Origin of the sequence: Pseudomonas uvaldensis, from assembly GCF_021271205.1 — a bacterium.
GTDB lineage: Bacteria > Pseudomonadota > Gammaproteobacteria > Pseudomonadales > Pseudomonadaceae > Aquipseudomonas > Aquipseudomonas uvaldensis.
In genome coordinates, this window is sequence record NZ_JAIWKS010000010.1 from 1 (window position 1) to 223,209 (window position 223,209).

Annotated in this window: 211 protein-coding genes and 6 pseudogenes; 133 read left to right on the forward strand and 84 right to left on the reverse strand. The window is 60.6% G+C overall.

Annotation, left to right across the window (positions count from 1 at the left end; translation table 11 throughout):
- The 7 genes from LCU97_RS20855 to LCU97_RS20885 all read left to right on the forward strand — a co-directional run.
- On the forward strand, positions 1–160 hold a 160-nt coding region (locus tag LCU97_RS20855; protein ID WP_232776236.1), incomplete at its 5' end, for an OprD family outer membrane porin.
- A gap of 192 nt (positions 161–352) precedes the next feature.
- Positions 353–1,174 carry an NAD-dependent epimerase/dehydratase family protein gene (locus tag LCU97_RS20860; RefSeq protein WP_053157342.1) on the forward strand — a complete coding sequence of 274 codons (822 nt, stop codon included), beginning with the start codon at positions 353–355 and terminating at the stop codon, positions 1,172–1,174.
- 45 nt (positions 1,175–1,219) lie between these two features.
- Positions 1,220–2,125 (forward strand): SMP-30/gluconolactonase/LRE family protein, encoded by a 906-nt coding sequence (locus tag LCU97_RS20865; RefSeq protein ID WP_232777645.1) that lies wholly within the window; start codon positions 1,220–1,222, stop codon positions 2,123–2,125.
- 57 nt (positions 2,126–2,182) lie between these two features.
- Positions 2,183–3,151, forward strand: coding sequence for a TRAP transporter substrate-binding protein (locus LCU97_RS20870; RefSeq protein ID WP_232777646.1), 969 nt, complete (start codon positions 2,183–2,185; stop codon positions 3,149–3,151).
- Between the two features lie 76 nt (positions 3,152–3,227).
- Positions 3,228–3,755, forward strand: coding sequence for a TRAP transporter small permease (locus LCU97_RS20875; protein WP_053157351.1), 528 nt, complete (start codon positions 3,228–3,230; stop codon positions 3,753–3,755).
- Positions 3,755–5,035 carry a TRAP transporter large permease gene (locus tag LCU97_RS20880; RefSeq protein WP_053157354.1) on the forward strand — a complete coding sequence of 427 codons (1,281 nt, stop codon included), beginning with the start codon at positions 3,755–3,757 and terminating at the stop codon, positions 5,033–5,035. Before LCU97_RS20875 ends, LCU97_RS20880 begins: the two co-directional genes overlap by 1 nt.
- Positions 5,036–5,174: 139 nt before the next feature.
- On the forward strand, positions 5,175–6,044 hold the full coding sequence (locus LCU97_RS20885) for an aldose 1-epimerase (protein ID WP_232777647.1): 870 nt from the start codon (positions 5,175–5,177) through the stop codon (positions 6,042–6,044).
- Between the two features lie 11 nt (positions 6,045–6,055).
- Here LCU97_RS20885 and LCU97_RS20890 read toward each other — a convergent pair whose 3' ends face one another.
- The gene (locus LCU97_RS20890) at positions 6,056–6,868 is read right to left on the reverse strand and encodes a sulfite exporter TauE/SafE family protein (RefSeq protein ID WP_232777648.1); all 813 of its coding nucleotides are present in this window, start codon (positions 6,866–6,868) and stop codon (positions 6,056–6,058) included.
- A gap of 137 nt (positions 6,869–7,005) precedes the next feature.
- On the opposite strand from LCU97_RS20890, the gene LCU97_RS20895 reads away from it, so the two are divergent.
- The gene (locus tag LCU97_RS20895) at positions 7,006–7,869 is read left to right on the forward strand and encodes an MBL fold metallo-hydrolase (protein WP_232777649.1); all 864 of its coding nucleotides are present in this window, start codon (positions 7,006–7,008) and stop codon (positions 7,867–7,869) included.
- A gap of 45 nt (positions 7,870–7,914) precedes the next feature.
- Here LCU97_RS20895 and bkdR read toward each other — a convergent pair whose 3' ends face one another.
- Entirely contained in the window at positions 7,915–8,403 is a 489-nt protein-coding gene (gene bkdR, locus LCU97_RS20900) for a Bkd operon transcriptional regulator BkdR (protein ID WP_003202929.1), read from the reverse strand.
- A 191-nt stretch (positions 8,404–8,594) separates the two neighbouring features.
- On the opposite strand from bkdR, the gene LCU97_RS20905 reads away from it, so the two are divergent.
- The 5 genes from LCU97_RS20905 to LCU97_RS20925 all read left to right on the forward strand — a co-directional run bounded on the left by LCU97_RS20905 (position 8,595) and on the right by LCU97_RS20925 (position 14,747).
- A complete protein-coding gene (locus LCU97_RS20905) occupies positions 8,595–9,830 on the forward strand; it encodes a 3-methyl-2-oxobutanoate dehydrogenase (2-methylpropanoyl-transferring) subunit alpha (RefSeq protein ID WP_232777650.1) in 1,236 nt (411 codons plus the stop codon).
- A gap of 1 nt (position 9,831) precedes the next feature.
- Positions 9,832–10,890, forward strand: coding sequence for an alpha-ketoacid dehydrogenase subunit beta (locus tag LCU97_RS20910; RefSeq protein WP_053157373.1), 1,059 nt, complete (start codon positions 9,832–9,834; stop codon positions 10,888–10,890).
- The gene (locus LCU97_RS20915; protein WP_232777651.1) at positions 10,891–12,159 is read left to right on the forward strand and encodes a dihydrolipoamide acetyltransferase family protein; all 1,269 of its coding nucleotides are present in this window, start codon (positions 10,891–10,893) and stop codon (positions 12,157–12,159) included.
- 3 nt (positions 12,160–12,162) lie between these two features.
- Complete coding sequence (lpdA, locus tag LCU97_RS20920) at positions 12,163–13,548, forward strand: dihydrolipoyl dehydrogenase (protein WP_053157379.1); 1,386 nt, start codon at positions 12,163–12,165, stop codon at positions 13,546–13,548.
- A 179-nt stretch (positions 13,549–13,727) separates the two neighbouring features.
- Positions 13,728–14,747, forward strand: coding sequence for a branched-chain amino acid aminotransferase (locus tag LCU97_RS20925; RefSeq protein WP_053157382.1), 1,020 nt, complete (start codon positions 13,728–13,730; stop codon positions 14,745–14,747).
- A 120-nt stretch (positions 14,748–14,867) separates the two neighbouring features.
- On the opposite strand, the gene LCU97_RS20930 is transcribed toward LCU97_RS20925, so the two are convergent.
- Positions 14,868–15,623: an ArsR/SmtB family transcription factor gene (locus LCU97_RS20930; RefSeq protein WP_232777652.1), complete on the reverse strand. Its 756-nt coding sequence runs from the start codon at positions 15,621–15,623 to the stop codon at positions 14,868–14,870.
- 82 nt (positions 15,624–15,705) lie between these two features.
- On the opposite strand from LCU97_RS20930, the gene LCU97_RS20935 reads away from it, so the two are divergent.
- Positions 15,706–16,833 (forward strand): cytochrome P450, encoded by a 1,128-nt coding sequence (locus LCU97_RS20935; RefSeq protein WP_232777653.1) that lies wholly within the window; start codon positions 15,706–15,708, stop codon positions 16,831–16,833.
- A gap of 19 nt (positions 16,834–16,852) precedes the next feature.
- Here the strand turns inward: LCU97_RS20935 and LCU97_RS20940 are convergent, their stop codons facing one another.
- The gene (locus LCU97_RS20940; RefSeq protein WP_232777654.1) at positions 16,853–17,194 is read right to left on the reverse strand and encodes an FKBP-type peptidyl-prolyl cis-trans isomerase; all 342 of its coding nucleotides are present in this window, start codon (positions 17,192–17,194) and stop codon (positions 16,853–16,855) included.
- Between the two features lie 153 nt (positions 17,195–17,347).
- On the opposite strand from LCU97_RS20940, the gene LCU97_RS20945 reads away from it, so the two are divergent.
- Both LCU97_RS20945 and LCU97_RS20950 read left to right on the forward strand, forming a co-directional pair.
- Positions 17,348–18,409, forward strand: coding sequence for a M4 family metallopeptidase (locus LCU97_RS20945; RefSeq protein ID WP_232777655.1), 1,062 nt, complete (start codon positions 17,348–17,350; stop codon positions 18,407–18,409).
- Positions 18,409–18,732 (forward strand): protealysin inhibitor emfourin, encoded by a 324-nt coding sequence (locus LCU97_RS20950; RefSeq protein WP_053157396.1) that lies wholly within the window; start codon positions 18,409–18,411, stop codon positions 18,730–18,732. Before LCU97_RS20945 ends, LCU97_RS20950 begins: the two co-directional genes overlap by 1 nt.
- Positions 18,733–18,781: 49 nt before the next feature.
- On the opposite strand, the gene LCU97_RS20955 is transcribed toward LCU97_RS20950, so the two are convergent.
- Entirely contained in the window at positions 18,782–19,090 is a 309-nt protein-coding gene (locus LCU97_RS20955; RefSeq protein ID WP_053157401.1) for an RcnB family protein, read from the reverse strand.
- 140 nt (positions 19,091–19,230) lie between these two features.
- Here LCU97_RS20955 and LCU97_RS20960 point away from each other — a divergent pair, with 140 nt between their 5' ends.
- Entirely contained in the window at positions 19,231–20,334 is a 1,104-nt protein-coding gene (locus LCU97_RS20960) for a DNA alkylation repair protein (RefSeq protein WP_232777656.1), read from the forward strand.
- A 7-nt stretch (positions 20,335–20,341) separates the two neighbouring features.
- Here LCU97_RS20960 and LCU97_RS20965 read toward each other — a convergent pair whose 3' ends face one another.
- Both LCU97_RS20965 and LCU97_RS20970 read right to left on the reverse strand, forming a co-directional pair.
- Positions 20,342–22,420, reverse strand: a complete 2,079-nt coding sequence (locus LCU97_RS20965; RefSeq protein ID WP_053157406.1) for a putative bifunctional diguanylate cyclase/phosphodiesterase — start codon at positions 22,418–22,420, stop codon at positions 20,342–20,344.
- Positions 22,384–22,671: a hypothetical protein gene (locus tag LCU97_RS20970; RefSeq protein ID WP_172679663.1), complete on the reverse strand. Its 288-nt coding sequence runs from the start codon at positions 22,669–22,671 to the stop codon at positions 22,384–22,386. The genes LCU97_RS20965 and LCU97_RS20970 overlap by 37 nt, the downstream gene beginning before the upstream one ends.
- A 2-nt stretch (positions 22,672–22,673) precedes the next feature.
- Here LCU97_RS20970 and pncA point away from each other — a divergent pair, with 2 nt between their 5' ends.
- Both pncA and LCU97_RS20980 read left to right on the forward strand, forming a co-directional pair.
- Complete coding sequence (pncA, locus tag LCU97_RS20975) at positions 22,674–23,315, forward strand: bifunctional nicotinamidase/pyrazinamidase (protein WP_053157410.1); 642 nt, start codon at positions 22,674–22,676, stop codon at positions 23,313–23,315.
- 5 nt (positions 23,316–23,320) lie between these two features.
- Positions 23,321–23,962 carry a DUF1345 domain-containing protein gene (locus tag LCU97_RS20980; protein WP_053157414.1) on the forward strand — a complete coding sequence of 214 codons (642 nt, stop codon included), beginning with the start codon at positions 23,321–23,323 and terminating at the stop codon, positions 23,960–23,962.
- Here LCU97_RS20980 and LCU97_RS20985 read toward each other — a convergent pair whose 3' ends face one another.
- Positions 23,963–25,261, reverse strand: a complete 1,299-nt coding sequence (locus LCU97_RS20985; RefSeq protein ID WP_232777657.1) for an ATP-binding protein — start codon at positions 25,259–25,261, stop codon at positions 23,963–23,965.
- 4 nt (positions 25,262–25,265) lie between these two features.
- Complete coding sequence (locus tag LCU97_RS20990; protein WP_053157422.1) at positions 25,266–25,967, reverse strand: response regulator transcription factor; 702 nt, start codon at positions 25,965–25,967, stop codon at positions 25,266–25,268.
- A gap of 384 nt (positions 25,968–26,351) precedes the next feature.
- Here LCU97_RS20990 and LCU97_RS20995 point away from each other — a divergent pair, with 384 nt between their 5' ends.
- Positions 26,352–26,864: a hypothetical protein gene (locus LCU97_RS20995; protein ID WP_156315982.1), complete on the forward strand. Its 513-nt coding sequence runs from the start codon at positions 26,352–26,354 to the stop codon at positions 26,862–26,864.
- A gap of 81 nt (positions 26,865–26,945) precedes the next feature.
- Here the strand turns inward: LCU97_RS20995 and LCU97_RS21000 are convergent, their stop codons facing one another.
- The 3 genes from LCU97_RS21000 to LCU97_RS21010 form a co-directional block, all read right to left on the reverse strand.
- Entirely contained in the window at positions 26,946–29,192 is a 2,247-nt protein-coding gene (locus LCU97_RS21000) for an autotransporter outer membrane beta-barrel domain-containing protein (RefSeq protein WP_232777658.1), read from the reverse strand.
- 230 nt (positions 29,193–29,422) lie between these two features.
- Positions 29,423–31,405 (reverse strand): hypothetical protein, encoded by a 1,983-nt coding sequence (locus tag LCU97_RS21005; RefSeq protein ID WP_232777659.1) that lies wholly within the window; start codon positions 31,403–31,405, stop codon positions 29,423–29,425.
- A gap of 95 nt (positions 31,406–31,500) precedes the next feature.
- Positions 31,501–32,295: a hypothetical protein gene (locus LCU97_RS21010; protein ID WP_232777660.1), complete on the reverse strand. Its 795-nt coding sequence runs from the start codon at positions 32,293–32,295 to the stop codon at positions 31,501–31,503.
- A 272-nt stretch (positions 32,296–32,567) separates the two neighbouring features.
- On the opposite strand from LCU97_RS21010, the gene LCU97_RS21015 reads away from it, so the two are divergent.
- Positions 32,568–33,713 carry an efflux RND transporter periplasmic adaptor subunit gene (locus tag LCU97_RS21015; RefSeq protein ID WP_232777661.1) on the forward strand — a complete coding sequence of 382 codons (1,146 nt, stop codon included), beginning with the start codon at positions 32,568–32,570 and terminating at the stop codon, positions 33,711–33,713.
- A 14-nt stretch (positions 33,714–33,727) separates the two neighbouring features.
- A complete protein-coding gene (locus LCU97_RS21020; protein ID WP_232777662.1) occupies positions 33,728–36,832 on the forward strand; it encodes an efflux RND transporter permease subunit in 3,105 nt (1,034 codons plus the stop codon).
- A 142-nt stretch (positions 36,833–36,974) separates the two neighbouring features.
- Here the strand turns inward: LCU97_RS21020 and LCU97_RS21025 are convergent, their stop codons facing one another.
- The 5 genes and pseudogenes from LCU97_RS21025 to LCU97_RS21040 all read right to left on the reverse strand — a co-directional run bounded on the left by LCU97_RS21025 (position 36,975) and on the right by LCU97_RS21040 (position 42,410).
- Positions 36,975–38,162 carry a pyridoxal phosphate-dependent aminotransferase gene (locus LCU97_RS21025; RefSeq protein ID WP_232777663.1) on the reverse strand — a complete coding sequence of 396 codons (1,188 nt, stop codon included), beginning with the start codon at positions 38,160–38,162 and terminating at the stop codon, positions 36,975–36,977.
- Positions 38,163–38,203: 41 nt separating this feature from the next.
- Positions 38,204–39,067: a methyl-accepting chemotaxis protein gene (locus LCU97_RS26920; RefSeq protein ID WP_408636431.1), complete on the reverse strand. Its 864-nt coding sequence runs from the start codon at positions 39,065–39,067 to the stop codon at positions 38,204–38,206.
- Positions 39,062–39,829, reverse strand: a pseudogene (locus LCU97_RS26925) (MCP four helix bundle domain-containing protein); the annotation flags it as partial. The gene LCU97_RS26920 and the pseudogene LCU97_RS26925, both read right to left, overlap by 6 nt.
- A gap of 162 nt (positions 39,830–39,991) precedes the next feature.
- A complete protein-coding gene (locus tag LCU97_RS21035) occupies positions 39,992–41,128 on the reverse strand; it encodes a glycerate kinase (protein WP_232777664.1) in 1,137 nt (378 codons plus the stop codon).
- Between the two features lie 166 nt (positions 41,129–41,294).
- Positions 41,295–42,410: a sugar diacid recognition domain-containing protein gene (locus tag LCU97_RS21040; protein ID WP_232777665.1), complete on the reverse strand. Its 1,116-nt coding sequence runs from the start codon at positions 42,408–42,410 to the stop codon at positions 41,295–41,297.
- Positions 42,411–42,569: 159 nt separating this feature from the next.
- Here LCU97_RS21040 and LCU97_RS21045 point away from each other — a divergent pair, with 159 nt between their 5' ends.
- From LCU97_RS21045 to rarD, 3 genes are all read left to right on the forward strand, one after another.
- Entirely contained in the window at positions 42,570–43,892 is a 1,323-nt protein-coding gene (locus LCU97_RS21045; protein ID WP_232777666.1) for an MFS transporter, read from the forward strand.
- A gap of 72 nt (positions 43,893–43,964) precedes the next feature.
- On the forward strand, positions 43,965–44,978 hold the full coding sequence (locus LCU97_RS21050) for an aldo/keto reductase (RefSeq protein WP_232777667.1): 1,014 nt from the start codon (positions 43,965–43,967) through the stop codon (positions 44,976–44,978).
- An 83-nt stretch (positions 44,979–45,061) separates the two neighbouring features.
- A complete protein-coding gene (gene rarD, locus LCU97_RS21055) occupies positions 45,062–45,946 on the forward strand; it encodes an EamA family transporter RarD (RefSeq protein WP_053157458.1) in 885 nt (294 codons plus the stop codon).
- An 85-nt stretch (positions 45,947–46,031) separates the two neighbouring features.
- Here the strand turns inward: rarD and hppD are convergent, their stop codons facing one another.
- Positions 46,032–47,108: a 4-hydroxyphenylpyruvate dioxygenase gene (gene hppD / locus LCU97_RS21060; RefSeq protein WP_053157461.1), complete on the reverse strand. Its 1,077-nt coding sequence runs from the start codon at positions 47,106–47,108 to the stop codon at positions 46,032–46,034.
- Positions 47,109–47,356: 248 nt separating this feature from the next.
- Positions 47,357–48,301 carry a DMT family transporter gene (locus LCU97_RS21065; RefSeq protein ID WP_053157466.1) on the reverse strand — a complete coding sequence of 315 codons (945 nt, stop codon included), beginning with the start codon at positions 48,299–48,301 and terminating at the stop codon, positions 47,357–47,359.
- Between the two features lie 82 nt (positions 48,302–48,383).
- Between LCU97_RS21065 and LCU97_RS21070 the strand changes: the two genes are divergently transcribed.
- Both LCU97_RS21070 and LCU97_RS21075 read left to right on the forward strand, forming a co-directional pair.
- The gene (locus tag LCU97_RS21070) at positions 48,384–49,247 is read left to right on the forward strand and encodes a LysR family transcriptional regulator (protein WP_232777668.1); all 864 of its coding nucleotides are present in this window, start codon (positions 48,384–48,386) and stop codon (positions 49,245–49,247) included.
- Positions 49,248–49,569: 322 nt separating this feature from the next.
- Positions 49,570–49,938, forward strand: coding sequence for a histone-like nucleoid-structuring protein, MvaT/MvaU family (locus LCU97_RS21075; RefSeq protein WP_053157472.1), 369 nt, complete (start codon positions 49,570–49,572; stop codon positions 49,936–49,938).
- 91 nt (positions 49,939–50,029) lie between these two features.
- Here the strand turns inward: LCU97_RS21075 and LCU97_RS21080 are convergent, their stop codons facing one another.
- Complete coding sequence (locus LCU97_RS21080) at positions 50,030–50,566, reverse strand: DUF4946 domain-containing protein (protein ID WP_053157475.1); 537 nt, start codon at positions 50,564–50,566, stop codon at positions 50,030–50,032.
- A 181-nt stretch (positions 50,567–50,747) separates the two neighbouring features.
- On the opposite strand from LCU97_RS21080, the gene gloA reads away from it, so the two are divergent.
- Positions 50,748–51,269 (forward strand): lactoylglutathione lyase, encoded by a 522-nt coding sequence (gloA, locus tag LCU97_RS21085; RefSeq protein ID WP_232777669.1) that lies wholly within the window; start codon positions 50,748–50,750, stop codon positions 51,267–51,269.
- Between the two features lie 117 nt (positions 51,270–51,386).
- Here the strand turns inward: gloA and ahpF are convergent, their stop codons facing one another.
- The 4 genes from ahpF to galU form a co-directional block, all read right to left on the reverse strand.
- A complete protein-coding gene (gene ahpF / locus LCU97_RS21090; protein ID WP_053157481.1) occupies positions 51,387–52,949 on the reverse strand; it encodes an alkyl hydroperoxide reductase subunit F in 1,563 nt (520 codons plus the stop codon).
- A 123-nt stretch (positions 52,950–53,072) separates the two neighbouring features.
- On the reverse strand, positions 53,073–53,636 hold the full coding sequence (gene ahpC / locus LCU97_RS21095) for an alkyl hydroperoxide reductase subunit C (protein WP_053157484.1): 564 nt from the start codon (positions 53,634–53,636) through the stop codon (positions 53,073–53,075).
- Between the two features lie 231 nt (positions 53,637–53,867).
- Complete coding sequence (gorA, locus tag LCU97_RS21100) at positions 53,868–55,223, reverse strand: glutathione-disulfide reductase (protein ID WP_232777670.1); 1,356 nt, start codon at positions 55,221–55,223, stop codon at positions 53,868–53,870.
- 179 nt (positions 55,224–55,402) lie between these two features.
- Positions 55,403–56,242 carry a UTP--glucose-1-phosphate uridylyltransferase GalU gene (galU, locus tag LCU97_RS21105; protein WP_011061681.1) on the reverse strand — a complete coding sequence of 280 codons (840 nt, stop codon included), beginning with the start codon at positions 56,240–56,242 and terminating at the stop codon, positions 55,403–55,405.
- A gap of 235 nt (positions 56,243–56,477) precedes the next feature.
- Between galU and LCU97_RS21110 the strand changes: the two genes are divergently transcribed.
- Entirely contained in the window at positions 56,478–56,690 is a 213-nt protein-coding gene (locus LCU97_RS21110) for a hypothetical protein (RefSeq protein ID WP_053157491.1), read from the forward strand.
- Between the two features lie 54 nt (positions 56,691–56,744).
- On the opposite strand, the gene LCU97_RS21115 is transcribed toward LCU97_RS21110, so the two are convergent.
- On the reverse strand, positions 56,745–57,095 hold the full coding sequence (locus LCU97_RS21115) for a hypothetical protein (RefSeq protein ID WP_053157495.1): 351 nt from the start codon (positions 57,093–57,095) through the stop codon (positions 56,745–56,747).
- A gap of 204 nt (positions 57,096–57,299) precedes the next feature.
- Between LCU97_RS21115 and LCU97_RS21120 the strand changes: the two genes are divergently transcribed.
- The 5 genes from LCU97_RS21120 to ada all read left to right on the forward strand — a co-directional run bounded on the left by LCU97_RS21120 (position 57,300) and on the right by ada (position 60,465).
- On the forward strand, positions 57,300–57,602 hold the full coding sequence (locus LCU97_RS21120; RefSeq protein ID WP_053157497.1) for a DUF1883 domain-containing protein: 303 nt from the start codon (positions 57,300–57,302) through the stop codon (positions 57,600–57,602).
- Between the two features lie 30 nt (positions 57,603–57,632).
- Positions 57,633–57,803 (forward strand): hypothetical protein, encoded by a 171-nt coding sequence (locus LCU97_RS21125; protein WP_172679664.1) that lies wholly within the window; start codon positions 57,633–57,635, stop codon positions 57,801–57,803.
- Positions 57,804–57,907: 104 nt separating this feature from the next.
- On the forward strand, positions 57,908–58,636 hold the full coding sequence (locus LCU97_RS21130) for a 2OG-Fe(II) oxygenase (protein ID WP_232777671.1): 729 nt from the start codon (positions 57,908–57,910) through the stop codon (positions 58,634–58,636).
- The gene (gene alkB / locus LCU97_RS21135) at positions 58,623–59,303 is read left to right on the forward strand and encodes a DNA oxidative demethylase AlkB (protein WP_082339915.1); all 681 of its coding nucleotides are present in this window, start codon (positions 58,623–58,625) and stop codon (positions 59,301–59,303) included. Before LCU97_RS21130 ends, alkB begins: the two co-directional genes overlap by 14 nt.
- Before the next feature lie 88 nt (positions 59,304–59,391).
- On the forward strand, positions 59,392–60,465 hold the full coding sequence (gene ada, locus LCU97_RS21140; protein WP_053157503.1) for a bifunctional DNA-binding transcriptional regulator/O6-methylguanine-DNA methyltransferase Ada: 1,074 nt from the start codon (positions 59,392–59,394) through the stop codon (positions 60,463–60,465).
- Here ada and LCU97_RS21145 read toward each other — a convergent pair.
- A complete protein-coding gene (locus LCU97_RS21145) occupies positions 60,429–60,917 on the reverse strand; it encodes a GyrI-like domain-containing protein (protein WP_053157505.1) in 489 nt (162 codons plus the stop codon). The two genes, ada and LCU97_RS21145, sit on opposite strands and share 37 nt — an antisense overlap.
- 148 nt (positions 60,918–61,065) lie before the next feature.
- Between LCU97_RS21145 and LCU97_RS21150 the strand changes: the two genes are divergently transcribed.
- The 8 genes from LCU97_RS21150 (at position 61,066) to LCU97_RS21185 (ending at position 67,308) form a co-directional block, all read left to right on the forward strand.
- Complete coding sequence (locus tag LCU97_RS21150) at positions 61,066–62,154, forward strand: NAD(P)H-dependent flavin oxidoreductase (protein ID WP_232777672.1); 1,089 nt, start codon at positions 61,066–61,068, stop codon at positions 62,152–62,154.
- A gap of 98 nt (positions 62,155–62,252) precedes the next feature.
- Positions 62,253–62,999 (forward strand): molybdate ABC transporter substrate-binding protein, encoded by a 747-nt coding sequence (modA, locus tag LCU97_RS21155; protein ID WP_053157511.1) that lies wholly within the window; start codon positions 62,253–62,255, stop codon positions 62,997–62,999.
- Positions 63,000–63,680 carry a molybdate ABC transporter permease subunit gene (gene modB / locus LCU97_RS21160; protein WP_232777673.1) on the forward strand — a complete coding sequence of 227 codons (681 nt, stop codon included), beginning with the start codon at positions 63,000–63,002 and terminating at the stop codon, positions 63,678–63,680. It abuts the gene before it with no gap.
- Positions 63,681–63,683: 3 nt separating this feature from the next.
- Positions 63,684–64,763, forward strand: a complete 1,080-nt coding sequence (modC, locus tag LCU97_RS21165; RefSeq protein WP_232777674.1) for a molybdenum ABC transporter ATP-binding protein — start codon at positions 63,684–63,686, stop codon at positions 64,761–64,763.
- Positions 64,764–64,875: 112 nt separating this feature from the next.
- Positions 64,876–65,913 carry a DNA topoisomerase IB gene (locus LCU97_RS21170; RefSeq protein ID WP_232777675.1) on the forward strand — a complete coding sequence of 346 codons (1,038 nt, stop codon included), beginning with the start codon at positions 64,876–64,878 and terminating at the stop codon, positions 65,911–65,913.
- A gap of 145 nt (positions 65,914–66,058) precedes the next feature.
- Complete coding sequence (locus LCU97_RS21175) at positions 66,059–66,622, forward strand: ATP-dependent Clp protease proteolytic subunit (RefSeq protein ID WP_053157522.1); 564 nt, start codon at positions 66,059–66,061, stop codon at positions 66,620–66,622.
- 218 nt (positions 66,623–66,840) lie between these two features.
- Positions 66,841–67,020 carry a con-10 family general stress protein gene (locus tag LCU97_RS21180; protein WP_003182983.1) on the forward strand — a complete coding sequence of 60 codons (180 nt, stop codon included), beginning with the start codon at positions 66,841–66,843 and terminating at the stop codon, positions 67,018–67,020.
- A 12-nt stretch (positions 67,021–67,032) separates the two neighbouring features.
- Positions 67,033–67,308, forward strand: a complete 276-nt coding sequence (locus tag LCU97_RS21185) for a hypothetical protein (protein WP_232777676.1) — start codon at positions 67,033–67,035, stop codon at positions 67,306–67,308.
- Between the two features lie 127 nt (positions 67,309–67,435).
- Here LCU97_RS21185 and LCU97_RS21190 read toward each other — a convergent pair whose 3' ends face one another.
- Positions 67,436–68,191: an OBAP family protein gene (locus LCU97_RS21190; protein WP_232777677.1), complete on the reverse strand. Its 756-nt coding sequence runs from the start codon at positions 68,189–68,191 to the stop codon at positions 67,436–67,438.
- 92 nt (positions 68,192–68,283) lie between these two features.
- Complete coding sequence (locus tag LCU97_RS21195) at positions 68,284–68,817, reverse strand: DUF3087 family protein (RefSeq protein ID WP_053157528.1); 534 nt, start codon at positions 68,815–68,817, stop codon at positions 68,284–68,286.
- 218 nt (positions 68,818–69,035) lie between these two features.
- Between LCU97_RS21195 and ppnN the strand changes: the two genes are divergently transcribed.
- Positions 69,036–70,409, forward strand: coding sequence for a nucleotide 5'-monophosphate nucleosidase PpnN (gene ppnN / locus LCU97_RS21200; protein ID WP_053157531.1), 1,374 nt, complete (start codon positions 69,036–69,038; stop codon positions 70,407–70,409).
- Positions 70,410–70,501: 92 nt separating this feature from the next.
- Here ppnN and LCU97_RS21205 read toward each other — a convergent pair whose 3' ends face one another.
- Positions 70,502–71,170, reverse strand: coding sequence for an HAD family hydrolase (locus LCU97_RS21205; RefSeq protein WP_232777678.1), 669 nt, complete (start codon positions 71,168–71,170; stop codon positions 70,502–70,504).
- Between the two features lie 179 nt (positions 71,171–71,349).
- Complete coding sequence (locus LCU97_RS21210; RefSeq protein WP_232777679.1) at positions 71,350–72,696, reverse strand: MATE family efflux transporter; 1,347 nt, start codon at positions 72,694–72,696, stop codon at positions 71,350–71,352.
- Positions 72,697–73,259: 563 nt separating this feature from the next.
- On the opposite strand from LCU97_RS21210, the pseudogene LCU97_RS21215 reads away from it, so the two are divergent.
- The 16 genes and pseudogenes from LCU97_RS21215 to LCU97_RS21290 form a co-directional block, all read left to right on the forward strand.
- Positions 73,260–74,210: pseudogene (locus LCU97_RS21215) on the forward strand (methyl-accepting chemotaxis protein); the annotation flags it as partial.
- An 11-nt stretch (positions 74,211–74,221) separates the two neighbouring features.
- Positions 74,222–74,590 (forward strand): response regulator, encoded by a 369-nt coding sequence (locus LCU97_RS21220; RefSeq protein WP_042730627.1) that lies wholly within the window; start codon positions 74,222–74,224, stop codon positions 74,588–74,590.
- A 15-nt stretch (positions 74,591–74,605) separates the two neighbouring features.
- Positions 74,606–74,890, forward strand: coding sequence for an STAS domain-containing protein (locus tag LCU97_RS21225; protein WP_053157543.1), 285 nt, complete (start codon positions 74,606–74,608; stop codon positions 74,888–74,890).
- 42 nt (positions 74,891–74,932) lie between these two features.
- Positions 74,933–77,029, forward strand: coding sequence for a chemotaxis protein CheA (locus LCU97_RS21230; RefSeq protein ID WP_232777681.1), 2,097 nt, complete (start codon positions 74,933–74,935; stop codon positions 77,027–77,029).
- Between the two features lie 33 nt (positions 77,030–77,062).
- A complete protein-coding gene (locus LCU97_RS21235) occupies positions 77,063–78,721 on the forward strand; it encodes a methyl-accepting chemotaxis protein (protein ID WP_232777682.1) in 1,659 nt (552 codons plus the stop codon).
- A gap of 38 nt (positions 78,722–78,759) precedes the next feature.
- Positions 78,760–79,296, forward strand: a complete 537-nt coding sequence (locus LCU97_RS21240; protein ID WP_232777683.1) for a chemotaxis protein CheW — start codon at positions 78,760–78,762, stop codon at positions 79,294–79,296.
- Complete coding sequence (locus LCU97_RS21245; RefSeq protein ID WP_053157552.1) at positions 79,293–80,129, forward strand: CheR family methyltransferase; 837 nt, start codon at positions 79,293–79,295, stop codon at positions 80,127–80,129. Before LCU97_RS21240 ends, LCU97_RS21245 begins: the two co-directional genes overlap by 4 nt.
- Positions 80,126–80,623, forward strand: coding sequence for a chemoreceptor glutamine deamidase CheD (gene cheD, locus LCU97_RS21250; RefSeq protein WP_053157555.1), 498 nt, complete (start codon positions 80,126–80,128; stop codon positions 80,621–80,623). The genes LCU97_RS21245 and cheD overlap by 4 nt, the downstream gene beginning before the upstream one ends.
- A gap of 2 nt (positions 80,624–80,625) precedes the next feature.
- The gene (locus LCU97_RS21255) at positions 80,626–81,693 is read left to right on the forward strand and encodes a protein-glutamate methylesterase/protein-glutamine glutaminase (RefSeq protein WP_053157558.1); all 1,068 of its coding nucleotides are present in this window, start codon (positions 80,626–80,628) and stop codon (positions 81,691–81,693) included.
- A 442-nt stretch (positions 81,694–82,135) separates the two neighbouring features.
- Positions 82,136–83,875, forward strand: a complete 1,740-nt coding sequence (locus LCU97_RS21260) for an ABC transporter permease (RefSeq protein WP_232777684.1) — start codon at positions 82,136–82,138, stop codon at positions 83,873–83,875.
- 13 nt (positions 83,876–83,888) lie between these two features.
- On the forward strand, positions 83,889–85,196 hold the full coding sequence (locus tag LCU97_RS21265; protein ID WP_232777685.1) for an ABC transporter ATP-binding protein: 1,308 nt from the start codon (positions 83,889–83,891) through the stop codon (positions 85,194–85,196).
- Positions 85,197–85,249: 53 nt separating this feature from the next.
- On the forward strand, positions 85,250–86,326 hold the full coding sequence (locus LCU97_RS21270) for a sensor histidine kinase (protein WP_232777686.1): 1,077 nt from the start codon (positions 85,250–85,252) through the stop codon (positions 86,324–86,326).
- On the forward strand, positions 86,313–86,939 hold the full coding sequence (locus LCU97_RS21275; protein WP_053157571.1) for a response regulator transcription factor: 627 nt from the start codon (positions 86,313–86,315) through the stop codon (positions 86,937–86,939). Before LCU97_RS21270 ends, LCU97_RS21275 begins: the two co-directional genes overlap by 14 nt.
- Positions 86,940–87,007: 68 nt before the next feature.
- A complete protein-coding gene (locus LCU97_RS21280; RefSeq protein ID WP_232777687.1) occupies positions 87,008–88,774 on the forward strand; it encodes a S8/S53 family peptidase in 1,767 nt (588 codons plus the stop codon).
- Positions 88,775–88,885: 111 nt separating this feature from the next.
- Positions 88,886–89,632, forward strand: coding sequence for a substrate-binding periplasmic protein (locus LCU97_RS21285; RefSeq protein WP_053157575.1), 747 nt, complete (start codon positions 88,886–88,888; stop codon positions 89,630–89,632).
- Positions 89,633–89,696: 64 nt separating this feature from the next.
- A pseudogene (locus LCU97_RS21290) lies at positions 89,697–89,939 on the forward strand (hypothetical protein); the annotation flags it as partial.
- 118 nt (positions 89,940–90,057) lie between these two features.
- On the opposite strand, the gene LCU97_RS21295 reads toward LCU97_RS21290, so the two are convergent.
- On the reverse strand, positions 90,058–90,546 hold the full coding sequence (locus LCU97_RS21295; protein ID WP_053157578.1) for an RES family NAD+ phosphorylase: 489 nt from the start codon (positions 90,544–90,546) through the stop codon (positions 90,058–90,060).
- A complete protein-coding gene (locus LCU97_RS21300) occupies positions 90,543–91,046 on the reverse strand; it encodes an antitoxin Xre/MbcA/ParS toxin-binding domain-containing protein (protein WP_232777748.1) in 504 nt (167 codons plus the stop codon). Before LCU97_RS21300 ends, LCU97_RS21295 begins: the two co-directional genes overlap by 4 nt.
- Positions 91,047–91,480: 434 nt before the next feature.
- Between LCU97_RS21300 and LCU97_RS21305 the strand changes: the two genes are divergently transcribed.
- Both LCU97_RS21305 and LCU97_RS21310 read left to right on the forward strand, forming a co-directional pair.
- Complete coding sequence (locus LCU97_RS21305; RefSeq protein WP_172679673.1) at positions 91,481–91,918, forward strand: HIT family protein; 438 nt, start codon at positions 91,481–91,483, stop codon at positions 91,916–91,918.
- A gap of 16 nt (positions 91,919–91,934) precedes the next feature.
- On the forward strand, positions 91,935–92,309 hold the full coding sequence (locus LCU97_RS21310) for a c-type cytochrome (protein WP_053157586.1): 375 nt from the start codon (positions 91,935–91,937) through the stop codon (positions 92,307–92,309).
- 37 nt (positions 92,310–92,346) lie between these two features.
- On the opposite strand, the gene LCU97_RS21315 is transcribed toward LCU97_RS21310, so the two are convergent.
- The 3 genes from LCU97_RS21315 to LCU97_RS21325 form a co-directional block, all read right to left on the reverse strand.
- Positions 92,347–92,865 carry a GNAT family N-acetyltransferase gene (locus tag LCU97_RS21315; RefSeq protein WP_232777689.1) on the reverse strand — a complete coding sequence of 173 codons (519 nt, stop codon included), beginning with the start codon at positions 92,863–92,865 and terminating at the stop codon, positions 92,347–92,349.
- Positions 92,866–92,970: 105 nt separating this feature from the next.
- Positions 92,971–94,002 carry a MerR family transcriptional regulator gene (locus tag LCU97_RS21320; protein ID WP_053157590.1) on the reverse strand — a complete coding sequence of 344 codons (1,032 nt, stop codon included), beginning with the start codon at positions 94,000–94,002 and terminating at the stop codon, positions 92,971–92,973.
- An 81-nt stretch (positions 94,003–94,083) separates the two neighbouring features.
- Positions 94,084–94,353 carry a hypothetical protein gene (locus tag LCU97_RS21325; RefSeq protein WP_232777690.1) on the reverse strand — a complete coding sequence of 90 codons (270 nt, stop codon included), beginning with the start codon at positions 94,351–94,353 and terminating at the stop codon, positions 94,084–94,086.
- Positions 94,354–94,582: 229 nt separating this feature from the next.
- On the opposite strand from LCU97_RS21325, the gene LCU97_RS21330 reads away from it, so the two are divergent.
- Positions 94,583–95,032 carry a GNAT family N-acetyltransferase gene (locus LCU97_RS21330; RefSeq protein ID WP_232777691.1) on the forward strand — a complete coding sequence of 150 codons (450 nt, stop codon included), beginning with the start codon at positions 94,583–94,585 and terminating at the stop codon, positions 95,030–95,032.
- Between the two features lie 183 nt (positions 95,033–95,215).
- Here LCU97_RS21330 and LCU97_RS21335 read toward each other — a convergent pair whose 3' ends face one another.
- The 5 genes from LCU97_RS21335 to LCU97_RS21355 all read right to left on the reverse strand — a co-directional run bounded on the left by LCU97_RS21335 (position 95,216) and on the right by LCU97_RS21355 (position 101,356).
- Positions 95,216–95,917 (reverse strand): hypothetical protein, encoded by a 702-nt coding sequence (locus LCU97_RS21335; protein ID WP_232777692.1) that lies wholly within the window; start codon positions 95,915–95,917, stop codon positions 95,216–95,218.
- Positions 95,918–96,266: 349 nt separating this feature from the next.
- Complete coding sequence (locus LCU97_RS21340; protein ID WP_053157605.1) at positions 96,267–98,666, reverse strand: TonB-dependent receptor; 2,400 nt, start codon at positions 98,664–98,666, stop codon at positions 96,267–96,269.
- A gap of 132 nt (positions 98,667–98,798) precedes the next feature.
- The gene (locus tag LCU97_RS21345; RefSeq protein WP_232777693.1) at positions 98,799–99,725 is read right to left on the reverse strand and encodes a FecR family protein; all 927 of its coding nucleotides are present in this window, start codon (positions 99,723–99,725) and stop codon (positions 98,799–98,801) included.
- Complete coding sequence (locus LCU97_RS21350) at positions 99,722–100,228, reverse strand: RNA polymerase sigma factor (RefSeq protein WP_053157611.1); 507 nt, start codon at positions 100,226–100,228, stop codon at positions 99,722–99,724. The genes LCU97_RS21345 and LCU97_RS21350 overlap by 4 nt, the downstream gene beginning before the upstream one ends.
- Positions 100,229–100,405: 177 nt before the next feature.
- Positions 100,406–101,356 carry a LysR family transcriptional regulator gene (locus tag LCU97_RS21355; RefSeq protein WP_232777694.1) on the reverse strand — a complete coding sequence of 317 codons (951 nt, stop codon included), beginning with the start codon at positions 101,354–101,356 and terminating at the stop codon, positions 100,406–100,408.
- A 120-nt stretch (positions 101,357–101,476) separates the two neighbouring features.
- Here LCU97_RS21355 and LCU97_RS21360 point away from each other — a divergent pair, with 120 nt between their 5' ends.
- Both LCU97_RS21360 and LCU97_RS21365 read left to right on the forward strand, forming a co-directional pair.
- Positions 101,477–102,217 carry an SDR family oxidoreductase gene (locus LCU97_RS21360; protein WP_053157616.1) on the forward strand — a complete coding sequence of 247 codons (741 nt, stop codon included), beginning with the start codon at positions 101,477–101,479 and terminating at the stop codon, positions 102,215–102,217.
- A 26-nt stretch (positions 102,218–102,243) separates the two neighbouring features.
- On the forward strand, positions 102,244–103,326 hold the full coding sequence (locus LCU97_RS21365) for an alkene reductase (protein ID WP_232777695.1): 1,083 nt from the start codon (positions 102,244–102,246) through the stop codon (positions 103,324–103,326).
- A gap of 139 nt (positions 103,327–103,465) precedes the next feature.
- Here the strand turns inward: LCU97_RS21365 and LCU97_RS21370 are convergent, their stop codons facing one another.
- Positions 103,466–105,451, reverse strand: a complete 1,986-nt coding sequence (locus LCU97_RS21370) for a M10 family metallopeptidase C-terminal domain-containing protein (RefSeq protein ID WP_232777696.1) — start codon at positions 105,449–105,451, stop codon at positions 103,466–103,468.
- A 109-nt stretch (positions 105,452–105,560) separates the two neighbouring features.
- The gene (locus tag LCU97_RS21375; protein WP_232777697.1) at positions 105,561–106,184 is read right to left on the reverse strand and encodes a hypothetical protein; all 624 of its coding nucleotides are present in this window, start codon (positions 106,182–106,184) and stop codon (positions 105,561–105,563) included.
- A 158-nt stretch (positions 106,185–106,342) separates the two neighbouring features.
- On the opposite strand from LCU97_RS21375, the gene LCU97_RS21380 reads away from it, so the two are divergent.
- The 3 genes from LCU97_RS21380 (at position 106,343) to LCU97_RS21390 (ending at position 109,119) form a co-directional block, all read left to right on the forward strand.
- Positions 106,343–107,050, forward strand: coding sequence for a phytanoyl-CoA dioxygenase family protein (locus LCU97_RS21380; RefSeq protein ID WP_232777698.1), 708 nt, complete (start codon positions 106,343–106,345; stop codon positions 107,048–107,050).
- A 74-nt stretch (positions 107,051–107,124) separates the two neighbouring features.
- Positions 107,125–107,925 carry a hypothetical protein gene (locus tag LCU97_RS21385; RefSeq protein ID WP_232777699.1) on the forward strand — a complete coding sequence of 267 codons (801 nt, stop codon included), beginning with the start codon at positions 107,125–107,127 and terminating at the stop codon, positions 107,923–107,925.
- Between the two features lie 240 nt (positions 107,926–108,165).
- Positions 108,166–109,119, forward strand: a complete 954-nt coding sequence (locus tag LCU97_RS21390; protein ID WP_053157634.1) for an alpha/beta fold hydrolase — start codon at positions 108,166–108,168, stop codon at positions 109,117–109,119.
- Positions 109,120–109,244: 125 nt separating this feature from the next.
- Here the strand turns inward: LCU97_RS21390 and LCU97_RS21395 are convergent, their stop codons facing one another.
- From LCU97_RS21395 to LCU97_RS21405, 3 genes are all read right to left on the reverse strand, one after another.
- Positions 109,245–109,637: a GFA family protein gene (locus tag LCU97_RS21395; protein WP_053157637.1), complete on the reverse strand. Its 393-nt coding sequence runs from the start codon at positions 109,635–109,637 to the stop codon at positions 109,245–109,247.
- Positions 109,638–109,707: 70 nt separating this feature from the next.
- Positions 109,708–110,451 (reverse strand): CPBP family intramembrane glutamic endopeptidase, encoded by a 744-nt coding sequence (locus tag LCU97_RS21400; RefSeq protein ID WP_232777700.1) that lies wholly within the window; start codon positions 110,449–110,451, stop codon positions 109,708–109,710.
- A gap of 48 nt (positions 110,452–110,499) precedes the next feature.
- Positions 110,500–111,417, reverse strand: a complete 918-nt coding sequence (locus LCU97_RS21405) for a LysR family transcriptional regulator (RefSeq protein WP_232777701.1) — start codon at positions 111,415–111,417, stop codon at positions 110,500–110,502.
- 142 nt (positions 111,418–111,559) lie between these two features.
- Here LCU97_RS21405 and LCU97_RS21410 point away from each other — a divergent pair, with 142 nt between their 5' ends.
- Positions 111,560–111,964 carry a RidA family protein gene (locus LCU97_RS21410; protein ID WP_053157645.1) on the forward strand — a complete coding sequence of 135 codons (405 nt, stop codon included), beginning with the start codon at positions 111,560–111,562 and terminating at the stop codon, positions 111,962–111,964.
- Between the two features lie 205 nt (positions 111,965–112,169).
- Here the strand turns inward: LCU97_RS21410 and LCU97_RS21415 are convergent, their stop codons facing one another.
- The 4 genes from LCU97_RS21415 to LCU97_RS21430 all read right to left on the reverse strand — a co-directional run bounded on the left by LCU97_RS21415 (position 112,170) and on the right by LCU97_RS21430 (position 115,247).
- Complete coding sequence (locus LCU97_RS21415) at positions 112,170–112,649, reverse strand: VOC family protein (RefSeq protein ID WP_232777702.1); 480 nt, start codon at positions 112,647–112,649, stop codon at positions 112,170–112,172.
- Positions 112,650–112,789: 140 nt separating this feature from the next.
- A complete protein-coding gene (locus LCU97_RS21420; protein WP_053157651.1) occupies positions 112,790–114,091 on the reverse strand; it encodes an Nramp family divalent metal transporter in 1,302 nt (433 codons plus the stop codon).
- Between the two features lie 147 nt (positions 114,092–114,238).
- Positions 114,239–114,475, reverse strand: coding sequence for a hypothetical protein (locus LCU97_RS21425; RefSeq protein WP_232777703.1), 237 nt, complete (start codon positions 114,473–114,475; stop codon positions 114,239–114,241).
- Complete coding sequence (locus LCU97_RS21430) at positions 114,468–115,247, reverse strand: MlaA family lipoprotein (protein WP_232777704.1); 780 nt, start codon at positions 115,245–115,247, stop codon at positions 114,468–114,470. Before LCU97_RS21430 ends, LCU97_RS21425 begins: the two co-directional genes overlap by 8 nt.
- 27 nt (positions 115,248–115,274) lie before the next feature.
- Here LCU97_RS21430 and LCU97_RS21435 point away from each other — a divergent pair, with 27 nt between their 5' ends.
- The 5 genes from LCU97_RS21435 (at position 115,275) to kefC (ending at position 119,984) form a co-directional block, all read left to right on the forward strand.
- Positions 115,275–115,442, forward strand: a complete 168-nt coding sequence (locus LCU97_RS21435) for a hypothetical protein (RefSeq protein WP_232777705.1) — start codon at positions 115,275–115,277, stop codon at positions 115,440–115,442.
- A gap of 42 nt (positions 115,443–115,484) precedes the next feature.
- On the forward strand, positions 115,485–116,195 hold the full coding sequence (locus tag LCU97_RS21440; RefSeq protein ID WP_053158849.1) for a response regulator: 711 nt from the start codon (positions 115,485–115,487) through the stop codon (positions 116,193–116,195).
- On the forward strand, positions 116,192–117,538 hold the full coding sequence (locus LCU97_RS21445; protein ID WP_232777706.1) for an ATP-binding protein: 1,347 nt from the start codon (positions 116,192–116,194) through the stop codon (positions 117,536–117,538). The genes LCU97_RS21440 and LCU97_RS21445 overlap by 4 nt, the downstream gene beginning before the upstream one ends.
- Positions 117,539–117,634: 96 nt before the next feature.
- Complete coding sequence (gene kefF, locus LCU97_RS21450) at positions 117,635–118,156, forward strand: glutathione-regulated potassium-efflux system oxidoreductase KefF (protein WP_053157663.1); 522 nt, start codon at positions 117,635–117,637, stop codon at positions 118,154–118,156.
- Between the two features lies 1 nt (position 118,157).
- Positions 118,158–119,984 (forward strand): glutathione-regulated potassium-efflux system protein KefC, encoded by a 1,827-nt coding sequence (gene kefC / locus LCU97_RS21455; protein WP_232777707.1) that lies wholly within the window; start codon positions 118,158–118,160, stop codon positions 119,982–119,984.
- 13 nt (positions 119,985–119,997) lie between these two features.
- Here kefC and LCU97_RS21460 read toward each other — a convergent pair whose 3' ends face one another.
- Positions 119,998–120,966, reverse strand: coding sequence for a GlxA family transcriptional regulator (locus LCU97_RS21460; protein ID WP_232777708.1), 969 nt, complete (start codon positions 120,964–120,966; stop codon positions 119,998–120,000).
- 93 nt (positions 120,967–121,059) lie between these two features.
- On the opposite strand from LCU97_RS21460, the gene LCU97_RS21465 reads away from it, so the two are divergent.
- Positions 121,060–121,842, forward strand: a complete 783-nt coding sequence (locus tag LCU97_RS21465) for an MBL fold metallo-hydrolase (protein WP_232777709.1) — start codon at positions 121,060–121,062, stop codon at positions 121,840–121,842.
- Between the two features lie 30 nt (positions 121,843–121,872).
- Here LCU97_RS21465 and LCU97_RS21470 read toward each other — a convergent pair whose 3' ends face one another.
- Positions 121,873–122,736: an aldo/keto reductase family oxidoreductase gene (locus LCU97_RS21470; protein ID WP_232777710.1), complete on the reverse strand. Its 864-nt coding sequence runs from the start codon at positions 122,734–122,736 to the stop codon at positions 121,873–121,875.
- Between the two features lie 100 nt (positions 122,737–122,836).
- Here LCU97_RS21470 and LCU97_RS21475 point away from each other — a divergent pair, with 100 nt between their 5' ends.
- The gene (locus tag LCU97_RS21475; protein ID WP_232777711.1) at positions 122,837–123,742 is read left to right on the forward strand and encodes a LysR family transcriptional regulator; all 906 of its coding nucleotides are present in this window, start codon (positions 122,837–122,839) and stop codon (positions 123,740–123,742) included.
- Here the strand turns inward: LCU97_RS21475 and LCU97_RS21480 are convergent.
- Complete coding sequence (locus LCU97_RS21480; protein ID WP_232777712.1) at positions 123,720–124,529, reverse strand: aminoglycoside adenylyltransferase family protein; 810 nt, start codon at positions 124,527–124,529, stop codon at positions 123,720–123,722. The two genes, LCU97_RS21475 and LCU97_RS21480, sit on opposite strands and share 23 nt — an antisense overlap.
- A gap of 268 nt (positions 124,530–124,797) precedes the next feature.
- Between LCU97_RS21480 and LCU97_RS21485 the strand changes: the two genes are divergently transcribed.
- From LCU97_RS21485 to LCU97_RS21500, 4 genes are all read left to right on the forward strand, one after another.
- Complete coding sequence (locus LCU97_RS21485) at positions 124,798–125,472, forward strand: SOS response-associated peptidase family protein (protein WP_232777713.1); 675 nt, start codon at positions 124,798–124,800, stop codon at positions 125,470–125,472.
- A gap of 103 nt (positions 125,473–125,575) precedes the next feature.
- Complete coding sequence (locus LCU97_RS21490) at positions 125,576–125,956, forward strand: RidA family protein (RefSeq protein WP_053157683.1); 381 nt, start codon at positions 125,576–125,578, stop codon at positions 125,954–125,956.
- A gap of 178 nt (positions 125,957–126,134) precedes the next feature.
- Positions 126,135–126,692: a thioesterase family protein gene (locus LCU97_RS21495; RefSeq protein ID WP_053157687.1), complete on the forward strand. Its 558-nt coding sequence runs from the start codon at positions 126,135–126,137 to the stop codon at positions 126,690–126,692.
- A 136-nt stretch (positions 126,693–126,828) separates the two neighbouring features.
- Positions 126,829–128,592, forward strand: a complete 1,764-nt coding sequence (locus LCU97_RS21500; protein WP_053157690.1) for an L-lactate permease — start codon at positions 126,829–126,831, stop codon at positions 128,590–128,592.
- Positions 128,593–128,636: 44 nt separating this feature from the next.
- Here the strand turns inward: LCU97_RS21500 and LCU97_RS21505 are convergent, their stop codons facing one another.
- Positions 128,637–128,972, reverse strand: coding sequence for a YgdI/YgdR family lipoprotein (locus tag LCU97_RS21505; RefSeq protein WP_232777714.1), 336 nt, complete (start codon positions 128,970–128,972; stop codon positions 128,637–128,639).
- A 244-nt stretch (positions 128,973–129,216) separates the two neighbouring features.
- Here LCU97_RS21505 and LCU97_RS21510 point away from each other — a divergent pair, with 244 nt between their 5' ends.
- The gene (locus tag LCU97_RS21510) at positions 129,217–129,873 is read left to right on the forward strand and encodes a polysaccharide lyase family 7 protein (RefSeq protein WP_053157696.1); all 657 of its coding nucleotides are present in this window, start codon (positions 129,217–129,219) and stop codon (positions 129,871–129,873) included.
- Positions 129,874–129,891: 18 nt separating this feature from the next.
- Here LCU97_RS21510 and LCU97_RS21515 read toward each other — a convergent pair whose 3' ends face one another.
- The 3 genes from LCU97_RS21515 to LCU97_RS21525 form a co-directional block, all read right to left on the reverse strand.
- Positions 129,892–131,124 (reverse strand): nucleoside permease, encoded by a 1,233-nt coding sequence (locus LCU97_RS21515; RefSeq protein WP_053157699.1) that lies wholly within the window; start codon positions 131,122–131,124, stop codon positions 129,892–129,894.
- A gap of 198 nt (positions 131,125–131,322) precedes the next feature.
- The gene (locus LCU97_RS21520; protein WP_269803024.1) at positions 131,323–132,339 is read right to left on the reverse strand and encodes a sugar phosphate isomerase/epimerase family protein; all 1,017 of its coding nucleotides are present in this window, start codon (positions 132,337–132,339) and stop codon (positions 131,323–131,325) included.
- Between the two features lie 59 nt (positions 132,340–132,398).
- Positions 132,399–133,574 (reverse strand): Gfo/Idh/MocA family protein, encoded by a 1,176-nt coding sequence (locus LCU97_RS21525; protein ID WP_232777716.1) that lies wholly within the window; start codon positions 133,572–133,574, stop codon positions 132,399–132,401.
- Positions 133,575–133,751: 177 nt separating this feature from the next.
- Between LCU97_RS21525 and LCU97_RS21530 the strand changes: the two genes are divergently transcribed.
- Positions 133,752–134,774: a LacI family DNA-binding transcriptional regulator gene (locus LCU97_RS21530; protein WP_232777717.1), complete on the forward strand. Its 1,023-nt coding sequence runs from the start codon at positions 133,752–133,754 to the stop codon at positions 134,772–134,774.
- A gap of 16 nt (positions 134,775–134,790) precedes the next feature.
- Here the strand turns inward: LCU97_RS21530 and LCU97_RS21535 are convergent, their stop codons facing one another.
- Positions 134,791–135,882 (reverse strand): SMP-30/gluconolactonase/LRE family protein, encoded by a 1,092-nt coding sequence (locus LCU97_RS21535; RefSeq protein WP_053158854.1) that lies wholly within the window; start codon positions 135,880–135,882, stop codon positions 134,791–134,793.
- A 276-nt stretch (positions 135,883–136,158) separates the two neighbouring features.
- On the opposite strand from LCU97_RS21535, the gene LCU97_RS21540 reads away from it, so the two are divergent.
- Positions 136,159–137,124 (forward strand): EamA family transporter, encoded by a 966-nt coding sequence (locus LCU97_RS21540; RefSeq protein ID WP_269803021.1) that lies wholly within the window; start codon positions 136,159–136,161, stop codon positions 137,122–137,124.
- A 310-nt stretch (positions 137,125–137,434) separates the two neighbouring features.
- A complete protein-coding gene (locus LCU97_RS21545) occupies positions 137,435–138,295 on the forward strand; it encodes a CAP domain-containing protein (RefSeq protein WP_232777718.1) in 861 nt (286 codons plus the stop codon).
- A gap of 28 nt (positions 138,296–138,323) precedes the next feature.
- Here the strand turns inward: LCU97_RS21545 and LCU97_RS21550 are convergent, their stop codons facing one another.
- Together LCU97_RS21550 and ggt are read right to left on the reverse strand one after the other, a co-directional pair.
- A complete protein-coding gene (locus tag LCU97_RS21550; RefSeq protein ID WP_232777719.1) occupies positions 138,324–138,857 on the reverse strand; it encodes a cysteine hydrolase family protein in 534 nt (177 codons plus the stop codon).
- A gap of 17 nt (positions 138,858–138,874) precedes the next feature.
- Positions 138,875–140,602 carry a gamma-glutamyltransferase gene (ggt, locus tag LCU97_RS21555; RefSeq protein WP_053157723.1) on the reverse strand — a complete coding sequence of 576 codons (1,728 nt, stop codon included), beginning with the start codon at positions 140,600–140,602 and terminating at the stop codon, positions 138,875–138,877.
- 164 nt (positions 140,603–140,766) lie between these two features.
- On the opposite strand from ggt, the gene LCU97_RS21560 reads away from it, so the two are divergent.
- A complete protein-coding gene (locus LCU97_RS21560; protein ID WP_232777720.1) occupies positions 140,767–141,201 on the forward strand; it encodes a GNAT family N-acetyltransferase in 435 nt (144 codons plus the stop codon).
- A 103-nt stretch (positions 141,202–141,304) separates the two neighbouring features.
- Here LCU97_RS21560 and LCU97_RS21565 read toward each other — a convergent pair whose 3' ends face one another.
- A complete protein-coding gene (locus tag LCU97_RS21565; RefSeq protein WP_053157728.1) occupies positions 141,305–141,655 on the reverse strand; it encodes a hypothetical protein in 351 nt (116 codons plus the stop codon).
- Between the two features lie 109 nt (positions 141,656–141,764).
- Here LCU97_RS21565 and tusD point away from each other — a divergent pair, with 109 nt between their 5' ends.
- The 6 genes from tusD (at position 141,765) to LCU97_RS21595 (ending at position 145,226) form a co-directional block, all read left to right on the forward strand.
- Positions 141,765–142,157 (forward strand): sulfurtransferase complex subunit TusD, encoded by a 393-nt coding sequence (gene tusD, locus LCU97_RS21570; protein ID WP_053158857.1) that lies wholly within the window; start codon positions 141,765–141,767, stop codon positions 142,155–142,157.
- Positions 142,157–142,519: a sulfurtransferase complex subunit TusC gene (tusC, locus tag LCU97_RS21575; protein WP_232777721.1), complete on the forward strand. Its 363-nt coding sequence runs from the start codon at positions 142,157–142,159 to the stop codon at positions 142,517–142,519. Before tusD ends, tusC begins: the two co-directional genes overlap by 1 nt.
- On the forward strand, positions 142,519–142,812 hold the full coding sequence (gene tusB / locus LCU97_RS21580) for a sulfurtransferase complex subunit TusB (RefSeq protein WP_232777722.1): 294 nt from the start codon (positions 142,519–142,521) through the stop codon (positions 142,810–142,812). The genes tusC and tusB overlap by 1 nt, the downstream gene beginning before the upstream one ends.
- Entirely contained in the window at positions 142,809–143,144 is a 336-nt protein-coding gene (locus LCU97_RS21585) for a TusE/DsrC/DsvC family sulfur relay protein (RefSeq protein WP_232777723.1), read from the forward strand. The genes tusB and LCU97_RS21585 overlap by 4 nt, the downstream gene beginning before the upstream one ends.
- Entirely contained in the window at positions 143,141–144,142 is a 1,002-nt protein-coding gene (locus LCU97_RS21590; RefSeq protein WP_232777724.1) for a glycosyl transferase family protein, read from the forward strand. Before LCU97_RS21585 ends, LCU97_RS21590 begins: the two co-directional genes overlap by 4 nt.
- Before the next feature lie 88 nt (positions 144,143–144,230).
- Positions 144,231–145,226, forward strand: a complete 996-nt coding sequence (locus LCU97_RS21595; RefSeq protein ID WP_053157743.1) for a glutathione S-transferase family protein — start codon at positions 144,231–144,233, stop codon at positions 145,224–145,226.
- Positions 145,227–145,373: 147 nt separating this feature from the next.
- On the opposite strand, the gene cysG is transcribed toward LCU97_RS21595, so the two are convergent.
- The 6 genes from cysG to ftsK form a co-directional block, all read right to left on the reverse strand.
- The gene (gene cysG / locus LCU97_RS21600; protein ID WP_232777725.1) at positions 145,374–146,768 is read right to left on the reverse strand and encodes a siroheme synthase CysG; all 1,395 of its coding nucleotides are present in this window, start codon (positions 146,766–146,768) and stop codon (positions 145,374–145,376) included.
- The gene (gene serS / locus LCU97_RS21605) at positions 146,769–148,049 is read right to left on the reverse strand and encodes a serine--tRNA ligase (protein WP_232777726.1); all 1,281 of its coding nucleotides are present in this window, start codon (positions 148,047–148,049) and stop codon (positions 146,769–146,771) included.
- 13 nt (positions 148,050–148,062) lie between these two features.
- Positions 148,063–148,440 (reverse strand): fluoride efflux transporter CrcB, encoded by a 378-nt coding sequence (gene crcB, locus LCU97_RS21610; protein ID WP_053157752.1) that lies wholly within the window; start codon positions 148,438–148,440, stop codon positions 148,063–148,065.
- Positions 148,437–149,762: a replication-associated recombination protein A gene (locus LCU97_RS21615; RefSeq protein ID WP_053157754.1), complete on the reverse strand. Its 1,326-nt coding sequence runs from the start codon at positions 149,760–149,762 to the stop codon at positions 148,437–148,439. The genes crcB and LCU97_RS21615 overlap by 4 nt, the downstream gene beginning before the upstream one ends.
- 173 nt (positions 149,763–149,935) lie before the next feature.
- On the reverse strand, positions 149,936–150,559 hold the full coding sequence (gene lolA / locus LCU97_RS21620; protein ID WP_053157757.1) for an outer membrane lipoprotein chaperone LolA: 624 nt from the start codon (positions 150,557–150,559) through the stop codon (positions 149,936–149,938).
- A gap of 57 nt (positions 150,560–150,616) precedes the next feature.
- Positions 150,617–153,022 (reverse strand): DNA translocase FtsK, encoded by a 2,406-nt coding sequence (ftsK, locus tag LCU97_RS21625; protein WP_053157760.1) that lies wholly within the window; start codon positions 153,020–153,022, stop codon positions 150,617–150,619.
- Positions 153,023–153,341: 319 nt separating this feature from the next.
- Here ftsK and trxB point away from each other — a divergent pair, with 319 nt between their 5' ends.
- From trxB to infA, 4 genes are all read left to right on the forward strand, one after another.
- Positions 153,342–154,301 carry a thioredoxin-disulfide reductase gene (gene trxB, locus LCU97_RS21630; RefSeq protein WP_053157763.1) on the forward strand — a complete coding sequence of 320 codons (960 nt, stop codon included), beginning with the start codon at positions 153,342–153,344 and terminating at the stop codon, positions 154,299–154,301.
- Between the two features lie 69 nt (positions 154,302–154,370).
- Positions 154,371–155,051 (forward strand): leucyl/phenylalanyl-tRNA--protein transferase, encoded by a 681-nt coding sequence (aat, locus tag LCU97_RS21635; RefSeq protein WP_053157766.1) that lies wholly within the window; start codon positions 154,371–154,373, stop codon positions 155,049–155,051.
- Between the two features lie 56 nt (positions 155,052–155,107).
- A complete protein-coding gene (locus LCU97_RS21640; protein ID WP_053157769.1) occupies positions 155,108–155,815 on the forward strand; it encodes an arginyltransferase in 708 nt (235 codons plus the stop codon).
- A gap of 158 nt (positions 155,816–155,973) precedes the next feature.
- Positions 155,974–156,192, forward strand: coding sequence for a translation initiation factor IF-1 (gene infA, locus LCU97_RS21645; RefSeq protein WP_002553999.1), 219 nt, complete (start codon positions 155,974–155,976; stop codon positions 156,190–156,192).
- Positions 156,193–156,460: 268 nt separating this feature from the next.
- On the opposite strand, the gene clpA is transcribed toward infA, so the two are convergent.
- Together clpA and clpS are read right to left on the reverse strand one after the other, a co-directional pair.
- Positions 156,461–158,731 carry an ATP-dependent Clp protease ATP-binding subunit ClpA gene (clpA, locus tag LCU97_RS21650; protein ID WP_053157772.1) on the reverse strand — a complete coding sequence of 757 codons (2,271 nt, stop codon included), beginning with the start codon at positions 158,729–158,731 and terminating at the stop codon, positions 156,461–156,463.
- A gap of 29 nt (positions 158,732–158,760) precedes the next feature.
- A complete protein-coding gene (clpS, locus tag LCU97_RS21655; RefSeq protein WP_053157775.1) occupies positions 158,761–159,123 on the reverse strand; it encodes an ATP-dependent Clp protease adapter ClpS in 363 nt (120 codons plus the stop codon).
- A gap of 241 nt (positions 159,124–159,364) precedes the next feature.
- Here clpS and cspD point away from each other — a divergent pair, with 241 nt between their 5' ends.
- The gene (gene cspD, locus LCU97_RS21660) at positions 159,365–159,616 is read left to right on the forward strand and encodes a cold shock domain-containing protein CspD (RefSeq protein WP_172679674.1); all 252 of its coding nucleotides are present in this window, start codon (positions 159,365–159,367) and stop codon (positions 159,614–159,616) included.
- A 72-nt stretch (positions 159,617–159,688) separates the two neighbouring features.
- On the opposite strand, the gene icd is transcribed toward cspD, so the two are convergent.
- Positions 159,689–160,945 (reverse strand): NADP-dependent isocitrate dehydrogenase, encoded by a 1,257-nt coding sequence (icd, locus tag LCU97_RS21665; protein ID WP_053157781.1) that lies wholly within the window; start codon positions 160,943–160,945, stop codon positions 159,689–159,691.
- Positions 160,946–161,413: 468 nt separating this feature from the next.
- On the opposite strand from icd, the gene LCU97_RS21670 reads away from it, so the two are divergent.
- The 24 genes from LCU97_RS21670 to LCU97_RS21790 all read left to right on the forward strand — a co-directional run bounded on the left by LCU97_RS21670 (position 161,414) and on the right by LCU97_RS21790 (position 189,753).
- Complete coding sequence (locus LCU97_RS21670; RefSeq protein ID WP_232777727.1) at positions 161,414–163,639, forward strand: NADP-dependent isocitrate dehydrogenase; 2,226 nt, start codon at positions 161,414–161,416, stop codon at positions 163,637–163,639.
- Positions 163,640–163,872: 233 nt separating this feature from the next.
- Entirely contained in the window at positions 163,873–164,319 is a 447-nt protein-coding gene (locus tag LCU97_RS21675; RefSeq protein ID WP_232777728.1) for an NUDIX hydrolase, read from the forward strand.
- Between the two features lie 59 nt (positions 164,320–164,378).
- On the forward strand, positions 164,379–165,503 hold the full coding sequence (mnmA, locus tag LCU97_RS21680) for a tRNA 2-thiouridine(34) synthase MnmA (RefSeq protein WP_232777729.1): 1,125 nt from the start codon (positions 164,379–164,381) through the stop codon (positions 165,501–165,503).
- Positions 165,500–166,123, forward strand: coding sequence for a high frequency lysogenization protein HflD (gene hflD / locus LCU97_RS21685; protein ID WP_053157794.1), 624 nt, complete (start codon positions 165,500–165,502; stop codon positions 166,121–166,123). The genes mnmA and hflD overlap by 4 nt, the downstream gene beginning before the upstream one ends.
- Positions 166,124–166,245: 122 nt before the next feature.
- On the forward strand, positions 166,246–167,616 hold the full coding sequence (purB, locus tag LCU97_RS21690) for an adenylosuccinate lyase (RefSeq protein WP_053157797.1): 1,371 nt from the start codon (positions 166,246–166,248) through the stop codon (positions 167,614–167,616).
- An 84-nt stretch (positions 167,617–167,700) separates the two neighbouring features.
- On the forward strand, positions 167,701–168,867 hold the full coding sequence (locus LCU97_RS21695) for a ribosomal protein uL16 3-hydroxylase (RefSeq protein ID WP_053157801.1): 1,167 nt from the start codon (positions 167,701–167,703) through the stop codon (positions 168,865–168,867).
- Positions 168,860–169,285: a GNAT family N-acetyltransferase gene (locus LCU97_RS21700; RefSeq protein ID WP_053157811.1), complete on the forward strand. Its 426-nt coding sequence runs from the start codon at positions 168,860–168,862 to the stop codon at positions 169,283–169,285. The genes LCU97_RS21695 and LCU97_RS21700 overlap by 8 nt, the downstream gene beginning before the upstream one ends.
- Before the next feature lie 239 nt (positions 169,286–169,524).
- On the forward strand, positions 169,525–170,286 hold the full coding sequence (locus LCU97_RS21705) for a secretin N-terminal domain-containing protein (protein WP_232777730.1): 762 nt from the start codon (positions 169,525–169,527) through the stop codon (positions 170,284–170,286).
- A 494-nt stretch (positions 170,287–170,780) separates the two neighbouring features.
- A complete protein-coding gene (gene aceA, locus LCU97_RS21710; protein WP_053157817.1) occupies positions 170,781–172,106 on the forward strand; it encodes an isocitrate lyase in 1,326 nt (441 codons plus the stop codon).
- Between the two features lie 569 nt (positions 172,107–172,675).
- Positions 172,676–173,089 (forward strand): NADH-quinone oxidoreductase subunit A, encoded by a 414-nt coding sequence (locus LCU97_RS21715; protein ID WP_003180067.1) that lies wholly within the window; start codon positions 172,676–172,678, stop codon positions 173,087–173,089.
- Between the two features lie 10 nt (positions 173,090–173,099).
- The gene (locus tag LCU97_RS21720; RefSeq protein ID WP_053157820.1) at positions 173,100–173,774 is read left to right on the forward strand and encodes a NuoB/complex I 20 kDa subunit family protein; all 675 of its coding nucleotides are present in this window, start codon (positions 173,100–173,102) and stop codon (positions 173,772–173,774) included.
- Between the two features lie 71 nt (positions 173,775–173,845).
- Positions 173,846–175,630 (forward strand): NADH-quinone oxidoreductase subunit C/D, encoded by a 1,785-nt coding sequence (nuoC, locus tag LCU97_RS21725; protein WP_053157823.1) that lies wholly within the window; start codon positions 173,846–173,848, stop codon positions 175,628–175,630.
- A 2-nt stretch (positions 175,631–175,632) separates the two neighbouring features.
- Positions 175,633–176,130 (forward strand): NADH-quinone oxidoreductase subunit NuoE, encoded by a 498-nt coding sequence (nuoE, locus tag LCU97_RS21730; RefSeq protein ID WP_053157826.1) that lies wholly within the window; start codon positions 175,633–175,635, stop codon positions 176,128–176,130.
- Entirely contained in the window at positions 176,127–177,485 is a 1,359-nt protein-coding gene (gene nuoF / locus LCU97_RS21735; RefSeq protein ID WP_053157829.1) for an NADH-quinone oxidoreductase subunit NuoF, read from the forward strand. The genes nuoE and nuoF overlap by 4 nt, the downstream gene beginning before the upstream one ends.
- 138 nt (positions 177,486–177,623) lie before the next feature.
- A complete protein-coding gene (nuoG, locus tag LCU97_RS21740) occupies positions 177,624–180,338 on the forward strand; it encodes an NADH-quinone oxidoreductase subunit NuoG (RefSeq protein ID WP_053157832.1) in 2,715 nt (904 codons plus the stop codon).
- Positions 180,335–181,342: an NADH-quinone oxidoreductase subunit NuoH gene (gene nuoH, locus LCU97_RS21745; protein ID WP_053157834.1), complete on the forward strand. Its 1,008-nt coding sequence runs from the start codon at positions 180,335–180,337 to the stop codon at positions 181,340–181,342. The genes nuoG and nuoH overlap by 4 nt, the downstream gene beginning before the upstream one ends.
- 11 nt (positions 181,343–181,353) lie before the next feature.
- Entirely contained in the window at positions 181,354–181,902 is a 549-nt protein-coding gene (nuoI, locus tag LCU97_RS21750; RefSeq protein WP_024779320.1) for an NADH-quinone oxidoreductase subunit NuoI, read from the forward strand.
- A 9-nt stretch (positions 181,903–181,911) separates the two neighbouring features.
- Positions 181,912–182,412 carry an NADH-quinone oxidoreductase subunit J gene (nuoJ, locus tag LCU97_RS21755; RefSeq protein ID WP_053157837.1) on the forward strand — a complete coding sequence of 167 codons (501 nt, stop codon included), beginning with the start codon at positions 181,912–181,914 and terminating at the stop codon, positions 182,410–182,412.
- Positions 182,413–182,416: 4 nt separating this feature from the next.
- Entirely contained in the window at positions 182,417–182,725 is a 309-nt protein-coding gene (nuoK, locus tag LCU97_RS21760) for an NADH-quinone oxidoreductase subunit NuoK (protein ID WP_003180046.1), read from the forward strand.
- Positions 182,722–184,575, forward strand: a complete 1,854-nt coding sequence (gene nuoL, locus LCU97_RS21765; protein WP_053157840.1) for an NADH-quinone oxidoreductase subunit L — start codon at positions 182,722–182,724, stop codon at positions 184,573–184,575. Before nuoK ends, nuoL begins: the two co-directional genes overlap by 4 nt.
- A 39-nt stretch (positions 184,576–184,614) precedes the next feature.
- The gene (nuoM, locus tag LCU97_RS21770; RefSeq protein ID WP_053157843.1) at positions 184,615–186,147 is read left to right on the forward strand and encodes an NADH-quinone oxidoreductase subunit M; all 1,533 of its coding nucleotides are present in this window, start codon (positions 184,615–184,617) and stop codon (positions 186,145–186,147) included.
- Between the two features lie 7 nt (positions 186,148–186,154).
- Positions 186,155–187,618 carry an NADH-quinone oxidoreductase subunit NuoN gene (gene nuoN / locus LCU97_RS21775; RefSeq protein ID WP_053157846.1) on the forward strand — a complete coding sequence of 488 codons (1,464 nt, stop codon included), beginning with the start codon at positions 186,155–186,157 and terminating at the stop codon, positions 187,616–187,618.
- Positions 187,619–187,830: 212 nt separating this feature from the next.
- Positions 187,831–188,937, forward strand: coding sequence for an NAD(P)/FAD-dependent oxidoreductase (locus LCU97_RS21780; protein WP_232777731.1), 1,107 nt, complete (start codon positions 187,831–187,833; stop codon positions 188,935–188,937).
- 339 nt (positions 188,938–189,276) lie between these two features.
- A complete protein-coding gene (locus LCU97_RS21790; RefSeq protein ID WP_053157852.1) occupies positions 189,277–189,753 on the forward strand; it encodes a hemerythrin domain-containing protein in 477 nt (158 codons plus the stop codon).
- A gap of 56 nt (positions 189,754–189,809) precedes the next feature.
- Here LCU97_RS21790 and LCU97_RS21795 read toward each other — a convergent pair whose 3' ends face one another.
- The 7 genes from LCU97_RS21795 to LCU97_RS21825 form a co-directional block, all read right to left on the reverse strand.
- A complete protein-coding gene (locus LCU97_RS21795) occupies positions 189,810–190,691 on the reverse strand; it encodes a LysR family transcriptional regulator (RefSeq protein ID WP_232777732.1) in 882 nt (293 codons plus the stop codon).
- 111 nt (positions 190,692–190,802) lie between these two features.
- Positions 190,803–191,432 carry an isochorismate family cysteine hydrolase YcaC gene (ycaC, locus tag LCU97_RS21800; RefSeq protein WP_053157858.1) on the reverse strand — a complete coding sequence of 210 codons (630 nt, stop codon included), beginning with the start codon at positions 191,430–191,432 and terminating at the stop codon, positions 190,803–190,805.
- A 144-nt stretch (positions 191,433–191,576) separates the two neighbouring features.
- A complete protein-coding gene (locus LCU97_RS21805) occupies positions 191,577–193,415 on the reverse strand; it encodes an amidohydrolase (protein WP_053158860.1) in 1,839 nt (612 codons plus the stop codon).
- 118 nt (positions 193,416–193,533) lie between these two features.
- Positions 193,534–194,163 carry an antibiotic biosynthesis monooxygenase gene (locus LCU97_RS21810; RefSeq protein ID WP_232777733.1) on the reverse strand — a complete coding sequence of 210 codons (630 nt, stop codon included), beginning with the start codon at positions 194,161–194,163 and terminating at the stop codon, positions 193,534–193,536.
- On the reverse strand, positions 194,156–194,569 hold the full coding sequence (locus tag LCU97_RS21815; RefSeq protein ID WP_053157864.1) for a DoxX family protein: 414 nt from the start codon (positions 194,567–194,569) through the stop codon (positions 194,156–194,158). The genes LCU97_RS21810 and LCU97_RS21815 overlap by 8 nt, the downstream gene beginning before the upstream one ends.
- Positions 194,566–195,513, reverse strand: coding sequence for a LysR family transcriptional regulator (locus tag LCU97_RS21820; RefSeq protein ID WP_053157867.1), 948 nt, complete (start codon positions 195,511–195,513; stop codon positions 194,566–194,568). The genes LCU97_RS21815 and LCU97_RS21820 overlap by 4 nt, the downstream gene beginning before the upstream one ends.
- A 68-nt stretch (positions 195,514–195,581) precedes the next feature.
- Positions 195,582–196,403, reverse strand: a complete 822-nt coding sequence (locus LCU97_RS21825; protein ID WP_053157869.1) for an alpha/beta fold hydrolase — start codon at positions 196,401–196,403, stop codon at positions 195,582–195,584.
- Positions 196,404–196,614: 211 nt separating this feature from the next.
- On the opposite strand from LCU97_RS21825, the gene LCU97_RS21830 reads away from it, so the two are divergent.
- Complete coding sequence (locus LCU97_RS21830; RefSeq protein ID WP_232777734.1) at positions 196,615–199,425, forward strand: ATP-binding protein; 2,811 nt, start codon at positions 196,615–196,617, stop codon at positions 199,423–199,425.
- On the opposite strand, the gene LCU97_RS21835 is transcribed toward LCU97_RS21830, so the two are convergent.
- Both LCU97_RS21835 and LCU97_RS21840 read right to left on the reverse strand, forming a co-directional pair.
- Positions 199,372–200,835 carry an ATP-binding protein gene (locus LCU97_RS21835; RefSeq protein ID WP_232777735.1) on the reverse strand — a complete coding sequence of 488 codons (1,464 nt, stop codon included), beginning with the start codon at positions 200,833–200,835 and terminating at the stop codon, positions 199,372–199,374. The genes LCU97_RS21830 and LCU97_RS21835 overlap by 54 nt on opposite strands.
- A gap of 179 nt (positions 200,836–201,014) precedes the next feature.
- Positions 201,015–201,965, reverse strand: a complete 951-nt coding sequence (locus LCU97_RS21840; RefSeq protein WP_053157882.1) for a GlxA family transcriptional regulator — start codon at positions 201,963–201,965, stop codon at positions 201,015–201,017.
- A gap of 247 nt (positions 201,966–202,212) precedes the next feature.
- Here LCU97_RS21840 and LCU97_RS21845 point away from each other — a divergent pair, with 247 nt between their 5' ends.
- Entirely contained in the window at positions 202,213–202,935 is a 723-nt protein-coding gene (locus tag LCU97_RS21845; RefSeq protein ID WP_053157885.1) for a pirin family protein, read from the forward strand.
- Positions 202,936–203,252: 317 nt separating this feature from the next.
- The gene (locus LCU97_RS21850) at positions 203,253–203,654 is read left to right on the forward strand and encodes a hypothetical protein (RefSeq protein WP_232777736.1); all 402 of its coding nucleotides are present in this window, start codon (positions 203,253–203,255) and stop codon (positions 203,652–203,654) included.
- Between the two features lie 67 nt (positions 203,655–203,721).
- On the opposite strand, the gene LCU97_RS21855 is transcribed toward LCU97_RS21850, so the two are convergent.
- The gene (locus LCU97_RS21855) at positions 203,722–204,762 is read right to left on the reverse strand and encodes a GlxA family transcriptional regulator (RefSeq protein WP_232777737.1); all 1,041 of its coding nucleotides are present in this window, start codon (positions 204,760–204,762) and stop codon (positions 203,722–203,724) included.
- A 351-nt stretch (positions 204,763–205,113) separates the two neighbouring features.
- Between LCU97_RS21855 and LCU97_RS26930 the strand changes: the two are divergent.
- The 8 genes and pseudogenes from LCU97_RS26930 to LCU97_RS21890 all read left to right on the forward strand — a co-directional run.
- Positions 205,114–206,196: pseudogene (locus LCU97_RS26930) on the forward strand (cache domain-containing protein); the annotation flags it as partial.
- A gap of 93 nt (positions 206,197–206,289) precedes the next feature.
- On the forward strand, positions 206,290–207,057 hold the full coding sequence (locus LCU97_RS26935) for a methyl-accepting chemotaxis protein (RefSeq protein ID WP_371259630.1): 768 nt from the start codon (positions 206,290–206,292) through the stop codon (positions 207,055–207,057).
- A gap of 107 nt (positions 207,058–207,164) precedes the next feature.
- The gene (locus LCU97_RS21865) at positions 207,165–207,827 is read left to right on the forward strand and encodes a class I SAM-dependent methyltransferase (RefSeq protein ID WP_053157896.1); all 663 of its coding nucleotides are present in this window, start codon (positions 207,165–207,167) and stop codon (positions 207,825–207,827) included.
- Between the two features lie 153 nt (positions 207,828–207,980).
- Positions 207,981–208,244 carry a hypothetical protein gene (locus tag LCU97_RS21870; protein WP_053158862.1) on the forward strand — a complete coding sequence of 88 codons (264 nt, stop codon included), beginning with the start codon at positions 207,981–207,983 and terminating at the stop codon, positions 208,242–208,244.
- A gap of 297 nt (positions 208,245–208,541) precedes the next feature.
- Positions 208,542–209,194 (forward strand): annotated as a pseudogene (locus LCU97_RS21875) (integrase arm-type DNA-binding domain-containing protein); the annotation flags it as partial.
- 653 nt (positions 209,195–209,847) lie between these two features.
- Positions 209,848–210,279, forward strand: coding sequence for a nucleoside triphosphate pyrophosphohydrolase family protein (locus LCU97_RS21880; RefSeq protein WP_232777738.1), 432 nt, complete (start codon positions 209,848–209,850; stop codon positions 210,277–210,279).
- 23 nt (positions 210,280–210,302) lie between these two features.
- The gene (locus LCU97_RS21885) at positions 210,303–211,445 is read left to right on the forward strand and encodes a hypothetical protein (protein ID WP_232777739.1); all 1,143 of its coding nucleotides are present in this window, start codon (positions 210,303–210,305) and stop codon (positions 211,443–211,445) included.
- Entirely contained in the window at positions 211,445–213,643 is a 2,199-nt protein-coding gene (locus LCU97_RS21890; RefSeq protein WP_232777740.1) for a hypothetical protein, read from the forward strand. Before LCU97_RS21885 ends, LCU97_RS21890 begins: the two co-directional genes overlap by 1 nt.
- Positions 213,644–213,863: 220 nt before the next feature.
- On the opposite strand, the pseudogene LCU97_RS21895 reads toward LCU97_RS21890, so the two are convergent.
- A pseudogene (locus LCU97_RS21895) lies at positions 213,864–213,971 on the reverse strand (transcriptional regulator); the annotation flags it as partial.
- 213 nt (positions 213,972–214,184) lie between these two features.
- Here LCU97_RS21895 and LCU97_RS21900 point away from each other — a divergent pair.
- The 3 genes from LCU97_RS21900 to LCU97_RS21910 all read left to right on the forward strand — a co-directional run bounded on the left by LCU97_RS21900 (position 214,185) and on the right by LCU97_RS21910 (position 218,479).
- Positions 214,185–215,792, forward strand: a complete 1,608-nt coding sequence (locus LCU97_RS21900) for a hypothetical protein (protein WP_232777741.1) — start codon at positions 214,185–214,187, stop codon at positions 215,790–215,792.
- A 39-nt stretch (positions 215,793–215,831) separates the two neighbouring features.
- Positions 215,832–217,208: an AbiJ-related protein gene (locus tag LCU97_RS21905; protein WP_232777742.1), complete on the forward strand. Its 1,377-nt coding sequence runs from the start codon at positions 215,832–215,834 to the stop codon at positions 217,206–217,208.
- A 671-nt stretch (positions 217,209–217,879) separates the two neighbouring features.
- Complete coding sequence (locus LCU97_RS21910) at positions 217,880–218,479, forward strand: hypothetical protein (protein WP_232777743.1); 600 nt, start codon at positions 217,880–217,882, stop codon at positions 218,477–218,479.
- A gap of 295 nt (positions 218,480–218,774) precedes the next feature.
- On the opposite strand, the gene LCU97_RS21915 is transcribed toward LCU97_RS21910, so the two are convergent.
- Genes LCU97_RS21915 through LCU97_RS21930 form a run of 4 tightly spaced genes read right to left on the reverse strand, consistent with a single transcriptional unit; the run spans position 218,775 to position 222,457 of the window.
- The gene (locus tag LCU97_RS21915) at positions 218,775–220,592 is read right to left on the reverse strand and encodes an ATP-binding protein (RefSeq protein ID WP_232777744.1); all 1,818 of its coding nucleotides are present in this window, start codon (positions 220,590–220,592) and stop codon (positions 218,775–218,777) included.
- Positions 220,592–221,026 (reverse strand): ABC-three component system middle component 2, encoded by a 435-nt coding sequence (locus LCU97_RS21920; RefSeq protein WP_232777745.1) that lies wholly within the window; start codon positions 221,024–221,026, stop codon positions 220,592–220,594. Before LCU97_RS21920 ends, LCU97_RS21915 begins: the two co-directional genes overlap by 1 nt.
- Entirely contained in the window at positions 221,027–222,097 is a 1,071-nt protein-coding gene (locus tag LCU97_RS21925; protein ID WP_232777746.1) for an ABC-three component system protein, read from the reverse strand.
- A gap of 54 nt (positions 222,098–222,151) precedes the next feature.
- Positions 222,152–222,457, reverse strand: a complete 306-nt coding sequence (locus LCU97_RS21930) for a hypothetical protein (RefSeq protein WP_232777747.1) — start codon at positions 222,455–222,457, stop codon at positions 222,152–222,154.
- Positions 222,458–223,209 lie beyond the last annotated feature (752 nt).

Consider the following 223,209-nt stretch of genomic DNA (forward strand, 5'->3'; position numbering starts at 1 on the left):
AGAATGGGGTCGCGAAAGCGAGCTGGCCTATACCGTGCAGAGCGGCGCGCTGAAGAACCTCAACGTGAAATGGCGCAACTCGTCCCTGCGTCGGGACTTCAGCACCAACGAGTTCGATGAGAACCGCATCTTTATCAGCTATCCGATTTCGCTTCTCTGAGCAAAAAGGGCTGGCGTCGTGACTGTCACATCGCGGTCATGACGCTGGCGTAACGAGTGGCAAGGAGGCCGGTTTAGAGCGATTCGTCGATCGGACGTTGACAAGGTAATGCAAGGATAAGGATATTCGCTCTCGGTCGTACGATAACCTATAACAAAACTGATACCTCTCACTGTTTGCTCAGGTAACTTCATGACTACGACAACCATTCGCCATCCCTTCAATCGCCTGCTGTTGACCGGCGCCGCCGGCGGCCTGGGCAAAGTGCTGCGCGAACGCCTCAAGCCTTACGCCCGGTGCATCCGGCTGTCGGACATCGCCAGCATGACCCCGGCCATCGACGAAAGCGAAGAAGTGGTGCTGTGCGACCTGGCCGACAAGCAGGCAGTGCATCAACTGGTCGAAGGCGTCGACGCCATCCTGCATTTCGGTGGCGTATCGGTGGAGCGCCCATTCGAAGAAATCCTCGGTCCCAACATCAGCGGCGTCTTCCACATTTATGAAGCGGCCCGCAAACATGGCGTCAAGCGCGTCATCTTCGCCAGCTCCAACCATGTCATCGGTTTCTACAAGCAGAACGAGCACCTCGATGCCCTCTCGCCTCGTCGCCCGGACGGTTACTACGGCCTGTCCAAGTCCTATGGCGAAGACGTCGCCAGCTTCTACTTCGATCGCTACGGCATCGAAACCGTGAGCATCCGTATTGGCTCATCGTTCCCCGAACCGCAGAACCGCCGGATGATGAGCACCTGGCTGAGCTACGACGACCTTACCCAACTGATCGAGTGCTCGCTCTACACCGCGAACGTGGGGCATACCGTGGTGTACGGCATGTCTGCCAACCGCGACGTCTGGTGGAACAACAGCCAGGCCGCGCACTTGGGCTACCAGCCCAAGGACACCTCCGAAATCTTCCGCGCCAAGGTCGAGGCACAGCCGATGCCGGCTGCCGACGATCCGGCCAGGGTCTACCAGGGCGGTGCCTTTGTCGCCGCCGGCCCGTTCGACGACTGATTCGCCTGTCTTTTCATGGGATACGAACGCCACAAGGGAATCACCATGCAAGCCGAATTGATTGTCGATGCACGCAACGCCGTCGGGGAAAGCCCGGTCTGGGTCCCCGAAGAAAACGCCCTGTACTGGGTGGACATCCCCAGCGGCGGCCTGCAGTGCTGGAATGCTGGAACCGGGCAACTGAAAGGCTGGAATGCTCCGGAAATGCTCGCCTGTATCGCCCGTCACCAGGACGGCGGTTGGGTGGCCGGCATGGAGAGCGGTTTCTTCCGCCTGCACCCCAACGACGATGGCACGCTGGACAGTGAGTTGTGCGCCAGCGTCGAGCACAGCCGCGTCGACATGCGCCTCAACGATGGCCGTTGCGACCGCCAGGGTCGCTTCTGGGCCGGCAGTATGGTGCTGAACATGGGCGCGAACGCCGTCGAAGGCCGGATGTACCGTTATCAGGCCGGGCAACGCAGCCCGGTCGAGGCGCAACTGAGCGGCTTCATCGTGCCCAACGGCCTGGGCTTCAGCCCGGACGGACGCACGATGTACCTCTCCGACTCTCATCCGTTGGTGCAGCAGATCTGGGTCTTCGACTACGACATCGACAGCGGCACCCCGTCCAACCGGCGGCTGTTCGTCGACATGATGCCCCTGGCAGGACGCCCGGACGGCGCAGCGGTAGACGCCGATGGCTGCTACTGGATCTGCGCCAACGACGCCGGCCTCATTCACCGTTTCACCCCGGATGGCCGGCTGGATCGCTCGCTGCCAGTGCCCGTGAAGAAACCGACGATGTGCGCCTTTGGCGGCAGCCGCCTGGACACCCTCTTTGTCACCTCGATCCGCCCCGGCGACGACAACGACCCACAGTCCCTGGCCGGTGGGGTGTTCGCCCTCAAGCCCGGCGTCAAGGGTCTTGCTGAACCTGTATTCGGAGGATCGAACCACTTCGCGAGCTGAACCGCAGTGCCGCTTCACTGGATGAGCCCATAAAAAAAACAACACTGGAGATTGACCATGAACCTCAAACGCACGCTTCTGATCGCAGCCCTCCCCCTGGCCTTCCTGGCCCAGGCGGCCCATGCCCTTGAACTCAAGATCGCCGACATCCATCCCAAGGGCTACCCCACCGTGATGGCCGAAGAAAACATGGGCAAGACCCTGACCAAAGAGACCAACGGCGAACTAACCTTCAAATACTTCCCGGGGGGTGTACTGGGTTCCGAGAAAGAAGTCATCGAGCAGATGCAAGTCGGCGCGATCCAGATGTCTCGTGTCAGTCTGGGCATCGTCGGTCCTGTAGTGCCCGATGTGAACGTGTTCAACATGCCATTCATTTTCCGAGACCATGCTCACATGCGCGCCGTCATCGACGGAGAAGTGGGGGACGCGATTCTGGATCGAATCACCAATTCAGAGTTCGGCCTGGTAGCCCTGGCCTGGATGGACGGCGGTACGCGCAACATCTACACCAAGAAGCCGGTCCGCACGCTGGAAGACCTCAAGGGCATGAAGATCCGCGTACAAGGCAACCCGATGTTCATCGAGATGATGAATGCCATGGGCGCCAACGGTATCGCGATGGATACCGGTGAAATCTTCAGCGCCCTGCAGACCGGTGTGATCGACGGCGCGGAAAACAACCCGCCGACCCTGCTCGAACACAACCACTACCAAAACGCCAAGTACTACAGCCTCACCGGTCACCTGATCCTGCCAGAACCGATTGTGATGTCGAAAATCACTTGGGAAAAACTGACCCCGGATCAACAGGCGATGGTCAGAAAAGCCGCCAAGGCTGCCCAGGCTGAAGAACGCGTATTGTGGGACCAGAAATCCGCCGCCAGCGAAGAAAAACTAAAGGCTGCGGGTGTCGAGTTCATCACTGTCGACAAGAAACCTTTCTACGACGCCACCGCACCCGTTCGGGCCAAGTACGGCGCGCCCTATGCCGACCTGATCAAGCGTATCGAAGCCGTCCAGTAACGCCTCCCGTTCTGTATTCATGAAAAAGGCCCGGCGCGCCTGATGTCCAAGGCGTGCCCGGTTACGGTGGAACCCGATGAAGAATTTGCTGCTGCGTATCAACGATAAGATCTATATGACGTGCATCTGGGTCGCCGGCCTTTCCGTCCTGGCGATTTCCCTGATGATTCCCTGGGGTGTGTTCGCCCGCTACGTGCTGGGTTCCGGCTCGAGCTGGCCGGAGCCCACGGCGATCCTGCTGATGATGGTATTCACCTTCATTGGCGCCGCCGCCAGTTATCGCGCCGGTGCGCACATGGCCGTGGCCATGCTCACCGACCGTATGCCACCGCACCTGAAATCCGCGGCGTCGGTTTTTTCCCAGGTGCTCATGGGCCTGATCTGCATCTTCATGACGGTCTGGGGCTTCAAGCTGTGCATGTCCACCTGGAACCAGTTCATGGCTTCACTGCCCGGCCTGCGGGTTGGCATCACGTACTTGCCGATTCCCCTGGGTGGCTTGCTGACGCTGATTTTTGTCCTGGAAAAACTCTTGCTCGGTGACCAGAGCAAACGTCGGGTCGTGCAATTCGATCTGGTTGAAGAAAGTGAAGGTGCCGCTTAATGGACGCTCTGATTCTGCTGGGCAGTTTTATCGTGTTGATCCTGATCGGCATGCCGGTCGCCTACGCCTTGGGCGCTGCCGCCCTGATCGGTGCGTGGTGGATCGATATCCCGTTCCAGGCCGTGATGATCCAGGTGGCGGGTGGGGTGAACAAGTTCTCGCTGCTGGCCATTCCGTTCTTCGTGCTGGCCGGTGCGATCATGGCCGAGGGCGGCATGTCCCGCCGCTTGGTGGCGTGTGCCGGGGTGCTGGTGGGTTTCGTGCGTGGTGGCCTGTCACTGGTCAACATCGTCGCCTCGACCTTCTTCGGCGCGATCTCCGGCTCGTCGGTAGCCGACACCGCCTCGGTGGGCTCGGTGCTGATTCCGGAAATGGAACGCAAGGGCTATCCGCGGGACTTCTCCACCGCCGTAACGGTCAGCGGTTCGGTACAAGCCCTGCTCACCCCACCAAGCCATAACTCGGTGCTCTACTCCTTGGCCGCAGGCGGCACGGTCTCGATTGCCTCGCTGTTCATGGCGGGCATCGTACCGGGCTTGTTGATGAGCGCGTGCCTGATGGTGCTGTGCCTGATCTTCGCGAAAAAACGCAGCTACCCCAAGGGCGAAGTCATCCCCATGCGCCAGGCGTTGAAAATCGTCGGCGAAGCCCTTTGGGGTCTGATGGCGATGGTGATCATCCTTGGCGGTATCCTCTCGGGTATATTCACCGCCACCGAATCGGCGGCCATCGCAGTGCTGTGGTCATTCTTCGTGACCATGTTCATCTACCGCGACTACAAGTGGCGTGAACTGCCGAAACTGATGCACCGCACCGTGCGCACCATCTCCATCGTGATGATCCTGATCGGCTTCGCCGCCAGCTTCGGCTACATCATGACGCTGATGCAGATTCCGGCGAAGATCACCACGATGTTCCTGACCCTGTCGGACAACCGCTACGTGATCCTGATGTGCATCAACGTAATGTTGCTGCTGCTGGGCACCGTGATGGACATGGCGCCGCTGATCCTGATCCTGACCCCCATCCTGATGCCAGTGATCGTAGGCATTGGAGTCGATCCGGTGCAGTTCGGCATGATCATGCTGGTGAACCTGGGTATCGGGCTGATAACGCCGCCAGTGGGTGCGGTGCTGTTCGTCGGTTCCGCCATCGGCAAGGTCAGCATCGAAAGCACCGTCAAGGCGCTGCTGCCGTTCTACGCCGTACTGTTCCTGGTGCTGATGCTGGTGACCTACGTTCCAGCGCTGTCGCTGTGGTTGCCGCATCTGGTGTTGTAAGAATGACAAGTCCCTGGTGATCAGGGGATTCACCTGGGGCAGAGAATGTTGTGGCGAGGGGATTTATTCTCTCGCCGCAACAGCGTCCGCACAAAAAACTTCTGTCACACCATTTCCAGTTCAGCAGACCGACACCACCATGACCCCACCTCTTCTGCACCTCGAAGACGAACTGACCCACCTCACCCTCGCCCCCCATCTGGGCGCCAGCCTCGTCGAGTGGACCCTGCGCAGCAACGGTGCGCCGCTGCTTCGCCCGCCGGCCCCACAGGCCGTGGAGAACGGTCTGCCCGGCAAGCTTGGCGGATTTCCGTTGATCCCCTGGTCGAACCGGATCGCCAATGGCGGTTTCGACTGCCCGGCCGGTTGGCTTGCATTGGAAGCCAACAGCCCCAACGATCCGTTTCCGATCCATGGCAGCGCCTGGCAACAACCGTGGCAGGTGATCGAACAAAGTACGCAAGACGTGCTATTGCAACTCGACAGCCAACAACCCTTCGCCTACTGCGCCAGCCTGCGGATCCGCTTGAACGGCGGCCAGTTGCAAATCGCGATGCACGTCACCCACATGGCCGAACAGGCGGCGTGGCATGGGCTCGGTCTGCATCCGTACTTCCCGCGTACCGCCGGAACACGCCTGCAAACCCGTGCCCGTGAAGTGTGGCTGTGCAATGCCACGAAGCTGCCGACCGAACGGGTGGACGTTCCGATGCAATGGGATTTCCAGCAGCCCCGCTTGCTGCCGGATACGCTGGTGGACAATGGTTTCGGTGGTTGGGACGGACAGTGCCTGATCCAGCAACCGGACCTGGGTTATGAGCTGCATTGCCAGGCCAGCGGCAGCGATTACTTTTTACTGTACTGCCCGGTGGGCCTGGACTTTTTCTGCATCGAACCGGTCAGCCATCCGGTCAATGCGCACCACCTGCCAGGACGGCCAGGGTTGCGCCTGCTGGAGCAAGGCCAATCGGTGGCGTTGGGGTTTTCAATGCAATGCAGAAGGCTATAAAACCGCTCCCCCTATGGCGAGGGGATCGCCCGCACCACCATGAACACCGCCACCCCCAGGCACACCCCGGCAAATCCCACCTGCAACGCCCGGGCCGGGACCTTGGCGGACAATCGCCGGCCCAACACCATGCCGGCAATGCTCGCTGCGATGAATGTCGCCCCGCCCCGGTCGATGCTCACCCCGGCATGAAACGCACCCAACACGCCAATCAATGAAATCAGACTGATGACCATCAGCGACGTGGCGACGATCCCGCGCATCTGCACATCGGTCAGTTGCTTGAAGGCCGGCACGATCAGGAAACCACCACCCACGCCTAGCAGACCCGACACTAGGCCGGTCACCGCGCCCAGCGCCGACAGCGTGGCGGTGCAGCGAGCGGTCCAGGCCAGGCGCCCGGTCTTGTGGTCGAGCATGCAGTTTTTCTGCCCCCAGCTGGCCGCGCCATGGTCGCTGGGCCCAGGCTGCGGACGCTCCCCGCGCAACATGCGCGCCGCTACCAGCACCATCAGCAGGCTGAACAGAATCATCAGGATTTTCTCCGGCAACTGATGGGCGACGTAGATGCCCACCGGCGAAAACACTGCACCCAACAGCGCGATCAACATCGCCGCCCGGTAACGCACCAGGCCGTGGCGCAACCCGTCGATAGCCCCCACCGCCGCCGCGCTGCCCACTGCGAACAACGCCACGGGAGCCGCCTGGGTCATGCTCCATCCCAACCCCAACACCAACGCCGGCACAGCCAGGATGCCGCCGCCGGCCCCGGTCAAACCCAGCACCAGGCCCATGATCACGCCAAAAAGACTTGCCAGTAACATAGAGCTCTCTCAAGCCGCGCACACCTGTTGGCAGGTGCGATCGCATTTGCAGGACGCCTTGGCCCTCACTAAGCTGCGGACCATATGTTGTAACCCTCAAGCGTTGCAACCGGTTCTTCCCGCACAGGTTCGTTGTCATGCCCGCGCAGATTCAAAGCTTTCTCGACCCCGCCTCCAAGACCTATACCTACGTCGTCTATGAACACGATGGCGGGCAATGCGCGGTGGTCGATCCGGTGCTCGACTACGACCCGGCCTCGGGACGCAGCGGCACCGCCCAGGCCAACCGGGTGATCGCCTTCGTGCGTGAACATCGGTTGACGGTGCAATGGCTGCTGGAAACCCACGCTCATGCCGATCACCTGTCCGCCGCGCCCTACTTGCGACGGGAACTGGGGGGCAAGATCGCCATCGGCCAATCCATCGGCCAGGTCCAGGGCGTCTTCAAGACACTGTTCAACCTTGAGCCGCAATTCGCGGTTGATGGTTCCCAGTTCGATCACCTGTTCGCGCCTGACGAATCGTTTTCCATCGGCAACCTCAAAGCCACGGCGCTACACGTGCCCGGCCATACGCCAGCGGACATGGCCTACCTGATCGATGGCGACGTGATCCTGGTGGGCGATACCCTGTTCATGCCGGACGTGGGCACCGCCCGTTGCGACTTCCCCGGCGGCAACGCCCATCACCTCTATGCCTCGATTCACAAATTGCTGGCCTACCCCGCCGGGGTGCGACTCTATGTGTGCCACGATTACCCCCCCGATCATCGTGACCCTCAATGCATGAGCACCGTGGGCGAGCAACGCCAGCACAACATCCATATTCATGACGGCATCGACGAAGCCACATTTGTCGCCATGCGCACTCAGCGAGATTCGACGCTGGGCATGCCGACGCTGTTGCTGCCGGCGATCCAGGTGAATGTACGGGCGGGGAATCTGCCGCCGGCTGAAGACAATGGTGTGATCTATCTGAAGATTCCGATCAATAAACTTTAAGAAGCTTAGAAGCTCACTCCCACAGGAATTAATGGTGGCGGGCTATCAGGTGCCCAAGGTCAACCCATTGGCCGGCAACGGCAGCGCCGTCTTGTACCGCACCTGCTTGAGCGCAAAGCTGGAGCGAATGTTCGCCACGCCCGGGACCTTGGTCAGAAAGTCCATCATGAACCGCTCCAGGGACTGGATCGTCGGCACCAGCACGCGGATCAGGTAGTCCGGATCCCCCGCCATCAGGTAGCACTCCATTACCTCGGGTCGGTCGGAGATCGCCTCTTCAAAGTGCTGCAACGCTTCCTCCACCTGCTTCTCCAGGCTGACATGGATGAACACGTTGACGTGCAGGCCCAGCAGGTCGGCATCGAGCAACGTGACCTGCTCACGGATCACACCCAGCTCCTCCATGGCCCGGACCCGATTGAAACACGGCGTCGGCGAGAGGTTGACCGAACGGGCGAGGTCGGCGTTGGTGATGCGGGCATTTTCCTGGAGGCTGTTCAGAATGCCGATGTCGGTGCGATCCAATTTACGCATGAGACAGATATTCCTGATTTTTATCGTTGTGCAGATTTTTTATCTGCAAATGACCTGAACAGCAACCCAACAGAGAAAAATATTCTTCTACGTCGAGCCTATGATTGTTGTAGGACAATTTTCCTTACCCAGGGGAATTGTCAGCTAGCGCGCCCACTACAAGAAATTCACAAGATCGAGCGTAGAAAGCCATGAACCCAGCGTATGAACCGCTACGCCTGCACGTCCCCGAACCCACGGGCCGTCCCGGCTGCAAGACCGACTTCTCCTATCTGCATCTGAGCGATGCCGGCACGGTGCGCAAACCGTCCATAGACGTAGAACCTTCCGACACTGCCGACCTGGCTCGCAGCCTCATCCGGGTGCTCGACGACCAGGGCAATGCCCATGGACCATGGGCCGAAGACGTGCCGCTGGAGATCCTGCGCAAGGGCATGCGCGCCATGCTCAAGACGCGGATCTACGACAACCGCATGGTGGTTGCCCAGCGTCAGAAGAAAATGTCCTTTTATATGCAGAGCCTCGGCGAAGAAGCCATCGGCAGCGGCCAGGCCCTGGCGCTGAACATCGATGACATGTGTTTCCCCACCTACCGCCAGCAAAGCATCCTGATGGCCCGTGAGGTACCGCTGGTGGGCATGATCTGCCAGTTGCTGTCCAACGAGCGCGATCCGCTCAAGGGCCGGCAATTGCCGATCATGTACTCGGTCAAGGACGCGGGCTTCTTCACCATCTCCGGCAACCTCGCCACCCAATTCATCCAGGGCGTGGGCTGGGGCATGGCGTCGGCGATCAAAGGCGACACCAAGATCGCCTCGGCCTGGATCGGCGACGGCGCTACCGCCGAGTCGGACTTCCACACCGCCCTCACCTTCGCCCATGTCTACCGGGCGCCGGTGATCCTCAACGTGGTCAACAACCAGTGGGCGATATCCACTTTCCAGGCCATCGCCGGGGGTGAAGCCACGACTTTCGCCGGACGCGGCGTCGGTTGCGGCATCGCCTCGCTGCGGGTCGACGGCAACGACTTCATGGCCGTCTATGCCGCCTCGCGCTGGGCCGCCGAACGTGCCCGGCGCAACTGCGGCCCGGCGCTGATCGAATGGGTCACCTACCGCGCCGGTCCGCACTCCACCTCCGACGATCCGTCCAAGTACCGCCCCGCCGACGACTGGAGCCACTTCCCGCTGGGCGACCCGATTGCCCGCCTCAAGCAGCACATGATCCGTATCGGCCAGTGGTCGGAGGAAGAACACGCCGCCGTCACCGCCGAGCTCGAAGCCGAGGTGATCGCCGCGCAGAAGGAAGCCGAGCAGTACGGCACCCTCGCCGGCGGGCAGATTCCAAGCGCCGCGACCATGTTCGAAGACGTCTACAAAGAGATGCCGGAGCACTTGAAGCGCCAGCGTCAGCAGTTGGGGATCTGACATGAACGATCACAACAACAATATTGCGTTGGATACCGCCATGACCACTACCACCATGACCATGATCCAGGCCCTGCGCTCGGCCATGGACGTGATGCTCGAACGTGACGATAACGTCGTGGTGTTCGGCCAGGACGTGGGCTACTTCGGCGGCGTGTTCCGCTGCACCGAAGGCCTGCAGAGCAAATACGGCACCTCGCGGGTGTTCGACGCGCCGATTTCCGAAAGCGGAATCGTCGGCGTGGCGGTGGGCATGGGCGCCTATGGCTTGCGTCCGGTGGCCGAGATCCAGTTCGCCGACTACGTCTACCCGGCTTCGGACCAGATCATTTCCGAAGCGGCGCGCCTGCGTTATCGCTCGGCCGGCGAGTTCACCGCGCCGATGACCCTGCGCATGCCCTGCGGCGGCGGCATCTATGGCGGCCAGACCCACAGCCAGAGCATCGAGGCGATGTTCACCCAGGTCTGCGGCTTGCGCACCGTCATGCCATCGAACCCCTACGACGCCAAGGGCCTGCTGATCGCCTCCATCGAAAACGATGACCCGGTGATCTTCCTCGAACCCAAGCGTCTCTATAACGGCCCGTTCGATGGCCACCACGACCGCCCGGTAACCCCGTGGTCGAAACACCCATCGGCCCAGGTCCCGGACGGTTACTACACCGTGCCGCTGGATGTGGCCGCCATCACCCGCCCTGGCAAGGACGTGACCATCCTCACCTACGGCACCACGGTCTATGTGTCCCTGGCCGCCGCCGAGGAAACCGGCATCGACGCCGAGGTCATCGACCTGCGCAGCCTCTGGCCGCTGGACCTGGAAACCATCACCAAATCGGTGAAGAAAACCGGCCGCTGCGTGATCGTCCACGAAGCCACCCGCACCTGCGGCTTCGGCGCCGAGTTGGTGTCGCTGGTGCAAGAGCACTGCTTCCACCACCTGGAAGCGCCTATCGAGCGTGTCACCGGTTGGGACACTCCCTACCCGCACGCGCAGGAGTGGGCGTATTTCCCAGGGCCGTCCCGTGTGGGCGCGGCGTTGAAACGGGTCATGGAGGTCTGAATGGGCACGCACGTTATCAAGATGCCGGACATCGGCGAAGGCATCGCGGAAGTCGAATTGTCGGTGTGGCACGTCAAGGTCGGCGACATGGTGGTCGAGGACCAGGTACTGGCCGATGTCATGACCGACAAAGCCATGGTGGATATTCCGTCGCCGGTGCATGGCCGGGTCATCGCCCTGGGCGGTGAGCCGGGCGAAGTCATGGCGGTGGGCAGCGAACTGATCCGCATCGAGGTGGAGGGTGCGGGCAACTTGAAAGAGTCGGCAGCACAACCGGCTGCACCGGTCCAGGCGCCGAAGCCTGAACCCGTCTCGGCGCCCGAGCCGGTCGTCGAGAAAGCCGCCGCGCCGCGTCCGGCGCCCGCCCCGCAAGCGCCGGTAGCGCGTGCGCCGGATGAGCGTCCGCTGGCCTCCCCGGCCGTGCGCAAACACGCCCTGGACCTGGGCATCCAATTGCGTCTGGTCCAGGGCACCGGCCCCGCCGGGCGGATCCTGCACGAAGACCTGGAAGCCTATCTGACCCAAGGCCCGTCGACCCAGGCCAAGGGCGGCTCCAGCTACGCCGAACGCCACGACGAACAGCAAATACCGGTGATCGGTATGCGTCGCAAGATCGCCCAACGCATGCAGGAAGCGACCCAGCGCGCCGCGCATTTCAGCTACGTCGAGGAAATCGATGTCACCGCCTTGGAAGAGTTGCGGGTCCATCTGAATGAAAAACACGGCGCCACCCGCGGCAAGCTGACCTTGCTGCCGTTCCTGGTGCGGGCGCTGGTCGTGGCGCTGCGGGACTTTCCGCAGATGAACGCCCGTTACGACGACGAAGCCCAGGTCATCCACCGCTCGGGGGCGGTGCATGTGGGCGTCGCCACGCAAAGCGATGTCGGCCTGATGGTACCGGTGATGCGTCACGCCGAAGCCCGCAGTCTGTGGGACAGTGCGGCGGAAATCTCGCGCCTGGCAACCGCTGCCCGCAACGGTAAGGCCAGCCGCGATGAACTGTCCGGCTCGACCATCACCCTGACCAGCCTCGGCGCCCTCGGCGGCATCGTCAGCACGCCGGTGTTGAACCTGCCGGAAGTAGCCATCGTCGGGGTCAACAAGATCGTCGAACGGCCCGTGGTGATCAAAGGCCAGATCGTCGTGCGCAAGATGATGAACCTCTCCAGCTCCTTCGATCACCGGGTAGTCGATGGCATGGATGCGGCGCAATTCATCCAGGCTCTGCGCGGCCTGCTCGAACAACCCGCTACGCTGTTTGTGGAGTAAGGAATGCAACAGACTCTGAACACCACGCTGCTGATCATCGGCGGCGGCCCTGGCGGTTACGTGGCAGCGATCCGCGCCGGTCAGCTAGGCATCCCGACCATCCTGGTGGAGGGCCAGGCACTGGGCGGGACCTGCCTGAACATCGGCTGCATTCCGTCCAAGGCATTGATCCATGTGGCCGAGCAGTTCCACCAGGCGCGCCACCACAGCCAGGGTTCGGCCCTGGGCATCACGGTATCGGCGCCGAGCCTGGACATCGGCAAGAGCGTGGAATGGAAGGACGGCATCGTCGACCGCCTGACCACTGGCGTCGCCGCGTTACTCAAGAAGCACAAGGTCCAGGTCATTCATGGTTGGGCCAAGGTGGTCGACGGCAAGACCGTGGAAGTCGGTGACACCCGCATTCAATGCGAACATCTCTTGCTGGCTACCGGTTCGAAAAGCGTCGACCTGCCGATGTTGCCGATTGGCGGGCCGATCATCTCCTCCACCGAAGCCCTCGCCCCCACCTCGGTGCCCAAGCATCTGGTAGTGGTCGGCGGCGGCTACATCGGCCTGGAATTGGGCATTGCCTATCGCAAGCTTGGCGCAGAGGTCAGCGTGGTCGAAGCCCAGGAACGGATCCTGCCGGCCTATGACGGCGAACTGACCCAACCGGTGCATGAGGCGCTCAAGCAACTGGGCGTGAAGCTCTACCTCAAGCACAGCGTCGAGGGTTTCGATGCCCAGGCCAGCACCTTGCAAGTGCGCACTCCGAATGGCGACACGCTCAACCTGGACACTGACCGGGTGCTGGTGGCGGTCGGGCGCAAGCCCAACACCCAAGGCTGGGGCCTCGAAGCGTTGAACCTGACGATGAACGGTTCGGCCGTGAAAATCGACAACCGCTGCCAGACCAGCATGCGCAACGTCTGGGCCATCGGCGACCTGAGCGGCGAGCCGATGCTTGCCCACCGGGCCATGGCCCAGGGTGAGATGGTCGCCGAACTGATCGCCGGCCAGCATCGCGAATTCAACCCGGCGGCCATTGCGGCGGTGTGCTTCACCGATCCGGAACTGGTAGTCGTCGGCAAGACGCCGGACGAAGCCAAGGCGGTCGGTCTGGACTGCATCGTGTCCAGTTTTCCGTTCGCGGCCAATGGCCGGGCGATGACCCTGGAGTCGAAAAGCGGTTTCGTGCGGGTCGTGGCGCGTCGTGACAATCACTTGATCGTGGGTTGGCAGGCGGTTGGCGTGGGTGTCTCGGAGTTGTCCACGGCGTTCGGCCAGTCCCTGGAAATGGGCGCGCGGCTGGAAGACATCGCCGGCACCATTCACGCCCACCCGACGTTGGGTGAGGCGGTGCAGGAAGCGGCGTTGCGTGCGCTGGGGCATGCGTTGCATGTGTGACAGTTGTGGGTGAATAACTTGTGGGAGCAATCCCTCACAACGACCGCAGGGCTATTTTCAGCTGCAGGAGCCATGTAACAGGCTGCGAAACACCCCTGGAATGAAGTATTGTTGTCCCCATCCAAAAAACGTCAGAAGCCTTGAACCGTTTCGACGGTTGTTAAGAAATAGAGGGTGTCATGGGTAACGAGAGCATCAATTGGGACAAACTGGGCTTTGACTACATCAAGACCGACAAACGCTACCTGTCGCACTGGCGCGATGGCGCCTGGGACGCCGGCACCCTGAGCGATGACAATGTGCTGCACATCAGCGAAGGCTCCACGGCGCTGCACTACGGCCAGCAATGTTTCGAAGGCCTGAAGGCCTATCGTTGCAAGGACGGCTCGATCAACCTGTTCCGCCCGGACCAGAACGCCGCCCGCATGCAGCGCAGCTGCGCCCGCCTGTTGATGCCGCAGGTCGAGACCGAGCAGTTCGTCGAAGCCTGCAAACAAGTGGTCCGCGCCAACGAGCGCTTCATTCCGCCTTATGGCACCGGCGGCGCGCTGTACCTGCGCCCATTCGTGATCGGCGTGGGTGACAACATCGGCGTGCGCACCGCCCCCGAGTTCATCTTCTCGATCTTCTGCATCCCGGTCGGCGCGTACTTCAAGGGCGGCCTGACCCCGCACAACTTCCTGATTTCCAGCTTCGACCGTGCGGCCCCGCAAGGCACCGGCGCAGCCAAGGTCGGTGGCAACTACGCCGCCAGCCTGATGCCGGGCTCCCAGGCCAAGAAAGCGAGCTTCGCCGACTGTATCTACCTCGACCCGCTGACCCATTCGAAAATCGAAGAAGTCGGCTCGGCGAACTTCTTTGGCATCACCCACGACAACAAATTCGTCACCCCCAACTCCCCTTCGGTCCTGCCGGGCATCACCCGCCTGTCGCTGATCGAGCTGGCGAAATCGCGCCTGGGCCTGGAAGTGGTCGAAGGCGACGTGTTCATCGACAAGCTGTCGGACTTCAAGGAAGCCGGCGCCTGCGGTACCGCCGCGGTGATCACGCCGATCGGCGGGATCAGCTACAAGGACAAGCTGCACGTCTTCCACAGCGAAACCGAAGTCGGCCCGATCACCCAGAAGCTCTACAAGGAACTGACGGGTGTGCAGACCGGCGACATCGAAGCGCCAGCGGGTTGGATCGTCAAGGTCTGATTCGGCTGTAGGCAGAGCTTGCTCTGCGATACGGGCGCCTCGGTCCCTGGTGAACCGAGGTGCACACATCGCGAGCAGGCTCGCTCCCACAAGGTTCTCGGTTGCTTCCGAATCTTGAGTTCACCGAAGATCCACTGTGGGAGCGAGCCGGCTCGCGATGGCGCCCGTAGGCTCCACCTCATTCTCGGCACTGACCCCGAACCGCCGCACTATCTCCTTGTGTCCAAGAGCCGTCACCGCCAACGCCCGGCTATCCAGGTCCTGAACCACCCACTTGCGCTTGATCGCCACCTGCAACAACGCCGCCCCCAACGCGCCTCCAAGATGCGGACGACGCATGCTCCAGTCCAGGCATGGACAGGCGAACCGGCGTCGCTGAGCGGCAAGAGTCTGGACATCGATGCCCAACCCCGCGAACAACACCTCGCCCAACTCGCTCAAGCGATAGCCCCGCCCTTCCACATCCACTAGCAATCCGGCTTCGATCATACGGTCATGCAACCGCACCGCCAGCGTCCCAGCCATGTGGTCGTAGCAGGTACGGGCAAATTGCAGGCGATCCGGAGTACGTGGCGTAAAGGTCGGCGCGGCACTCTGGCCGATGACCATCAGCGCCTCGAGGGCCTGGGCCACGCGCTTGTCCGCCAGGCTGTAATAGCGATGACGGCCCTGGACATGCAGGCGCACCAGGGCCAGTTCCTTGAGCTTTGCCAGATGAGCGCTGGCGGTGGAGGCGCTGACGTCGGCGATGCTCGCCAGCTCGGTGCTGGTGCGCGCATGACCGTCCATCAACGAACAGAGCATGCGGGTGCGCGCCGGTTCGGCAATCGCCGCCGCCACCTGGGACACGCCAAGATCATGCTGCTCTGCACTCATATTTCGCTCCCGGACGAATCAAGCCATGACGCCGCAAGGGATATTAGCAGCACTTTCCCGATCATGAACAAGGCAGCGCTCCATGGACCCGATCACCGCCGCGACCCACTTTGATCCCTATCCTTACTATGCGAGCCTTCGAGCGGCTGGCGGAATGACCTTCGACGCGCACTTGAAGCTATGGATTGCCAGCAGCGCCGAAGCGGTGTGCGCCGTGCTCCGTCATGTCGACTGTCATGTGCGCCCACCCCACGAACCCGTGCCGCAAGCCATTGCCGAAGGTCCCGCCGGCCGGGTCTTCGGGCTGCTGATGCGCATGAACGAAGGCGAACGCCAGCGTTGCCCGAGGTCGGCGATTGCGCCGGGTTTGCAAGATGTCCCTCAACAACAGATCGAGGCCCTGGTCAGGGCCCGCTTTTTCAAGGACGGCGCCGAAGGCCTGCACCACGCTCAATTCATCGGACCGGCTGCCGTTGTGGCAGCCCTGCTGGGTTTCAGCCCGGCGGACAGCCGCCTGGTCAGCCAGCTGACAGGGGATTTCGTCGCCTGCCTGTCCCCCCTGAGCAATGCCACACAACTGCAGGCGGCGCACCGCGCCACCGAACAACTCGAGGCCCTGTTTCGCGAGCGGATCGAGACAAACGATCACGCCAGCCCCTTGCTCACCGGCATCTGCCAACGCTTCGAGGGCGCCAACCCGGACAACCTGATCGCCAACCTGGTTGGACTGCTTTCGCAGACTCATGACGCCACGGCGGGTCTGATCGGCAACGCGCTGCTGGCATTGCGGCACGACCCGGCACTGCTGCTCAGGCTCAAGGAAGATCCGACGCGCATCGGCCCGTTGCTGGCGGAAATCCAGCGCTTCGATCCTGGCGTGCAGAACACCCGCCGCTTCGTTGTCGCCCCCAGCGAGATCCTCGGCGTTTCGCTGGAACCCGGGGATGCCATCCTGGTATTGCTCGCCTCGGCCAACCGCGATCCGGCTCTCAACCCGCATCCGGACCTCTTGCTGATGGATCGCCCGAACCGTCGCAGCTTCACCTTCGGCGCAGGGCGCCACGAGTGTCCAGGACAGGCCCTGGCACTGGGTATCGGCCGTGCCACGCTGGCGACACTCCTCGAGCGAGAGCCGCCGCTGGAGCGACTGGACTGGCGCTACCGCCCTTCGGTCAACGGTCGTATCCCGGTATTCAGCAACCGACCCTGAAAGGCCCTGCCAAACAGGTTCAATCGTCGCGGGTCAGAACTTCCAGCAGCTCGATCTCAAAGACCAGATTACTGTTGGGCTTGATATGCGCGCCCACAGAGCGCTCACCGTAAGCCAGGTGGGCCGGCACCAGCAGCTTGCGCTTGCCGCCGACCTGCATGCCCATCAGGCCGAGGTCCCAACCTTTGATGACACGACCGGTGCCGATCACGCATTGAAAGGGCTTGCCACGACTATAGGACGAATCGAATTCGGTGCCGTCTTCGAGCGTGCCGCGATATTGGGTGGTGATCAGCGCCCCTTTGACTACGCTTTTACCGTCGCCCTGCTCCAGGTCGATAATCTGCAGTTCTTCGTTCATGGGTCATATCCGTGATTTCAAGGCGCGGTTTTTCGCAGAAATCGGTGCGCCTGGCAAACTTTTGTGGCAAGCGGTCTTCCAGTGGGAGGGAACCGCAATGGCCGCCTCGGTTCACATGGGTATCGACCCTGCATTTCAGATAAGGATGTTCTGATGATCGACTCTCGCCCACTCCACGGCTTCATTCCACCTTACATTCTCAATCGCATCATCGCCCACGGCTCCGAACAACAACGTTCCAGTGCCCTGGGCACACTGACCCACGTGCGCAACCTGCGACACAATCCTGGCCCACCCAACCATCCGCCCGCCGCAGCCGCCCTGCCCAAGCCTGGCAAGGCCGGCCGCCCACAGCGCAGCGTGCACGACGCCCAGAACACCATGGATCTGCCCGGCCAACCGGTGCGCCTCGAAGGTCAGCCGGCCAGCGGCGACCCGGCCGTCGACGAAGCCTACGACGCCCTGGGCGCCACTTACGATTTTTTCTGGAACATCCTGGGCCGTGACTCCATCGACAACAAGGGCTTCGCCCTGGTAGGCACCGTGCATTATGGCCAAGGCTACGAGAACGCCTTCTGGAATGGCGCGCAAATGGTGTTCGGCGACGGCGATGGGGAAATTTTCCAGCGCTTCACCCGTTCCCTGGACGTGGTGGCCCACGAGCTTGCCCATGGCGTCACCGAAAGCGAAGCGGGTTTGATTTATGCCAACCAGTCCGGCGCGTTGAACGAGTCCATCTCCGATGTGTTCGGCGTTCTGGTCAAGCAGTTCGTCCTGGAGCAGACCGCCGACCAGGCAGACTGGTTGATCGGCGCCGACCTGCTCACCGACAAGATCAACGGCGACGGCCTGCGCAGCATGTCCAACCCGGGCACGGCCTACGACGACCCACTGTTGGGCAAGGACCCGCAACCGGCGCATATGCGCCAGTTCGTCATTACCCGCGAAGACAACGGCGGCGTGCACATCAACTCAGGCATTCCCAACCGCGCCTTTTATCTGGTCGCCACCGCGTTGGGCGGATTTGCCTGGGAAAAAGCCGGCCGGATCTGGTATGACACCTTATGCGATAGAAATCTGACCAACGACGCCACCTTCAGCGCCTTCGCCCACTTGACCGTCGAGCACGCCCGTCGGCGCTTTGGCGAACGAGAGGTTCGAGCGGTGCAGGACGGCTGGGCTCAGGTCGGCGTCAACCTGACCGAGGAGAGTTGATGAAGCACCTTCCAGACCTCGACGATAACGCCGTGGTACGCCTGTCCCGCCAGGGCGGCGTGGCGGCTATCCATGCCCTGACCCGGCCCCGGGAAATCGAGTTCGCCCAATGCGATATCGACCAGCGCACGCGCATCTGCTCGGTGCTGGAGGGCTGCGTGCCGCTGGCCTCGGCAGAATCGGGTCGTGGCGACCAGCGTTTTTTCCGTATCGAAGTACGCTATCGCGCCAATGACCAGGACGACGAAATGGTGCTGCAAGTGCCCGAGGACCGGGCACCTGGCGAGCTGGTTCATCTGTGGGACAAAGGTGAAGTGATCTGAGAGCCTGGGCTTTGTACGAGACGTCGCCCAGGCACTTTCCGTACAAAGCCTAACGCGTAGCTGGCACGATCTTGACGATGGCACCCGACACGGTTTCGATCAGCAGGTATTTGTCGTCGATTTGCACCCATTGCTGGTCGCTTGTCGGCTGCTCGAGTTGTTTCTGCTTCCAGTCCTTCACGGCCCTGTCGGCGCGCTGGTAGTCCGCTGGTACGCGGTCGTTCTCCACCAGCCTGCGGCCATTGCTCGGCGAGTGCTCCAAGGCATCGCCGGTCTTCTCGACTGCGTGCGTCGCAGGCCCAAGGACGGCGAGACCGGCGATCAGAAGCAGACTGGCGGTCAGGGTTGGTTTACGCATAGAAAAAACTCCAGTTTTCGAGGGACTGAAGCTGGGACTTCGCGGGCGGCGAATCATTCCGTTGACTGTGGCCGTGACGAGGGAAGCTTGCTCCCTCGCCACGGGATATAGTGAAACCCCCTTGGACGACGGACCCCACCATGACAACCCCGACCACTGCCTCCCCTGCCCTCAAGGAAATCTTCAACACCGCACGCCTGGAACACATCGCCAGCGAAATGAGCGCGGTGTACCCGGCATTCGACGCCAAGGCCTTCCTGCGCATGGCCAACGAGGGGCTGGCCGAGTTGTCGGTGATGCAACGCATGGCCCGGGTCAGCGAGTGCCTGCATGCCGTGCTGCCCCTGAGCTATGAGGCCTCGCTGGACGTGCTGCGGGATCTGGCCCCGCGACTGAACAGCATGTTCGTCAGCATGTTCCTGCCTCACTACGTTGCCCGCCATGGCCGGCACGCCTTCGACCTGTCCCTGGACGCGCTCAAGTATTTCACCCGGTTCGGTTCTTCGGAATTCGCGGTGCGGCACTTCCTGCGCGACGATCTGGAACGCAGCCTCAAGGTCATGCACACCTGGGCGCTGGATCCCGACGAGCACGTACGACGCCTGGCCAGCGAAGGCAGCCGTCCGCGGCTGCCGTGGTCGTTTCACCTGGAGCCGATCCAGGCCAACCCCGAACTCACCGCCACAATCCTGGAGACCCTAAAGGCCGACAGCAGCCTCTATGTGCGCAAGTCTGTGGCCAATCACCTCAACGATGTGACCAAGCAGCATCCCGACTGGGTGCTGGACCGGATCGAAGGCTGGCCGCTGCAAGACCGCCATACCGCCTGGATTGCCCGGCACGCGCTGCGCAGCCTGATCAAGCAGGGCGATCCCAGGGCGTTGGCCGTCATCGGGGTAGGCGGCAAGGCCCAGGTCCGGGTTTCGGAATTGAAGGTGACACCTGCGGTGATTCGCCTCGGAGAGCAGATCACGCTGTCCTTCAAGGTGCAGTCCACCCTGGAAGAACCCCAGCGCCTGGTGGTCGACTATGCCATCGATTATGTGAAAGCCTCGGGCGGCACCTCGGCCAAGGTGTTCAAGCTAAAGACCTTCGATCTGCCGGCCCACGGCTGCGTCGCCCTGAGTCGCTCCCAATCCATTCGCGAGCTGACCACTCGCCGGCACTACGCGGGCCGGCACGCGGTGCACCTGCTGGTCAATGGCGAGCGACTGGGGAGCACGGCGTTCGACATCCTTGCCTGACGCCCAATCAGACCGCCACCATCCGTGGCGCCTGGCGGATATTCTGCAGGAAACGCTCCGCCGGCAACGGATGCCCCAGCAGGTAGCCCTGTAAAGAATCGCAGCCCAGCTCGGTCAGGAAGCTCTGTTGCACATCCGTCTCCACACCTTCGGCGACAATGCGCAGACCAAGGGCCTGGCCGAGGGCGACAATGGCCGAGACGATGGCGGCGTCGTCGCTGTCATGCTCCAGGTCACGCACGAAACCACGATCGATCTTCAGTTCGTTGGCCGGTAGCCGCTTGAGGTACATCAGGCTCGAATAGCCGGTGCCGAAGTCGTCGATGGACAAGTCCACGCCCATGTCCGACAGCTGTTGCAGCACCGTCATGCTCGCATCCGCGTCGCTCATGGCCGTGGTTTCAGTGATTTCCAGGGTCAGGCTGTTGGCCGGCAGACAATGCGTCTCCAGCGCCTTGGCCACGCTTTGCACCAGGCCCGCGTGGCAGAACTGCAAGGCCGACAGGTTCACCGCGATGCGCCAGTCGGTATAGCCGAGCACGTACCATTCGCGCATCTGGCGGCAGGCCTCGTTCAGTACCCATTCACCGATGGCGATGATCAGGCCGGTCTTTTCCGCCAGGTCGATGAAAGTGTCGGGCATCAACAGGCCCTGGGTCGGATGGTTCCAGCGCAACAACGCCTCTGCGCCCACCGGACGGCCGTTGGCGGCGTCGAACTTGGGCTGGTAATGCAGGCTGAATTGCCGCTGTTCAACAGCGATACGCAAATCCTGGAGCAATTGCAGTTGCTTGCGAGCGTTGCTGTTCATGGAGGCATCGAAGAAGCTGTAGCCGTTCTTGCCGGAACCCTTGGCGTGATACATCGCTGCATCGGCATTCATCAGCAACTCTTCGGCGTTCTGGCCATTTCCGGGGTACAGCGCGATGCCGACGCTGGCGGAGATCTGCAGGTCATGTTCGGCGACCCGGAACGTACGACCAATCAACCCGACCTGGCGTGCCGCCAGCCGCAAGGCGTCGTCGGGCTCGGCCAGTTGCACCAGCAGCACGAACTCATCGCCGCCAATCCGCGCCAGCGTGTCCTGGCTGCGCAGGTCTTCGCGCAGGCGCAGGGCCACGTCCCGCAACAACAAGTCACCCATGTGATGACCAAAGGCGTCGTTGACCGGTTTGAAGCCGTCCAGGTCGATGAACATCAAGGCGAAGCAGCCTCCCTGCTCCCGCACCCGGTGCATGGCCTGACCGATGCGGTCGGCCAGCAGTACACGGTTGGGCAACCCGGTGAGCGGGTCATGCAGGGCCAGTTGGGTCAGCTCACGGTTGGCCAGGGTCAACGATTGAGCCAGCTCTGCGGTACGGGCTTCCAGGCGTGCATCGAGAATCGACGTCAGCAGGGCAATGGCCAGCACCGCCAGGGTGGTGATCAACACGATGTTGTCCAACCCCTTGCCGCTGAGCCCATCCAGGGCGCCGCAAAAACTGCCTTCGCGAAACTGGGCCCCGGCCATGCCGGTGTAATGCATGCCAACAATGGCGCCCCCCATGATCACCGCTGCGCCGGCCCGGGCCAGTCGCACATGTGGGGTGTTCTGGCGCAGGCGAAAGGCTATCCACAGGGCCGCCGCAGAGGCTCCCACCGCGATCAGCAGCGAAGCACTGAACAGCGTCGGGTCATAGTCGATGCCCGGTTGCATCTGCAACGCCGCCATGCCGGTGTAATGCATGGCGCTGATGCCGGCGCCCATGATCAGTGCCCCAAACGCCAACTGCCACGCAGGCAACCGGGGCTGGCTGACCAGCCACAGGGCGAAACCGCAGGAAAGGACGGCGATGAGCAGCGACAGCGCGGTGATCGATACGTCGTAGCCCAGCTCCACCGGCAAGGTAAACGCCAACATGCCGATGAAGTGCATGGACCATACGCCCACCCCCATCGCCAGCGAGCCACCGGCCATCCATAAATACGCCGCGCGCCCGTGGGTGGTGGCGATACGTCCGGCCAAATCCAGCGCGGTGTAGGACGCCAGCACTGCAACCAACAGGGAAATCAAAACAAGGGCGGGGGAATAGCTGCCGATGAGCATGGAGTTTTCTCGTAACTGGAAAGCCGAACTGCCTCCATGCCCGGTTTAGGTAAGCGATTGTACACAACCGTATCGTGCGCGCACGAACCGAATATCAAAAAGCCATTATTTACGACGAAATACATGGGGCTTTCCACAAGGCTCCACCGATAAGGCAACATCAGGACCGGCATGCAGACGCCTTCATAAAAAACAGCTTCCTTGCAATGCGGGTTGGCTAAGCTGGGAAAAGCCACTTCAGGAGAAGCCATTCATGTCCCTTCCAGACACCAGGGCCACGACCACCGCGCTGCTGGTGATCGATGTCCAGAACGATTTCATCCCCGGCGGCCAACTGGCCGTTCCGGGGGGCGACGAGATTGTGCCGTTGATCAACCGCCTGGGCCGCTCCTTCGCACAGGTCGTCCTCGCACAGGACTGGCATCCGGCCGGACACGCCTCGTTTGCCTCCAGTCATCCCGGCAAGCAGCCTTTTGACCTCATCGAGTTGCCGTACGGCGAGCAGAAACTCTGGCCCGACCACTGCATACAAGGCACCCAGGGCGCCGCGCTGCACCCTGCACTGGACCTGCCCCACGCGCAACTGATCATTCGCAAGGGTTGCAATCCGGCCATCGACAGCTACTCGGCCTTCATGGAAGCCGACCGTCGAACCCCCACCGGGTTGGCGGGCTACCTCAAGGAGCGCGGCATCGATACCGTCTACCTGGTAGGCCTGGCGCTGGATTTCTGCGTCATGTTCTCGGCCCTGGATGCCCGGGCCGCCGGGTTCAACGCGTTCGTGGTGGTCGACGCCTGCCGTGGCATTGATATCGACGGTTCGATGACTACGGCGATCCGGCGCATGCAGGAGGCTAACGTGGCATTGATCCAGTCCAGCGCCCTGGCGGGCTAGCGCCCATGTCTTTTCTCGCTCGCACCCATCCACGACTTTCCGCGGCCACGGTCCTTGGTTTGATCGCGGGATTTCTGCTGCCCGTGGACTCGGTCATCGGCAAGATCCTGGCCGGCTGGAACGTCGGGGTCTGGTCCTATCTGGCACTGATGTTCTGGCTGACGGTGCAAGCCAAGGCGCCCGATGTCAGGCGCATCGCCGAGATCGAAGACGAAAACGCGGGACTGGTGTTGCTGATGGTCTGCATCGCGGCATTGGCCAGCCTGGCGACTATCACCTTCGAGCTGGCCGGCAGCCGTGAGTTGCAAACCGCCGGCAAGTTGCTGCATTACGGTTTCACCGCGCTCACGGTCATAGGGTCGTGGCTGCTGATCGGCGTGATCTTCAGCCTGCATTATGCGCGGCTGTTTTACACCTGGGACGGCAAGGAGCCGGCCCTGCGCTTCGCCGAGGGCTTGACCACCCCCAACTATTGGGACTTCCTGTACTTCTCGTTCACCATCGGGGTGGCGGTGCAGACATCGGACGTGGGCGTCGCCACCCGGCAGCTGCGCAAGATCGTACTGGCGCAATCGTTGATCGGGTTTGTGTTCAACACGGCGATCCTGGGGTTCTCGATCAATATCGCGGCGGGGTTGTTCGGCTGATCAGGGCGCCGGCAGCCACAACCTGAACCGCGCCCCACCCAGCGGCGAGGCCTCGACCGTCAACGTACCGCCCTGGGCCTCCAGAGCACGGCGGCTGATGGCCAGGCCGAGGCCGAAGCCGCCCGTGGCGCGGTCGCGGCTGCGGTCCAGACGGTAGAACGGCTCGAACACCCGCTCACGCTCGTCGTCGGGAATGCCGATACCGTCGTCGTCCACCCAGATCTCGCAACCTTGATCGCTGACCAGCACCCCGACCTGGATCCGCTTCTCGCAATAACGCATGGCGTTGCGCAACAGGTTCTGCAACGCCCGGGCGGTCAGGCGCGGGTCCAGCACGAAACGCTCCAGGGTGCCGTGCAGCAACACGTCGATCACCACGTCCGGCGCCGCCAGGTCCTCATCGACGCTGCCCAGGATGCTGTCGATGAACTCGTCCAGCGGCACTTCGACCCGCTCGGGCAGACGCGCCGGATTTTGCAAACGGCTATAGGACAGCAATTCCAGCACCAGCTCATCCAACTCGCGAATGTGCGCCACCAACCCCTGCAGGCGTTCGCGGCTGGCGGGTGGCAGGTCGTCGGACAACGCCAGGGCCAGGCCGAAATCGAGCCGGGTCAAGGGGGTGCGCAGTTCGTGGGAGACCGCGTTGAGCAAATCGCGCTGCTGGTTGAGCAACTTCTCGATGTCGCCGGCCATGGTATCGAACACATGGGCCAGGCTGCCGATGTTCGAGCTGGAGGCGATGTGGGTTCGTTCGCTCAAATACCCCTTGCCGAAACGTTCGGCGGTGCGCTTGAGGCGCTCCAGATCGCGCCAGTGGGGGCGCAGCCAGAGCAACAGGCAGGCGAGCAGCGTCGCGCCGATCAGCACGTTGATGCTCCAGTACAACCAACTGACATCAGCCGGGTCCGGCGGGACAACCATCTTGACCGCCATCTGCCCATCCAATGGCGACACCGCCAGGGTCCGCCAACCCCATTCGCCGAGGCGCACCACGTTCTCACCGCGTTTGAGGCGCGCCTGCTCGTCGGTGCTGAAGCCATTATCGTCGATGGGCACCAGTTCGATGCGCAACGGGTCGAATTCCTTATCCATTTGCGCCGCCAGCGCCGGCCACTGCGCCCCGGGCGCCGCATGGAACTGCTTGACCATCAGGGTTTGCAGGCCACGGGAATAGTCGAGGTTGTAAGTCAGGAAGCGCTCGTGGAACAGACGGATCACCAGTTCCGGCATCAGGTAGATCGCCGCGCTGTAGGACACAATGGTGACCAGGTAAAGACGGATCAGCAGCTTCCACATGGGCTCAGCATTCCCACTCGGAACGGCTGAACAGATACCCTTTGCCCCACACGGTCTTGATCTTGCGCGCCTCGCCAGCGTTGTCGTCGAACTTGCGCCGCAACTTGGAAATCGCCACGTCCACCGAACGGTCGGTGCCGTTGAACTCGATGCCCCGCAGGCGTTGCAGGATCTGGTCGCGACTCAGCACTTCGCCCGAATGCCGGGCCAGCACCACCAGCAGGTTGTACTCACCGCTGGACAGCTCCACCGGCTGGCCGCGCCAGGTCACGGTGCGCTCGGACAAGTCGATGCACAGGTTGCCCATCAGGATGCGGTCGTTGACCGTCTGGGGTTCGGTGAGGCTGCTGCGCCGCAGCAAGGTACGGACCCGCGCCAGCAAAACCCGGGGCTCGCACGGTTTGGTGACGTAGTCGTCGGCGCCCATCTCCAGGCCCAGCACCTGATCGTGACTGTCGTCCCGGGCAGTGAGCATCAGGATTGGCAAGGACGCCGAATCGGCCCGCAGCAAGCGGCAGACCTGCAAGCCGTCCAGGCCGGGCAGCATGAGGTCGAGGATCACCAGGTCCGGCGGATCGACCCGCGCCCGCTCACGCACATGATCACCACGGCTGAGCACGCTGACCTGATAACCATTGCGTTCCAGGTAACTGGCGATCAGTTCGCTGAGGGCGGTGTCGTCTTCCACCAGAAGGATGTTGGGCATGGGCGATTCCAGAAAAGTGCTGTGGCGCCTGATAGATCCTCTTCGCGAGCAAGCCCGCTCCCACAAGGTTCACGCAAACCCTGTGGGAGCGAGCCTGCTCGCGATGAGGCCCTGCCAGGCGCAGGAAATCTCAAGCTGCCAAGGATATACGCCCTCACCCACCCCCGAGCAAACCCCTTACACAATTTCACATACCGCCTACAAAGCTTTCCCGCTGTCGCCATTAGCAATCTTTGAGCGGTCAGTAAAAGCACAGGCGTATCGAGCGGCATACTGTCAACTCTTACAGTTTACAACCCCTCGGATAAGGCATTACATGAAGTCGATCTCACCTGTACCTCATTGGTGGGGCACCCTTTGTCACGACAATGGAGATTGATATCGATGAGCGCACTAATGAGAGAAATCACACAACCGGTCTTACTTGGATTTTGCCAGGGAGAGATCGGATCAGTGCCATTTAACGCCAACTTGGTGGAGCTGTCCGAGATTGACTATCCCAACTATCCCTCCCCCCATGACAAAGCCCGCGTCATGCTGGCAACGCAGCTGGCGCCAGGGCCAGATTACACGACCAAGGAACTGCAGGTTTCTTTTACCAAGGACTTGAATGGCGGCACATATCCGGTGGGTGAAGCAACCTTTCCTGTGGGGGTTACATTCATCGATCGCTCGGTTCCCAGTGCGCCTGTGATTTATAGACAACACAATGGCATCGCAAGGATTGAATACAATCCCACAAGCGCGTCACTCTCAGGTGAAATCAGTGTGGATCTCGAAAATCGTGATGATGGGACGATCACCCCGCTGAGCCTCAGAGTCATTTTTAGTGCCCATACCCCTGTACGCGTCCGAAGAAACCTGCGTCGCCCTTCACCCCGGGCAAGAAACTGCTGACCGGCCCTTACCGGACTCAGGCCAGTCCAATGCATAAAAAGGAGGCCGAAGCCTCCTTTTTAATTCAACAGGTTCTATTTATTAAAATGCGTAACGCAGACCCAACGTCAACCCAACCGGCTGCCGAAAGTTTTTCCCATCGCTGTATTCATAATCCGCGTGCAATTGCAGTTTCTCTGACATGGATGCAGCAATCCCCGCTCCCAGCCCCGTGCGTGAGCCGGACAGGTCATTATTGAACACATGATCATTGACTTGTACTTCATTGTTTTTTGCGAACTCATAAGCACCGGACACACGAACATAGGGTTGCAATTCAACATCATTGTTCACTTTAAAGTTTCGTCCGGCAGTCAGGCCAACCTCGCCCAGCAGGGATCGCGCACGGTCACCTTCAGCGTGCAGGCCGTTGTCCAGGGAGAAACTTTTTCCCTGAATGACCACCGCAGACCATTTGGTAAACGGCTCGATGAAATAGCCATCGTCGAGCTTCATATGCCGACCGAACTCGACAGATCCACCGACGCCGCTGTTGTCATAATCACCCTTGGCCCGGCTACCATCACTCAGGCTTGCCTTGGCTTTGTTACGAAACCGGTTAACTTTCAAGACAGCATCGGCGTAATACCCGCTGCTCGCATCGAGCCAGGTGGCATAAGTACCGAGGTAGTAACTGTCGACATCACCCGAGCTGCCCGCATCCAGATTCAGGTCGGAGGTACTATGGCCTCCCATTACACCCACCAGCCATTGACCATCCCCCAGCTCCAGTGCGGCGTCAGCACCAAGGGTAAATCCCTGTTGGCTTTGCCGATACGCCAGGCCGGAGCCGTTGGCAATTTCGTATTTATTGCCGTAAGTCCGTCCCCACGCTCCAGACTGGCCAGGGTTCATTCGCAACTCACCCATACGGGTGCGCAACGACGTCAACTCGCCATACCAGGTGGGCAATGGCGTGTTGAAAAGCGCCATCACCGAGCGGGTACCCGGACTGATGACACGAGTATCCGGGTCCAGAATCCAGTCATTGCCGCTCTTCGCCAGACTATACGAATAGGCACCTTGATCTACCACGTCATTGAACAGCGTGAACTGCGCGTCGCCCCCGCCGGTGGTCACGACCGTGATCGGCTGACCGGCGGCCGGTTCGGACCCGCTACTGGCGATCAGCAATTCATGCGTACCGCTAGCAGTACCGGTGACATTCAAAACATCCGTGCGACCCGTGGCGAAATCAGTGCCCATGATGAATCGCCCCTGGCCCGACAAACTCGCCACATCCAGCTGATAGAACGCACTGTCGGCGCCGAAACGGACTGAACCGCCATTGAGTACCAGGCTTTCAACCTGGCTATTGTCCACCAGCACCCACTCGGAGCTTCCATTGATAGTCGCACTGGCCACATTTTCCAATCGCCCGGTCAGTACGGAATTGTTCTGCAAGGTCAGATGGGTCGTGCTGCCGGACTCCGTCACGATATCCCCCGTCAATGAGCTGCCGTTTACCGTCATCGCCGTGGTGGCCCCACCCTTGACTTCCAGCAGCGTGCCATTGCCGGCTAACAGATTGGAGTTGGTCACGTTCAACGTGGCAGTTGCGGCCCCCTCATTATTGAAGTCGACCACGATCGCTGAGCCGCCCCTGCCCTGAACGGTGGTGTTTTCCAGGTTCAGGGTAGCCGGTGCAATACCCGTCACATCGAGCTCGATGAACACCCCATTTTGCCCGCCGACAATCGTACTGTTGTTGGCAACCGCAGTGGCGCTCTGAAGCCACAAGCCATAGCCGGTGGAGGCGGTACCTTCAAGCGTGGAGTCGGAAATATTGAGCACGCTGTGGGACGAGGCAAATGCACCGGCGTCCGCTCCTGTAACAGTGCTGTTACCCGTTACATTGACGACAGAGCCATCCAGGCCGGTGGAAAACCGCACCGCCGATATCCCGAAAACATCACCGTTGATGTTGCTGTTGTTGATATTGCCCTGGCTGGAAACCAATTGAATACCCGCAAAGCCGGAACCCGAAACGTTGGCCCCGTTCACGTTGACAGTCGAACCGTTACTGCCCGTAATCGCCTGGGTACTGCTGCCCGCGTTGACATTGACCGTTGAAGCATCCGCATCGATGCCAAGCGCTTGTGCATTATTGACATCCAACGTTGCGTTTTGACTCAAAAACCAACTCTCAGCCACATCGCCATTGTTTACAGTGGCGCTCCCACCGATAAGCGACCCAGCCTCAGCACCAGCAGTTAGCAAAAATACAGGAAGGCACAGTACAGTTTTCAAAAAGGGCGGTGGCGGAAATACCATGGATTTGGAATGCATACTGGATACCTGCTTTGAGAAAATGGATTAAATTCCGGGGCCGGCCGTATGGAGAACCGCGACCACATTTTTCAAGGTCCGCAAGGCTATCGAGTAATGGCGAATTGTTATGTAGGACTTATCTATATGTATCATCAGAAAAATCCTGCAAATATTCATTGCAAAACATCCGACCCCTCACAGGCATGAGCACAACAAGCTCATGCCCAGCGCCGGATCGTTAATATGTCTTACGGTATTGGATTGGCAATCTCACAAAAATCGTCGTTGTTATCCTTCAAAAATACAAAGTGGATAGCCGGATCAGACTCCGGTACGACATCGGTGACGGTATAGGTGAGCTTTCCAAAGCCGTCTGTCACCGGCTTGAAGTTAACGAAGTAATCACCAATCTCCATCTCTATTCCTTCCGCAGGTACGGTACCGACAATCGTATGGGTGGCGGTGACCTCGGTTCCGGCGATAGGGATCGTCGCGTTCTCATCGCTGAACCCTCCCCATTTTAACGTCACGACTCGTGTATCGATAAGCGATGGGCTGAACGGGATCACGACCTTTAAATTCCGACGAGGCGTTCCATCATTCGGAGGTACAAAGTTCAAGGTTGGGCAAGCGATGGCATCATCCTCGAGTCCCTGTACTTCCGGCGGAGGTAAGTCGATTTTGGTAATGTCGACGTTGACATCCTCTTCTAATGACCAGACCGGGTTATTACCCAACACCACCGACAGTTGATACTTTATTTTAATGATCTCATTCGGCTTTCTTGCAATCACATCCCACGGAACCGTCGCAGCCGGAATTTCCGTACCTTCTTCGCCCGGTGCCAGGAAATAAGCAGGGGTGAGCGGCACGTCATCGTACCAGACCGTTATACTTTGCCCGGACTCGGTGGCTGGAGCAGCCCACAATTGAATATAAATATCGGCAGGTTCACCATAGTCATTATCGTCCAGTACATTATCAACTTTCTGAGACGAAACCAGACGAGGTAAATTCAGAGCCGGATTCACTTCATCTGGATCGTCTGGATTTACAGGTCCAGGGTACGAAATATCGACTTGAATCGTTGTCTGATTTTGTGCAACGACATCGCCCGACCCCCGTACCATGACATAGCTGACCGTGGTATCGACCTCACCATCAGTCGCCCCATAAGCGGGTTTAATGATCGTCTCGTAGTCCACAGGCAGAACCAACAGGGTGTTGTTTTCCACGCGCACAGGAGGAAGATCCCTGCCCTGCCAAGTAGCCTGGATTATATCGTTATATACACTTGGCAGGGGCACTTCGATCTCTACCGTCACCCCCTGATTGCAATCCGCCAGATTAATCAATGTGTCACCATCCGTACCGTCCGCCAGCGGTACGACAGGCGGAACGGACACGGGCGGCGGCAAACGCCGGACAGTACGCTGTACCGCCTTGGACGGACGGCTGACGTTACCGGCCAGGTCCGTCATTATAAAGCGCAAGGTATTTACACCTTCCTGCGAGTTTTCAAAGATATCGATGGTCATTGTGATCTTGCCATCGGGCGGCACAGGAACATCGCTCATAATGGGTGTGGAAAAATAGGCCGGATCAGATACATCGCCCCAATAAATATCAACTTTGTCCGTCGCCTCTGCGTTGAATGGCGCTAATGTCAGCGTGATTTCAATTCCGTTGGGGTGATTGCTGATGTATTCGTCATCGATTTCTTGGGTCTGCGGTAGATCCGCGGGAAATGTGACGCCATCAGGAGAAAAATCAGAAGCTGGTGTTTTGACTTGATAAGGCTTCGTCTTGTCGATATGGAACTCAGCAACGGTCGGTGGAGTTGGATTGACGCCGGCGGCATACATTATATAAACCAGCTCGTACTGAGTAGGTGCTTCCGGCGTAGGCAACTCGACAAGATGGACGAGAGGGATACTCAATTCTTTCGGCCAAATACGATCAGCGACCGCCCCCAATGGCAAACGCGTTTCGAGGGGCGTCGTAGCTGTATCGCCTTTGACTCGCAAGAAAACGGTCAGCGTGTCCCGGTCATGTTGAGTGACGGGTTGGTTGATACGATATTCCAGGTCAGAGCTCAGTGCTGCCACAGGAATACGCAAGTCATTCGGCAAGGTTTGTGCGGGGAAGGTGGCTGGATCAAGCAGTATGCCACCGCCACTTGACAGGGAAATTTGCTTGCCTGCACCGATACGTCCAACTTTAGCATTCATGAAATAAACTCCATTTTTATACACGACGGCGCCGGATAATTAATGCTCTGAAAGTGGCGCGAATTTGACAATGCGTTGAATGACATCAATGAGCCTCAAGGACCGCAAGGTTGCGACTCTCCCGGAATAATTCGATCAATTTTCACTGCCCTCTTGACCGAAGCGCCTATCCTCCTGCTACCACGGTAGAGGGTGTAATTCGCCAAGGCGGACGCTTTGTCTATCATCGGTTCCAGATGCGGCCGGAAGGGCTCTATCGTTACCGAAAAACCCCGAGTTATCTCCAAAGCCGTTAACAGCGTATCGATTCTTTTGTAAGTAGCCGCGATGGGCGGGCCGCTGCCGTTCAGACTTTGATATCCAATCCATTCCACGGCACAAGTGTCTCCAGGTCGACAAAAACCAGGGAGCGGAGGAACCTTGACTTCCACGCCCTGCCAGATAGGCGGTTGCGTGGCGCAATTGAGATAACCGAATAAATTTGCCGCGGGAAACTCAACCTCAGTGAGATCCAACGGAATCGGCGTATGATCGATCGTCAGTGTTCTAGGAAACGATGGATGCGGATTTCCGAGATAATTTTTGGTCGTATAGGAAACCTCAACCACACCATCCGTAATGAGATACTGCGGACCAACAGAAATGAAAAATTCCGTTTCGCTGATCGGCGTTGGATGATAAGTCGTCGAGCTGAACTCCACGATACCATTACGTTTCATCTCAACAATGAGTGTATCGGTCTTACCAGGAGGAGATGGTAAAGGCCAGACAGGTATTCTGACCTCGATACCCGTCTGCAACAGATCGAGCGGGATATAGCCGTCCGGGTCGTTTTCGTCCACGCCGACGACAGTTGGCGAATCGTATTCCTGAACTTCAACAGGCGGCATGATGGGTTACCTCGACCTTTCACTGAAGCATCAAGTCGAAGCCAATTAAGCACCGTATCCACCTTATGAACTACTGTCAGATCTAACAGGTCTGACTACCGCTTGTCGGCTTTCATTGCGACATTGCTATCAGGCTCTGTCTGAAAAGTGCCTGCGCGACTCGCGCCAGGGCAACCTGCCCGTTACACAATTTCACACACCGCCTACAAAGCTTTACCGCTTCCGCCGATGGTCCCCCGTAGCATTGCCCCGTTCATTATTGGGGAAGCACCATGTCAAAAAAAGCCTTCGCCACGCTCGGCCTGGTACTCGGCGTATCGCTACTGAGCGCCTGTGACACGTCATCGCCCCCCACGGATGAAGCCCCTTTGGCGACGGTTACCATCGAAACCATCGAAGCCAGGCCCCTTTCCATAAGCGCAGAACTGAGTGGGCGCATCGCCGCGCCCCGAACCGCCGAGGTCCGCGCCCGGGTGCCGGGGGTGGTGTTGCAACGGGTCTACCGCGAAGGCACTGACGTGAAGAAAGGTGATGTGCTGTTCCGCATCGACCCGGCACCGTTCAAGGCCGACCTGGACAGCGCCGAAGCCGCGCTACGCAAGGCCGAGGCCAACGCCTTCCAGGCCCGCTTGCAGGAACAGCGTTACGCCCGGTTGATCGAAGACAACGCCATCAGCGCCCAGGATTACGACAACGCCCGCGCCGCCGTGCGCCAAACCGCCGCCGACGTCTGCGCCAACAAGGCCGCCGTGGAACGGGCCAGGCTGAACCTCGGCTATGCCACCGTCACCGCGCCGATTGCCGGACGCATCGGCCGGGCGCTGGTGACCGAAGGCGCGCTGGTGGGCCAGAACGAAACCACGCCGTTGGCCCTTATCCAGCAACTGAACCCGATCCACGCCGACCTCATGCAATCGACCCGCGAACTCAACGAACTGCGCCGGGCCTTGCGCTCCGGGCAGTTGCAGCAGGTCGGCCAGGGCCAGGCCAAGGCCACGCTGATCCAGGACGACGGCAGCGCCTATCCGTTGCCGGGTAAGCTGCTGTTCACCGATATCAGCGTCGATCCGGGCACCGGCCAGATCACCCTGCGCAGCGAATTCCCCAATCCCGATCTCGACCTGTTGCCCGGCAGCTTCGTACGCGTGCGCCTTGAGCAAGCCTTCGACCGCCAGGGCATCAGCGTGCCGCAACGGGCCATCCAGCGGGACAGCGCTGGCGTCGCCCAGGTATTGCTGGTCGACGCCGAGCAGCAAGTCAGCCTGCAACCGGTGGAGTTGGGTGGCGTGCGGGACGACCGCTGGATCGTCACCCAGGGTCTGAAACCCGGTGACCGAATCGTGGTGCAAGGCCTGCAACATGCACGTCCCGGCGAAAAAGTCCGGGTCGAAGACTCTCCAATTGCCCAGCACCCGTAAGCAGGACATCGCTCATGCCGCAGTTCTTTATCGATCGTCCGGTGTTCGCCTGGGTGGTCGCCTTGTTCATTCTTCTGGCAGGCGCCCTCGCCATTCCTCAGTTGCCGGTGGCGCAATACCCGGATGTGGCGCCGCCGCAAATCGAGATCTCCATCACGTATCCGGGTGCTTCGGCGCAGGCCGTGGACGAAAGTGTGGTCAGCCTGATCGAGGAAGAGCTTAACGGCACCGATAACCTGCTGTATTTCGGCTCCCAGAGCAGCCTCGGCAGTGCCACCCTCACCGCGACCTTCAAGCCCGGCACGAACCCCGAGCTGGCCCAGGTCGACGTACAGAACCGCCTCAAGGCGGTGGAATCGCGACTGCCCCAGTCGGTCATCCAGCAAGGCTTGCAGGTGGAAAAGGTCTCGGCCGGTTTCCTGTTGCTGATCACCCTCACCTCCAATGACGGCAAGCTCGACGACGTCGCTCTCAGCGACTATCTGGCGCGCAACGTGATGAACGAGATCAAGCGCCTGGACGGTGTCGGCAAGGCGCAGCTGTACGGCGCCGAACGGGCAATGCGGATCTGGATCGACCCGCAGAAACTGCTGAGCTTCAACCTGACCCCGGCCGACGTCAACGCCGCCATCGTGGCACAGAACGCTCAGGTGTCGGCGGGCAGCATCGGTGACCTGCCGACCCGTACCACCCAGGAAATCACCGCGACGGTGTTGGTGAAAGGGCAACTGTCGACGCCCGAAGAATTCGCAGACATCGTCCTCAAGGCCAACTCCGACGGCTCCACCGTGCGCATCGCCGATGTGGCCCGAGTCGAGGTCGGCAGCCAGGAGTATCAATTTTCCACACGCTTGAACGGCAAGCCCTCCACCGCCGTCGGGGTACAGCTGTCACCGGGCGCCAATGCCTTGAACACGGCCACCCTGATACGGGAAAAAATGGACGAACTGGCGCGCTACTTCCCGGCCGGCGTGGAATACAAGATCCCCTACGACACCTCGCCCTTCGTCAAGGTCTCCATCACGAAAGTGGTCTACACCCTCGGCGAAGCCATGCTGCTGGTGTTTGCCGTGATGTTCCTGTTCCTGCAGAACATCCGCTACACCTTGATCCCGACGCTGGTGGTGCCGGTGGCGCTGATGGGAACGTTCGCCATCATGCTTGCCCTGGGTTTCTCCATCAATGTGCTGACCATGTTCGGCATGGTGCTCGCCATCGGCATCCTGGTGGACGACGCCATCGTCGTGGTGGAGAACGTCGAGCGGATCATGACCAGCGAAGGCTTGTCGCCCAAGGAAGCAACACGCAAGGCGATGCGGCAGATCACCGGTGCCATCGTCGGCATTACCCTGGTGCTGGTGGCGGTGTTCATCCCGATGGCGTTCATGCAGGGTTCGGTGGGGGTCATCTACCGACAGTTCTCGCTGTCCATGGCGACGTCGATCCTGTTCTCGGCGTTCCTCGCCTTGTCTCTGACACCGGCTCTGTGCAGCACTTTGCTGAAGCCGATCCGCCAGGGCGAGCACCACGCCAAGGGCGGGTTCTTCGGCTGGTTCAATCGGCGTTTCGATCAGCTGGGCGACCGCTACCAGGGCTGGGTCGGCTATGCCTTGAGGCGCAGCGGACGTTTCCTGCTGATCTATGGCGTGCTGCTGGTGGGCATGGGCCTGCTTTTCAGCCGTCTGCCCTCTTCGTTCCTGCCCGTGGAAGACCAGGGCTACACCATCACCGACATCCAGCTGCCGCCTGGCGCGAGCAAGCATCGCACGGTCCAGGTGGTCGAGCAGATCGAAGCCCATAACGCCGGCGAACCCGGGGTGGGCGACAGCACGGTAATCCTGGGTTTCAGCTTCTCCGGCAGCGGACAGAACGCTGCGCTGGCCTTCACCACCCTCAAGGACTGGTCAGAACGTGGTAGCGACGACTCAGCCAGCGCCATTGCCGACCGCGCCAACCTGGCCCTAGGCCAGATCAAGGACGCCATGGCTTTTGCCGTGCTACCTCCACCAGTGGATGGCCTCGGCACGTCCAGCGGGTTCGAATTCCGCTTGCAGGACCGTGGTGGCCTCGGCCACGCCACATTGATGCTGGCACGCGACGAACTGCTCGCCGCCGCCGAAAAAAGCCCAGTGCTGATGAACGTCCGTGAAAGTGCCTTGGCCGAAGCGCCGCAAGTGCAATTGGAAATCGACCGCAAGCAGGCCAATGCCCTGGGCGTTTCATTCGCCGATGTCGGCAGTGTGCTCGCCACGGCGGTGGGCTCTAGCTACATCAACGATTTCCCCAACCAGGGACGGATGCAGCGGGTGGTGGTCCAGGCCGAAGGCGATCAACGCAGCCAGGTGGCCGACCTGCTGAAGATCCATGTGCGCAACGACGCTGGAAAGATGGTGCCGCTGTCAGCCTTCGTCCAGGCCCGATGGACCCAGGGCCCGACACAACTGACCCGCTATAACGGCTACCCGGCCATCAGCATCTCCGGCGAACCGGCCCCCGGCCACAGCACAGGCGAAGCCATGGCGGAGATCGAACGCCTGGTCGCCCAGAGCCCCGCCGGCCTGGGCCAGGAATGGACCGGGCTGTCGTTGCAGGAGCGCCTGTCCGGCAGCCAAGCGCCAATTCTGCTGGGCCTGTCGCTGCTGGTGGTGTTTCTGTGCCTGGCGGCCCTGTACGAGAGCTGGTCGATCCCCACTTCGGTGCTGCTGGTGGTGCCATTGGGCGTACTCGGCGCGGTGCTGGCGGTGTCGTTGCGCGGCATGCCCAACGACGTCTTCTTCAAGGTCGGGCTGGTCACCATCATCGGCCTTTCGGCCAAGAACGCCATCCTGATCATCGAGTTCGCCAAGAGCCTGTACGACGAAGGTCATGACCTGGTCGACGCCACGCTTCAGGCCGCGCGCCTGCGCCTGCGGCCAATCATCATGACCTCTCTGGCGTTCATCCTTGGCGTGGTGCCATTGGCCATCGCCAGCGGCGCCAGCTCGGCGAGCCAGCAGGCCATCGGGACGGGGGTGATCGGGGGGATGATCACGGCGACATTGGCGGTCATATTTGTTCCGGTGTTTTTCGTCGGAGTGATGAGGCTTGTGGGCAGGACCAGCCAGCGAGACGCACACTGACACACCGCAATCATCGAATCGCCGCCCGAAACAGGCTCGCACCCATAGAATGCCTACGGTGAAACGCAGACATTGAAATCACCCAAATCATTGTGGGCGCGAGCCTGCTCGCGATGAAACCTTCAAGTCAGGCGCCGTCCCCTCAGGCTAGACGCTGCCGTAACACGCCCTTCGCGCACAAGACGATCCGCTGGCAGGCATCTGTCAGCTTCAGTCGATCGATCACCAACCCGATCCGAATATGCCCCGCCGCGCTGGGCCCGAACGCCTCGCCGGCCAACACCGACACCCCATAGCCGTCCAGCAGGCGCTCGGCAAAAGCCTGGGCGCCGAGCCCCGTCTGGCGCACGTCGGCCATCACGAACATGCCGCCGTCAGGCCGCACCGGCCTGAGGCCTGGACAGTCATCGAGCATGGCGCACACCAGATCCCTGCGCCGACGATACTCTTCGCGCATCTGCGTCACTTCAGGCAGATCCGCCTCCAGCGCGACCTGTGCGGCGCGCTGCACGAAATCCGGCAGACCGAACAGCATGCACAACGACAGATTCGCCAAGTGTTCTGCGAGAAGTTCGGGCCCGATAACCCAACCGATGCGCCAGCCGGTCATGGCGTGGGACTTGGACAGGCTGTTGATGGTCGCGGTGCGTTCGGCCATGCCCGGCAGGCTGGCCGGGCTGATGTGCGTGCCTTCGTACAACAGGTCGCTGTAGACCTCATCGCTGATCAGCCACAGATCATGTGCGATGCACAGCTGCGCCAGTTCTTGCCAAGTTTGCAGCGGCAAGCTGGCGCCGGAGGGGTTATTGGGGCTGTTGAGCAACAGCGCCCGGGTTCGCGACGTGACCCGCCGGGCCACATCGGCCGGATCGACCCGAAAGCCGTTTTCCGGGCGCACCGGCACGGGCACGACCTTAGCCCCACAAGCGCCGAACACGGCTTCGTAGGTGACGTACATCGGCTCGGCGACGATGACTTCGTCGCCGGGATCGAGCAAGCATTGCGCGACCGCATACACGCCGCACTGCGCCCCTGGCAGCACCGTCACGTGGCCGGCCTCCACGGCCTGACCGCAGCGCTGGCGATGGCGCCGGGCAATGCTCTGGCGCAGCCCATGCAGTCCACGAATGTCGGAGTAATGCGTGTCGCCGGCTCGCAGGCTGTCCACGGCGGCGTCGACAATAGTGCGCGGCGTGTCGAAGTCCGGATCGCCCACCGACAACAGCAACACCTCCCTGCCCCGTTCACGCATCGCCAGCGCCCGGTCGTGTATCGCCCAGGCAGCGGCACCGTCTCCGATGATGCGTTGGGTCAAGGCTGAATAGCGCATGCACGTCTCCTGATTGCGCGGCGTCCAACCTCAACCCTATCTCAAATCACAAACCGCGCCACCATCGCATTCAACGCCACCGCCAGGCGCGACAGTTCATGGGTGGCGTCGCTGGTCTGCTGCGCGCCCGATGCCGATTGGGTGGCCAGGTCGCGGATGTTCACCAGGTTGCGATCCACTTCACGGGACACCTGGGCCTGTTCTTCCGAAGCGCTGGCGATCACCAGGTTGCGCTCGTTGATCTGGTGGATCGACTGGGTGATCTGCTCCAGGGCGACGCCGGCGGCACGGGCCATTTCCAGGGTGCTTTGGGTACGTTGATTGCTCTGTTGCATCGAGTGCACGGCCTCGCCGGTACCGTTCTGGATGCCGGCCACCATTTTTTCGATTTCCTGGGTCGATTGCGCGGTGCGATGGGCCAGGGCCCGGACTTCATCGGCCACCACCGCGAAACCGCGTCCGGCTTCCCCGGCGCGGGCGGCTTCGATGGCGGCGTTGAGGGCCAGCAGGTTGGTCTGCTCGGCAATGGCGCGAATTACGTCCAGCACCTTGCCGATGTCACGGCCCTGGATCGCCAGGCCTTCGATCATCGAGGCGGTGGCTTGTACATCCTGGGTCATGGTCTGGATCGCCTCGACCGTTTCCACCACCCGGCTGCGCCCTTCCTGGGCGGCCTGGGTCGACTGGTTCGAGGCCTCGGACGTGGACACGGCGTTGCGGGCGACCTCCTCCACGGCGGCGGTCATTTCGTTGACAGCCGTGGCGGCTTGTTCGATTTCGTTGTGCTGGCGTTGCAGGCCCCGGGAAGATTCCTGGGTCACCGCGCTCAGCTCTTCGGCCGCCGTCCCCAGTTGGGTGGCTGAGCCGGCGATCTGCTCGATGGTCTTGCGCAAGCTGCCCTGCATGTCCGCCAGGGCCTTGAGCAAACGGGCGGGTTCATCCTTGCCATCGTCCGTGATGACCTGTACCAGATTCCCGCCGGCAATGGTCCGGGCGGCTTCCAGCGCACGATTGATCGGCGCGACGATGCTGCGGGTCAACAGCAACGCCAGCACCACAGTCGCCAGCGCAGCCACGATCGAGACGATGATGATGCCCATCAGCGCACTGTCATAGTGCTCGCCGGCCCTGGCCGAAGCCTCGCTGGCGCCCGCCACATTGATGGCGATGAGTTTATTGAGTTGTTCGCCCATCAGATCGGTACCTTCCTTGATCCGCGTGTTGATGTGGGCGCGCAGCTCATCCATTTTGTTTTGCCGCGAGAGGTCGAGCATCTCTTTCTGCGCTTGCAGGTACTTTTCCAGCGTCGCGGAAAAGGTCTTGTACAGCTCGGTTTCCTCCGGCGTGGCCGGCAACGCGGCGTAGCTGTTGTTGGCCTTGTGCAGTTTTTCCACCAGCACGCCAATGCGGGTCTCGGCTTCCGCCAGGCTGGCCGGGTCCCGGTTCACCAGGATGCGAAACGAGAGGATGCGCATGCGCAAGGCGCTTTCCAGTACAGTGGCGAGGTGGGCAACACTGGGGACTTGGGTGTGCTCCATGTCCAGCGATGCCTGGCGGATCACGGACATGCGACTGGCGGCGAATACGCCGAGGAACACCACCAGCAATGCAATGAAAGCAAAGCCGAGAAAAGCACGGGGCGCGATATTCAGGCGACGTAAGGACATGGGAAGACCTCGAGGTTGGGTCGAGCGTCCATGCCGGAAAACGCATTGGTTAGCGTGTTTTGTAAATGCGCTTGATTCGTTATCGGCCGGGTTTGAGTCTCTTTACAGGGGAAACGCAAAAAAAATTCCGTAGAACATCCCTGGCCTGTGGCAGCAAGGTGATTATTGCGCGGCTACTCGCCAGAGCCGTGCAATATCCCGGGCACGCTCGCCCAGCAGACGCGGCGCGTCGGCGCAGGCCTCTTGCAACGTCATCGGCCCGCTGACCAGCGCAAAGGCCGCATCGATGCCATGTTCGTACAACGCCGGGTAGCCCTCCCCCAGCGTACCGGCAATGACCACCACCGGTACGCCGTGCCGGCGGGCGATACGCGCCACGCCAAATGGGGTCTTGCCACGTAGGGTCTGGGCGTCGAAACGGCCTTCGCCGGTGATCACCAGGTCGGCGCCTTCGATGGCTTCGGCCAGTCCGGTCAATTGGGCAACGACGTCCACGCCCGTGCGAAATTGTGCCCCCAGGAACGCCTTGGCCGCGAAGCCCAGGCCACCGGCGGCGCCGCTGCCCGGTTCATCGCGCACATCTTTTTGCAACGCCTGAGCGCAGTGCCCGGCGAAGTGCGCCAGGGCTTGGTCCAGTGCGCGCACTTGCTCGGGGGAGGCCCCCTTCTGCGGACCAAAAATCGCTGAAGCGCCGTGGGGTCCGCACAGCGGGTTATCGACATCGGCGGCGATTTCGAAACTGACCCGGGCCAGGCGCGGGTCCAGGCCGCCAAGGTCGATGCGCGAAAGGTTCGCCAAAGCCAGGCCTCCGGGGGCCACGGGTTGGTCTTGTTCGTCCAGCAACGCCACGCCCAGGGCTTGCATCGCACCGGCACCGCCATCATTGGTGGCACTGCCGCCGATCGCCAGGATGACCCGTACGGCCCCTTCATCCAGCGCCGCGCGGATCAGCTCGCCGGTGCCGTAGGTGCTGCTGGAACAGGCATCGCGCTGCCCCGGCGGAACGAGCTGTAAACCACTGGCCTCGGCCATCTCGATGATCGCGGTGCGGCTGTCGGCCAACCAGCCCCAACGAGCCTCGACGGTAGCGCCCATGGGGCCACGGACCGGGCTACGACGCCACTCGCCGTTGCAGGCGGCCAGTACCGACTCCACCGTCCCCTCGCCGCCATCGGCCATCGGGCACTTGACCAATTGGGCATCCGGCCAGACCTGGGCCAGCCCGAGCGCAATGGCGTCGGCCACGCCCTGGGCGCTGAGGCTGTCCTTGAACGAGTCGGGGGCGATGATTATTTTCATGTTGTTCTCCGGTTCCGATGCCCAGCATGCTGCCAGCTGACCGCAGACGTGACGCCGGTCCGCCGCACAAAAGACACCGGGCATTATTGTTCAAAACCACAAAGGCCGGTTTGCCGGAGGGGTTATTGTGGCTGGGGCCCTTCGCGAGCAGGCTCGCTCCCACGAGTTATACCTTTGCTTGAGGCAATAGCTGCACGCCAAGGTACAACGCCAGCATCCCATCCAGCCGCAGCGGGTCCACGCCGCTGAGTTCGGCGATGCGCTCCATGCGATAGCGCAGGCTGTTGCGGTGGATGCCCAAGGCGTCGGCGCAGGCCTGGCTCTGGCCGTCGTGTTCGCACCAGCTGCGCAAAGTGGCGAGCAGTTGGCCGTTGCTGTCCTTGGCCATCACCTTGCGCAGCGGGGTGAGCAGTTCGTCCAGGGCATCGTCGCTGCGATGGCGCCAGAGCATGACGGGCAGGCGATAGCGGTTGAGAACAAGCAGGCGATTGTGTGGCAACACATCCCGCCCGTAGGCCAGCAAATCCCCCACCCGCCGATAGCAGCGACGCAGGCCCGACAGCCCTTCGGCCTGGCCACCCACCGCCACCCGGAGGATGTTCCAGCCCAATCCGTCCAGCTTGCCCAGCAGCCGCTCGTTGTCCACTGACGCGCTGACCGGCCGGCACCAGAGCAACGACGATTTGGACGAGGTGAGACACCAACTGTCGGGATAGCGGGACATCAGCCAGGCACTCAGCGCCTCGACGGTCTGCCCGGGCCCATGCTCCAGACCCAACTCGAACAGATAAGGCACCCGCGACAATTGCGGCTTGAGCCCCATCTGCTGTGCCTCGTCCAACAAGCGCGGCGAATCCCCGCTGTCCCCCAGGAGCAATGCCAACAGGTCATCGCAACGCTGGCGGCGCCATTGCTGTTCGGCCTGCTGGTTGCGCTGGCCCAGCAGCATTTCGGCCGTCATGCGTACCAATTCGGCGTAGGTGCGCAACTGCTCCGGCTCACCGGTGATGCCCAGCACGCCGATCAGCCGCTGGTCGAGCATCAGCGGCAGGTTGATTCCCGGCTGTACGCCCTTGAGATGCACCGCCGTGTAGGCATCGATTTCCACCACCCGTCCATTGGCCAATACCAGTTGCGCGCCCTCGTGACGGGTATTGATCCGCTCGCGCTCGCCACTGCCGAGGATCAGGCCCTGGTTGTCCATGACATTGACGTTGTAGGGCAGGATCGCCATCGCCCGGTCGACGATGTCCTGCGCCAGGTCGTGATCGAGTTCGAACATGCACGGGGTTCCTTGCAAGGTGATTGGTCAGGCGCACAGGGTCCGCACTCAAACCCTGTGCTCAAGCACAAAGACACGGGGCCTTGGGCTGGCCGAGACTCAAGGGGCGGTCAACGTTACCCCTTGGCTCGCAAAAATCATAATAAAGAGAGACTCGCCATGTCCCAGAGCGCAGCAGCCGTCCTGGCTACTCCAGACGAAAAGAACATCGTCTACAAACGCATTACTCTGCGTTTGATTCCCTTCATCTTCATCTGCTACTTGTTCAATTACCTCGACCGGGTCAACGTCGGCTTCGCCAAGCTGCAGATGCTCGACGCGCTGAAGTTCAGCGAAAGCGTATATGGCCTCGGCGCCGGGATTTTTTTCATCGGCTATGTGCTGTGCGGCGTGCCAAGCAACCTGGCCCTGACCCGGTTCGGCCCGCGGCGCTGGATAGCGCTGATGATGATTACCTGGGGCACGCTGTCCACCTGCCTGTTGTTCGTCACGACGCCCACCCAGTTCTATACCTTGCGACTGTTCACCGGCGCGGCTGAAGCCGGCTTCTTCCCGGGCGTGGTGCTGTACCTCTCGCAATGGTTCCCGACGTTCCGGCGTGGCCGCATCATGGCGTTGTTCATGTCGGCCATCCCGGTGTCCGGCCTGCTGGGCAGCCCGTTCTCCGGCTGGATCCTCAACCACTTCGCTGCCGGCCAGGGTGGCCTCGCGGGCTGGCAATGGATGTTCCTGCTGCAGGGCATCCCCACGGTCGTCCTCGGCGCACTGGCGTTCTTCCTGCTCAGCGACACCTTCGCCAACGCCAAATGGCTGACCGCCGAGGAGCGCGCCGTGCTCGCCGCCGACCACGCCGAAGACCTGGCGAACAAACCGAAAACCACCAGCGACTCCTTGCTGGCCGTGTTCAGGAACCCGGCGATCTGGGCGTTCGGCCTGATCTACTTCTGCATCCAGAGCGGGGTCTATGCGATCAACTTCTGGCTGCCGTCGATCATCAAGAACCTGGGCTTCAGCGATAACCTGGTGATCGGCTGGCTGAGTGCGATTCCTTATCTACTGGCGGCGCTTTTCATGTTGCTGGTGGGTCGCTCGGCAGACCTGCGCAAGGAGCGCCGCTGGCACTTGGTAGTGCCGATGCTGATGGGCGCGGTCGGGCTGCTGATCGCGGTCAATTTCGCCGGCACCCCGGCCATTGCCATTGTCGGCCTGTCCATCGCCACCATGGGCGCCCTCACCGGCCTGCCGATGTTCTGGCCGGTGCCCACCGCCCTGCTCAGCGCGGGCGCAGCGGCCGGCGGACTGGCGTTGATCAACTCCATGGGACAGATGGCGGGCTTCCTCAGCCCGTATCTGGTGGGCTGGGTGAAGGATGCCACCGGCTCGACCGATGCGGCGTTGTATGTGCTGGCCGGGGTGATTGTCGGCGGTAGCATGCTGGCGTTGCGTATGACGGTGCATTCCCACAGGAACGGCGGTATCTGATAAATCCGTTTGATCCACGCGGTGGTTCTGGGGTTTGATTGGGCCTTTCCCATCGATGAAAAGGATCTTGTCATGAGCTACCGCACGCTTGGCCATTCCGGGTTGCAAGTCTCGACCCTGACCTTGGGCACCATGATGTTCGGCGAACAGACCAGCACGGAGGATTCGCTGCGGATCATCGACAAGGCCTGGGACCAAGGCGTCAATTTCATTGACACCGCGGACGTCTACACCAATGGTCGCTCCGAAGAGATCGTTGGCGAGGCGATTGCCAGTCGCCGCCAGGAATGGGTACTCGCCACCAAGGTCGGTTTCGGCCCGGCGGACGGCGTGCCCAACCGCAGCGGCCTGAGCCGCAAGCACATCTTCAATGGCATCGACGCCAGCCTGACCCGCCTGGGCACCGATTACCTGGACATCTACTACCTGCATCGCGAGGATCACAACACGCCGCTGCACGTCACCGTGTCGGCCATTGGCGACCTGATTCGCCAGGGCAAGATCCGCTACTGGGGCCTGTCGAACTACCGTGGCTGGCGCATCGCCGAAGTCATCCGGATCGCCGACAGCCTGGGTATCGACCGGCCGGTGATCAGCCAGCCTTTGTACAACATCGTCAACCGCCAGGCGGAAACCGAGCAGATCATCGCCGCGCAGAACTACGGGCTGGGCGTGGTGCCCTTCAGCCCCCTCGCCCGCGGTGTCCTCAGCGGCAAATACGCACCGGACGTCGCGCCAGACGCCAACAGCCGCGCCGGTCGCCAGGACAAGCGCATCCTGGAAACCGAATGGCGGGTCGAATCCCTGCGCATTGCCCAGCAGATCCAGCAATACACCCAGGAACGTGGCGTGGGCATCGTCGAGTTCGCCATCGCCTGGGTACTGAACAACCGCGCCGTCACTTCGGCCATTGTCGGGCCGCGCACCGAGGAACAGTGGGATGCGTACACCAAGGCACAGGCGGTAACGATCACGGCGGAAGATGAAGCCTTCATCGATTCACTGGTAACACCGGGGCATGCTTCGACACCCGGGTTCAATGATGTGGGGCATTTCGTGTCGGGACGTGTGCCGCGTACGTCATAAGCCAATATGAACTGAACCCCTGTGGCGAAGGGATTTATTCCCTCGCCACAACGTGCTAGTTGCTCGGCCCCCAGAGAATCCAAGTGTCCAAAGGCATCGCTCTATCGGTCACAGCCTCCGCGCTGTTCGCCGTCATGTACTACTACACCTCGCTACTCGCGCCATTGACTGGCGTGGAAATCTTCGGTTGGCGCATGCTGCTGACGATGCCATGCATGACGGTGTTCATGCTGGTGGCAAAAGAGTGGGGACTCGTCACCCGACTTGTCCGGCGACTGATCGCCACGCCGCGCCTGTTGCTCGGCGCAATGGTTTCCTCGTTGCTGATGGGGTTGCAGTTGTGGCTGTTCATGTGGGCGCCGCTCAACGGCTATAGCCTGGATGTGTCGCTGGGGTATTTCCTGTTGCCGCTGGCGATGGTCCTGACCGGCCGCGTCGTCTATGGCGAACGACTTTCTCGTTTCCAGAAAATCGCCGTCTCCTTCGCCACCCTTGGCGTGCTCAATGAGTTGTACCGGATGGGTGGCTTGTCCTGGGCGACGTTGCTGGTCGTGGTGGGTTATCCGATTTACTTCATCCTGCGCAAACGTCTTGGAACCGACAACCTGGGCGGACTCTGGATGGACATGACCCTGGTCCTGCCGGTGGCCCTGTGGTTCGTGCTCAGCGGCGGACAGGGCCTTGCCGTTTTCGACCAGCAGCCGTGGTTGTCCCTGCTGATCCCGTTGCTCGGCGTGATCAGCACGTCGGCCCTGGTGACCTACATCATCGCCAGCCGGTTGTTGTCGTTCAGCCTGTTCGGGTTGTTGAGTTATGTCGAACCGGTGCTGCTGCTGGGGGTTGCTTTGCTATTGGGCGAAAGCATCCAGGCCGGCGAATGGTTGACCTACATCCCCATCTGGATGGCGGTAGCAGTGCTGGTGCTCGAAGGGTTCCGGCACCTGATGCGTCAACGGCGCCAATCCTGAAGCCATCCGTCCCGCAGGGGCTTGCATTGGCAGTAAAAAGCCCGCCCGACATCACTGCCGGGCGGGCTTTTTCAGGGTGCAAGCGTTATTCGGTAGCCAGCACTCCCCGACGCACCTGATCCCGCTCGATGGACTCGAACAAGGCCTTGAAATTGCCTTCGCCAAAGCCGTCATCGCCCTTGCGCTGGATAAATTCGAAGAACACCGGCCCCATCAGGGTTTCCGAGAAAATCTGCAGCAGCAGGCGCTTGTCGTCAGGGTTGGATGAGCCGTCCAGCAGAATGCCCCGCGATTGCAGCTCAGCGACCGGTTCGCCATGGTTCGGCAGGCGGCCTTCGAGCATTTCGTAGTAAGTGTCCGGCGGTGCGGTCATGAAACGCATGCCGATTTTCTTCAGTGCATCCCAGGTCTTGACCAGATCATCGGTCAGGAAGGCCACGTGCTGGATGCCCTCTCCGTTGAACTGCATCAGGAACTCTTCGATCTGCCCGGCACCCTTGGACGACTCTTCGTTCAACGGGATGCGGATCATACCGTCCGGGGCGGTCATCGCCTTGGACGTCAGGCCGGTGTATTCGCCCTTGATGTCGAAGTAGCGGATCTCGCGGAAGTTGAACAACTTCTCATAGAAGTTGGCCCAATAGGCCATGCGGCCGCGATATACGTTGTGGGTCAGGTGATCGATGATTTTCAGGCCCGCCCCCACCGGATGACGGTCGACCCCCTCGATGAACACAAAATCGATGTCGTAGATCGAGCTGCCTTCGCCAAACCGGTCGATCAGGTACAGCGGCGCACCGCCGATGCCCTTGATCGCCGGCAGGTTCAGCTCCATCGGACCGGTTTCGATGTGGATCGGCTGGGCGCCGAGCTCCAGGGCACGCTTGTAGGCCAGTTGCGAATCCTTGACGCGAAACGCCATGCCGCACACAGACGGGCCATGCTCGGCCGCGAAGTAGGACGCCACGCTGTGGGGTTCGTTGTTGAGGATCAGGTTGATCGCGCCCTGGCGATACAGGTGAACGTCCTTGGAACGGTGCGTGGCCACCTTGGTGAAGCCCATGATCTCGAAGATCGGCTCCAGGGTGTTGGGTGTCGGGGATGCGAACTCAATGAACTCGAAGCCCATCAGGCCCATCGGGTTTTCGTATAGATCTGCCATGTCGGCGCCTCATCATGCTTATCAATTAACGGAACGTTAGTTGCTGGCGATGCTGAGGGCACAGGGTGGCGCGCAGGAGATACCGCGAACGCTGCGGGCGAGGAAATCGCCATAGATCAGTTGTAACCCGAGTATCTTCATTGTCGACCCAAGGCTCTTGCGGGCGAGGCTTCTGCTGCCAGAAGACGTTATTCTTATATGCGTAAACCGATTCTACACAGCGTAACCTGTTTTGTCCGCCTCCTGTATCAAATCGTCTTTTGCATCGATCGTGCAAGGGGCTTGTTGCACAGGAAAATGCCCGTCAGGATCAGCCCTCCCCCCAGCCCCATCAGCGTCGTGAGCCGTTCGTCCAGCAGCAGAGCCCCCGACAGCACCGCGGTCAGCGGATTGAGCGCAATGAATACTCCGCAACGGGTGGCGCCAATCCGACGAATCCCGTCGTACCAGGCTATGTAAGCCAGGGCCGAGCCCAATACACCGAGGTACAGCAGACTGAGCCATTGGCGGGTATCCAGTCCGCGCAGAGGTTCGAATTGGACCTCGCCTGCGATCATGCAAACCAACCACAACATCGCAGTGCCCAATAGAATCGACCAGGTAACGGTCTGTAACGGGCCGAGGCTGTCGTTCAGGCCCTTGGAAAACAGGGAATAAATTCCCCATCCCAGCACGCAGCCGAAAATCAACAGGTCGCCCCTCCACCCTTGCGCGGTGCTCTGAAGCAAGGATGGATCACGGCTTACGATCACCAGCGCGGCCCCGCCGATGCACAGCGCGATGCCCAGGACTTTCCACCGCCCCAGCCGCTCCTTGAACAAGCCCCAGGACGCCAGGCCGATGACTGCAGGGTTCAAGGCCACGATCAGCGAAGCACGCGACGCCTGGATGTATTGCAAGCCATAGAAAAAACACAGGTTATAGAAAAGGATGCCGAAGAACCCCAGGACGGCCAGTTGCAGCGCCTGTCTCAGGGAGGGCCTGACCAGGGGAATTCTGGCCAGGCCCAGAAACAGCAGCAACGCGATACTGGCCAACGAAAAGCGCAGGCTGGCGGCCAGCAAGGGTTCCAGAGCGCCGGACAGAATCCTGCCGGCCACAAACGTACCGCCCCAGACCATGGTGACCATGGACAGTTTCAGGTACACCGACACATCCGACGAGGTCGGGACGACATGTTCAAGGGTCTTCATGGTTCACCACATCCGTTCAATCGATACCGATATGGCGTATTCTCAGACTCATGTCTGATCATCGTAAAATGAGTAAATACTCATGACCCTCACCCAGCTCGAAATTTTCTCCCTGGTGGCCGAACTGCGAGGGTTCACCGCAGCGGCGATGCGACTGGGCATCAGCCAGTCAGCGGTATCCCATGCCATCAAATCGTTGGAGCAAGAGCTGGGTGTCGAACTGCTCAGGCGGCATCAATCGGCAGTGGAACTCAGTGACATCGGCCAACAACTGCTGTTACGGGCGCGGGCCATGCTCGGGCTGGCCAACACGTTGCGCCAGGAAGCCGCCGATGCCCAAGGCATGCGCCGAGGCACCTTGCGCATCGGCTCGTTTGGCCCGACTTCGTCAATGAAGTTGCTGCCGCCCCTCCTGCAGCGCTATCGCGCCCTGCATCCGGGGATCGAAGTACATATCGACGAAGGGCCGGACCGCCAGGTCATCCAATGGCTGGACGAGCGACGGATCGACGTCGGTTTCGTGGTATTGCCCGAAGAGCGTTTCGATACGGTCGCGCTGATGGAGGACCAAATGGTGGCCCTCCTTCCGACCGCTCACCCTCTCGCCGCCCACCCAGGCCTGGCCCTCAAGGATCTGTGTCACGACCCTTTCGTACTCACCGAGGCCGGGTCATCGGAGCTGGTTACCCGCTTGTTCAACGCCGCGCAACTTACGCCTAACGTGCGTTACCGCTGTTCGCAACTGCTCAGTACGCTGCATGTCGTCGGCCGGGGCGATGCTGTGTCCGTGGTCTCCGAAGGATCGCTGCCAGCGGGCGAGTATCCAGGTTTTGTGGTGCGGCCCCTGATGCCCCGGGTCCGGCGCCGGATCGGCCTGGCAGTGCTGGATAGCCGCCAGATTTCGCCCGCTACCCGGGCGTTCATCGACCTGGCTCGCCCGGCCTGAGTGCCTCTGCCGAGCGCAGGTGATAACGCAACGCAATTAAGAGACAGTCGGCCGGCAACTTCACAGCAAACTATCTATTGCCTGGTAGTTGCTCGCGCATTTGGCCCGGCGTGCCGGCCACGATTGAACTTGAGGAAAACGTTTGCCATTGTTACATGACGAAAAAGTTGCGATTTACACTGTCCGGTTTAACTACTACAATTTTTCTACCTGTGCTGATTGGCAAGGGGGAATCATTTATCACCGGGTCGCGTCAAGGCGCTTGGCTTATAGCTTTGTTTGCGGTTGGTATCAGCCACCTATTTGATTGGAGTAACGATAATTGTCCAGACTCGCTGAATTTCGTAAAGCCGAAAAGGACCTTCAAGCCCAGCTCAAACAGCTGGAAATGCTGAAGAACGACGCCGGGCTCAAGAAAGAAATCGAATTCGAAGAAAAGCTCCAGGGACTGATGAAAACCTATGGCAAGAGCTTGCGCGACATCATCGCGATTCTTGACCCGGGCCCGTCCAGGGCAGGTGTGGCATCGGCCAGGAAGACGCCCAAGACGCGCCGCGCCCGCGTGGTGAAGGTCTACCAGAACCCGCACACAGGCGAACTGATCGAAACCAAGGGCGGCAACCATCGCGGCCTGAAAGCCTGGAAAGAAAAGTACGGCGCCGAGACCGTTGACTCCTGGGTACGCACCTGACATCCAGCCTTGAATAAAAAAGCCCTGATCATCAGGGCTTTTTTATGGACTTGAACTTTTGGATTAAATCCTGAGTATCGGGCCGCCAGGCTTATAGTTTCAGACTATTTCGTACCGACTGTATTTCACCCTCGCTTTCGACAACCGCCTGCGCCTGCCCGGCATAGGACAATACATAAGCTCGCCCGGCATTTAGTGCGGCAACCAGTGTCTGAGACAACACATGCCGACCATTCTGCGTGATGGTGCAAGTGGTTTCCAGGGCGGTGACGCCACCCAAGCTGGAAGCATGGATCTTATTACAAACACTTTGATAACCGCCCTGGAAAAAGTCTTTCTGGACTGACTTGCGCATTTCCAGCAACACGCCTTGCAAGTTGACTTGATGATCCGGTTCCACGGGCGTTGCGGTCAGTTCCATGACCAATAATGCATTCCCCGCGGCATCGCTTTTGGTCCCACGCTGACGTGTGGTCCCCTGGCCGGCTGTCGTGGCGGAAGCATCGGAAGGCAGCGACTCGATGACCCAACCTTGGGGCCATACGACCTGCGGTTCGGCCGCCTGGACGCCGACACTCGCAACGAAGGCAAACGGCAGGACAAACAGCGAAAGGAGCGGTCGAATCATCAGGTTGCACTCAAGGACGGATTGGCAAGTCTGAAGCCGACCGCAAACCCAGGCAATAGCCACCTGCGGTTTGGCGTGGCCGCGTCCCTTGCGTATCATGCTGCAAGCCATTCAGCGCAGCCCGAGAACCGTCGCGACAAGCTCTGCGACGCCGTCTGCCTCATTTCTTTCCGGAGGGCCCATGAGCCTGCACGAACTCAATACTTTTCCGGGTGTCACCGCCCAACCCGATACCGCCACTCACAACTTCGTGTTCAACCACACCATGCTGCGGGTCAAGGACATCACCAAGTCCCTGGACTTCTATACCCGTGTCCTGGGGTTCTCGCTGGTGGAAAAACGCGACTTCCCGGAAGCCGAATTCAGCCTGTATTTCCTGGCCCTGGTGGATAAGCGCCAGATTCCGGAAGACGCCGCGGCCCGCACCGAATGGATGAAATCGATCCCCGGCATCCTGGAGCTCACCCATAACCACGGCACCGAAAACGACCCGTCGTTCGCCTACCATAATGGCAACACCGACCCACGAGGATTCGGTCACATCTGCATCTCGGTACCGGACGTCGTCGCGGCCTGCGAACGCTTCGAAGCACTGGGCTGTGATTTCCAGAAACGCCTGAGCGACGGTCGCATGAAAAGCCTGGCGTTCATCAAGGACCCGGATGGCTACTGGGTGGAAATCATCCAGCCTGCGCCGCTCTGAAGACTGCCAGAGCCCATTGAGAGAGCTCCCCACAGGGTTCGACAGTGGATTGGAATCTCAATAAAAAAACCCCATGAGCCTGGCCCATGGGGTTTTGTTTTTGTGGCCTCCAGCGGCTTACGCCGGTGCAGTGGTGCGGATCAGGTGGTCGAAGGCACTCAGCGAGGCCTTGGCGCCCTCGCCTACGGCGATCACGATCTGTTTGTACGGCACGGTGGTCACGTCACCGGCGGCGAACACACCCGGGATCGAGGTTTCACCCCTGGCATCGACAATAATCTCGCCACGCGGCGACAGCTCGACGGTGCCCTTGAGCCAATCGGTGTTGGGCAACAGGCCGATCTGAACGAAAATACCTTCCAGCGCTACATCACGCACTTCACCGCTTGGACGGTCCTTGTAGCGCAAGCCATTGACCTTCTGACCGTCACCGGTCACTTCGGTGGTCTGGGCGTTGGTAATCACGGTCACGTTCGGCAAGCTGTGCAGCTTGCGCTGCAAGACCGCGTCGGCACGCAGTTGTACATCGAACTCCAGCAAGGTGACATGGGCCACGATACCAGCCAGGTCAATGGCCGCTTCGACACCCGAGTTGCCGCCGCCGATCACCGCTACGCGTTTGCCCTTGAACAGCGGGCCGTCGCAATGCGGGCAGTACGCCACGCCCTTGTTGCGGTACTGCTGCTCACCCGGCACGTTCATTTCGCGCCAGCGGGCACCGGTCGCCAGGATGACGGTCTTGGCCTTGAGGCTGGCACCACTGGCAAAGCGGACTTCGTGCAGCGCGCCGTCCTTGCCCGGCACCAAAGCATCGGCGCGTTGCAGGTTCATGATGTCAACGTCGTACTGCTTGACGTGCTCCTCCAGGGCGACGGCCAATTTGGGGCCTTCGGTTTCCTGTACCGAGATGAAGTTTTCAATGGCCATGGTGTCCAGCACCTGACCGCCGAAGCGCTCTGCCGCAACACCGGTACGGATGCCTTTACGGGCGGCGTAGATCGCCGCCGACGCACCGGCCGGGCCGCCGCCGACCACCAGCACATCGAAGGCATCCTTGGCGCTGATCTTCTCGGCCTGGCGCTCGATGCCGCTGGTGTCGATCTTGGCGAGGATTTCTTCCAGGCCCATGCGGCCCTGGCCGAAGTTCTCACCGTTCAAGTAGATGCTTGGCACCGCCATGATCTGGCGCTCGTCGACCTCGGCCTGGAACAGCGCGCCGTCAATGGCGACATGGCGGATGTTCGGGTTCAGCACCGCCATCAGGTTCAGCGCCTGGACCACGTCCGGGCAGTTCTGGCATGACAGCGAGAAATAAGTCTCGAAGTTGAACTCACCCTTGAGGGAGCGGATCTGTTCAATGACTTCGACACTGGCTTTCGATGGGTGGCCGCCGACTTGCAGCAAGGCCAGCACCAGCGAAGTGAATTCATGGCCCATGGGGATGCCGGCAAAACGCAGGCTGATATCGGCTCCCGGGCGATTCAACGAAAACGAAGGCTTGCGCGAATCGTTACCGTTGTCGAGCAAGGTGATCTGGTTGGAAAGACTGGCAACGTCTTTGAGTAAAGCGAGCATTTCCTGGGATTTCGCACCGTCGTCGAGGGATGCAACGATCTCGATCGGCTGGGTGACCCGTTCCAGATATGACTTCAACTGAGCTTTAAGATTGGCGTCCAACATACGGGCGATTTCCATTTTTGAATTTCAGAAAAAACAACGCCCGAGCGAATCTCGCCCGGGCGTTTTTTGTGGGCGGTGCGGCTTGCTTAAGTGCGGATGACCGCCCTCAAAGGACTCACGGTCTTAGATCTTGCCAACCAGGTCCAGGGACGGAGCCAGGGTGGCCTCGCCTTCTTTCCACTTGGCTGGGCAGACTTCGCCCGGGTGAGCGGCAACGTATTGAGCAGCCTTGACCTTGCGCAGCAGCTCGGAAGCGTCACGGCCTACACCGCCGTCGTTGATTTCAACGATCTTGATCTGGCCTTCAGGGTTGATCACGAAGGTGCCACGGTCAGCCAGGCCGACTTCTTCGATCAGTACGTCGAAGTTGCGGGAAATCACGTGGGTCGGGTCGCCGATCATGGTGTACTGGATCTTGCCGATGGCTGGCGAAGTGTTGTGCCAGGCAGCGTGGGCGAAATGAGTGTCGGTGGACACGCTATAGATCTCGACGCCCAGCTTCTGGAACTCGGCGTAGTTGTCGGCCAGGTCTTCCAGTTCGGTCGGGCAGACGAAGGTGAAGTCGGCTGGGTAGAAGAACACGACAGACCACTTGCCTTTCAGGTCGGCGTCCGAGACTTCAACGAAGTTGCCGTTTTTGTAAGCGGTAGCGGTGAACGGTTTGACTTGGCTGTTGATGATAGGCATCGATGTTTCTCCGTCAGGGTTGAAAAGTTGATGGAGTGAAGCTTACCCATTCATTCCCATGCTGGCTCATTGGCAAAGCTCATGCGAATAATTGGTTTTGGCTATCAGGAATCTCTATAGATAGAAGAATCCAAGCATAGATGCTGCCGATGGCCACGCTTGCCCAATCTCGCGCCAGACTGACGCGGGTCAAGAAAACGTGGCCTTCAGCCGTTGGAGCGCGCCATTGTCTCAGGCGGTGGAGGTACGCATGGTGACGAACTCTTCGGCAGCGGTCGGATGGACGCCGATGGTTTCGTCGAAATCGCGCTTGGTGGCGCCGGCCTTGAGGGCAATGGCCAGTCCCTGGACGATTTCCCCGGCATCCGGGCCAACCATGTGGCAACCCAGCACCTTGTCGGTGCGGGCATCCACCACCAGTTTCATCAGCGTGCGTTCCTGGCAGTCGGTAAGGCTCAGCTTCATCGGCCGGAAGCGGCTTTCGAAAATCTGCACCTCGTACCCCTCTTCCCGTGCCTGTTCTTCGGTCAGACCCACCGTGCCGATGTTGGGCAGGCTGAACACGGCGGTGGGAATCATCCGGTAATCCACCAGGCGGTACTGTTCGGGCTTGTACAGCCGTCGCGCCACTGCCATGCCTTCGGCCAGGGCCACGGGCGTGAGTTGCACACGACCGATCACGTCGCCGATGGCCAGAATGGACGATTCCTGGGTTTCATACTTTTCGTTGACCTGGACAAAGCCTTTCTCGTCCAGCGTGACCGCAGTGTTCTCCAGACCGAGGTTGTCGAGCATCGGTCGCCGGCCGGTGGCATAGAACACGCAATCGGTGAACAGGATGCGACCGTCCTTGAGGGTCACCTGCAGGCTGCCGTCAGCCTGTTTGTCGATACGCTGAATATCGGCGTTGAACTGCAGCTCCAGCCCGCGCCGTGTCAGTTCCTCGGCCAAGTGTTTGCGGACCGCGCCGTCGAAGCCCCGCAGGAACAGCTCGCCGCGGTACAACAACGATGTCTGCGCGCCCATTCCATGGAAAATCCCCGCAAACTCCACGGCAATGTAGCCGCCGCCCACCACCAGCACGCGCTTGGGCAGTTCCTTGAGGAAAAAAGCCTCGTTGGAACTGATGGCATGCTCGCGCCCGGGTATATCCGGAATCACCGGCCAGCCCCCGGTGGCGATCAGAATATGTTCGGCGGTGTGACGCTGGCCGTTGATCTCGACTTCATGAGGACCGGTGACCTTCGCGTGGCCTTCATGCAGGGTCACTCCGCTGTTGACCAGCAAGTTGCGATAGATCCCGTTAAGACGATTGATCTCCCGGTTCTTGTTGGCGATCAGCGTAGCCCAGTCGAAACTCGCCTCGCCCGTCGACCAGCCATAGGCCGATGCCTGTTCGAAATCCTCGGCGTAATGAGCGCCATAGACCAGCAACTTCTTGGGCACGCAACCCACGTTAACGCACGTACCGCCCAGGTAGCGGCTTTCCGCCACAGCCACCCTGGCGCCAAAACCGGAAGCGAACCGCGCAGCCCGCACACCGCCAGAGCCGGCGCCAATCACATACAAGTCAAAATCGTAGGCCATCACTCTCTCCTTTGGCAGGCCATCAGCATACCCGCTGTTCTGCTGCGAGGCAGCGTTGCGATGGTTATGGTGGCAGAAAATGAAAAAGAAACACCTGGGGCAACATGGCTCTGGATTTCTGGCACAAATGAAAACGCCCCGAACCAGTCGGGGCGTTTTTCAAGGTACGGCGCGGGCTATCAGTAAGCCTTGCCAGTCTTGTAGAAGTTCTCGAAGCAGAAGTTGGTCGCGTCGATGTAGCCTTCGGCGCCACCGCAGTCGAAACGCTTGCCCTTGAACTTGTAGGCCATGACGCAGCCGTTCTGGGCCTGTTTCATCAGCGCGTCGGTGATCTGGATCTCACCGCCCTTGCCTGGCTCGGTCTGTTCGATCAGGTCGAAGATGTCCGGGGTCAGGATGTAGCGACCGATGATGGCCAGGTTCGACGGAGCATCTTCAGGCTTTGGCTTTTCAACCATGCTGTGGACGCGGTAGATGTCGTCGCGGATCATCTCGCCGGCGATCACACCGTACTTGTTGGTTTCCTGCGGATCGACTTCCTGGATCGCCACGATGGAGCAGCGGAACTGCTTGTACAGCTTGACCATCTGGGTCAGAACGCCGTCGCCTTCCAGGTTGACGCACAGGTCGTCCGCCAGGACCACGGCGAAAGGTTCGTCACCGATCAGTGGACGGCCAGTCAGAATGGCGTGGCCCAGGCCCTTCATTTCGGTCTGGCGGGTGTAGGAGAACGAACACTCGTCCAGCAGTTTGCGAATGCCGACCAGGTATTTTTCCTTATCGGTGCCCTTGATCTGGTTTTCCAGCTCGTAGCTGATGTCGAAATGGTCTTCCAGCGCACGCTTACCACGACCTGTGACGATGGAGATTTCATTCAGGCCCGCATCGAGGGCTTCTTCGACACCGTACTGGATCAGTGGCTTGTTCACCACCGGCAGCATTTCTTTGGGCATGGCTTTAGTCGCTGGCAGGAAGCGAGTACCGTAACCGGCTGCTGGGAACAAGCATTTCTTGATCATATGAATCCTTGTAAAGGCGGTGTATACGACGAATTTCGGCGCAGTCTAATCAGGCTGCGGACACCTTACAATGCCCGCACTGGCTAACCGATGCCATCATAGAGAAATAAACCGGCGGATAGTTCAATCGCCCTTTCGTTTCGAGGGGCCGGCGGTCTCGTTGGAGGCCCGCAAGCCCTGTTTTCGTGCAGATGAAGTATCATGCGCGCCTTGATCACGCCAATGAGGCCACTCGATGTCTGCAACACGAAACGCAAACGGTTACTCGGTCAGCCAGGGAAAGGACGGACAGTGGTGGATCATCAACTACCACGGCGAGCAAGTGGCCGGTCCCCTGCCCAGCAAAGCGATGGCGGTGGAAGTCGCGGCAGTCTTCCACGACGAACGCCCAGCCCCGGCGGCCAAGACGCGTGAGCGGGCTCCCGCAGGTACCCCTCGCAAGAAGTGAGCGGACGGATCGCCTCGGTGCATCGAGGCCCTGGAGAAGCCGGCCGCTGGGCCCTCAACCGGAGATGCAGGCGTTGGCCGCGTCCTGCACATCGCCGGGCCGCACCGGGACATTGGACATACTTTCGTGCAGCTTGACGCTGCTGCCACTGGAACGTTCTTCAATGTCGAACACCGCTGCCGGAAGGGACGACAGCTTGCCGGGAATAATCAACCGGACCCCGCTCTTGTGCGGTTCCATCTGCAACGCACCACGGCTGCCGGCCAATTGATCGGCCACACACTTGGCATATTCGTGAGGTTTCTTTCCGGAGATGAAGCTCATGGTGGGCGGCGTCTGGTTGATGTCCGATACCGATGCACATCCACTCAAGGCCAACGCCAAAACCCACACACTGCGCTTCATATGTTTCCTCCAATAAAGACCCTCCGACAGTACAAACGGTGTTTTTCTCCGGCCCGCGTCGCTTTTTTTATCCGGCATCGTTGTGATAATGGACAAGGCACTGCAACACAGGTCGGCTATTCACCCACGGTGCTGATAAACTGCGCCTCTATATAGCAGTTCCTGCCGTTTTGTTTTGCCTAGAAATGCCCTTCTGGAGGCGCCATGAAATTCATCCACCAGCGCGAGCACCTCAACGAAGACGACATTGTTGTCATCGAGTGTTCCCAAATGTGCAACATCCGCCTGATGAGCGACGCCAACTTCCGCAGCTTCAAGAATGGCGGCCGACACACCTACCATGGCGGTGCGTTCGATAAGTTTCCGGCGAAAATCACCGCCCCGAGCACCGGTTTCTGGAACATCACCATCGACACCGTCAGTCGTCGCGCCATCAGCGTCACGCGCAAGCCCAACCTGACCCACAAAATCAAGATCATCCGACGCTCCAGCTCGAAGCTGGGCTGAGCATTACTCACTTTGAAGGCAGGTCGAACCGTGGCCCAGACGAGCAAATACGTCATCAAGTACAAACTCAACGGCGAGCGCCGCTTTGAATTCGCACAATTGCAAACCGGCACCGAGGAAGAAGCCCGGGCGGCGCTAGAGGCGTTGCATGGGCAGACCGATGATGTCATCAGCGAGGTCAGGGTCAGTAAGGCGCTGTAGCAGTCATCCCGACGATTGTCTGGTGAGATAGACCGCAAGATCCGGAGTGGCGCCCATCCAGGCGTTTGCCAGACTGACCAATCCTTCTTCCAGGGATTGTATTCATGTCACCTGTCGCTCATCTGCCGTCGCTGCTCCTACCTATACAAACCCCCAACTGGCCGGACCTCGAACACAGTCTCGACCAGGACGGCAGTGCAATCATCCGCAACCTGTTGCCGTCTACTCTATGCCGGCGGCTCAGCAACCTGTACGCCGAGCCGGAGCATTTTCGCTCCCGGGTCATCATGGCCCGGCACGGCTTCGGACGTGGCGAATACCAGTATTTTCGTTACCCATTACCCGATATCGTTCAGCAGTTACGTCAGTCGTTGTACCCGGCGCTGGTGCCCGTGGCCAACCGTTGGAACGAACGCATGGGCATCGAAATCCGATATCCCGATGATCATCGCGCTTTTCTTCAGCGCTGCCATGACGCCGGGCAATTGCGCCCCACTCCCCTGTTGCTGCAATACGGTCCGCAGGACTACAACTGCCTGCATCAGGATCTCTATGGGGAACAGGTCTTTCCCTTGCAGGTAGCGATCCTGTTGTCCGAGCCGGGCCTGGATTTCACCGGCGGCGAGTTCGTCCTCACCGAGCAACGCCCTCGTATGCAGTCGCGACCGCAGGTCATCGGTCTGAAACAGGGCGATGCGGTGGTGTTCGCCGTGCATCAGCGGCCCGTCAAGGGCGTTCGCGGCTATTATCGAGTGAACATGCGCCACGGTGTCAGCTGCGTGCACAGCGGCAGGCGACATACGTTAGGAATCATTTTTCATGATGCGCAGTGACAACACCCCGATCACGCTGGATCTGTTCGCCGACCAGGCACCCTCCACGCCCGGCCAGACCGAACGGATCGGCCAGCAGGCATTCGTGCTGCGCGGGTTCGCCCTGCCCTGGCTGGAGCGTTTGCTGCCGGACCTCGAATCGGTCTTGCAGGCCGCGCCGTTCCGGCAGATGGTTACGCCAGGCGGCTTTACCATGTCGGTGGCCTTGAGCAGTTGCGGGGCGCTGGGCTGGACCACCGACCGCAGCGGTTATCGCTATACGTCCCGTGACCCGCAGTCCGGCCAGCCCTGGCCAGAAATGCCGGCAGTGTTCCGGGAACTGGCCCAGACGGCCGCCCGAGCCGCGAACTTCGAGCATTTCGAGCCCGATGCCTGCCTGATCAACCGTTACGTGCCCGGCGCACGGATGTCGCTGCATCAGGACAAGAACGAGCGCTCACTCACCGCGCCCATCGTGTCGATATCCCTGGGCCTGCCGGCGGTGTTCCAGTTCGGTGGCTTCGAGCGCAGCGACAAGAGCCTGCGCATCCCATTGTTCCATGGCGACATTGTGGTCTGGGGTGGCGTGGACCGATTGCGTTATCACGGCGTGCTGCCGCTCAAGGATGGCGCGCATCCGCAACTGGGTGCCCAACGGATCAACCTGACATTCCGCACCGCCGGATAACGATGCACAATTCAACCGCAAGACCCGGAGTGTCGGCATTTTCCAGGCTGGCTACTGTAGCCAAAACGGGCCACCGGACATAACGACCATGAACAATCCTTCGAATACCCTTGCTCCTGAACTGGACCCACGCTGGGCCGCCGTGCTCGCCCGGGATCCGCGCGCCGACGGGCAATTCGTATACGGCGTGAAAACCACCGGTATCTATTGCCATCCCAGCAGCCTGTCGCGCCTGCCCAACCCGCGCAATGTCGAGTTCTTCGACACGCCGGAACAGGCCCAGGCGGCGGGGTATCGCCCCAGCAAGCGTACGGCCAGGGACCAGACCCAGATCGCCGCCCAACAAGCGGCACGGGTCGCGGCAGCCTGCCGGCAGATCGAGGCGGCTGACGAACTGCCAGGCCTGAATGAACTGGCGCGTCATGCCGGCTTGAGCCCTTTTCACTTTCATCGCGTATTCAAGGCGGTCACCGGACTGACGCCCAAGGGGTATGCCGCCGCCCACCGTTCACGCAAGGTACGCGAACGCCTGGCCGATGCCGGGACCATCACCGAAGCGCTGTACGACGCCGGTTTCAACTCCAACAGCCGTTTTTACGAAGCCGCCGATAAAGTGCTGGGTATGAAGCCCACTGACTACCGGGCCGCCGGGCAGAACACCGACATCCGCTTCGCCGTCGGGCAGTGCTCCCTCGGGGCGATCCTGGTGGCACAGAGCGAACGCGGCGTCTGCGCAATCCTGTTGGGGGACGACCCGGACGCGTTGGTGCGCGACCTGCAGGATAAATTCCGCCGCGCCAACCTCATCGGCGCCGACCGGGAATTCGAGCAACTGATTGCCCAGGTGATCGGCTTCATTGAAGCGCCGGCCTTGGGCCTGGACTTGCCGCTGGACCTGCGCGGTACGGCGTTCCAGGAACGGGTCTGGCAAGCCTTGCGGGACATCCCGCCGGGCAGCACTGCCAGCTATGCCGAAATCGCCCAGCGAATCGGCCTGCCCAAGGCCGTTCGCGCCGTCGCCCAGGCCTGCGGCGCCAACAGCCTGGCCGTGGCGATCCCCTGCCATCGGGTGGTGCGCAGCGACGGCAACCTGTCGGGCTACCGCTGGGGCGTGGAGCGCAAGCGTCAGTTGCTGGCGCTGGAACGCTCGTCCGAGGACTGAACGCCGATGTAGATCGCCACCGAATCGGGGCCACTATAGACCTCGAAATCGGTGGCGAAACGGCGCAGGGTCTGCGGGTTGTCGGCAAAGTACGCCCAGATCAGGCCCCAAGTCTGGATCACGCAGTCAGGCATAGGCCCGTTGGCCGAAAACACCAGGTAATCCCCGCCCTCGATGTCCACGGCGGGGTAGCCTGCGCTCGTTGCGTCCACCTGCACCCCGGCCGTCACGTCGAAATGCCCCGTGGCGTCGGACTCATAGTTGGAGTACACCCCATAGACAAACGATTCCGACTGCCGGGCCGGGATTTTGTCGAACAGTCCTTCGGTGAAAAACCGTTCCCACATCGGACCGATCCTGGCCGTGTCGGGTTGCTGCTCGTCGGAGTTGCGGGTGCGCACCTGCAAACCGGCCACGATGAAGGGTTCGACTGCCTTGAGTTTGACGTCCATGGGTGCAGACTCCTGAGAAAGTGAAGCACGCATGGTAATCCTCTCCACCGAAGGATCAAACGGTCGCTTTCGATTGAAAAACTCGACTGGCCCTGGCCGGGGCACAACTGTTAAAACGCTGTTTCCTTTCGCCTCCGGAGCTCCACACATGAGCCAATGGCCAGACACCCGCCTCCTCGATCTGCTTGGCATGGAACTTCCCATCATCCAGGGTCCCCTGGCCGGCGTGACTGGCCCGGCCATGGTGGTCGCCACCTGCAATGCCGGCGGATTGGGCTCGATGCCGGCGGCGATGCTGGATGTCGAGCAGTTGCGTCAGGCGCTGACAACCATCGGCGAACAGACCGACAAACCCTTCAACGTGAATTTTTTCAGCCACCAGCCGCCGGTGTTCGATGAGGAACGCGCCGAGGCCTGGAAGCACCGGCTCAAACCTTACTACGAGGAATTGGGTGCCGATTACGATGCGCCAACGCCCGTGTCCAATCGCACACCATTCGACGATGCGGCCTGCCGGGTGCTCGAGGAGCTGCGTCCGAAAGTGGTCAGCTTCCATTTCGGCCTGCCGGAGCAATCCCTGCTGGATCGGGTGAAAGCCACGGGGGCGAAGATTCTGTCGTCGGCGACCACGGTCGAGGAAGCCGTCTGGCTGGAGCAGCACGGTTGTGATGCAATCATCGCGATGGGCTACGAGGCCGGCGGCCATCGCGGGATGTTCCTCAGCGACGACATCAATACCCAGGTGGGTCTGTTCGCCTTGCTGCCCCAGGTCGTGGATGCAGTGAAGGTGCCGGTCATCGCTACCGGCGGCATTGGCGATGCGCGGGGTATCGTCGCCGCGTTTGCCCTTGGCGCATCGGCAGTGCAACTGGGCAGCGCCTATCTGTTCACGCCCGAGGCCAAGATCAGCGCGTCCCATCACCGGGCGTTGCGCACGGCCAAGGAAAGCCAGACCGCCGTCACCAACCTGTTCACTGGTCGGCCGGCCCGGGGCATCGTCAACCGGGTCATGCGCGAGGTGGGCCCGATGAGCCCGCTGGCCCCGGCCTTTCCTTTGGCCGGTGGCGCGTTGATGCCGTTGCGAGCCAAGGACGAAGCAGACTTCAGCAACCTCTGGGCCGGCCAGGCGTTTCCCATGGGCCGCGAGTTGCCCAGCGCCGAGTTGACCCGGCGACTGGCTGAGGAGGCGTTGGCGCTGCTGCGGGGGCGGGGTAAGGTCTGGGACAGTGATAGCTGATCCATCGCCATCGCCCCGACAAAATGCCGCGTTCCGTTTGTGGGGCATTCGCTATATATTTCCGTATATAGCGAACTTGCCCCTACGGAGCCTTGCCCATGCCCCCCCGTTTCTCGCTGTTGCCGCTTCCCTTTTTGATCATCGGCGCCGTCCAGGCCGATGAGGTGCAGGTGGCGGTCGCCGCCAATTTCACCGCGCCGATCCAGGCCATTGCCGCCGATTTCGAAAAAGACACCGGGCATAAATTGGTGGCAGCGTACGGCGCCACCGGGCAGTTCTACACGCAGATCAAGAACGGCGCGCCATTCGAGGTGTTCCTCGCCGCCGACGACACCACCCCGGCCAGACTCGAAAGCGAAGGCAACACCGTCAAGGGCTCGCGCTTCACCTACGCCATCGGCACGCTGGCGCTCTGGTCGGCCAAGGACGGTTATGTCGACGACAAGGGTCAGGTACTCAAGGACAACGCCTACCACCACCTTTCCATCGCCAACCCGAAAGCAGCGCCCTACGGCCTGGCTGCAACCCAGGTGCTGGACAAGCTGGGGCTGACCTCGCAGGTCAAGAGCAAAATCGTTGAAGGCCAGAACATCACTCAGGCTTACCAGTTCGTCTCCACCGGCAACGCCGAGCTCGGCTTCGTCGCCTTGTCCCAAGTGTACAAGGACGGCAAGCTCAGCAGCGGTTCGGCATGGATCGTCCCGGCCGAACTGCATGACCCGATCAAGCAGGACGCGGTCGTCCTCGACAAAGGCCGGGACAACCCCGCCGCCATGGCATTGGTGGACTATCTCAAGGGCCCGAAAGCGGCTGCCATCATCCAGGCCTATGGGTATCAACGCTAAATGCCACTGACCAGCGCCGACTACGCCGCCATCTGGCTGACCCTGAAACTCGCCTCTGTAACCACAGTGATCCTGCTGCTCATCGGCACGCCCATCGCTCTGTGGCTGTCGCAGACCCGTTCCTGGCTACGCGGGCCGGTGGGTGCCGTGGTGGCGTTGCCGTTGGTGCTGCCGCCCACGGTCATCGGCTTCTATCTGTTGCTGGCGCTCGGGCCGAACGGCTGGCTCGGTCAGCTCACCCAGGGCCTCGGGTTAGGTAGCCTCACTTTCAGTTTCGCCGGGCTGGTGGTCGGCTCAGCGATCTATTCCATGCCGTTCGTGGTGCAACCGTTGCAAAACGCCTTCGCGGCCATCGGCAGCCGTCCGCTGGAGGTCGCCGCCACCTTGCGCGCTGACCCATGGGACACGTTTTTCAGTGTCATTGTGCCCCTGGCCCGGCCCGGCTTCATCACCGCCGCGATTCTTGGTTTCGCCCACACCGTCGGCGAGTTCGGCGTCGTGCTGATGATCGGCGGCAATATTCCGGAAAAAACGCGGGTCGTGTCGGTGCAGATCTACGACCATGTCGAAGCCTTGGAGTACGCCCAGGCTCACTGGCTGGCGGCGGCGATGCTGCTGTTCTCGTTTCTGGTGCTGCTGGCGTTGTATTCCAGTCGCAGAACCCGGTCTGGTTGGAGCTGACCGATGATTCAAGCGCGTTTTCAGCTCGACCGTGGAGATTTTTCCCTCGACCTGGATGTGCAGTTGCCGGGCCGTGGCGTGACCGCGTTATATGGTCAGTCCGGTTCCGGCAAGACCACCTGCCTGCGCTGCATGGCCGGACTGGAGCAGCCGAAGCAGGGTTTTATCGAGGTCAATGGCCAAATCTGGCAGGACACCGCGCGTGGCGTGTTCGTACCGCCTTATCAGCGGGCACTGGGCTATGTATTCCAGGAGGCGAGCCTGTTCGCCCACCTGTCGGTGCGGGCCAACCTGACGTTCGGCTTCAAGCGTATCGCGCCGGCACAACGGCGGGTGAGCCTGGATCAGGCGACCGAACTGCTGGGCATCGGGCACCTTCTGGCTCGACAGCCACACACCCTGTCCGGCGGCGAACGCCAACGGGTGGGTATCGCCCGAGCGCTGTTGACCAGCCCACGGCTGCTGTTGATGGATGAACCCCTGGCCGCCCTCGATACCCGACGCAAGAACGAAATCCTGCCCTACCTGCAACGTTTGCACGATGAACTGGATATCCCGGTGGTGTACGTCAGCCATTCCCAGGACGAAGTGGCGCGCCTGGCCGACCATATCGTGCTGCTCGATGCCGGTCGTGCCCTCGCCAGCGGACCGATTGGCGAAACCCTGGCCCGGCTCGATCTGCCGCTGGCGCTGGGGGACGACGCGGGCGTGGTCATCCAGGGTAAGGTCAGCGGTTATGACGCCGGTTATCAGCTGCTCACCCTCACACTCCCCGACAGTCGATTGGAGGTACGCGTCGCCCATACGCCGCTGGCCTGCGGACAGCCACTGCGCTTCAAGGTGCAGGCACGGGACGTCAGCCTCAGCCTGGCGAACGACGCCCACACCAGCATCCTCAACCGCCTGCCGGTCACGGTGATCAGCGAACTGGCCGCCGACAACGCCGCCCATGTGCTGATTCGCCTGGAAGCGGCCGGTACCCCGCTGTTGGCGCGCATTACCCGATACTCGCGTGATCAGTTGCAATTGCATCCGGGGCAATCGTTGTGGGCACAGATCAAGGCAGTGGCAGTGTTGGCGTAAGCCCCAAGGCCTCTGTCCAACCCTGTGGGAGCCCAAAAAATCCGGCACGACCGCAACGGCCTGTGGTCAATGAATCCATAGGCTCCCCGGATCTGCAGCCAAGGATTCTTTCATGCCCGATAACCCGTCCCCGCAAGCATTGCCGCCCGACCTGCATTATGTCGACGACACCGGCCCCGGCATCACCCGCAAGAAGTTACGGGGCAAGTTCTGTTATTTCGACCAACAGGGCCAGCGCATCACCGACGCGGCTGCAATCCAGCGCATCAATGCCCTGGCGGTACCGCCGGCCTACACCGATGTCTGGATCTGTCCCGACCCGCGCGGCCATCTCCAGGCCACCGGTCGCGATGCCCGTGGGCGTAAGCAATATCGCTACCATGCGCGCTGGCGCGAGGTGCGCGACGCCGACAAATATTCGCGCATGCTGGAATTCGGCCGGGCCCTGCCACGCCTGCGCAAACGCCTGGAAGCGATCCTCGCCACGCCCGGCTTCAGCCGCGACAAAGTCCTGGCCACAGTCATCACCTTGCTGGACGTGACGCTGATTCGCGTCGGCAATACTCAGTACGCCCGCGACAATCGCTCCTACGGCCTGACCACCCTGCGCAACAAGCATGTCGAGGTGAACGGTAGCGCCATCGCCTTCCAGTTCCGGGGCAAAAGCGGCGTCGAACACCAGATCACCGTCAAGGACCGGCGCCTGGCGCGGATCATCAAGCGCTGCCAGGAAATACCCGGCCAGAACCTGTTCCAGTACCTGGACGAGAACGGTGAGCGCCACAGCGTCACCTCATCGGACATCAACGCTTACCTCAAGACCCTCACCGGCGCTGACTTCACCGCCAAGGACTACCGCACCTGGGCCGGCAGCGCAGCGGCACTGGCCGGGCTGCGTACACTGAGCTGGGACACAGAGACGGAAGCCAGGAAACACGTCGTCGAAATGGTCCGCCAGGTCGCCCAGCAGTTGGGTAACACACCGACCGTCTGTCGTAAATGCTACATCCATCCCGCCGTCCTGGAGGGCTTTCTGCTCGGTGCTTTGAGGGAGTTACCCAAACCCCGGGTACGCAAGGGTCTCAGCGAAGAAGAAGTCGCGCTGGCGATGTTTTTGCAGAAGCTGGCGCAAGCCGCCGAAGCCTGTTGATCGAAGCGTTCGACGCCCGAGACATCCGCCAATGCCCTGCTAGGCTATGTACGAAAGAGGAACATCCGACAGCCTGCGAACTCCCAACTGTACGGCACCGCCGATCCGCAGACACTTCAACGAATGAAGTCGACAGGAGCTTGAGATGTCCGAACATATCGTCCACTTTCATTGCCAGATAGATCAGGGAACCACGGAGCGCTTCCGGGACAATTGCCTGGAAGCCATCGAAAAAGGCGCAGATTCATTGATGCTCAACCTCTCTACGGTGGGCGGCAGCACCAATTTCGGCTTCACCCTCTACACCTTCATCAAGTCCCTGCCCGTGCCGGTGCGCGCCGTGAATGCCGGCAACATCGAGTCGATGGGCATCGTCATGTATCTGGCTGCCAGCGACCGCACCACCACGCCTCATTCGCGCTTTTTGATCCACCCGATGAACTGGTATTTCGGTCAGAAATCGGTGGACCATTCCCGCTTGCGCGAATACCTGTCCAGCCTGGACAACGACGTGGCGCGGTACGTGGAGATCTACGTCAAGGAAACCGCCGGCGCCGCCACTCAGTTGGATATTTTCAAATGCCTGTGCGCCGAGGAGCGGGTCATCCCGGCGGAAAACTCTCTGGCGTTCGGCATTGCGCATCGGGTCGAGCAGGTGGTGTTTTCAGCGGAGGCCAAGCATTGGAAAGTCAGCGGAGGGGACGATTGATCAGCGACAAGACATTGGCTCTTCAGACATCCTCTATATAGCCATTCAGTGCCCCGCAACTTTCAAGCGAAGCGGCTGTACAACTTCCAAGCGCAACGGCTGTATAACTTTTTTACCACTCGTCGCCAGCGAAACGATTTTTCTAAACTTCCGGTCGGCATTTTCTTTCACAGTAATGCGAGGCAGTTACTCGCTTAACCAAAATGAGGAATCTCGAAATGGCTAATAGCGGAAACAAGAACCCAGGTAACTTCGCAAACGACCGTGAGAAAGCTTCCGAAGCCGGCAAAAAAGGCGGACACGCTTCGGGCGGAAACTTTGCCAACGACCGGGAAAAAGCCTCCGAAGCCGGTAGGAAAGGTGGCGAACGCAGCCATGGCGGCGGCAGGAAATCGTAACCCGGAGGACCGTTGGGGCGCAGCCTGCTGCGCCCCGGCGCTTATTCTGTCGAGGTCAGCATGAGCCACCAGGACCGATTCATCGTCAGTTTTATCGCCAACGGCCAACCCGATAGCCGGGTGCTGGAGGCCGACACCGAGACGCTGAGCGTCAGCGAAGCCGAGGCCCTGCTGAGGATGTCTTTCAGCGAACTCAAGGCCGTCGAGCTCAGTGACATCCAAGTTCAGAAAAGAACTCGACCCTTAGAAGAAGAACATGGGGTGCCGGGGCATTTTAAACAGCCCTGACCCTTTACTTTTATCAGTGCATTAATTAAACCCAGCGCCCCTTCACTTCGCCTGGCTTACTCTTGCCGCAATAACGATCCGCTGGTGAGAGAACTTATACCCTCACCATGCGATTCCTTTCCAAACATCAATGGGCATGTTCACCTGTCGGATCCTTGATCTGCCACACCCGCCCTTTCTGCCAAGCATCCGCACCAGGATCCACCGCCGGGGTTTCGATACCGGACCGGGCGCGCTTCTTCGCTTCACTGTCCACCCCCATGCGGCTGTCGCGTTCGCGCACCCGTTGCGGGTCGATCTGCCCGTCCGCGGTAAACCCCATCATCAACTGCGGCACGCCGTAAGGCAGCGGGTTGCCCTGCTCGGGATGCCAGGTGTGCCAGGTCTTGCCGTAGGTGCCCACCAGCTTTTCCATTAGCCGGGTTTCCGCTACTTCAGGGATGCCGGGAGCGATCAGTTGTCCGGATTTCACTTCATGCACATGGCTGTGCCACAGTTGCTTCTCGCTGGCGGGCAAGCCTTCGAACAGCCGCTTGCTGATGATGTATTCCACGCCCATCAACTTGGCGCGGGAAGTGTTGCCGTCGAAGATGGCGCACTGGAAGACTTCCTCGTTCAGCGCCGTACAGTAGTGATGGGCTTCCATTTGCCCGGACATCCGGCCGTTGTAGAAATGAAAGCCGTCGAGATACGTATTCAGTGCCTGCAGCGGGGGTTTGTCCTGCAGCACGCCGGCCCCTGCTTCCAGCGTGACGGTGCTCGGGGTCTTCGCGGCCCCGGGTACGCTCACGGACGAATCGGTGTTGCCGCCCGCGCAACCGCTCAACCCCACCGCCGCAGCGCAAATCATTGCCCAACGGTCCTTACTGTTTTTTCCCTGCATGTCATCTCTCCTTTTTCCATGACTGTCCATGAGAAAGGGATCCTGCACAGCGGGTTTGATTTTCCTGCCAGCGAACCGACGGGCGGATCGTATCAGCGTGGGTCGTAAGCCCGTTTCACCGTCTCGATCCAGGCAGGGTCCAGGCGCGGCTGGTCGATGTCCAGCTGCAGCCGTTGCATGGCCGCCACATGCTCGGCAGCCTCTCGCTCCAGTGAACCCTGGGCGCTGGAGTTGGCGTCCAGTTGATGCATCTGGGCCAGCCCCAGGTGATAGAACCTCAGCACGTTCATGGCGACCGGATCCCGGACCTGCACGCCGGCTTTCACCTGATGCATCACGTTGGTGATACTCATCAGGCTGCGCTTGAGCTGCCAGCCGTACACCGCTGCGGCCATCCACGGCTGGGACCAGAAATACAGGCGCATCAGCACGACCATCGCCAGTACGGCTGCAATGACTCCCCCCAGGTTGAAACGAAAGTTATCGCCCCCAGGCGTGCCGAACAGCATCACGGCGAGGCTGGACAGCAACATCGCCAGCGCCAGGAACACCACCGCGACAATGAGCGTGCTGCGTCGTGTCTGCTGTCGGTAGAGAGCGGCGTCCCACGGTTTGATCTCGAACATCGCGGTGCTTTTTCCTCGTATGGGCGCAAAAAAGTGTCGCGCATTATCGCCTGATCGGTCGATTTAGCTATGCTGGGACTCATTTTGCGTTGCAACCGACCCGACGGGTCCGGATCAAAGTCCATGGCGGTACCGCAAGGATCATGCGATCTTCTGCGTGGACGGTTTTTACAAGATGCCGTCGTTGTGTGCATGGCATCGTTTTCAAGGAAAGCTGAATGACTCAAAGACATGTAATCAACGCCTCGGTCAGCCCCAAGGGTAGCCTGGAGACCCTGTCCCAGCGCGAAGTCCAGCAACTGAGCGAAGCCGGTTCCGGCAGTATCTATACCCTCTTCCGCCAGTGCGCCCTGGCCATCCTCAATACCGGCGCCCATGTCGATAACGCCAAGACCATCCTGGAAGCCTACAAGGACTTCGAGATCCGCATTCACCAGCAGGATCGGGGCGTGCGCCTGGAATTGCTGAACGCGCCGGCCGACGCCTTCGTCGACGGCGAGATGATCGCCAGCACCCGCGAAATGCTGTTCAGCGCCCTGCGCGACATCGTCTACACCGAAAACGAACTGGACAGCCAGCGCATCGACCTCAGCTCCTCCCAGGGCATCAGTGACTATGTGTTCCACCTGCTGCGCAACGCCCGTACGTTGCGTCCGGGCGTGGAGCCGAAGATCGTCGTGTGCTGGGGCGGTCATTCGATCAATACCGAAGAATACAAATACACCAAAAAGGTCGGCCACGAGCTGGGCCTGCGCAGCCTGGACATCTGCACCGGCTGCGGCCCGGGCGTGATGAAGGGCCCGATGAAAGGCGCCACCATTGCCCACGCCAAGCAGCGGATACATGGCGGTCGTTACCTGGGCCTGACGGAGCCGGGCATCATCGCCGCCGAGGCACCGAACCCGATCGTCAACGAGCTGGTGATCCTGCCGGACATCGAGAAACGCCTGGAAGCCTTCGTGCGCGTCGGCCACGGCATCATCATCTTCCCGGGCGGTGCCGGTACGGCGGAAGAGTTCTTGTACCTGCTGGGCATCCTGATGCACCCAGCCAACCAGGAACTGCCCTTCCCGGTGATCCTCACCGGGCCGAAAAGCGCCGCGCCGTACTTCGATCAACTGCATGCCTTTGTCGGCGCGACCCTGGGCGAGGCCGCCCAGAAACACTACCAGATCATCATCGACGACCCGGCCGAAGTGGCGCGCAAGATGACCCAGGGGCTCAAGGACGTGAAGCAGTTCCGCCGTGAGCGCAACGACGCCTTCCATTTCAACTGGCTGCTGAAAATCGACGAAGGCTTCCAGCGCCCCTTCGACCCGACGCACGCCAACATGGCCAGCCTGGGCCTGCGCCGCGACCTGCCCGCGCACGAACTGGCCGCCAATCTGCGCCGAGCGTTCTCGGGAATCGTGGCGGGTAACGTCAAGGACAAGGGCATCCGCCTGATCGAGGAACATGGTCCCTACGAAATCCACGGCGACGCCGCCATCATGGAGCCCCTCGACCGCCTGCTCCAGGCTTTCGTCGCCCAGCACCGCATGAAACTGCCGGGCGGCGCGGCGTATGTGCCCTGCTATCGCGTGGTGACCTGATTTACTGATCACCGCCACTGCCTGTGGGACTGAGGATCACCGCAGATCAAATGTGGGAGCGAGCCTGCTCGCTCCCACAGGGTCGGTGGTGGTTACGAAATGGTTTGAAGCCTCATCATCCCGACTTCATCTACCGTGACGCCAAGCCCACGGTAATCTTCGATCGAAGGGTGGCGGGTCAACAGCGGATGCGTATGGGTGGCCGTCACGACCATCACATCCGCTCCCGCCGCCTCACCGGCCTGGATACCGGCGTGGGCATCTTCGAACACCAGGCACGCCTGCGGCACCACCTGCAAGCGCTCGGCGGCCAGGCGATAGCAGGCGGGGTTGGGCTTGCCGTCGTTCACGTCTTCGGCGGTGACCATCACGTCAGGGCGCGGGATGCCGGCCGCTTCCATCCGACGCAAGGCCAATGCCATCGGCGCCGAGGTGACGATCGCCCATTGCTCGGGCGGCAGGCTTTGCAGCAATGCCCGCGCGCCGGCAATGGCTACCACCCCCTCTACGTCCTCGATTTCTTCGCGGGTAATCTGCCTGGCCTCGGCCTCGGCATCCACCCCCGGCAAATGCTGGCGAGCGATGGTGTCAACGGCACGCACGCCATGGATGGTCGGCAGGAATGTCGCCACGTCCACTCCGTGACGCAAGGCCCAACGTGTCCAGATGCGCTCGGCGGCGGCAATGGAATTGAGCAGCGTACCGTCCATGTCGAAGAGGAAGGCGCGGTAGGTGTTACTCGGTAAAAGGCTGACTGGCATCGGATCCTCGGTGGCGATGTGAGAATGTGGGTCACTGTAACATCACCCGACACCGCATCCTCCTGTGGGAGCGGGCTTGCTCGCGAAAGCGGTGTGTCATTAACCCCTTCAGTGACTGATACCCCGCCTTCGCGAGCAAGCCCGCTCCCACAAAGGGACTTGTGGTGATCAAAAATGCTCTATACCAACCGCTCGATCGACTGATGCAGCCACACCCGTCGGTAATACACCGTCTGCAACAGCAGCATGCTCAGGTAAGCCACGGGAAACGCCATCCATACGCCTTGCAGGCCGAAGTGCGCGTCCAGTAGATACGCCGCGGGCACCTGGACACCCACGATGCAGAAAATGGAAATCGCCACCGTCGGGAGTACAGTGCCACTGGCGCGCATGATGCCGCTGACGATTGCCTGGAAGCCGAACACCAGCAAGCTCCAGAGCATGATATGCAGCAGGTGTTCGGCCTGGACCCGCGCCGCCGGGGCGGTGATGAATAACCCCAACAGCCAGTGGGACAGCAGATAACCCAACAGCACCAGCCCACCGGTCAGGCAGACGTTGATCATCAGGCCCGTGTGCAGGATCGGCCCCAGGCGTTCCAGGCGTCCGGCGCCAATGGCCTGGGCGCCGAGGATCGACGCGGTAATGGCAATCGACAGCGCTGGAAATTGCACGTAATTGACGATCTGGCTCACCGCGCCATAGGCCGCCGTGGCCTCTGAACCGTGGCGATTGACCAGGCTGAGGATCACCAGTTCCGACAACGAAATCACCACCATCTGCAATCCCGTAGGCAGGCCGATGCGCAGGACCTTGGCGAGGATGTCCCTGTCCAGGCGCATCGCTGCGAAGAATGCCCGGTCCGGCGCCAGGGCATGCTCGCGGCGGTTGAGGCGCCAGACCAGCATCGCCATGGCCGCCGCCGTGCCCACCAGCCCCGCCAGCGCCGCACTCTGAACCCCCATCTGCGGCAACCCCAGCCAACCACGAATCAACGCCGGCGTGAGCAGTAGCCCGACGCTGGTGGACACCAATAATGCCAACAGCGGCGAAAACGTATCACTCACTCCCCGCAGCAATTGGGTGAACAGCACAAACACCAGCAGTATCGGCAAGGTCCACATCATGACCCGGGCGTAGGACACGGCATCGTCCAGCACGTCCATCGGCGTGCCCAACCCTTGCAACGCCGGGCGGGCAAAGACGCTGCCAAGCACGGCCGCCGTCAGCCCGATGATCGCACCCAGAAGCAACGTAGTACCGGCAATGGCCTTCACCGTACCGGTTTCCCGTGCGCCGTAGGCCTGCCCGATCAACACCCCCGCCCCCGCACCCAAGCCGATCACCAGCGCGATGAAGAAGAACAGGATCGGAAACATCCCCGACACCGCCGCCAGTGCCTGAGTGCCCAGCATCTGGCCGATATAGATGCTGTTGAACGTGCCGGACATCGATTGCAGGAAATTGGACAAGACCATGGGGGCCAGGAACAGCAGATAGGTTTTCCAGAGAGGCTGGTCGGGCATGGGGGCTCTGATGGTGGATTCGACGATTCGGGTGTCAATAATCTAGCTCAATCAAGACACTTCATAGAATTGACTCGACCCGTTTTTGTGGCGAGGCGCGTGAACCATAGCTTCGTCAGTCCGATTCGACATTTCACGAACTGCGTCTAATCTGAAGTAGCACAGTGCCACTTACTGAGTCAGCTTCTGCCTACAGAGGTCGGAATCGGACGACCGGTCTTCAAGTCATATCCGGGATCGCAGATAACCAGTTATTCGCCAATAACCTGTTAGCAACACTGTTCAAGGACCGAACCATGACGTCGTACCCACACGGTCATTCTTTCGCCCCAACCCAACCCCGTTTCCTCTGGAGCACCGTCCTCGTAGCCGTTGTCGCCGCTGCCGGCGTGCTGCTGCTCAACGGCTCGAGTGCACAGAATCTGGGGTTGAGCGCAGTGCTCCTGGCCGTAGGCATCGGTGCCGGAGTCTGGGATGCTCGCTCGCAACGTCGCCGGTTCGATAACGCTTTTGCCGCTGCCACTGCGCGCCACGACCTGCACAACATCGAGCAGGCCAACCACGCCGCCAGCGCACAGCTCAACGAAGTCATCCTCGGTGCCATGCCCATCTGGGCCAGGCAGGTGGAAAGCTCCCGTCAACAAACCGAAACCGCGATCGTCTCGCTGACCAGCCGTTTCACCGGCATTTCCTCGCGCCTGGAGGAAACCGTGCAGGCCTCGCAATTGGCCGCCGGTGAGCTGGCTGGACAAAGCAGCGGCGGTGCCGTGCAGGTGCTGGCTCAAAGTGAAGGCGAACTGGTACAGGTCATCAACTCCCTGAAGGCCACCCAGGCCAGCCGCGACGAAACCCTGGCCCAGGTGCGCAACCTCACCGCCTACACCGGCGAGCTGCGGACCATGGCCGCGGACGTCGCCGCGATTGCCGCGCAAACCAACCTGCTGGCCCTCAACGCCGCCATCGAAGCCGCCCGTGCGGGTGAAGCCGGGCGCGGATTCGCAGTGGTGGCCGACGCCGTGCGCAGCCTGTCGAGCAAGTCCAGCGAGACCGGCCAGCAGATGTCGGCCAAGGTCGACATCATCAATACCGCCATTACCCAACTGGTCCAGGCCGCCTCCAGCGGCGCGGACCAGGACAGCCATTCGGTCACCGCTTCCGAAGAGAGCATCCAGCGCGTGCTGGAGCGTTTCAAGAGCGTGACCGGACGGCTCGCCGAATCGGCGGACATGCTGCAGCAGGAAAGCTTCGGTATCCGTGACGAACTCACCGAAGTACTGGTCAGCCTGCAGTTCCAGGATCGGGTCAGCCAGATCCTCAGCCACGTGCGCGACAACATCGAGGACCTGCATGTGCACATGCAGCAGGCCAGTCAGTCGCCCGACCAGGCCGCCCCCATCGACGCCCGCCAATGGCTGGCGCGCATGGAAACCACTTATGCCACCGACGAGCAGCGCCGTAATCACCACGGCGACTCCGGTGCGCAACAGACTTCCCAGGAAATAACCTTCTTTTAGGAGAGCCGTTCATGGCTAAAAGTGTATTGGTTGTCGACGACTCCGCGAGCGTTCGGCAGGTCGTCGGCATCGCGTTGAAAAGTGCCGGCTACGACGTGATCGAGGCCAGCGATGGCAAGGATGCGTTGGGCAAGCTCACCGGCCAGAAGGTGCACCTGATCATCAGCGACGTGAACATGCCGAACATGGACGGCATCACCTTCGTCAAGGAGGTCAAGAAGCTGGCCAGCTACAAGTTCACGCCGATCATCATGCTCACCACCGAATCCCAGGAATCGAAAAAACAGGAAGGCCAGGCAGCAGGCGCCAAGGCGTGGGTGGTCAAGCCATTCCAGCCCGCGCAGATGCTCGCGGCGGTTTCCAAGCTGATTCTTCCTTGATCGATGGAGACTGCAATGCCGTTGCTGTACGAAACCCAGGATGACACCGCCCAGGTCAGCATCGACGGCGAACTGACGATCTACACCGCCGCCGAGCTGGCAGCTCAGTTGCTGCCTTGCCTGGGCAATATGCCGCGCATGACGCTGGACCTGTCGCAGGTCACCGAGATGGACGGCGCCGGGCTGCAACTGCTGTTGATGGCATTGCGCGAGGCGCCCAAGGCCGGTACCGAACTGACGCTGACCGGTCGCAGCAAAGCCGTCACCGAAACACTCGAGCTGTGCAATCTGCAGGCCTGAGCCTCTGCTGTATCGCGGCCCGACACGACAAAGGATATGAGCGTGAGCATCAATCTCGACCAGGCACAACAAACGTTCATCGTCGAGGCACGAGAACAGTTGCAAGCCATGGAGGAATCCCTGCTGCAATTGGAAAACGACCCAGGCGACGATGACGCCATCGGTGCGATCTTCCGTGCGGCCCACACCATCAAGGGGTCGGCAGGCCTGTTCGGCCTGGAGCCGATTGTCAGCTTCACCCATATCGTCGAAGACGTGCTCGATCGCCTGCGCAACGGCAGCGTCGAGGTGGATACAGGCTTGATCGCCGTGCTGCTCAAATCCAGCGACCACATGCTGGAACTGATCAATGTGGTCGCCAACCAGGGCGGCACGCTGACGCCACCGGCCCTCAAGCGCGAGATGGAACTGTGCCAGGTCCTGCAGGAGTACCAGGCGCCCCCGTCTGACGAGACGCCGAAGGTGGCAAACGAATCCGACAACGACGCCCCCTCCGAAACGCGCCTGTGGCACATCTCCCTGCGCTTCGGCCAGGACGTGTTCCGTAATGGCATGGACCCGCTGTCGTTCCTGCGCTACCTGCAAACCCTCGGGGAAATCATCCACATCGCCACACTGACGGACGCGATGCCATCGGTCGACCGCTGGGACGCCGAATCCTGCTACCTGGGGTTCGACATCGATTTCCGTTCGGACGCCAGCCATGCCGCCATCAATGAAGTATTCGATTTCGTCCGGGAAGATTGCCTGATCGAGATCGTTGCCACTGACGAAGCCGAAGCCCCGGTGAATACCGGTCTGGTTGCAACCGCAAAAGCGCAGCGCGACGAAAACACAGCGCTGGTGGCCACCGGCGAACTGCTGCCGGACCAGCGCAAGACCCCGCGGACACCTGCCCAGGCAACCCCCGACAGACAAGCCGTCACCACTGAAAGCAAAGCCAAGGACGGCGCCTATGTGCGGGTCAACGCCGACAAACTGGACGAGCTGATCAACCTGGTGGGCGAGTTGGTCATTGCCAGCGCCGGTACCAGCCTGCTGGCCCGTAACTGCCACGACGACTCATTGCAAGAATCCACCTCGCGGGTCTCCGGGCTGGTGGAGGAAATCCTCGACGGCGCCCTGCGACTGCGCATGATCCCCATCGGCGAAACCTTCAACCGGTTCCGGCGTGTGGTGCGCGATGTCAGCCAGGAACTGGGCAAGGACATCGACCTGATCATCAGCGGCGCGGAAACCGAGCTGGACAAGACCGTGGTGGAAAAAATCGGCGACCCGCTCATGCACCTGCTGCGCAACGCCATGGACCACGGCATCGAAACTGCCGAAGCGCGGCTGGCGGCCGGCAAGCCGGCCAAGGGACACCTGCACCTGAACGCGTACCACGACTCGGGCAGTATCGTGCTGGAGATCGCCGACGACGGCGCCGGCCTGAACCGCGACCGGATCCTGGAAAAAGCCCAGGAGCGTGGCCTCGTTGCTCCCGGTGCCAGCCCCACCGACCAGGAGATCTACAACCTGATCTTCGAGCCCGGCTTCTCCACCGCCCAGGCCGTTACCAGCCTGTCAGGGCGCGGCGTGGGCATGGACGTGGTCAAGCGCAACATCACCCTGCTGCGCGGCACGGTCGACCTGGATAGCCAACCGGGCCAGGGCACGGTGGTGCGCATTCGCCTGCCACTGACCCTGGCGATCATCAACGGTTTCCTGGTAGGCATCGATCAGTCCACCTACGTCATTCCGCTGGACATGGTCCAGGAATGCATCGAACTGAGCGAAGACGACGGCGTTGCCAGCCGTGAACAGGGCTATCTCGACCTGCGGGGCGAAGTGTTGCCCCTGGTGTACCTGCGCGACCACTTCAACCACGAAGGCCCTGCCGCACGCCGGCAGAACGTGGTGGTGGTGCGCTACGCCGACCTCAAGGCCGGGCTGGTGGTGGATGACCTGCTGGGGGAATTCCAGACCGTCATCAAGCCCCTGGGCAAGCTGTTCGGCGCGCTGCGCGGCATCAGTGGCTCGACCATCCTGGGCAGCGGCGCCGTGGCATTGATTCTCGACGTCCCGGCGTTGCTCACCCAGATCGCCCAGATCGAAAACCGCTACACCCCTACTCAATTACAAGCCAACGCTCGCTGATGCTTTAGCAATTCCATGGAGAGGTACTTCCCAATGAAATGGTTCTACGATCTTAGAATCGCCACCAAACTGATCACTTCATTTCTCGTGGTGTTGGCCCTCACTGCCATCATGGGGGTGTTCTCGATCATCCAACTGGGCCAGGTGAACGGCACCACCATCGAGATCCGCGAGAACTGGATGCCATCCATGCGGGCAGCCTCGGGGATGCGCTTCTTCGCGGCCAGCTATCGCCTGAAGGAAAACCGCCACATCGCGGCCGACTCCGAACAGGAGCGGACCACGCTGGAACAGGAAGCGGAAGAAGCCAAGAAGGCCTTTGAAACGCGCCTGGCAACCTATGAAAAACTGCTCTCCAATGCCGAGGATCGCCAACTGCTCGATGCCACTCGCACTGACTGGGTCGCTTACTTGGCAGTGAGCAAAGACCTGTTCGCGTTGTCCCGGCAGAACCTGACCCAGGAAGCCCAGTCGCTGCTCAAGGGTGAGTCCAAGCGCGTATTCGACCTGGTCACCGCCGATCTGCAGAAAATGGTTGAATTCAACGATGCTGGCGCCGCCAAGGCCAGTGAACACGGCACTGCACTGTTCGAAAAAGCGCGCCTGTCCATCATTGCCGTACTCGTCGCCGCCCTGCTGGTGGGCCTGGGCCTTGCGCTGTTCATTTCCCGGGTGATCTCCCGTCCGTTGAAGCAGGCCGCGTTGGTAGCCGAGCAACTGGCCGAAGGCAACCTGAACGCGAAGATCGAAGGCGGCGCCAAGGACGAAACCGGCCTGGTGCTCAACGCCATGAAGAACATGGTGGGCAAGCTGTCCCATATCATCGGCGAAGTGCGCAACGCGGCGGACAATCTGGCCAGTGCTTCCGAACAGGTCAGCGCCACCGCGCAATCCATGAGCCAGGCCACCAGCGAACAAGCGGCCAGCGTCGAGGAAACCAGCGCCTCCATCGAACAGATGAGTGCCAGCATCAACCAGAACACCGAGAACGCCAAGGTCACCGACGGCATGGCCAGCAAGGCCGCCAAGGAAGCCACCGATGGCGGCGAATCGGTACAGCAGACCGTAGTGGCGATGAAGAAAATCGCCCAGCGCATCAGCATCATCGACGACATCGCCTACCAGACCAACTTGCTGGCCCTCAACGCCGCCATCGAGGCCGCCCGTGCCGGCGAGCACGGCAAGGGCTTCGCCGTGGTCGCTGCCGAAGTGCGCAAGCTGGCCGAGCGCAGCCAGGTTGCGGCCCAGGAAATCGGCGAGCTGTCGTCCAGCAGCGTCGACATGGCCGAGAAGGCCGGCAACTTGCTCAACGAAATGGTGCCATCGATCAACAAGACCTCGGACCTGGTGCAGGAAATCAGCGCCGCCTCCGAAGAACAGGCCGCCGGCGTGGCACAGATCAACACCGCCATGACCCAGCTCAACCAGGTAACCCAACAGAACGCGTCCAGCAGCGAAGAACTGGCCGCCACTGCCGAGGAGATGAGCAGCCAGGCCGAACAACTGCAACAGGCCATGAGCTTCTTCACCCTGGACACGCCGCCCAAATCGGCCAGCCTGCCGGTAAAGATGGACAACACGCCTGGCCCCACCAGTCGCAAACCGGCCCGGGCCACGGTGACCGTGCTGCCCAAGGCCTTTGCCTACAACATGGCCAGCGCGCCGGACGAATCCGAGTTCACCCGGTTCTGACGGCTCGCCACACAGGCACGATTTAAAGGAGAAACGGCATGGGCGCCATCGCGACCACACGTCAAACCGCCATGGCGGTCGAGGAAGAAGCGCAATACCTGACATTCATGTTGGGCACGGAAATGTTCGCCATCGGCATCCTGTGCATCAAGGAAATCATCGAATACGGCAACCTGACCGTGGTACCGATGATGCCGTCGTTCGTGCGCGGCGTGATCAACCTGCGCGGCGCGGTCGTGCCGGTGGTGGATCTGTCGGCCCGTTTCGGCCGGCAGAACTCGTCGATCACCCGGCGCTCCTGCGTGGTGATCATCGAGGCCAACAGCGCAGACGGCCTGGCCCAGGACATCGGCTTGCTGGTGGACACCGTGTCGGCGGTGCTGGAAATCCCGGCTTCGCAGATCGAGCCGCCACCGAGTTTCGGAGCGAAGATCCGCGCCGATTTCATCAGCGGCATGGCCAAGGTCGACGGTAAGTTCGTCATCGTGCTGGAAGTCGACCGGGTGCTGTCCATCGACGAAATGTCCCAACTCGCCGAGGCCGGCCCTGTCGCATTGGAGTTTGAAGGAAAGTGAACACCGACACCTGCAAGGAACGCACGGGGAATGCACAAGCGCTCAGTGACCGAGAGTTCAACCAGTTCCAGTCCTGGTTATACCAGGCCGCGGGCATCAACCTGTCACAGGCCAAGAAAGCCCTGGTGGCCGGGCGTTTGTTCAAGCGCCTCAAGCACTACGAGCTGAGCAGTTACGGCGAATATTTCAAGTTGATCATGAATGGCCAGCGCAGCGATGAATTGCAGGTGGCGCTGGACCTGCTCACCACCAACGAAACCTACTTTTTCCGGGAGCCCAAGCATTTCGACTTCCTGCGCCAGCACGTATTGCCCCATGCGACGCCGGGGAAAACCTTCCGCCTCTGGAGCGCGGCCAGTTCGTCGGGGGAAGAACCCTACAGCCTGGCCATGACCTTGGCCGAAGGCTTGGGCACCACGCCCTGGGAGGTCATCGGCTCGGACATCAGCACCCAGGTGCTGGCCAAGGCTCGCTCCGGACATTACCCGATGGAACGCGCCCGCACCCTGCCCCAGCCGTTGTTGGTGAAATACTGCCTCAAAGGCACCGGCAGCCAGCAAGGCACGTTCCTGATCGACCGGGCATTGCGCAGCCGGGTCAACTTCATTCAGGTCAACCTCAACGACACGTTGCCGGATCTGGGGGAGTTCGATGTGATCTTCCTGCGCAATGTCATGATCTATTTCGACCAACCCACCAAAAGCAAAGTGGTCGCCCGCCTGGTCCCCCGGCTCAAGTCCGGCGGATATTTCATCGTGAGCCATTCCGAGAGCCTCAACGGGGTATCCGATGCGTTGAAGCTGGTGGCTCCTTCGATTTATCGCAAGCCATGAATACCGTGAGGAAAGCCGCGGCGGAAGTCTACCTGGCACCGGGGGATTTTCGCTTCGCCACCTGCCCGACCCGGCTGCGCACGATCCTCGGCTCCTGCGTGGCAATTACCTTGTGGCATCCCGAGCGCAAGATCGGCGCCATGTGTCACTTCATGTTGCCCAGTCGCCTGCGCTGCTCCACCGCGCTCAATGGCATGTACGCCGATGAAGCCATCGAACTCTTCGTGCGCGAGGCCCGGGCTCACCGTACCGACCCCGAGGATTATCAGCTCAAGCTGTTCGGCGGCGGCGAGATGTTCCCCGAGCTGCAACGGGAAGTCCCCTTCGGCGACGTGGCGCGCTTGAACATCAACGCAGCGCTGGAAATGGCCGCCCTCTATCGCCTCGATCTGATTGCCCAGGATCTGGGCAGCACGGGTTACCGAAGCATCATCTTCGACCTGTGCAACGGCGATGTATGGGTCAGGCACCAACCGATAAGGACCCGGCATTAACCATGTCAAAAAAGATCAATGTTTTACTGGTGGACGACTCCGCCGTGGTGCGCCAGGTGTTGCTGGCGATCCTCAGCGACACGCCGGATATCCACGTGATGGGCGCGGCTTCCGACCCTATTTTCGCCATGGACAAGCTGACCCGGGAGTGGCCGGACGTGATCGTGCTGGACGTGGAGATGCCCCGCATGGACGGCATCACCTTCCTGAAGAAAATCATGAGCGAGCGTCCAACGCCGGTAGTGATCTGTTCGTCACTGACCCCCAGGGGCGCGGAAACCACCTTGCAGGCCATGGCGGCCGGCGCGGTGGAAATCATCACCAAGCCCACTACCGGGCTGAAGAATTTTCTCCTGGAGTCGGCACCAGAACTGGTGGCGGCGATTCGCGCTGCGGCCCAGGTGAATGTCCGGAACCTGGGCAAGCGCCCGGCCCCGCTGGCACCGGCCATCAAACTCAGCGCCGACGCGATGCTGCCCGCCGCCAACGGCCATGCCATGGCGCAAACCACCGAGCGCATCGTCGCCCTGGGCACCTCCACCGGCGGCACCCAGGCCCTGGAAGCGGTGCTGACCGCCCTGCCGCGGGTCTCCCCGGGCATCGTCATCGTCCAGCACATGCCGGAAAAATTCACCGCCTCGTTCGCTGCCCGGCTCAACAGCCTGTGCCAGATCGAAGTGCGCGAAGCCCGCAACAACGATCGCATCCACCCCGGCCTGGCCCTGATCGCCCCCGGCGGCAAGCACATGATGGTGACCCGCAGCGGCGCGTTCTATCACGTACAAGTGGTGGACGGCCCGCTGGTCAACCGCCATCGCCCTTCCGTGGACGTGCTGTTCCGCTCGGTGGCCAAGTTCGCCGGTCGCAACGCCACCGGGGTCATCATGACCGGCATGGGTGACGACGGCGCCCGCGGCCTGAAGGAGATGCTCGACGCCGGCAGCGCCACCGTGGCCCAGGACGAAGCCAGCTGTGTGGTCTTCGGCATGCCCAAGGAAGCGATCAAGCTCAACGCCGCGCAACGGGTGATGGGGTTGCAGGAAATCGCGCAGGCGATCCTACACCGGTGAAATCGTCGCAAGAGCGCCGATCAGAAGCGTCAGCGCGAGAAAACCACCGAGAAAAATCGCCATCTTTGTCATGAGTCAGTCCTGATCGAGAATCTTGATCCTGTGGGAGCAAGGCTTGCCCGCGATGAACGATAACGCATACACCGCGTCGACCGCATCGCCAGCAAGCTGTGCTCCCACAGGGGTTGGGGTGATTTCATGTGCTCCCACAGGGGTTGGGGTGATTTCAGGTTTTTGTTCGCCATTAATCCGCCGCGTAGTTTGGCCAGGGGATCGGGCTCATTACAGACGCACCTGACGGCGAAAAAAGCGGATCAGCGATATACCAACGTATATTTTCATGTCCCTAGTCTTTCTGGCCCTGTTCGGAGGCAATGCTTAATCTTGCCGGGCATTCAACCCAGCCCGTCAACGTGCTCCACAACCCATAGCGAGGTGATCGATGCGCTCTCCACTCCCCGCGCCGGCATTGACCACTTTCAACCCTGGCCAACAGACTTCCTGGCGGGCCGATCTCGTCCTGCTGGGTCTGATCGTCGGTCTGGCGGCCTTCATCGGCTACGGCCTGGAGCAGATGAACCAGCCACTCGGGGTCCTGGATGCATCACCACTGTCGCTGGATCTGGCTCGCTTGCCGGAGTATGCCTTGCGCACCACGCTGCGCATGTTCATCGCGCTGTTCGCTTCCTTTGTCTTTTCCCTGGTCATTGCCACGTTGGCAGCGAAGAGTCGCAAGGCCGCCATGGTCATACTGCCGGCACTGGATATCCTTCAATCCGTACCGGTACTGGGCTTTCTGACCTTCACTGTCGTGTTCTTCATGGGGCTTTTCCCGGGCAAGGAATCGGGCGTTGAATGCGCGGCCATCTTCGCCATCTTCACCAGCCAGGTCTGGAACATGACGTTCAGCGTCTATCAATCGCTGAGAACCGTGCCCAACGACCTCTACGACGTCAGCCGACAATTCGGCTTTTCGCCCTGGCAACGTTTCATCCGGCTGGAACTGCCGTTCGCCACGCCGGGCCTGGTGTGGAACATGATGATGTCGATGTCCGGCGGCTGGTTCTTCGTGGTGGCATGCGAGGCGATCACCGTCGGCGACACGACCGTGAGCCTGCCGGGCATCGGTTCCTGGCTGGCACTGGCCATCGAACAGAAGAACGTCGCCGCGACCGTGTGGGCAGTGCTGGCCATGGTCGCCGTGATCATACTTTACGACCTGCTGTTCTTCCGGCCCGTGGTGGCCTGGGCGGACAAGTTCCGCTTCGAACAGACCGCCGCCCAGAAACGCCCACGGTCGAGAATCTACGACCTGTTGCGCTCGACCCGCCTGGTGCCGTTGATGTTGACCGCGCTGGGTGACATCAAGGCCGCGCTGTACCTGCACAGGCTGCCCAGGCTCCCCCAGCTTCGCTTCAAGGTCAGCGAGGGTTTCAGTCGTGTCGCCGACCGGGCCTGGATCGCCCTGGTGGCCCTGGCCTGCCTGGCTGGCCTGCTTCAATTGGCAGGTTTCATCGCCAGCACGTTGGGCCTGGAGGATGTCATCGGGGCCTTCAGCCTGGGACTTGTCACCCTGCTGCGGGTCGCGGTGCTCATCGTCCTCGCCAGCCTGGTCTGGGTGCCCATCGGCGTCTGGATCGGCCTGCATCCGCGCTGGGCCGAGCGTCTGCAGCCCGTTGCGCAGCTGCTGGCGGCCTTTCCGGCCAACGTGCTGTTTCCCTTTGCCGTGATCGCCATCGTCACCCTGAAACTCGATCCGGATATCTGGCTGTCGCCGCTGATGGTGCTGGGCACCCAGTGGTACATCCTGTTCAACGTGATCGCAGGCGCCAGCGCGCTGCCCAACGACTTGCGCGAAGCGGCGCGCAACTTTCGGATAGGCGGCTGGCAGTGGTGGCGCGTGGTCGCGCTGCCCGGGATCTTTCCGTATTACGTCACTGGCGCCCTCACCGCCGCCGGCGGTTCGTGGAACGCCAGCATCGTCGCCGAGGCCGTTTCCTGGGGCGACGAGCACCTTTACGCCTCAGGGCTGGGCGCCTTCATTGCCCAGGCCACGACCGCAGGAGACCTTCCGCGGGTGGCCCTGGGGGTGACGGTCATGTCGGTTTTCGTCGTGGGTTTCAACCGCCTGCTGTGGCGCCCGTTGTACGGTTTCGCCGAGCGTCGGCTTCGAATTGATTGAAGGAGGTGAGCCAATGCAAGCAGTCATGGACAAACGCTGCCTGGTGGATGTGCAACAGCTTCGGCATGTCTACGGCACCACCGGCGGTGCCGAGCGACTGGTGCTGGACGACGTCTGCATGCGCTTGAACGATGGCGAGATCGTCGGCTTGCTGGGACGTTCGGGCTCCGGCAAGTCGACCTTGCTGCGGTCCATCGCTGGCCTGATCGCGCCCACGGCCGGCGTGGTCGATTTCCCTGCCGATGACCGCGGGCTGGCCAGTTCGGTGCGCATGGTCTTCCAGAGCTTCGCCCTCTTCCCCTGGCTGACGGTGCTGCAAAACGTGGAGGTCGGCCTGGAGGCACTGGACGTGGCGGCGCCCGAGCGGCGCCGACGGGCCCTGGCCGCCATCGACATGATCGGCCTGGACGGTTTCGAAAGCGCCTTTCCCAAGGAACTGTCGGGCGGCATGCGCCAGCGCGTCGGCCTGGCCCGCGCGCTGGTGGTCGCTCCGGATGTGCTGCTGATGGACGAGCCGTTTTCCGCACTGGACGTGCTGACGGCCGAAACCCTGCGCACCGACCTGCTGGATCTGTGGTGCGAAGGCCGGATGCCGATCAAGTCGATCCTGATGGTCACCCACAACATCGAAGAAGCCGTGCTGATGTGCGACCGGATACTGATTTTCTCCTCCAATCCGGGACGGATCATGAAGGAAATCGTCGTCGACCTCAGCCAGCCGCGCAATCGCGCCGACCCGGCGTTCCAGGCGTTGGTGGAACATATCTATGTGCAGATGGCCGGCGGTGGCCGGGACGGTTCTGCCCATCCGAGTGCATTTGCAGGCACTGGCGTGGGCATGGTGTTGCCTTCGATTTCAACGAACGCCCTGGCCGGCCTGATCGAGGCGGTGCACGATCAGCCCTACGACGGTCAGGCGGACCTGCGCGAGCTGGCCGACACCTTGCGCTACAGCCCCAGCGATCTCTTCCCGGTGGCCGAGGTGCTGCAACTGATGCGCCTGGCCGACCTGCAGGATGGCCATATCGCGCTGCTGCCGGCCGGGCGACGCTATGCCCAATCGACGGTCGACGAGCGCAAGCAATTGTTCGCCCAGCAGCTGCTCAGGCACGTTCCCCTGGTGGGCCATGTGCGCAAGGTGCTGGATGACCGCCCGACCCGCACGGCACCCGCCAGGCGCTTCCGGGACCAACTGGAGGACTTCATGTCGGAGCACGACGCTGCGACTACCCTCGATTGCGTCACGCAATGGGGACGCTACGCGGAGCTGTTCGCCTACGACGAAGTGGCCGACCGGTTCAGCCTGGACAATCCTTCCTGAGCCAGGCGCACGGAGGCGATATACACTGCGTGCCTGGGCCGGCCATTTGTGCGATGCGAGATGAATATCCAGTGAGAAGCACTCAATTGACCCTTCGCCTGCTGCTGTTGCTGGGATTGTCCCTCGGCATCGCGGCCATCGATACCGTCACCGACCTTGAAATCGCGGTGGGCGTCTTCCAGATTGCCGTGGTGCTGATCGCCGTGCGCATCCTGCCGACGCGCGCCGTCGCCGGCCTGTCGGTCGCCTGCATGCTCCTGACGATCCTCAGTTATCGGCTCACCCGCTTCGGCGATACGGAGGCCGGGCTGGTCAACGTCCTGATCAGCCTCGCCGCCATCGCCGGTACCACTTACCTGGCGCTGCGCCTGTCCGCCGCCATCGGCACGGTGCACAAAACCCGCGCGCACCTGGCGCACATCGCCCGCGTCAACATGCTGGGAGAGCTGGCCGCGTCCATCGCCCACGAAGTGAACCAGCCACTGGCCGCGATGGCCACCAGCAGCAGCGCGTGCCTGCGCTGGATGGCCAACGACCCGCCCAACCTGCCCAAGGCCCGCCAGGCCGTGGAGCGCATCATCGCCGACACCCATCGGGCCAGCGAAATCATCACCCGCCTGCGGGGCATGGCCCGACACCAGGCCCCCAGCAAGCGGTGGCTGAACGTCGCCGACACGCTCCATGCCGCGCTGCGGCTGCTGGCCGGCGAACTGAACGAACAAAACATCAATTTGCAGGTGCATGTGCAGGAAGGCCTGCCGCCGATGCTGGCGGATGAAGTACAGATCCAGCAGGTCATCCTGAACCTGGCGATGAACGGGATCGACGCGATGCGGCAGGTCGATGTCGAGCAGCGCAGCCTGGAGGTCAATGTCGTACTGGAATCGGCTCAGCGCTTGCTCTTTTCCGTGTCCGACCAGGGCAAGGGCCTCTGCGGCAACGACCACGAACGGATATTCGACGCGTTCTACAGCACCAAGCAAGACGGCATGGGCATGGGCCTGGCCATCAGTCGCTCCATCATCGAGGCCCATGACGGTCGGCTCTGGGTCTCCAGCAATCCACAGGCGGGCGTCACTTTCCACTTCACCCTGCCGGCCGTAACCCGAGAATCCGATGACTGCCCATGACCCCAACGAATCGATGATCTACATCGTCGATGACGACAGTTCCGTGCGCGCCTCACTGCAGGACCTCCTGGCCTCCGTCGGCCTGCCGAGCATGGCTTTCGGCTCGGCGCGGGAATTCATGGACGCCACGCTTGCCGATACCCCGGCGTGCCTGATCCTCGACGTGCGGATGCCGGGCTTGAGCGGCCTGGATTTCCAGCAGGAAATGGCCCGCTTGAACATTCAGATTCCGGTAGTTTTCATCACCGCCCATGGCGACATCCCCATGTCAGTGAAAGCCATGAAAGGCGGGGCACTGGAGTTCCTGACCAAACCGTTCCGTGAACAGGATTTGCTGGACGCCATCGGCCTGGGCTTGAGTCGTGATCGGGAGCGACGTCAGGTCGCGGAAAAGATGGATGAGCTGAAACGTCGTCACCTTACCCTCACCGACGGAGAGCGGGAGGTGATGGATCTGGTGGTCTCTGGTCTGCTGAACAAGCAGGTGGCCGGGCGGCTGGGGTTGAGCGAAGTGACGGTGAAGGTGCGACGCGGCGCCTTGATGCGCAAGATGGGCGCCGATTCGTTGGCCACGTTGGTGAAGATGTCGGAAAGACTCAAGGACGCAAGCTGATGCGCCGCTGAACGAAGCGCACCCTGTGGCAGTCGGAACAACAAATCCCTGCCAGAGAACACTGGTTCATGTCCGTACGATCCGCTGCCCTCGCCGCTTTGCTCACCCTGGCCACCCACACACTGGCTGCCGCGCAAGAGCCGCTGCGCCTGGAAACCCTGAAGCGCTGCGGCGACCTGCTGCAAAGCCAACGACAGGACTGGTGCCTGACCGTGCGCGGCCTGGGCCAGGAAACCCCGCAATTGAAGCTGGGTGACAAGGCGATACCGGCGCAGGCCGTCCAGCGCGACGGGGCCAACCTTCGGTTGAGCCTGGACAGCGCCGATTACCAGAGCGGACCGCTCTGGCTGCAGGAGGGGTCGCGCACCAGCAATGCAGCCTGGCTGACCCTGCGCAACAGTCACGTCCTGGCCGCCACAGCGGACGAAGTGGCGAAGAACATGGACGGCCTGACCAGCTACGTCAATCTGGTCAGTGTGCTCATTGAGGAAGACCGCGAAGGCTTGCCGGAAGCCCAGCGTCTGGCCAGCAAGTACGGAGCGAAGGTGGTCGGCAGTATCGCGCCCCTGAACGTGTACCAGCTGCGCTTGCCCGCCAATGACCTCGTGCAGCGCGACGCATTGGTGCTGCGCCTGGGCAGCGAGACCAGCGTGGATGCCGTGGTGGTCGAAGAATCCGCCGCAGAAGAAACCGAGCAGGCCACCGCCCGCCCGGCAGAACCGAAGAAGCCCGCCCAGGACTCCGATGAATGGGCGGCGAACCGCTTTCTCGACGCGGTGAATTACTACCAGCGGCGCATCCCCGGCCAGCACGCGCCCATCCGACCGCAACCGGTGCGCATCGGTCTCATCGAGCGTGACGTGGACTTCGACACCGCGGATTTTGCCGATTACGTCGGGGCCTGCTCCGTGCCGCGCACGTGTGTCTATGCACGCGATGCGGATAAACCGGACAACCATGGCACCACCGTCGCCGGCATCCTCGCCGCGCGCTGGGACGACGGCGGCAACACTGGATTTCTCCGTGGCCTGGATAAAACCAGTGGTGGATTCGAGGTGATCGTCGAACGTAATTCCGATGCGGGGATCACGGCGAACATCGCTGCCTCGGTCAATCTCGTGGAAGACGGCGTTCGTGTGTTGAACTGGAGCTGGGGGATCCATCGCGTTGGTGCGAAGGACGTCAAAGGCGACGACGTGGATTCGCTGCTGCGCTCGGGGATCGCCATGGGGGGCTACGAGGAATTGCTGGAAGAATTCTTCCTGTGGCTACGCAAGGCCCATCCCGACGTAGTGGTGGTGAACTCCGCCGGCAACGGGTCTTCGTTCTCGGGCACGGACGAATACCGTCTGCCCTCCTCCTTCATCACCGAGCAACTGCTGGTCGTTGGCGGCCACCAGCGCAGCGAACGCACCGGAGTCGCCGTCGAAGACCCGACCTATGCGGTCAAGCGCGACTCCTCCAACATCGACATGCGTGTCGATATCACAGCCGCCGCCTGCGCCCACGCCTCGACGCCCCAGGCCGGCCAGGAAGGCGCGGTGCATTGTGGCACCTCCTATGCCACGCCCATGGTGGCGGGATTGGCGGCGGCGATGCTGTCCATCAATCCGCAACTGCAACCCGAACAGTTGCGCATGCTGCTGCGCCGCAGCGCCATGACCATTGGCGACAATCACGACTTCGAGGCCATGGACGGCGAGGATCTCACCGCGCCCATCCTGCCATCGGAGCGCCGTTATCAGCTCAACGACAAGGACGTGGGCCGCTCGGCGCGGCTGGACATGCAAAAGGCGCTGGATCTGGCGGCGCAGAGTCGCGATCGGGTGCGTTGAGTCTGGTGAGTTCGCGTCGTGACCAACCGCCGCAGGCCTCGTGCCGGGTCTATACTGATGTCACTTTTGCATTCAACCCTTGGACACCGGCCAGGCCATCAGGCAGGACACTTGAAACAATCCATATTCATTGTTGCGCTGCTCTGCCTACTGCTCGGCACGCCGGTCCGGGCGGAGTCGTATCTGGTCGTCACCGAAGAATGGGCGCCATACAACTACCTGGAAAACAATCGACTCACCGGCATGACCACGGAGATCGTCCAGGCCATCATGGCTTTGACCGGGGACGATTTTCCGATAGAGGTGCTTCCCAGCATGCGCAGTTCCCGGGTCTTGAAGACCCGGCCCAAGACCATTTTGTATTCCATGTTCCGCACAGCCGAGCGCGAACCGCTCTACAAGTGGGTCGGGCCGATCGTGGAAGAGTCCATTTACCCTTACCAGTTGGCCGATGCGCGACAACCGGTCAATTCGCTGGAGCAACTGATGCAGGTGCCCCAGATCACCACGCGAAATGCCGGTCTGATCCCCGATGTGCTGCAATCCCGTGGTTTCAAGAATCTGGATAAAAGCGCCACCGGGAGCCTGCAGCTTTATCGCATGCTCCTGGCCGGACGCACGGAGATCATCGTCGGTGATACTCCGGCGGGCATGGCTTACTACTGCCGCCAATTGAATATTGCGCCCGGCACGTTGCGCAAAGTACCCGTCGAACTCTATCGCTCATCGCTGTACATCGCCTTCAGCTCAGACTCGGAAGACCGCGTGATCGCCGCGTGGGCCCAAGCTCTGGAAAAACTGCGTCGCTCAGGCGAGCTGGAACGCATCCAGCGACGGTACGTCCAGCCGAAGCAATAGCCCACTTCATCCACACCATCGCGGGGACGCTGCAGGCCCATAGCAACCGGTCGCTGATCACGGCATCACCCTCGGCTTCAAGAGCAGCACCGACACCCAACTGCGCCTGATCAACCTTGGCCAGACCGGCGCCTTGCTCGCCATTGACCAGGCGGGCTACGCCAACCGGCTCACCGGATTCGAAAACCCGGATGAAGTCACCATCCCGCCGAAGACGGCCGTGCGGCAGAAGTTTGTGTTCGAGGGAATGAACGAGGCGATCAATTCGGTACAGGTTTGGGGGCGGGATTATTCGGTTAAGAAGTAAGGTTACTTGATTATGGTGTTCGGAAGCCGCGTCATCGGGTAGTCGCGGCAGGGCCGATGGACGTGGGTGGGAAAGGTGAGCTGACGCTGAGTCCGGAGTCCACTCCTCGGTCAAGCACTCATTTAACCAATCGCGTATCCAGGCCAAACCGCTCCTGTGAGACAAGCCTGAACTGATTCGTCGCCAAATCGCAGCTTACCAACAGATTCCAAGAATGCTGGGTCACCGCAGAAGGAATCAGTATGAAGGGGTACTCAGCCAGCAGCTTGTCCGCAAACTGCTGTTGATTGGGTGAAGGTCTAGCCGGAATAAGCCAGTTCGGGTTCGGCAGGTCTTCGACCTGGACCACTTTGACGAGTGCCGGATCCAGCACTTCAAAACATGTCAGCAGATAAGGCATCATGTCCAACGCGTCGAACCCCAGATGGGACGCCACTTCCAAAATGGCCGTAGATGGGTCAGCGGAGGCGTAGATGACCCGCCGTCCAGGCGGATTCCAACGTCCACCGGTTCGTTGTGCCCCAATACCGCTGTCCCACGTATCTTTGTAGATCTCGCGGTCCAGTCGCCAAGCATGCCATCGACCGTCCCAGGGCAACGGAATCATTGATAAACCCCATACTCGATCCGAGTCAGGTAATCCTCCGCTACTTGAAAGCCCAGCGAGTTGTCGATCAGCTCCAATGGCATGTATCCATCCAGGTACTTACAGGGTTTTTTCAGCCAGTCCTCAGCCAATTGCTGACTGCCAAAGACATTGATTGCATGCTCCAGAATCTGGGCATACTGAAAAGCAACCGTGCTCTGTTGCTGGTTCAGACGTATGGGCTTGGTCTCTTTCGCCAGACGCTGGACGGTTCGGACGGATCTTCCTGTAATCCGCTGAACCAAGTCATGCTCCATGTACAGAGGGGACGTAGACAGCATGTCCTTGACGTCACTTAAGTAAAAGCCCTCCTGCGCGTACCGGATAATCAGCAAGCGCTCATCGCTTTTTCGACCCTGCAACAGAACCTCCGTGGGCTTTCTGGCAAGACTCCTCGCCCCCGCACCTGTTTTCCCTTTGGATTTGGTGACTCGCTTGTCTGCTTGCTTCACTGCGGACATAAGGCTAACCTCATTGCGACATTTGACGTAATCATAGCGCCAAATGTCGTTATGGCGGCAAGTCGGTTCGTCGGCCTTGACGCATAGGGTTTCAGGCATCGATTTGTCCTCACGATATGAAACGAAGCTGAGCGTGCTGGATGCCACGCGGGGCACCAAGGCAGTGCCAGATCGTAAGTGCAATACGTCCGAAGCCCAACCTTAAAAAGTTGTCGGACACTTCCTCATTTTTCCCAAAGTGATCATTAGTCGTAGGACGCATTTCGTTGAGGGCTGGCTACGCCCGCTCGCCACAAGTTATCACCGGCCTCACCTGTAAGCGCACCGATTAAAAATGTTACAAAGTTAAAGAAATACACGACAGGGAGTCTGCTTTGAAATCAGCATCGCCGTTCATCGTCCATGAAACCAACCACTGGACAGTCAACCATCACATGGCGTCTTCCCTGCCCGGCTACGTCATGCTCGGCTCCAAGGCTCACGCTAACTCCTTGACCCAACTGCCCGCCCCAGCGCTGGCGGAACTGGGTGGCTTGATGGCGGATATCCAGAGCGTTCTTGAAGCGCAACTGGACCCCAAATGGCTTTACATCAGCCGATTCGGCCACGATCCCCGCTACCCTATCCACTTCCATTTCATTCCAGTGTACGAATGGGTCGAGGAGCTGTTCTGGAACGATGCCCGGTACAGGCTGCTTGAAACTTTTGGCACTCAGGAAAATGCCCAGACACTGACCGATGGCGCGGAGCTGACGTTATTCATCTGGCGTGAATTCGGTGAAAGCCCGACGCCGCCCGCTATCCAGGGGCCGTCGATTGACCATGTGATTGAACGATTGCGCCAGTCATTTGAAACGCGCGCTCGCCCCTGAACAAGGCCCACAACAAATGAAGATGCTGTACACCGCTTTGCTAGGGCTGTTGTCCATCGCTCCACCAACCCTGTCCTTCGCGGACAACGCCAATGGGAAGACTCTCTATCTTCAAAGATGCGCCGTTTGCCACGGGGCGGATATCAAGGGAACAGGGCCGTTGGCCAGGAAAAGCAATCCGCCAACCCCTGACCTCACGACACCCGCCTTCAGAAAACGACTGGCTGATTACCCGGGCGTGATCGTGTCCTCGATCATCCTTCGTCCCAATGGAGACCTGATTCCGAGGACCTTGCAAGAGAACGGGGTGAAGATCCCGCCGCACGCCTGGAGCGTCAGGGATTTTCGCGACCTGCATCAATACATGAGTGGCGTCATTTCAAAAAAATGACCTTGTGCCCCAAGCAAGCGCGGAGCCCACGACGTATTCAGGTGACAGACCAGACCATTGCACAGCGGCTGCCCGGAGCGTATCCGCGCTGGTATTCGCCACTCAATAGCGCCGCCAGTCGCGGCTCCAGGTGCTGGCTGGCTTGAACCTGGAAACCCATGCGGGCATAAAACGGGGCGTTCCACGGCACATCAAGGAATGTCGTAAGGGTAACCTGACGCAGCCCGTTGGAGCGGGCATGGGCCTGCGCCACCTCTATCAGACGCCGCCCTACGCCCCGGCCCTGCCAGGGCCGCGCGACGGATATCTCATGGATATGAAGAGCCTCGTCGTAGCGCTCGGCACTGAGAAACCCTTGCGGCGCGCTTTCGTCATCGAGGGCAACCCAGCACGTCGATAGCGCAATGAGCTGGCGATGTCGCTCGACAGACATCGGCGGCGACTGCGCCACCCAGCTCAGCTCATCAATGCTTCCGAACGCCAGGGCGGCGGACGCCTCGATGGCGGGCAGGTGTTGTGCATCGTCCGCAACGGCGACACGAACAGTCACAGGCATAGGTTCCCTCGGTTCTGTGAATGGACTGGCCCGATCAAGAGCCTGACAGGCCGCGCCCATTCGATGGCGCAGCCTGCGCAAGCATCAGCGCAATGACCCTTGTGGTCAATGCGCCTCCCTCATCAGCCCGGACACCGCTTTCTCCAGAAAGCCCAGGCAGTGCTCATCCAGCCAGGTGCCTTCGGCGAGGCTGGGCTCCTGTTGCATGGCATCGCGGATCTTCTGGTGGGTGCTCGGATCGTCCCCGGCATAACCCCGGAACAGGGCGAGCCAGCGCGCAGCCAGTGCCCGCCCCTGCTCTCCATCCGGCATGGCGCCGGCGTCCAGAGCATTGCGCAAGTCCATCAGCAACGGCGGCCACCCCTGCATCTGGCGTCCATAGTGCTGGCGCATGAAAGCGAACTCCTCGGCCGAGAGGTAACGGGCGAACACGCAAAGCTTGCTCTCGGCGAAGGCCTCCAGCAGATAAGCCACCACCTGCGGCGACACCCCCAATTGCTGCTGAAACAGAGGCTCCTGGGCGTGCATACTGCTGAGCCTGAGCAGCCAGTCGGGATTGGCGTCGGTGTCACGCTCCAGGGTGCACATCCAGCGTCGGGCAAGCTGCTGGGCGGCTTCGCTGCTGGGCGGGGTACCAGCTTCATGAAACGCATTGGCCTCGGCGGCCAGTTCCAGCCATTGCGTGCGCAGGGCGCCATCGGCCTGATAGAACGGCAGGTGGTCGAGTTGGTCTTGGGTGAAATAGCGGTCGTACATGAACATCATCTCCAACGTGGTCAGCCAGTCGTCCAGCTCCGGCGCCTCCCCCGCCACGAGCCGCGTCTTGAGCAGGCTCAGCCGATTGCGCAAATGGGTCTGCTGCGCGATCAGGCGGTCGATGGCGCCGATCTGCCGCTCGAGGGTGGGAACGAGCGCGAGGTCCGGATCGTCGATTGCCGCGCCGATTTCTGCCAGCGACATGCCGAGCTCGCGCAGCGCCTGGATCTGGTGCAGGCGAGCGATGTCGTTACGGTTGTAGAGGCGGTAGCCGGCGTCGGTGCGGGTCGAAGGACGTAGCAGTCCGATGCTGTCGTAGTAATGAAGGGTCCGCACGGTCAATCCCGTGCGCCTGGCCAGTTCACCTACTCGAAGCAACATCGTTTCAACTCCTGTTTCCTTAGACGACGCCCATGCTGCGGCCTCACGTTGCGTGAGGGTCAAGCCCCGGGTGGACGACCCTCAGGACTTGGAACGCATCCGGCCGCGGATCGCCATGTACAGGCAACCCCAGGCAATGAAGCCAATGACCACGCCTTCGACGAGACCCACCAGCAGGTTCAAGGAAAAACTGAACGGCTGCTCAGCCCAGTGGAACGTCGTCGAGCCCGTTCGAAAACCACTGACGCGCAGCCGTCCGGTAAATATGGCCGGCACCAAGGTCATGACGTTAGTCAGTTCCAGCACCGCAAAGAAGGCGCCCAACAGCGTGAGCAAGGTTCGTGCGGGCAAGCCCAGTTTCTCGATTGGCTCAGGCGCACGACGGAAAACGGGACAGATTTATTATCAGAAAAATATATCCATCCCTTTTGTCCGGCAATAGTCTAGCTGGCTTGTGTCATGCGGTGTATGCGACGGCTTTTTTCAGACAGAGTCTGTCCCGTTATTTCCTAGTGTAAGCGTCCGGGGAAGGCACATTGCGATGCGCTAAGCTGTAATCCTTTAGAATTGAGGTCTCAGCATGAAATGCCACGTTCGTCCCGCCACGAGCAGCGATGCAGCAGCGATAAGCCGCGTAGTTATAGCCGCCCTGCGTGAGTCAAATTCACAGGACTATCCGCCTGATGTGATCGCTCAGGTTGAGCAGAGCTTTTCTCCTGAAGCCATCAACACACAGCTTACAAAGCGTAGGGTTTTCGTAGCCTTGTTGGGCGAAAACATTATTGGCACTGCCGGTCTCGACGGTGATGTGGTCAGAAGTGTTTTCGTTGACCCGACTCACCAGAAAGGCGGTATCGGGCGGCATTTGATGGATGTCATCCATACAACTGCTGCCAGCGTAGGAGTTGGAGCTGTACGTGTGCCCTCGTCGATTACAGCTGAAAGGTTTTATACCGCGTTGGGTTATCAGAAAATCCGAGACGAGTTTCATGGGGCGGAGCGCACCATCGTTATGGAGAAGCGGCTGTAGGATTCGCCCAGACTATTTACTCACTTATGCGGCAAGGGACGGACTTATTATCCGAAAAACAAGTCGAAAAATAAGTCTGTCCCGTTTTTCAGTCCCGTTTTTCAAACTCAAACGTTTGAGTGGGCTGTCAAAATGCTCGTTCAGAGGTATTAACAACCGACCCACTGTGACCCGCGACTGCCGCTAAACCCCATACGCACTGTGGGCATGACCGTGCATGCTCGGGATGCCAAGCTTCTCAAAAAAGCTATCTACAAACGCAACCGCGCTTGCTATTGCCCAGCGAGCACAACCCGCCCCAAGCACCTTGTCCGGGTAAAAAGGATTGCCCGGACCGGTCAGCTTATTAGGCTCAAATCTTCCGCGTAGCTTCTTCTCGAACTTATGCTCCGCCCCTCTATTCTCATCGTCCTCGCTGAAGTTGAAGATGGTCTCGGGCTCATAGTGAACCAAAGCATTTCGGAGATCGACCAGCAGCTTCACGTCCTGATAGGGGCTAGCGTTTCTCGACAGTGCAGGCTTCCCGTTCAACTCAAGTGCCAGCTCAAATTTCTCAAGCATTGTTGATCGTTTGAGCGGTGACTTCCGCCATAAAGCGGCCATTACTTCACTGTTCTGAAGACCTTCGATCCGGGCTGGATCGAAACCTTCACTGCAGTCAGCCCATAGTTCGTTGATCGCCGCCTCTAAAAACGCAACTGACAGCATAACGCTGCTGACCACGCATGCCATGTGCTCACGAAGACCTTCATTCGAAGCAGAATCTCCAAGAGTCAGTACGGGCTCAAGCGCGGCCGCCCGCTGGGAGAAAAGTGCAGCCGCTGATAGATGCGATGTTGACAGATAGTGCCTAGAAGAAATGCTGATAGATGACGTGATGGCCACGACCACTTCCTTATGCTGAGACGTTGATTCAGGGACTTTTCCACGATGCCATTATGGCTTTGCGCTCTTCAAGATAATATGCCGAGTTACATCGGAAATCATGATGGCAAACAATGGCAATATGTTTGGTCCCTTCAAACATGACACTACTTTCGATGCCATGACCTAAGAGGAAAGTAAATCCTAGCTGTCCGCTTCTGGCCGACTCCTGCCTAGCAAAAGGCTCCAATCGATCAAGTCACAGCAATAACGACAGAGGCCGCAAATGCAGCCTCTCGGAGCGTCTGGCAAAACCGCCTTTCGCATAATCACACAACTTGCGACGGCGCCTCGTTAATCGCCGGCAACCTCAGAAATCCACAGTAGCCGACACCTTCAACGTACGCGGCGCCCCTTGGGTCAGATAACCACCATTGGCCGAGGCCCAGTAGTTTTCGTCGGCGACGTTCTCCAGCATCGCGTTGAAGGTCAGCGCGCGGCCATCCATCTTTGTTCGATAGCGTGCGCCCAGGTCGACACGGGTCCAGGCGGGGATGCTGTATTCGTTGGCGCTGTCTACGAACTGGCCGCCGGTGCGCAGTAGCAGGCCGTTCAGGCTCACCCCGGGCAAGCCGGGCACATCCCAGTCGGCGCCCAGATTGAACTGGAATTTCGGCACCCCCACCGCTTGGTTGCCATCGTCGCGCCCGCCAGCGGTGCCGCTGAGTTCGGCTTTGGTCCAGGTGGCGCCGCTCAGCAGGCGCAGGCCGTCCAGCGGTTCACCGAACAGGCTCAGTTCCACGCCGCGATTGCGCTGCTCGGCATCCACCCGGTAGTAGCCGTCGCCGCCGAGCACGCCCTGCGGCTGCTCGATGCGGAACAGGCTGAGGCTGCCGCCGAAGGTGCCCCAGTCAAGCTTGGCACCCACCTCGGTCTGCTTGGAGCGATAAGGCGCGAACATCTCGCCGTTGTTGAGCGCGGCGGCCGGCGCGGTCGGGCCCTGTTGAAGAGACTCGACGCGGTTGGCATAGAGCGACAGGTACTCGGTGGGTTTGATCACCAGGCCATAGGCCGGCGTGGTGATACTTTCCTGATAGTTCGAAGTGCGGGCACCGCTGGCCGCGTTCCAGGCATCGGCGCCGATGGATTGGCGACGCACGCCCAGGGTCAGCAGCACGCGGTCGTCGAGCAAGCCCAGGGTGTCGGACACCGCCAGGCTACGGTTCTGCACCTTGGCGGTGGTGTCCGGGTCGTGGATATCGCCGGAGACGCTGGTGGCCGGCGGCTCGGCCACGGGCTGGCCCTCATACAGGTTGCCGAAGCCACGACTGCCCGCCGCGGTGGTCTCGAACGCGTTGCGTTTCTCTTGCCAGATGCCGTTGGCGGCCAGGTTGATGCGATGGCTGACCGGCCCGGTGGCGAGTTCGCCGCGCAGCCCGGTGACAGCGCTGAGGGTTTCCTGGTCCAGCGGCGAATAGAGACGGCCGATACGGGCGTCCCCATTCGCGCCATAGACGTAGTTGGAGGCGTAGACCCCGTTCTCCCGCGTGTATTTGCCACCAGCGCTCAGGTAGGCGGTCCAACTGGGCGAGAGGTCATACTCGGCGCTGAACATGCCATAGGTGTCTTCGAGCTGCGACCAGCTCCAGGGTTGCGCGTAGTTGTGGTCGGAGTCCGGTGCCGACGGCGTCTTGCCATTGAGTGTGCTGGTAGGCCCCGTCGTGGTCAGGTAGACCACCGAGCGTCCCTCATTGACCCGTTGCTTCTGGTAACCGAGGTCCGCAGACAGGCGCAGACGGTCACCGCGATAGTCCAGACCGAGGGTGGCCAGGCTGAAGCGCGAGTGTTCATCGTCCACCGCGGTCTCGCCTTCGCGCTGGGCCAGGTTCACCCGCACGCCGAAGCGGTTGTCCTCGCCGAAGCGTTGGCCCAGATCGAGGTGCCCACCTACCCGGCTGTCGCTGGCATAGTCCAGGGTGGCGCTGCGCGTGGGGGTGTCCTCGGCACGCTTGGAAACCACGTTGATCGCCCCGCCGACACCGCTGCCCGACGGCGACACGCCATTGACGAAGGCGTTGGCCCCTTTGAACACCTCGACGCGCTCGACCGACTCGGTGGCGATGATCTGGCGCGGCAGAATGCCGTACAAGCCGTTGAAGGCAATGTCGTCGCTGAACAGCTGGAACCCACGCACGACGAACACCTGGGAGAAGTTGCCGAAGCCGAACGACTGACGCACGCCCGGATCGCTGGCCAGCACATCGGCCAGGGTCTGCGCCTGGCGCTTCTCGATCAGCTCGGAGGTGTAGCTGGAGAAAGCGAAGGGCACATCTTGCATGTCCTGATTGCCCAGCACACCGATGCGCGCACCCCGCGCCGCCTCCCCGCCGGCGTACTCGGCCGGCAGGTCGACACGGCCTTCGGCGGCTCCATTGATGGTGGTCGAACCCAGCTCCAACACGCCCTGCTCGGGCACCGGCATCAGCGTGAAGGTGCCGTCATCGCCGCTCTGGAAGGTCAGGCCGCTGCCCTCCAGCAACCGCTGCAGGCCTTCGATCACCGAATAATCGCCCTTGAGTGCCGGCACCACGCCGCTGTCACGGGTCAGGCCGGCGTCATAGAGCAGACGCACATCAGCCTGCTCGGCGAAATCGATGAGCGCCGCGTCGAGGCGTTGGGCAGGCACGTCGAGCTCGACGGCTTGCGCCTGTGCGGCAGTAATGGCCAGAGGGAGAACGGCTAGCGCCGCGAGGAAGGAAGTCGACCGCATGCTGATGTCCTAGACTGTCAATACGAAGAAGTCGCATTTGCAGGAACGGAAGACGAAGGCGGAGATGATTTCTGAACCATCGCCGCCCAAATATTTTCTTTTTTTCTTGAAGGTACAGGCGCGGCGCGGCTCTCAGCGACGTGACGCGACCAGAATCAACCCCGGCAGGCGCACCAGGCGCACAGGCAAGGTGGTTTCCACAGCGCTCAACACCGCCTGCGGATCGTCAAGGGCGAACACGCCGGTCACCTGTAGGCGGCGAGCGGCGTCATCGACAAACAGCACCCGCGCAGACTGGCTGCGCTCGAGCTCGGCGAACACTTGCTCCAGCGGCTGGTCGCGGAACACCAGCTTGCCGCGCTGCCAGCCCAAGCGCTGGCGCGCATCCAGTGCTTGCGGCGCCTGCAGCGCCCCGCCGCGCCACTGCACTTGCTGCCCGCCGACCACGGGCAGCGGCTCGCCCCCCGCGCTGGAGGCCAGCACTCGACCCTCGCTGACTGCGAGGTCGACACCGCCCTCCTCCAGACGCACATCGAAGCGCGTGCCGGTGACGCGGATGCGCGCCTCGCCGGCACTGACCATGAACGGCCGGGTCGGGTCATGGGCGACCTGGAAATCCGCCTCGCCACGGTACAGCCTGACCTCGCGACGACCGTCGACAAACTGCCAGTCCAGCGCCGAATCGCCGTTGAGGGTCAACAGCGAACCATCGGCCAGACGCACCTCGCGCACCTCGCCCGGCTGGGTGCTGATATCGGCATACAGGCCAATCCAGGTGCCGCGGGGCAACCACAGGGCGAGCAACAGCATCGCGGCGCAGGCCAGCGGAGCCGCCCACAGGCGACGGCGACGCAGCACGCGCACCTGGGGCTGCTCGACCGGACGTTCAATCTGGCCGAGCAACGACCACAACCCTTCCACCTCCCGCAATGCCTGCTCGTGCTCGGGCGCCGCCTGGCGCCAGGCCTGTGCGGCAGCGTGATCGGCAGCGGTGGCGCGGCCAGAATGCAGCAAGACCTGCCATTGTCGGGCCTGATCGAGAAACGAAGAATGAGTCACGGCTGCGGGTCCATCTGCTGCTGGCAGTGTTCGAGGGCCTTCAGGATATAGCGTCCGGCCATGCTTTCCGAGACCCCCAGGCGCTCGCCGATCTCACGCTGGGTCAGCCCGTCCAGGCGATTCCACAACAACGCCTGGCGCAGGTGCGGGGGCAAACCCTCGACCACGCGCTGCAGTCGCTCCAGGCGCTGGGCGTCGCTTGCCGCTCGCTCCGGCCCCGGCTGGGCACTGACCAATTCGATGGATATCTCCTCCTCGACCGGGCGGGATTTTTGCTGGCGGCGGTAGTCGATGATCAGGTTGCGCGCGATGCGGTAGAGAAACGCGCGAAGATTGCCGATCTCCTCTGCGGACTCGCGCCGGCGAAAGCGCAGCCAAGTCTCCTGGCGCAGGTCGGCCGCCAGCTCTTCGCACTTCACCTGCCGGGTGAGGAAGCGCAGCAGCTCGCTCGAATGGCTCTCGAACTGGCCGTCGGCGGAATGAGGATCGGATGGCCTGGACACGCAAGCGACTCAAGCGAGGAAGAGTCGCGAGAATATATCAAATGATAATGACTTTCAATTAGTGAGGCGCTGCGCCATTTTGCCCTCGACATGATGTCGCCCGGGCCGCCCAAAAGCGGCCCAAGGCTAGAAATGAGCAGGCGCCCGCCAGCAGGATTTGCCGTCATCCTGAAAACGTCAGAATGCCTTTTCCTGCCTCGTCTCCATGACTTGGTTGATGACTTCATCCCAAGGCGGCGTTGAAGGGAACAGCTCGACCAGAAAGGCAACGAATGCCTTTACGTTCGGGCTACCTCGACGGCTCTCCGGCCATAAGGCGGTGATGGTGAACCGTTCTACGCTGAATTGTGGAAGGATCGGAACCAGTTCTGCCCGACGCACATACGGCGCGGCCACATAATGCGGCGAGATACCGATACCGCCTCCTGCAGCCAGAATCGCCGCTACCGCATCGCTGACATCAACGGTAAACGCTGAGTCTGGTGCCAGTTCAAGTTGCTTATCATCCGCTACATAAGGCCATCTCAAACTCTGCCCCGTGCTCTGATAGCGAAAATTCACGCATTCATGATCCGCAAGATCTTCAGCCGCTACCGGGATGCCTTTGCGCCGTAGGTAGTCAGGTGATGCAAACGCACCGATTCGGTGGGGCCCCAGAGGCCGTGAAACCAGACGCGTATCGGCAAGGTCGCCGACTCGGACTGCGACGTCGATTCCTTGCCCAATGATGTCCGAATACTGATCTCCGAGCCTCAGGTCGATTGCCAGATTCGGATATTGATCACGGAACCTGGGCAGCGCAGGCGCGAGAATGTTCAAACCGATCGGCAAAGGCGCAGTCACTTTCAGGACGCCGGAGGGCTCGGCTCGGGAAGCGACTGCTGCCTGATCGATGTCCTCGACTTCTCGCAGAATCCGCAGTGCACGTTCATACAGGTCGCGCCCCTCGGGTGTGAGGATCAACGACCGCGTCGTGCGGGTGAACAGCATTAGCCCAAAATGTTCCTCAAGCCTTTGCACACTTTTGCTGATCGCGGAAGGTGATACCGAGAGTGCTCGCGCAGCAGCCGTGTAGCTGCCCAGCGAGGCCGCTCGTGCAAAGGCGATAAGCCCGGTTAGACGATCCAATCCAATTTGTGCCTTCATGGCACTAGTAAAGCGACTTTTACCCTAATTATCAATCTTGATTCATAACAGTAGTCTTTCCCCATCGAACGCCACTTCAGGTGTTCCAGACGGAGACTCATCATGAACATCAGCCAAACACTTCCCTCCTCCCTCGCCGACAAAATGGTGGTCATTTTCGGCGGCACCTCCGGCATCGGGCTGGCCGCTGCGGTACAAGCGAAAGCAGCTGGCGCCAAAGTCATCGTGGTCGGCTCAAACGCCCCGCGTGCCGAGCACGCAGCCATCGAGCATGGCCTGGACGGTTGGCGCGCCGCGGACGTGACCGACAGACAGGCTGTCGAAACCGCACTGGCGGATATTCCCCAGGTTGATCACCTCGTTCTGCTTGCCGGGACATTCGTTGCCGGCAGCGTGTTGACGGCTGATCTCGACTACCTGCACCGCGCTTTCGATGAACGCATCTGGGCATCGATCAATGCGATTCGTGTACTGGGTGACAAGTTGGCAAAAGATGGCTCGATCACGTTCATTTCCGGTTCCCTGGCAGATCGACCGAACGCTTACGGCACTGCCGTGCTTGCAGCTGCATCGGCGGCAATGGAAGCACTGGCTCGCGGTCTGTCGCTGGAACTGGCGCCGGTACGTGTCAACACGCTGTCTCCCGGCCCGATCAACACACCAATTCTCGGCAAGGCACTGGGCGAGGGGCGTGATGCATTCGTCGCGTCTCTGGAACAGATTCTACCGTTGCATCGCCTTGGCACATCCGATGAAGCAGGCGCGGCAGCAGTGTTCTTGATGAGCAACACCTTCATGAACGGCGCCGTACTCAACATCGATGGCGGCGCACGCCTGGTTTGATGCTACCCCCACCCGAGAGCTTAATCATGACCACATTATTTGATTCCCTGCGCCTCGGCGCGCTTGATCTGCCGAACCGAATCCTGATGGCGCCGATGACCCGGGCGCGTGGGACTCGCGAACACATTCCGACCGATATGATGGTTGAGTATTACCGACAGCGCGCCAGCGCCGGCCTGATCATCTCCGAAGCAATCGGCATCAGCCAACAAGGGCTGGGATGGCCCTACGCGACGGGGCTCTGGTTGGACGAACAGGTCGCCGGCTGGCGCAAGGTCACCGATGCGGTGCACGCAGCGGGTGGCCGAATCATTGCGCAGCTGTGGCACATGGGCCGGGTCGTGCATCCGAGTTTTCTTGGCGGAGGTCAGCCGGTCTCCGCATCTGTCACCACCGCGCCGGGACAGGCGCACACCTACGCCGGCAAGCAGCCGTATACCCCGGCGCGTGCTTTGCCCCTGGAGGAAATTCCCGCACTGCTGGAAGACTTTCGTCAGGCCACGCGTAATGCGATAAAGGCGGGTTTTGATGGTGTGCAAATCCACGCCGCCAACGGCTATCTGATCGACCAGTTTCTGCGTGACAGCGACAACTTTCGCACCGATGCCTATGGCGGCTCGGTTGATAACCGAATCCGCTTGTTGAAAGAAGTCACCCGGGCGGTGGCGCAGGTTATCGGCGCAGACCGTACCGGAGTGAGGTTGACCCCAAGCAGCTATGAACAGGGTGTGCGCGATAATGACCCCGAGCGCTTGTTCAAGCGTGCGGCCGAGGTGCTGTCTTCGATTGGAATCGCCCATCTTGAAGTACGCGAGCCTCCGCTGGATGGCACATTCGGCAAGTCCGAGCGCCCCCCGCTTGCGGGAGTAATCCGCGAGGTATTCAGCGGTGTGCTGGTTCTCAATTCAGACTACGATTTCGCCCGGGCGCAAGCACAAGTAGAGGCTGGGCTCGCCGATGCGATTGCTTTTGGGCGGCCCTTTATTGCTAACCCAGATTTGCCTTTGAGATTAGCGAGGCAGGTGCCCCTTGCTCAAAGCGAGATGAGCACTTGGTTCACCCAAGGCAAGGAAGGTTATCTGGACTATCCGGCGTCAGGTAGCATTTGATGAGAAGCGGGCACAACCAGGCAAGTTGAGATAAGGGGAAACCCAGCAGTTAAAAACTGCAGGCCAAGTTGGCTTTCAGCCTTGAGATCGGCTAATGGGTGTCCCCTTTTTTCCAAGGCAAGGAATGATCAGGTTTGCGTCATACCCACAGGTCAGCCACTCCGATCAACTGAAAAACTTCATCTCCAGAAGGCTCGGCGAAGATGATGTCCAGGTTACGGTACCCGGAGTGATCCCCTGCAAGGCTCAACTCGAATCGAGCCCCATTGGCGTCGGCTTCGTAGCTCTTCAGGTAAGTCAGGTTCTTGGCTTCATTGAGAACCACGTCCAGCGTGCCGTTGTAGCCATTTCCCAGTCGGGTAAAGCCCAAGGCGGACAAATCGATGGTGTCTTCACCCACGGTATAGTCGAGCAGGCGATCCGTGTGGTTTTCGGTGGCGGTACGGTAGCTGTCGCTCAGCGCGTCGAAGCGGAACACATCGTTGTTACCGCCACCTGCCAGCAGGTCCCGGCCCTCTGCGCCTACCAGCACATCATTCCCCAGCGCGCCATAGAGGCGGTCATCGCCCGCGAACCCTTCGATGATTTCGCCTCGGGCGTTGCCCTGTAAACGATCGGCCTCTTCGGTGCCCGTCAACCTGGCTTGCTGGAACAGGATGTTGGTTTCATTCAGCGTTTGGCTCAAGTCACCGTCGAAGACCAATTCGAAGCGTTCCCCCTCCGCGTTGGCATCGAAACTCTTGAGGTAGGTCCGCGTTCCGCTTTCATTGACTCGTATCGCCAGCGTTCCGTCATGTCCATTGCCCAGCCCGAGGAAGCCCAGGGATGAGAGATCGATCGTATCGGTGTTGGGATCGAAGTCGGTGATTCGGTCGCTATGGGCGGTGGTTACGGTTCGGTAGCTGTCTGCGACTGTCTCGTAACGGAACGTATCGGCCCCGAGGCCGCCCGTCAGCAGGTCGCGACCTTGCTGGCCATCGAGCAGATCGTTACCGGCCCCGCCAACGATGGCATCGTCGAACGAGTCGGTACCCAGCAAGAAGTCATCATTCTGGCTACCGTCAAGGTGGTAATAGCCGTCGTCGGGATTGCCAAAGCTGTGGTCCAGGCTACCGTCGGGGTTCAACTGAACCAGTGCGGCCAGATAACCGTCCGCCTTCGTCCCCTGGCTTCCCCCAATCAACACCCTGCCGTCGGCCAACACCACCATGTCGGCGACTGCGAAAGGCGCACTTTGCGAGCCCCAGCTCACCTGCCCCTGATCACCGAACCCGGTGTCGAGCGAGCCGTCGGCGTTGAGCCGCATCACCGTCGCCACGCCGCCTGAGGCGCCCGCCAGCAGGATTTTGCCGTCCTCCTGGATAACGAGGGCATTTGCATGAACATCCAGGGCCAGGCTGCCGCCGTTGCCAAAGCTGCTATCCAGGGTACCGTCCTGGTTGAGGCGGGTCAGGGTATCTCGACCGGTGACCAATACCTTCCCGTCCGCCTGCAGCGAAACGTCGATCGTGCCGCTGGGTTGAATGCCGACGGATGCTGGCAGGTGCAGGATCCCGCCCTCTGCGAAAGACGAAACCAGGGCCCCCGTCGCGTCGAAGCGGGCGATGTAGATTTCCCCAGTGGGATACGCAGCGCTCGCAAAAAAGCTGCCGTCGCGTTGCACGGAGAACGACGCTTGCTGACCTAGAGATTCATTCCAGTAGAACGGCACGGTCGCGGTTCCGCCGTTGCCGAAACTCGTATCGAGGCGGCCGTCAGCCAAGGTCCGACTTACGCCCGACACCCAGGCATCGCCGACTTTCACGTACTGAGCCACCAGGTAGCCCCCGCCCGGCTGCACCGCGGCATTGCCACCATCCTCGATATCGAGCGACACAGGCAGGAGGGATTTGCCGTCTGCACTGTAGCTGCGGTCCAGGCTACCGTCGGCATTGAACCGGACCAGGCTGCCGGTAAAGCCCGAATCCTCTTCGCCTCCCAGGCCCAGGCGGCTGTAGGCGCCAAGCCAGATGGCACCGTCCGGATCGACGGTGATACCGCCGATCTTGTCCGAGCCCCATAAGGTCGTGGCGACCATGCCTGTGTTCCCCACAGCCGCAGCGGTGGGCGAAGTGCTATGACTCATGTCCATGCCTCCGATGGCAATCTATCGCCAAAGACAATAGACGCGGCTCGGTCTGGTTGCCACTTTACGGAACGAAGAGAACGGTAAGAGAAGTCCCTACTAACTCAACCTACTCAACCACCCCGTTATAGACAACAACCTCACCCCCCTCCTTCTTGACCCTCAATTCATTCCCCCGCGCCATCACGTCAACCGCCTCAGAACACCCATCCACCGCCTTCGTCCCATCCACCCGCTCAGCCTTGGCATCAAAACTGAAAACATAAGTAGACGCTGGGCAAGCATTGCCGCCTTCCCCGGTGGAAAGGACCACCACATAGCGACTCGGGCCAAACGTGTAGACCCTTTCAATCGCCACATAACCCGTGTACTCAGGCTGCTCGACGATTGACTCCATGACGTTCATCAAGCCTGCGCGCGCCTGGTAATTCAGCGCGGTTCCCGTCTCCAGGGGTTGGGTCGTGAAAGGCCCTGCGCGCTCGGTGTCGACGGGCAAGGGTTCGTAGGCAACGCCCGGAGGCGCCGGAGGGGCTACTTTCGGGGTGGCGGCGGGCTTTGCGGCGGGGCTTTGCTGGGGCGTGGGCAGATCGCACAGGCCGTTCTTGCAGATCAAGTCACCTTGGCAGTCGATGTCTTGCGTGCATTGGTTGGTTTCTTCGAAAGTGCTTTCTTCGGCGTTGACATAGCCGACGACCGCCAGTGCAAGGAGGGTACAGGCGAATAGACGCTTCATCGGTGAAGTCCTTTTCCGGATGGGGGCCTGATGATAACTGTCACACCGCGCAATTGTCCCCTGGTGCGTGCGGTGATGTTGGATTTGCCGTGCGGGTGGCCCGGCTCGGGTTTGAAGGCTAGCCTTGCCGAAACCCTCACACGGAAGTCGAGACAATCATGACCGGCCGCGAACAGCTCCAGCGCGATGGTTACGTACTGCTTCGTCAGGCGATCCCGACCGATTGGCTGGATGAGCTGCGGGCCGTGTTCGAGGCTGGGGTGAAGCCATCGGAGCAGTGGCCGGTGCCGCGCAATATGGATTGGCGTTATTCGATGCTGGACGATGCGGCGACGGTTCAGGCGGTGTGTCGTTTGCCCCAGGTGCTGGCGGCGGCAGGTGAGTTGATCGCTGAGCGGTTTTTCCTCTCGCAGGTGGAGGGACGAGAGCCGCTGGCCGGTGGCGGTCACCAACCGTTGCACCGGGACTTGTCGGCCCAGCGGCCCGGCGACGTCGCGGCCGCCCTGGCTTTTCTCGATGATTATGGCCCTTGGAACGGCGCGACTCGTCTCGTTCCAGGCAGCCATCGCCCCGGACCTGGCGAACCCGAATTCGACTTCCCTGACGAGTCACGCTCCGTACAGATTGCGGGCTGCGCCGGTGACATTCTGGTGTTCAATGTGGACGTGGTGCATGCAGGCAGTCTGAACGCCCTTGGCGCACGGCGGCGCTCCCTGTTGATCAGTTATTTTGCCGAGCCGCTGTACGCCTCACACCGGGAAACCGTGGGCCTGCGAAACGTACGCATGGACACCCGCGAGCGGTTCGAACCGTCGGACTTTGTCTTCGCAAGCCAGGCATTCAGCAACCCTGGCGCCTTGGTGTAGGATCTGCGCAGATCGGATCACGGCGTGCCTGCCCCGGCATACATCTCCACCCTTCCCCAGACGATCCCACCCTTATGAACCCAATCGATCTGCTGTCTTTTCAACGCATCACCACCGCTCACGGCGCACTCGAAGGTGCGGCGTATTTCGACGCTGAAGAAAGTCTTGTCCACGACGTATTTACGGACCGCATCCTGTTTCAGACCAATTATCTGGATCACACCAGCTACGAAGTCAGCTTCGCCGACGGCGCGGTACAGGTTCGCAAGACGCGGCTGGATAATTATCAGCGCGGCCACAAGGCACAGGTGATCGATGACGACATGGATGAAGAAGACTGGAGCGAGCTGGACAGCCTCTGGCAGCGCTTGAGCCAGGATCTGAACACTCAGGATCAAGGGCCGCGCCCCGATCTGGCCGATACGCTGGCCGACCTGTTCGATTGCCTGTTCGACGAGGCGCAGGCGCAAAGGCTCATTCAAGCCATCCCGGCCCCGACCGCGCAATGGGATTGGGCCTGGACGCAAGTCGAGTCCGCGCTCATCCAGGCCAATCAGTTGGCTGAGTTCGAATGGAAGGAATGGGCATCCTGTGGCGTCCATGCGGTAAATGCCCTGGCGCCGCTACAGCAGTTGGGCATCGAGATCGCGGTTCCTGATGCGAAAACCATCGCCGCCGTCAACAGCGCCAACGACTGGGAGCGAGCGATTCTTCAGTACTTCAATACTCAGTTGGACGAGCATGACCTGAAACTGCTGGCCATCGGCACCCATTTCGATGAGCACCAGGCGTTTGCCTGCCTGCCCATGAACGGCCTGAGCCTGGTGAATGCGTTGGAAATCATGGGTCGGCTGGGCATCGTCCATAAATACTGAGCGTCTTTATAAAAATTTGCGGAGAAACAGTGTGTGGCCAGGGGGTTTATCTCCTCGTCACAAGGCCGTTATCCGCTCAACCATTCGCACGCAACCGAAGCGAAACGCAGCTATCCGATTTTCCCATAGTAGCTATCGATACCATGCAGTTCTCGGCGTCCGCCTCTCTCTCTAATCTGCCCACCAACGCGATCGATGACGGTCGCAGCCGTTCAAACCACCCTTATGGAGAGAGAACCGATGAACACCTTCAACCGCACCCTGGCTATCGCCACACTCGCCCTCGCCGCCCTCGGCGCTGAAGCCGCGACACCTGTCCAGACCGGCGCGGCCGTGTCCGCCGTTGGCAGCGTGATCCAGTCCGCCAGCTACATCACCACCAAGGATGGCGTACAGCTGTACTACAAGGATTGGGGCCCACGAAACGGCCAGGTCGTCACTTTCAGCCACGGCTGGCCGCTGGACTCCGACAGCTGGGAAGCGCAAATGATGTTCCTCGCCTCCAAAGGCTACCGGGTCGTGGCCCACGACCGTCGCGGTCACGGTCGCTCCAGCCAGCCGTGGGAAGGCAATGACATGGATCACTACGCCGACGATCTGGCAGCAGTGATCGAGGCGCTGGATCTCAAGAACGTGACGCTGGTGGGCTTCTCGACGGGAGGCGGTGAAGTGGCTCGCTACATCGGTCGTCACGGGACCGCGCGGGTGAGGAAAGCCGTACTGGTGTCCTCGGTTCCACCGTTGATGCTCAAGACCGACACCAACCCCGGCGGCCTGCCGATCACAGTGTTCGACGGCCTGCGCAAGGCATCCCTGGAGAACCGTTCGCAGCTGTACCTGGACACCGCCTCGGGACCGTTCTATGGCTACAACCGCAAGGGCGCCAAGCCATCACAAGGGCTGATCCAGTCCTTCTGGGCACAGGGCATGCTGGGTGGTGCCAAGAACACTTATGACTCCATCGCGGCGTTTTCGGCCACCGACTTCCGCGGCGACCTGAAGAAGTTTGACGTGCCGACCCTGGTGATCCATGGCGACGACGATCAGATCGTGCCGATCGATGCCGCCGGCCGGGCTTCGGCTGCGCTGATCAAGGGCGCTCGGTTGATCGTCTACCCAGGTGCACCCCATGGCTTGACCGAAACGCACAAGGACCGTCTCAACCAGGACCTGCTGAAATTCCTCCAGGAATAAGGCAAGTCATTGTCCACACGAGCCCTTCACAGGAAGGGCTTTGGGGGGATCGGGAGATAAACGAATCGCCCGATCCCCCCAAACGTATCAGCGTGCGCAACGCGCCGACTGGCTCAAGTCTTCCTCTACTCCTCGACTCTCCCTTCGCCTTCACGATCACTCACGTAATGGCGCGCAAACGGAAACGGCGGCAACCAGGCTTCGCGACGCACCGTCCAGCATTCGTAGGTCGGCATCAACTGGTTGGGCGCATCCAGGATCCCCAGGTTCACCTCGACTTCGTCATCGGTACGGGCGAACACGGAGGAGCCGCATTGCGGGCAAAAATGCCGTCCGGCGTAATCCCGCGTCTCGCCCTCGATTTTCACCGCGTCCTGAGGAAACACCGCAGCCGCAAAGAACAACGCCCCGTGATGCTTGCGACAGTCGAGGCAGTGACAAAGGCCCACCCGGTAAGGGCGGCCCGAGGCTTCGATGCGGACGCTGCCGCACAGGCAACCGCCAATGAATCGGTCCATGTTGGCTCTCCTCTGTAGCACGCATTTGCGACATCTACCTTCGACCGCCTTGCCCTGCTCTTGGTTTAGTTCACGAATGCCCCACCATTGGCACGGCGATCAGCAATATCGCCGTCCCATGGGTGGCGGTCGACGCCACTACGCCGTAGCGCATGCGAACAAGACCGCATGCCAGGCCTTCAATCAAGGTGAAGAGCAAAACAGGCCAGCCAAGTTGGGTAACGCTCAGGGCCAGGAAACCGTGGCAGGCCGAGAACGCCGTCGCGCTGATCAATGCCGCCCGCAGCGCGCTGACGTGCTGTTCGAGGTAACCCTGCAGGAAGCCACGGAACAGCACCTCCTCCAGCGCGTTGGCGCCATACGCCAGCACCGCCATGCCGAACAACCATGTCCGGTAATCGGGGATCAGGATCGCTTCGGAATCCTGATAAAGCCGCAACGGCCAGCCAATCGCACATCCCGCGACAATACCTACCGCCAGGCCACCCCATCGATTGCCCTTGAAGAAGATGACCAGTTGCCAAAGCTCTGGAAACAAGTGGGCGATCAGCACGACCAACGCCAGCGATGCAACGCCCAACGTCGCCAGCACGAACGGGTTGTCCAGGAAGCCGATTTGCAAGTGTTCGTCGAGGGACCACATGTGCAAAGGCGTCATCGCGTCTCGCATCAGCACGAATGCCAACATCAGTATCAGGATACGCAGGCCCGGCAAGGACTTCGGCGTCAAACCGAGCCAGACACCGAAGAGCCCGAGGCCTGGTAGCAAATAGGTGACGTAGTCCAGCAGAACAACCCATCCTTCGGCGATCATCCGGTTCCCTCGAGCATTGAAAGTGATGCGTAATGAAGCTGTGGAGTGCTATGGACCTGCAACCGGCGCATGCTGCGCCATCAACTCGGCAACCCACTCGATGAAGACTCTCAACCGCGCACTGATGTGCCGGTTCGGAGGATAGGCTACGTAGAGCGGCATCGGTTCGATACGCCATGTTTCGAAAAGCGGCACCAAGTCGCCTGTCGCTTCGTGGGGCCTGGACATGTACTTGGGTAGCCACAGCACACCCAGCCCCGCCAGCCCCGCCGCTAGGTAAGCGTTGCCGTCGTCGACCGCCAGGGCATAGCGCCCATTGATGTAGAGACGTTCGTTGTCGTTGTACAGCGCATACGGCACGGGCCTGCCGGTGCGTGCCCAGAGGAACGCGACGATGCGATGCGGGGAGCCTTCGAGTTCGCGCGGATGTGCTGGCATGCCAAGGCGCGCCAGGTAGCTCGGCGCCGCGTAGACACCCAGGGCGAGATCGCCGATACGCCGGGCGATCAGCGATTGATCGGCCAACTCGCCGCCTCGCACCACGCAGTCGACGTTCTCGTCGATGATGTCGACGATGCGATCGCTGACACCCAGGTCGATCTGGATGTCCGGGTATCGCTCGTAGAACGCCGGCAAGGCCGGTATCAGGATCAAGGCCGCCAGCGGGCTTGGGACATCGACTCGCAAACGGCCCCGGGGCAATGCCTGGGCGCCGGACAGGCTGGTTTCGGCATCGTCCATGTCGGCCAGCAGACGAAGCACCCGCTCGTAATAGACAGCCCCCTGAGCGGTGACATTGACTTTGCGCGTGGTGCGGTTGAGCAACTTGACCCGCAACCGCGCCTCCAACTGTTGCACCAGTTGGGTCACGGTAGTCTTGCTCATGTGCAGCGTTTCCGCGGCCTTGGTAAAGCTGCCCGCTTCCACCACGCGTGCGAAGGCGCGCATTGCATCAAACCGGTCCATGCTGCCCCACGTATCGATCGGATTGTTTGGATTTCACAAACAGTGTTCGCCAAGCTTGCCCGTTTATCGTCCGGACACAAGCCCCTAGAGTGTCTTCATCGTTGATTTCGGGTCAGTTCCGACCTTTTTGATGGAGGTATTTATGACACAGCGTGACGTCGTTTTCCCCCCAGGACGCCAGGCGCTTTACGAGCGCAACCGCTACTCTCCGGCCGTGCGTTCCAATGGGTTTCTGTTCGTGTCGGGACAGGTGGGCAGCCTGGAAGACGGTTCGCCGGAAGCCGACCTGCAAGCCCAGGTCCGGCGTGCCTTCAACAACCTGAACGCGATCCTGGCAGCCGCCGGTTGCACCTTTGACGATGTGGTGGACGTGACCGTTTTCATGGTCGATCCACAGTCGACATTCGAGACGATATGGGAAGTGGTGCCTGAGTTCTGGGGCAGCGCGCCGCACCCGACGGTGACGGCGGTTGGCGTGACCTGGTTGTATGGGTTTCAGTTCGAGATCAAGGTGATCGCTAAAGTGCCTGAAGCCGCTGGGGTGTAAGTGGTTCGGCGCAGGCCAGCGGTGGCGCCATCGCGAGCAGGCTCGCACAGGACTAGCAATATGCCCGGATGCTGGGGGTGCCACAGGTCCTATGTGGGAGCGGGCTTGCTCGCGAAAGCGGTGTATCAGTCAACATCAATATCAGCTGATCCATCGCTTTCGCGAGCAAGCCCGCTCCCACAGGTTCGGCGATGTGCCGGGCGTGTCAGCCTTTGACCGCCGCCTCGATCGTCGCAATGTCGATCTTGCTCATCTGCATCATGGCTTCGAACGCGCGCTTGGCGGCGGCCCGGTCGGGGCTGGCGATCGCGTTACTCAGGACTCGCGGCGTGATCTGCCACGACAGCCCCCATTTATCCTTGCACCAGCCGCAGGCACTTTCCTGGCCGCCGTTATCGACAATGGCGTTCCACAAACGGTCCGTTTCGGCCTGGTCGTCGGTGGCGACCTGAAACGAGAACGACTCGTTGTGCTTGAACACCGGACCGCCGTTGAGCCCGATACAAGGGAGGCCCATCACTGTGAATTCAACGGTCAGTACATCGCCCTCCTTGCCCGACGGATAGTCGCCCGGGGCGTGATGCACGGCGTCGACCGTACTGTCCGGGAACGTCGCGGCGTAAAACCTGGCAGCGTCCAGCGCAGCGTATTCGTACCAGAGGCAGATCCTGTTCTTGTTATTCATCCGGGTTCTCCGAAAGGGGATCGGGTCCGTGCAGTCTAGCAGCGCTGTTTTCCTGCCCTCGACGGTGTGATGAACGGCCTTCTGCATCCGATCACCGCGCCGCCAGGCGGTCGCGATGATCGGGCCAGAACGCTCAGACCTCAGGTAAACAGATCGACGCCCAGCTGGAATGCAACCCACAACGCCAGACCCGTCGCAAAGGCCAAGGCGATGTTTTCGAACAGGTTGTTGCGATACTCCTTGCCCAGCAGAGATTTCTGGTTGGACATGATCAGCAGACCCAGGGAGATGACCGGCAAGCCGATGATATTCAAGGCGTTGACGCCGATGGTCAGCGTGACGAAGTCCGGCATGCCGGGCAACGACCACACCAATGGCGTCACCAGGATGAACAGCATGAACCACTTGTGCATCGGGTCGCGGTGGAACTCTTTGCCGTAACGCTCCCGGCGTTCGGGCCGCACGTGCTGGAAGGCGTCGGTGATGAGCATCGGGAACGCCGTGGTCTTGCCCGAGATGCTGGCGAACAACGTGGCGAACACGCCGACGAAGAACACGTACCAGCCGATGGAGCCGAAGAACATTTCCAGCGCCTTGCCCAAATCGCCCAGGGTGTTCACCTCGATGCCATTGGGGCGCAGGATTTCCGCGCCGACGATCCAGATCGCCAGGTTGATGACAATCCCGACGAACACCGCAAACAGCAGATCGTTGCGCTGGATTCGCTTGTGTTCTGGTCCTGTCCAGCCCTTCTGGCGCATGACATAGGGATGCACGAAGTTGGCGATGGAGCCGGCGACCGCACCGATGACCGAAACCGCCACCAGCAACGCACCGTGGACACCTTCATCAGGTGGGATACTGAAGCCGATGGTGCCTCTGACGATTCCGGCGACATCCGGGCCGGACATGACAGCCAGCGCCAGAAATGCCAGTGTCATGATCGCCAAGAGCGCCTTCATCACCCCTTCGATCATCGAATAGATATTGCGGCCGACCAACAACCACACCGCCAGCACCACCGCCACCGAGCAGAGCAGCGGACGGTCGATCTTCAGCAACATGGCCAGGGCCTCGCCGGCGCCCTTGATCATGTAGGCATTCATCAGGTGCCCCATCAACAACGCGTACACCAGCAGGAACCAGGCGAAGAACGGGTTGAGCTGGGCATAGCCCTGCAGGATGGTCATGCCCTGGTTATTGCACAGCTGGAAGCGCGCGATGATGTTGACGATCAGGTATCGCAACAACAAGGACACCGCCAGCACCCACATCATGGCGTAGCCGTAATTGGCCCCGGCCACGGAAGAGGTGATCAGGTCACCTGCGCCCAGCCAGGACAGTACGGCAATGATGCCAGGCCCCAGAAGCTTGAGGATGCGCACGAAACGGCTCTGCGTGGACGCTGCGGCCTGACCTTCGACGGTAGGAATGCTCGTCATGGATGGAGTCTCCGTTATTTTTTTTGTAAGAAACGGAGACAGTCGAACACACTACATATGACATCGTACAACTGTTATTAGCGGGAAAATGTTTAAAAATGTTTCGAGTCGACTGGGCTACTGGCAAGGTCGGCACATGGAGGCTGGTTAAGCCCCCACCTGCTCCCCATGCTCCGTCATCCAGCGAATCAGGCGGGCCAACGACACCCGGTGATGCCGGCTGGCACATCCACTGTCCTGACCGTGGCGGTAGCGTTCAACGTAACGGCTGAGCAGTACATGGCGGCCATCCTCCGCCAGTCGCAGTTCGACTTCGCGGCATTGCATCGCCTCTTGACCGAGCCTCTTGAGGCGTCGCCGCAAAATCAATGCATCGTTATTCATCGTCGCCTTCTCCTTCCTGGCACTGCGGGGTGATCGCACCCAATTTGCCCTGCGCGACGAAATCGGCGCGCTGTTGCGCCACCGCATCGCGCAGCGCGGCGTAGTAATCCGGTTGGGTGCGCAACTCGTCTGTCAGCGGGAGCGCCTCTGCCCGACCATCGACGATGCCGCCCGCGGTATCGATCGTACCCAGGGTGTCGAGAGTGTCGCTGTCGCCTGCGAACGGATCGACGACAAAGCTCACCACCTTGCCCGTGGCATCCCTCAGGTTGGCGGTGCCCAGCAACGGCAACTCGACGGTCGGACCGGCGGCGATGTTCCAGACACCAAAAGTCTGGCCGAAATCCGCCTCGTGGCGCTCGATTCCCAGTTTGCCCGATACATCGATCAACCCGACGATACCCGCTGTCGAGTTGATGACGAAACGGCCCAGGGTGTTGACCGAACGTTGCGCGTTGCCTTGCAGCAAGTCGTTCATAAACACCTTGGGCTCGCCGAAGTTCGCCACGAAGTTGTGCACGCCGGTCTGCATGAAGGTCGGAAGCTTGCGATAACCACGGGCAACGGGGGTCAGTGCGTAGTCGTCGATAGTGCGGTTGAAAGCGAAGATGCCGCGGTTGACGGGCTCTGCTGGGTCAGCAACGGTATAGCTGGCGCTGGCGCAACTGCCTGGTGTCGCGGCGGGCGTGCTGGCACAGCCACTGGCGAGTGCCGCGAGCACAATGACCAGGGAGGATCGAACGCGGGGCAAAGCGGGATCGGTGAGCGACATACAGGCTATCTCGACAAGGAATGGGCGATGCCGATCAGTCAGGGGGAGGAAAACCCCGCACAATGGCTGGTGGTGTGCTCAACAGACCGGCAGTGGGCAATCCTGCCGCCGCTTTTTTGCCTGGAGATTTCCGGAACATTGCCGGACGGCAACTTTATTTCCAGATTGAAATATATGACGCAGGCCGTGGATTGAACCTAGTATCGCTTCCTGTACTCATGACCCGACGTGCCCACCGTGAGCCACTTACTACTGGTGGACGATGACCTTGAAGTCCTCGCCCTCTTGCGCAAATTTCTCGAACAACACGGCTACAGCGTGGACGTGGCCGCCGACGGTCCCGCCCTGTGGCAGGCAGTGCAACGCCAGGTGCCGGACCTGATCATCCTGGACGTCATGCTCCCCGGCGACAGTGGCCTGGTGTTGTGCCAGAAGCTGCGGGCCACGCATACGGTCGGCATCATCATGCTGACCGCCATGGGCGAGTTGAGTGACCGGGTCGTTGGGCTGGAATTGGGAGCAGACGATTACCTGACCAAGCCTTTCGACGCGCGGGAACTCCTGGCCCGGGTGCGGGCCGTGCTCAGGCGCACCGGCGAAGCACGCGGCGCGCTGAGCGACTCCTCCAGCCCGGTTCTGGAGTTCGAGAATTGGCGACTGGATATCACCCGCCGCGAGCTACGCTCGCCGGAAAACGTCATGATTCCGCTGTCCACCGGCGAGTTCGAACTGTTGCTGGTCTTTGCTCAACACCCACGCCGGGTACTCAGCCGCCAGCAACTGCTGGACATGGCCCGCGGCGAGACTTACGACGCGTTCGACCGCAGCATCGACGTCCAGGTCAGTCGATTGCGACGCAAACTGGAAACGGATGTTTCGGGCACGTCCATGATCCGCACCGTTCGCAACAGCGGGTATCTCTTCAGTCCTCACGTGGTGAAACGATGAAACCGGGACACCCAGCCACTCCCCGCCCCAGGGATACCCTGGCGCGCTGGATCGCCCTGACCACCCTGGTCGCCATGTTGACGTTGCTGGCCCTTAACGCGCTGTTCAGCCAACTGGCCGGCGCCTGGGCCCGCCCTCCCCTGTTGGAGACCGGTTTGATCGAAAAGATCGCCGCCATCACCCGCATCATCGACTCCGTGGCACCCGAACAAAGGCCTGCCATCGCCAGCGCGGCCAGCGACCCGATTTTCAAGGCGCAGTGGCTACAGCGCTATGAAGACGCTCGTTTACCGGTGGTCAATGACCCGGAATACAGCGAAGGCGTGGCTCTGATGCGCCAACAGTTGGGCAGGCCCGACGCCAAAATGGAAGGCTATGAACCCAGTGACTGGCCCTTCGACCAACCTGGCGGCCACTACGCCGCGATGATCGAGCTGGCCGATCATTCGTGGGTGTTGTTTTCCCTGCCCTCGCGCAGTTGGGGGCTGGATGAATGGGAACGCAACCTGATCACCATCGCCCTCATGCTGCTATCGACCTTGATGGTGGCGCTGGTCGCCACGCGATACCTGGCCACGCCACTGGAGCGCTTCGCCGAAGGCGCCAGGCGTTTTGGCATGGATCACAAGGCGCCACCCATTCCTGTCATCGGCCCCTATGAAATCCGCCAGGCGATTCTCGCCTTCAACGCCATGCAGGCCCAGCTCAAACACTTCCTGCAGGATCGCACGCAAATGCTCGCCGCCATTTCCCATGACTTGCGTGCGCCCCTGACCCGCATGCGCCTGCGCGGCGAGTTCATCGAGGATCCCGAACAACAATCCCGATTGTTCAGAGACGTGGATGAGATGCAGACCATGGTCAATTCGGCCCTGGAATTCTTCCGTGATGATGCGCGGCTCGAGAACGCCACCGCGTTCGATCTGGCCGAGTTGCTGCACACCATCGTCGACGACCTCAAGGATACCGGCTCCGAGGTGTCCTTTCAGGGTCCTCACCGCCTCGTCTACATGGGCCGGCCCATCGGTATCAAGCGCGCCTTGGTCAACCTGATCGACAACGCGATCAAATACGGCGGCGAAGCGTCCATCACACTCGAGACGGACGCCCATTGCGTGGAGATTCGCATCCTGGACCGGGGCCCGGGGATTGCCCCCGAATACATCGATCAGGTCTTTACGCCATTCTTTCGGATCGAAGGCTCACGCAACAAGAATACCGGTGGGGTCGGACTCGGGCTGCCGGCGGCGCGGGCGACCGTGCTCGAGCACGGTGGGATGTTGACGCTGAGCAATCGCCGTGATGGCGGCCTCGAGGCCAGGGTATCGTTGCCGTTGAGCTGAGCGCTACGGGCCGGCTGGCCAACAAAGCCTAAACATCCGGCGCCTTCCTCGGTAGGATGTGCGGCCTTCTGGCCCGGAACCGCCCTGGAACTACCGATGATCCTGATCGTTTACGCCCACCCCTACCCCGACCAGTCGCGGGTCAACCAGCAGATGCTCGAGCGGGTGTCCGGTCGCCCGGACGTGGCCGTGCGGTCCCTCTACGACCTGTACCCGAATTTTGACATTGATGTCGACGCTGAGCAGCGCGCCGTCGAGCAGGCAGAACTGGTCGTGCTCCAGCACCCGATGTACTGGTACAGCATGCCGCCCCTGCTGAAACTCTGGATCGACAAAGTATTTACCCATGGCTGGGCCTATGGCCGGGGCGCCACGGCCCTCAGCGGCAAAGGGCTGCTGTGGGCCGTCACGACGGGCGGGAATCAGGATCATTTCCAGATCGGCGCTCATCCTGGGTTTTCCGTGTTGGCCCAGCCCCTTCACGCGACGGCTGTCTATTGCCATATGCGCTGGCTGGACCCGGTCGTTGTCCACGGTGCCTACGCCGCCGACTCCGAAACCCAACGCGCACAAATCGAACATTACTGCGCCCGCCTGGCCTGCTGGAAGGAAGATTGATATGCAGACGCACAGCCTGATTGAACTGCTCATCTACCTGGGCTCGGCAGCGCTGATCGTGCCGATTGCCGTGAGGTTGGGGCTGGGCCCGGTGCTGGGCTACCTGCTGGCCGGGTGCGTCATCGGCCCTTGGGGGCTCAAGCTCATCACTGACGTGAAGGCCATTTTGGAGTTCGCCGAAATCGGCGTCGTGCTGATGCTGTTTATCATCGGGCTCGAGCTCGATCCCAAACGGCTGTGGGCACTGCGCCGGATGGTGTTCGGTGGCGGGGCCTTGCAGATGCTGGCCTGCGGTGCAGCGATCGCGGCTTTCTGCATGGTCCTGGACCTGAACTGGACGGCCGCTTTGTTGGTCGGCCTGACCCTGAGCCTTTCTTCCACGGCGATTGCCATGCAGGCGATGAGCGAACGCAACCTGACCGCCACCGCCGTAGGACGCAGCAGCTTTGCCGTCCTGCTGTTCCAGGACATTGCGGCCATTCCCCTGGTCGCCATGATTCCCTTGCTGTCGGCCCACGGTGAAACGCCGTCAGGCACGGCCCTGGTGCTGTCGATCGTCAAGATTGTCGCAGCCATCGGCATCGTCGTGCTGCTGGGGCGCTACGTGACACGACCGCTGCTGCGCTTCGCCGCACGCTCGGGCCTGAGGGAGATTTTCAGTGCCGTCGCCCTGTTCCTGGTGTTCGGCTTCGGTTTTCTCCTGGAGGAAGCCGGCCTGTCCATGGCCATGGGCGCCTTCCTCGCCGGGGTGCTGCTGGCCAGTTCCGAATACCGGCATGCCCTGGAAAGCGACATCGAACCGTTCAAAGGTTTGCTGCTCGGCCTGTTCTTCATCGGCGTAGGCATGTCGATCGATTTCGGCACCCTGATCAACGCCCCGCTGAAAGTCATCACGCTGACCCTGGGCTTCATCCTGATCAAGCTGTTGGTGATCAGGGCTGTCAGCCGCTTCCTGAACGTACCCGCCGGCCAGCGTTCCTGGCAGGCGGTATTGCTCGGCCAGGGCAGCGAATTCGCCTTTGTGGTGTTCGGTGCCGCGACGCTGGCCGGCATCCTGACCGACCAGTGGGGCAAAAGCCTGACCCTGGCGGTGGCGCTGTCCATGTGCGTGACGCCCTTGCTGATCCTGCTGCTGGATCGACTGGAATCGGCGAGCAAAAAGGGCCGCCAGGAAACCGACCTGGTGGATCAGCAGAACCCACGCATCATCATTGCCGGGTTCGGGCGTTTCGGGCAGATCGCCGGACGCCTGCTGATGTCCTGTGGCGTCGAGGTGGTGGTGCTGGACCACGACCCCGACAACATCGAGACCTTGCGCAAATTCGGCGTGAAGGTGTTCTACGGCGACGCCACGCGCCTCGACCTGCTGCACGCCGCCGGCGCGGCCCAGGCCGCTGTGCTGATCAATGCGATTGACGATCAGCAGGACAACCTGACGCTGACCCGGCTGGTCCAGGAGCACTTCCCCACGCTGAAACTGATCGTACGGGCGCGGGACATGGGGCACCTGATCACCCTGCGCCAGATGGGCGTGGAGGTGGCCGAGCGGGAAACCTTCGAGAGCGCATTGTCGCTGGGCCGCCGGGCGCTGGTACAGATGGGCATCGGGGCGTACGAAGCGCGGGAGCGAGCGGATCAGTTCCGTCGCCTGAACCTGCAGATGCTGGAGGAAATCGTCGCCCAGCCGGAAGACGACCTCAAGTTCCGCCACGACGCCTACCGACGCGCCAACGCCCTGCTCACGGAAATGTTCAACGAAGACCGGGCCCACCCCGTCGATGCTTGGCCTGAACACCATCGAAACGAGACGGATGAGGCGCGCAGCTAAGCCATCTGCCGGCTCACACACGCCCGAACTGGCGCCGGTACTCCACCGGCGTCAGCCCCGTCAACGCCTTGAACATCCGTTGCAGATTGGAACTGCTGCTGAAACCCAGCTCGGCACCAATACTGGCAAGGGGCAACGACGTCAGCGTCAGGCGCTCGCCGACCTGGTTCAACTTGATGCAACGGGCGTAGGCGGCGACGGTCTGGCCCGTTTCGCCGCCGACCTTCCGAGCGAGGGTGCGCTCGGACATCGCGAGCCGATCCGCCAGCGCCTTGACCGTGATCTGCTCCGCAGGCATTCGCTCCACCAATCCATGCAACCGCCGCAGCAACCCGTCGGGCTGCTGGATCAGCGCGATGCCCTGGAATGCCGCGTGAGGGACGGCCGGACGCGGCAACACCATCAGCCGAGTGATGTCGCGCAGCGCATCGCGGCTGAGACTTTTCTCGATCAGGTTTTCCGCCAGCGGCAGATAGCCGTTCACCCCCGACGCAGTGGCGTTGCGCTCGTTGAACACGCAGTTGCGTTCGCTTTGCCAACGCACCTTGCGATACCGCGCTTGCATCGCCTGCGCCAGCCACCAGGTCACCGTGGCGTACTGCCCGTCCAGACGGCCGCACGCCGCCAGCAGGCAGACGCCGGTGCAGTAAGCCCAAAGCTGGCGATCCCGGGGCCCTTTCGACAGAGCCTTCACCAACAAGGCCTGCCCGGCAACGACCGCATTCACCTGTTCAGCCGATTCGGCCCAGAAGCCGGGAACCAGGACCGCATCCAGATCGGTCTCGCCCAACGCCGCCTGTGCCTGGAGGCTGATGCCATGGGCACAGGTCACCGGACCCGCCTGTAGTGCGACGTAAGTCGCCTGGAACAGCACCCGGCCCCTGCGACGGTTGGCGGCGTGCAGCAGATCGGCAAATCCGAACAGGCCGGCAGGCATGCAACCGGGGAACAGGAGTAGACCGACACGGATTGGCTGGGGCATGGCATGAAATGAATCAATGATGTCAGATCCGGCCATTATGCCCGTCCCCCCGGATCGGCACCATGAAGCGCTCGCCTTGAACAGGAAACCTTCATGAAAATCCAACAGATCCGCAACGCCACGCTCATCCTGGAGGCCGGCCCGTATCGCGTGCTCGTCGACCCGATGCTGGCCGGCAAGGGCACCCTGCCGCCGCTTCGCCTGTTCGGTGCCACCCAGCGCAATCCGCTGGTGGAACTGCCGGCCTCTGCCGAGGAAGACCTCAAAAGCGTCACTCATTGCCTGATCACGCATTGTCAGAAAGGCCATTTCGATCATCTCGACCGAGCGGCGAAGCGCTGGCTGAGGGAGAAACAGATCCCGGTCATCTGTACCCCCCATGATGCCGGCTACCTCGCCAAGCGTGGCTTGAATGTCCAGCCGCTGGCCGAGGACCACGAGCGGCCCGTGCCCTTCCTGGGCGGCACTCTTCGCTCCGTCAGATGCACCCACGGCCGTGGCCTGGTGGGCAAACTGATGGAACATGGCTGCGGCTACCTGATCGAGCTGCCCGGCGAACCCAGCGTGTACCTCGCTGGCGACACCCTGCTCACCCCTACCGTGCGTGAGTTCGTCCTGCGCCATCAACCGCAGGTCAGCGTGATTCCGGCTGGCGGGGCACGGTTCGATTTAGGCGGCGATATCATCATGGGGATAGAGGAAGCCATCGAGTTCACCCGTTTGTCTCACACAGCCGTGATCGCCAATCACCTCGAAGCGATCAGCCACTGCCCGACCACGCGAAAGGCACTGCGCGACGCCGCCACGATGGCTGGGCTTGGAGCGCGATTGCACATCCCGGAAGATGGCCAGACGCTGGAGTTCCAGCCGGTCTAGTGGCCTGTAGGGCCACAGCCAAACAGACCATCAGGCCAGGGCGTCCAACTCGGCCAGCAACGGTGCCGGAATTTGCAGCTCGCTCGCCGAGAGGTTCTCCCGCAGGTGCGCCACCGACGACGTACCGGGAATCAGCAGGATGTTCGGCGCACGTTGCAGCAGCCACGCCAGCGCCACGCACAGCGGTGAGGCGTCCAGGCGCGCCGCCACGGCCGAAAGGGTGTCCGATTGCAACGGCGTGAACCCACCCAACGGGAAGAACGGCACATAGGCGATACCCTGCCGGCCCAGATCGGCAATGAGTGACTCGTCACCGCGATGGGTCAGGTTGTAGTGGTTCTGCACGCAGACCACCTTGGCAATGCCCTGTGCCTGCTTGACCTGCGCCGCCGTGACGTTGCTCAACCCCAGGTGACGGATCAGGCCTTGACGCTGCAGTTCGGCCAGTGCGGTGAACGACTCTTCGATGGACGCCTCCGTGGGCGACTGCATGTCGCCCCAGGCCCGCAGGTTGACCACGTCCAATACGTCCACGTCCAGGTTGCGCAAATTGTCGTGGACGGCTTGGGTTAACTCGGCCGGGCTCGCGGCGGGATTCCAGGAAGCGTCGGCGCCACGAACGGCACCCACCTTGGTGACGATCACCAGGTCCTCGGCGTAAGGGTGCAGCGCCTCACGGATCAGCCGGTTGGTGACGTGGGGCCCATAGAAGTCAGCGGTATCGATATGGTTGACCCCTGATGCGAGCGCCTCGCGCAGCACGGCGATGGCCGCCGCCGGATCTTTCGGCGGTCCGAACACGTGAGGCCCCGCCAGTTGCATGGCACCGTAGCCCATGCGGTTGACCGTACGGTCTCCCAGCGAAAAATGACCTGCCTTGTCTGCCTTGCTCATCTCGTACCCCTTGGATTGATTGCCTGGAGCCGACTATAGGCGTTGACCACTCCACTGATAATCAGGTGCAATCCGCACGGGCTGTACGGCGGAGAGAACAATGGCGACGGATATTCAGGACCTGCTGGCCTTCGTGGCCGTGGTCAATGCAGGGGGATTTCGAGAAGGCTCGCGAGCCAGCGGCAAGTCCGCATCCAGCCTCAGCGATGCCGTGCGCCGGATGGAAAGCCGGCTCGGTGTACGCCTGCTCAACCGCACCACCCGCAGCGTGGTGCCGACCGAGGCCGGCGCCCGCTTGATGGAACGCATCGTGCCGGCCTTGGGCGAGGTCGAGTCCGCCCTGGATGTGGTCAACGATTTTCGCGACCGCCCTTCCGGCACCCTCAGGCTGAACGTACCGGTCAGTGCCGCCCGCCTGGTGCTGCCGTCCATCATCACGCCGTTTCTGAAGAGTTATCCTGACATTCGCCTGGAAGTGATCACCGAAGAAAGCTTCGTCGACATGCTGGCGGCCGGGTGTGATGCGGGTATTCGCTACGACGAGCGCCTGGAACAGGACATGATCGCCCTGCCCATTGGCCCACGCTTGCAGCGCTTCGCGACCGCCGCCTCGCCGGCATACCTCAATGCCAGGGGGCGTCCCGAGCACCCAAGAGATTTGTTGGGACACGCCTGCCTGCGGGGCAAGTTCCCCAGCGGCGCCATGCCGTTGTGGGAGTACGAGCGTGACGGCGAAACCGTCAGCGTCGACCCGAGCGGCCCGTTGATCACCCGCATTGGCGGTGCGGTGGATCTGTCGGTGCAGGCGGCGGTAGACGGGCTGGGCATCGTCTATCTGTTCGAAGACTGGCTTCGACCGTACCTGGACAATGGCGTCCTGGAGCCGGTGCTCGAACCTTGGTGGCAGCGCTTTACCGGACCGTTTCTCTACTACCCCGGCCGCCGCTACCTGCCCTCGCCGTTGCGGGCGTTCGTGGATTTCATCAATCAGAACCGGGGCCGCTGAGCGACCGCGAATAGAGCCGGTCGATCTCCGACCGGGCGTGACACACGAACGCCGCAACCTGCCGGGGTCGGCTGGCCAGGTCATCCCGGGCCTGCCCCCGGTAGACCGCACGGGCCGTTTCAAGTACAGGCCGATGGGCCACGGGCAAACGCTCGAGCAGCCATGTCGCTGCCTCGCCCTTGGGAACGATGTGGCCCGTGGCGAGGGTCAGCCAGATGCGAGCCAGGGCCAGTACCACATTGCATTGTTCATCCTGCCAATCGGCGTCTTCATTCCATTGCGTGGTGGTGTCATAGAGCGCCCGCAGCAAGTCGGCCTCGGGTATCGGCTGGATGATCGCGGCGGCCGCGGGCCCGAGCAGACAGACGCTGTGCTGCCTGGTCTTGGTCAGCAGGATCGCCAGATCGTGATCGGCCATGGGCGGTTCGAAACGCCCGGCCTGCAAGTCCTCGCGCAGCCATTCGCCGAACTGCAACTCGCGCACCGGCGGATAGCGCCACGGCACCAGCGCCGCTTGGGCGACCACCGTCACCTCCAGCGGCCGCAATGACTCGGTCGGCGGCCAGGCCGATACCGATAGCAGATCACTCATCAACCCATGCCGCAGCGATTGCGGCAGTGGCTGGTGGACGATCACCAGCAGGTCGATGTCGCTGCCGGGCTGCAACCCGCCGTCCACCGCGGAACCGAACAGGTAGACGGCTTGCAGTCCATCGCCGAGATGAGCCGCCAGCACCTGGAGAGCACGGGTGATTTGCTGGGAAATTTCAATTGGTGTGTCAGTCATGAGTAGCCCGGTGGTTGGCAGAGACCTGCCAGTATTTTTCCATTGCCCGTGCCAGGGCAAGCCGTTACGCACTGAGACGGCGGGCATGCCCAGGAGGCATGGACCGCCGCTCGTCTCCCCGCGCCGAGGATTTTCGAACCAAGCACGGACCCCACGGCTCGGACCTACAGGGCACCACTGCAAGCAATGACGGCGCGCTTGGCCAATCGGGACTTGAACGGCAGGCGCATCGAGGGTCCTTTGCGTTTCACTTCAGGGAGTTTTCGCTATGTGTGATGGTTTTGTTCAGCACGTCTGCTCAAAGGACTCCCTGACGTATTTTGCCCAGCGAGACACTTCCGGAGGACGCATCGATCCCCACCTGACACGCATGGACCTGTTCAGGACGACACCCGTCAGGCCACCAGAGCGCCACAGCCTGATCAAGCCGAACATGCAGGTCAGCGCCATTCGTCGTCGCGGCGGACACTTGGAGTCCATCAAGGTTCGCTGGGGCTGGTCACCCATCTGGTCAGTGGGAACGATGCCGCCCCTGACGCATCTGCCGCTGCACCTGGTGATGCGTTCCAAGGTCTTCGACGCGATCAAGCGCGAAGGCCGCGTGCTGGTTCCCGTGGAAGGCTGGTACGAGTCGCAGGTCCCCTCCTCAAACCAGGCACAACACCTCACGTACACGACGTCCCGGCATTCGGCCCCGATTTTCCTCGCGGCCCTGGCCCAGGCCAGTGAAACCTCCTTGGGCTGTGACGGCCTGACCCTGGTGACCTATGGCGATATCGCCAGCCAACAGCAGTGCGTACTGGCCTTGGGCGCCGAAGACGCGCTCGATTGGTTGGACCCGGAATTCGGTTGGGAGCACGCGCAACAATTGGCCGAGCGTCTGAACAGCGTGGAACCGCACCTTGAACCGCCGTTGACCACCCAGGTCCAGGGCAGCCTTTGACCCGGGCCGAAACGGTGGCGGTCCTCGAGATAAAGGAATCCGGGAATGACGCGGCATTGGACGGTAAACTGCGACGTCTATTCCTGTTCCCATGAGGCCCTGCATGACCCACCAAGACATTACGTTCACTCCCGACCCGGATGCAGATTCCATCTCTTCCGACGTCGCCGGCTTCGGCGGCCTGCTGGTGTCCACCCAGATTCCGACTCGCCCCGACGGCAGCCTGGAACTGGGGAGCATCACGCTGCAGAGCGAATGCACATTGCAGGCTCTCAAGGCCGCTCTGGAGCGCGCCGGCAGCTCCATGGACCGCGTGCTGCACCTGACCATCTACCTCACCGACATGGCCGACCGCGCGGCCTTCAACGAAGTCTACAAACGCTTTTTCGCCAAGCCATGGCCCGTTCGTGCGGCGGTGGGCGTGGCGGCGCTGGCGGTCGAGGGGATGCGGGTGGAAGTGACGGCGATGGCGGCCAAGGGCTGATTGCATCCGGCTGACAGGGACGTCGGCTGTACGGGCCTCATCGCGGGCAAGCCTTGCTCCCACAACGTGAGAGTCCATGTCCCAAATGCGCGACTTCAGGCAAAACAGTCATTTGCGCACCTAGCCCAGGCCCCACCGGCTGTTTAAAGTGCGCCGTTTCCCGCCTCGTGGAGTGTCCATGAATCTCTGGTTCCGACTGTTGCTGATGCTGTTTCGTCGTCCGTGGCGCAAACCCACGGCTCCCCTGGGCACCACGGTGGTGCGCATGCGCGTATGGCCGCTGGACCTGGACCTCAACCGCCACGTCACCAACGGACGTTACTTTACCCTGGCCGATGTGGGGCGCATGGATTACGTGCTGCGCAGCGGCGCCTACAAAGTGGCGTTGCGCAACCGGGCGGTGCCGATCGTGGGGGATGTCTGGGGCAAGTTCAGGCGGGAATTGAAACTGTTCGAGGCATTCGAGGTACACACCCGCATGCTCGGCTGGGACGAAAAATGGACCTTCATGGAGCACCGTTTCATCAGCCGGGGACGTGTGGTCGGAGTGGTGATCATGCGAGGCCTGTTCCGCTCGGCCAAGGGCACCCTGGCGCCGACAGAATTCGTCCGCGAGCTGGGCCTGGCCGAACAATCGCCGGCCCTGCCCGACTGGCTGGCCGCCTGGTCACAAAGCTGTGATGACTTGAGCCTCGGGCTTCGCCTGGAAGAAGGCGCACGCGCTGATCCACGCTAGCCCGCACACCATTGTTTGGCGAGGGTCTACCTGCCCCTCGCCATTGCGCCAATCCCCCCCGCCGGAACCCCTTCTATACTCTTCTGCCAATCCCCACGGGGCCTGCACTTCCAACAATAAAAAGCAGAGGTGGAACATGGTCTGGCAACAAGTCTACGATCCCTTCGGTAATGCAGTGCTGTCGACGCTTCTGGCGGCGGTTCCGGTGGTGGTGATGCTGGCGTCACTGGCGTTCTTTCGTATCAAGGCGCACCTGGCGGCGTTGTATGCCCTGGCCTCGGCCTTGCTGATCGCGATCTTTGCCTTCGGCATGCCGGCCGACATGGCCGGTTCGGCAGCGTTGTATGGGGCGGCCAACGGCCTGCTGCCCATTGGTTGGATCGTCCTCAACATCATCTTCCTGCACCGCCTGACCACCGAAAACGGGTCGTTCAAGGTCCTGCAGGATTCCCTGGCGCGCATTACCGACGACCGGCGCCTGCAACTGCTGCTGATCGCCTTTTGCTTCGGCGCGTTCTTCGAAGGCGCGGCGGGCTTCGGTACGCCGGTGGCGGTGACCGGGGCGATCCTGATCGGGCTGGGCTTCTCACCGTTGGCAGCGTCGGGCCTGGCGCTGATCGCCAACACCGCGCCGGTGGCCTTCGGTGCCCTGGGGACACCCATCATCACCCTGGCCAAAGTGACCGGTCTGGATGAAATGGAACTGTCGATGATGGTCGGTCGGCAGTTGCCCTTCTTTTCCGTGATCGTGCCGTTCTGGCTGATCTGGGCCTTTGCCGGATGGCGCAAGATGCTGGAGGTCTGGCCGGCGATCCTGGTGACCGGCATCAGCTTCGCCGTCCCGCAATTCGTGGTGTCGAACTACCACGGGCCGATGTTGGTGGATGTCATCGCCGCGCTGATTTCCATGGCCTGCCTCACCGGTTTTCTGAAAGTCTGGAAACCGGCGACGGTACACACCTCCGCCGCGTTATCCGGCCGGGTCGACGACTCGAAAATCGAAGCGAGCGAGGATGAAAAGCCGACCACCAGCAAGGTTTTTTCCAGCGACACCCGCCCCGCCGTGCTGCGGGCCTGGATGCCGTGGATCATCCTGACGGTATTCGTGTTCGCCTGGGGCACCCAGGGCTTCAAGAACCTGTTCGACACGCGCCCGGCGATAGACCCGCAAACCCAGTCGGCCAAGCTCGATCCCCAGGGCAAACCGATGCGCGAGGCGAACCCGATCTTCTCGCCCCTGGTGACCTTCACGACCTTGCATCAGCAGATCGAGAAGGTGCCGCCCGTGGTCCCTCAGCCTAAAACCGAGGAGGCGATCTACAAGTTCAACTGGTTCACCGCCACCGGCAGCGGCATTTTCCTGGCAGCCGTTCTCGGCGGGTTGCTGATGGGCTACTCCATCCCGCAACTGGTGCACCATTACTTGCGAACGTTGTGGGTGGTGCGGTATTCGCTGATCACCATCGTGGCGATGCTGGCGCTGGGGTTTCTCACGCGTTATTCGGGCCTGGACGCCACCATGGGCCTGGCCTTTGCCGCGACAGGCATCTTCTACCCGATGTTCGGCACGCTGTTGGGCTGGCTCGGTGTCGCGCTGACGGGCTCGGACACGGCGTCCAACGTGCTGTTCGGCGGCTTGCAACGGGTCACGTCCGAGCAGTTGGGGTTAAGCCCCGTGCTGATGGCCGCCGCCAACAGTTCCGGCGGGGTCATGGGCAAGATGGTCGATGCGCAGTCGATCGTGGTCGCCTCCACCGCAACCCGTTGGTACGGGCATGAAGGGGAAATCCTGCGTTATGTGTTTTTCCACTCGGTGGTGCTGGCGATTCTGGTGGGCGGGCTGGTGACGTTGCAAGCGTATGTGGCGCCGTTCAGTCATATGGTGGTGGGAGGACATTGAGCATCGAGCAGTGTGGCGAGGATAGCTCCTCGCCACAGCAACGCTTACTGAGCGTTTTTCAGCTTGACCACGTCGCCGGATACCGAAGTGGTGTAACCGGTCAAGACCCAGGCCCAGAACCAGTTTTCCTGCACTTGGGTGTTGATCATGGCGTCGCCGCCCTTGGCCTTGATCGCCGCATCCTGGGCGCGCACGAAGCGGTTGTTCTGGCGAATCGGGATGAAACCGAACAACAGCAGGCCGGTGGCCTTGGCTTCACTGTGACCGACAACGGTGTACTGGCTGCTGTCGTACTGCTGGGTCTTCATTGCGGTACCGGTGCAACCCGCCAGGACCAGGCCCAACAATGCGCCGGCGATAACTTTGCTGAAATGCTTCATCAACTACTCCATGGGATAACGCCCGGGATCCATCTCTCGGGCGGCGCGTACTCTACCCCATCGACCTCAAATTGACATCAGTCACGCCAACCCGCAAAAACGCCGGCAAGGCTCGATGCAGAGCCATCCGTCAGGTGCCCCTCCAGCGAAACAGGCCTGGGTCGATAACATGGACACTGTGCCATGGAAGGCAAATTTGCCATTACGGTCGAGACCACGGCCGACTCCATGGGAGTACCCGATCATGATTGACCTGACTATCTGGAACATCACCCTTCCCGTGCAGACCCCGGCGCAAGTGGTGCACACCAAGGCCATGCCGAGCCTGCAGAACAAGTACTTCAACCGCAGCGGCGAACGCATCGTGTTCTGGGCGCCGGTGACCGGTTCCCATACCGGCAAGAGCGAATTCCCACGCTCCGAGCTGCGGGAAACCAGCAAGGATGGCAAGCTGCGCAACTGGCGCTACAACAGCGGCATCAATACCCTCAAGGGCACGCTGGCGGTGAACCAGGTGCCTTCCGAAGGGCGCGTGGTGGTGGCGCAGATCCACGCCAAGGATGCCCCTACGCCGCTCTTGAAACTGGTGTACCGCTACGCCAAGGGCAAAGGCAATGTCGATGTGGAATACCGGGTCAAACCCAAGGACAAGAAGAGCCCGGTGCTCTTCAGCGTGCCGAACGTGGCCCTGAACAAAGCCTTCAACTACTCGCTGCAGATGGACAAGCAAGGCAAGCTCACCGTACTGGTCAACAACGTCGGCAAGCAAGTGAAGCTGGACTCGTCCTGGCACCCCTATAACTTTTACTTCAAGGCCGGTGTCTACACCCTGGACAATGTCGGCAACTCCAATGAAGGCGGGAAAGTGACCTACACCAAGCTGGACGTCAGCCATAAATGACCGACGTCCCGCCCGGCCTCATGCCTTCGAGGTCGCCGTCAGCGCTTGCCGGCCACTGAAGGTCAGCAGGAAGAACACCAGCACCACCAGCGCAAAACCGGCCGGGAACAGCCAGATGCTGTTCCAATCGTGGCCCGCCTCCACGACGAAGCGATCGGTCACCTGCCCCGCCACCCAGAAGCCGATCAACATCCCCACCCCATAGGTCGCCAGGGTGATCAACCCCTGGGCCGAACTGCGCAGGTGCTTGGGCGCCTTGGCGTCGGTGTAGATCTGCCCCGAGACGAAAAAGAAGTCGTAGCAGATGCCATGCAGCGCGATGCCGGTGAACAGCATGAACGCCAGGTCCCCGTTGTTACCGTAGGCGAACAACACATAGCGCAACGTCCACGCCAGCATCCCCACCAACAGCGCCAGCTTGATGCCGAAACGTTGGATGAACAGCGGCAACAGCAGCATGAACAGCACTTCGGAGACCTGCCCGATGGCCATCTTCGCCGTCGGGTTGGACATGCCGGTTTCGGCCAGGAACGGATTGGCGTTCTGGTAGTAGAACGCCAGGGGAATGCAGATCAGGATCGAGGCGATGAAGAACACCAGGTAGCTGCGGTCCTTCAACAACCCCAACGCGTCCAGCCCCAGCAGTTGCCTGAAGCTGTCACCGCCGGTCTGCTTCTCCAGAGGCGCCGTGGCCGGCAGCGTGAAGCTGTAGAGCCCAAGGGCAAGCGATGCAACGGCCGCCATCAGGAAGGTGTTGCGCAAACCGCCCGCAGCGATGGATTCACGCGAGTCCCAGGCGAACACAAAGCTGATCACCACCCCCGCGACGATCCAGCCCAGGGTGCCCCAGACCCGGATACGCGAGAATTCCATCGCCGGGTCGCGCATCTGGCGGAACGCCACGGAATTGACCAGGGCCAGCGTTGGCATGTAGACCACCATGTAAGCCAGCACATACGGATAGAACGCGCTGAACTGCGCCGCCGAATACAGCTGGTACAACAACACCGCCCCGATCAGATGCAACACCGCCAGGATCCGCTCGGCATTGAAATAGCGGTCGGCGACCAGCCCGATCACCAACGGCGCGATGATCGCTCCCCAGGACTGGGTGGAAAATGCCATACCGATCTGCCCACCGTTGGCACCCAGGGTGCTGGACAGAAACGTTCCGAGGGTGACGAACCAACCACCCCAGATAAAAAACTGCAGGAACATCATCACGCTCAGGCGTGCATTCATCGTGGTCATGACCGTCACCGTTTTATTTGTTGTTCTTGTGATCCATTGGAAGCTGGCCTATCTGTGGAAGCGAAACCTGTGGGAGCAAAGCTTGCTCGCGATGAAGTCAATGCGGTTCTGCTGGAGACCAGGCTGCCCTTATCGCGAGCAAGCTTTGCTCCCACAGGTTCTGCTCCTACAGGTTTTGCTCCCATAAGCTTTGCTCGGTTACTGCGGCAACCCCAACAGCCGTCGATTGGAGGCCTCATCCGCCGTGACGCCGGCAAAATCGTCGAACGCCTTGCGGGTCTTGCTGATCATGTGCCGCTGGATGAATGCCGCGCCCTCTGCCGCACCCTGTTGCGAATCCTTCAGGCAGCACTCCCACTCCAGCACCGCCCAACCCTTGAAATCGTATTGCGTCAACTTGCTGAAGATCGATTTGAAATCGATCTGCCCATCACCCAGCGAACGGAACCGACCAGGGCGATCCACCCAGCCCTGATACCCGCCATACACGCCGGAACGGGCATCGGGACGGAACTCGGCGTCCTTGACGTGAAACATGCGGATGCGCGCATGGTAGCGATCGATGAATCCCAGATAGTCCATTTGTTGCAGCAACAGATGGCTCGGGTCATAGAGAATGGCCGCCCGTGGATGACGGTCCACCGCTTCCAGGAAGCGTTCGAACGAGGCGCCATCGTGCAGGTCTTCGCCGGGGTGGATCTCGTAGCACAGGTCGACGCCGGCCTCGTCGAAGCAGTCGAGAATCGGCAACCAGCGCCGGGCCAGTTCGGCAAAGCCTTGCTCCACCAGCCCTGATGGACGCTGTGGCCACGGGTACATATAGGGCCACAGCAGCGCACCGGAAAAAGTCGCGTGGGCCTGGAGGCCCAGGCGTTGGCTGGCGCGAGCGGCCAGCTTCAGTTGCTCGATGGCCCACTCGGTGCGCGCCTGGGGTTGGCCGCGCAAGTGAGCCGGGGCGAAGTCGTCGAACAGCGCGTCGAAAGCCGGGTGCACCGCCACCAATTGACCTTGCAGGTGCGTCGACAACTCGCTGATCTCGACGCCAGCCTGGGCGCAGATGGCTTTCAATTCATCGCAGTAATCCTGACTTTCGGCAGCCCGGGCCAAGTCGATATAACGCGAGCCCAGGGTCGGCAATTGAATGGCCCTGTAGCCCTGCGAGGCGGCCCACCCGGCGATGTTCGCCAACGTGTCGAACGGCGCCTCATCGGACATGAACTGGGCCAGGAAAATCGCCGGCCCGCGCAGGCCTTCCGGGGTTTGATCGACGGCACTCACAACAGCGATTCTCCGGTGTTCAGCGCGGTCCACTTCGCCTCGCCACGATGGTTGATGACGGCGGCCTCGATAAACGCCATTGTGCGCAAACCCGTCTCGATGCCGGGTACGCCAGGCACGTCGGGCCCTTCGACATGTGCGCGAATGGCACGGGCGAAGTCACCATAGAGGTTGGCCATGGCTTCCAGGTAGCCCTCCGGGTGCCCGGCCGGCAGGCGCATGCGACGGGTCGCCGCTTCGCATAGCCAGGGCTGACCGACACCACTGCGCAGGATGCGCAGGGGCTGGTCGATGGCGCGATGGATCAGGCTTGTCGGCTCCTCCTGGCGCCATTCCAGGGCACCTTTATCGCCATAGACACGGACCTTCAGCGGGTTCTCTTCACCCGTGCAGACCTGGCTGGCAAGCAACACGCCGCTGGCGCCGTCCTGCATCCTGAACAGCATGGCGACGTCGTCATCGAGTTGCCGGCCCGGAACATGGGTGCCCAGCGTGGCGCAAAGCTCCTGGATCGGCTGGTCCGCGACGAACTCCGCCAGGGAAAACGCATGGGTGCCTATGTCACCGATGCATCCACCCAGCCCGGACCGTGCCGGATCGTCGCGCCACTGCGCCTGTTTGTTGCCTTGAGCGGCGAGGTCCTGGCTGAGCCAGCCTTGGGGATACTCGACGAATACTTTGCGCACCTTGCCGATCACGCCCGAGCGCACCATCTCACGGGCCTGCCAGACCATGGGATAGCCAAGGTAGGTGTGGGCCAGACCATAGAGGCAGCGGCTGCCTCGCAGATCGTCTTTGAGCGCCAGCAACTCCTTGAGGTCCAGCGCGGCGGGTTTCTCGCTGAAGACATGGAAGCCGGACTTCAATGCCTGGCTGGCAATCGGGGCATGGAGGTGATTGGGCGTGACGATCACCAGCAACTCCATGCGTTGATCCAGGGGCAACATCGCTTCGGCATCAAGCATCTGTTGCCAGTCCTGATAGCAACGGGACCCGGTCAACCCCAGGGAGGCGCCGGTCTGCCGGTTGTTATGGGCATCGCGGCTGAACGCACCGCACACCAGCTCGAAGCCGCCATCCAGGCCCGCGGCCTGGCGATGGGCCCGGCCAATGAATGCGCCCTCTCCACCGCCTACAAAGCCCATTCTTATTTTCCGTGCCACAGGGTTCATCGCGACGCGCTCATGTTGGAGTTGATGACATGTAACCGGTTACATCACGACGAATCTAGGCCCTGTTCTGCGCACTGTCAAACCCGATGCGTGCATGCATGGGCGTTTGTGAGGCGGGCAACCTGCGGTAAGCTCCTCAGCCGTGTGCCCCATTTGCGGCGCAGTATCGAGGTGCGATTGTCCAACATTCGTGAAGTGGCGCGGCTGGCCGGCGTTTCAGTGGCCACAGTGTCCAGAACGCTGAAATCCCCCGAGCGCGTCTTGCCCGAGACTCGGGAAAAGGTCAATGCGGCGGTGGAACAGGCCGGCTATCGACCGAACCTGATGGCCGTGCAGTTCCGTTCCCGGCGAACCGGAAACCTGGTGATCCTGGTGCCGAAGATCGCCAACACCTTTTTCGCCCGAGTGATCAGCGGTGCCCAACAGGCAGCGCAAGCGTCGGGTTATCGATTGCTGTTATGCGACACCCAGGGTCGGGAAGATATCGAGCAGGAATTCGCCGCGCTGGTCTATGCACACCAGGCCGATGGGGTGATCCAGTTGCGGGCAAGCGACCCCTTCGTCTCGCTCCCTCCCGGCACCGATGCGCTGCCGCTGGTCAATGCCTGCGAGGTGGTCAAGGACGCCCCCTACCCGACCATCAGCCTGGACAATCGGGCCGCTGCCCGAGCCATGACCGAACACTTGCTCAGCCTGGGTCACCACCGTATCGGCATCATCAAGGGCCCGCGTAGCAGTCCCCTGACCCTGGATCGCGTCGCCGGCTATGAAGACGCCTTGCGTCACGCCGGTATCGCCATCGACCCTGGCCTGATCTGCCACGGCGACTTCACCCTGAGTGCCGGTTACGAAGGCGCCGGGGTGATGCTGGGGCTGGCCGAGCGGCCCAGTGCGTTGTTTTGCGAGAACGACGAGATGGCCATCGGCGCCCTCAAGCGCATCAAGCAGATGGGCCTGCGAGTGCCCGAGGATATTTCGCTGGTGGGCTTCGATGACATCCCGTTCGCGGCCTATTGCGACCCGCCGTTGACCACCATTTCCCAACCGGCCGAGGCTTTTGGTCAGAAGGCGGTGGAGATGTTGATTGCGCGGATAGAGAACAAGCCTGTTGCGCAACGGCATGTGTTGTTGCCGTTCGAGTTGACGGTGAGGGGCAGCACGGCGCCAGTGGCGAGCGAGCGAACTCCCCCGCCACCATGATCGGCGCAACCTGCAATCAGGCGAACGTCGCCCCTCGGGTATTCACGAACAGCGAATACAGCGAGTGACTGCCGGCCATAAACAACCGGTTACCCTCTCGCCCGCCGAAGCAGACGTTGGGGCAGCGCTCGGGCAGTGAGATGTGCCCGATGGCCTTGCCATCGGGGTTGAACACCCGCACACCATCGAGCTTTTCCAGGTCGGCCTTGGGGTCGCCGTTGCCGCCCCAGCCGCACCAGAGGTTGCCACTCTCGTCGCACTTGATCCCATCGATGGCGGCGTAATCCAGGCCTTCGATGTGCTTGCGCCGTTCGCCCAGGGAGCCGTCGTCCTTGACGGTAATCGCCCAGATCAAACGGTTGGGCTTGGCCCGCCCCTCCACCACATAAAGGGTCTTCTCGTCCGGAGAGAAACACAGGCCGTTCGGTCCCGCCAGGTCGTCGATCACCCGGCTGACCTTGCCGGTTTCGCCGTCGATGCGATACACCGCGTGGGGTTGGGCAGGCGTGACCTTGTGCCCTTCGTAATTGTTGCCGGTCTGGAACGGTGGGTCGGTGAACCAGACCGAACCGTCCCGCTTGCAGACGATGTCGTTGGGTGAGTTGAAGGGCTTGCCCTCGAAACTGTCCGCCAATACGGTGATGCTACCGTTGTGCTCGGTGCGGGTAACGCGCCGGCCCTCGCTCGACGTCGTAGAGCCCTCGCAAACCAACAGCCGCCCCTGGCGATCGCGGCACATGCCATTGGAGAAATTGGCATGCTCGCGGTACACCGACAGGCCGCCGGTGACTTCATCCCAACGCACGATGCGGTTGTTGGGAATATCGCTGACCAGGAGATAGCGACCGTCGCCAATCCACACCGGCCCCTCCGCCCAGCGCAGGCCGGTGGCGAGTTTTTCCACGCTGGCGTTGAAAATGCGCAGGTCCATGAAGCTGGGGTCGAGGATGTTGACCAATGGATCCGGATAACGCTGGCTCAGCGGTTCTGCCTGGGCGAACCCCGGCAGATTGCCCAGAGTGGTGGCCGCCGCCGAAACCACCAGGGATTTTTTCAGGAATACCCGGCGGCCCTGATCGGCAGCGGTTGCAGTTTGCGAAGCATCCATCATGACTTTCTCCGTTAGTTATTATTGGACGGGGACGACAGTTTTACTACGTGATAAGACATCGTACAAGAATATGTTTTCGGTACACTTTTAAAAGAAAGCGCACAGGACCAGTCCTGCCTTACGATCATGAAAAGCCCTTGATTCAGCGCTTTGCCTGACTTGTTCCTCTTCGCGGGATACGGTACAAACTCAGACAAGTTGTACGACCACAATATAAAAATATTTGATCGAAGCCCCTTTTGGCTTCGGCGACTTGTCTTGGGAACACCTGCCATGACCCGCTCCAGCGCACTACCGGATATCCCCACTCCGCTTCCCCGCCATCTCGCGGTGCTTGTCCTGTTATGCATGGGCTGCGCCTTTGCCGGTAACCATGTCGCGGCACGGGTCGCATTCGACGACGGGGCCGGCGTGTTGCTGGCGATCCTGATGCGCTCGGGCGGAACGCTGTTGGTGCTGGCCATGATGGTGCTGTGGCAACGGCAGAACCTGCGTCTGCCAGCAGGAGCCTGGCGCTGGCAATTGACGCTGGGCCTGTTGATCGGCGCCCAGAGCCTGTGTCTTTATTCGGCGGTGGCGAGGGTGCCGGTGGCGCTGGCGCTGCTGGTGGCCAATGTCTTTCCGATCCTGCTGGCCTTATTGACTTGGGCACTGGGTGGGCCCCGCCCGACCGTACGCACCGCCGCGTTGATGGGGATGATTCTCGTGGGCCTGGTCTTCGTGCTGGAGGTGCCGACCCGGCTATCGTCCGAGCAAAGCGTCGGCCCGCAATGGCTGCTGGGGGTGTGCCTGGCGTTCTGCGCCGCCTGCGTATTCGCCTGCGCGCTGTGGATCACCGATCACAAGTTGTCCCAAGCGCACGGTTCCGTGCGCAGCCTGCTGACGATTGCCATCGTATTCAGCAGCGTCAACCTTGCCGGCCTGACCGGCGCCCTTCCCGGTGGTTTCGACCTGCCGGCCACCAGCACCGGTTGGTTCGCCCTGGCGACCCTGGTCGTACTCTATGGCACCGGCTTCATCGTGCTGTTCATCTCCATCCCCCGTCTGGACATGCCGCGCAATGCCCCGGTGATGAACATCGAACCGCTGGCGACCCTGCTGATCGGCTGGCTGGTGCTGGATCAGATGCTCAACCCGGGCCAGGTGCTCGGTGGCGCTATTGTGGTGACTGGGATTGTGATGTTGACTTATCGCAAGACCAAGCGTGTCGAGGCCGCGGTGGCTGATGCCACGGACTGAAGGCTGAAGCTGAATCCGTAGGAGCAAGGCTTGCCCGCGATGCTGACGAGGGGATTTCCCGGGAGACCGAGGTGTCTTCATCGCGGGCAAGCCTTGCTCCCACAGAGCCTTGTTCCAGCAGAGCCTTGCGCTTACAGGACCTTGTTCTCACAGTACTTTCAGCTCAGCAGCCTCTGCCGCTTTGAAACTTGTTTTCAAACCCAAAGTCCTAGCTCAGCCCTGAAACCTCGCCTGTCGATAGCGATGCGTTTTCCGGTGGGTCGGCGCCAGTCCTGGCGCCCAGGCATTTTCCTCCTGAGCCGTTCGCATCATGCGCCACACTGTTCGCTCCTGCCGTTTCGTTTCGCTCTGCTTCATCCCCTTGTTTGCGTTGTTCACCAGCCCGGCCCATGCCCGAGGCGAAGGGCAATTGGTGGACGCCATCAATGACTACCGCAGCCAATCCCGTCGTTGTGAATGGCGCACCGTGCGTGCTTCCAGGCCACTGGTGCTGCGCTCGCGCCTGGCCTTGCCTATCGGCTTTCGCGGCGGCCTGCGCGAAGCCCTCAAGGACGCCGGCTATCAGGCCCAGACTGTGCGCAGCATCCGCCTGACCGATGCGCGGGATGCTGAGGAAGCGTTCGAGATGCTGGCGGATGAGCATTGCTCGACGCTGCTGGACAGCCAGTATGCGGATATCGGCGTCAATCGGGTCGGCGATCAGTGGCGAGTGGTCCTGGCGCAGCCCATGGGTGGCGCTCCGGTAAGCGACGCCTCCTCGACGGGCAAGTCGTTGCTGGCCCAGGTCAATGCGGCGAGGGCCCAGTCCCGCTTGTGCGGGCGCCAACGCTTCGCCGCCGCCCGGCCCCTGAGTTGGAACGCGGCACTGGGAACCGCAGCCCAGGGACACAGCCGGGCAATGGCCCGCGGCAATTATTTCGCCCACCGCGACCCGGACGGCCGCTCCGTCGCCGACCGTGCCAAGAGTGCCGGTTATCGTGGTCGAAAATTTGGCGAAAACATCGCCGCCGGCCAAGGCTCACCGAACCAGGCCATGCGGGATTGGCTGGCGAGCCCAGGACATTGCGCCAACCTCATGAACCCGATGTTCACTCAGATGGGCGCCGCATACGCCACCGAGTCAGACAGCGACGCAGGGATCTACTGGACGATGGTGTTTGGCGCGCCGTGAAATGGTGTCCTCACGGCCCCGGGCTGGATCAGAAGTGAATCTCTCCCGCCGGCACCACATCGACCCGTGACACCGCGCCGCTAAGGCGGCCCAGACGGTTGTTGTGGTTGGCGATGATCTGCTCCGCCGCCAGGCTACCGTTGTCCACGGTGGAGTGGGCATCGGCAGCCAGGACCACGTCGTACCCCAAGGCATGGGCCTGGCGCACCGTCGCGTTGACGCAGTAGTCGGTCTGTAGGCCGCAGATCACCAGGCGATCGATACCCCGGGCTTGCAGCAACGGTTGCAGGTCGGTCTGGTAGAAGGCATCCGGCGTGGTCTTGCGCACGCTCAGGTCATCCGCCGCGGTCAGCAGGCCGTCGGCCAGTTGCCAGGCGGCGGAGCCATACAGCAGCGAGCCTTGCAGCTCCTCGTGCTGGATCAGGATCACCGGCACGCCAACGGCCCTGGCTTTGGCGCTGAGGTCGTTGATGGTCCGGATCACGCGTTGGCTTTCGAAGCATTCCTCCTCGCCGGAGCACAGTGCGCTCTGGACGTCGATGATCAGCAATGCGCTATTCATGGTGCTCCCTCTGCAACTCAATATCCCAACGATAACCCGGTGTTGCGGCGTGGGTCGTTGGCACCGTAGAAACGGTTCTTGCCCACCGGCTTTCCGCCCAGCGACGGAGCCCCCACCAGGATCGCGGCAATGTGGTTCGGATCCTGGGGGCCGGCGAACTTATGCCCCCAGCTCTCAAGGATTTTACGAGTGTCGGGGCTCGCCGCGAAGGTTTCCAGATTGGTCTCCTCGGGCATCCACTGTTGATGGAAACGCGGGGCGTCAACCGCTTCCTGCAAGTTCATGCCGTAGTCGATCACGTTGAGGATGGTCAGCAATGTCGCAGTGATGATGCGGCTGCCGCCCGGCGTTCCCACCACCATCACGGTCTTGCCGTCCTTGGTGACGATGGTCGGGCTCATGGACGACAACGGCGCCTTGCCCGGGGCGATGGCGTTGGCTTCGCCTTGCACAAGACCGTACATGTTCGGCACGCCGACCTTGGCCGTGAAGTCGTCCATTTCGTCGTTGAGGATCACACCGGTCTTGCTCGCCATCACACCGGCGCCGAACCAGTCGTTGAGGGTGTAGGTGACCGAAACCGCGTTGCCCCACTGGTCGACGATGGAATAGTGAGTGGTATTGCTGCCCTCGTGAGGCGCCACGCCGGGTTTGATCTTCTGCGAATCCCCGGCCTTTTGCGGTTCGATGGCGGCGCGCAGTTTGGCGGCGTATTGCTTGTCCAGCAGATGATCGATGGGGTTCTGCACGAAGTCCGGGTCACCCAGGTAGCTGTTGCGATCCACGTAGGCGTGGCGCATGGCTTCGATCTGGTAGTGCATGGCCTGGGCCGAATGGAAGCCCAGGTCCTTCATCGGATAGCCGTCGAGGATATTCATGATCTGGCACAGCACCACCCCGCCGGAACTGGGGGGCGGGGCCGAAACGATGTGGTAACCACGGTAATCGCATTCCACTGGCGCCAGCTCGCGGGTCTTGTATTTGTCCAGGTCGGCCTGGGTAATGATGCCTTTGTTGGCCTGGCTGGAGGTGACCAGCGCATCGGCGACCCAGCCTTTGTAGAAGCCATCGGCGCCCTTGGCCGAGATCTCCCGAAGGGTCCGGGCGAGGTCCTTTTGCACCAGTTTCTGGCCGACCTGCATCGGCTCGCCGTTGTGCAGGAAGATCGCGCCGGAGTCGCGCATGTCTTTCTTGAACACATCGGTGGCGGTTTCCAGCAGGTCCACATCGCCCTGTTCCAGGGTGAAGCCTTCCTCGGCCAGACGGATCGCCGGGGCGATGAGTTCGGCGCGGGGCTTGCTGCCGTACTTCTTCAACGCCAGTTCCATGCCGGAAACGGTGCCGGGCACCCCGACCGCCAAGTGTCCGCGAGTGCTCAGATCAGGGATGACATTGCCATCCTTGTCCAGGTACATGTCGGCCGTGGCCGCCAGCGGCGCTTTTTCGCGGAAATCCAGGAATGTCTTGCGCCCATCGGCCAGTTGCAGGGTCATGAAACCACCACCGCCCAGGTTACCCGCCGCCGGATACACCACTGCCAGGGCATACCCCACCGCCACCGCCGCATCCACGGCATTGCCACCGTTCTTGAGCACGTCGACGCCCACGTGGGTGGCCAGATGCTGAGCCGTGACCACCATGCCGTTTTCGGCGGCGACCGGCGCCTGGGAGGCGGCTTGCACGTAGAAACAGCTGAGGGTCAGGGAGGTGGCCAGAAGGGTTCGGGCAAGGCATTCGAACTTCATGAGTCGGTCTCTTCTTGTTTTTAATAGGTCACGGATCGCATCAAGAGCATCAGGCAGTATGGCTTGGTTTACGTAATCCGCCCGTTCGCGGTTGATCGCATGACGCCACCCTAACCTTTGGGATAGGCTCTGGCGGATCACTTTCACGTATAAGGACATCACCGATGACGCTGCGAATCGAACGCACGGACGCCCCCACCGACGAGGAGCGCCAGGCCATCCTCGCCCCGCTACGGGCCTACAACACGGCAAAGACCGGGGGAACGTCACCGGAACTCGTCGCCTGGCTGGTGCGGGACGAACACAGCAACGACATCGTCGGCGGGCTCTACGGCCGGGTGTTTTTCAGTTGGCTGTATATCGAGCTGTTGGTGGTGCCGGAACAGGCACGCGGCCATGGCACGGGCTCGACCTTGATGCGAATGGCCGAAGAGCTGGCCAGGGAGAAAGGCTGCGTGGGCATCTGGTTGGACACCTTCGACTTCCAGGCGCCGGAATTCTACAAAAAGCACGGTTTCACCGAGTGCGGTCGGATCGACGATTACCCGCCCGGGCATCGGCACTTCTTCTTCCAGAAGCGCCTGCCCCCCGCCGATTGAAACCGGCTCCCAAAGGGTTGATGTCAGCCTGGATATTCCAGCTGCAGATCAATCCTTGTGGGAGCGAGCCCTGCTCGCGATAGCGGGCGACCCGGTCATCCGCCTAGAGACAAGTCGCCAACGCCGCCAACCGGCGCTTGGCCACGAAATCATCGTGTCGCGCGTAATAGTTCAGCGTCGTGCCCTGCGCCCCGCTCTCCAGGTCGACAAACGATTCGGCGGAACGGGTATACACCGTCGAGCCGCCTTTCTTGCCCGGTTGCAGGTAAGCTCCGGCATCCACGCCAAACACCGCTTCGTCCTGCCAGGAAAACTGCACACACTGGGCCACGACCTGTTCCGGTTTGTCCGAGGTCATCGTCTTGTAAGGGGCTTGAGTCCGGGCGTGTTCCATCGCCGAACCCGCGCAGCCGGCCAGCAGGGTGGTGGCCAGGACCACCGTCAACATTCGCATTGCGTTCACTCATCGAGAAAAAGCGGAATGTAGCACTTTGGCCCCCCTGCAATCGCCCCTGCGCCCATAAAGCTTTATCATGGCCGCAGTTTTGCTGATCGGGTCTGTCATGAAGTTCGCCATTGCGCTGTTTTCCGCCGCCCATGCGCCCTCCTCGCGCCGCGCCCTTCTGTTCGCCCAGGCCGCGTTGGCCGGCGGGCATGAAATCGTCCGACTGTTTTTCTATCAGGACGGCGTCCATAACGCCGACAGCGGCGTCGTCACGCCTCAGGACGAGGCAGACCTGCCCCGGCAATGGCGCACCTTTGTCACCGACAACCAGCTCGACGGCGTAGTCTGCATTGCGGCAGCCTTGCGACGCGGGGTACTCAACGATGAAGAAGCCCAGCGCTACCAGCGTTCAGCGGTCAGCGTCGAGGCCCCCTGGACACTGTCCGGGCTGGGCCAGTTGCACGATGCGATCCAGGACGCCGACCGCTTGATCTGTTTTGGAGGCGCATAATGGCCAAATCTCTATTGCTGATCAGCCGCCAGGCGCCCTGGTCGGGACCGGGCGCACGGGAAGCCCTGGACATCGTGCTGGCCGGCGGCGCATTCGACCTGCCCATCGGCCTGCTGTTTCTCGACGACGGGGTGTTCCAACTGCTCGCGGGCCAGAACGCCAAGGTTGTCCAGCAAAAAGACCTGAGCGCGAACCTGCAGGCGTTGCCGATGTTCGGTGTCGAAGCGCTTTTCGTCTGCGCCGACAGCGCCACCCAACGGGGCGTCGACACCGAGACCCTGGCCCTGGATGATCTGAAGGTGCTGACCGCTCAGGACATCGCCGCCCTCATTGACCGTTACGACCAGGTGATCACCCTCTGATGTCGACTTTGCATGTGTTGTCTCATTCGCCCTTTGGCGACCAGCGCTTCACCAGTTGCCTGCGGGTCCTGGGGGCGCAGGATGCACTGCTGCTATGCGGCGACGCGACCTATGCGTTGCAAGCTGGCAGCGCACCGTTCGAAAAGCTGCAAGGCAGCAACTTGAATCTGTTCGTGCTGGCCGAAGACCTCCAGGCCCGAGGCCTGCACCTTCCAGACTGGGCCGAAGCCGTTGATTACCCTGCCTTCGTCGAGCTGTCGATCCGGCATGACAAGGTCAACACGTGGTTATGAGTGTACTGAACGTGGGTGACCGCGCCATCACGCTGGACAAAGACGGCTACCTGGCCGACCTGAACGACTGGTCGACCGATGTTGCCAGTGCGCTGGCTACCGCCGAAGGCATCGAGTTGAGTCCCGAACACTGGGAGATTCTCGAACTGTTGCGCGGCTTCTACGATGAATTCCAGCTCTCCCCCGCGACCCGGCCCCTGATCAAGTACACCGCCCTGAAACTGGGGGCGGACAAAGGCAACAGCCTGCACCTGAACCGACTGTTCAAAGGCACCCCCGCCAAACTCGCCGCCAAACTGGCGGGCCTGCCAAAACCGACGAACTGCCTATGACCGACTTCCCATCGCTGACCCTCCAGACCCCGGCCGAACATCCTTTCGCCCAGTTCGTACGCATCCTTGGCAAAGGCAAGCGCGGCGCCCGCAACCTGACACGTGAAGAAGCCCGCGAGGCCATGGGCATGGTGCTGGACGAGCAGGTCGAGGACACCCAACTGGGCGCCTTCCTGATGCTATTGCGGCACAAGGAAGAAAGCGCCGAGGAAATGGCCGGTTTTACCGAAGCCCTGCGCGAGCGCCTGGTCGTCCCGGCACTGACGGTGGACCTCGATTGGCCCACCTATGCCGGCAAGAAGCGCCACTTGCCGTGGTACTTGCTGGCCGCCAGGTGCCTAGGGCAAAACGGCGTGCGGATTTTCATGCACGGCGGCGGCGCTCATACGGCGGGCCGTCTTTATACAGAACAGCTGTTGGGGCTTCTGCAAATCCCCCTGTGCCGCGACTGGCAACAGGTGAGCGCCGCCCTGGACCACAGCGGCCTGGCCTTCATGCCCCTGGTGGACTGGGCGCCGCAAATGCAGCGCATGATCGACCTGCGCAACACCCTTGGCCTGCGTTCACCGATCCACTCCCTGGCGCGGATTCTCAACCCGCTGGGGGCTCGTTGCGGGCTGCAAAGTATCTTCCACCCTGGCTACCAGGCGGTGCATCGCGAGGCCAGCGGCTTGCTCGGCGACACCGCCATCGTCATCAAGGGCGACGGCGGCGAGATCGAAATCAACCCGGACGCCGACAGCCATCTGTACGGCACCACGGGCGGCGTGAGCTGGGACGAAGAATGGCCACGGCTTTCGGAGCAGCGCCACGTAAAGCCGGAAAGTCTTGATCCCGACCATTTGAAGGCGATCTGGCGTGGTGACCTTGAAGACAGCTACCCACAACTGGCACTGATCGCCACGATGGCTTTGGCCCTGCGCGGCCTGGGCCTGACCCGCGAAGAAGCCTTCGACCGCGCCCGCCTGTACTGGAGTGCCCGCGATAGATCGATTTAATCGATCATCAACGCCCAACCTTTGCGCTTTTTGTTCGAACCTATCGGAATAGACTCGTCTCCAATGTTTATAGGTCGAGGAGATCGAGATGGGTTTGTTAGTCAAAGGTCGCTGGCAGGATCAGTGGTATGAAAGCAAGGACGGCACTTTCCAGCGCGAACAGGCGCAACGTCGCAACTGGATCACCGTCGATGGCAGCGCCGGCCCCACAGGGGACAGCGGGTTTGCCGCCGAATCGGGACGCTACCACCTGTATGTGTCTCTGGCCTGCCCCTGGGCCCACCGCACGCTGATTTATCGCAAGCTCAAGGGCCTGGAAGACTTGATCGATGTCTCGGTGGTCAGCTACCTGATGCTGGAAAACGGTTGGACCTTCGACAAGGCCCACGGCTCCACCGGCGACAAACTGGACGACCTGAGTTTCCTGCACCAGCGCTATACCAGCGACACGCCGGACTACACCGGCCGCGTCACCGTGCCCGCCCTGTGGGACACGCAGCGCAAACGCATCGTCAACAACGAATCGGCGGAAATCATCCGCATGTTCAACAGCGCCTTCGACGGCCTGACCGGCAACGATCTGGATTTCTACCCCGAACACCTGCGCAGCGATATCGATGCCCTGAACGAGCGCATCTACCCAGCCGTGAACAACGGTGTCTATCGCGCCGGGTTCGCCACCACCCAGCAAGCCTATGAAGACGCCTTCGATCACTTGTTTACCGAACTGGACCGACTGGACGGGTTACTGGGGTCGAAACGCTACCTGACCGGTGAATACCTTACCGAAGCCGATATCCGCCTGTTCACGACACTGATCCGTTTCGATGCGGTGTATTTCGGCCATTTCAAATGCAACCTGCGCCGCATCGCCGACTACCCGAACCTGTCGAACTGGCTGCGGGAGCTGTACCAGTGGCCGGGCATTGCCGAGACCGTGGATTTCACTCATATCCAGCGTCATTACTACGGCAGCCACAAGACCATCAACCCGAATGGGATCGTGCCCAAGGGGCCGTTGCAGGATTTCACGGTTGCCCATGATCGGGGGCGGTTGAGTGGGAAAGGGATTTGGCGGGGTTGAGAACTGTTCCTGAAAATTTGTTGTAGCTGAGAGCCCTTTCGCGAGCAAGCCCGCTCCCACATTGGATTTCGTTCAGCCGGAATATCAAGGCCGACATCAATCCCCTGTGGGAGCGGGCTTGCTCGCGAAAAGCGCGACGCGGTCTTTCTAGACCTGCCCCTGCGCCCCCTCAAACCACGCCAGTTTCTCCCGCAGTTGCACCACTTCCCCGACGATCACCAATGTTGGCGCATGAACCTCATGCTCCGCCACCAGTTGTGGCAGGTTCGCCAGGGTGCCGGTGAAGACCCGCTGGTTGGACGTGGTGCCTTGCTGGATCAACGCCGCCGGCGTATCCGCCGCGCGACCGTGCTTGATCAGCTCGTTGCAGATCATCGGCAGGCCGACCAAGCCCATGTAGAACACCAGGGTCTGGGCCGGGGACACCAGGTCGGCCCACGGCAAGTCGCTGGTACCGTCCTTGAGGTGGCCGGTGATGAAGCGCACCGATTGGGCATAGTCACGATGGGTCAGTGGAATCCCGGCATACGCCGCGCAGCCACTGGCGGCGGTAATGCCCGGAACGACCTGGAACGCGATGCCATGGGCCGCCAGCTCCTCGATCTCTTCGCCGCCCCGACCGAAAATGAACGGATCGCCGCCCTTGAGCCGCACCACGCGCTTGCCCTGGCGGGCCAAGTCCACCAGTTGCTGGTTGATCTGATCCTGGGGCACCGCGTGCTCGGAGCGGCGCTTGCCGACATAGACCCGCTCGGCGTCACGTCGGCATAACTCCAGGATCGCCGGCGCTACCAGGCGGTCGTAAAGCACCACGTCCGCCTGTTGCATCAGGCGCAAGGCGCGAAAGGTCAGCAGATCAGGGTCACCGGGCCCGGCACCCACCAGATAGACTTCGCCTCGGGCCTCCGGTGCCTGGCCGTCGATTTTCTCGCGCAACAAGCGTTCGGCCTCGGCGCCCTGCCCGGCCAGTTGCCGGTCGGCAATGGGACCCTGAAACACGTCTTCCCAGAATGCCCGTCGTTGCTGCACATCCGGAAACAACCGTTTGACCTGACTGCGAAAACGCGCCGCCAGCCCGGCCAGCTGACCATAGGTAGAGGGAATCCAGGTCTCCAGCTTGGCCCGGATCAACCGGGCCAGCACTGGCGCATCGCCGCCGCTGGATACCGCGATCACCAGGGGCGAGCGGTCGACAATGGCGGGGAAGATCACGCTGCACAGGGCCGGCGCGTCCACCACGTTGACGGGCACGCAACGCTTATGGGCATCGGCCGACACCTGGGCATTGAGCGGTTCGTCGTCGGTGGCGGCAATGATCAGGGCGCAGCCGTCCAGGTCCGTTTCGAGGTATCCACGCAGGACGCATTCACCCCCGCTGCCACGGACCAGCTCCTGCAACTGCGGCTCGATTTCGGGTGCGACCACCCGCAGCAACGCGCCGGCATCGGCCAGCAGCCGGGATTTGCGCAAGGCAATTTCCCCGCCGCCCACCACCAGCACGCGGTTACCGCGCAGGTTATGGAACAGTGGCAGATAATCCATTTAACCGATGACCTCGATGCCGCCCATGTAGGGCTTCAACACCTCAGGCACGCGGATCGAACCGTCGGCCTGCTGGTAGTTCTCCAGTACGGCCACCAGGGTGCGGCCCACCGCCAGGCCCGAGCCATTGAGGGTGTGGACCAGTTCCGGCTTACCGGTCTCCGGGTTACGGAAACGCGCCTGCATGCGGCGGGCCTGGAAATCCCCACAGTTGGAGCACGAGGAAATCTCGCGGTACTTGTCCTGGCTCGGGATCCACACTTCCAGATCGTAGGTCTTCACCGCGCTGAAGCCCATGTCGCCGGTGCACAGCGCCAGGGTGCGATACGGCAGTTCCAGCAGTTGCAGGACCTTCTCGGCGTTGGCGGTCAGGCTTTCCAGTGCTTCCATGGACTTCGAAGGTTCGACGATCTGCACCATCTCGACCTTGTCGAACTGGTGCTGGCGGATCATGCCGCGAGTATCACGACCTGACGCCCCGGCCTCGCTGCGGAAGCACGGCGTGTGGGCGACGAACTTGATCGGCAACTGCTTGGCGTCGATGATCTCGCCAGCAACGATGTTGGTCAGCGATACTTCGGCGGTCGGGATCAGGTACAGATCGGCTTCGCCATCGCGGCCGATCTTGAACAGGTCTTCTTCGAATTTCGGCAACTGACCAGTGCCCTGCAGGGCCGGCGCCTGGACCAGATAGGGCGTGTACGTCTCTTCGTAGCCGTGCTCGGTGACGTGCAGGTTGATCATGAACTGGGCCAGGGCGCGATGCAGGCGGGCAATCGGTCCGCGCAGCAACGCGAAACGGGCGCCGGACAGCTTGGCGGCGGTTTCGAAGTCCAGCCAGCCGAACTTCTCACCCAGGGCCACGTGATCCTGCACCGGGAAATCGAAAGTCTTCGGCGTGCCCCAGCGACGCACTTCGACGTTGCCGTCTTCATCTTCGCCGACCGGCACAGACTCGTGAGGCAGGTTCGGAATGCCCAGCAGGATCGCATCCAGCTCGGTCTGGATCCGGTCCAGCTCGATCTTGCCGTTGTTGAGTTCGGTGCCCATGTTCTCGACGTTCGCCATCAACGGCGCAATGTCTTCGCCGCGTTGCTTGGCCTGGCCGATGCTCTTGGAGATCGCATTACGCTCGGCTTGCAGCCTTTCGGTCAGGGTCTGGACGCTCTTGCGCTGCTCTTCCAGCGCTTCGATGCGCGCGACGTCGAGGGCGAAGCCACGGGATGCCAGGCGGTCCGCTACGTCCTGAAGGTTGCTACGTAACAGTTTGGAATCGAGCATGTCGGTCTCTCGTTTAGATTAGTTTGGTCAGGGACAGGCCAGCCCAGGTCGCGAGCAGCCCGCCGAATACGCTGGCAGCCGCATAGCCCAGGGCCAGCGGCACCTGCCCGCTTTCCAGCAGGCGCACCGTATCCAGTGAAAAGGACGAAAAGGTCGTCAGGCCGCCAAGGAAGCCGACGATAAGCCCCGCGCGCACTTCGACAGGCACTTCGGGACGAATCAGAAACAGACCGTATAGAACGCCGATCAGCAGACAGCCCACGATATTAACGGTCAGCGTCGCGGTATAGAAGTGCCGTGGCCAATTTGCGTTGACCCAATTACCGGCGGCAAAGCGCGCCAAGGTGCCGACAATGCCACCAGCGGAAACTGCAAGTATCAGAGGGATCAAGGCTTTCTCCGCTGCCGTGGGCTCAGGCGATCCAATTGCGCCAGGTGGTTGAGTTTTTCACCGATCTTCAGCTCGAGGCCACGGGGCACCGGTTGATAGAACGACTGGGGTTCGAGTTCTTCGGGGAAATAGTCTTCGCCGGCGGCGTAGGCGTCCGGCTCGTCGTGGGCATAACGGTATTCTTCGCCATAGCCCAATTGCTTCATGAGCTTGGTTGGCGCGTTGCGCAGGTGCAGCGGTACCTCGAGGGAACCATGCTCGGTGGCGCTGCGCATCGCCGCCTTGAAGCCCATGTACACTGCGTTGCTTTTTGGCGCACAGGCCAGGTAGGTGATGGCCTGGGCCACGGCGAGCTCGCCTTCGGGGCTGCCGAGACGCTCCTGCACGTCCCAGGCCGCCAGACAGAGGCTCAGGGCTCGCGGGTCGGCATTGCCGATGTCCTCGCTGGCCATGCGCACCACCCGTCGCGCCAGATACAACGGGTCGCAACCGCCGTCGATCATTCGCGCGAACCAGTACAGCGCTGCGTCGGGGTTGGAACCACGTATGGATTTGTGCAGCGCGGAAATCTGGTCGTAGAACGCCTCGCCCCCCTTGTCGAAGCGCCGACGGGTATCGCCCAGCAGGCTTTGCAGCAGCTCGATACCGATCTCGCTGTCGTCTTCGGCCAGGTCCGAAGCGTTCTCCAACAAGTTGAGCAACCGACGGCCATCGCCATCGGCGGCGGACAGCAGCATCTGGAAACCTTCATCGCTCAAGCGCAGCTTGCGCTTGCCCAGGCCCCGCTCCTCGGTCAGCGCTCGCTGCACCAGCTTGCGCATGGCCGCCTCGTCGAGGCTCTTGAGGACATAGACCCGTGCTCGGGACAGCAAGGCGTTATTGAGCTCGAAAGAAGGGTTTTCAGTGGTGGCGCCAATGAAGATCAGCGTGCCATCCTCGACGTATGGCAGGAAGGCATCCTGTTGTGACTTGTTGAAACGGTGCACTTCGTCAACGAACAAAATGGTGCGCTTGCCGTACTGCCCGGCCTGTTGCTTGGCCACTTCCACCGCCTGGCGGATTTCCTTGACCCCAGCCAGCACCGCCGACACCGTTTCGAAATGAGCATCCGAGACTTCCGCCAGCAGCCGCGCCAGCGTGGTCTTGCCAACGCCCGGCGGCCCCCAGAATATCATCGAATGCAAGGCCCCCTGCTCCAGCGCTTCGCGCAAGGGCTTGCCGCGAGCGAGCACATGCTCCTGGCCGACATACTCATCCAGATTGGTCGCCCGCAAGCGGGCGGCCAATGGCTGGGCAATCGGGGCGCTTCGAAACAGGTCCATCACTACCTACCAAACCTCCGCTGAATCCTGCTGCCAATCCTCTATGTCAGAGCAGATCTGTGGGAGCAAGGCTTGCCCGCGATTGCATCGCCTCGGTCTCCCAGATGCACCGAGGTGTCCGTATCGCGGGCAAGCCTTGCTCCCACAGGCCATCTCCCACAGGGGGCCGGTGTTTATTCCTGGATGACGTCGGCACCCTTCGGGATGTCGAACTTGAACTTGGACGCAGGAATACTCTCGTTGGCCTTGACCCCGGTGAACAGAATGTTGGTGCGCTGGCCGACACTGTCGATCAACTGCATGTCATTGACCAGGCCATTGCGGAACGACAGGCGCAGGCTGTCGAACAGGCTGTCCTTGGTCTTGGGCTTGAGGGTGAAGTCAATCACGCCGCCCGCTTCCCTGGCACTGATGTCGAAGCTCTGGCTGATCTTGGAAATGTCGCCCGAAAGCAGCAACGCCGGGGTCTGGGTCAGGCGTTGGTCGAGCGTCTTGATGGTGACCTGCTCCAGGTCCGGGTCCCACAGGGAGACTTTCTGGCCATCGGAGACCATCAGTTGCTCGGCCGGTGCATCGGTGTGCCAGTAGAACAGCCCCGGACGCTGCAGGGCCATGTCACCGGCAGTTTCCTGCAACTGAGTACCGCTGCCGTCGAGGGTCAACTGGGAGAAACGCGCGGTCAGGGTCTTGGACCCTTCCAGTAACTGGGTCAGGCGAGCTACATCCTTTTCAGCGGCATGAGCCGACAAGGTGGTCAGGGCCAGTACGGGCAACAGCAACATGCGAATCAGGCGCATGGGAGTCCTCATGAAGTCGTGGGGGGCGAGTGGCCTGCTGCCAGGCCGCTCAGGTCGTTAGTCGCGCATCGGGCCCGGCGCCAGTACTTCGCGCGAACCGTTGGTGTTCATGGCCGTCACGACCCCGGCCATTTCCATGGCTTCGATCATGCGCGCGGCGCGGTTGTAGCCGATCTTGAGTTTGCGCTGGACGGCAGAAATCGACGCCCGACGGCTTTCCAGGACGAACTGTACCGCTTCGTCATAGAGCGCATCGGTTTCCGCGTCCTCGTCACCACCGCCACCGCCGCCTTCGAAGCCGCTGCCAGCCTCTTCGACGCCGTTGAGGATGTCGTCGTTGTATTCAGGGGCGCCACGCAGCTTCCAGGCTTCCACCACCCGATGAACTTCATCATCGGACACGAACGCACCGTGCACCCGGATCGGCAGGCTGGTGCCCGGCGGCATGTAGAGCATGTCACCGTGACCGAGCAATTGCTCGGCGCCACCCTGATCGATGATGGTCCGTGAGTCGATCTTGCTCGACACCTGGAACGCCATGCGGGTCGGGATGTTGGCCTTGATCAGGCCGGTAATCACATCCACCGACGGCCGCTGGGTGGCGAGAATCAGGTGAATACCGGCCGCACGTGCCTTCTGGGCAATACGGGCGATCAGTTCTTCGACCTTCTTGCCGACGATCATCATCATGTCGGCAAATTCGTCCACCACTACCACGATGGTCGGCAACTTATGCAGCAACGGCGCTTCGTCGTGGATGCTTTCGCGGTGGTACAGCGGATCGGTCAGAGGCGTACCCGCCTCTTCGGCTTCCTTGACCTTGGCGTTGAAGCCCGACAGGTTACGCACGCCCAGCTTCGCCATCAGTTTGTAGCGCCGCTCCATCTCGGCGACGCTCCAACGCAAGGCGTTGGCGGCGTCCTTCATGTCGGTGACCACCGGGCACAGCAGGTGCGGGATGCCTTCGTAGATCGACAGTTCGAGCATTTTCGGGTCGATCATGATCAACTTGGCGTCTTCCGGGCCGGACTTGAACAGGATCGACAGGATCATGGCGTTCACGCCCACCGATTTACCGGAACCGGTAGTACCGGCCACCAGCAGGTGGGGCATCTTCGCCAGGTCGGTAATGACCGGTTTGCCGCCGATGTCGTGGCCCAGGGCCAGGGTGACCGGTGACTTGTGGTTGTCATACTCGGGCGTCGACAGCACTTCGGAGAACCGTACGATCTGGCGGTCTTCGTTGGGGATCTCGATACCGACGGTGGTCTTGCCCGGAATCACTTCCACCACCCGCACGCTGGTCACGGCCAAGGAGCGCGCCAGGTCCTTCGCCAGGTTGGCGATGCGGCTGACCTTCACGCCCGCGGCCGGCTGGATTTCGTAACGGGTAATGACCGGGCCCGGATGGATCGAATCCACCGACACCTCGACACCGAACTCCTTGAGCTTGATCTCCAGCAGGTGACCGACGGCGGCCAGGGACTCGGGGGAATAGTTGAGCTGCTTCTTCTCGGCGGGGTCCAGGATCGAAATCGGCGGCAAGGTGCCTTCCACCGCGCTGTCGACGAACAGCGGCACCTGTTTTTCCTTCTGCACGCGCTTGCTCGGCTCCGGGGCCTTGGCCGGCGCCGGGGTGATGACTGGCGGCACCTGTTTCTCGCGCTCGGACATGTGCTTGCTCAGGGCTTGCTCGCGCTCGATCAGGCGTTCCTTGACCTTGGCCTGCTCGCGCTTGTCTGGTACGACCGGCGCCACGACGTCATGGACCCGATCATCCACTTCACGCAGTTGCGCCACCAGTTGCTTGCGCTCTGTGCGCGCCGCCCACCAGCGGTTCACGGCGCCCTGGATCAGTTCGATCAGGTCGAGGGTGATCTTGCCGGTCACGTCCATGACCTTGAACCAGGAAAGATCGGTGAACACCGTCAGGCCGAACAGGAACAGGGCGATGAACAGCAGCGTGCTGCCCTGGATATTCAGTGCGTTCCTGGCCAGGTCGCCGAGGCTTTCCCCCAGCGCACCGCCCGCCCCGGCTGGCAGGCCGGTAGGGGCATGGAAATGGATATGGGCCAGCGCGGCCCCCGACAGCACCAGGAACACCAGGCCGATCAGGCGCCAGGAAAACAGCCAGCCGCTCCACTGCCATGGCTCGTGACGCTGGCGAAAGATCTGGTAGGCCTTGATCGCCAGCAGCAAGGGGAAGATATAGGCGAAATAGCCCAGCACCATGAACAGGATGTCGGCGCTGTAGGAACCGGCCGGCCCGCCAAAGTTCTGCACGTCCTCGATCTTGCTGTTGTGGCTCCAGCCCGGATCGTCCTTGCCATAGGTCAGCAGGGCCATCATCAGGAACAGGCACAAGGCTCCGATGGCGATCAATGCACCTTCCTTGAGCCGGTAGTGCAACTGCTGGCGCCAGAGCGGAACGACTGTCTTGGGTGCTGCGGTGGATTTCTTCAAAACGCTTCTTTTCCTGCGCCAATGGCGCGTCCATCTGTTGAATGACTGCAAAAAACTGCTCGAAACGAGCAGGTAAAAAAGTGAATGTGCACAATCGGTACTATTTTTACCACTGAGACGTGCATCCGGAAAACCGCAGGTGTTGCCGAAGATGTGGACCTTTGGCTCATCCTGCGTTCAAAACATGTGCATTGTACGGCTTTATCGGCCCCGAGGCATCGCATCGCCTCAGTTACAAGCATAGCCAGAATCAGGGGTATACCGGAGCCAATTTGAGCATGCATTCTCTTTTGTGACAAAGGCTTATGAGGTGTTTTTTATGAACGAAGCGAAGCATTCACGCCTGATCATTCTCGGCTCCGGCCCCGCCGGCTACAGCGCAGCCGTATACGCCGCCCGTGCCAACCTCAAGCCTGTTGTCATCACCGGCCTGCAGGCCGGAGGCCAGCTCACCACCACCGTCGAAGTCGATAACTGGCCCGGCGATGTCGAAGGCTTGACCGGCCCGGTGCTCATGGAACGCATGCAGCGGCACGCCGAGCGCTTCGATACACAGATTGTCTACGACCATATCCACACCGCCAAGTTGCAGCAGCGCCCGTTCGAGCTCGTCGGCGACAGCGGCACCTACACCTGCGATGCCTTGATCATCGCCACCGGCGCTTCGGCCCAATACCTGGGCTTGCCCTCGGAGGAAACCTTCGCCGGCAAGGGCGTTTCCGCCTGCGCCACCTGCGACGGGTTCTTTTACCGTAACCAGGTGGTGGCGGTGGTCGGCGGAGGGAACACAGCGGTGGAGGAAGCCCTGTACCTGTCCAACATCGCCAGGGAAGTGCACCTGATTCATCGCCGGGACAAGCTGCGCTCGGAAAAAATACTCCAGGACAAACTCTTCGAGAAAGCCGCCAACGGCAATATCCGCCTGCACTGGAACCAGAACCTGGACGAAGTGCTGGGCGACGCCAGTGGCGTGACCGGCGCCCGTCTGCGCAACAGCCAGAGCGGCGAGACCAGCACATTGCAATTGGCCGGCGTGTTCATCGCCATCGGCCATAAACCCAATACCGAACTGTTCCAGGGCCAGTTGAGCATGCGCGACGGCTATCTGCTGGTGCGCGGCGGCAGCGAAGGCAATGCCACCGCCACCGATATCGAAGGCGTGTTCGCGGCCGGCGACGTGGCCGATCACGTGTATCGCCAGGCCATTACCTCTGCCGGCGCCGGCTGCATGGCCGCGCTCGATGCGGAAAAGTATCTCGATGACATCCCTGCCGTTTGACGGTTAATCTCCTGTGGCGAGGCGTTGCCCCCTCCTCGCCCCCCTCCCCTTCCGCAATCCCGGACCACCATGCTGACTTGGTTACAACGCAACACCTTCGACTTTCCTCCTCTGGAAAAAGCCATGCGCGACCCCAACGGCTTGCTGGCCGCTGGCGGCGATCTGTCTGCCGACCGATTGATCCAGGCCTACCGCCATGGGTGCTTCCCATGGTTCTCCGAAGGCCAACCGATCCTGTGGTGGTCGCCTGACCCGCGCACCGTTCTGTTTCCCGACGAGCTGCACATCTCCCGCAGCCTGGGCAAGCTTTTGCGCAAGCAACGTTACCAAGTGACGTTCGACAAGGATTTCGCAGCCGTCATCAAGGCCTGCGCCGAGCCCCGCGCCTACGCCGACGGCACCTGGATCACCGAAGCCATGCAAACCGCCTACCTGCAATTGCATCGGCGCGGCTTCGCCCATTCGGTGGAGGTCTGGGACGAGGGCCAGTTGGTGGGCGGCCTGTACGGCCTGGCCATGGGGCAGCTGTTTTTTGGCGAGTCCATGTTCAGCCGGGCTGACAATGCCTCGAAATTCGGCTTTGCGACGCTGGTCAACCATCTCAAGACCGCAGATTTCGTGCTGATAGACTGTCAGATGCCCACCGAGCACCTGCACAGCCTGGGCGCCCGCTCAATTCCGCGGGCAATGTTTGCCGGTTATCTCAAGGCACATCTGGACCGCCCCAACCGGGCAACCTGGGTTTGCTGAGCGACATCGGCGCGCGTGGCTTACACTTAACCAAAGCTTATCCCCGAGGGTTGATCATGACCGAGTTGGCGCGTTTGAAGTTTTATGCCACTCAGCCCCACTCTTGCAGCTATCTGCCCGAGGAGCAGGCCACGACGCTGTTCCTCGACCCTAGCCAGCCCATGGACGTGCATGTCTACGCAGACCTGTCGGAGATGGGCTTTCGTCGTAGCGGCGATCACCTCTACAGGCCCCATTGCCAGCATTGCAATGCATGCGTGCCGGCGCGCATCCCCGTGGTGCAATTTGCTCCCAATCGTCAGCAAAAACGTATTTTCAAGCGTAACGCCGACATCCAGGTCCGGCCTGCCAAGCCACAGTTCACCGAAGAGTATTTCGACCTGTACCAACGCTATATCGAGCAACGCCATGCCGACGGCGACATGTACCCGCCCAGCCGCGATCAGTTCTCCACCTTTCTGGTTCGCGACCTGCCCTTCTCCCGTTTTTATGAGTTCCGCCTCGAAGGACGACTGGTGGCCATTGCCGTGACGGACCTGCTGCCCAACGGCCTTTCCGCGGTGTACACCTTCTACGAGCCCAATGAGGAGCGCCGCAGCCTGGGACGGTTTGCCATTCTCTGGCAGATCGCCGAAGCCCGGCGCCTGGGCCTGGAAGCGGTATACCTGGGCTACTGGATCAAGAACTGCAAAAAAATGAACTACAAGACTCAATATCGGCCTATCGAATTGCTGATCAACCAGCGCTGGGTGGTTCTCAACTAGAGGACGCTCTCGATTGGCTTCCCCTCCGCGATAAAGAACAACAGAGAACGCCCCCAAGAACCCCTTGGCTTGCCCCCCCTTTTTCGGGCACAATGCACGCCGCTTTTGCCTGGCGCAGTTGCACCGGGCCATTCACTGGATACCGAGGGCTTTACTGCATGTCGAAAGAAGACAGCTTCGAAATGGAAGGCACTGTCGTCGACACCCTGCCCAACACCATGTTTCGTGTGGAGTTGGAAAATGGGCACGTCGTTACCGCGCATATCTCCGGCAAGATGCGCAAGAACTACATTCGTATTCTGACCGGTGACAAAGTGCGCGTCGAGCTGACGCCCTATGACTTGAGCAAAGGGCGCATCACCTACCGCGCTCGCTAACAGGTCGACACAAAACGCCCGGCTCATGCCGGGCGTTTTTGTTTGCCTGCGACTAAGCCTCACAAGTGCTGGCAATAACATCCAGCATTGAGGCCAACCCCACACCCTGTGGGAGCGGGCTTGCTCGCGAATGCGGTAGATCAGCTTGCATAGATGCCGAATGTGAAATCGCATTCGCGAGCAAGCCCGCTCCCACAGGGTTCGATGCGCTTCTCGAAAAAAGCAAAAAGGCGCCTTTCGGCGCCTTTTGCATTGTTGCGTATAAAGATCAAGCCATTTCGGCCGTGGTTTCGAACTCGAAGGTCAGTTCGCCATCCTTGATGTCGATATGGACCACACCGCCATGCTCGGCCAGTTCGCCAAAGAGAATCTCCTCCGCCAGCGGACGCTTGATCTTGTCCTGGATCAGGCGAGCCATCGGCCGCGCACCCATGGTCACGTCGTAGCCACCCTCCGCCAGCCAGCTGCGGGCCGCGTCGGTGACTTCCAGCAACACACGCTTGTCTTCGAGCTGCGCCTGAAGTTCGGTAAGGAACTTGTCCACCACGCTCTTGATGACCTCATGGCTGAGGCGACCAAACTGGATGATGGTGTCCAGACGGTTGCGGAATTCAGGCGTGAAGCTCTTCTTGATCACTTCCATCGCATCGGACGAATGGTCCTGATGGGTGAAACCGATCGAAGCACGAGCCGCTGTCTCGGCACCGGCGTTCGTGGTCATGATAATGATCACGTTGCGGAAATCCGCTTTGCGCCCGTTGTTGTCGGTCAACGTACCGTGATCCATGACCTGCAGCAGCAGGTTGAAGACTTCCGGATGCGCCTTCTCGATTTCATCGAGCAACAATACGCAGTGTGGCTGCTTGGTAATGGCTTCGGTGAGCAGGCCACCCTGGTCGAAACCGACATAACCCGGAGGCGCACCGATCAGACGCGAAACGGTATGGCGCTCCATGTACTCGGACATGTCGAAACGAACCAGTTCGATGCCCATCGCCTTGGCCAGTTGCCGCGCCGCTTCGGTCTTGCCCACCCCGGTGGGACCTGCGAACAGGAACGAACCCACCGGCTTGTCCGGAGATTTCAGGCCGGCACGAGACAGCTTGATGGCCGTGGACAGCGAATCGATGGCCGCATCCTGGCCAAACACCGTCAGCTTCAGGTCGCGCTCCAGGTTACGCAGCAGTTCCTTGTCGGAGCTGGTGACATGCTTGGGCGGAATCCGTGCGATTTTCGCGACGATGTCCTCGACCTGCGGTACGTCGATGCGCTTGACGCGGCTTTCGGCCGGTTGCAGGCGCTGGTAGGCACCCGCCTCGTCGATAACGTCGATGGCTTTGTCCGGCATATGCCGGTCATTGATATAGCGTGAAGCCAGCTCGGCGGCGGCGCGCAGCGCTTCATCGCTGTACTCGATGCTGTGGTGCAGCTCGAAACGCCCTTTCAGGCCGCGCAGGATGCCAATGGTGTCTTCCACCGACGGCTCCGATACGTCGACCTTCTGGAAACGCCGGGCCAAGGCACGATCCTTCTCGAAGATCCCGCGGAACTCCTGGAAGGTGGTCGAACCGATGCAGCGGATATCGCCCGACGAAAGCAGCGGTTTGAGCAGGTTCGAGGCATCCATGACACCACCGGATGCGGCGCCCGCACCAATGATGGTGTGGATCTCGTCAATGAACAGGATCGCCTGGGGACGCTTTTTCAGCTCGCCGAGCAACGCCTTGAAGCGCTTCTCGAAGTCGCCCCGGTACTTGGTACCGGCCAGCAAGGCACCCAGATCGAGGGAATAGACCACACTGTTGGCCAGCAGATCCGGCACCTGGCTGTCGACGATGCGCTTGGCCAGGCCCTCGGCGATGGCCGTTTTACCGACACCCGCCTCACCCACCAGCAGCGGGTTGTTCTTGCGACGCCGGGCCAGGATCTGAGCGACGCGCTCGACTTCGGCCTCGCGTCCCACCAACGGATCGATGCGCCCCTGGCGCGCCAGTTCGTTCAGGTTGCTGGCATAGGCATCCAATGGATTGCCCGAGGAAGAAGACTCACCGCCCTCGTCATCCTGCATATCCTGCTCACCTTCGGAGTGGTCGCCGTGCCCTGGCACCTTGGAAATGCCATGGGCGATGTAGTTGACGACATCGATACGCGCAACGCTCTGTTGCTTGAGCAGGAAAACCGCCTGGCTTTCCTGTTCGCTGAAAATGGCAACCAGCACATTGGCGCCGGTGACTTCGCGCTTGCCCGAGCTCTGTACATGAAAGACAGCACGCTGCAGAACGCGCTGGAAGCCCAGGGTTGGCTGGGTTTCGCGATCCTCGTCATGAACGGGGATCAATGGCGTGGTGGAGTCGATGAACTCCTGCAGATCGTGCTTGAGTTTATCGAGGTTCGCGCCGCAGGCACGCAAAACGGTGGCGGCAGCCTCGTTATCCAATAGGGCCAGCAGCAGGTGCTCGACCGTCATGAATTCATGACGCTTCGAACGGGCCTCCTTGAAGGCAAGATTGAGGGTGACTTCGAGCTCGCGGTTTAACATGGCTTCACCTCATACCCAAGTGGTCGGCGTTAACCGTCCTTCTCGATTTCACAGAGTAGCGGATGCTGGCTTTCCCGGGCGTACTGGTTGACCTGCATAGCCTTTGTCTCGGCGATGTCGCGGGTAAACACTCCGCACACTGCCCGTCCCTCTGTATGGACGGCCAGCATGACCTTGGTCGCCAGCTCGCGGTTCAGGTTAAAAAACACCTCGAGCACTTCGACGACGAAATCCATCGGTGTGTAGTCATCGTTGAACAAAACCACCTTGTACATCGGTGGCGCCTGTAACGCGGGCTTTGCTTCCTGGACAGCAATGCCGGCGGAATCGTCGTCATGCTGATCCGGGCGATCCTGATTGAATGTTAGTCGAATCTGGCTGATTGCATGCATGGAAAGAAAGGTTCGTTTAGTTGGCATTTACACTAATGGGGGTGCCGGCTGGCGATTTCAACCACGACCGCCGGGTCACCTTGACTATCGGCAAAACGGTGTTACAACCAATAGAGCCCATCGCGGGTTAAAAAGGTCCGCGGCATTGATCCTGACAACAAGATTAGACTGCGGATGAACCGGATGATACTCCAGTGATGGAGTGCGTTGCAGAGGGATATGGTTTATGTCGGTCGTCAAGATGAGTGGCAAGGTGAAATGGTTCAACAATGCCAAAGGCTACGGGTTCATCCTAGCGACTGGCAGGGAGGAAGACCTTTTCGCCCACTACTCGGCAATCAATATGGAAGGCTATAAAACCCTGAAAGCCGGGCAGCCTGTAAAATTCGATGTCATCCAGGGGCCCAAAGGCCTGCACGCAGTCAACATTACGCCCATCGAAGTTCAAAACACACCTGCCTCCGTGGAAATCAAGGTCACCGAGACCCATTGACCTGCGATAGCTTGCGGGCATGAAAAAAGCCCGGCTCGATCACTCGAGCCGGGCTTTTTCATGCCGATTGTCTTACATATGGGCGATCAGCGCATCGCCAAAGCCCGAAGACGACACCAGCTTCGCGCCCTCCATCAGGCGTTCGAAGTCATAGGTCACGGTCTTGGCCGAAATCGCGCCATTGGTGCCCTTGATGATCAGGTCGGCCGCTTCGGTCCAACCCATGTGGCGCAACATCATTTCAGCCGACAGGATCAGCGAGCCCGGGTTGACCTGGTCCTTGCCCGCGTACTTGGGCGCGGTGCCGTGGGTGGCTTCGAACATGGCGACGGTGTCCGACAGGTTGGCACCCGGGGCAATGCCGATGCCGCCCACTTCCGCCGCCAGGGCGTCGGAGAGATAGTCACCGTTGAGGTTCAGGGTCGCGATCACGTCATATTCAGCCGGACGCAGCAGGATCTGCTGGAGCATGGCGTCGGCGATGGCGTCCTTGACCACGACGTTCTTGCCGGTCTTGGGGTTCTTGAACTGCATCCAAGGGCCGCCATCGAGCAGGGTCGCGCCGAATTCCTCGGCCGCCACTTCGTAGGCCCATTCCTTGAAGGCACCTTCGGTGAACTTCATGATGTTGCCTTTGTGCACGATGGTCAGCGAATCGCGGTCGTTATCGACTACATATTGCAATGCCTTGCGGGCCAGGCGCTTGGTGCCCTGCTTGGACACGGGCTTGACGCCGATACCACAGTCCTCGTCGAAACGGATCTTGGTAACGCCCATTTCCTCCTTGAGGAACTTGATCACCTTGGTGGCTTCGGCCGAGCCGGCCTTCCACTCGATGCCGGCATAGATGTCTTCGGAGTTCTCGCGGAAAATCGTCATGTCCACATCGCCAGGCTTCTTGACCGGGCTCGGCACACCTTCGAACCAGCGCACCGGACGCAGGCAGACATACAGGTCGAGCTGTTGACGCAGGGCCACGTTCAGCGAACGGATACCGCCACCGACCGGCGTGGTCAGGGGGCCCTTGATGGAGACCACGTAATCCTTGACCGCATCCAGGGTTTCCTGGGGCAGCCATGTGTCCTGGTCGTAGACCTGGGTGGCTTTTTCACCGGCATAGACCTCCATCCAGGAAATCTTGCGCTTGCCGCCGTAGGCCTTCTGCACGGCAGCGTCCACGACCTTGATCATGACCGGGCTGATGTCGACACCAATGCCATCCCCTTCGATGAAAGGAATGATCGGATTGTCAGGAACATTAAGAGAATGGTCTGCATTGACGGTGATTTTGTCACCGACGGCCGGAACCTGAATCTTTTGATACCCCATGCTGAACTCCATTGCTTGGATTAAACATCTGGCTGCGTTCGAGCGTACCCCAGTTGAATCGGCGCGCAAACCCTACCAAGACCAAAGAGATACAGTTCGCCGCGTACAACCCTGAAAACCAAGGGAAAAGCGCCAAACATGAGCATAGACGCGTTCCGCCCACTGCGACGTTTAGACCAATGGACGAGCACTAAAGTCTATGAACCATCGGCAGATCGCCAGCTACCTATGTATAATGCCGCCGCTGACCACAGGGTCACGATGGCTGACTGCTCTGCGACAGGACTTTCCGCCCGTTAAAAGCCGGTCCGTTACCACGGCCCGACCGCTTGACGCTCGACTGATGCACCCAACATCACCGCGAAGAAACCTCGACATTCGGTTCACGGATGACTTTGAACGAACGCGCTTACCCGGCGCCCTCGAGTTTCTGCGCATGCTTTAGCAAAGAAGAGAGTTAATCCGAATATGCCCACCCGCTCGAAGATCATCTATACCTTCACCGACGAAGCGCCCGCCCTCGCCACCTATTCGCTGCTGCCGATCGTCGAAGCCTTTACCGCTTCGGCCGATATCGCCGTGGAAACCCGCGATATCTCTCTGGCAGGGCGCATCCTGGCCAGCTTCCCCGAGCAACTGGGTGACAAAGCCGTAGCCGACCATCTCGCCGAACTGGGCGAACTGGCCGTGACACCTGAAGCCAACATCATCAAGCTGCCGAACATCAGCGCTTCGGTCCCGCAACTGCAGGCCGCGATCAAGGAACTGCAGGCCCAGGGCTATGCATTGCCGGACTACCCGGAAACCGTGACCACCGAGGCCGAGAAAGACGCTCGCGCCCGTTACGACAAGGTCAAGGGCAGCGCCGTGAACCCGGTGCTGCGCGAAGGCAACTCCGACCGCCGCGCACCGCTGTCGGTCAAGAACTATGCCCGCAAGCACCCACACAAGATGGGCGCCTGGGCTGCGGACTCCAAGTCCCATGTAGCCCACATGAGCTCCGGCGATTTCTACGGCAGCGAGAAAGCTGCCCTGATCGACGCCGCTGACGCCGTGAAAATCGAGTTTATTGCCCAGGACGGCACCACCACCGTCCTGAAAGAAAAAACCAGCGTCCAGGCCGGCGAGATCCTCGACTGCGCCGTGATGAGCAAGAACGCCCTGCGCGCCTTCATTGCCGCTGAAATCGAAAGCGCCAAGCAACAAGGCGTACTGTTGTCGGTCCACCTCAAAGCCACCATGATGAAGGTTTCCGACCCGATCATGTTCGGCCAGATCGTCGCCGAGTTCTATAAAGATGCCCTGGCCAAGCACGCTGACGTGCTGGCGCAGATCGGCTTCAACCTGAACAACGGCATCGGCGACCTGTACACTCGCATCAAGGCCCTGCCGGCCGAGCAGCAGGCGCAGATCGAAGCCGATATCCAGGCGGTCTATGCGTCGCGCCCTGCCCTGGCGATGGTCAACTCCGACAAAGGCATCACCAACCTGCACGTGCCGAGCGACGTCATCGTCGACGCCTCCATGCCGGCCATGATCCGTGACTCCGGCAAGATGTGGGGCACCGATGGCCAACTGCACGACACCAAGGCCGTGATCCCGGACCGCTGCTACGCCACCATCTACCAGGCGGTGATCGAAGATTGCAAGGCCAACGGTGCGTTCGATCCGACCACCATGGGCAGTGTGCCGAACGTAGGCTTGATGGCCAAGAAAGCCGAAGAGTACGGCTCCCACGATAAGACCTTCCAGATCAAGGCCGACGGCGTGGTGCGCGTCACCGACAGCAAGGGCACCCTGCTGATGGAACAGACTGTCGAAGCCGGCGACATCTTCCGCATGTGCCAGACCAAGGACGCGCCGATCCAGGATTGGGTCAAGCTGGCCGTCAACCGTGCCCGTGCAAGCAGCACCCCGGCCATTTTCTGGCTGGACCCGATGCGCGCCCACGACGGCGTGGTGATCGAGAAGGTCCAGGCTTACCTGAAGGACCACGACACCAGCGGCCTGGACATCCAGATCATGTCGCCAGTCGACGCGATGAAATACACCCTGGCCCGCACCCGCGAAGGCAAGGACACCATCTCGGTGACCGGCAACGTGCTGCGCGACTACCTGACCGACCTGTTCCCGATCATGGAACTGGGCACCAGCGCCAAGATGCTGTCGATCGTGCCGCTGATGAACGGTGGCGGCCTGTTCGAAACCGGCGCTGGCGGTTCGGCACCCAAGCACGTCCAACAACTGCTGGAAGAAAACTTCCTGCGCTGGGATTCCCTGGGCGAATTCCTGGCCCTGGCCGCGTCCCTCGAACACCTGGGCGTGACCTACAACAATCCGAAGGCACTGGTTCTGTCCAAGACCCTCGACCAGGCCACTGGTGAGTTCCTGGACCGCAACAAATCGCCTTCGCGCAAAGTCGGCGGCATCGACAACCGTGGCAGCCACTTCTACCTGACCCTGTTCTGGGCCCAGGCACTGGCCGCTCAAAACGACGACGCTGCCCTCAAGGCTCAGTTCGCGCCCCTGGCCAAGACCCTGACCGACAATGAAGAGAAGATCGTTGCCGAGCTCAACGCCGTCCAAGGCAAGCCAGTGGACATTGGCGGTTACTACTTCGCCAACCCAGAGCTGACCAGCAAGGCCATGCGCCCGAGCGCTACCTTCAATGCGGCGATTGCTGCGCTGGTGTAAGGTTGTAAGAGAACATCACAACCCCCGGCCTTGTGCCGGGGTTTGTGTTTCCAAACCCACCATCCCTATGGGAATCAGGATGAACGCCAGACTTGTGAACGCCCTAGCCCTTGTGGGAGCGAGCCTGCTCGCGATGGCGGTATAACATTCAATACTGATGCCGCCTGACACACCGCTATCGCGAGCAGGCTCGCACATAGACCGAATGCAGCTACTGGAATCGAGGAGACATCATGGACTGGCAACCCCACATTACCGTCGCCACCATCGTCGAAGACAACGGCCGCTTCCTGATGGTGGAAGAATCCAAGGGCGGACGAGCGGTGCTCAACCAGCCGGCCGGCCACCTGGATCCAGACGAAACACTGATTGAAGCCGCTGTACGCGAAACCCTGGAAGAAACCGGCTGGGACGTCGAACCCACCGACGTGGTGGGCATTTACCTGTACACCGCGCCCAGCAACGGCGTGACTTACCAGCGCGTCTGTTTCGCCGCCAAGGTCTTGAACCATCGCCCCGACTATCAACTGGATGACGGCATCCTCGGCGCCAAATGGCTAAGCCGCGACGAACTGCTCGAACAGCGCGAGCACTGGCGCAGCGAGTTGATCATTCGTTGCATCGACGATTATCTGGCCGGCCATCGCCACAGCCTGTCATTGATCCGCCCTTCTCTTTAGCCTTGCGCGCCCGGGCCTGATAGAATCGCGTCCTTTTTCAAGACACTCATTGAATTCCTATGCGTGATCCAGCTCGTTCCGACACCACCAAACAGCGCGTCATTGTCGGCATGTCCGGCGGCGTTGACTCTTCCGTTTCCGCCCTTCTGCTGATGGAGCAGGGTTATGAAGTGGAAGGCCTGTTCATGAAGAACTGGGAAGAAGACGACGGAACCGAATATTGCACCGCCATGGATGACCTGGCGGACGCCCAGGCCGTGTGCGACAAGATCGGCATCAAGCTGCACACCGCCAATTTCGCCGCCGAGTACTGGGACAACGTGTTCGAGCATTTCCTGGCCGAGTACAAGGCCGGCCGCACGCCGAACCCGGACATCCTCTGCAACCGCGAGATCAAGTTCAAGGCATTCCTCGACTACGCCATGATGCTCGGCGCCGACCTGATCGCCACCGGCCACTACGTGCGTCGCCGTGATATCGACGGTCGAACCGAACTGCTCAAGGGCCTGGATCCGAACAAGGATCAAAGCTACTTCCTGCATGCCGTCGGCGGCGAGCAGATCGCCAAAACCCTGTTCCCGGTGGGGGAACTGGAAAAGCCGGAAGTACGGGCGATTGCCGAGAAGCACGACCTTGCCACCGCCAAGAAAAAGGATTCCACCGGCATCTGCTTCATCGGCGAACGGCGTTTCAGTGATTTCCTCAAGCAATACCTGCCGGCCCAACCGGGCGAGATCAAAACCACCGAGGGCGAGGTCATCGGTCGCCACCACGGTTTGATGTACCACACCATCGGTCAGCGCCAGGGCCTGGGCATCGGCGGCCTGAAAGATGCCGGCGAAGAACCGTGGTACGTGCTGGTCAAGGACCTGGAGCACAACGAACTCATTGTCGGCCAGGGCAACGATCACCCATGGTTGTTCTCCGGCGCCCTGCTCGCCTCGGACATCTATTGGGTCAACCCGATCGACCTCAGCAAGCCACGTCGCCTGACAGCCAAGGTTCGCTATCGCCAGAGCGACCAGCCTTGCACCCTTGAAAAAACCGCCAACGGCTACCGCGCCACCTTCGATGATCCGCAACGTGCGGTCACCCCCGGCCAGTCCGTGGTGTTCTATGACGGCGAAATCTGCCTGGGCGGCGGCGTGATCGAAGTCGCAGAGCCATGGAGCAGCAAGGCATGAGCCCGATACAGGAGCAATTGACGGCATTGGGCGGTGTGTTTCTGGCCGCCGTGCTGGTGGACCGCATCGCCAAGACCGGCCAGGCCACCGAAGCGGGCCTGGCCTGCATGCTCGGCAGCCTGCTGGTTCGCGACCCCAAGGACACCCTGGAAGTCTATGGCGGCGATGACCTTAACCTGCGTGAAGGCTACCGGGCATTGATCGGCGCTCTGGAACGCGACCCCAGCGCCTTGCAACGCGAGCCGCTGCGCTATGCCCTGTCGATGCTGGGCCTGGAACGTCAACTGGCCAAGCGCGACGACCTGCTGGACACCATCGGCAAGCGTCTGCCGCAAATCCAGTCCCAGGTCGAGCACTTCGGCCCGTCCCATGAAAACGTGATCGCCGCTTGCGGTGCGTTGTATCAGGACACCCTCAGCACACTGCGTCAGCGCATCCAGGTGCATGGCGACATGCGCAACCTGCAGCAACCGAGCAACGCCTCGAAGATCCGCGCCCTGCTGTTGGCCGGCATCCGTTCGGCCCGGTTGTGGCGGCAGTTGGGCGGCCACCGCTGGCAACTGGTGATCAGCCGACGCAAATTGCTGAAAGAGCTTTACCCATTGATGCGCCACGAATAATCGCCTCGACCCGTTTTGTACCTCGTTACGCGTAACACGCCGGTCAGTTGGCGACGGACCGGCGCTGGTTTTCATGTATGATACGCGCCCCATTTCGTTGCCCGACTGTCCGAGAACACCCCATGCAGCTCTCTTCGCTCACTGCGGTTTCCCCTGTTGACGGCCGCTACGCCGGCAAAACCCAGGCCCTGCGCCCGATTTTCAGCGAGTACGGCCTGATCCGTGCCCGCGTCCTGGTTGAAGTGCGCTGGCTCCAGCGCCTGGCCGCCCACCCCGCCATCGGCGAAGTTCCGGCGTTCTCCGCCGAAGCCAATGCGGTACTCAATGCCCTGGCCGATAACTTTGCGCTGGAGCACGCCGAGCGCGTCAAGGAAATCGAGCGCACCACCAACCACGACGTGAAGGCCATCGAATACCTGCTCAAGGAGCAGGCGGCCAAACTGCCGGAACTGGCCAAGGTCAGCGAGTTCATTCACTTCGCCTGCACCAGCGAGGACATCAACAACCTGTCTCACGCCCTGATGCTGCGCGAAGGCCGCGACGATGTGATGCTGCCGCTGATGCGCCAGGTCGCCCAGGCCATCCGCGAACTGGCGATCCGCTTCGCCGACGTACCGATGCTGTCGCGCACCCATGGTCAACCGGCTTCGCCGACCACCCTGGGCAAAGAGCTGGCCAACGTGGTGTATCGCCTGGAGCGCCAGATCGCCCAGGTTGCCGCCGTGCCACTGCTGGGCAAGATCAACGGTGCCGTGGGCAACTACAACGCCCACCTGTCGGCCTACCCGGACATCGACTGGGAAGCCAACGCCCGCGCCTTCATCGAAGATGAGCTGGGCCTGAGCTTCAACCCGTACACCACCCAGATCGAACCGCACGACTACATCGCCGAACTGTTCGACGCCATTGCGCGCTTCAACACCATCCTGATCGATTTCGACCGTGACATCTGGGGCTACATCTCCCTGGGTTACTTCAAGCAGCGCACCATTGCCGGCGAAATCGGTTCTTCGACCATGCCGCACAAGGTCAACCCGATCGACTTCGAAAACTCCGAAGGCAACCTGGGCATCGCCAACGCGCTGTTCCAGCACCTGGCGAGCAAGCTGCCGATTTCCCGCTGGCAGCGCGACCTGACCGACTCCACCGTACTGCGCAACCTGGGCGTGGGCTTCGCCCATAGCGTCATCGCCTACGAAGCCAGCCTCAAGGGCATCGGCAAGCTGGAGTTGAACGAGCAGAAAATCGCCGCCGACCTGGACGCCTGCTGGGAAGTCCTGGCCGAGCCGATCCAGACCGTGATGCGTCGCTACAACATCGAAAACCCGTACGAAAAGCTGAAAGAACTGACCCGTGGCAAGGGCATCAGCCCTGAAGCGCTGCAGACTTTCATCGATAGCCTGGACATGCCCGCCGAGGCCCGCACCGAGCTGAAGAAGCTCACGCCGGCCAGCTACATCGGCAATGCGGCGGCACAAGCCAAGCGCATCTGATCATCGCTTTGCCCTGAGACGCCCGGCCGAGCGCCGGGCGTTTTTATTCGCGTCTGAAAAATACTTTTTTTCAATAGGTTACACATGAATCCTGATATTCCTCTGCAACTCCTGGGCGGCATCACGGCACGGGAGTTCATGCGCGACTACTGGCAGAAAAAACCACTGCTGATCCGCCAGGCGATCCCTGACTTCGAAAGCCCGATCGATGCCGACGAACTGGCCGGTCTGGCCCTGGAAGAAGAAGTCGAATCGCGCCTGGTGATCGAGCACGGCGAGCGCCCGTGGGAACTGCGTCGTGGCCCGTTTGCCGAAGACGAGTTCAGCAAGCTGCCGGAGCGCGAGTGGACGCTGCTGGTCCAAGCTGTCGATCAGTTCGTGCCGGAAGTCAGCGAGCTGCTGGAGCACTTCCGCTTCCTGCCGAGCTGGCGTATCGACGACGTGATGATCAGCTTTGCCGCCCCGGGTGGCAGCGTCGGTCCGCACTTCGACAACTACGATGTCTTCCTGCTGCAAGGCCATGGCAAGCGCAACTGGAAGATCGGCCAGATGTGCGACTCCGAAAGCCCACTGCTGCAACACGCCGACCTGCGCATCCTCGCCGAATTCGAAGCCACCGACGAATGGACACTGGAACCGGGCGACATGCTCTACCTGCCGCCGCGCCTGGCCCACTGCGGCGTGGCCGTTGACGATTGCATGACCTACTCGGTGGGCTTCCGTGCGCCGAGCGCCGCTGAAGTGCTGACCCACTTCACCGACTTCCTCAGCCAGTTCCTGCCGGACGAAGAGCGCTACACCGACGCCGATGCGCGCCCCGTGAGCGATCCACACCAGATCCAGCACGACGCCCTCGACCGCCTCAAAGGCCTGCTGGCCGAGCACATGAGCGACGAGCGCCTGCTGCTGACCTGGTTCGGCCAGTTCATGACCGAGCCTCGCTACCCGGAGCTGGTGGCAGGTCCGGAACTGGAAGAAGAAGACCTGCTGGCCAGCCTGGAACAAGGCGCAGTGATCATCCGCAATCCGAGCGCCCGCCTGGCCTGGTCGGAAGTGGATGATGACCTGCTGTTGTTCGCCAGCGGCCAGAGTCGCTATCTGCCGGGCAAGCTGCGCGAGCTGCTGAAAATGATCTGCGCCGCCGACGCACTGCACATCGAGAACCTCAGCCCGTGGCTGGCGGACGAAGACGGTCGCGGCCTGATCCACGAGTTGGTCAAACAAGGCAGCCTGGGGTTCGCCGATGAATAAAATTCACGTTCGTGTCGCAGACTGGCAAAAGGATAACGCCGAGATCCGGCGCATTCGTGAAAGCGTATTCATAGTCGAGCAGTCGGTTCCGCCGGAGCTGGAATGGGATGCCGACGACCAGGGCGCGGTACATTTCCTGGCGTACGAAGGCGACTTCCCCATCGGCACCGCCCGCCTGCTGACTGACGGCCACATCGGCCGGGTTTCGGTGCTCAAGGACTGGCGCGGCTTGAAAGTGGGCGACGCATTGATGCATGCGGTAATCGCCGAGGCCGAGAAGCGCGAACTCAAGCAGCAGATGCTCAGCGCCCAGGTGCATGCCACGCCGTTCTATGAGCGACTGGGCTTTGCCGTGGTCAGCGAGGAGTTCCTGGAAGCCGGGATTCCCCACGTGGACATGGTGCGGCGTTCGGCCTGAGACCGTGCCGCCGCCATCGCGAGCAGACTCGCTCCCACAGGGTCTGGGCCATGCACGAACGCCGTGTGCTACACAGGCCTCATGTGGGAGCGAGTCTGCTCGCGATGAGGCCCTCCGAGCCACCCCAAAACGCCCCGCCATCTACCGATGCCGGGGCGTTTTGCCGTCTATCATTCAACTTGCCCCACCCGGAGCCGACAAACTGGCAATATCAAGCCTTTGTCTCGCGGAGAAATGGAATGTCCTTACGCACCCTCCTGGCTACCCTGCTGCTTGGCTGCAGTCTGTCGGTGATGGCCGACACGCAGATCGTGCCACTGAACTACCGCACCAGCGCCGACCTGCTGCCAGTGGCGCAGAATTTCATCGGCAAGGACGGCCAGGTCAGCGCCTACGGCAACCAACTGATCGTTAACGCCGACCCGGGCAAAATCGAAGAACTGCGGCAATTCCTCGCCCAGTTGGACACCGCGCCCAAGCGCCTGCTGATTACCGTCGACACCAACGAAAACAACCTGCAGGGCGACCAGGGCTATTCCATCAACGGCGCCGCCCCGAGCCAGACCCGCATCATCAATCGCAGCACGGCCAGTCGTGACGGTGGCGTGCAACAGGTTCAAGCCAGTGAAGGCCAGCCGGCGCTGATTCAGGTCGGCCAGAGCGTGCCGTTCACCAGCAGCCAGACCGACAATTACGGGCGCATGCAAAGCCAGACCGAATACCGCAATGTCACCCAAGGTTTTTATGTCACCGCCAGCGTCACCGGCGAGACCGTTCATCTCAGTATCAGTACCAACCGTGACCGCATGAGCCAGGAACGTCCCGATGTAGTGAACGTGCAAAGTACCGACACAACTGTCAGCGGCCGGCTGGGCGAATGGATCACCCTGGCCGGCGTGAATCGCCAGACCCAAGCTGACAAACAGGGCCTGACCCGCAGCTACTCGACCCAAGGCCGCGATGACATGATTCTGCGGGTCAAGGTCGATACCCTGAACTGAAGCATCAAAAACTGACTGATGAGTCGTATTAGACCAAAGATGTAGTGCTTGAAAAATAGCACTACAAAATGTTTGACGAGCCAAAAAACCGAAGGCATGATGGCCTCGCTCCCGCTAATCAGGGGCCCTGGCAAGGGCCTTCGGGTCGACGCTTGCACCTACCCCGCGAGCCGATTCGTGTCTGTACCGCCCACAAGGTGTGTTTGACGAGGTTGCGACTGGAACGAAGTTGTCCCGAGGGACGGAAGCGTAACTAGGTAACCCGGCATCACTCTGAGTTCACATGAAGGCCCACGACGCCCGAATGCGCCCGCAGTTCGCCTGTACCTGCTCACTTTCTCCTCGAGCCCATCGTTCATCCCGTCGCCTCCCCGCCTGAACCGACTTGTGCGCCCGGCCCCCTGGCCAGCGAGCAGCCTTTTTCGCCAATGACTGGCGAAGCGGCAGGAGCAGGAATTTTTCCACCCCAGACCTATGCGACGAGGTTTATCTCCATGGCACTGACACGCGAACAGCAAATTGCAGCCCTTGAAAAAGACTGGGCTGAGAACCCACGCTGGAAAGGCGTGAAGCGCAATTATTCCGCTGCTGACGTCGTCCGTCTGCGTGGCTCGGTCCAACCCGAGCACACCTTTGCGAAGATGGGCGCCGAGAAGCTCTGGAACCTGGTGACCCAGGGCGCCAAGCCAGCCTTCCGTCCCGAGAAAGATTTCGTCAACTGCATGGGCGCCCTGACCGGCGGCCAGGCTGTACAGCAAGTCAAGGCCGGCATCCAGGCGATCTACCTGTCGGGCTGGCAAGTGGCCGCGGACAACAACTCCGCCGAGTCGATGTACCCCGACCAGTCGCTGTACCCGGTGGATTCGGTTCCTACCGTGGTCAAGCGCATCAACAACGCGTTCCGTCGCGCCGACCAGATCCAATGGAAAGCCGGCAAGAACCCGGGCGATGAAGGCTACATCGACTACTTCGCGCCAATCGTGGCTGACGCCGAAGCCGGTTTCGGCGGCGTGCTGAATGCCTACGAACTGATGAAAAGCATGATCGAAGCAGGCGCCGCCGGCGTTCACTTCGAAGACCAACTGGCTTCGGTGAAGAAATGCGGTCACATGGGTGGCAAGGTATTGGTACCGACCCAGGAAGCCGTGCAGAAGCTGACCGCTGCCCGCCTGGCGGCCGACGTCGCTGGCGTTCCGACCATCATCCTGGCCCGCACCGACGCCAACGCCGCCGACCTGCTGACCTCCGACTGCGATCCGTACGACCAGCCGTTCGTGACCGGCACCCGCACCCAGGAAGGCTTCTATAAAGTGCGCGCCGGCCTCGACCAGGCCATCGCCCGCGGCCTGGCCTACGCGCCATACGCCGACCTGATCTGGTGCGAAACCGCCAAGCCGGACCTGGAGGAGGCGCGTCGCTTCGCCGAAGCGATCAAGAAGGAATACCCGGACCAGATCCTGTCGTACAACTGCTCGCCTTCCTTCAACTGGAAGAAAAACCTGGACGACGCGACCATCGCCAAGTTCCAGCGCGAACTGTCCGCCATGGGCTACAAGCATCAGTTCATCACCCTGGCTGGCATCCACAACATGTGGCACAGCATGTTCAACCTGGCGCACGACTACGCCCGCAACGACATGACCGCCTACGTGAAGCTGCAAGAGCAGGAATTCGCCGACGCCGCCAAAGGCTACACCTTCGTGGCTCACCAGCAGGAAGTGGGCACCGGTTACTTCGACGACATGACCACTGTGATCCAGGGTGGCGCTTCGTCTGTGACCGCGCTGACCGGCTCCACCGAAGAAGAGCAGTTCCACTGATCCATGGATAAACGGCTCTTGCGGACCGAATGAAAAAAGCTGACTGCAAGGCCGACGATCTGAAGCCCCGACTGGTTCGGGGCTTTTTTTCGCCTAGGCTTTGAAGGGCAACCTGAATCCTCTATGGGGGGCGGGCAAGCCTGCTCGCACCAGAATCGAAAGACCTTGAGAAAAATTGATCGAACGCAGTATCGGGTAGTCTGAAAAAGAGTAAAAAGGCCGGCGCTGACAACTGCAGCCTTTGTCATGTAAGGCAAGTTTCCGACTGTCGAAGGAAACAATCGAGAAAATGCCCTACAAACAATAATAATTATCATTTGAAAGGCATTTTCATTATTACCCGTCGCCTGGATATACCGATCAACAAATGGCCGGCGCCCCACAGGAGCAGGCCTTCGAGGCCCTTGGAGAGGTGTGATGTCCTTATTCCAATAAATAATTTCGCTATCGAATTTTACTTGCCCGGTGTTTAGCCATAAAATCACCGCGATTGATTGCTGCGACATATCGTCACTGCGTTATTTCTTTTCAAGCTCAGAGACCTTTGCTCTCTGTTAAGGATTTCCAGCATGCCCGAAGCGACAGGACTCATGGCCCACAACTGGGGCTTTGCCATTTTCCTTCTGGGTGTCGTCGGCCTGTGTGCCTTCATGCTCGGCGTCTCCAGCCTCCTCGGGTCACGAGCCTGGGGCCGCAGCAAAAACGAACCGTTCGAGTCCGGCATGCTACCTACCGGTGGCGCCCGCTTGCGGCTCTCAGCCAAATTCTATCTGGTCGCGATGCTTTTCGTGATCTTCGATATCGAAGCCCTCTTTCTCTTTGCCTGGTCTGTGTCCGTCCGCGAAAGCGGCTGGACCGGATTTGTCGAAGCTCTCGTTTTCATAGCAATTCTGTTGGCAGGTCTTGTCTACCTTTACCGGGTGGGGGCACTTGATTGGGCTCCGGAAGCTCGGCGCAAGCGGCAAGCGAAGCTGAAACAATGAGGCTTTGGCAATGCAATACAATCTCACCAGGATCGACCCGGATGCTCCTAACGAGCAGTACCCGATTGGCGAAAGGGAAACCGTCGCCGATCCGTTAGAGGATCAAGTCCACAAGAATATCTTCATGGGCAAGCTCGAAGACGTGCTGAACAGCACGGTCAACTGGGGTCGCAAGAACTCCCTGTGGCCGTACAACTTCGGCCTTTCGTGCTGCTACGTGGAAATGACCACCGCCTTCACGGCGCCCCACGACATCGCGCGCTTCGGCGCCGAAGTCATCCGGGCATCGCCGCGCCAGGCGGACTTCATGGTTATCGCCGGTACGCCGTTCCTGAAGATGGCCCCCATCATCCAGCGCCTGTATGAGCAGATGCTGGAACCCAAGTGGGTCATTTCCATGGGCGCCTGTGCCAACTCCGGTGGCATGTATGACATCTATTCCGTGGTCCAGGGCGTCGACAAGTTCCTGCCCGTGGATGTCTACGTGCCCGGCTGCCCACCTCGTCCCGAAGCGTTCCTGCAAGGCTTGATGCTGTTGCAGGAATCCATCGGACAGGAACGTCGCCCGCTTTCCTGGGTCGTCGGTGACCAAGGCGTCTATCGCGCCGACATGCCGTCGACAAAAGCCGAGCGCCGCGAACAGCGAATCGCAGTCACCAACCTGCGCAGCCCCGACGAAGTCTGATCCAGCTCTGTTCCGTCAAGAAACGAGAAACTGGCTTCATTCTTTACGTTGACCGAAAGCGATAAATAACCATGACTACAGGCAGTGCTCTGTACATCCCGCCTTACAAGGCAGACGACCAGGATGTGGTCGTCGAACTGAATAACCGTTTTGGCCCCGAGGCGTTCACCGCCCAGGCAACCCGCACCGGCATGCCGGTGCTTTGGGTCGCCCGCGAGAAGCTTGTCGAAGTCCTGACCTTCCTGCGCAACCTGCCCAAGCCCTACGTCATGCTCTATGACCTGCACGGCGTGGACGAGCGTTTGCGAACCAAGCGTCACGGGCTGCCAAGCGGCGTCGATTTCACCGTGTTCTACCACCTGCTGTCGGTGGAACGTAATAGTGACGTAATGATCAAGGTCGCCTTGTCCGAGAACGACCTCAGCGTGCCGTCCGTGACCAGCATCTGGCCGAACGCCAACTGGTACGAGCGTGAAGTCTGGGACATGTTCGGCATCGACTTCCCCGGCCACCCGCACCTGACGCGCATCATGATGCCGCCGACCTGGGAAGGTCACCCGCTGCGCAAGGACTTCCCTGCCCGCGCCACTGAATTCGACCCGTTCAGCCTGTCCCTGGCCAAGCAACAGCTCGAGGAAGAAGCCGCGCGCTTCAAGCCCGAAGACTGGGGCATGAAGCGCTCCGGGGCGAACGAGGACTACATGTTCCTCAACCTCGGCCCGAACCACCCTTCTGCCCACGGTGCGTTCCGGATCATCCTGCAACTGGACGGCGAAGAGATCGTCGACTGCGTCCCGGACATCGGCTACCACCACCGTGGCGCCGAGAAGATGGGCGAGCGTCAGTCCTGGCACAGCTACATCCCGTACACCGACCGTATCGACTACCTCGGCGGGGTGATGAACAACCTGCCGTACGTACTCTCGGTCGAGAAGCTGGCCGGTATCACCGTACCGGACCGGGTCAACGTGATCCGCATCATGATGGCCGAGTTCTTCCGTATCACCAGCCACCTGCTGTTCCTGGGTACCTATATCCAGGACGTCGGCGCCATGACCCCGGTGTTCTTCACGTTCACCGACCGCCAGCGGGCCTACACGGTGATCGAAGCCATTACCGGTTTCCGTCTGCATCCGGCCTGGTACCGCATCGGCGGCGTCGCCCACGACCTGCCACGCGGCTGGGAAAAACTGGTCAAGGACTTCGTCGAATGGATGCCCAAGCGCCTGGACGAATATACCAAGGCTGCCCTGCAGAACAGCATCCTCAAGGGCCGGACCATCGGCGTGGCCGCCTACAACACCAAGGAAGCCCTGGAATGGGGCGTCACAGGTGCAGGCCTGCGTTCCACCGGCTGCGATTTCGACCTGCGCAAGGCGCGTCCTTACTCCGGCTACGAAAACTTCGAATTCGAAGTACCGCTGGCGGCCAACGGCGATGCCTATGACCGCTGCATGGTTCGCGTCGAGGAAATGCGCCAGAGCGTCAAGATCATCGAGCAGTGCATGCGCAACATGCCGGAAGGCCCGTACAAGGCGGACCACCCGCTGACCACGCCGCCGCCCAAGGAACGCACGCTGCAACACATCGAGACCCTGATCACGCACTTCCTGCAGGTTTCGTGGGGCCCGGTCATGCCGGCCAACGAATCCTTCCAGATGATCGAAGCGACCAAGGGCATCAACAGTTATTACCTGACGAGCGACGGCGGCACCATGAGCTACCGCACCCGGATCCGTACTCCAAGCTATCCGCACCTGCAGCAGATCCCTTCGGTGATCAAAGGCAGCATGGTCGCGGACTTGATTGCGTACCTGGGTAGTATCGATTTCGTTATGGCCGACGTGGACCGCTAAGCATGAACAGCACGCTTATCCAGACAGACCGTTTCGCCCTGAGCGAAACCGAGCGCTCGGCCATCGAGCACGAGCTGCATCACTACGAAGACCCGCGCGCGGCGTCGATCGAAGCCTTGAAAATCGTTCAGAAGGAACGTGGCTGGGTGCCAGATGGCGCGCTCTACGCCATCGGCGAAATTCTCGGCATCCCGGCGAGCGACGTCGAAGGCGTCGCAACCTTCTACAGCCAGATTTTCCGCCAACCAGTGGGCCGCCATATCATTCGCGTCTGCGACAGCATGGTCTGCTACATCGGTGGCCACGAGTCCGTGGTCAGTGAGATCCAGAGCAAGCTGGGCATCGGCCTCGGCCAGACCACCGCCGACGGCCGCTTCACCCTGCTGCCGGTGTGCTGCCTGGGCAACTGCGACAAGGCCCCGGCGCTGATGATCGACGACGACACCTTTGGTGACGTCAAGCCGGATGGCGTCGCCAAACTGCTGGAGGGCTACGTATGACCCTGACTTCCTTCGGGCCCGCCAACCGCATCCAGCGCTCGGCCGAAACCCATCCCCTGACCTGGCGTCTGCGTGACGACGGCGAACCGGTGTGGCTGGACGAGTACCAGGCCAAGAATGGCTACGCCGCTGCGCGCAAGGCGTTCACCCAGATGGCCCAGGACGATATCGTCCAGACCGTGAAGGACTCCGGCCTCAAGGGTCGCGGCGGTGCGGGCTTCCCCACTGGCGTGAAATGGGGCCTGATGCCCAAGGACGAGTCCATCAACATCCGCTATCTGCTGTGCAACGCGGACGAAATGGAGCCCAACACCTGGAAAGACCGGATGCTGATGGAGCAACTGCCCCATCTGCTGATCGAAGGCATGCTCATCAGTGCCCGTGCGCTGAAGACCTACCGTGGCTACATCTTCCTGCGCGGCGAATACACCACCGCTGCCCGGCACCTGAACCGTGCCGTGGAAGAAGCCAAGGCCGCCGGCCTTTTGGGCAAGAACATCCTCGGTTCGGGTTTTGATTTCGAACTGTTCGTGCACACCGGCGCCGGACGTTATATCTGCGGTGAAGAAACCGCACTGATCAACTCCCTGGAAGGCCGTCGCGCCAACCCGCGCTCCAAGCCGCCCTTCCCCGCTGCCGTCGGCGTGTGGGGCAAGCCGACTTGCGTGAACAACGTCGAGACCCTGTGCAACGTGCCGGCGATCATCGCCGACGGTGTTGACTGGTACAAATCCCTGGCCCGCGACGGCAGTGAAGACATGGGCACCAAGCTCATGGGCTTCTCCGGCAAGGTCAAGAATCCAGGCCTGTGGGAGCTGCCTTTCGGCGTCACCGGTCGCGAGCTGTTCGAAGACTATGCCGGCGGCATGCGAGACGGCTACAAGCTCAAGTGCTGGCAGCCTGGCGGCGCCGGTACCGGCTTCCTGTTGCCCGAACACCTCGACGCCCAGATGTACGCCGGCGGCATCGCCAAGGTCGGCACCCGTATGGGGACCGGCCTGGCGATGGCGGTGGACGACAGCATCAGCATGGTCTCGCTGCTGCGCAACATGGAAGAGTTTTTCGCCCGTGAGTCGTGTGGTTTCTGCACCCCTTGCCGCGATGGCCTGCCCTGGAGCGTCAAGCTGCTGCGGGCCCTCGAAAAAGGCGAAGGCCAGGCCGGCGACATCGAGACCCTGCTGGGTCTGGTGGGTTTCCTCGGCCCAGGCAAGACCTTCTGTGCTCACGCACCGGGTGCCGTGGAGCCATTGGGCAGCGCAATCAAATATTTCCGCCCTGAATTCGAGGCCGGCATCGCGCCCACCCGCGCGGGCGACCTCAATCAGGTGGTCACGCCGACCATGGTCGGCGCGTAACAACGCTTAAAAAAGGCGAAGGGTCCGTGCCCTTCGCCTTTCGTCCGATGACGCCTCAGAGGCTGTTTGGATTCGGACGAACCACAAGATTCCATTAGCCACGCCCGCTGACACCGGGCCAACGAAGAACTTTGAACCATGGCCACTATCCACGTAGACGGCAAAGCGCTCGAAGTCGATGGGGCAGACAACCTGTTACAGGCATGTCTGTCGCTAGGCCTCGACATTCCTTATTTCTGCTGGCACCCCGCGCTTGGTAGCGTCGGGGCCTGCCGCCAGTGCGCAGTCAAGCAATACACCGACGAGAACGACACCCGTGGTCGCATCGTCATGTCCTGCATGACCCCTGCCACCGACAACACCTGGATCTCCATCGACGATGAAGAGTCCAAGGCCTTCCGTGCCAGTGTCGTCGAATGGCTGATGACCAACCACCCGCACGACTGCCCGGTCTGCGAGGAAGGCGGTCACTGCCATCTGCAAGACATGACGGTGATGACCGGCCACAACGAGCGCCGTTATCGCTTCAAGAAGCGCACCCACCAGAACCAGCACCTGGGCCCGTTCATTTCCCACGAAATGAACCGCTGCATCGCCTGCTACCGCTGCGTGCGTTTCTACAAGGACTACGCCGGCGGCACCGACCTGGGCGTGTTCGGCGCCCACGACAACGTGTACTTCGGTCGCGTTGAAGACGGCACCCTGGAAAGCGAATTCTCCGGCAACCTCACCGAGGTCTGCCCGACCGGTGTGTTCACCGACAAGACCCACTCCGAGCGCTACAACCGCAAGTGGGACATGCAGTTTGCGCCAAGCATCTGCCATGGCTGCTCCAGCGGTTGCAACATTTCCCCAGGCGAGCGCTACGGTGAACTGCGTCGCATCGAAAACCGCTACAACGGCTCGGTCAACCAGTATTTCCTCTGCGACCGTGGCCGTTTCGGCTATGGCTACGTCAACCGCAAGGATCGCCCTCGCCAGCCGCTGCTGGCCAACGGCACCAAGCTGAGCCTGGACGAAGCCCTGGACAAGGCCGCAGATCTGCTGCGCGGCCGCAACATCGTCGGCATCGGCTCGCCCCGGGCCAGCCTGGAAAGCAACTACGCACTGCGTGAACTGGTGGGCGCCGAGCACTTCTACAGTGGCATCGAAGCCGGTGAGCTGGAACGCATCCGCCTGGTGCTGGACGTGCTCAATAACAGCCCGCTGCCCGTACCGACGATGCGTGACATCGAAGACCACGACGCGGTGTTCGTCCTTGGCGAAGACCTGACCCAGACCGCCGCCCGCATGGCCTTGGCCCTGCGCCAGTCAGTCAAGGGCAAGGCCGAAGACATGGCCGACGCGATGCGCGTCCAGCCGTGGCTCGACGCCGCCGTGAAAAACATCGGTCAACATGAGCTGAACCCGCTGTTCATCGCCAGCCTCGCCGAAACCAAGCTCGACGACGTGGCCGAGGAATGCGTCCACGCCGCTCCGGACGACCTGGCCCGTATCGGCTTTGCCGTGGCTCACGCCCTGGACGCCAGCGCCCCGGCCGTCGACGGCCTGGACAGCGAAGCGGCCGCCCTGGTGCAACGCATCGCCGACGCCCTGCTGGCGGCCAAGCGCCCATTGATCATCGCAGGCACCTCGTTGGGTTCCAAGGCGCTGATCGAAGCCGCCGCCAACATCGCCAAGGCCTTGAAGCTGCGCGAGAAGAACGGTTCCATCAGCCTGGTCGTGCCGGAAGCCAACAGCCTTGGCCTGGCCATGCTCGGTGGCGAATCGGTCGATGCCGCGCTGCAAGCGGTGATCGACGGTAGCGCCGACGCCATCGTGGTACTGGAAAACGACCTGTACACCCGCACCGACAAGGCCCGCGTCGACGCGGCCCTGAGCGCGGCGAAAACCGTGATCGTCGCCGACCATCAGAAAACCGCTACCACCGACCGCGCCCACCTGGTGCTGCCAGCGGCGAGCTTCGCCGAAGGCGACGGTACCCTGGTCAGCCAGGAAGGTCGCGCCCAGCGCTTCTTCCAGGTCTTCGACCCGCAATATCTGGACGCCAGCATCCTGGTCCACGAAGGCTGGCGCTGGCTGCACGCCCTGCGCGCCACCCTGCTGAACCAGCCGATCGACTGGACGCAACTGGACCATGTCACCGCTGCCGTGGCCTCGAGCACCGCGCAACTGGCCGGCATCGTCGACGCGGCACCGTCCGCCGCGTTCCGCATCAAGGGCTTGAAGCTGGCCCGTGAACCGCTGCGCTACTCCGGTCGCACCGCGATGCGCGCCAACATCAGCGTTCACGAACCGCGCACCCCGCAAGACCAGGACACCGCGTTCGCCTTCTCCATGGAAGGCTACTCGGGCTCCGCCGAACCGCGCTCGCAAGTGCCGTTCGCCTGGTCGCCGGGCTGGAACTCGCCCCAGGCCTGGAACAAGTTCCAGGATGAAGTCGGTGGTCACCTGCGTGCTGGCGATCCGGGCACCCGTCTGATCGAAAGCCAGGGCGATGGCCTGAGCTGGTTCGCCAGCGTGCCGCGCGCCTTCAACCCGGCGCCGGGCACCTGGCAGGTCGTGCCGTTCCATCACCTGTTCGGCAGCGAAGAGAACTCTTCCAAGGCCGCGCCGGTACAGGAACGCATTCCGGCCGCCTATGTGTCGCTGGCCAAATCCGAAGCCGATCGCCTGGGCGTCAACGACGGTGCCCTGCTGAGCCTGAACGTGGCCGGCCAGACCCTGCGTCTGCCGCTGCGCATCAATGAGCAGTTGGGCGCTGGCCTGGTGGCCCTGCCGGCCGGCCTGGCGGGTATCCCGCCGGCGGTGTTCGGCAAAACCGTCGACGGTCTGCAGGAGGCAGCGCAATGAGTTGGTTCACCCCTGAAGTGATCGACGTGATCCTGACGGTCCTCAAGGCCATCGTGATCCTGCTGGCCGTGGTGGTCACAGGCGCCTTGCTGAGCTTCGTCGAACGGCGCCTGCTGGGCTGGTGGCAGGACCGCTACGGTCCGAACCGCGTGGGCCCGTACGGCATGTTCCAGATCGCCGCCGACATGGTCAAAATGTTCTTCAAGGAAGACTGGACGCCGCCGTTTGCCGACAAGGTGATCTTCACCCTGGCACCGGTCGTGGCCATGAGCGCCTTGCTGATCGCCTTCGCGATCATCCCGATCACCCCGACCTGGGGTGTGGCGGACCTGAACATCGGCCTGCTGTTCTTCTTCGCCATGGCCGGCCTTTCGGTGTACGCGGTGCTGTTCGCCGGTTGGTCGAGCAACAACAAGTTCGCCCTGCTGGGCAGCCTGCGGGCCTCGGCCCAGACCGTGTCCTACGAAGTGTTCATGGGCCTGGCCCTGATGGGCGTCGTGATCCAGGCCGGTTCGTTCAACATGCGCGACATCGTCGAGTACCAGGCCCAGAACCTGTGGTTCATCATTCCGCAGTTCTTCGGCTTTTGCACCTTCTTCATCGCTGGCGTGGCCGTGACACACCGTCACCCCTTCGACCAGCCGGAAGCGGAGCAGGAACTGGCCGACGGCTACCACATCGAATATGCCGGCATGAAATGGGGCATGTTCTTCGTCGGTGAGTACATCGGTATCGTCCTGATCTCGGCACTGCTAGTCACGCTGTTCTTCGGCGGCTGGCACGGTCCGTTCGACATCCTGCCGCAACTGTCCTTCGTGTGGTTCGCCCTGAAAACCGCGTTCTTCATCATGCTGTTCGTCCTGCTGCGCGCTTCGATCCCGCGCCCACGCTACGACCAGGTGATGGACTTCAGTTGGAAATTCTGCCTGCCGCTGACCCTGATCAACATGCTGGTGACCGCTGCGATCGTGTTGTTGAACACGCCTGCGGCCGCGGTTCAGTGAGGATTTGACCCATGTTCAAATATATTGGCGACATCGTTAAGGGTACCGGTACCCAACTGCGAAGCCTGGTCATGATCTTCGGCCATGGCTTTCGCAAGCGCGACACCCTGCAATACCCGGAAGAGCCGGTTTACCTGGCGCCACGCTACCGCGGCCGCATCGTCCTGACCCGTGACCCCGACGGCGAAGAGCGCTGCGTGGCCTGCAACCTGTGCGCCGTGGCGTGCCCGGTGGGCTGCATCTCGCTGCAGAAAGCTGAAACCGAAGACGGTCGCTGGTACCCGGACTTCTTCCGCATAAACTTCTCGCGCTGCATTTTCTGCGGCCTCTGCGAGGAAGCCTGCCCGACCACCGCGATCCAGCTCACGCCGGATTTCGAAATGGCGGATTTCAAACGTCAGGACCTGGTGTACGAGAAAGAAGACTTGCTGATTTCCGGTCCCGGTAAAAACCCTGATTACAACTTCTATCGTGTTGCAGGTATGGCCATTGCCGGGAAGCCGAAAGGTGCCGCGCAAAACGAAGCCGAGCCGATCAACGTGAAGAGCTTGCTGCCTTAAGGAAGAAAGATGGAATTCGCTTTCTATTTCGCATCGGGTATTGCTGTGGTCTCCACGCTTCGCGTGGTCACCAACACCAACCCCATCCATGCCCTGCTCTACCTGATCATTTCGCTCATCGCCGTGGCCATGACTTTCTTCGCCCTCGGCGCGCCGTTTGCCGGTGCCCTGGAAGTGATCGCCTACGCTGGCGCCATCATGGTGCTGTTCGTGTTCGTGGTGATGATGTTGAACCTGGGCCCGGCCTCGGTCCAGCAGGAGCGCAACTGGCTCAAGCCCGGCATCTGGGCGGGACCGGTGATTCTCGCCGCCCTGCTGCTGGGTGAACTGCTGTATGTGCTGTTCGCTCACCAGAGCGGCCAGGGCATCGGCCAAACCACCGTAGGCGCCAAGGCCGTGGGCATCAGCCTGTTCGGTCCGTACCTGTTGGTGGTCGAACTCGCCTCGATGCTGCTGCTTGCCGCAGCCGTCACGGCGTTCCATTTGGGCCGTAACGAGGCGAAGGAGTAATCACATGCCTGCTATCCCTCTCGAGCATGGTCTGGCGGTTGCCGGCATCCTGTTCTGCCTCGGTCTGGTCGGCCTGATGGTCCGCCGCAACATTCTGTTCGTGCTGATGAGCCTGGAGGTCATGATGAATGCCTCCGCCCTGGCCTTCATCGTTGCGGGCGCCCGCTGGGCCCAGCCGGATGGACAGATCATGTTCATCCTGGTGATCAGCCTGGCAGCCGCCGAGGCCAGTATCGGCCTGGCGATCCTGTTGCAGCTGTACCGCCGCTTCCACACTCTCGATATCGACGCTGCCAGCGAGATGCGCGGATGAACCTACTCTTTCTGACTTTCGTATTTCCTCTCATCGGTTTCCTGCTGCTGTCGTTCTCCCGTGGACGCTGGTCGGAAAACCTCTCGGCGCTGGTTGGCGTCGGTTCCATCGGTCTGTCCGCCATTGTCGCGGCCTACGTGATCTGGCAATTCAACGTCGCGCCACCTGAAGGCGGCGCGTATGCCCAGGTGCTGTGGCAGTGGATGGCGGTGGAAGGCTTCAAGCCGAGCTTCACCCTGTACCTGGACGGCCTGTCGGTCACCATGCTGGGCGTGGTGGTCGGCGTGGGTTTCCTGATCCACCTGTTCGCTTCCTGGTACATGCGCGGCGAAGCCGGTTACTCGCGTTTCTTCGCCTACACCAACCTGTTCATCGCCAGCATGCTGTTCCTGGTGCTCGGCGATAACCTGTTGTTCGTGTACTTCGGCTGGGAAGGCGTGGGCCTGTGCTCGTACCTGTTGATCGGTTTCTACTACAGCAACCGCAACAACGGTAACGCGGCACTGAAAGCGTTCATCGTGACCCGGATCGGCGACGTGTTCATGGCCATCGGCCTGTTCATCCTGTTCCAGCAACTGGGCACGCTGAACATCCAGGAACTGCTGGTGCGTGCGCCCGAGCACTTCAAGGCCGGTGACTTCTGGATCGTCCTGGCGACCCTGATGCTGCTGGGCGGTGCCGTCGGTAAATCCGCGCAACTGCCGCTGCAGACCTGGTTGGCGGACGCAATGGCCGGTCCTACGCCGGTTTCGGCGCTGATCCACGCGGCCACCATGGTCACCGCGGGCGTCTACCTGATCGCCCGTACCCATGGCCTGTTCGCCCTGGCGCCGGACATCCTGCACCTGGTGGGCATCGTCGGTGGCGTGACCCTGGTACTGGCCGGCTTTGCCGCCCTGGTGCAGACCGACATCAAGCGGATCCTCGCCTACTCGACCATGAGCCAGATCGGCTACATGTTCCTAGCCTTGGGCGTCGGCGCCTGGGAAGGCGCGATCTTCCACCTGATGACCCACGCGTTCTTCAAGGCCCTGCTGTTCCTGGCCTCCGGTGCAGTGATCGTGGCCTGCCACCACGAACAGAACATCTTCAAAATGGGCGGCCTGTGGAAGAAGCTGCCACTGGCCTACGCCAGCTTCATCGTCGGCGGCGCGGCCCTGGCGGCCCTGCCACTGGTGACCGCCGGCTTCTACTCCAAGGACGAGATCCTCTGGGAAGCGTTCGCCAGCGGCAACCAGGGGCTGCTCTACGCAGGCCTGGTGGGTGCGTTCATGACCTCGCTGTACACCTTCCGCCTGATCTTCATCGCGTTCCATGGTGAAGCCAAGACCGAAGCCCACGCCGGCCACGGAATCGCCCATTGGCTGCCACTGTCGGTGCTGATCGTGCTGTCGACTTTCGTCGGCGCAATGATCACCCCACCGCTGCACGGCGTGCTGCCGCAAAGCGTCGGCCATGCCGGCGGCGAAGCCAAGCACAGCCTGGAAATCGCCTCGGGCGCCATCGCCCTGGCCGGTATCCTGCTGTCCGCCCTGCTGTTCCTGGGCAAGCGTCGTTTCGTCACCGCCATCGCCAACAGCGGCCTCGGCCGTGTCCTTTCGGCCTGGTGGTTCGCCGCCTGGGGCTTCGACTGGATCTACGACAAACTGTTCGTCAAGCCATACCTTGCGATCAGCCACATTCTGCGCAAAGACCCGCTCGACCAGACCATTGGCCTGATCCCGCGCATGGCCAAGGGCGGCCACACTGCCCTGAGCCGTACCGAGACCGGTCAATTGCGTTGGTATGCGGCTTCCATGGCGGCTGGCGCCGTGCTGGTTATCGGCGCCATCGTGCTGGTAGCGGTCTGATATGAACCTTGCGAACTTGCGAAAGGAAACGAGCCCGTCATGATTCTGCCCTGGCTAATCCTGATCCCCTTTATCGGCGGCCTGTTGTGCTGGATCGCGGAGCGCTCCAGCTCCACGCTCCCGCGCTGGATTGCGCTGCTGACCATGTCCCTGGAACTCGCACTCGGCCTCTGGCTGTGGGCGACCGGCGACTATTCGTTGGCCCCTGCCCCGGGTGCCAATCCGACCTGGGCGCTTGAATTCAAGCACCTGTGGATCGAGCGCTTCGGCATCAGCGTGCACCTGGCCCTCGACGGCCTGTCGCTGCTGATGATCCTGCTGACCGGCCTGCTGGGTATCCTCTCGGTCCTCTGCTCCTGGAAAGAGATCCAGCGCCACGTCGGCTTCTTCCACCTGAACCTGATGTGGATCCTGGGCGGTGTCGTCGGCGTGTTCCTGGCGCTGGACCTGTTCATGTTCTTCTTCTTCTGGGAAATGATGCTGGTGCCGATGTACTTCCTCATCGCGCTCTGGGGTCACAGCTCGGCGGACGGCAAGAAAACCCGGATCTACGCGGCGACCAAGTTCTTCATCTTCACCCAGGCTTCCGGCCTGATCATGCTGGTGGCGATCCTCGGTCTGGTACTGGTCAACTTCAACAACACCGGCGTGATTACCTTCAACTACGCCGACCTGTTGAAAGTGCAGATGTCGCGCACCACCGAGTACGTGCTGATGCTGGGCTTCTTCATCGCCTTCGCGGTGAAGCTGCCGGTCGTGCCGCTGCACTCCTGGCTGCCGGACGCCCACGCCCAGGCACCGACCGCGGGTTCCGTGGACCTGGCCGGTATCCTGCTCAAGACCGCGGCCTATGGCCTGCTGCGCTTCGCCTTGCCGATGTTCCCCAACGCCTCGGCCGAGTTCGCGCCGATCGCCATGACCCTGGGCCTGATCGGGATCTTCTACGGTGCCTTCCTGGCGTTCGCCCAGACCGACATCAAGCGTCTGATCGCCTTCTCCAGCGTCTCGCACATGGGCTTCGTGCTGATCGGCATCTACTCCGGCAGCCAGTTGGCCCTGCAAGGCGCGGTGATCCAGATGCTGGCCCACGGCCTGTCGGCAGCGGCGCTGTTTATCCTCAGTGGCCAGTTGTACGAACGCCTGCACACCCGCGACATGCGTGAGATGGGTGGCGTGTGGTCGCGCATCGCTTACCTGCCGGCCATCAGCCTGTTCTTCGCAGCCGCTTCCCTGGGCTTGCCGGGTACCGGCAACTTCGTCGGCGAGTTCCTGATCCTGATCGGTACCTTCGTCAGTTCGCCATGGATCATCGCTATCGCCACCTCTGGCCTGGTGTTTGGTTCGGTCTACTCGCTGATCATGATCCACCGCGCCTACTTCGGCCCGTCCAAGTCGGACGAAGTGCTGCGTGGCATGGACGGTCGCGAACTGATCATGGTGCTCGGCCTTGCGGTGCTGCTGATTTACCTCGGCGTTTACCCGCAACCGTTCCTCGACACCTCTGCCGCCACGATGCATGGCGTGCAGCAGTGGCTCGGCACCGCCTTCTCTCAACTCGCTTCGGCCCGGTAAGAGCGCTATGGAATTCACGATTCAACACTTTATCGCGCTTGCGCCGCTGTTGATCACCAGCGCCACGATCCTCGTGGTGATGCTGGCGATCGCCTGGCGCCGCAATCACTCCCAGACTTTCCTGCTGTCGGTGGCGGGGTTGAACCTGGCCTTACTGTCAATCCTGCCGGCCCTGAAAGTCGCTCCATTGGCGGTCACCCCGCTGATCCAGATCGACAGTTTCGCCTGCCTGTACATGGCGCTGATCCTCGTCGCCACCCTCGCCTGCGTCACCCTCGCCCATGCCTACCTCGGTGATGGCGGTTCGGGTTACCCGGGCAACCGCGAAGAACTGTACCTGCTGATCCTGATGGCTGCCGCCGGTGGCCTGGTCCTGGTCGGCGCCCAGCACCTGGCGAGCCTGTTCATCGGTCTGGAACTGCTGTCGGTGCCGGTCTATGGCCTGGTGGCCTACGCCTTCTTCAACAAGCGCTCCCTGGAAGCCGGCATCAAATACATGGTGTTGTCGGCGGCCGGTTCCGCGTTCCTGTTGTTCGGTATGGCGTTGCTGTACGCAGAGGCCGGCACCCTGAACTTCGTCGGCATTGGCCAGGCCCTGGCGGCCACTGGCCTGCCTAGCCCGATTGCGCAACTGGGCCTGGGCATGATGCTGATCGGCCTGGCGTTCAAACTGTCGCTGGTGCCCTTCCACCTCTGGACCCCGGACGTCTACGAAGGCGCCCCGGCGCCGGTGGCGGCATTCCTCGCCACCGCGTCGAAAGTGGCAGTGTTCGCGGTGATGGTGCGACTGTTCCAGATCTCGCCAGTGGCCAGCAGCGGTGTGTTGAGCAACGTACTGACCCTCATCGCCATTGCGTCGATCCTGTTCGGTAACCTGCTGGCACTGACCCAGAGCAACCTCAAGCGTCTGTTGGGTTATTCGTCCATCGCCCACTTCGGTTACCTGCTGATTGCCCTGATCGCCAGCAAAGGCCTGGCCGTGGAAGCCATCGGCGTGTACCTGGTCACCTACGTGATCACCAGCCTCGGCGCCTTCGGCGTGATCACCCTGATGTCCTCGCCGTACAACGGCCGCGACGCCGATGCCCTGTATGAGTACCGTGGTCTGTTCTGGCGCCGTCCGTACCTGACTGCCGTGCTGACCGTGATGATGCTGTCCCTGGCCGGCATCCCGCTGACCGCCGGCTTCATCGGTAAGTTCTACATCATCGCCACCGGCGTCGAGGCCCACCAATGGTGGCTGGTCGGCTCCCTGGTGCTGGGCAGTGCCATCGGCGTGTTCTACTACCTGCGTGTCATGGTCACCCTGTACCTGATGGAACCGAACCTGCGTCGTCACGATGCCGAGCTGCACTGGGAACAAAAGGCAGGCGGCGTGATGCTGCTGGCCATCGCCGTACTGGCGTTCTTCCTCGGTGTGTATCCGCAGCCGTTGCTGACCCTGGTCCAACAGGCTGGCCTGACGGGCTGATTGCCCAAACGGTGTAGTTGAAAAACCCGTATCGCGAGATGCGGGTTTTTTTATGGCTGGATGTTTGGTCGTTCGCACATGAATTGCTGAGGGGCGAGAGCCCACTTATCACATCCACTTGGTTGACACTCTGTCTTCGCGAGCAAGCCCGCTCCCACATAGGGGTCGGTGTATTCTTTCGAGAGCTGTTTGGGAGATCCGAGGAGAATGAGTTGAACGTCGATGTGGAATGCGTAGTGGTCGGCGCGGGCGTTGTCGGCCTTGCCGTGGCGCGGGAAATGGCCCTCGCCGGTCATGAAGTGCTGCTGATCGAAGCCGGCGCGGCCATTGGCACAGGGATCAGTTCACGTAACTCCGAGGTGATCCACGCGGGCATCTACTACCCACCGGGCAGCCTAAAGGCGCAGTTGTGCGTCGAGGGGCGGCGTAGGCTGTACGCTTATTGTGAAATCCACGGCGTAGAGACCCGCCGCCTCGGCAAGTTGATCGTCGCCCGGGATCAGGCACAAGTGGCAGGCCTGAAGGCATTGCTTGAACGCGGCTTGGCCAATGGGGTGGACGACCTGCGCCTGCTCGACCAGAAACAGGCGCAGGCTCTGGAACCGGCGCTGGCCTGCGTCGCCGCCGTGTATTCGCCCTCCACCGGGATCGTGGACTCTCATGCCCTGATGCTGGCCTTGCAAGGCGATGCCGAAGCGGCCGGAGCGAATGTCGTGTTCCACGCACCGTTGTTGCGGGCCAGCATCCACGTCGGGTACTTCATGCTGGAAGTGGGTGGAGCGGCACCGATGAGCTTGACCTGCCGCCAACTGATCAACGCGGCAGGCCTCCAGGCCCCGGCCCTTGCCCGCTGCATGGAAGGGGTGCCACCCCCATCGGTGCCCGATGACTATTTATGCAAGGGTAATTACTTCAGCCTTGCCGGACGCGCGCCCTTCCGGCACTTGATTTACCCTGCCCCGGAAGCCGCCGGCCTGGGCATTCACATGACGCTGGACCTGGCGGGCCAGGCTCGCTTCGGCCCTGATGTGGAATGGGTCGAGCGGGAGGATTACCGGGTTGATCCGGCCCGGGCCGAGTCTTTTTACCCGGCGATCCGCGACTACTGGCCCGGCCTGCCGGACCAGTGCCTGCAACCGGCCTATAGTGGGATCCGTCCGAAAATTTCCGGCCCCGGCGATCCCGCCCGCGACTTCCTCATCAGTGCAGAAACCGAGCACCGGGTGCCCGGTCTGATCAACCTGTTCGGCATCGAATCGCCGGGGCTGACGTCTTGCCTGGCGATGGCTGGACGGGTACGGCAATTACTCGACAACTGACACGGAGTCTTCACGAGCCTGCACACACCCTGAATCCTCTGTGGGAGCGGGCTTGCTCGCGAATGCAGACGGACATCCAACATCTTCGTCGACTGACACACCGCTTTCGCGAGCAAGCCCGCTCCCACAAAGGGGGTTGGTCGGGGCAGCGCAAAGTGCAAGGCGCTTTACCCCCTCTTCATGCAGGCTGCACGATGATGAAAATGGCGTAGCTTTCAACTCATTGTTTTAAAAGGATTTAATAGCTCCGTCTGGCTGGCACGACCGATGCAATCCTTGGTTAACGCGACGTCGGCGCTTGAAGCCGGCTCGTAACCGTGAATTGCCGAGGAGCTGTATATGAACGCCATCGATCTGTTGAAAGCCGACCACGAACGCGTCAAGGGCATCCTTGCCCAGTTGAGCGAATCCACTGAACGCGGCATCAAAAAACGCACTGACCTGTTGGCGAAACTGGAAATGGAAGTGTCCATCCATACCCGTCTGGAGGAAGAAATCCTCTATCCGGCCTTCAAGCAAGTGGGTGGCAAGGATGAGGCCGAGATGTACTACGAGGCCAAGGAAGAGCATCGCACCGTCGATTCGCTGGTGCTGCCGGACCTGAAGGCCACCGACCCTTCCCAACCGGAATTCGCAGGTCGAGTGAAGGTGGTCAAGGAACTGCTTGAACACCATATCGAAGAAGAAGAAAAAGAAATGTTCCCTCAAGCGAAAAAACTGTTGGGCAAAGCCAGGCTGGACGCCTTGGGTGAACAGATGGAAACCATGAAAGCGCAGTACAAGAAAGAACTGAGCAGCGCAAACCTCGCTGCCTGATCGAGTACTGAGAATGCTTCAGCCGTCATTTGGACGGCTGAATGCGTTCCGGCTTGCTACTGCTGCATGTGTTCGCGCAGGAACTCAATCAACGCCTGCACAGGACGCGAACTTTGTCGATGCTGCGGATAAACCGCCGAGAGTGTCAGCGGCGCAGTTTCGAAGCCCTCGAGTACCTGGACCAATCGTCCCTCCTTCAATGCATCCCCCAGGATAAACGTCGGCAGGTAGGTAATGCCCATGCCGGCGATGGCCGCATCCCGGAGCAGTTCACCGTTGTTGGCACGCATACGGCCGCCGACTTCCAGCACCAGCGGCTTGCCCCCTCCTGCGAATCGCCACTGCACCTGACGGCCGTGACCGTAAGGCAGGCAATCGTGCCCGCCCAAGTCTTCGGGCCGTGTGGGGTGGCCGTGTTTGGCGAGGTACGCCGGGCTGGCGCAGAATATCCGCTCGATACTGGCAATGCGTCGGGCGATCAGCGTTGAGTCCTCCAGCACGCCGATTCGCAGCGCGAGGTCATAGCCCTCGCCCAGCAAATCCACGGAGCGGTCGCTCAAGTCGACCTCCACGCTGACGTCCCGGTAGCGTTGCAGAAACAACGGCAACAGGCTCCCCAGGTGCGCCACGGCGAATGACAGTGGTGCGCTGACGCGAAGGGTGCCACGGGGTTCGCTGGTCTGGCCGCTGATGCCCTGCTCCACTTGCTCGATCTCACTGAGCAGGCGCAATGCCGCTTCGTAATAGCGCTGGCCGAGGGGCGTCACGTCCAGTCGCCGCGTCGAGCGATTGAGCAGGCGTACACCGAGTCGTTGCTCCAACTCCATGAGCTTGCGGCTGACGAACTGCTTGGACAGCCCCAACTTGTCCGCTGCGGCCGTGAAACTGCCCGATTCCATGACCTGGGCAAAAATGCGCATTTCTTCGAAGGGATTCATTGGAGATCCGCGGGTGGACAGTCGGGAATTCTATAAATAGATTCAGGTTTTTCGCCAGGCAAAAAGATGCCCGCACAAAAGGCGGGCATCCATTCAGCCAGGCAGCACAGCTTACTTGGCAGTCAGTGCCGCATAGCTGTTCATCAGGTTGCGGTAGTTCGGAATGCGCTGGGACAGCAGGTTGCCCAGGCCTTCGATGTCGTTGCGCCAGTCGCGGTGCAGCTCACAGGCCACCGAGAACCAGTTCATCATCTGCGCGCCGGCAGCGGTCATCCGTACCCAGGCGGCTTGCTGCACGGTTTCGTTGAAGGTGCCCGAGGCATCGGTGACAACGAACACATCGAAACCTTCGGCCAGGGCCGACAGGGTCGGGAATGCCACGCAGACGTCTGTCACCACGCCAGCAATGATCAGTTGCTTGCGACCGGTAGCCTTGATCGCCTTGACGAAGTCTTCGTTGTCCCAGGCATTGATCTGGCCTGGACGCGGGATATACGGCGCGTCCGGGAACATTTCCTTGAGTTCCGGCACGATCGGGCCGTTGGGGCCTTGTTCGAAGCTGGTGGTCAGGATGGTCGGCAGTTCGAAGAACTTCGCCAGGTCGGCCAGGGCCAGCACGTTGTTCTTGAACTCGTTGGGCGAGAAGTCCTGGACCAGGGAAATCAGGCCAGTCTGGTGATCGACCAGCAGGACGACTGCATCATCTTTGTTCAGGCGGTTGTAGACAGGGGCGTTGCTCATGGGATGACTCCTCAGTGTGGACGTTGTAAAACTTTGTGGGAGCGAGCCTGCTCGCGATGGCGGCGTGTCAGGCGACGGCGAAGCTGAATGTTCAGCCGCTTTCGCGAGCAAGCCCGCTCCCACAGGGGGAAATGTGTGTGTTAGTTAAAAGGCAAAGCAGGAACAGCCAAACGCGCCCCAGAAGCCCTGGAAATCACTGACCGGGACATTCGACAGCCGCGCTCGCTCATGGCTGTGGGAGTGCACGGCGCAAGGGCCGCTGCACTGGTGAACCTGGGCCTGCAGCGGTGAGGTCGGGCGCCAGTGCCCCGGAACCTTGACCACCGGCGACCAGTCCGGCAACACGGGAACGCTGGCCGGGCCGAGTTTTTCGAAGTCGCCGGCGGCGTACACCACTTTGCCGTCGACCACCGTCAGCACGGACTCGATCCACTTGATGGCTTCTTCCTCGACGCTGAAGAAGTCCGCGCTCAGGGCGGCCAGGTCCGCCAGTTGGCCGACCTTGATCTGGCCCTTCTTGCCCTGCTCGGAGGAGAACCAGGCGCTGCCATGGGTGAACAGTTCCAGCGCGGTCAGGCGCGGCAGGCCTTCTTCGTACAGCGACAGGCCGCCGACGGTGCGTCCGCTGACCATCCAGTACAGCGAGGTCCACGGGTTGTAGCTCGACACGCGGGTGGCGTCGGTGCCGGCGCCCACCGGCACGCCCTCGGCCAGCATGCGCTTGATCGGCGGCGTGGCTTCGGCAGCCTTGGCGCCGTAGCGGTCGACGAAATACTCGCCCTGGAACGCCATGCGGTCCTGGATTGCGATGCCGCCGCCCAGGGCCCGCACTCGCTCGATGTTCTTGGGCGTGATGGTCTCGGCGTGATCGAAGAACCAGGGCAGGCCGTTGAACGGAATGTCCCGGTTGACCTTCTCGAACACATCGAGCATGCGGCTGATGGATTCGTCATAGGTGGCATGCAGGCGGAACGGCCAGCGTTGCTCCACCAGATGGCGCACCACCGGCTCCAGGTCCTGTTCCATGCCGGGCGGCAGGTCCGGACGTGGTTCGAGGAAGTCCTCGAAATCCGCCGCCGAAAACACCAGCATTTCACCGGCGCCGTTGTGCCGCAGGAAGTCATCGCCCTGGTGCAGCTTGACGCTGCCGGTCCAGTTCTTGAAGTCGGTGAGTTCTTCCTTGGGCTTCTGGGTGAACAGGTTGTAGGCGATGCGCACCGTCAGTTGCTGTTCACGGGCCAACTGCTCGATGACCGCGTAATCGTCCGGATAATTCTGGAAACCACCGCCGGCGTCGATGGCGCTGGTCAGGCCCAGGCGATTGAGTTCACGCATGAATTGGCGTGTGGAATTGACCTGGTACTCCAGTGGCAGCTTCGGCCCCTTGGCGAGGGTCGAATACAGGATCATCGCGTTGGGCCGCGCCACCAGCATGCCGGTCGGCTCGCCGTTGCTGTCGCGCACGATTTCGCCGCCCGGCGGATTCGGGGTGTCGCGGGTATATCCGGCCACCCGCAGCGCGGCGCGATTGAGCAAGGCGCGGTCATACAAGTGCAGCACGAACACCGGGGTATCGGGGGCAGCCTGGTTGAGTTCTTCCAGGGTCGGCATGCGTTTTTCGGCAAACTGGAATTCGTTCCAGCCGCCCACCACCCGCACCCATTGCGGCGTCGGGGTGCGGTCGGCCTGGTCCTTGAGCATGCGCAAGGCATCGGCCAGGGACGGCACGCCTTCCCAGCGCAGTTCCAGGTTGTAGTTCAAACCACCACGGATCAGATGCAGGTGCGAGTCATTGAGGCCAGGGATGACCGTGCGGCCCTTGAGATCGATGACCTGGGTGCCGCTGCCACGCAACGCCATGGCCTCGGCATCGGTGCCCACGGCGACGAATTTGCCCTGGCTGATGGCAACGGCGCTGGCGCGAGGTTTCTCGCGGTCGACCGTATGGAATTGGCCATTGAACAGAATCAGATCGGCATTCATCGGATTTCCTTTTGAATGAGAAGAAGCAAGGGACAGGCGCGGCCAGAAAGCCGCCGCGGCACTGAGCAAGGACCCGGCGGCCAGTAACTGGCGGCGCAGCGGATCGGTCGGATCATCGTTATTGGCCATGGCCGGGCTCCAGGTGTTCATGGGCCTTCGACGCTTCCAGCCACGGCGCGAACAAACGGGTCGCCAGCGGCATGCACACGTAACAGACCGAGAGCACGATGGTCAGGGTGATCAGGAACGTGGCGACCACGTAGTTGGAGAGAAACGCATTGAGTTGCAGGACCGGCCCCCAGATCAGCGGCACCAGCAAGGTGTGGGGCAAGATCACCAGCAGCGTCACCACGGCCTGCTTCCAGCGCGGCGGTGGCGTGGAGGCGTCGGCCAGCGGGGCGAACCAGAACTCCTTGTGGGCCCCGACTTCAGTCTGGTCACCGTCGGCCAGCAACGGCGCGGCTTCGTCGATCAGTTCACGGCGCACAGGCGAATCCAGCCAGCGTTGCATGGCCTCGGTGGAACGGAATCGCAGCACACAGGTGAACAGTGACAGCCCGCCCTGCTTGCCCCGGACCACATCCACGCCCAGATGTCCCGGCCAGCCAGCCGCCACGGTCACGGTGCGACGCAACCAGGCCTCGTAGGCCGCGTCCTGACCGGCCTTGACCCGGTGCTTGACCACCAGGGTGACGACTTCATCGGCACCGGGTCTGGCGGTGGTTTCGAGGGTTTGAGATTCAGACATGGCGAAGCACTCCAGCAAAACGCGTGTTGATCGCCAGGCGCCCAGGCCCGGCAATGAATACGCTGGTAAACAGAATCAACAGCAGCCAGCCGAACTGCCCTTCTTCCAGGCTCCACTGTGGGTGAACCACCAGCAGCGCAACGGCCAGCAGGAACAGGATGGGCAGGCAGGCCAGGCGCACCAGGACGCCGGCCATGATCAGCAACGGACAGAGCACCTCGGCGAAAATCGCCAGCACCAAGGTCGGTGCGGCGCCGAGGTGAAACGGGTCTTCGATACGGGTCAGCTCGACGCTGTAGTTCAACAGCTTCGGCAGCCCATGGACCCAGAGCAGGAACAGCGCGCCGCTCAAGCGCAGGAACAGCAAGCCCAGGTCCTGCAACGGACGTTCATCGGTGAGGTTCATCGGTGGTCTCCGACCGACTGCGCCGAAGCGGCCGCCGGCAACGGTTGGGACATATGTGTGGCGATGCGCGAGCGCAGCCAGCGCTCGGCGGGGTCGTTGTCGTGGACACCGCTCCAGACCATCGACAACTCGGCCGGGTTGATCTCGAACGGCGGGTCTTCTGCACGTAACCCGCAACCTTCCACCAGCGCACAGGCTGCGTAATCGGGCACGGTGGCGATCAGTTCAGTGCCGGCGAGCAATGCGCGCAACCCGCTGAACTGCGGCACCGCCAGCACCACTTTGCGGGTCCGGCCGATGCGAGCCAGATCCAGGTCGATGTTGCCGCTCAGATCACCCGAGAACGACACCATGGCATGGGGCCGCGAACAGTATTCGTCCAGGGTCAGCGGGCCCGGACGCTTGTCGCCACGCAAGACCTTGCAGGGGATATCCCGTAGTTTCTTGCGCTTGGCATTGGCCGGCAGATCGGTGGTATAGCTGACCCCGACACTGATTTCGCCACTGGCCAGCAGCGACGACATCAGCAGGAAATTGGCCCGGCGCACCACCACGATGATGCCCGGCGCTTCTTCCCGCAGTTGGCTCAGCAGCGGCGGAAACAGGCCGAACTCGGCGTCGTCCGACAAGCCGATGCGAAACACGTCGCAACTGGTGGACGGATCGAACGCCTTGGCCCGGCTGACCGCGCCGGAAATAGTGTCCATAGCCGGTTGCAGCTCTTTGAGGATGGCCATCGCCCGCGGGGTCGGCTCCATGCCGCGCCCGTGGCGGATCAACAGCGGATCGTCGAACAGATCCCGCAACCGTCCCAGCGCCGCGCTCACCGCTGGCTGGCCCATGAACAGCTTTTCAGCGACGCGGGTCAGGTTCTTCTCGAACATCAACGCCTCGAAGATCACCAGCAGGTTCATGTCGAGGCGGCGTAAATCATTGCGGTTCATCGGCTAAGGTCCTGTTGAATACCGATCCCTGTGGGGGCGAGCTTGCTCCCACAGGGTTTGTAGCTTGATCAGCCCTGGATAAACGCCAGCAAATCAGCATTCAACCGGTCCTTGTGGGTATCGGTCAGGCCATGAGGCGCGCCGGGGTAGACCAGCAGTTGCGAGTTCTTGAGCAGTTTGGCGGCTGCGATACCGGCGGTTTCGATGGGGACCACCTGGTCGTCATCGCCATGGACCACCAGGGTCGGCACGTCGATGTTGCGCAGGTCTTCGGACAGATCGGTTTCCGAAAACGCCTTGATGCAGTCATAGGTGTTCTTGTGACCGGCGAGCATGCCCTGCATCCAGAACCAGTCGATCATGCCTTGGGACACCTTGGCGCCTGGACGGTTGGCGCCAAAAAATGCACTGGCCACATCTTTGTATAGCTGAGAACGGTCCGCGAGGGAGGCCTGGCGGAAACCGTCGAATACCGCGATCGGCAAGCCGCCAGGGTTGGACGCGGTCCGCACCATCAAGGGCGTCACTGCCGAGATCAGGCCTAGCTTGGCTACGCGGGCGGCACCATGCCGGCCGATGTAGCGCGCCACTTCGCCACCGCCCGTGGAAAAGCCCAGCAACACCGCGTCCTTGAGGTCCAATCGTTCGATCAATTGCGCCAGGTCATCGGCGTAGGTGTCCATGTCGTTGCCATTCCAGGGCTGGCTTGAGCGCCCATGTCCGCGACGGTCATGGGCAATCACCCGATAGCCGTTGGAGGCCAGGAACATCATCTGCGCTTCCCAACTGTCCGAGTTCAACGGCCAGCCGTGACTGAAGACCACCGGTTGACCACTGCCCCAATCCTTGTAGTAGATCTCGGTGCCATCGCGGGTGATGAAGGTGCTCATGACATGATTTCCTTGCAGTGGATGAAGGGCTACATGGTCGGTTCAGAAACGGCTCCTGCGTGAGTTAAACGTTGTTAATTTTTCCCTCTTTTTTGACGAGCAGATGTCTAGGTCGAGGGATCCGTAGCTCCTCGCCGTTGCGTTCAAAGCCAAACCTGAGGAATATAGTCGGATAAATCCCACATACCGGGACCCCGACATCGAGAACACCATGAACCACCCCCTCGACCTCGCCGTCGAACAGACCGTGCATTTCGGCCCCTATCAGGTCCACCCCCGCCAACGCCTGGTACTGGAAGCCGGGCAACCGTTGCGCCTGGGCCGGCGGGCGGTGGAGATCCTGCTGGTGCTGCTCGAACACGCCGGGCAGGTGGTCAGCAAACACCAGTTGATCGCCCGGGTCTGGCCCAAAAGCGTGGTGGAAGACACCAACCTGCGGGTGCACGTCGCCGCTCTGCGCAAGGCCCTGGGGGACGGTCAGGCCGGCCAGCGCTACATCGTCACCGTGGCCCAGCGAGGCTATAGTTTCGTGGCGCCGATTTCGTTCGCGCCGCTCGAAGGACAGACGCCCATTGCCCCTGCGTCAGTGGTCCATAACCTGCCACTGCCGAACACCCGGATGATCGGGCGCCAGGCAATCGTGGATGAGCTGGTGGCTCAACTGCCGCGCAAACGCTTCATCACCCTGGTGGGCGCGGGGGGCATCGGCAAGACCACCGTCGCCCTGCGCGTCGCCGAGCGGTTGATCGGCCGCTACCGCGACGGCACGTACCTGCTCGACCTGGCCTCGCTCAACGACCCGGCCATGATCGCGCCGAACCTGTCTGCCTTGCTGAAGCTGCCGCCTTATAACGGTGAACCGCTGGATGTCATCGTGCGCCAACTCAAGGACCAGCATCTGCTGCTGGTGATCGACAATTGCGAGCATCTGATCGATGCTGTCGCGCAATTCAGCGAAACCCTGTTGCGCGGTGCGCCCCACCTGCACATCCTGGCCACCAGTCGCGAAGACCTGCGAGCCGAAGGCGAACATATACAACGCCTGGATGCCTTGGCGTTTCCGCCCAGGGGAATGGCCATCGAAGGCTACCCCGCCCTGGAATACCCGGCACTGCAACTGTTCGCCGAACGGGCGATGGCCAGCCAGGAAAGCTTCGAGTTGACCGACCGCGAGGTTCCCCTCGTGCTCGATATCTGCCAGCGACTGGACGGCATTCCCCTGGCAATCGAGCTGGCCGCTGCGCAAATCGGCCGCTTCGGGCTTGAAGCCCTGCACCAGCAACTTCAGGACAGCGTCACCCTCCTCCACCAGGACTGCCGGGCGAGCGCACCGCGCCAACAGACCCTACAGGCCACCCTGGACTGGAGCTTCGCTCTGCTGACGCCCTGTGAGCAGGCCTGTCTGCGGCGGGTGGCGGTATTCATGGGCAGCTTCAACCTGGCATCGGCCGCGGCGGTGATCGTCGGCCCGCATATCGCGCCGGATCAGGTGCTGGTGTCTATCAGCCAGTTAGTCGCCAAATCATTGCTCAACGTGGAGCTTGGCGACGAAGAAGTGCGCTATCGCCTGTTGGACACGACCCGTAGCTATGCCCTGGAGAAACTGACCGAGGCCGGTGAGCTGTCCGCCAGCCAGGCGCGCCATGCCGAGCGCTGTCTGACACTGATGGAGCAAGCCGAGAGCGACTGGGAAAACACTCCCACTCAGCTCTGGACCGCCCGCTACGCCGACTATCGCGACGACATCCGCGCCGCGCTTGACCGGGGCCTGGCCCCACACGGCGCGCACGCCGTCGCCATTCGCCTGACCGCCCGGACTCTGCCTCTCTGGCAGGAGCTGTCCCTGCTCAAGGAGCACGGCCTGTACGTCAACAAAGCCCTGGCATTGCTGCGGGCCAGTCCCACGCCCTGCCCAAGGCTGACCCTTGCCCTGGAACTGGCCCGCGGCAGTTTCAGCTACCACACCGTAGGTGGCACATCGGCGACCATCAACGCATTCATCACCGCCCGCCAGCTTGCGCAGCAGTGCAAGGACCTGACCAGCGAGCTCCGGGCGGTCTCGGGCCACATGGCCGTCAATCTGAGTTGCGGTCATTACCAACAGGCTCTGGAGCAAAGCCGGGACTTCGACCGGTTGGGCACGCATGGCGACCCGACCCTGTCTCTGAGCACTCAGCGGCTGCGGGTACTGGCGCTGCATTTCGCCGGCAACCAGGACGCGGCCCGCCGTGACGCCGAGGAGGTGATCCAGCGCATGTCCCAAAGCGGCCATCTCAGCCGATTCACCCATGGCTTCGGCGTGCAGTACGACCAAAGCGTCGCCGCGCTGACGATCCTGGCGCGAATTCTCTGGCTGCAGGGTTTTGCCGAGAAAGCCCGTCGCACTGCCAGCCTCGCGTTGCAAATCGCCTTGCAGATCAACCACGGCACCTCGATCTGCTACACCCTGGCCCTGGCCGGTTGTGTGATCGAGCATTACAACGGCAACCGTGCGATCGCCCATGAACGGCTCCAGATGCTGCGGCACCAGGCCAAGAAACATTCGGTGCTGCTGTTCGATGATTGGGCCGCTTGCTACGCCTGTGCCTTTGAGGGGGGCCCCTCGGGGGCGGATCAACTCACCACCGGTCTGATCCACGATATCGTCGTCACCCTGCGGGCTGATCTGGTCAGCCCGGAACAGATCGAACGGGCCCACCAGGGTCTGGCGGGCTGGTGCTCGGCGGAAATCCTGCGGGCCGAAGCCGAAGCACTGCTGGCAGGCAATGACCCGATACTCGAAACACGGGCTGAAGAACTACTGCACATGGCCTTGAGCATGGCCCGCGACCAGGGAGCCCTGGCCTGGGAGCTGCGCAGCGCCATGTCCCTGGCTCGGCTATGGCAACATCGGGGTCAGGAACAGGCGGCGCGGAACCTGCTCGAACCGGTTTTTCGCCGGTTCACGGAGGGCTTCGATACACCCGACCTAGTGGAGGCCGATGCGCTGCTCCAGTCCATGTCTCGGCGGCACGGGCCTTGACTGGGGCGCCCAGGCGTCCTGCAACACATAACGCCGATGATAAAGATGCCATTGGCCATTACGCTGCAGTTTTTCCAGGGCATAAGCCCGCGTGGTATGGAGCAGATAGAACCGAACCTCTTCGCCGCACGGGTCGCGCATCACCAAAGACTGCTTTACCAGTTGCGCCAACAGCGCAGGCAACTGCCCTGGGGTCAGTTCGGGACAACTGATCACCGCCATCGCCGCGTCCAGGCTGAAAGGCCCCTCGAACACCGCGAGGCGTGACAACACTGTCTGCCCGGCGGCCCCCAGGCGCTCGAAACTCCAATCCAGCGACGCTTCCAGGCTGCGGTGGCGAGCCAATGCGGTGCGCCGGCCATGGCTCAAGAGCGCCAGCCCGTCATCCAGTTGTTCAAGCACCCCCGCGACGCCTAGGACGCCCACCTGAACCGCGGCCAGCTCCAGGGCCAAAGGCAGACCATCAAGACGCTGGCACACCTGTGCAAGAGTTGCCCGCTCCCGGTCGTTGGGCTTGAACCCGTGCTGACGAGCACTCACCCGGTCAATCAGCAACTGCACCGCCGGACAGGCCAATAGCGCCTGCTGGGGCTCCAGGTCTTCGGCCACCGCCAGGCCGGGCAACTGCACGACATATTCATCGGCCAAGTCCAGGCATTCGCGACTGGTCACCAGTACCGACACTTCGGGTGCGGTCGTACGAAGCGCCAGAATCAGTTCCCGGCAGGCGTCGAGCAACCGGTCGCAGCCGTCGAGCACCAAGAGCATCCGACAGGATCCGGGCTGCAATGTCAGGGCGTCTGGCTCCAGGCCCAGCGTCTGAGCGACGTGCGCCCGCACCTGACCCGGATCCACGAGCGCATCCAGGTCAACCAACCAGACGCCGTCATGGAAATACCCCAGCAATAACTCCGCCGCCCGCAGCACGACGGTGGTCTTGCCGACACCGCCTGGCCCGGTCACGGTGGTCAGGCCGTGGCGCGGCACGTCGACCAGCAGCTGACCCAGTACTCTGTCCCGCCCCAGCACCGGGCTCAGGCGCGCAGGCAGGTTATGCCGTTCGCTGCGTGACGCTGAAACCGGCGAGGAAACAAAACAATAACCACGCCGGGGATCGTTGCGAATGTACCGGCACCCGCCCGTGGTATCACGAAATGCCCGGCGCAGCGCCGCGATATGCACGCGCAGGTTGATGGCTTCGACGACACTGTCCGGCCAGACACGCGCAATCAGGGTCTGCTTGTCGACGTAGCTGCCGGCGTGTTCAGCCAAGACGTGGAGAATATCCAGGGCCCGTCCGCCCAGCGACAAGGGCCTGCCCTTGCAGGTGACCAGGCGCTGCTGCGGATGGAAGGTAAACGGACCGAAAACCACCGTCGTTTCGGTACCCGGCGTGGCGAAATTGTTCATGGGCGTTCCAGCGCCAGCAGCCAGTTTAGACATGACGCTGCACTCGACAACGTCTCCGCCCCGGCTCGAGCGCATCCTTTAAAGGGTTCACCGATTATCTTGGCAGCCACGAGCGACAGGACAATGCTGGCAAAGGACGCATCACGGACATCACGATGCCCAGGACGGACACCGTCGGCTCAACTGAACTGTTGGCGATACTGTGCCGGGGTCAAGCCAAGCTTTTCGCTGAACTGGGCGCGCATGTGCCGCACGCTGCCGAAGCCACTGCGAAAGGCCACGGTCTTGAGGGGCAAATCCGTGGCTTCCAATAGCTGACGCGCCCGGTCGATACGCGCGCCCTGGAGGAACTCCATGGGCGTCATCTTGACTTCACGGGCAAATACCCGGGCGAAGTGCCGCACACTCATGGCAGCCAGCTCGGCCATGCGCTCGACGGTGAAGGGCTCCTCCAAGTGCTCGATCACGTGGTGCTGTACCCGGGTGATGGCCGACTCCTGGGTCGCCACCGCCGCCACCAACGGGCTGAACTGCGCCTGCCCGCCCTGGCGCTTCATCACCACCAACAACACCTTGGCCACATCCAGGGCCACCTTGCGTCCGTAGTCTTGGGCGACGATAAACAAGGCCAGGTCGATACCGGCGGTGACGCCGCCGGAAGTCATCAGGCGCCGGTCCTGCAGGAAAATTCTGTCGGTTTCCACCAAGGCCTTGGGAAAACGCTGGATCAGGCGTTCGGTGTAGTGCCAGTGAGTGGTAACCCGGTACCCATCGAGCAATCCTGCGTTGCCGAGTACAAAGGCGCCGGTGCAGATGGAGCCATAGCGCGTGGCCCGTTGTGTCGCGGCCTTCAACCACGTCTGCAGCCCCGGATGCTGTTGGTTATAGGCGCCCGGCCCCCCCGGTACCAGCAACACGTCATAGGCCGCCCAGGCCTGGTCGATGTGGATATCGGCCTGCACCATCACGCCGTTTGACGCCCGCAGCGCGCCGCGCTCGGTACCCAGGGTCAGCAATTGATAACGCTGGTCCGGTTCGAGATAACGATTGGCGATGGAGAAGACTTCAAGCGGCCCCGCCATATCGAGCAGCAGAAAGTCCGGGAACAGCACCATTGCAACGGTTTTCATCAGAAAGAACGCCAGAGGATCGAAGGAAAAGCGGTAAGTTCAAATCGCTGTGATCAGAGCCTGAACACAGCGGAACCGTCGCATTATGGCGAAGCGAGGCGTAGGCTGGCGAGCTTACTTGATTGTCCACTGTAATGGGACAGTCTTTCGTTTTTGATCTACTTATTGGATTATCCGTTAACCATTAATCTTTTCCTGAACCCGGCGAACGGCCACGACCGCTCCGCCCAGAATCAGGAGAACCACCATGCTGACCCTTCGCAAAGCTTCGGACCGCGGCATCGCCCGTCACGGCTGGCTGACCTCGTTCCATACTTTTTCCTTCGCCAACTACCGTAACCTAAACGAACAGGGCTTCTCCGACCTTCTCGTCATCAACGACGACCGGGTTGCCGCAGCCAAAGGCTTTGGCCAGCATCCGCATCGGGACATGGAGATCTTTTCCTATGTGCTCGAAGGTGCGCTTGAGCACAAGGACACCCTGGGCACAGGCTCGGTCATCCGCCCGGGCGATGTGCAACTGATGAGCGCTGGCAGCGGCGTGGCCCACAGCGAGTTCAACCACAGCGATAGCGAACCGGTGCACTTCCTGCAAATCTGGATCGTGCCCGACGTCGCTGGCGCCACGCCGCGTTATCAGCAACAGCACTTCAGTACTGAGCAGAAATGCGGACGGCTGCAATTGATCATTTCGCCGGATGGAACCGACGGCTCGCTGCAGATTCGCCAGGATGCACGGGTGTATGCCGGGCTGTTCGACGGTAAGCAAAGCGCCAGCCTGACACTGGCGCCAGACCGCTACGCCTATGTGCACGTGGCCCGGGGCAAGGTCGAGCTCAATGGCGTATCCCTGCAGGAAGGCGATGGCGTACGGGTTCGCGAGGAGCAGGTGCTGACATTGACCAATGGCGAGAACGCCGAGGTGTTGGTGTTCGATCTGCAACCCAGGGAATTGCCGCAGATGCCGTGACTACGGGTATAAGCTTTGGCCTTCATAATGATCAAAACATCTGAAAAAAGTCAGGCGGCCCGCTAAATTCCGGCTTTGCTAAGAGAAACATGGCGCATGGTCCAGCTTCCGGAAGCTGGACCATGCGCTTTGTCGCTTGTGCGGAGCAAGCGGGTATCCGAAGGTAGGCCAGGGTTTCAGAAAAGTTCCAGGGAATTGAGTATTTCCGACCAGCGGTCAAATGTGACATCATTCTGTAGTGGTAACTTGATGTTGCAAATCACGCAAAACGATATCATTTAACTATCAGCCATCCTGTTCATTTCATGGAAGAAAACATGAAGACGGTTATGTCTCTCATTACCCTGTCCGTAGCGTGCTGCGCGACGGCGGATCCGCAACAAATCACCTATAACTACGATGATTCACAAGCCCAATACTCCATCGTCTCTTACGTCGAAAACGGTTCTGCCATACAGGCCACCGTTCAGAGGCAGGGCACCTATTTCACCAACTACACCAAACTGGAACTTGATTGCGCCGAGCGCAATGTTCGCCACACAGGCATGTACAGCAGCCTTGAGGAGCTTGAAAAAGCCCAGTTTGACGAGATGCAGGGGCTGGTCGTCGATGGCTCGATCGCCGATGAGGTCGGTAAGGTGCTTTGCAAGGGCACAACCCTGACCGCCTCGCAGAGTGACGAACTGCCCGACGCCGAACAATCTGACGATAGAACCTGATCTCAACGCCAATAGCCTGCGGCGTGTCCCCTACGCATTTATTGACAGGGATGTTTGGGGCCGGAGCTTAGCGCATCGCCTGTTTCCGCTCGAAGGTTGAACGATAACTGCCGGGCGGAACCCCGAAGAAATCCCGAAAACGTCGCTGGAAATGCGGAGAGCTGACGAAGCCCGTCGCAACGGCAATTTCCGTCACCGACCTGTTGGTTTGCTGGATCAACTGGCGAGCGCGCGTCAGGCGCAATTCCAGATAATAACGCGTCGGAGTCGCCCCGAGAAAACGACAGAAGCGCCGTTCGAGCTGGCGCTTCGAAATCTTCACACACGCAGCCAACTCATCGATGGTCAAAGGCTCCTCGATGTTTTGCCACATCAACTCCAACGCCAGTTTCAGGCTCTCCGGCAGCGTCGGGTCGGTTTCGACGAAGACCGGCGGCAAGTCGCTTTCATCGCCGGATTCATCGCAACGCAGGATCTCTTCGATGGCCCCCACCAACGCCTGCCCACCTGTCTGGCGGATCAACTGAAGCATCATGCGCAGGGAACTGTTCGCGCCCGCGCAACTGACTCGCTCCCGGTCGACGACGTAGGCCCGGCTGGACACTTTCACGCGGGGAAAGACTTCCAGCATCATCGCACGGCTTTCCGGGTGGACGGCGCACTCGAAATCATCCAATAGATTGGCGTCGGCGACGAAGAAAACGCCATTCCACAGTCCGCCCATGATCGCGCCTGACGCCGCGTTGGCCCGCAGTTTGCGCCGCAATAGGGGCACGCCTTGCAGCTTGACGCGAAAGCCCCCGGCGACGATCAGGATATCCAGGTCCTCCCGCAGTTGCGCCAGTTCGACATCGGTAGAAATGACGATGCCCAGGTCACTGGGCACCTGCCCGCCCGAAACCCCGACGGTCAGGACCTCGTAAAGGGGCCTGTCGCTCATCAGGTTGGCGGTGACCAGCGCGTCCACCGCACCGGTGAAGGACATCATCGAGAAGTTGTCCATCAAGACAAACGCGACACGAATCGGAGCCTGGTCGGTACCCGGTGAACCGAGTGGTCGATAGGCCATGTTCTTGTTTTTGAGTACGCTCTCGAATGCGCTTGGCATAGGGCCTCGTTAATGGAAGACAATCGGGCTTGCTTGACATTTGCGCCCTGGCACAGCAGTCGCAGCCGTCTTCCAGACAGGAACACTGGCCACAATTACCCTGCTACTTTCCTGTGATGATGAGCAAAATCGCACCGCCGAGTAACCCCAATGCGTCATTTTCAACACCTTCTGCGACATGACCTCGCCATACAGGAAAACCTCCCGTCCGCAAAGCCGGAGCCTGCCTAAAGTGCCTACCACTTTGGTCGATACGCTCCAGGTAGGCTCGGCGATTCCCTTGCGGGTAACTCGCGACACAGCCCATTGGTTCCGCCGAAACAACATCTATAAATACCCGCGGGAGAAGTCATGAATATCAAACAGAAGCTGACATGGGCGTTCGCGGCCATCGCCTGCCTCCCGGTCATTCTGGTAGCCGTGCTCGTCGTGCTGAACCTGCGCGACGCGGCGCAGACCAATTTCCTGGACAGCAGCAGTCGGGAAATCCGGCAGATCGATAATGGCATGAAGACTTTCTTCGATGGCATCAGCCAGAACGTGGAGTTCTTCGCCAAGGATCCGCGGATCGTCGGCGCCAAGGACCTGAAGAACTATTCCGGTGCCGACGCTGCGCAGATCCCCCTGACCGAGACCAACAAGCAGCTACTGGATATCTTCGACAGATTCGCCAAGAGCCACCCAACCACGGCTTATCTTTCCGTGGGGCTGGCCGACGGCGGCTATGCCAGTTGGCCTGACGATCCCAAGATTTCCAACTATGACCCCCGCGTGCGCCCTTGGTACAAGGCCGCCGTGGCCGCTCCAGGCACCACCGTGCGTACGGATGCCTATTACTGGGCGCCGGATGATGTGTCGCTGATCGGCATCGTGCACACCATCGCCGACGCCAGCGGCAAGCTGGTGGGCGTCGTCGGCCTGGACGTGTCGCTCAAGCAACTGACCGAACTGGTCAAGAACATCAAGCTGGGGGAAAGCGGCTATCTGATGCTGGTCGAGGCCAATGGCAACGTCCTTGTGGACGCTGGCGATGCCAAGCACAACTTCAAGCCGCTGGCCGACCTTGGCCCCAACTATGCTGCACTGGCCAAGAGCAGCGACGGCGTCACCCAGATCGAGATCGATGGCGTGCCTTACATGGCCAACGTAGTCAGCTCCAAAGGCTTGGGCTGGCGCTTCATCGGCCTGATCAAGCGTGATGAGGTGATGGCCCAGGCTTCTAGCCTGACCTGGTTGATCGCGCTCATTGCTGCCGTATTGGCCGTAGTCTTTGCTCTCGTGGGTGCAAGCTTCGCCCGCGTGATCGTGCGGCCGATTCGCGGCGTCGCCGATGGCCTGCAGGAAATCGCCGAAGGTGAAGGCGACCTCACCCGTCAGCTCAAAGTGCAAGGCAAGGATGAAACGGCCACCCTGGCGAGCTGGTTCAACCAATTCCTGGGCATGATCGCGCAGCTGGTGCAGCGCATCGGCAGCGCCTCGTCCGATTTGCAGAGTGCCGCCGCCGACACCAGCGAAGTGGCTTCGAACATGAACGAAGCCGCCGGGCGCCAGCGTCAGGCGGTGGAACTGGTGAGCACCGCCTTCAACGAGATGGTCGCGACCGCCAACGAAGTGGCCCGATCCTGCAGCCAGGCAGCCTCCAGCGCGGACACGGGCTACCGGGATGTACATGACGGCCAGCACCATATCGGCGAAGCCACTGGCAGCGTCCTGAAACTGAGCGAAGACTTGCAGCAGTCGACCCAGACCATGCAGGCACTCGAGCAAGACAGCAAGAATATCAACACGATTCTCGACACCATCCGCTCCATCGCCGAGCAGACCAACCTGCTGGCTCTCAACGCCGCCATCGAAGCCGCGCGTGCTGGGGACCAAGGGCGCGGGTTCGCCGTGGTGGCTGATGAGGTCCGGGCCCTGGCACGGCGCACCGCTGACTCCACCGGCGAGATCGACAGCCTGCTCGGCAACCTCGCCCGACGCACCCAGGAAGTGACCCAGCAGATGCAGACCAGCCTGCAAGTGTCGCAAACCAGTGTCGAGCGCATCCAACAGGCCCGCGACAGCTTCGACAAGATCCGCAACTCGGTGGACTCGATCCGCGACCAGAACACCCAGATCGCCACGGCGGCGGAGCAACAACACCAAGTGGCGGAGGACATCAACCGGCACATCGCACAGATCCATGCCGATGCACAACTGGTCGAAGAATTTGCCCACACCGCCCAGACCGGCTCCGGCCGCCTGACAGACATTTCCAGTCAGCTCAAGGGATTGGTAGGTCGGTTCAAGTTCTAAATACAGAGCCTGGAACAAGCCTGTGGGAGCCAAGCCTTCCTCCCACAGGACCGGGTCAATCCGCATGTTCTATCCTTGAACTCAAGCCCTCACGCTTGAGACTGCCAATGCCCGCCTCCGAATCCGCCCTCCTCCAGAGTTGGCAGCACAACGCGCAAGCCTGGATCGAAGCCGTCCGCACCGGCGCCATTGAAAGTCGCCGCGAAGTCACTGACCAAGCCATCCTGCTGGCGATACTCAGCCGCCAGCCCGAACGAGTGCTCGACCTCGGATGCGGTGAGGGCTGGCTATTGCGCGCCCTGGCCAAACGGGCCATCGAAGCCGTCGGCGTGGATGGCGACGCAACCCTGGTGGAGGCCTCACGGGCAGCCGGTTCTTCCCTCGTGTATCTGGCCAGCTATGACGCGCTGGTGCACACGCAGGTGGATATCGGCAGCGATTACGACCTGATCTGCGCCAACTTCGCCCTGCTGCACCAGGACATCATCCCCCTGCTCAGCGCCCTGAAAGCCCTGCTCGCTCCAAGTGGCGCCCTGGTGATCCAGACCTTGCATCCCTGGGCTACGGCAGCAGGCGATTATCAGGATGGCTGGCGGCAGGAAACCTTCAGCGGATTCAAAGGACAATGGCAACCCATGCCGTGGTATTTCCGCACGCTTTCCAGCTGGCTCAATGCGCTGGATATGGCGGGCTTTCGCTTGACCGGGTTGCAGGAGCCACAGCATCCGCAGAGCGCGGCGCCGCAGTCATTGTTGATCGTGGCCGAATAACGAACGGAAACTGAAATTGAACGGGCGTTGGCGTTGCTCCAGCAATCCGCCCCCTTGACCAGATGATTGACAATCCTGATCTCAAAAACTCAAACCTCCTGCCGATACCCATGACAAGAGTAACGATTGGACTACAGCATTGAGGCGGCAGTCATGACAGAGATTTATTTGCTGATAGCACACAGCACAGACCAAGGCGAACCTTATGTCCTCGGTTGGTTCGACGACCGACACAAAGCCAGGGAAGTCGCCGAGCAGAAAGAATGGGAGGCCTATCGCGCCAGCCTGAAGGCTGGGCATCTATGGTCAACCCAAAAACCGCTGGCACCCGATCAGACCGACTATCGCCGCTACTGGATCAAGACCATTTCGAAGTTTGATCATGTTCCAGTGCCGAGATCCTTGGCGCTGCATTGATCTTCCCTGGCGATAATTCAACGAAACGGGTTGTTTATTGCAGACATGAAAAAGCCCAATCTTTGCAGATTGGGCTAAGTCATTGAAAAATATGGTCGGGACGGAGTGATTCGAACACTCGACCCCTAGCACCCCATCTCCTTTTTCATACTTCTTGAAAGCCTTCAAAATTTTACTCTGGAATATTCAAAGCTAGTATTTACTTGAGTTTCAGCGGAGTTCTGCTCCACAAAGGTCCAGTAACGTCCATCAAGAGCCGACGTTTTTGTGGGGGGAAAAGTAGGGGGAACCGATTTTATGGCCAAAATCACCATAAAAGAACTCGAGTCGCTGACCGCAAACGATGCCGGTCGAATCCTCCGGGAGGATGGCAATCTGGCCGGTCGAATCTCAATGCGTAAGGACGGTGTGTCGGTCAGCTTTTTCTATCGGTTTCGCTGGGCGACCAGAACAAAGAGTACTCCTGCGGATCCTGGCCGCGCAAATCCCTGACGGACATCCGCAAGGCGCGCAACCAGGCCCATGCGCTTATTGATGAGCAGATCAATCCCAACGAGCACAAGAAAACCGCGAAGGTGCAGGCATACACCGCCGCTAACGTAGAGACCGAACACCTAAAAACAACGAAGGTGCAAACACTGACCGTCCAGGATCTGGTCAAGGCCTGGCTGCTGGATGGTGTCGCGCGTAAAGACGGCAATGCCAAATTGCAACGACGCTTTAACAAGGACCTTATGCCAGCACTCGGCAAGACCGCAGTGAGCAGCGTCTCCGAACATGATGTCCGGGCGCTGATCCAGGCCGTGGTCAACCGCGGCGCTCACCGGCAGGCCATCAGCTTCTTCGCCGACCTCACCCAGTTGTTCAACTAGGCTAGAAAGCGCCAACCTTGGCGGGCGTTACTGGTTGAGGGTGATCCGACTGAACTGGTCGACATCTCCCCCCTGATTGCAAACCTCCAGTCCTTGAAGAGGGCCGCTTCCTTGATGGAGGTGAACCAGGCTGGTCAGTGGTTCCTGGACGCAGCTCAACTATCAGCTTGCCTTCATCAAGGCCTTGGCTATGCCCTCCGGGCGCCCTTCAGTCCGCCCCTCAACGCGGCCCAGTTCCACTCCATGGCCTCTACCCGACTCGAAGCCCTCTCCTACGCCGACCAAGTGCTCAGCTTTCCAAGCCGAGCGCTGCTTGAAACCTACGGCATCGAGAATGAGATTGGCGAGACCACTGAAAAAGCCACCCTTTACCGGCATCACGCTTCTGTCAGGGACGGGCGATTTTCCTTCTGCCTCGGCCTGGGCCAGAGGTGATGGGGAATTAGGGTCTGTTGTTGGTGAATCCACTAGCTGAAGGCTCCCTGCTGTCCTAGAGCGTGCCTGACAGACGTGGCACGCCTTTGTGAAGAAAGGTCAGAGGTTAACACCATAATTGTAACGCCAAGCTTCTAACGCCTGGGTTTGCTCTGCCGGATGAAATGCAAACTACGAGGCAGAGGCGCCATGAGAGCGTCTGCGAAGCTATGGCGGGCCAGGGTGTTTTGGATTGCTTTGCCCTGAAAAAGAAGCGTAGTGTCTGCTGCTAACGCCTCACCAACGGAGATGGATCAATGAGCAAAAGTTTTCGTGACCGCATCCAGACAATGAATGCGATGTACAAGCTGCCCATCCATGAGGCTCCGCACCTCTTCCCGGATGCAGAAGATCGCCTCCTGAAATTCAAGCGGACGCTGCTCGACGAAATCGCCGAGATCGATGACATTACTGAGCAGATTCGTCGAGGAGACGATGCCATCGATGTTCAGGTCGCCATTGCAGACCTTCTCGGCGACGTCATCGTGTATTGCCGCTCCGAGGCAATGAAGTACGGCATCCCTCTTGAAGCCGTACTGGAGCTGATCATGGACAGCAACGAGAGCAAGCTAGGTGCCGATGGCAAGCCTATCTACGATGAGAATGGGAAATTCCTCAAGGGCCCTAATTACTGGAAACCCGAGCCCCAAATCAAGCAGCTCCTGGCAAGCCTCCCGGCCCAAAAGTAACCCTACGTTTCAGAGGTGATAGCTTGGCAATTAACCACGTGGGGAAGTGCCGGAGCCTGGTTGAGATTGAGGAAATCATCTCCCAGATCGAGTACTCCGACAGCGATACCGTGTTTCGCTTCCCTATAGACACCCTCGGCGCTCGACATAGCCCGATGCATGACGCATCGCGACTGCAGATGGTCGTTACGCTCGCTCGCCAAAAACTCGAAGATGACTATCTGGACATTCATCCAAACGCTCAAGAACTGGATGCTCAGCAGGCTGTTTGTGATTACTCACCTGGGATTGCAGGGGTTCGGCTGTCCAAGGGAATACGGATTGGTAGCAAGGAAATTGATCGCCGAGACGTTCTGACCTTCGCGACCAAAAGAATGCAAGCGATGGATGCTCAAGAGTTTGACGACCTTGTCAAGGGGCGCTGTATAGACCTCCTGTGCGTCGGAGGTTCCAAAATCCAGTATCTGAAGCCGCTGTTTTCTTCGCGAGGCAAGGCTAAAGAGAAAGACGGCATGGCCCCAGTGATGCGCACGCTAGTGGATCGTACAACGCAGCAAAGCAGGGCCAAAGTACCTGAGTCCCTGGTCGATGCGCTCGCTTTGTTCTCTGCTGAGCTTATTCAAAACACCCAAGAGCACGCGATCACAGACCATACTGGCAGGCCGTATCTCTCGCATGTCGAGGGGGTGCTGATGGGCTGGACACGGTTTTACGAGTCGACCTTCAAAGACGATTTCTCTGGCCACCCCGATCTGAACAAATACTGGAATGATGAAGCTGCTAGAACCGAAACCGGAGCCAAGAGCCTCCGGGCATTCGAGATCAGCTATTTTGACTCAGGGCCAGGGTTAGTCAGCCGCTTCACTGGCAAGCCCGTGCAAGAGATGTCACTCGAAGATGAACGACGAGCGCTTCTCCGTTGCCTGCAGCACAAATCAACGTCGAAATCCCAGACAGCAGCAGGTGAAGGCTTGCCCTCGGTCTTGCAAGAGTTGAGGCAGATCGGCGGGCTGATGAGGATCCGCACGGGAAGGCTGTCGATGTTCAACGCCTTCACGCCTGGCGATAACCGTGACCTCTTTGCTTTCAATGACTGGACTGAAACCAACCTTTCGCCCGTTCAAGGTGCGGTCATTTCTATTCTCGTACCGCTGAGGGCTCAGTGATGGAACGCTTTTATTCCTGGCGGCACCTGAAACACTGCCCCACGCACGGCAGCATTGAAGCCCTAGTGCTCTGCTATAAACGCTGCCAGCTGACCGAAGGCAATGTGTATACCGATGTAGAGACCGCCCTCAAGAGTGATGCCAATCTTCCCGATTGCGTGTACATCGTGGGCTCTACCGAGCAATGCAACACGTTCAAGGCAGCCTGGGATCCGGCCAATCTGCACCTGCAAACCATGATCAAGCGCGGCATGAAGGCTGGCTTTGACTTCGTGAAGCAATACACCTTCGTTGAGTGGGATGGCACAAACTTCAATCAACACGCCCTTGGAGCGCATACGGGCCCTTACAACGTGGATCTGAAGCTTCTCATAACCCGTGGCGTAAACAGCCTTATCGAGAAGAACAGTGCCATTCACCAGGCCCCCTCTGGCCATGTGTTCAAGCACCCTTCCCAACGCCGGAACAAGGTCTTCATCCAAGCAAGGGAAATCGCCTCAGGCGAGGCAGAGTTGTACGTCGTCGCATACTTGATCGCGCTATGCCACGGGCAGGCCCTGCAAGGGAGCACCAAGGTTTTCATCGATACCATGGGTATCTATGCTTACGTCAAATGCGCTCTGGCCCTGTGCCGCTCCGAGGCAGAGATAGTCAGCTTCCACTCCTATGATGAGTTGGAGAAGATCAATCCTCCATCAGATCCCTATTTCTGCATTGTCTCCGCCTCGACGTCCGGAAGCATGGCAAAGAAGATGGCAAGCAGCGTTTGGGATCCTCAGCGAATCGCCACCATCGTCGATGTGACGTCCCAGGGACGAGCCGGCGACGTAATGGTCGCGCTTGATAATATGGGGGTCGCATTCCCTGACTTGAAAGTCAGCGACGGCACCCTGATCGAGATCATCGGCGAAAATTTCTCGTCAAAAGCCAAGCCTCCTCGACCAGTCGTTCTCGGACAGCCACATACTCCGAAAGCCTTGGCCGATTTCCATCAATTTTTTGGCTTTTCGATACACCCTTTCAATACCCGAGTTGGAACGAAGAGCAAGCTGCTGCAGCTTGATGTCATCGAGTTGCTGGAACACGCAGAGTTTAAGAAATGGCTCGACGCAGAAATTGACTGGTCATTCCCCCTGACCGTAAGTCACGTTATCCACGCCGATGACGAGGCTTCCAAAGCTCTCGCAGTGATCGTCGTGGCTCGCCTGCGCACTCGCTTGGCTGCTGGTTCGTCGATTACGGTACTTCCATACCACGAACTGGAGAAGGACAACTGCAAAGACGCCACCGGCGTAGTGATCGTTTCCACCGTCGCCCGAGATGGCGGCGTGCTTCGCGAAATCAGTCGCGATCTGCGTTCGTACATCAAAGCGTACATTCCGAGGCATTTTCTTTCCCCGATCGGTATCCCCCAGACGAACGCGTCATGGAACCAATTGCGTATGTTCTTGGTTCGCAACCCCACGACCAGGGAGTACGGCTTTTCCAACTGGATACAGCTCCCACTTGGTGAAGACTCCAATGACAACTCTTGGCATCGCTTGATCGAAACTCACAAGGCTCATTCGGAACAAAACATCCATGACCTAGGCCTTGAGCACCTGCCCAACACCTCCAACATCCTGCCGTCCCTCGATCTAGCTGGAAAGGCAGCCTTAAGTGCGTTTCGAGGATTTTTGCTTTCGCCACGAGGCAACCCGCTGCGGCTCTCAGAAGGATTTCTCTTTTTCGGAAACAAAACCGAGATTGCCAGGCGCTACGCTGACGTTGAGCCCAGCATGGTGCACCTCACCATGGCAGCCGTGCTCCAAAACGCCCGGGAACACAAAGATCACGAAAGGCGTCTCTGCCCCAACGGCTACGAGTCGGTCGTATTGGCCCCAGAGTGCTTCCTCAGATTCAACGAGGCCATCCTGCAAGCGTGCATGCTGAGGGCATGCCACCCAGCGGAGTTGGACTACTCATCCAGCCCTGAGCTCAGCAAGGTGATGAAAGAGCTGTTAGTGAAGGTGTTTGCACGTTCGGACAAGGACTTCGGCGACGCAGCCCTTGAGTTCGCTGCTGCCATCGCCGTAGGCTCGCTTCGGCTGGCGAAAACGGATATGGAGACTCTGCTGGACGATGCGCTGAAGCAGCACGCTGGCAATACGTCCGAATTGCTCGGGATGCTTGTGCTGGCCAAGCAAGCTAATCACTAGAATGACCCGCTGAAAGTCGGCTTGCCGGCCATGGCATGTCGAATACAGAGAGACCAAGCAGTAGTTCAGGCAATGAAGTGGCAAATTCGATGGGCCCAATCAACGGCTCACTAATCTTGCTGGGCTACGGATCTGCGAGCCAGACGGTGGCGTCCGTTGGGACAGGCAGCATGAGCTGCCTGGTCTCGTTAGGCTGAAAACTCCTAGCGCGGCTGATGGATCAATTGAGCCACGACTCAACAGTTTCCGCACCATACTGTACTTTCCAGGCCTTCAGACCTTTGTGATTTCCCCCTTTGGTCTCTATAAATTCACCCGTGTGGGGGTTTACCTGATAGTGCCCCGGCAACATCGATTCGACAGTGCACCACGGCAATTTTTCGGTCTGAGCGATGGCGTCCACACTGTACAGTGGACGTCATGCATGCCATCGGAGCTGATTCGTCGTAAGCAGTGACGATCGCGTTGATCTAGCCAGAGACGGTGACCTCTCCAGGCCATCCTCCGCTGAGCCACCAATTGAGCAGTGCAAGGATTCGCGATGCCCAGATACCTCAGTAACAGCGCAATACGTCTTTTGGAAGCGAGCCAAGAATCTTTGGCCTTGGCGCTGCATTGCCTGGGCACTCCAAATCGGGGAAGCCTGAGAGTTGAGGTAGCTCGATACTCCCCCGCGATTGGATTGATCGGAGCCGCCGCTGAGCAGGCTTTGGCTGCAATTATCGTTCAGGTTCGGGGCGATGAGGCTCTGGCTGCGTCCCCCACCCAGTACAAAAGCGCGCGACAGATTTTGTCGGACATGAGGGATTTACTCCGCGCGCCCATTCCTGCCAGCTCTTTCCTGACCGCAGGCGTAGCCGACCCCGCTCAACACCGCGAGTCGATCCTGCAGGCGTCAGAAGGATTTTCTGTGCTTTTCACCTACCGGGCGACCGGGCTCCATGCTGGCCTTGGTTTGTCTCGCACAGTGACACTGAAACAAGCCGTGAAGGTTCACAGTTTCCTTGAGCTCCTAGCCAGGTCAACTCGTATCCGCGCCTATATGGATCGGTTGCCGATACCACCAGATGAAGTCATCGACCAGACTGTATTGATTGATGACCTCATTCAAAAATTCCAAAGCACCGATGCAATTACCGAGCGGGTCAACGCCTTACGATCTTTGTTCCTGATCCTCCCCGAAGTCCCCCCAGAAGCACCGGAGTGGCTTGAAGCGTTTGACCGCTCCGTAGTCTCGCCACGCCCTGCTGACATCACTTTGCTTTTGGAAACACTTGAACGCGCGGCACCAATGAGGTTCCGTCGCATGAATGCAGGGGGCCAAGCACTACCAGTAGTTGTCCGGCCAAACGACCCAAATGCGTTACCTATCGCCTTGCAGGACATGCGCCAAGCCTTTGGCCACGCGCGTGAGCAGTTTGGCGCAGACGTGGGAAATGCAAATGGACGGCTCGATCAAGGTATTCTGGATCTGCCCCCAGAGTCCTTCTTGCTCGATTTGTGCCTCCAAGGCCCTGAGCTGCTACGCGAGACTCTGGATCGGCAAACGCTCACCGGTCAAGAGGTGTGGCCTTTCGTGGCTACTGCATTGAGCCAGCAAGGAACAGAGCGCCCATACTGGTTCTTGGTATCGATGGTCGACGACATCGGTCAGCTAATCGGCCAGCTTCGCAGGGCTTCGGCGGTATCGGCTCAGGGACAGTTCAAAGAACGCTGTACCGCAGCCATCAGAGCCCTTGAGGCCAAAAGACAGGAGCGCACACTTCCGCCAGCTACTGAAATTGCGACCTTTACCGTCACACAATCTGCTGCGGCTGAAACCGCACGAGAAAGCATCCCCGACTCGATGGAGCGCAACGAAGGCACTGTTCGTGAAGCCTCTTTGGAAGCAATGCCGCCACTAGCCGCGTTATATGCCGGCGAATTCACTGCCGGCCAGGCTTTTCCTGCGGTGTATGCGTCCGAGAATCCAGACTCTAAGAAATACTGGACTCGCCAGTTGCTCATAGCAGCGACCGATGCCAGCGACCGCTCAATGCTCATCACTGCCCTGCGAGACCCTGAATTCGCCAACCTAAAGACGGATGCTCGAAAAGCGCTGCGCCTGGTAGATATTCTGACCTACGGGCCGAATATCGAACTAGGGTGACCACGATCCGTTCAACGACATCGGAGCCCCCCCCTGCGCATGCCTCGAACCCAGCAAAACCTCACCAGCCTGCGAGATACCTTCAGTCAGATCTTGGGCAACCAGAAAGACCACTACACGGATACACGGATCCCTGAATTGCTTTTCAGGCTAGGGCTGGATGATTGCACTGAGTACAGCTCCAAAAGGCAACATCTTGAGAAAGCAGTAGAAGCTTCGAGTGGTGCTCAAATGTTGGCTGCCGCTCAGACGGCCTTGGAACTGATCGGCTTTGCGGCTCATGAGCGAGACCAGCTTCAAGAGCTGGTGTGGGACGATGGAACAGCGCCTGTCATCCCCGGTCGTTACCGAAGAGAGCTGGCAGAAAGGCTCAACCCCATCGAGCTATTCATAGACAGGGCTGCTTTTGAACACGTGCTCGGTGAGTTCTGGCAAATCGACACGATGTCGTTTGTGAATTTGCTGCGACCGACCCCGACACTTCGCCAAGAAATTGTCCGCCACTACGTCGAAAATCCCGATTGGGATGCGGTGACGATCTTCGACAAGCTCGGAGCGTTTCAGTCCTCGCATGCCCGATTTGGCCGATTCGTCGAAGCCTTGGCTTCCTCGCGGGTATTGCCCAGCGAACCCGCTCAGCGAAAATTCATTGAGATCGTCAACGATACCCTCAAAACGTGTGGAGTCCACATTGTCGTCGGGGTGGGGGACGATGCCTTCCTGACGGCCTCCTTGGCTTACGTAGGCTCAGCCAAGAAGTCCTCCCCCAAGAACCTGATCTTCGCCTCCACCACGAAGCCAGATCTGCGACTCGGCAACGCCCTGGACAACGATATCGAGGTGATGTCCGACCCAACGGATATCCTGATCTATGACCGACCTATCGGAAGCACCGGCCTCTTGTGGCGCGACCTACAGGCTTGGTATGCCCAAACCTATGACATCGAGGAAGGCCAGGCCAAAAATCGCCTATATCGGCGCCTGGAGGCCTGCCTGCCTAAATCATCGCCCCCTCAAGCGCTAGCCTTCAGCAGCTTTTTCAAGGCCTTCACGACACACATTCCTGAACTTCCAGTCTTACTGCCCGAGGTCTGGTTTCACTGGGATCCCCTGACGGTCTCACGGCGCGGCAAGGAGGCATTGCTCAGGTCGCGCATGGACTTCCTTCTACTATTGCCGGGCGGGGTGCGGGTTGTCATCGAGATTGATGGCAAACACCACTATTGCGATGCAACCGGACGCCCAAGTCCCCGCCTCTACGCCGAGATGATGGCAGCTGACAGGGCTCTAAGGCTGGTGGGGTATGAGGTCTATCGCTTCGGTGTTCACGAGCTTCAGCAGCCTAATGCCGAGGAGGTGCTGATAATATTCTATCGCTCGCTGTTTGAACGTTACTCATTGCTGCCGGCACCGTGATTCACTGATCCCATAAGCCTAAGATCGCTTAGCCTGAGCGCTGAAAAACTTTCCGCGAAGTAATTGATCAACGCCGATGCTTGCGGCCTCTTCCTGAATTCACATTGCTCCTCCAAATCCACAGATGGCACCATGTGGAAGACCTGATCATCACGATAGAATTTCAGCGAGACGCTGGGATGCTCACCCTCGCCCCCCCGAAGGCTCACATTTTCAAAATCTACCAAGGAAATCGAAATTCATGGACAGTGTTTTTGAAGGTACCTTCCCTACTGACGCGAGCCCAGAGGAAATCTTCCCGCAAAACGCGCTCTCAATATTGCCATTCGTTCCGGAGGCCATATCAGCCTGGGCGTCAGGAAACGACCTGCATACCTTCATTCACAAACTACTTGAAGGTACGGGTTATGAAGATCAGGCAGATGAAAGGCTGGAGGGAGCGATCAACCAAGCCCTGGCTTTGGCAGACCACTTTGCAGAGACCGCAACTCATTCAATGCCGGCGCCTGGTGCACGAACCCAAGCACCCGTGATGGTCGACTTTGAGCATGACCCTGTGTTCGGACGGTTAGCCAAGACATTGATAGCTTGGCAAGAGACCATCGGCAACGTCTTGTCCGAAGCAGGATATTTTTCTCTTTCACACATGCTTGAAACCCGGTCTGATCTTGATGTGCTCTGTACAGCTGGCGGGCGCGCTGTACTACCGTCAGTCCATGCAAGTGCTGCGCGGATTCATCGAAAGCGTCATTTTACCAATCCATTTTTGCAGACGGCCCGAGCTGTTCAAGAAATGGAAATCTAACGAGTACCAAGCGCCTTCGATACGTGGCAAGGACGGAGTTCTATCGCGCCTGAAAAAAGATGGGATCATTTCGACAGAGCTGGAAACTACCATCTCCGATGCCTACAGCCTGCTCAATGGGTATATCCATGGTAGCGAAGAGAAACTGAACAACACCGGCCTGGATCGAGGCGAGTGGGAAGGTCATACATTCCAACAAGCGCGGTTCGAGGCATGGGCGCAGGTCTTTGCCTCACTCATCGAGGCCTCCCTCCCTCTCGTCAAAATCAATTTATCTCAGTGGGCAACAGCCAGGTTAGATTGGGAATTGTTCTGTAGCATATGCCATGGTCATGAGCTCGAAACCAAGCAGCAAAGAATTGACCCACCGATGACTCAGCATCAGTGTAAGCAATGCAGTCATACCTTCTGGAGGAATGAGGACGGCCAGCAATTCGTGCATGCAACCGTAGAATTTCTCGACTGATCATTTCATGCGCTCAGGGCTGTGGAGAAGACCTCAACAGCCCGCCATGCAAACAGACTTTTTAGCTGACCTGCACGGGGATAGCCCAAGTTAAGCCCACGAGTTAATATTTGGGCGTTATTAGCTCTCCATGACTCGGGACTCAAGACTCAGGGCTCCCATGACGCTGATCGGGAAGGTTTAAGCTTTGGCCTGTACCTTCACCCAAACCAATCATTCGTATTTACAGAGAGCCGAAAGCTAGTAAGTCGATCACCGCGCCATGTAAGGGTGACCGACAAACTATACAGTCGGATCAGCCTCGTAGTGGGAAGAAGCCGTATCTCCCACTCTTTCTGCTTTTCGTGAAGTGCTGATAATTCAAATGAGGGATGAGCGCCATATCAGGCTCCTTGTTCTCAAATACAATCACTTGAGAATCTTTGAAGTTGTCGGCAATATCCTGATAAAACGCATAAATCACGTCCGCTGCCACTTCCTCATCATCTTCCTCAGGCTCCGGATCCCCTTCTTTGTATGTCGTCAGTGGCGAATCAAGCACCACAAAGCCAGGGTGGCGCCCAGAGAGTTTTAGTAGATTCATCAGCCCTAGAGCAAATGCAGAAGACGCGATGGCTCGATACCCCTTGCCAAAATTGCCTCTCGCACTCCCACCAATTGTGATGTCCCGTGCTTTGAAGTTGAATTCCACCGGGGCGTGATTCGGGAAACTCCAGCGCTGCAAGATATCCTGAATCTCTTTAACCAAAGGCTTGGCAGACTCCTCAAAGCTTTCAGGGGTGTATTTGTTTTGCTCCTCAAGCAGCAATACACCCAGCTTTTTCAGCTCCCCTCTTAGCTTGGCCTTATTCGTAACGTACTTATCCAGCGCCGAGTGATCCTGGTTGAGGCATGAGGCTAGCTCCTTCAGATCGCTCACCAGCTGCACTGAGCTCTGAATCTCTGTGGAGATCAACTTCTCCAGTGCTGCGATGGACGTTTTGGTAGTCTCAGCGGTGGAAGTATTCCGTTCAATCGCTGCCGCCAGGGATCCCTGTGCCTCCCCAAGCTCATGGAGGTTTTTCGAAATTCGCTCCAGCTCGAAGGAAACCCCCTTCTTGATGTCATCGACATCGGTTGTGCATGATTCGGAGTCGAAATGATTGCCACAGGTTGGACAAAGCACCGCGTCTGACTCGTCGAGTAAGACTGCCGCTTGCTCAATTCCCTGTAGACGCTGGCGGTCTGATTCATATTTTTGGCCAAGCATGCCAAACCGCCCCAGTAGGGCCCTATCTTCAGCAATTTTTCCTTCGACCACTTCCAGTTCGGAGATATGGCTGGCCTTTTGGGTGAATAGCCCTTCACTCGAATGAAAAGCGCCTTCCAGCTCAGTTTCAGCCACCTTGAGCCGAAGCTTAACTTGGGTCGTAAAAGAACTGAGCTTCTGGAGTTCAAGCGCCTCAGCCGCGTCGTCACCTGGATAGAATTGCTTGATAATGTCTTCGACAGCAGCTGCCCTGTGCCTCAATGCCCCTTTTGACGCCAACTCCTTTTTAGCCTGTTTAACCCCGGTGTCGTCTTTCCCCGTCAGCAACAGCTTCAGAATGGATGTCTCCATAGTGCGCTCATCTTTCTGACCCGTACCCAGTGGAGAGTACTCAGCCACGATTCGCGTTTCATCCATCAAAAATATTTTTTCGAAATCACGAAGAGAGAACGAAGCGTTATTGAGAGAGGCTGTACCTTTCAACAACAGCTTTCCATTCAACCCCAACCTATCCAGGAATTGATTGGAGATCGAATTCATCTTTGTAGGGTTATGTTTCACCCCCAGGGTTTGAACCTTCCCCTCTTCATCGTAAAAAGTAGGCTTAGAGCTTTCTGAAAGGTGCCTCTCAATGGTGAAGGAGCGCCCATCATCGTGCACAAACTTAACCTTGAGAGTGGTGTAGCCCTGCGACTCGTTGATAGGCTTTGGAGGCGTATTTGCACCAAGGGCAAACTTCAGGCACTGAACAATGTAGGACTTACCAGTGTTGGAGCCGCCTTGAACAACGTTCGCACCCTTCTCAAAATAAACAGCGGCGTCTGCACGGTCAGGGCCACTCACGACAACGCTTTCAATATACATCAGACCACCCTGTCAATTTTATAAATAGTGCGGCGTTGAGCAGCGAGAAAATCAACATTAGCCTCGACCCAAGAAACGCGTCTTCTGAAATCCACATGGTATTCAGTACTCAACTTGGCGGCAAACACACTACCCGCACTGGTGATAGAGTATCGAACACCTTTCTCATCAACTTGGGAAGTAATCAAACCTTTAGCGGTAAATAGTTTTATGGCGCCTGGGAAAATTTCTCGCCTACGCACCAGTTCGGCAAGTCGATTCAAAAGGACTGGATGCAGGCTTGCATCCCCTTGAAAGTCACTACTATAAATAGAGGCATAGTCAAAGAAGATAAGTTCATCGAGATCAAGCTGCCGGGCTAAGCCTGCAAGCAACAGAACAATGCGTGCACCAACTTCCACAGGGCTGTTGTACAAATCCTTTGAGCTCGTCATCTATTTCTTAATCCATTTAAACTTTAGGTCATTCACCAGTTGATGACATAGCCCCTTTCGATCGGAGGTCTGCAAGAAATGCCGAAGTGGATGAGAGTCATATGGAATATTAACGGACTGCGTGCTTACTTCGAGAAAACGTTGATACCCATCATCGAATTTCTTACGCACCACGCTGTGCAAGCCTTCGTGGCACTCACCTTTGAGGCTTTCATAGCATCCTGTAGGAAAAGCATCGCGCGAAAATATCTCCAGTGACTCAGCGCTGAAAAAGTTAATCCGCGCTCGCTCAAGATCTTCCTTATACTCAGAGTCCATGACGCTACTGAATGAATACTCTGCACCATCGGCATCAGAGAACGCATCTAAAAGCGCATCAATATAAATTTTCTCATTATCACCAACAGCGCTGGGCTCAGGCTTCCGAACCTGCGGTCGCTTAAGATGATAGCTTCCAAACCGCGTCGTGTGATATGGCGTCAGGGCGTGCCTATCAATTAACTCCTGTGAAGACATTTCATCAACAAATGAAAAATCAAGGGTATTTATATAATCCAACAGACCACCCTCAAGAGGAATGGACTCCGTCTTCGTAATCTTATCCTTACATACCTTATCCCAACGCTTAATGATCTCAGCCTTGATGCGAGACTTCTTGGACAGCATATCGATGCAATCAGAGCTGCAGCCTTTCGGGGAAACAAAGCGGTACTCACGCGGCAGGGTGTAATCCTCCCTCCACGTGTAGTAAACCAGCTTACCCAGCTCCCCAACTACGTTTGCTACGCTCAGTTTATCTTTGTAGTGCTTGCATTGGTAATTGTCCCACCCCGTCGCATGCCGCGCGATGACATCGCGCCCCTTGTCTCCCGCACCAGCACAGCGAGTGACCGATTCGTAGTCTTTACCTAAGTAAGAGACGAACTCCAGCGTAAAAATTTCCCAAGTATCCGGAGACATGATCTGCAGGCGATCCAGGGGATGAACTGTTTCACCTTTTTCTACATCCAGTGCTGTGAGCTCGAATTCCGGGGGTGGAGGGAGCTTAATGGCATGTTCACCAAAAGACATTAGCTACTCCTCTGCGACAAGGTGCTTTGCTTGCTGAGTTGTAATTAGCCCATATCATAATCCGAGGTCGCGCTCCACCTGTAGAGTCTGGATACGATCTGGCATCTCACCAAGGATTCTATTTGGATTCTTCCGCAAGGCGCCCGTGAGCTTCTTCAGGAAACGCTGATTCAACTCCATATTCCCCATCAGTTCGGCAATAATGATTTCAGGGTCAACGTCAGCTTCTTCCAGTCCAATTGCCAGCGCCGCGCGGGCTGCGCCGATGGGTTTGTCCATCGCGTATTCGACTAGATCGGCAGGATGAAAAGCATATTCCTGCTTCTGTTCCTGGCCCTTTTCCTGCTCCTGCTCACTCATGCATGAGTTCCTTAGTTGTCGGCATATTGTTCGTCTGGGGATTCGTCTGGGTTCTTGAGTTATTGGGCTTTCAGGCTTTCAAGCGGGTGCTCTTCTAATCGCATGCACGACTAAGACTCCCAAGTAGCCGCCTCGGGATATGATGGTCGTCTGTCTGCGTTTCTGTGGCGTAGCTGATCCATGCCGAATTCCTACCGCCCTACTCTCCCCTTAGGCAGGGGTGGCTGGGCATCTAAGTGTCCATAGGTAATGACACAATACTATCTTTAATGCGCCGTGCTGGGGAACCCGACGGGGCGCCTGGAGGGCTAACTGGAGGAGTCGTGCGGGGCACTTGGGGACTGAGGGTTATGGAATTGCGGGCTTTGTGTGGGGGGTGGGGGTAGCCGACATGTTCATCGATTTGAGAAAAATGGACAATGGACAAAAAAAATAAGCTACTGATTTGTATAGATTTGACATGTCCATTTATGGATTTAGCTCACACGTACAGAACTTATCGGACGCGGCCACGACTTTTTCCTAATCGTCGAGAACAAGATTTCAGCCGATTCAATAAAGAGACCACGCGTGAGCGCTAACGCCTGCGTCTACCCACGTGAAAGCCGTGAGAATTCCACCCAGAGCCAGCGATTTTGTGGGGGTAAAATCGTTCACAAATAAAAAGGGTCGCGAAATAAAATCTCGCAACCCTTTGATTTATATGGTCGGGACGGAGTGATTCGAACACTCGACCCCTAGCACCCCATGCT

What these genes read in the sequence shown, in the direction of transcription:
- LCU97_RS20860 (WP_053157342.1), top strand. Translation starts at nt 353, where the DNA reads ATGACTACGACAACCATTCGCCATCCCTTCAATCGCCTGCTGTTGACC.
- LCU97_RS20865 (WP_232777645.1), top strand. Translation starts at nt 1,220, where the DNA reads ATGCAAGCCGAATTGATTGTCGATGCACGCAACGCCGTCGGGGAAAGC.
- LCU97_RS20870 (WP_232777646.1), top strand. Translation starts at nt 2,183, where the DNA reads ATGAACCTCAAACGCACGCTTCTGATCGCAGCCCTCCCCCTGGCCTTC.
- LCU97_RS20875 (WP_053157351.1), top strand. Translation starts at nt 3,228, where the DNA reads ATGAAGAATTTGCTGCTGCGTATCAACGATAAGATCTATATGACGTGC.
- LCU97_RS20880 (WP_053157354.1), top strand. Translation starts at nt 3,755, where the DNA reads ATGGACGCTCTGATTCTGCTGGGCAGTTTTATCGTGTTGATCCTGATC.
- LCU97_RS20885 (WP_232777647.1), top strand. Translation starts at nt 5,175, where the DNA reads ATGACCCCACCTCTTCTGCACCTCGAAGACGAACTGACCCACCTCACC.
- LCU97_RS20890 (WP_232777648.1), bottom strand. Translation starts at nt 6,868, where the DNA reads ATGTTACTGGCAAGTCTTTTTGGCGTGATCATGGGCCTGGTGCTGGGT.
- LCU97_RS20895 (WP_232777649.1), top strand. Translation starts at nt 7,006, where the DNA reads ATGCCCGCGCAGATTCAAAGCTTTCTCGACCCCGCCTCCAAGACCTAT.
- bkdR (WP_003202929.1), bottom strand. Translation starts at nt 8,403, where the DNA reads ATGCGTAAATTGGATCGCACCGACATCGGCATTCTGAACAGCCTCCAG.
- LCU97_RS20905 (WP_232777650.1), top strand. Translation starts at nt 8,595, where the DNA reads ATGAACCCAGCGTATGAACCGCTACGCCTGCACGTCCCCGAACCCACG.
- LCU97_RS20910 (WP_053157373.1), top strand. Translation starts at nt 9,832, where the DNA reads ATGAACGATCACAACAACAATATTGCGTTGGATACCGCCATGACCACT.
- LCU97_RS20915 (WP_232777651.1), top strand. Translation starts at nt 10,891, where the DNA reads ATGGGCACGCACGTTATCAAGATGCCGGACATCGGCGAAGGCATCGCG.
- lpdA (WP_053157379.1), top strand. Translation starts at nt 12,163, where the DNA reads ATGCAACAGACTCTGAACACCACGCTGCTGATCATCGGCGGCGGCCCT.
- LCU97_RS20925 (WP_053157382.1), top strand. Translation starts at nt 13,728, where the DNA reads ATGGGTAACGAGAGCATCAATTGGGACAAACTGGGCTTTGACTACATC.
- LCU97_RS20930 (WP_232777652.1), bottom strand. Translation starts at nt 15,623, where the DNA reads ATGAGTGCAGAGCAGCATGATCTTGGCGTGTCCCAGGTGGCGGCGGCG.
- LCU97_RS20935 (WP_232777653.1), top strand. Translation starts at nt 15,706, where the DNA reads ATGGACCCGATCACCGCCGCGACCCACTTTGATCCCTATCCTTACTAT.
- LCU97_RS20940 (WP_232777654.1), bottom strand. Translation starts at nt 17,194, where the DNA reads ATGAACGAAGAACTGCAGATTATCGACCTGGAGCAGGGCGACGGTAAA.
- LCU97_RS20945 (WP_232777655.1), top strand. Translation starts at nt 17,348, where the DNA reads ATGATCGACTCTCGCCCACTCCACGGCTTCATTCCACCTTACATTCTC.
- LCU97_RS20950 (WP_053157396.1), top strand. Translation starts at nt 18,409, where the DNA reads ATGAAGCACCTTCCAGACCTCGACGATAACGCCGTGGTACGCCTGTCC.
- LCU97_RS20955 (WP_053157401.1), bottom strand. Translation starts at nt 19,090, where the DNA reads ATGCGTAAACCAACCCTGACCGCCAGTCTGCTTCTGATCGCCGGTCTC.
- LCU97_RS20960 (WP_232777656.1), top strand. Translation starts at nt 19,231, where the DNA reads ATGACAACCCCGACCACTGCCTCCCCTGCCCTCAAGGAAATCTTCAAC.
- LCU97_RS20965 (WP_053157406.1), bottom strand. Translation starts at nt 22,420, where the DNA reads ATGCTCATCGGCAGCTATTCCCCCGCCCTTGTTTTGATTTCCCTGTTG.
- LCU97_RS20970 (WP_172679663.1), bottom strand. Translation starts at nt 22,671, where the DNA reads ATGGCTTCTCCTGAAGTGGCTTTTCCCAGCTTAGCCAACCCGCATTGC.
- pncA (WP_053157410.1), top strand. Translation starts at nt 22,674, where the DNA reads ATGTCCCTTCCAGACACCAGGGCCACGACCACCGCGCTGCTGGTGATC.
- LCU97_RS20980 (WP_053157414.1), top strand. Translation starts at nt 23,321, where the DNA reads ATGTCTTTTCTCGCTCGCACCCATCCACGACTTTCCGCGGCCACGGTC.
- LCU97_RS20985 (WP_232777657.1), bottom strand. Translation starts at nt 25,261, where the DNA reads ATGTGGAAGCTGCTGATCCGTCTTTACCTGGTCACCATTGTGTCCTAC.
- LCU97_RS20990 (WP_053157422.1), bottom strand. Translation starts at nt 25,967, where the DNA reads ATGCCCAACATCCTTCTGGTGGAAGACGACACCGCCCTCAGCGAACTG.
- LCU97_RS20995 (WP_156315982.1), top strand. Translation starts at nt 26,352, where the DNA reads ATGAGCGCACTAATGAGAGAAATCACACAACCGGTCTTACTTGGATTT.
- LCU97_RS21000 (WP_232777658.1), bottom strand. Translation starts at nt 29,192, where the DNA reads ATGCATTCCAAATCCATGGTATTTCCGCCACCGCCCTTTTTGAAAACT.
- LCU97_RS21005 (WP_232777659.1), bottom strand. Translation starts at nt 31,405, where the DNA reads ATGAATGCTAAAGTTGGACGTATCGGTGCAGGCAAGCAAATTTCCCTG.
- LCU97_RS21010 (WP_232777660.1), bottom strand. Translation starts at nt 32,295, where the DNA reads ATGCCGCCTGTTGAAGTTCAGGAATACGATTCGCCAACTGTCGTCGGC.
- LCU97_RS21015 (WP_232777661.1), top strand. Translation starts at nt 32,568, where the DNA reads ATGTCAAAAAAAGCCTTCGCCACGCTCGGCCTGGTACTCGGCGTATCG.
- LCU97_RS21020 (WP_232777662.1), top strand. Translation starts at nt 33,728, where the DNA reads ATGCCGCAGTTCTTTATCGATCGTCCGGTGTTCGCCTGGGTGGTCGCC.
- LCU97_RS21025 (WP_232777663.1), bottom strand. Translation starts at nt 38,162, where the DNA reads ATGCGCTATTCAGCCTTGACCCAACGCATCATCGGAGACGGTGCCGCT.
- LCU97_RS26920 (WP_408636431.1), bottom strand. Translation starts at nt 39,067, where the DNA reads ATGCAGGGCAGCTTGCGCAAGACCATCGAGCAGATCGCCGGCTCAGCC.
- LCU97_RS21035 (WP_232777664.1), bottom strand. Translation starts at nt 41,128, where the DNA reads ATGAAAATAATCATCGCCCCCGACTCGTTCAAGGACAGCCTCAGCGCC.
- LCU97_RS21040 (WP_232777665.1), bottom strand. Translation starts at nt 42,410, where the DNA reads ATGTTCGAACTCGATCACGACCTGGCGCAGGACATCGTCGACCGGGCG.
- LCU97_RS21045 (WP_232777666.1), top strand. Translation starts at nt 42,570, where the DNA reads ATGTCCCAGAGCGCAGCAGCCGTCCTGGCTACTCCAGACGAAAAGAAC.
- LCU97_RS21050 (WP_232777667.1), top strand. Translation starts at nt 43,965, where the DNA reads ATGAGCTACCGCACGCTTGGCCATTCCGGGTTGCAAGTCTCGACCCTG.
- hppD (WP_053157461.1), bottom strand. Translation starts at nt 47,108, where the DNA reads ATGGCAGATCTATACGAAAACCCGATGGGCCTGATGGGCTTCGAGTTC.
- LCU97_RS21065 (WP_053157466.1), bottom strand. Translation starts at nt 48,301, where the DNA reads ATGAAGACCCTTGAACATGTCGTCCCGACCTCGTCGGATGTGTCGGTG.
- LCU97_RS21070 (WP_232777668.1), top strand. Translation starts at nt 48,384, where the DNA reads ATGACCCTCACCCAGCTCGAAATTTTCTCCCTGGTGGCCGAACTGCGA.
- LCU97_RS21080 (WP_053157475.1), bottom strand. Translation starts at nt 50,566, where the DNA reads ATGATTCGACCGCTCCTTTCGCTGTTTGTCCTGCCGTTTGCCTTCGTT.
- gloA (WP_232777669.1), top strand. Translation starts at nt 50,748, where the DNA reads ATGAGCCTGCACGAACTCAATACTTTTCCGGGTGTCACCGCCCAACCC.
- ahpF (WP_053157481.1), bottom strand. Translation starts at nt 52,949, where the DNA reads ATGTTGGACGCCAATCTTAAAGCTCAGTTGAAGTCATATCTGGAACGG.
- ahpC (WP_053157484.1), bottom strand. Translation starts at nt 53,636, where the DNA reads ATGCCTATCATCAACAGCCAAGTCAAACCGTTCACCGCTACCGCTTAC.
- gorA (WP_232777670.1), bottom strand. Translation starts at nt 55,223, where the DNA reads ATGGCCTACGATTTTGACTTGTATGTGATTGGCGCCGGCTCTGGCGGT.
- galU (WP_011061681.1), bottom strand. Translation starts at nt 56,242, where the DNA reads ATGATCAAGAAATGCTTGTTCCCAGCAGCCGGTTACGGTACTCGCTTC.
- LCU97_RS21110 (WP_053157491.1), top strand. Translation starts at nt 56,478, where the DNA reads ATGTCTGCAACACGAAACGCAAACGGTTACTCGGTCAGCCAGGGAAAG.
- LCU97_RS21115 (WP_053157495.1), bottom strand. Translation starts at nt 57,095, where the DNA reads ATGAAGCGCAGTGTGTGGGTTTTGGCGTTGGCCTTGAGTGGATGTGCA.
- LCU97_RS21120 (WP_053157497.1), top strand. Translation starts at nt 57,300, where the DNA reads ATGAAATTCATCCACCAGCGCGAGCACCTCAACGAAGACGACATTGTT.
- LCU97_RS21130 (WP_232777671.1), top strand. Translation starts at nt 57,908, where the DNA reads ATGTCACCTGTCGCTCATCTGCCGTCGCTGCTCCTACCTATACAAACC.
- alkB (WP_082339915.1), top strand. Translation starts at nt 58,623, where the DNA reads ATGATGCGCAGTGACAACACCCCGATCACGCTGGATCTGTTCGCCGAC.
- ada (WP_053157503.1), top strand. Translation starts at nt 59,392, where the DNA reads ATGAACAATCCTTCGAATACCCTTGCTCCTGAACTGGACCCACGCTGG.
- LCU97_RS21145 (WP_053157505.1), bottom strand. Translation starts at nt 60,917, where the DNA reads ATGGACGTCAAACTCAAGGCAGTCGAACCCTTCATCGTGGCCGGTTTG.
- LCU97_RS21150 (WP_232777672.1), top strand. Translation starts at nt 61,066, where the DNA reads ATGAGCCAATGGCCAGACACCCGCCTCCTCGATCTGCTTGGCATGGAA.
- modA (WP_053157511.1), top strand. Translation starts at nt 62,253, where the DNA reads ATGCCCCCCCGTTTCTCGCTGTTGCCGCTTCCCTTTTTGATCATCGGC.
- modB (WP_232777673.1), top strand. Translation starts at nt 63,000, where the DNA reads ATGCCACTGACCAGCGCCGACTACGCCGCCATCTGGCTGACCCTGAAA.
- modC (WP_232777674.1), top strand. Translation starts at nt 63,684, where the DNA reads ATGATTCAAGCGCGTTTTCAGCTCGACCGTGGAGATTTTTCCCTCGAC.
- LCU97_RS21170 (WP_232777675.1), top strand. Translation starts at nt 64,876, where the DNA reads ATGCCCGATAACCCGTCCCCGCAAGCATTGCCGCCCGACCTGCATTAT.
- LCU97_RS21175 (WP_053157522.1), top strand. Translation starts at nt 66,059, where the DNA reads ATGTCCGAACATATCGTCCACTTTCATTGCCAGATAGATCAGGGAACC.
- LCU97_RS21180 (WP_003182983.1), top strand. Translation starts at nt 66,841, where the DNA reads ATGGCTAATAGCGGAAACAAGAACCCAGGTAACTTCGCAAACGACCGT.
- LCU97_RS21190 (WP_232777677.1), bottom strand. Translation starts at nt 68,191, where the DNA reads ATGCAGGGAAAAAACAGTAAGGACCGTTGGGCAATGATTTGCGCTGCG.
- LCU97_RS21195 (WP_053157528.1), bottom strand. Translation starts at nt 68,817, where the DNA reads ATGTTCGAGATCAAACCGTGGGACGCCGCTCTCTACCGACAGCAGACA.
- ppnN (WP_053157531.1), top strand. Translation starts at nt 69,036, where the DNA reads ATGACTCAAAGACATGTAATCAACGCCTCGGTCAGCCCCAAGGGTAGC.
- LCU97_RS21205 (WP_232777678.1), bottom strand. Translation starts at nt 71,170, where the DNA reads ATGCCAGTCAGCCTTTTACCGAGTAACACCTACCGCGCCTTCCTCTTC.
- LCU97_RS21210 (WP_232777679.1), bottom strand. Translation starts at nt 72,696, where the DNA reads ATGCCCGACCAGCCTCTCTGGAAAACCTATCTGCTGTTCCTGGCCCCC.
- LCU97_RS21220 (WP_042730627.1), top strand. Translation starts at nt 74,222, where the DNA reads ATGGCTAAAAGTGTATTGGTTGTCGACGACTCCGCGAGCGTTCGGCAG.
- LCU97_RS21225 (WP_053157543.1), top strand. Translation starts at nt 74,606, where the DNA reads ATGCCGTTGCTGTACGAAACCCAGGATGACACCGCCCAGGTCAGCATC.
- LCU97_RS21235 (WP_232777682.1), top strand. Translation starts at nt 77,063, where the DNA reads ATGAAATGGTTCTACGATCTTAGAATCGCCACCAAACTGATCACTTCA.
- LCU97_RS21240 (WP_232777683.1), top strand. Translation starts at nt 78,760, where the DNA reads ATGGGCGCCATCGCGACCACACGTCAAACCGCCATGGCGGTCGAGGAA.
- cheD (WP_053157555.1), top strand. Translation starts at nt 80,126, where the DNA reads ATGAATACCGTGAGGAAAGCCGCGGCGGAAGTCTACCTGGCACCGGGG.
- LCU97_RS21255 (WP_053157558.1), top strand. Translation starts at nt 80,626, where the DNA reads ATGTCAAAAAAGATCAATGTTTTACTGGTGGACGACTCCGCCGTGGTG.
- LCU97_RS21260 (WP_232777684.1), top strand. Translation starts at nt 82,136, where the DNA reads ATGCGCTCTCCACTCCCCGCGCCGGCATTGACCACTTTCAACCCTGGC.
- LCU97_RS21265 (WP_232777685.1), top strand. Translation starts at nt 83,889, where the DNA reads ATGCAAGCAGTCATGGACAAACGCTGCCTGGTGGATGTGCAACAGCTT.
- LCU97_RS21270 (WP_232777686.1), top strand. Translation starts at nt 85,250, where the DNA reads ATGCGAGATGAATATCCAGTGAGAAGCACTCAATTGACCCTTCGCCTG.
- LCU97_RS21275 (WP_053157571.1), top strand. Translation starts at nt 86,313, where the DNA reads ATGACTGCCCATGACCCCAACGAATCGATGATCTACATCGTCGATGAC.
- LCU97_RS21280 (WP_232777687.1), top strand. Translation starts at nt 87,008, where the DNA reads ATGTCCGTACGATCCGCTGCCCTCGCCGCTTTGCTCACCCTGGCCACC.
- LCU97_RS21295 (WP_053157578.1), bottom strand. Translation starts at nt 90,546, where the DNA reads ATGATTCCGTTGCCCTGGGACGGTCGATGGCATGCTTGGCGACTGGAC.
- LCU97_RS21300 (WP_232777748.1), bottom strand. Translation starts at nt 91,046, where the DNA reads ATGTCCGCAGTGAAGCAAGCAGACAAGCGAGTCACCAAATCCAAAGGG.
- LCU97_RS21305 (WP_172679673.1), top strand. Translation starts at nt 91,481, where the DNA reads ATGGCGTCTTCCCTGCCCGGCTACGTCATGCTCGGCTCCAAGGCTCAC.
- LCU97_RS21310 (WP_053157586.1), top strand. Translation starts at nt 91,935, where the DNA reads ATGAAGATGCTGTACACCGCTTTGCTAGGGCTGTTGTCCATCGCTCCA.
- LCU97_RS21315 (WP_232777689.1), bottom strand. Translation starts at nt 92,865, where the DNA reads ATGCCTGTGACTGTTCGTGTCGCCGTTGCGGACGATGCACAACACCTG.
- LCU97_RS21320 (WP_053157590.1), bottom strand. Translation starts at nt 94,002, where the DNA reads ATGTTGCTTCGAGTAGGTGAACTGGCCAGGCGCACGGGATTGACCGTG.
- LCU97_RS21330 (WP_232777691.1), top strand. Translation starts at nt 94,583, where the DNA reads ATGAAATGCCACGTTCGTCCCGCCACGAGCAGCGATGCAGCAGCGATA.
- LCU97_RS21340 (WP_053157605.1), bottom strand. Translation starts at nt 98,666, where the DNA reads ATGCGGTCGACTTCCTTCCTCGCGGCGCTAGCCGTTCTCCCTCTGGCC.
- LCU97_RS21360 (WP_053157616.1), top strand. Translation starts at nt 101,477, where the DNA reads ATGAACATCAGCCAAACACTTCCCTCCTCCCTCGCCGACAAAATGGTG.
- LCU97_RS21365 (WP_232777695.1), top strand. Translation starts at nt 102,244, where the DNA reads ATGACCACATTATTTGATTCCCTGCGCCTCGGCGCGCTTGATCTGCCG.
- LCU97_RS21370 (WP_232777696.1), bottom strand. Translation starts at nt 105,451, where the DNA reads ATGAGTCATAGCACTTCGCCCACCGCTGCGGCTGTGGGGAACACAGGC.
- LCU97_RS21375 (WP_232777697.1), bottom strand. Translation starts at nt 106,184, where the DNA reads ATGAAGCGTCTATTCGCCTGTACCCTCCTTGCACTGGCGGTCGTCGGC.
- LCU97_RS21380 (WP_232777698.1), top strand. Translation starts at nt 106,343, where the DNA reads ATGACCGGCCGCGAACAGCTCCAGCGCGATGGTTACGTACTGCTTCGT.
- LCU97_RS21385 (WP_232777699.1), top strand. Translation starts at nt 107,125, where the DNA reads ATGAACCCAATCGATCTGCTGTCTTTTCAACGCATCACCACCGCTCAC.
- LCU97_RS21390 (WP_053157634.1), top strand. Translation starts at nt 108,166, where the DNA reads ATGAACACCTTCAACCGCACCCTGGCTATCGCCACACTCGCCCTCGCC.
- LCU97_RS21395 (WP_053157637.1), bottom strand. Translation starts at nt 109,637, where the DNA reads ATGGACCGATTCATTGGCGGTTGCCTGTGCGGCAGCGTCCGCATCGAA.
- LCU97_RS21400 (WP_232777700.1), bottom strand. Translation starts at nt 110,451, where the DNA reads ATGATCGCCGAAGGATGGGTTGTTCTGCTGGACTACGTCACCTATTTG.
- LCU97_RS21405 (WP_232777701.1), bottom strand. Translation starts at nt 111,417, where the DNA reads ATGGACCGGTTTGATGCAATGCGCGCCTTCGCACGCGTGGTGGAAGCG.
- LCU97_RS21410 (WP_053157645.1), top strand. Translation starts at nt 111,560, where the DNA reads ATGACACAGCGTGACGTCGTTTTCCCCCCAGGACGCCAGGCGCTTTAC.
- LCU97_RS21415 (WP_232777702.1), bottom strand. Translation starts at nt 112,649, where the DNA reads ATGAATAACAAGAACAGGATCTGCCTCTGGTACGAATACGCTGCGCTG.
- LCU97_RS21420 (WP_053157651.1), bottom strand. Translation starts at nt 114,091, where the DNA reads ATGACGAGCATTCCTACCGTCGAAGGTCAGGCCGCAGCGTCCACGCAG.
- LCU97_RS21425 (WP_232777703.1), bottom strand. Translation starts at nt 114,475, where the DNA reads ATGAATAACGATGCATTGATTTTGCGGCGACGCCTCAAGAGGCTCGGT.
- LCU97_RS21430 (WP_232777704.1), bottom strand. Translation starts at nt 115,247, where the DNA reads ATGTCGCTCACCGATCCCGCTTTGCCCCGCGTTCGATCCTCCCTGGTC.
- LCU97_RS21435 (WP_232777705.1), top strand. Translation starts at nt 115,275, where the DNA reads ATGCCGATCAGTCAGGGGGAGGAAAACCCCGCACAATGGCTGGTGGTG.
- LCU97_RS21445 (WP_232777706.1), top strand. Translation starts at nt 116,192, where the DNA reads ATGAAACCGGGACACCCAGCCACTCCCCGCCCCAGGGATACCCTGGCG.
- kefF (WP_053157663.1), top strand. Translation starts at nt 117,635, where the DNA reads ATGATCCTGATCGTTTACGCCCACCCCTACCCCGACCAGTCGCGGGTC.
- kefC (WP_232777707.1), top strand. Translation starts at nt 118,158, where the DNA reads ATGCAGACGCACAGCCTGATTGAACTGCTCATCTACCTGGGCTCGGCA.
- LCU97_RS21460 (WP_232777708.1), bottom strand. Translation starts at nt 120,966, where the DNA reads ATGCCCCAGCCAATCCGTGTCGGTCTACTCCTGTTCCCCGGTTGCATG.
- LCU97_RS21465 (WP_232777709.1), top strand. Translation starts at nt 121,060, where the DNA reads ATGAAAATCCAACAGATCCGCAACGCCACGCTCATCCTGGAGGCCGGC.
- LCU97_RS21470 (WP_232777710.1), bottom strand. Translation starts at nt 122,736, where the DNA reads ATGAGCAAGGCAGACAAGGCAGGTCATTTTTCGCTGGGAGACCGTACG.
- LCU97_RS21475 (WP_232777711.1), top strand. Translation starts at nt 122,837, where the DNA reads ATGGCGACGGATATTCAGGACCTGCTGGCCTTCGTGGCCGTGGTCAAT.
- LCU97_RS21480 (WP_232777712.1), bottom strand. Translation starts at nt 124,529, where the DNA reads ATGACTGACACACCAATTGAAATTTCCCAGCAAATCACCCGTGCTCTC.
- LCU97_RS21485 (WP_232777713.1), top strand. Translation starts at nt 124,798, where the DNA reads ATGTGTGATGGTTTTGTTCAGCACGTCTGCTCAAAGGACTCCCTGACG.
- LCU97_RS21490 (WP_053157683.1), top strand. Translation starts at nt 125,576, where the DNA reads ATGACCCACCAAGACATTACGTTCACTCCCGACCCGGATGCAGATTCC.
- LCU97_RS21495 (WP_053157687.1), top strand. Translation starts at nt 126,135, where the DNA reads ATGAATCTCTGGTTCCGACTGTTGCTGATGCTGTTTCGTCGTCCGTGG.
- LCU97_RS21500 (WP_053157690.1), top strand. Translation starts at nt 126,829, where the DNA reads ATGGTCTGGCAACAAGTCTACGATCCCTTCGGTAATGCAGTGCTGTCG.
- LCU97_RS21505 (WP_232777714.1), bottom strand. Translation starts at nt 128,972, where the DNA reads ATGAAGCATTTCAGCAAAGTTATCGCCGGCGCATTGTTGGGCCTGGTC.
- LCU97_RS21510 (WP_053157696.1), top strand. Translation starts at nt 129,217, where the DNA reads ATGATTGACCTGACTATCTGGAACATCACCCTTCCCGTGCAGACCCCG.
- LCU97_RS21515 (WP_053157699.1), bottom strand. Translation starts at nt 131,124, where the DNA reads ATGACCACGATGAATGCACGCCTGAGCGTGATGATGTTCCTGCAGTTT.
- LCU97_RS21520 (WP_269803024.1), bottom strand. Translation starts at nt 132,339, where the DNA reads ATGTCCGATGAGGCGCCGTTCGACACGTTGGCGAACATCGCCGGGTGG.
- LCU97_RS21525 (WP_232777716.1), bottom strand. Translation starts at nt 133,574, where the DNA reads ATGAACCCTGTGGCACGGAAAATAAGAATGGGCTTTGTAGGCGGTGGA.
- LCU97_RS21535 (WP_053158854.1), bottom strand. Translation starts at nt 135,882, where the DNA reads ATGGATGCTTCGCAAACTGCAACCGCTGCCGATCAGGGCCGCCGGGTA.
- LCU97_RS21540 (WP_269803021.1), top strand. Translation starts at nt 136,159, where the DNA reads ATGACCCGCTCCAGCGCACTACCGGATATCCCCACTCCGCTTCCCCGC.
- LCU97_RS21545 (WP_232777718.1), top strand. Translation starts at nt 137,435, where the DNA reads ATGCGCCACACTGTTCGCTCCTGCCGTTTCGTTTCGCTCTGCTTCATC.
- LCU97_RS21550 (WP_232777719.1), bottom strand. Translation starts at nt 138,857, where the DNA reads ATGAATAGCGCATTGCTGATCATCGACGTCCAGAGCGCACTGTGCTCC.
- ggt (WP_053157723.1), bottom strand. Translation starts at nt 140,602, where the DNA reads ATGAAGTTCGAATGCCTTGCCCGAACCCTTCTGGCCACCTCCCTGACC.
- LCU97_RS21560 (WP_232777720.1), top strand. Translation starts at nt 140,767, where the DNA reads ATGACGCTGCGAATCGAACGCACGGACGCCCCCACCGACGAGGAGCGC.
- LCU97_RS21565 (WP_053157728.1), bottom strand. Translation starts at nt 141,655, where the DNA reads ATGCGAATGTTGACGGTGGTCCTGGCCACCACCCTGCTGGCCGGCTGC.
- tusD (WP_053158857.1), top strand. Translation starts at nt 141,765, where the DNA reads ATGAAGTTCGCCATTGCGCTGTTTTCCGCCGCCCATGCGCCCTCCTCG.
- tusC (WP_232777721.1), top strand. Translation starts at nt 142,157, where the DNA reads ATGGCCAAATCTCTATTGCTGATCAGCCGCCAGGCGCCCTGGTCGGGA.
- tusB (WP_232777722.1), top strand. Translation starts at nt 142,519, where the DNA reads ATGTCGACTTTGCATGTGTTGTCTCATTCGCCCTTTGGCGACCAGCGC.
- LCU97_RS21585 (WP_232777723.1), top strand. Translation starts at nt 142,809, where the DNA reads ATGAGTGTACTGAACGTGGGTGACCGCGCCATCACGCTGGACAAAGAC.
- LCU97_RS21590 (WP_232777724.1), top strand. Translation starts at nt 143,141, where the DNA reads ATGACCGACTTCCCATCGCTGACCCTCCAGACCCCGGCCGAACATCCT.
- LCU97_RS21595 (WP_053157743.1), top strand. Translation starts at nt 144,231, where the DNA reads ATGGGTTTGTTAGTCAAAGGTCGCTGGCAGGATCAGTGGTATGAAAGC.
- cysG (WP_232777725.1), bottom strand. Translation starts at nt 146,768, where the DNA reads ATGGATTATCTGCCACTGTTCCATAACCTGCGCGGTAACCGCGTGCTG.
- serS (WP_232777726.1), bottom strand. Translation starts at nt 148,049, where the DNA reads ATGCTCGATTCCAAACTGTTACGTAGCAACCTTCAGGACGTAGCGGAC.
- LCU97_RS21615 (WP_053157754.1), bottom strand. Translation starts at nt 149,762, where the DNA reads ATGGACCTGTTTCGAAGCGCCCCGATTGCCCAGCCATTGGCCGCCCGC.
- lolA (WP_053157757.1), bottom strand. Translation starts at nt 150,559, where the DNA reads ATGCGCCTGATTCGCATGTTGCTGTTGCCCGTACTGGCCCTGACCACC.
- trxB (WP_053157763.1), top strand. Translation starts at nt 153,342, where the DNA reads ATGAACGAAGCGAAGCATTCACGCCTGATCATTCTCGGCTCCGGCCCC.
- aat (WP_053157766.1), top strand. Translation starts at nt 154,371, where the DNA reads ATGCTGACTTGGTTACAACGCAACACCTTCGACTTTCCTCCTCTGGAA.
- LCU97_RS21640 (WP_053157769.1), top strand. Translation starts at nt 155,108, where the DNA reads ATGACCGAGTTGGCGCGTTTGAAGTTTTATGCCACTCAGCCCCACTCT.
- infA (WP_002553999.1), top strand. Translation starts at nt 155,974, where the DNA reads ATGTCGAAAGAAGACAGCTTCGAAATGGAAGGCACTGTCGTCGACACC.
- clpA (WP_053157772.1), bottom strand. Translation starts at nt 158,731, where the DNA reads ATGTTAAACCGCGAGCTCGAAGTCACCCTCAATCTTGCCTTCAAGGAG.
- clpS (WP_053157775.1), bottom strand. Translation starts at nt 159,123, where the DNA reads ATGCATGCAATCAGCCAGATTCGACTAACATTCAATCAGGATCGCCCG.
- cspD (WP_172679674.1), top strand. Translation starts at nt 159,365, where the DNA reads ATGAGTGGCAAGGTGAAATGGTTCAACAATGCCAAAGGCTACGGGTTC.
- icd (WP_053157781.1), bottom strand. Translation starts at nt 160,945, where the DNA reads ATGGGGTATCAAAAGATTCAGGTTCCGGCCGTCGGTGACAAAATCACC.
- LCU97_RS21670 (WP_232777727.1), top strand. Translation starts at nt 161,414, where the DNA reads ATGCCCACCCGCTCGAAGATCATCTATACCTTCACCGACGAAGCGCCC.
- LCU97_RS21675 (WP_232777728.1), top strand. Translation starts at nt 163,873, where the DNA reads ATGGACTGGCAACCCCACATTACCGTCGCCACCATCGTCGAAGACAAC.
- mnmA (WP_232777729.1), top strand. Translation starts at nt 164,379, where the DNA reads ATGCGTGATCCAGCTCGTTCCGACACCACCAAACAGCGCGTCATTGTC.
- hflD (WP_053157794.1), top strand. Translation starts at nt 165,500, where the DNA reads ATGAGCCCGATACAGGAGCAATTGACGGCATTGGGCGGTGTGTTTCTG.
- purB (WP_053157797.1), top strand. Translation starts at nt 166,246, where the DNA reads ATGCAGCTCTCTTCGCTCACTGCGGTTTCCCCTGTTGACGGCCGCTAC.
- LCU97_RS21695 (WP_053157801.1), top strand. Translation starts at nt 167,701, where the DNA reads ATGAATCCTGATATTCCTCTGCAACTCCTGGGCGGCATCACGGCACGG.
- LCU97_RS21700 (WP_053157811.1), top strand. Translation starts at nt 168,860, where the DNA reads ATGAATAAAATTCACGTTCGTGTCGCAGACTGGCAAAAGGATAACGCC.
- LCU97_RS21705 (WP_232777730.1), top strand. Translation starts at nt 169,525, where the DNA reads ATGTCCTTACGCACCCTCCTGGCTACCCTGCTGCTTGGCTGCAGTCTG.
- aceA (WP_053157817.1), top strand. Translation starts at nt 170,781, where the DNA reads ATGGCACTGACACGCGAACAGCAAATTGCAGCCCTTGAAAAAGACTGG.
- LCU97_RS21715 (WP_003180067.1), top strand. Translation starts at nt 172,676, where the DNA reads ATGCCCGAAGCGACAGGACTCATGGCCCACAACTGGGGCTTTGCCATT.
- LCU97_RS21720 (WP_053157820.1), top strand. Translation starts at nt 173,100, where the DNA reads ATGCAATACAATCTCACCAGGATCGACCCGGATGCTCCTAACGAGCAG.
- nuoC (WP_053157823.1), top strand. Translation starts at nt 173,846, where the DNA reads ATGACTACAGGCAGTGCTCTGTACATCCCGCCTTACAAGGCAGACGAC.
- nuoE (WP_053157826.1), top strand. Translation starts at nt 175,633, where the DNA reads ATGAACAGCACGCTTATCCAGACAGACCGTTTCGCCCTGAGCGAAACC.
- nuoF (WP_053157829.1), top strand. Translation starts at nt 176,127, where the DNA reads ATGACCCTGACTTCCTTCGGGCCCGCCAACCGCATCCAGCGCTCGGCC.
- nuoG (WP_053157832.1), top strand. Translation starts at nt 177,624, where the DNA reads ATGGCCACTATCCACGTAGACGGCAAAGCGCTCGAAGTCGATGGGGCA.
- nuoH (WP_053157834.1), top strand. Translation starts at nt 180,335, where the DNA reads ATGAGTTGGTTCACCCCTGAAGTGATCGACGTGATCCTGACGGTCCTC.
- nuoI (WP_024779320.1), top strand. Translation starts at nt 181,354, where the DNA reads ATGTTCAAATATATTGGCGACATCGTTAAGGGTACCGGTACCCAACTG.
- nuoJ (WP_053157837.1), top strand. Translation starts at nt 181,912, where the DNA reads ATGGAATTCGCTTTCTATTTCGCATCGGGTATTGCTGTGGTCTCCACG.
- nuoK (WP_003180046.1), top strand. Translation starts at nt 182,417, where the DNA reads ATGCCTGCTATCCCTCTCGAGCATGGTCTGGCGGTTGCCGGCATCCTG.
- nuoL (WP_053157840.1), top strand. Translation starts at nt 182,722, where the DNA reads ATGAACCTACTCTTTCTGACTTTCGTATTTCCTCTCATCGGTTTCCTG.
- nuoM (WP_053157843.1), top strand. Translation starts at nt 184,615, where the DNA reads ATGATTCTGCCCTGGCTAATCCTGATCCCCTTTATCGGCGGCCTGTTG.
- nuoN (WP_053157846.1), top strand. Translation starts at nt 186,155, where the DNA reads ATGGAATTCACGATTCAACACTTTATCGCGCTTGCGCCGCTGTTGATC.
- LCU97_RS21790 (WP_053157852.1), top strand. Translation starts at nt 189,277, where the DNA reads ATGAACGCCATCGATCTGTTGAAAGCCGACCACGAACGCGTCAAGGGC.
- LCU97_RS21795 (WP_232777732.1), bottom strand. Translation starts at nt 190,691, where the DNA reads ATGAATCCCTTCGAAGAAATGCGCATTTTTGCCCAGGTCATGGAATCG.
- ycaC (WP_053157858.1), bottom strand. Translation starts at nt 191,432, where the DNA reads ATGAGCAACGCCCCTGTCTACAACCGCCTGAACAAAGATGATGCAGTC.
- LCU97_RS21805 (WP_053158860.1), bottom strand. Translation starts at nt 193,415, where the DNA reads ATGAATGCCGATCTGATTCTGTTCAATGGCCAATTCCATACGGTCGAC.
- LCU97_RS21810 (WP_232777733.1), bottom strand. Translation starts at nt 194,163, where the DNA reads ATGTCTGAATCTCAAACCCTCGAAACCACCGCCAGACCCGGTGCCGAT.
- LCU97_RS21815 (WP_053157864.1), bottom strand. Translation starts at nt 194,569, where the DNA reads ATGAACCTCACCGATGAACGTCCGTTGCAGGACCTGGGCTTGCTGTTC.
- LCU97_RS21820 (WP_053157867.1), bottom strand. Translation starts at nt 195,513, where the DNA reads ATGAACCGCAATGATTTACGCCGCCTCGACATGAACCTGCTGGTGATC.
- LCU97_RS21825 (WP_053157869.1), bottom strand. Translation starts at nt 196,403, where the DNA reads ATGAGCACCTTCATCACCCGCGATGGCACCGAGATCTACTACAAGGAT.
- LCU97_RS21830 (WP_232777734.1), top strand. Translation starts at nt 196,615, where the DNA reads ATGAACCACCCCCTCGACCTCGCCGTCGAACAGACCGTGCATTTCGGC.
- LCU97_RS21835 (WP_232777735.1), bottom strand. Translation starts at nt 200,835, where the DNA reads ATGAACAATTTCGCCACGCCGGGTACCGAAACGACGGTGGTTTTCGGT.
- LCU97_RS21840 (WP_053157882.1), bottom strand. Translation starts at nt 201,965, where the DNA reads ATGAAAACCGTTGCAATGGTGCTGTTCCCGGACTTTCTGCTGCTCGAT.
- LCU97_RS21845 (WP_053157885.1), top strand. Translation starts at nt 202,213, where the DNA reads ATGCTGACCCTTCGCAAAGCTTCGGACCGCGGCATCGCCCGTCACGGC.
- LCU97_RS21850 (WP_232777736.1), top strand. Translation starts at nt 203,253, where the DNA reads ATGAAGACGGTTATGTCTCTCATTACCCTGTCCGTAGCGTGCTGCGCG.
- LCU97_RS21855 (WP_232777737.1), bottom strand. Translation starts at nt 204,762, where the DNA reads ATGCCAAGCGCATTCGAGAGCGTACTCAAAAACAAGAACATGGCCTAT.
- LCU97_RS26935 (WP_371259630.1), top strand. Translation starts at nt 206,290, where the DNA reads ATGAACGAAGCCGCCGGGCGCCAGCGTCAGGCGGTGGAACTGGTGAGC.
- LCU97_RS21865 (WP_053157896.1), top strand. Translation starts at nt 207,165, where the DNA reads ATGCCCGCCTCCGAATCCGCCCTCCTCCAGAGTTGGCAGCACAACGCG.
- LCU97_RS21870 (WP_053158862.1), top strand. Translation starts at nt 207,981, where the DNA reads ATGACAGAGATTTATTTGCTGATAGCACACAGCACAGACCAAGGCGAA.
- LCU97_RS21880 (WP_232777738.1), top strand. Translation starts at nt 209,848, where the DNA reads ATGAGCAAAAGTTTTCGTGACCGCATCCAGACAATGAATGCGATGTAC.
- LCU97_RS21890 (WP_232777740.1), top strand. Translation starts at nt 211,445, where the DNA reads ATGGAACGCTTTTATTCCTGGCGGCACCTGAAACACTGCCCCACGCAC.
- LCU97_RS21900 (WP_232777741.1), top strand. Translation starts at nt 214,185, where the DNA reads ATGCCCAGATACCTCAGTAACAGCGCAATACGTCTTTTGGAAGCGAGC.
- LCU97_RS21905 (WP_232777742.1), top strand. Translation starts at nt 215,832, where the DNA reads ATGCCTCGAACCCAGCAAAACCTCACCAGCCTGCGAGATACCTTCAGT.
- LCU97_RS21910 (WP_232777743.1), top strand. Translation starts at nt 217,880, where the DNA reads ATGTGCTCTGTACAGCTGGCGGGCGCGCTGTACTACCGTCAGTCCATG.
- LCU97_RS21915 (WP_232777744.1), bottom strand. Translation starts at nt 220,592, where the DNA reads ATGTATATTGAAAGCGTTGTCGTGAGTGGCCCTGACCGTGCAGACGCC.
- LCU97_RS21920 (WP_232777745.1), bottom strand. Translation starts at nt 221,026, where the DNA reads ATGACGAGCTCAAAGGATTTGTACAACAGCCCTGTGGAAGTTGGTGCA.
- LCU97_RS21925 (WP_232777746.1), bottom strand. Translation starts at nt 222,097, where the DNA reads ATGTCTTTTGGTGAACATGCCATTAAGCTCCCTCCACCCCCGGAATTC.
- LCU97_RS21930 (WP_232777747.1), bottom strand. Translation starts at nt 222,457, where the DNA reads ATGAGTGAGCAGGAGCAGGAAAAGGGCCAGGAACAGAAGCAGGAATAT.